The sequence below is a fragment of the Burkholderia sp. NLJ2 genome, assembly GCF_049487195.1.
In the GTDB taxonomy this organism is placed as follows: domain Bacteria; phylum Pseudomonadota; class Gammaproteobacteria; order Burkholderiales; family Burkholderiaceae; genus Burkholderia; species Burkholderia pyrrocinia.
The window spans coordinates 1658054-1885196 of the sequence record NZ_CP137810.1 but is presented as its reverse complement, the minus strand read 5'-3'; the positions used below and the strand labels follow the sequence as shown (position 1 = coordinate 1885196).

Annotated in this window: 206 protein-coding genes, 4 pseudogenes and 1 riboswitch (2 of these 211 cut by a window edge); of the genes and pseudogenes, 134 read left to right on the top strand and 76 right to left on the bottom strand. The window is 66.0% G+C overall.

Going from position 1 to position 227143, the window contains the following annotated elements; genetic code table 11:
- On the bottom strand, positions 1-647 hold the 5' portion of the coding sequence (locus R9B84_RS30820; RefSeq protein ID WP_423761235.1) for a LysR substrate-binding domain-containing protein. It extends 274 nt beyond the left edge of the window; 647 of the gene's 921 nt are visible here — the first part of the coding sequence; the start codon lies at positions 645-647; its stop codon lies off the left edge, out of view.
- A gap of 108 nt (positions 648-755) precedes the next feature.
- On the opposite strand from R9B84_RS30820, the gene R9B84_RS30815 reads away from it, so the two are divergent.
- From R9B84_RS30815 to R9B84_RS30805, 3 genes are all read left to right on the top strand, one after another.
- Positions 756-1838, top strand: a complete 1083-nt coding sequence (locus R9B84_RS30815) for a tartrate dehydrogenase (protein WP_423761234.1) — start codon at positions 756-758, stop codon at positions 1836-1838.
- 212 nt (positions 1839-2050) lie between these two features.
- Positions 2051-3361, top strand: a complete 1311-nt coding sequence (locus R9B84_RS30810) for an MFS transporter (protein WP_423761233.1) — start codon at positions 2051-2053, stop codon at positions 3359-3361.
- A gap of 110 nt (positions 3362-3471) precedes the next feature.
- A complete protein-coding gene (locus tag R9B84_RS30805; protein WP_423761232.1) occupies positions 3472-3837 on the top strand; it encodes a nuclear transport factor 2 family protein in 366 nt (121 codons plus the stop codon).
- Positions 3838-3873: 36 nt separating this feature from the next.
- On the opposite strand, the gene R9B84_RS30800 is transcribed toward R9B84_RS30805, so the two are convergent.
- The gene (locus tag R9B84_RS30800; RefSeq protein WP_423761231.1) at positions 3874-4386 is read right to left on the bottom strand and encodes a shikimate kinase; all 513 of its coding nucleotides are present in this window, start codon (positions 4384-4386) and stop codon (positions 3874-3876) included.
- A gap of 459 nt (positions 4387-4845) precedes the next feature.
- Here R9B84_RS30800 and R9B84_RS30795 point away from each other — a divergent pair, with 459 nt between their 5' ends.
- Positions 4846-5682, top strand: a complete 837-nt coding sequence (locus R9B84_RS30795; protein ID WP_423761230.1) for a hypothetical protein — start codon at positions 4846-4848, stop codon at positions 5680-5682.
- A gap of 131 nt (positions 5683-5813) precedes the next feature.
- Here R9B84_RS30795 and argG read toward each other — a convergent pair whose 3' ends face one another.
- The 4 genes from argG to R9B84_RS30775 all read right to left on the bottom strand — a co-directional run bounded on the left by argG (position 5814) and on the right by R9B84_RS30775 (position 10689).
- On the bottom strand, positions 5814-7151 hold the full coding sequence (gene argG / locus R9B84_RS30790) for an argininosuccinate synthase (protein WP_423761229.1): 1338 nt from the start codon (positions 7149-7151) through the stop codon (positions 5814-5816).
- A gap of 329 nt (positions 7152-7480) precedes the next feature.
- On the bottom strand, positions 7481-8551 hold the full coding sequence (locus R9B84_RS30785) for an FUSC family protein (RefSeq protein ID WP_423761228.1): 1071 nt from the start codon (positions 8549-8551) through the stop codon (positions 7481-7483).
- A gap of 155 nt (positions 8552-8706) precedes the next feature.
- Positions 8707-10254 (bottom strand): sensor domain-containing diguanylate cyclase, encoded by a 1548-nt coding sequence (locus R9B84_RS30780; protein WP_423761227.1) that lies wholly within the window; start codon positions 10252-10254, stop codon positions 8707-8709.
- A gap of 192 nt (positions 10255-10446) precedes the next feature.
- Entirely contained in the window at positions 10447-10689 is a 243-nt protein-coding gene (locus R9B84_RS30775) for a hypothetical protein (RefSeq protein ID WP_423761226.1), read from the bottom strand.
- A 150-nt stretch (positions 10690-10839) separates the two neighbouring features.
- Here R9B84_RS30775 and R9B84_RS30770 point away from each other — a divergent pair, with 150 nt between their 5' ends.
- The 4 genes from R9B84_RS30770 (at position 10840) to R9B84_RS30755 (ending at position 14928) form a co-directional block, all read left to right on the top strand.
- On the top strand, positions 10840-12381 hold the full coding sequence (locus tag R9B84_RS30770; RefSeq protein WP_423761225.1) for an amino acid permease: 1542 nt from the start codon (positions 10840-10842) through the stop codon (positions 12379-12381).
- A 262-nt stretch (positions 12382-12643) separates the two neighbouring features.
- Complete coding sequence (locus R9B84_RS30765) at positions 12644-12889, top strand: DUF3717 domain-containing protein (RefSeq protein ID WP_096474969.1); 246 nt, start codon at positions 12644-12646, stop codon at positions 12887-12889.
- Positions 12890-13071: 182 nt separating this feature from the next.
- Complete coding sequence (locus R9B84_RS30760) at positions 13072-13989, top strand: LysR substrate-binding domain-containing protein (protein WP_423761224.1); 918 nt, start codon at positions 13072-13074, stop codon at positions 13987-13989.
- Between the two features lie 108 nt (positions 13990-14097).
- Positions 14098-14928: an alpha/beta fold hydrolase gene (locus tag R9B84_RS30755; protein ID WP_423761223.1), complete on the top strand. Its 831-nt coding sequence runs from the start codon at positions 14098-14100 to the stop codon at positions 14926-14928.
- 37 nt (positions 14929-14965) lie between these two features.
- Here R9B84_RS30755 and R9B84_RS30750 read toward each other — a convergent pair whose 3' ends face one another.
- The 3 genes from R9B84_RS30750 to R9B84_RS30740 form a co-directional block, all read right to left on the bottom strand.
- Positions 14966-15319, bottom strand: coding sequence for a hypothetical protein (locus R9B84_RS30750; protein ID WP_423761222.1), 354 nt, complete (start codon positions 15317-15319; stop codon positions 14966-14968).
- A gap of 179 nt (positions 15320-15498) precedes the next feature.
- On the bottom strand, positions 15499-17142 hold the full coding sequence (locus R9B84_RS30745; protein WP_423761221.1) for an intermembrane transport protein PqiB: 1644 nt from the start codon (positions 17140-17142) through the stop codon (positions 15499-15501).
- Entirely contained in the window at positions 17126-17788 is a 663-nt protein-coding gene (locus tag R9B84_RS30740; protein WP_423761220.1) for a DUF3313 domain-containing protein, read from the bottom strand. The genes R9B84_RS30745 and R9B84_RS30740 overlap by 17 nt, the downstream gene beginning before the upstream one ends.
- Before the next feature lie 393 nt (positions 17789-18181).
- Here R9B84_RS30740 and R9B84_RS30735 point away from each other — a divergent pair, with 393 nt between their 5' ends.
- Positions 18182-18796 carry a TetR family transcriptional regulator gene (locus R9B84_RS30735; protein ID WP_423761219.1) on the top strand — a complete coding sequence of 205 codons (615 nt, stop codon included), beginning with the start codon at positions 18182-18184 and terminating at the stop codon, positions 18794-18796.
- A 121-nt stretch (positions 18797-18917) separates the two neighbouring features.
- On the opposite strand, the gene R9B84_RS30730 is transcribed toward R9B84_RS30735, so the two are convergent.
- Positions 18918-19538 (bottom strand): TetR/AcrR family transcriptional regulator, encoded by a 621-nt coding sequence (locus R9B84_RS30730; protein WP_423761218.1) that lies wholly within the window; start codon positions 19536-19538, stop codon positions 18918-18920.
- 94 nt (positions 19539-19632) lie between these two features.
- On the opposite strand from R9B84_RS30730, the gene R9B84_RS30725 reads away from it, so the two are divergent.
- Entirely contained in the window at positions 19633-20874 is a 1242-nt protein-coding gene (locus R9B84_RS30725; RefSeq protein WP_423761217.1) for a glycosyltransferase, read from the top strand.
- 9 nt (positions 20875-20883) lie between these two features.
- Here the strand turns inward: R9B84_RS30725 and hutC are convergent, their stop codons facing one another.
- The 3 genes from hutC to R9B84_RS30710 form a co-directional block, all read right to left on the bottom strand.
- A complete protein-coding gene (hutC, locus tag R9B84_RS30720) occupies positions 20884-21579 on the bottom strand; it encodes a histidine utilization repressor (RefSeq protein ID WP_011548284.1) in 696 nt (231 codons plus the stop codon).
- Between the two features lie 182 nt (positions 21580-21761).
- Positions 21762-22889, bottom strand: a complete 1128-nt coding sequence (locus R9B84_RS30715; protein ID WP_423761216.1) for a porin — start codon at positions 22887-22889, stop codon at positions 21762-21764.
- Positions 22890-23062: 173 nt separating this feature from the next.
- On the bottom strand, positions 23063-23377 hold the full coding sequence (locus tag R9B84_RS30710) for a hypothetical protein (protein ID WP_423761215.1): 315 nt from the start codon (positions 23375-23377) through the stop codon (positions 23063-23065).
- A gap of 337 nt (positions 23378-23714) precedes the next feature.
- Between R9B84_RS30710 and kdpF the strand changes: the two genes are divergently transcribed.
- Positions 23715-23795, top strand: a complete 81-nt coding sequence (gene kdpF / locus R9B84_RS30705; protein WP_063778223.1) for a K(+)-transporting ATPase subunit F — start codon at positions 23715-23717, stop codon at positions 23793-23795.
- On the opposite strand, the gene R9B84_RS30700 is transcribed toward kdpF, so the two are convergent.
- Positions 23765-23935: a hypothetical protein gene (locus R9B84_RS30700; protein WP_423763584.1), complete on the bottom strand. Its 171-nt coding sequence runs from the start codon at positions 23933-23935 to the stop codon at positions 23765-23767. The genes kdpF and R9B84_RS30700 overlap by 31 nt on opposite strands.
- Between R9B84_RS30700 and kdpA the strand changes: the two genes are divergently transcribed.
- The 12 genes from kdpA to R9B84_RS30640 all read left to right on the top strand — a co-directional run bounded on the left by kdpA (position 23934) and on the right by R9B84_RS30640 (position 36071).
- On the top strand, positions 23934-25637 hold the full coding sequence (kdpA, locus tag R9B84_RS30695; protein ID WP_423761214.1) for a potassium-transporting ATPase subunit KdpA: 1704 nt from the start codon (positions 23934-23936) through the stop codon (positions 25635-25637). The genes R9B84_RS30700 and kdpA overlap by 2 nt on opposite strands.
- 10 nt (positions 25638-25647) lie before the next feature.
- Positions 25648-26358, top strand: coding sequence for a potassium-transporting ATPase subunit KdpC (gene kdpC, locus R9B84_RS30690; RefSeq protein ID WP_423761213.1), 711 nt, complete (start codon positions 25648-25650; stop codon positions 26356-26358).
- Positions 26359-26405: 47 nt separating this feature from the next.
- A complete protein-coding gene (gene kdpB / locus R9B84_RS30685) occupies positions 26406-28454 on the top strand; it encodes a potassium-transporting ATPase subunit KdpB (RefSeq protein ID WP_423763517.1) in 2049 nt (682 codons plus the stop codon).
- An 80-nt stretch (positions 28455-28534) separates the two neighbouring features.
- Entirely contained in the window at positions 28535-30220 is a 1686-nt protein-coding gene (locus R9B84_RS30680) for a DUF4118 domain-containing protein (protein ID WP_423761212.1), read from the top strand.
- Positions 30217-30939: a response regulator gene (locus tag R9B84_RS30675; protein ID WP_423761211.1), complete on the top strand. Its 723-nt coding sequence runs from the start codon at positions 30217-30219 to the stop codon at positions 30937-30939. The genes R9B84_RS30680 and R9B84_RS30675 overlap by 4 nt, the downstream gene beginning before the upstream one ends.
- Before the next feature lie 309 nt (positions 30940-31248).
- Positions 31249-32022, top strand: coding sequence for an ABC transporter substrate-binding protein (locus tag R9B84_RS30670; RefSeq protein ID WP_423761210.1), 774 nt, complete (start codon positions 31249-31251; stop codon positions 32020-32022).
- A 175-nt stretch (positions 32023-32197) separates the two neighbouring features.
- Positions 32198-32887: an ABC transporter permease gene (locus tag R9B84_RS30665; RefSeq protein WP_047901535.1), complete on the top strand. Its 690-nt coding sequence runs from the start codon at positions 32198-32200 to the stop codon at positions 32885-32887.
- Complete coding sequence (locus R9B84_RS30660) at positions 32884-33597, top strand: ABC transporter permease (protein WP_047901534.1); 714 nt, start codon at positions 32884-32886, stop codon at positions 33595-33597. The genes R9B84_RS30665 and R9B84_RS30660 overlap by 4 nt, the downstream gene beginning before the upstream one ends.
- Positions 33598-33630: 33 nt before the next feature.
- The gene (locus tag R9B84_RS30655; RefSeq protein WP_152862146.1) at positions 33631-34398 is read left to right on the top strand and encodes an ABC transporter ATP-binding protein; all 768 of its coding nucleotides are present in this window, start codon (positions 33631-33633) and stop codon (positions 34396-34398) included.
- Between the two features lie 209 nt (positions 34399-34607).
- Positions 34608-35042 carry a cupin domain-containing protein gene (locus R9B84_RS30650; RefSeq protein ID WP_423761209.1) on the top strand — a complete coding sequence of 145 codons (435 nt, stop codon included), beginning with the start codon at positions 34608-34610 and terminating at the stop codon, positions 35040-35042.
- Between the two features lie 343 nt (positions 35043-35385).
- Positions 35386-35523 carry an HHHH-motif protein gene (locus R9B84_RS30645; RefSeq protein WP_167347852.1) on the top strand — a complete coding sequence of 46 codons (138 nt, stop codon included), beginning with the start codon at positions 35386-35388 and terminating at the stop codon, positions 35521-35523.
- A 62-nt stretch (positions 35524-35585) separates the two neighbouring features.
- Positions 35586-36071 (top strand): hypothetical protein, encoded by a 486-nt coding sequence (locus R9B84_RS30640; RefSeq protein ID WP_423761208.1) that lies wholly within the window; start codon positions 35586-35588, stop codon positions 36069-36071.
- Positions 36072-36192: 121 nt separating this feature from the next.
- On the opposite strand, the gene R9B84_RS30635 is transcribed toward R9B84_RS30640, so the two are convergent.
- The gene (locus R9B84_RS30635) at positions 36193-37548 is read right to left on the bottom strand and encodes a polyhydroxyalkanoate depolymerase (RefSeq protein ID WP_423761207.1); all 1356 of its coding nucleotides are present in this window, start codon (positions 37546-37548) and stop codon (positions 36193-36195) included.
- Positions 37549-37836: 288 nt separating this feature from the next.
- On the opposite strand from R9B84_RS30635, the gene R9B84_RS30630 reads away from it, so the two are divergent.
- From R9B84_RS30630 to R9B84_RS30580, 11 genes are all read left to right on the top strand, one after another.
- Positions 37837-38499: a glutathione S-transferase family protein gene (locus R9B84_RS30630; protein WP_423761206.1), complete on the top strand. Its 663-nt coding sequence runs from the start codon at positions 37837-37839 to the stop codon at positions 38497-38499.
- Positions 38500-38737: 238 nt separating this feature from the next.
- On the top strand, positions 38738-39985 hold the full coding sequence (locus tag R9B84_RS30625; RefSeq protein WP_423763516.1) for a cyclic nucleotide-binding domain-containing protein: 1248 nt from the start codon (positions 38738-38740) through the stop codon (positions 39983-39985).
- 13 nt (positions 39986-39998) lie between these two features.
- Entirely contained in the window at positions 39999-40763 is a 765-nt protein-coding gene (locus tag R9B84_RS30620; RefSeq protein WP_423761205.1) for a flagellar motor protein, read from the top strand.
- 39 nt (positions 40764-40802) lie between these two features.
- Positions 40803-41462 (top strand): OmpA/MotB family protein, encoded by a 660-nt coding sequence (locus R9B84_RS30615; RefSeq protein WP_423761204.1) that lies wholly within the window; start codon positions 40803-40805, stop codon positions 41460-41462.
- Positions 41463-41620: 158 nt separating this feature from the next.
- Positions 41621-43483, top strand: coding sequence for a methyl-accepting chemotaxis protein (locus tag R9B84_RS30610; RefSeq protein WP_423761203.1), 1863 nt, complete (start codon positions 41621-41623; stop codon positions 43481-43483).
- A 1166-nt stretch (positions 43484-44649) separates the two neighbouring features.
- A complete protein-coding gene (locus R9B84_RS30605; RefSeq protein ID WP_423761202.1) occupies positions 44650-47031 on the top strand; it encodes a hypothetical protein in 2382 nt (793 codons plus the stop codon).
- 2 nt (positions 47032-47033) lie between these two features.
- Complete coding sequence (locus R9B84_RS30600; RefSeq protein WP_423761201.1) at positions 47034-48041, top strand: hypothetical protein; 1008 nt, start codon at positions 47034-47036, stop codon at positions 48039-48041.
- A gap of 604 nt (positions 48042-48645) precedes the next feature.
- Entirely contained in the window at positions 48646-49887 is a 1242-nt protein-coding gene (locus R9B84_RS30595; protein WP_423761200.1) for a dsDNA nuclease domain-containing protein, read from the top strand.
- Positions 49884-50432 carry an ABC-three component system middle component 4 gene (locus tag R9B84_RS30590; protein WP_423761199.1) on the top strand — a complete coding sequence of 183 codons (549 nt, stop codon included), beginning with the start codon at positions 49884-49886 and terminating at the stop codon, positions 50430-50432. Before R9B84_RS30595 ends, R9B84_RS30590 begins: the two co-directional genes overlap by 4 nt.
- Positions 50433-50542: 110 nt before the next feature.
- Positions 50543-52372 (top strand): hypothetical protein, encoded by a 1830-nt coding sequence (locus R9B84_RS30585; protein WP_423761198.1) that lies wholly within the window; start codon positions 50543-50545, stop codon positions 52370-52372.
- Between the two features lie 166 nt (positions 52373-52538).
- Entirely contained in the window at positions 52539-52952 is a 414-nt protein-coding gene (locus tag R9B84_RS30580; protein WP_423761197.1) for a hypothetical protein, read from the top strand.
- A gap of 243 nt (positions 52953-53195) precedes the next feature.
- Here the strand turns inward: R9B84_RS30580 and R9B84_RS30575 are convergent, their stop codons facing one another.
- From R9B84_RS30575 to R9B84_RS30565, 3 genes are all read right to left on the bottom strand, one after another.
- Positions 53196-54437: an amidohydrolase family protein gene (locus tag R9B84_RS30575; protein ID WP_423761196.1), complete on the bottom strand. Its 1242-nt coding sequence runs from the start codon at positions 54435-54437 to the stop codon at positions 53196-53198.
- Positions 54438-54449: 12 nt separating this feature from the next.
- On the bottom strand, positions 54450-55766 hold the full coding sequence (locus R9B84_RS30570) for an MFS transporter (RefSeq protein WP_423761195.1): 1317 nt from the start codon (positions 55764-55766) through the stop codon (positions 54450-54452).
- 123 nt (positions 55767-55889) lie between these two features.
- Positions 55890-56801, bottom strand: coding sequence for a LysR substrate-binding domain-containing protein (locus R9B84_RS30565; protein ID WP_423761194.1), 912 nt, complete (start codon positions 56799-56801; stop codon positions 55890-55892).
- A gap of 251 nt (positions 56802-57052) precedes the next feature.
- Here R9B84_RS30565 and R9B84_RS30560 point away from each other — a divergent pair, with 251 nt between their 5' ends.
- From R9B84_RS30560 to R9B84_RS30545, 4 genes and pseudogenes are all read left to right on the top strand, one after another.
- Positions 57053-58000 carry a hypothetical protein gene (locus R9B84_RS30560; RefSeq protein ID WP_423761193.1) on the top strand — a complete coding sequence of 316 codons (948 nt, stop codon included), beginning with the start codon at positions 57053-57055 and terminating at the stop codon, positions 57998-58000.
- A gap of 162 nt (positions 58001-58162) precedes the next feature.
- Positions 58163-58573: a TIGR02594 family protein gene (locus tag R9B84_RS30555; RefSeq protein WP_423761192.1), complete on the top strand. Its 411-nt coding sequence runs from the start codon at positions 58163-58165 to the stop codon at positions 58571-58573.
- Between the two features lie 145 nt (positions 58574-58718).
- Positions 58719-59351 (top strand): annotated as a pseudogene (gene yfcF / locus R9B84_RS30550) (glutathione transferase).
- A 147-nt stretch (positions 59352-59498) separates the two neighbouring features.
- Positions 59499-60121, top strand: a pseudogene (locus R9B84_RS30545) (LysE family transporter).
- 203 nt (positions 60122-60324) lie between these two features.
- Here R9B84_RS30545 and R9B84_RS30540 read toward each other — a convergent pair.
- Genes R9B84_RS30540 through R9B84_RS30530 form a run of 3 tightly spaced genes read right to left on the bottom strand, consistent with a single transcriptional unit; the run spans position 60325 to position 63154 of the window.
- Positions 60325-61449: a DUF2827 domain-containing protein gene (locus R9B84_RS30540; RefSeq protein WP_423761191.1), complete on the bottom strand. Its 1125-nt coding sequence runs from the start codon at positions 61447-61449 to the stop codon at positions 60325-60327.
- Positions 61443-62588, bottom strand: a complete 1146-nt coding sequence (locus R9B84_RS30535) for a DUF2827 family protein (RefSeq protein WP_423761190.1) — start codon at positions 62586-62588, stop codon at positions 61443-61445. The genes R9B84_RS30540 and R9B84_RS30535 overlap by 7 nt, the downstream gene beginning before the upstream one ends.
- Before the next feature lie 29 nt (positions 62589-62617).
- Positions 62618-63154 (bottom strand): YadA family autotransporter adhesin, encoded by a 537-nt coding sequence (locus R9B84_RS30530; RefSeq protein WP_423763515.1) that lies wholly within the window; start codon positions 63152-63154, stop codon positions 62618-62620.
- A 34-nt stretch (positions 63155-63188) separates the two neighbouring features.
- Between R9B84_RS30530 and R9B84_RS30525 the strand changes: the two genes are divergently transcribed.
- The 11 genes from R9B84_RS30525 (at position 63189) to R9B84_RS30475 (ending at position 71654) form a co-directional block, all read left to right on the top strand.
- On the top strand, positions 63189-63473 hold the full coding sequence (locus R9B84_RS30525; RefSeq protein WP_423761189.1) for a hypothetical protein: 285 nt from the start codon (positions 63189-63191) through the stop codon (positions 63471-63473).
- A 21-nt stretch (positions 63474-63494) separates the two neighbouring features.
- Entirely contained in the window at positions 63495-64586 is a 1092-nt protein-coding gene (locus tag R9B84_RS30520; RefSeq protein ID WP_423761188.1) for a hypothetical protein, read from the top strand.
- Between the two features lie 126 nt (positions 64587-64712).
- Positions 64713-64859 carry a hypothetical protein gene (locus tag R9B84_RS30515; protein ID WP_423761187.1) on the top strand — a complete coding sequence of 49 codons (147 nt, stop codon included), beginning with the start codon at positions 64713-64715 and terminating at the stop codon, positions 64857-64859.
- Positions 64860-64883: 24 nt separating this feature from the next.
- Complete coding sequence (locus R9B84_RS30510) at positions 64884-66221, top strand: hypothetical protein (protein ID WP_423761186.1); 1338 nt, start codon at positions 64884-64886, stop codon at positions 66219-66221.
- Positions 66222-66230: 9 nt separating this feature from the next.
- A complete protein-coding gene (locus R9B84_RS30505; protein WP_423761185.1) occupies positions 66231-69167 on the top strand; it encodes a hypothetical protein in 2937 nt (978 codons plus the stop codon).
- Positions 69168-69176: 9 nt separating this feature from the next.
- Positions 69177-69551, top strand: coding sequence for a hypothetical protein (locus R9B84_RS30500; RefSeq protein WP_423761184.1), 375 nt, complete (start codon positions 69177-69179; stop codon positions 69549-69551).
- Between the two features lie 9 nt (positions 69552-69560).
- Positions 69561-70319, top strand: coding sequence for a hypothetical protein (locus R9B84_RS30495; protein ID WP_423761183.1), 759 nt, complete (start codon positions 69561-69563; stop codon positions 70317-70319).
- A gap of 3 nt (positions 70320-70322) precedes the next feature.
- Positions 70323-70703 (top strand): hypothetical protein, encoded by a 381-nt coding sequence (locus R9B84_RS30490; RefSeq protein ID WP_423761182.1) that lies wholly within the window; start codon positions 70323-70325, stop codon positions 70701-70703.
- Positions 70704-70757: 54 nt separating this feature from the next.
- A complete protein-coding gene (locus R9B84_RS30485; protein ID WP_318654723.1) occupies positions 70758-70895 on the top strand; it encodes a hypothetical protein in 138 nt (45 codons plus the stop codon).
- Positions 70896-70898: 3 nt separating this feature from the next.
- A complete protein-coding gene (locus R9B84_RS30480; protein ID WP_423761181.1) occupies positions 70899-71087 on the top strand; it encodes a hypothetical protein in 189 nt (62 codons plus the stop codon).
- A gap of 3 nt (positions 71088-71090) precedes the next feature.
- Positions 71091-71654, top strand: a complete 564-nt coding sequence (locus R9B84_RS30475) for a hypothetical protein (RefSeq protein ID WP_423761180.1) — start codon at positions 71091-71093, stop codon at positions 71652-71654.
- 587 nt (positions 71655-72241) lie between these two features.
- Here R9B84_RS30475 and R9B84_RS30470 read toward each other — a convergent pair.
- Complete coding sequence (locus R9B84_RS30470) at positions 72242-73828, bottom strand: tetratricopeptide repeat protein (RefSeq protein WP_423761179.1); 1587 nt, start codon at positions 73826-73828, stop codon at positions 72242-72244.
- A gap of 364 nt (positions 73829-74192) precedes the next feature.
- Here R9B84_RS30470 and R9B84_RS30465 point away from each other — a divergent pair, with 364 nt between their 5' ends.
- On the top strand, positions 74193-74522 hold the full coding sequence (locus tag R9B84_RS30465; RefSeq protein WP_423761178.1) for a hypothetical protein: 330 nt from the start codon (positions 74193-74195) through the stop codon (positions 74520-74522).
- Positions 74523-74528: 6 nt separating this feature from the next.
- Here R9B84_RS30465 and R9B84_RS30460 read toward each other — a convergent pair whose 3' ends face one another.
- From R9B84_RS30460 to R9B84_RS30440, 5 genes are all read right to left on the bottom strand, one after another.
- On the bottom strand, positions 74529-75965 hold the full coding sequence (locus R9B84_RS30460) for an efflux transporter outer membrane subunit (protein ID WP_423761177.1): 1437 nt from the start codon (positions 75963-75965) through the stop codon (positions 74529-74531).
- A 10-nt stretch (positions 75966-75975) separates the two neighbouring features.
- A complete protein-coding gene (locus R9B84_RS30455) occupies positions 75976-77550 on the bottom strand; it encodes a DHA2 family efflux MFS transporter permease subunit (RefSeq protein WP_423761176.1) in 1575 nt (524 codons plus the stop codon).
- A 13-nt stretch (positions 77551-77563) separates the two neighbouring features.
- Entirely contained in the window at positions 77564-78658 is a 1095-nt protein-coding gene (locus R9B84_RS30450) for an HlyD family secretion protein (protein WP_423761175.1), read from the bottom strand.
- Positions 78659-78722: 64 nt separating this feature from the next.
- Positions 78723-79154: a MarR family winged helix-turn-helix transcriptional regulator gene (locus R9B84_RS30445; RefSeq protein WP_423761174.1), complete on the bottom strand. Its 432-nt coding sequence runs from the start codon at positions 79152-79154 to the stop codon at positions 78723-78725.
- 107 nt (positions 79155-79261) lie between these two features.
- A complete protein-coding gene (locus R9B84_RS30440) occupies positions 79262-80182 on the bottom strand; it encodes a LysR family transcriptional regulator (protein WP_423761173.1) in 921 nt (306 codons plus the stop codon).
- 112 nt (positions 80183-80294) lie between these two features.
- Here R9B84_RS30440 and R9B84_RS30435 point away from each other — a divergent pair, with 112 nt between their 5' ends.
- From R9B84_RS30435 to R9B84_RS30425, 3 genes are all read left to right on the top strand, one after another.
- Entirely contained in the window at positions 80295-80723 is a 429-nt protein-coding gene (locus R9B84_RS30435) for a MarR family winged helix-turn-helix transcriptional regulator (RefSeq protein WP_423761172.1), read from the top strand.
- A gap of 224 nt (positions 80724-80947) precedes the next feature.
- Complete coding sequence (locus R9B84_RS30430; protein ID WP_423761171.1) at positions 80948-82195, top strand: aconitase X; 1248 nt, start codon at positions 80948-80950, stop codon at positions 82193-82195.
- Entirely contained in the window at positions 82188-82637 is a 450-nt protein-coding gene (locus R9B84_RS30425) for an aconitase X swivel domain-containing protein (protein WP_423761170.1), read from the top strand. Before R9B84_RS30430 ends, R9B84_RS30425 begins: the two co-directional genes overlap by 8 nt.
- 24 nt (positions 82638-82661) lie before the next feature.
- Here R9B84_RS30425 and R9B84_RS30420 read toward each other — a convergent pair whose 3' ends face one another.
- Positions 82662-83744 (bottom strand): AraC family transcriptional regulator, encoded by a 1083-nt coding sequence (locus R9B84_RS30420; RefSeq protein ID WP_423761169.1) that lies wholly within the window; start codon positions 83742-83744, stop codon positions 82662-82664.
- Positions 83745-83819: 75 nt separating this feature from the next.
- Between R9B84_RS30420 and R9B84_RS30415 the strand changes: the two genes are divergently transcribed.
- On the top strand, positions 83820-85853 hold the full coding sequence (locus tag R9B84_RS30415) for an FAD-dependent oxidoreductase (RefSeq protein ID WP_423761168.1): 2034 nt from the start codon (positions 83820-83822) through the stop codon (positions 85851-85853).
- A gap of 106 nt (positions 85854-85959) precedes the next feature.
- Here the strand turns inward: R9B84_RS30415 and R9B84_RS30410 are convergent, their stop codons facing one another.
- On the bottom strand, positions 85960-86370 hold the full coding sequence (locus R9B84_RS30410) for a DUF2471 family protein (RefSeq protein ID WP_034185087.1): 411 nt from the start codon (positions 86368-86370) through the stop codon (positions 85960-85962).
- A 220-nt stretch (positions 86371-86590) separates the two neighbouring features.
- Complete coding sequence (locus R9B84_RS30405; RefSeq protein ID WP_423761167.1) at positions 86591-87484, bottom strand: LysR family transcriptional regulator; 894 nt, start codon at positions 87482-87484, stop codon at positions 86591-86593.
- Positions 87485-87570: 86 nt separating this feature from the next.
- On the opposite strand from R9B84_RS30405, the gene R9B84_RS30400 reads away from it, so the two are divergent.
- The gene (locus R9B84_RS30400) at positions 87571-88350 is read left to right on the top strand and encodes an NAD(P)H-dependent oxidoreductase (RefSeq protein ID WP_423761166.1); all 780 of its coding nucleotides are present in this window, start codon (positions 87571-87573) and stop codon (positions 88348-88350) included.
- A 137-nt stretch (positions 88351-88487) separates the two neighbouring features.
- Here R9B84_RS30400 and catC read toward each other — a convergent pair whose 3' ends face one another.
- Genes catC through R9B84_RS30385 form a run of 3 tightly spaced genes read right to left on the bottom strand, consistent with a single transcriptional unit; the run spans position 88488 to position 90890 of the window.
- Positions 88488-88778, bottom strand: coding sequence for a muconolactone Delta-isomerase (gene catC, locus R9B84_RS30395; protein ID WP_034185107.1), 291 nt, complete (start codon positions 88776-88778; stop codon positions 88488-88490).
- Positions 88779-88821: 43 nt separating this feature from the next.
- Positions 88822-89724, bottom strand: a complete 903-nt coding sequence (catA, locus tag R9B84_RS30390) for a catechol 1,2-dioxygenase (RefSeq protein WP_423761165.1) — start codon at positions 89722-89724, stop codon at positions 88822-88824.
- A gap of 32 nt (positions 89725-89756) precedes the next feature.
- A complete protein-coding gene (locus R9B84_RS30385; RefSeq protein ID WP_423761164.1) occupies positions 89757-90890 on the bottom strand; it encodes a muconate/chloromuconate family cycloisomerase in 1134 nt (377 codons plus the stop codon).
- Positions 90891-90981: 91 nt separating this feature from the next.
- Between R9B84_RS30385 and R9B84_RS30380 the strand changes: the two genes are divergently transcribed.
- On the top strand, positions 90982-91872 hold the full coding sequence (locus tag R9B84_RS30380; RefSeq protein WP_423761163.1) for a LysR family transcriptional regulator: 891 nt from the start codon (positions 90982-90984) through the stop codon (positions 91870-91872).
- Positions 91873-92018: 146 nt separating this feature from the next.
- Here the strand turns inward: R9B84_RS30380 and andR are convergent, their stop codons facing one another.
- On the bottom strand, positions 92019-92978 hold the full coding sequence (andR, locus tag R9B84_RS30375; RefSeq protein ID WP_423761162.1) for an anthranilate 1,2-dioxygenase regulatory protein AndR: 960 nt from the start codon (positions 92976-92978) through the stop codon (positions 92019-92021).
- Between the two features lie 211 nt (positions 92979-93189).
- Between andR and andAc the strand changes: the two genes are divergently transcribed.
- The 5 genes from andAc to R9B84_RS30350 all read left to right on the top strand — a co-directional run bounded on the left by andAc (position 93190) and on the right by R9B84_RS30350 (position 98005).
- Positions 93190-94461, top strand: a complete 1272-nt coding sequence (gene andAc, locus R9B84_RS30370; protein WP_423761161.1) for an anthranilate 1,2-dioxygenase large subunit AndAc — start codon at positions 93190-93192, stop codon at positions 94459-94461.
- 14 nt (positions 94462-94475) lie between these two features.
- Positions 94476-94952: an anthranilate 1,2-dioxygenase small subunit AndAd gene (andAd, locus tag R9B84_RS30365; RefSeq protein WP_014900133.1), complete on the top strand. Its 477-nt coding sequence runs from the start codon at positions 94476-94478 to the stop codon at positions 94950-94952.
- A gap of 17 nt (positions 94953-94969) precedes the next feature.
- Positions 94970-95296, top strand: a complete 327-nt coding sequence (gene andAb, locus R9B84_RS30360) for an anthranilate 1,2-dioxygenase ferredoxin subunit AndAb (RefSeq protein WP_423761160.1) — start codon at positions 94970-94972, stop codon at positions 95294-95296.
- On the top strand, positions 95286-96506 hold the full coding sequence (gene andAa, locus R9B84_RS30355) for an anthranilate 1,2-dioxygenase system ferredoxin--NAD(+) reductase (protein ID WP_423761159.1): 1221 nt from the start codon (positions 95286-95288) through the stop codon (positions 96504-96506). The genes andAb and andAa overlap by 11 nt, the downstream gene beginning before the upstream one ends.
- Positions 96507-96718: 212 nt before the next feature.
- Entirely contained in the window at positions 96719-98005 is a 1287-nt protein-coding gene (locus R9B84_RS30350) for a DUF445 domain-containing protein (RefSeq protein WP_423761158.1), read from the top strand.
- Positions 98006-98038: 33 nt separating this feature from the next.
- Here the strand turns inward: R9B84_RS30350 and R9B84_RS30345 are convergent, their stop codons facing one another.
- Complete coding sequence (locus R9B84_RS30345) at positions 98039-98341, bottom strand: HigA family addiction module antitoxin (RefSeq protein WP_047901479.1); 303 nt, start codon at positions 98339-98341, stop codon at positions 98039-98041.
- A 12-nt stretch (positions 98342-98353) separates the two neighbouring features.
- On the bottom strand, positions 98354-98632 hold the full coding sequence (locus R9B84_RS30340; RefSeq protein ID WP_423761157.1) for a type II toxin-antitoxin system RelE/ParE family toxin: 279 nt from the start codon (positions 98630-98632) through the stop codon (positions 98354-98356).
- Between the two features lie 201 nt (positions 98633-98833).
- Between R9B84_RS30340 and R9B84_RS30335 the strand changes: the two genes are divergently transcribed.
- Positions 98834-98965: a hypothetical protein gene (locus R9B84_RS30335; protein ID WP_423761156.1), complete on the top strand. Its 132-nt coding sequence runs from the start codon at positions 98834-98836 to the stop codon at positions 98963-98965.
- A gap of 48 nt (positions 98966-99013) precedes the next feature.
- On the opposite strand, the gene R9B84_RS30330 is transcribed toward R9B84_RS30335, so the two are convergent.
- Positions 99014-99313, bottom strand: coding sequence for an addiction module antidote protein (locus tag R9B84_RS30330; protein ID WP_039344756.1), 300 nt, complete (start codon positions 99311-99313; stop codon positions 99014-99016).
- A gap of 3 nt (positions 99314-99316) precedes the next feature.
- Positions 99317-99634, bottom strand: a complete 318-nt coding sequence (locus R9B84_RS30325) for a type II toxin-antitoxin system RelE/ParE family toxin (protein ID WP_423761155.1) — start codon at positions 99632-99634, stop codon at positions 99317-99319.
- Positions 99635-99984: 350 nt separating this feature from the next.
- On the opposite strand from R9B84_RS30325, the gene R9B84_RS30320 reads away from it, so the two are divergent.
- From R9B84_RS30320 to R9B84_RS30265, 12 genes are all read left to right on the top strand, one after another.
- Positions 99985-101625 (top strand): acetolactate synthase large subunit, encoded by a 1641-nt coding sequence (locus R9B84_RS30320; protein WP_423761154.1) that lies wholly within the window; start codon positions 99985-99987, stop codon positions 101623-101625.
- Positions 101626-101654: 29 nt separating this feature from the next.
- Positions 101655-103088, top strand: coding sequence for an aldehyde dehydrogenase family protein (locus R9B84_RS30315; RefSeq protein ID WP_423761153.1), 1434 nt, complete (start codon positions 101655-101657; stop codon positions 103086-103088).
- Positions 103089-103319: 231 nt separating this feature from the next.
- Complete coding sequence (locus tag R9B84_RS30310; RefSeq protein ID WP_423761152.1) at positions 103320-104903, top strand: Na+/H+ antiporter; 1584 nt, start codon at positions 103320-103322, stop codon at positions 104901-104903.
- 473 nt (positions 104904-105376) lie between these two features.
- Entirely contained in the window at positions 105377-106510 is a 1134-nt protein-coding gene (locus tag R9B84_RS30305) for a hybrid sensor histidine kinase/response regulator (RefSeq protein WP_423761151.1), read from the top strand.
- A 126-nt stretch (positions 106511-106636) separates the two neighbouring features.
- Positions 106637-108313: a methyl-accepting chemotaxis protein gene (locus R9B84_RS30300; protein ID WP_423761150.1), complete on the top strand. Its 1677-nt coding sequence runs from the start codon at positions 106637-106639 to the stop codon at positions 108311-108313.
- Complete coding sequence (locus R9B84_RS30295) at positions 108310-108822, top strand: chemotaxis protein CheW (RefSeq protein WP_423761149.1); 513 nt, start codon at positions 108310-108312, stop codon at positions 108820-108822. The genes R9B84_RS30300 and R9B84_RS30295 overlap by 4 nt, the downstream gene beginning before the upstream one ends.
- Positions 108819-110222, top strand: a complete 1404-nt coding sequence (locus R9B84_RS30290) for a CheR family methyltransferase (RefSeq protein ID WP_423761148.1) — start codon at positions 108819-108821, stop codon at positions 110220-110222. The genes R9B84_RS30295 and R9B84_RS30290 overlap by 4 nt, the downstream gene beginning before the upstream one ends.
- Positions 110223-110268: 46 nt before the next feature.
- Positions 110269-110970 carry a chemotaxis protein CheW gene (locus R9B84_RS30285; protein ID WP_423761147.1) on the top strand — a complete coding sequence of 234 codons (702 nt, stop codon included), beginning with the start codon at positions 110269-110271 and terminating at the stop codon, positions 110968-110970.
- Positions 110967-113273: a hybrid sensor histidine kinase/response regulator gene (locus R9B84_RS30280; protein ID WP_423761146.1), complete on the top strand. Its 2307-nt coding sequence runs from the start codon at positions 110967-110969 to the stop codon at positions 113271-113273. The genes R9B84_RS30285 and R9B84_RS30280 overlap by 4 nt, the downstream gene beginning before the upstream one ends.
- Positions 113270-114289 carry a chemotaxis response regulator protein-glutamate methylesterase gene (locus R9B84_RS30275; RefSeq protein ID WP_423761145.1) on the top strand — a complete coding sequence of 340 codons (1020 nt, stop codon included), beginning with the start codon at positions 113270-113272 and terminating at the stop codon, positions 114287-114289. The genes R9B84_RS30280 and R9B84_RS30275 overlap by 4 nt, the downstream gene beginning before the upstream one ends.
- Before the next feature lie 84 nt (positions 114290-114373).
- Positions 114374-114477: riboswitch (Fluoride riboswitch) on the top strand.
- 79 nt (positions 114478-114556) lie between these two features.
- On the top strand, positions 114557-115798 hold the full coding sequence (locus R9B84_RS30270; RefSeq protein ID WP_423761144.1) for a voltage-gated chloride channel family protein: 1242 nt from the start codon (positions 114557-114559) through the stop codon (positions 115796-115798).
- A 70-nt stretch (positions 115799-115868) separates the two neighbouring features.
- Positions 115869-116429: a shikimate kinase gene (locus R9B84_RS30265; protein ID WP_423761143.1), complete on the top strand. Its 561-nt coding sequence runs from the start codon at positions 115869-115871 to the stop codon at positions 116427-116429.
- A 165-nt stretch (positions 116430-116594) separates the two neighbouring features.
- Here the strand turns inward: R9B84_RS30265 and R9B84_RS30260 are convergent, their stop codons facing one another.
- Positions 116595-117308, bottom strand: coding sequence for a riboflavin synthase subunit alpha (locus R9B84_RS30260; RefSeq protein ID WP_423761142.1), 714 nt, complete (start codon positions 117306-117308; stop codon positions 116595-116597).
- Between the two features lie 209 nt (positions 117309-117517).
- A complete protein-coding gene (locus R9B84_RS30255) occupies positions 117518-119380 on the bottom strand; it encodes an ABC transporter ATP-binding protein (RefSeq protein WP_423761141.1) in 1863 nt (620 codons plus the stop codon).
- Positions 119381-119900: 520 nt separating this feature from the next.
- Here R9B84_RS30255 and R9B84_RS30250 point away from each other — a divergent pair.
- Positions 119901-120782 carry a Dyp-type peroxidase gene (locus R9B84_RS30250; protein WP_423761140.1) on the top strand — a complete coding sequence of 294 codons (882 nt, stop codon included), beginning with the start codon at positions 119901-119903 and terminating at the stop codon, positions 120780-120782.
- 132 nt (positions 120783-120914) lie between these two features.
- On the opposite strand, the gene R9B84_RS30245 is transcribed toward R9B84_RS30250, so the two are convergent.
- Together R9B84_RS30245 and R9B84_RS30240 are read right to left on the bottom strand one after the other, a co-directional pair.
- Positions 120915-121316, bottom strand: a complete 402-nt coding sequence (locus R9B84_RS30245; RefSeq protein WP_423761139.1) for an OsmC family protein — start codon at positions 121314-121316, stop codon at positions 120915-120917.
- A gap of 97 nt (positions 121317-121413) precedes the next feature.
- Entirely contained in the window at positions 121414-122337 is a 924-nt protein-coding gene (locus R9B84_RS30240) for a LysR family transcriptional regulator (protein WP_423761138.1), read from the bottom strand.
- Between the two features lie 502 nt (positions 122338-122839).
- On the opposite strand from R9B84_RS30240, the gene R9B84_RS30235 reads away from it, so the two are divergent.
- From R9B84_RS30235 to R9B84_RS30210, 6 genes are all read left to right on the top strand, one after another.
- The gene (locus tag R9B84_RS30235; protein WP_423761137.1) at positions 122840-123904 is read left to right on the top strand and encodes a helix-turn-helix domain-containing protein; all 1065 of its coding nucleotides are present in this window, start codon (positions 122840-122842) and stop codon (positions 123902-123904) included.
- Positions 123853-125169 (top strand): Nramp family divalent metal transporter, encoded by a 1317-nt coding sequence (locus R9B84_RS30230; protein WP_423761136.1) that lies wholly within the window; start codon positions 123853-123855, stop codon positions 125167-125169. The genes R9B84_RS30235 and R9B84_RS30230 overlap by 52 nt, the downstream gene beginning before the upstream one ends.
- Positions 125170-125250: 81 nt before the next feature.
- Complete coding sequence (locus R9B84_RS30225; RefSeq protein ID WP_423761135.1) at positions 125251-125841, top strand: phosphatase PAP2 family protein; 591 nt, start codon at positions 125251-125253, stop codon at positions 125839-125841.
- Between the two features lie 451 nt (positions 125842-126292).
- Positions 126293-127081 carry an SDR family oxidoreductase gene (locus R9B84_RS30220; protein ID WP_423761134.1) on the top strand — a complete coding sequence of 263 codons (789 nt, stop codon included), beginning with the start codon at positions 126293-126295 and terminating at the stop codon, positions 127079-127081.
- 37 nt (positions 127082-127118) lie between these two features.
- Positions 127119-128135, top strand: coding sequence for an NADP-dependent oxidoreductase (locus R9B84_RS30215; RefSeq protein ID WP_423761133.1), 1017 nt, complete (start codon positions 127119-127121; stop codon positions 128133-128135).
- Positions 128136-128343: 208 nt separating this feature from the next.
- Positions 128344-128862 (top strand): thioesterase, encoded by a 519-nt coding sequence (locus R9B84_RS30210; protein WP_423761132.1) that lies wholly within the window; start codon positions 128344-128346, stop codon positions 128860-128862.
- A gap of 66 nt (positions 128863-128928) precedes the next feature.
- Here the strand turns inward: R9B84_RS30210 and R9B84_RS30205 are convergent, their stop codons facing one another.
- The 4 genes from R9B84_RS30205 to R9B84_RS30190 all read right to left on the bottom strand — a co-directional run bounded on the left by R9B84_RS30205 (position 128929) and on the right by R9B84_RS30190 (position 133386).
- A complete protein-coding gene (locus R9B84_RS30205) occupies positions 128929-129981 on the bottom strand; it encodes an AI-2E family transporter (RefSeq protein ID WP_423761131.1) in 1053 nt (350 codons plus the stop codon).
- Positions 129982-130216: 235 nt separating this feature from the next.
- Complete coding sequence (locus R9B84_RS30200; RefSeq protein ID WP_423761130.1) at positions 130217-130801, bottom strand: BPSL1445 family SYLF domain-containing lipoprotein; 585 nt, start codon at positions 130799-130801, stop codon at positions 130217-130219.
- Positions 130802-130865: 64 nt separating this feature from the next.
- Complete coding sequence (locus R9B84_RS30195) at positions 130866-131252, bottom strand: DUF883 family protein (RefSeq protein ID WP_423761129.1); 387 nt, start codon at positions 131250-131252, stop codon at positions 130866-130868.
- Between the two features lie 259 nt (positions 131253-131511).
- Positions 131512-133386 (bottom strand): ExeM/NucH family extracellular endonuclease, encoded by a 1875-nt coding sequence (locus R9B84_RS30190; protein WP_423761128.1) that lies wholly within the window; start codon positions 133384-133386, stop codon positions 131512-131514.
- 207 nt (positions 133387-133593) lie between these two features.
- On the opposite strand from R9B84_RS30190, the gene R9B84_RS30185 reads away from it, so the two are divergent.
- The 8 genes from R9B84_RS30185 to R9B84_RS30150 all read left to right on the top strand — a co-directional run bounded on the left by R9B84_RS30185 (position 133594) and on the right by R9B84_RS30150 (position 140624).
- Positions 133594-133947, top strand: a complete 354-nt coding sequence (locus R9B84_RS30185; protein WP_047901451.1) for a YciI family protein — start codon at positions 133594-133596, stop codon at positions 133945-133947.
- Positions 133948-134072: 125 nt separating this feature from the next.
- Positions 134073-134495 carry a YciI family protein gene (locus R9B84_RS30180; protein WP_423761127.1) on the top strand — a complete coding sequence of 141 codons (423 nt, stop codon included), beginning with the start codon at positions 134073-134075 and terminating at the stop codon, positions 134493-134495.
- 38 nt (positions 134496-134533) lie between these two features.
- Positions 134534-134950 carry a VOC family protein gene (locus R9B84_RS30175; protein WP_423761126.1) on the top strand — a complete coding sequence of 139 codons (417 nt, stop codon included), beginning with the start codon at positions 134534-134536 and terminating at the stop codon, positions 134948-134950.
- Positions 134947-136215 (top strand): RNA polymerase sigma factor, encoded by a 1269-nt coding sequence (locus R9B84_RS30170; protein ID WP_423761125.1) that lies wholly within the window; start codon positions 134947-134949, stop codon positions 136213-136215. The genes R9B84_RS30175 and R9B84_RS30170 overlap by 4 nt, the downstream gene beginning before the upstream one ends.
- 243 nt (positions 136216-136458) lie before the next feature.
- Positions 136459-136881, top strand: coding sequence for a rubrerythrin family protein (locus R9B84_RS30165; protein WP_047901447.1), 423 nt, complete (start codon positions 136459-136461; stop codon positions 136879-136881).
- 122 nt (positions 136882-137003) lie between these two features.
- Positions 137004-138341 carry a heterodisulfide reductase-related iron-sulfur binding cluster gene (locus R9B84_RS30160; RefSeq protein ID WP_423761124.1) on the top strand — a complete coding sequence of 446 codons (1338 nt, stop codon included), beginning with the start codon at positions 137004-137006 and terminating at the stop codon, positions 138339-138341.
- A gap of 31 nt (positions 138342-138372) precedes the next feature.
- The gene (locus R9B84_RS30155; protein ID WP_423761123.1) at positions 138373-138954 is read left to right on the top strand and encodes a DUF3501 family protein; all 582 of its coding nucleotides are present in this window, start codon (positions 138373-138375) and stop codon (positions 138952-138954) included.
- Between the two features lie 725 nt (positions 138955-139679).
- Positions 139680-140624 carry a transposase gene (locus tag R9B84_RS30150; RefSeq protein ID WP_423761122.1) on the top strand — a complete coding sequence of 315 codons (945 nt, stop codon included), beginning with the start codon at positions 139680-139682 and terminating at the stop codon, positions 140622-140624.
- A gap of 123 nt (positions 140625-140747) precedes the next feature.
- On the opposite strand, the gene R9B84_RS30145 is transcribed toward R9B84_RS30150, so the two are convergent.
- The gene (locus R9B84_RS30145) at positions 140748-142274 is read right to left on the bottom strand and encodes a mannose-1-phosphate guanylyltransferase/mannose-6-phosphate isomerase (RefSeq protein WP_423761121.1); all 1527 of its coding nucleotides are present in this window, start codon (positions 142272-142274) and stop codon (positions 140748-140750) included.
- 428 nt (positions 142275-142702) lie between these two features.
- On the opposite strand from R9B84_RS30145, the gene R9B84_RS30140 reads away from it, so the two are divergent.
- The 10 genes from R9B84_RS30140 to R9B84_RS30095 all read left to right on the top strand — a co-directional run bounded on the left by R9B84_RS30140 (position 142703) and on the right by R9B84_RS30095 (position 155567).
- A complete protein-coding gene (locus R9B84_RS30140) occupies positions 142703-144076 on the top strand; it encodes an undecaprenyl-phosphate glucose phosphotransferase (RefSeq protein ID WP_423761120.1) in 1374 nt (457 codons plus the stop codon).
- 130 nt (positions 144077-144206) lie between these two features.
- Complete coding sequence (locus tag R9B84_RS30135; RefSeq protein WP_423761119.1) at positions 144207-145619, top strand: UDP-glucose dehydrogenase family protein; 1413 nt, start codon at positions 144207-144209, stop codon at positions 145617-145619.
- A gap of 30 nt (positions 145620-145649) precedes the next feature.
- Positions 145650-146093 (top strand): low molecular weight protein-tyrosine-phosphatase, encoded by a 444-nt coding sequence (locus R9B84_RS30130; protein WP_047901442.1) that lies wholly within the window; start codon positions 145650-145652, stop codon positions 146091-146093.
- A complete protein-coding gene (locus R9B84_RS30125) occupies positions 146087-147265 on the top strand; it encodes a polysaccharide biosynthesis/export family protein (protein WP_423763514.1) in 1179 nt (392 codons plus the stop codon). Before R9B84_RS30130 ends, R9B84_RS30125 begins: the two co-directional genes overlap by 7 nt.
- 50 nt (positions 147266-147315) lie before the next feature.
- Entirely contained in the window at positions 147316-149541 is a 2226-nt protein-coding gene (locus R9B84_RS30120) for a polysaccharide biosynthesis tyrosine autokinase (protein ID WP_423761118.1), read from the top strand.
- Positions 149542-149603: 62 nt separating this feature from the next.
- Positions 149604-150563 (top strand): glycosyltransferase family 2 protein, encoded by a 960-nt coding sequence (locus R9B84_RS30115; RefSeq protein WP_423761117.1) that lies wholly within the window; start codon positions 149604-149606, stop codon positions 150561-150563.
- 43 nt (positions 150564-150606) lie between these two features.
- Positions 150607-151743, top strand: coding sequence for a glycosyltransferase family 4 protein (locus tag R9B84_RS30110; RefSeq protein WP_423761116.1), 1137 nt, complete (start codon positions 150607-150609; stop codon positions 151741-151743).
- Between the two features lie 10 nt (positions 151744-151753).
- Positions 151754-153220, top strand: coding sequence for an O-antigen ligase family protein (locus tag R9B84_RS30105; protein ID WP_423761115.1), 1467 nt, complete (start codon positions 151754-151756; stop codon positions 153218-153220).
- Positions 153217-154401: a glycosyltransferase family 4 protein gene (locus R9B84_RS30100; protein ID WP_423761114.1), complete on the top strand. Its 1185-nt coding sequence runs from the start codon at positions 153217-153219 to the stop codon at positions 154399-154401. Before R9B84_RS30105 ends, R9B84_RS30100 begins: the two co-directional genes overlap by 4 nt.
- A complete protein-coding gene (locus R9B84_RS30095; RefSeq protein WP_175958641.1) occupies positions 154401-155567 on the top strand; it encodes a glycosyltransferase family 4 protein in 1167 nt (388 codons plus the stop codon). Before R9B84_RS30100 ends, R9B84_RS30095 begins: the two co-directional genes overlap by 1 nt.
- Before the next feature lie 130 nt (positions 155568-155697).
- Here R9B84_RS30095 and R9B84_RS30090 read toward each other — a convergent pair whose 3' ends face one another.
- Positions 155698-156921 (bottom strand): MFS transporter, encoded by a 1224-nt coding sequence (locus tag R9B84_RS30090; RefSeq protein ID WP_423761113.1) that lies wholly within the window; start codon positions 156919-156921, stop codon positions 155698-155700.
- Positions 156922-157074: 153 nt separating this feature from the next.
- Between R9B84_RS30090 and R9B84_RS30085 the strand changes: the two genes are divergently transcribed.
- Positions 157075-157545 (top strand): winged helix-turn-helix transcriptional regulator, encoded by a 471-nt coding sequence (locus R9B84_RS30085; RefSeq protein ID WP_423761112.1) that lies wholly within the window; start codon positions 157075-157077, stop codon positions 157543-157545.
- Positions 157546-157824: 279 nt separating this feature from the next.
- Here R9B84_RS30085 and R9B84_RS30080 read toward each other — a convergent pair whose 3' ends face one another.
- On the bottom strand, positions 157825-159264 hold the full coding sequence (locus R9B84_RS30080; protein WP_423761111.1) for an MFS transporter: 1440 nt from the start codon (positions 159262-159264) through the stop codon (positions 157825-157827).
- Positions 159265-159661: 397 nt separating this feature from the next.
- Positions 159662-159880: pseudogene (locus R9B84_RS30075) on the bottom strand (helix-turn-helix transcriptional regulator); the annotation flags it as partial.
- Positions 159881-159935: 55 nt separating this feature from the next.
- Between R9B84_RS30075 and R9B84_RS30070 the strand changes: the two are divergent.
- From R9B84_RS30070 to R9B84_RS30060, 3 genes are all read left to right on the top strand, one after another.
- Positions 159936-161195, top strand: coding sequence for an IS256 family transposase (locus R9B84_RS30070; protein WP_027787261.1), 1260 nt, complete (start codon positions 159936-159938; stop codon positions 161193-161195).
- A 641-nt stretch (positions 161196-161836) separates the two neighbouring features.
- Positions 161837-162340 (top strand): cupin domain-containing protein, encoded by a 504-nt coding sequence (locus tag R9B84_RS30065; protein ID WP_423761110.1) that lies wholly within the window; start codon positions 161837-161839, stop codon positions 162338-162340.
- A gap of 474 nt (positions 162341-162814) precedes the next feature.
- A complete protein-coding gene (locus R9B84_RS30060; RefSeq protein WP_423761109.1) occupies positions 162815-163768 on the top strand; it encodes a hypothetical protein in 954 nt (317 codons plus the stop codon).
- 346 nt (positions 163769-164114) lie between these two features.
- On the opposite strand, the gene R9B84_RS30055 is transcribed toward R9B84_RS30060, so the two are convergent.
- Both R9B84_RS30055 and R9B84_RS30050 read right to left on the bottom strand, forming a co-directional pair.
- Positions 164115-164420 (bottom strand): DUF3892 domain-containing protein, encoded by a 306-nt coding sequence (locus R9B84_RS30055; RefSeq protein WP_423761108.1) that lies wholly within the window; start codon positions 164418-164420, stop codon positions 164115-164117.
- A 410-nt stretch (positions 164421-164830) separates the two neighbouring features.
- A complete protein-coding gene (locus tag R9B84_RS30050) occupies positions 164831-165745 on the bottom strand; it encodes a glutaminase (protein WP_423761107.1) in 915 nt (304 codons plus the stop codon).
- Positions 165746-165965: 220 nt separating this feature from the next.
- Here R9B84_RS30050 and R9B84_RS30045 point away from each other — a divergent pair, with 220 nt between their 5' ends.
- Both R9B84_RS30045 and R9B84_RS30040 read left to right on the top strand, forming a co-directional pair.
- Positions 165966-166676, top strand: a complete 711-nt coding sequence (locus tag R9B84_RS30045) for a response regulator (RefSeq protein WP_047902631.1) — start codon at positions 165966-165968, stop codon at positions 166674-166676.
- 64 nt (positions 166677-166740) lie between these two features.
- The gene (locus R9B84_RS30040; protein ID WP_423761106.1) at positions 166741-167904 is read left to right on the top strand and encodes an ATP-binding protein; all 1164 of its coding nucleotides are present in this window, start codon (positions 166741-166743) and stop codon (positions 167902-167904) included.
- 45 nt (positions 167905-167949) lie between these two features.
- Here R9B84_RS30040 and R9B84_RS30035 read toward each other — a convergent pair whose 3' ends face one another.
- Positions 167950-170361: a patatin-like phospholipase family protein gene (locus R9B84_RS30035; protein WP_423761105.1), complete on the bottom strand. Its 2412-nt coding sequence runs from the start codon at positions 170359-170361 to the stop codon at positions 167950-167952.
- A 267-nt stretch (positions 170362-170628) separates the two neighbouring features.
- Between R9B84_RS30035 and R9B84_RS30030 the strand changes: the two genes are divergently transcribed.
- Together R9B84_RS30030 and R9B84_RS30025 are read left to right on the top strand one after the other, a co-directional pair.
- A complete protein-coding gene (locus R9B84_RS30030) occupies positions 170629-171663 on the top strand; it encodes a rod shape-determining protein (protein WP_423761104.1) in 1035 nt (344 codons plus the stop codon).
- 235 nt (positions 171664-171898) lie between these two features.
- Positions 171899-172558, top strand: a complete 660-nt coding sequence (locus tag R9B84_RS30025; RefSeq protein WP_423761103.1) for a YdcF family protein — start codon at positions 171899-171901, stop codon at positions 172556-172558.
- 146 nt (positions 172559-172704) lie between these two features.
- On the opposite strand, the gene R9B84_RS30020 is transcribed toward R9B84_RS30025, so the two are convergent.
- A complete protein-coding gene (locus R9B84_RS30020; RefSeq protein ID WP_423761102.1) occupies positions 172705-173073 on the bottom strand; it encodes a hypothetical protein in 369 nt (122 codons plus the stop codon).
- A gap of 208 nt (positions 173074-173281) precedes the next feature.
- Between R9B84_RS30020 and R9B84_RS30015 the strand changes: the two genes are divergently transcribed.
- The 3 genes from R9B84_RS30015 (at position 173282) to R9B84_RS30005 (ending at position 184630) form a co-directional block, all read left to right on the top strand.
- Complete coding sequence (locus tag R9B84_RS30015) at positions 173282-181879, top strand: autotransporter-associated beta strand repeat-containing protein (RefSeq protein WP_423761101.1); 8598 nt, start codon at positions 173282-173284, stop codon at positions 181877-181879.
- A gap of 180 nt (positions 181880-182059) precedes the next feature.
- Positions 182060-184282, top strand: coding sequence for a glycogen debranching N-terminal domain-containing protein (locus R9B84_RS30010; protein WP_423761100.1), 2223 nt, complete (start codon positions 182060-182062; stop codon positions 184280-184282).
- 96 nt (positions 184283-184378) lie between these two features.
- Positions 184379-184630, top strand: a complete 252-nt coding sequence (locus R9B84_RS30005) for a hypothetical protein (protein WP_034180596.1) — start codon at positions 184379-184381, stop codon at positions 184628-184630.
- A 496-nt stretch (positions 184631-185126) separates the two neighbouring features.
- On the opposite strand, the gene penR is transcribed toward R9B84_RS30005, so the two are convergent.
- Positions 185127-186017 (bottom strand): beta-lactamase transcriptional regulator PenR, encoded by an 891-nt coding sequence (penR, locus tag R9B84_RS30000; RefSeq protein WP_423761099.1) that lies wholly within the window; start codon positions 186015-186017, stop codon positions 185127-185129.
- Positions 186018-186145: 128 nt separating this feature from the next.
- On the opposite strand from penR, the gene blaPEN-bcc reads away from it, so the two are divergent.
- Complete coding sequence (gene blaPEN-bcc / locus R9B84_RS29995; protein ID WP_423761098.1) at positions 186146-187057, top strand: PEN family class A beta-lactamase, Bcc-type; 912 nt, start codon at positions 186146-186148, stop codon at positions 187055-187057.
- A 479-nt stretch (positions 187058-187536) separates the two neighbouring features.
- Here the strand turns inward: blaPEN-bcc and R9B84_RS29990 are convergent, their stop codons facing one another.
- The 5 genes from R9B84_RS29990 to R9B84_RS29970 all read right to left on the bottom strand — a co-directional run bounded on the left by R9B84_RS29990 (position 187537) and on the right by R9B84_RS29970 (position 191569).
- Positions 187537-187737, bottom strand: a complete 201-nt coding sequence (locus tag R9B84_RS29990) for a hypothetical protein (RefSeq protein ID WP_423761097.1) — start codon at positions 187735-187737, stop codon at positions 187537-187539.
- 560 nt (positions 187738-188297) lie between these two features.
- Entirely contained in the window at positions 188298-188666 is a 369-nt protein-coding gene (locus R9B84_RS29985) for an antibiotic biosynthesis monooxygenase family protein (protein WP_423761096.1), read from the bottom strand.
- 34 nt (positions 188667-188700) lie between these two features.
- On the bottom strand, positions 188701-189147 hold the full coding sequence (locus R9B84_RS29980; protein ID WP_423763513.1) for a MarR family winged helix-turn-helix transcriptional regulator: 447 nt from the start codon (positions 189145-189147) through the stop codon (positions 188701-188703).
- Between the two features lie 386 nt (positions 189148-189533).
- Entirely contained in the window at positions 189534-190910 is a 1377-nt protein-coding gene (locus R9B84_RS29975) for an ATP-binding protein (RefSeq protein ID WP_423761095.1), read from the bottom strand.
- Complete coding sequence (locus R9B84_RS29970) at positions 190907-191569, bottom strand: response regulator (RefSeq protein ID WP_423761094.1); 663 nt, start codon at positions 191567-191569, stop codon at positions 190907-190909. Before R9B84_RS29970 ends, R9B84_RS29975 begins: the two co-directional genes overlap by 4 nt.
- Positions 191570-191984: 415 nt before the next feature.
- Between R9B84_RS29970 and R9B84_RS29965 the strand changes: the two genes are divergently transcribed.
- The 7 genes from R9B84_RS29965 (at position 191985) to R9B84_RS29935 (ending at position 196753) form a co-directional block, all read left to right on the top strand.
- On the top strand, positions 191985-192338 hold the full coding sequence (locus tag R9B84_RS29965; protein ID WP_174384067.1) for a YgiW/YdeI family stress tolerance OB fold protein: 354 nt from the start codon (positions 191985-191987) through the stop codon (positions 192336-192338).
- A gap of 55 nt (positions 192339-192393) precedes the next feature.
- Positions 192394-193254, top strand: a complete 861-nt coding sequence (locus tag R9B84_RS29960) for a MurR/RpiR family transcriptional regulator (RefSeq protein ID WP_423761093.1) — start codon at positions 192394-192396, stop codon at positions 193252-193254.
- A gap of 55 nt (positions 193255-193309) precedes the next feature.
- Positions 193310-193735 carry a GNAT family N-acetyltransferase gene (locus R9B84_RS29955; protein WP_423761092.1) on the top strand — a complete coding sequence of 142 codons (426 nt, stop codon included), beginning with the start codon at positions 193310-193312 and terminating at the stop codon, positions 193733-193735.
- Between the two features lie 249 nt (positions 193736-193984).
- Positions 193985-194845 carry an isocitrate lyase/PEP mutase family protein gene (locus R9B84_RS29950; protein WP_423761091.1) on the top strand — a complete coding sequence of 287 codons (861 nt, stop codon included), beginning with the start codon at positions 193985-193987 and terminating at the stop codon, positions 194843-194845.
- Between the two features lie 82 nt (positions 194846-194927).
- On the top strand, positions 194928-195173 hold the full coding sequence (locus R9B84_RS29945) for a hypothetical protein (RefSeq protein WP_423761090.1): 246 nt from the start codon (positions 194928-194930) through the stop codon (positions 195171-195173).
- A gap of 18 nt (positions 195174-195191) precedes the next feature.
- Positions 195192-195458, top strand: coding sequence for a YodC family protein (locus tag R9B84_RS29940; RefSeq protein WP_423761089.1), 267 nt, complete (start codon positions 195192-195194; stop codon positions 195456-195458).
- A gap of 119 nt (positions 195459-195577) precedes the next feature.
- The gene (locus tag R9B84_RS29935; protein WP_423761088.1) at positions 195578-196753 is read left to right on the top strand and encodes a cytochrome P450; all 1176 of its coding nucleotides are present in this window, start codon (positions 195578-195580) and stop codon (positions 196751-196753) included.
- A gap of 15 nt (positions 196754-196768) precedes the next feature.
- On the opposite strand, the gene R9B84_RS29930 is transcribed toward R9B84_RS29935, so the two are convergent.
- Positions 196769-197095, bottom strand: a complete 327-nt coding sequence (locus R9B84_RS29930) for a superinfection immunity protein (protein ID WP_423761087.1) — start codon at positions 197093-197095, stop codon at positions 196769-196771.
- A gap of 90 nt (positions 197096-197185) precedes the next feature.
- Positions 197186-197605, bottom strand: coding sequence for a rhodanese-like domain-containing protein (locus tag R9B84_RS29925; protein ID WP_423761086.1), 420 nt, complete (start codon positions 197603-197605; stop codon positions 197186-197188).
- A 114-nt stretch (positions 197606-197719) separates the two neighbouring features.
- On the opposite strand from R9B84_RS29925, the gene ftrA reads away from it, so the two are divergent.
- From ftrA to R9B84_RS29890, 7 genes are all read left to right on the top strand, one after another.
- A complete protein-coding gene (gene ftrA, locus R9B84_RS29920) occupies positions 197720-198682 on the top strand; it encodes a transcriptional regulator FtrA (RefSeq protein WP_423761085.1) in 963 nt (320 codons plus the stop codon).
- A 53-nt stretch (positions 198683-198735) separates the two neighbouring features.
- Positions 198736-199458: a hypothetical protein gene (locus tag R9B84_RS29915; RefSeq protein WP_423761084.1), complete on the top strand. Its 723-nt coding sequence runs from the start codon at positions 198736-198738 to the stop codon at positions 199456-199458.
- A 57-nt stretch (positions 199459-199515) separates the two neighbouring features.
- Positions 199516-200586, top strand: a complete 1071-nt coding sequence (locus tag R9B84_RS29910) for an NAD(P)H-dependent flavin oxidoreductase (protein WP_423761083.1) — start codon at positions 199516-199518, stop codon at positions 200584-200586.
- Positions 200587-200666: 80 nt separating this feature from the next.
- Positions 200667-202121, top strand: coding sequence for a M20 family metallopeptidase (locus tag R9B84_RS29905; protein WP_423761082.1), 1455 nt, complete (start codon positions 200667-200669; stop codon positions 202119-202121).
- 66 nt (positions 202122-202187) lie between these two features.
- Positions 202188-203297: a malate/lactate/ureidoglycolate dehydrogenase gene (locus R9B84_RS29900; RefSeq protein ID WP_423761081.1), complete on the top strand. Its 1110-nt coding sequence runs from the start codon at positions 202188-202190 to the stop codon at positions 203295-203297.
- A gap of 16 nt (positions 203298-203313) precedes the next feature.
- Entirely contained in the window at positions 203314-203913 is a 600-nt protein-coding gene (locus R9B84_RS29895; RefSeq protein ID WP_423761080.1) for a TfoX/Sxy family protein, read from the top strand.
- A 191-nt stretch (positions 203914-204104) separates the two neighbouring features.
- Complete coding sequence (locus R9B84_RS29890) at positions 204105-204683, top strand: NnrU family protein (RefSeq protein ID WP_423761079.1); 579 nt, start codon at positions 204105-204107, stop codon at positions 204681-204683.
- 133 nt (positions 204684-204816) lie between these two features.
- Here the strand turns inward: R9B84_RS29890 and R9B84_RS29885 are convergent, their stop codons facing one another.
- Complete coding sequence (locus tag R9B84_RS29885; protein ID WP_423761078.1) at positions 204817-205554, bottom strand: sulfite exporter TauE/SafE family protein; 738 nt, start codon at positions 205552-205554, stop codon at positions 204817-204819.
- Positions 205555-205848: 294 nt separating this feature from the next.
- Here R9B84_RS29885 and R9B84_RS29880 point away from each other — a divergent pair, with 294 nt between their 5' ends.
- Positions 205849-206280 (top strand): hypothetical protein, encoded by a 432-nt coding sequence (locus tag R9B84_RS29880; RefSeq protein ID WP_047902662.1) that lies wholly within the window; start codon positions 205849-205851, stop codon positions 206278-206280.
- A 166-nt stretch (positions 206281-206446) separates the two neighbouring features.
- Here R9B84_RS29880 and R9B84_RS29875 read toward each other — a convergent pair whose 3' ends face one another.
- The 3 genes from R9B84_RS29875 to codB are packed head-to-tail and all read right to left on the bottom strand — an operon-like array spanning position 206447 to position 209758.
- Positions 206447-207121, bottom strand: coding sequence for a TetR/AcrR family transcriptional regulator (locus tag R9B84_RS29875; protein WP_423761077.1), 675 nt, complete (start codon positions 207119-207121; stop codon positions 206447-206449).
- Positions 207122-207164: 43 nt separating this feature from the next.
- Positions 207165-208418: a cytosine deaminase gene (gene codA, locus R9B84_RS29870; protein ID WP_423761076.1), complete on the bottom strand. Its 1254-nt coding sequence runs from the start codon at positions 208416-208418 to the stop codon at positions 207165-207167.
- Between the two features lie 44 nt (positions 208419-208462).
- The gene (codB, locus tag R9B84_RS29865) at positions 208463-209758 is read right to left on the bottom strand and encodes a cytosine permease (RefSeq protein ID WP_423761075.1); all 1296 of its coding nucleotides are present in this window, start codon (positions 209756-209758) and stop codon (positions 208463-208465) included.
- A gap of 802 nt (positions 209759-210560) precedes the next feature.
- Here codB and R9B84_RS29860 point away from each other — a divergent pair.
- Complete coding sequence (locus tag R9B84_RS29860) at positions 210561-211475, top strand: LysR family transcriptional regulator (protein WP_423761074.1); 915 nt, start codon at positions 210561-210563, stop codon at positions 211473-211475.
- Positions 211476-211794: 319 nt separating this feature from the next.
- Positions 211795-212004: pseudogene (locus tag R9B84_RS29855) on the top strand (LuxR C-terminal-related transcriptional regulator); the annotation flags it as partial.
- A 41-nt stretch (positions 212005-212045) separates the two neighbouring features.
- On the opposite strand, the gene R9B84_RS29850 reads toward R9B84_RS29855, so the two are convergent.
- Positions 212046-212486 carry an acyl-CoA thioesterase gene (locus R9B84_RS29850; protein WP_423761073.1) on the bottom strand — a complete coding sequence of 147 codons (441 nt, stop codon included), beginning with the start codon at positions 212484-212486 and terminating at the stop codon, positions 212046-212048.
- Between the two features lie 207 nt (positions 212487-212693).
- On the opposite strand from R9B84_RS29850, the gene R9B84_RS29845 reads away from it, so the two are divergent.
- The 5 genes from R9B84_RS29845 to R9B84_RS29825 are packed head-to-tail and all read left to right on the top strand — an operon-like array spanning position 212694 to position 216274.
- Entirely contained in the window at positions 212694-213800 is a 1107-nt protein-coding gene (locus R9B84_RS29845) for a 3-deoxy-7-phosphoheptulonate synthase (protein ID WP_423761072.1), read from the top strand.
- 13 nt (positions 213801-213813) lie between these two features.
- The gene (locus tag R9B84_RS29840) at positions 213814-215073 is read left to right on the top strand and encodes an aromatic ring-hydroxylating oxygenase subunit alpha (RefSeq protein WP_047902669.1); all 1260 of its coding nucleotides are present in this window, start codon (positions 213814-213816) and stop codon (positions 215071-215073) included.
- The gene (locus tag R9B84_RS29835; RefSeq protein ID WP_423761071.1) at positions 215074-215601 is read left to right on the top strand and encodes an aromatic-ring-hydroxylating dioxygenase subunit beta; all 528 of its coding nucleotides are present in this window, start codon (positions 215074-215076) and stop codon (positions 215599-215601) included. It begins immediately after the preceding gene.
- A gap of 14 nt (positions 215602-215615) precedes the next feature.
- Positions 215616-215966, top strand: coding sequence for a non-heme iron oxygenase ferredoxin subunit (locus R9B84_RS29830; protein WP_423761070.1), 351 nt, complete (start codon positions 215616-215618; stop codon positions 215964-215966).
- Positions 215963-216274: a DUF1330 domain-containing protein gene (locus tag R9B84_RS29825; RefSeq protein WP_423761069.1), complete on the top strand. Its 312-nt coding sequence runs from the start codon at positions 215963-215965 to the stop codon at positions 216272-216274. The genes R9B84_RS29830 and R9B84_RS29825 overlap by 4 nt, the downstream gene beginning before the upstream one ends.
- A 399-nt stretch (positions 216275-216673) precedes the next feature.
- On the opposite strand, the gene R9B84_RS29820 is transcribed toward R9B84_RS29825, so the two are convergent.
- The 9 genes from R9B84_RS29820 to R9B84_RS29780 all read right to left on the bottom strand — a co-directional run bounded on the left by R9B84_RS29820 (position 216674) and on the right by R9B84_RS29780 (position 225961).
- Positions 216674-218212: a DHA2 family efflux MFS transporter permease subunit gene (locus tag R9B84_RS29820; protein WP_423761068.1), complete on the bottom strand. Its 1539-nt coding sequence runs from the start codon at positions 218210-218212 to the stop codon at positions 216674-216676.
- Between the two features lie 2 nt (positions 218213-218214).
- A complete protein-coding gene (locus tag R9B84_RS29815) occupies positions 218215-219414 on the bottom strand; it encodes an efflux RND transporter periplasmic adaptor subunit (protein ID WP_423761067.1) in 1200 nt (399 codons plus the stop codon).
- A complete protein-coding gene (locus tag R9B84_RS29810) occupies positions 219411-220853 on the bottom strand; it encodes an efflux transporter outer membrane subunit (protein ID WP_423761066.1) in 1443 nt (480 codons plus the stop codon). The genes R9B84_RS29815 and R9B84_RS29810 overlap by 4 nt, the downstream gene beginning before the upstream one ends.
- A 153-nt stretch (positions 220854-221006) precedes the next feature.
- Positions 221007-221531, bottom strand: a complete 525-nt coding sequence (locus tag R9B84_RS29805; RefSeq protein ID WP_423761065.1) for a shikimate kinase — start codon at positions 221529-221531, stop codon at positions 221007-221009.
- On the bottom strand, positions 221528-222199 hold the full coding sequence (locus R9B84_RS29800) for a hypothetical protein (protein ID WP_423761064.1): 672 nt from the start codon (positions 222197-222199) through the stop codon (positions 221528-221530). Before R9B84_RS29800 ends, R9B84_RS29805 begins: the two co-directional genes overlap by 4 nt.
- On the bottom strand, positions 222199-223338 hold the full coding sequence (pheA, locus tag R9B84_RS29795; protein ID WP_423761063.1) for a prephenate dehydratase: 1140 nt from the start codon (positions 223336-223338) through the stop codon (positions 222199-222201). The genes R9B84_RS29800 and pheA overlap by 1 nt, the downstream gene beginning before the upstream one ends.
- Positions 223335-224354, bottom strand: a complete 1020-nt coding sequence (locus R9B84_RS29790; protein WP_423761062.1) for an NAD(P)H-dependent flavin oxidoreductase — start codon at positions 224352-224354, stop codon at positions 223335-223337. The genes pheA and R9B84_RS29790 overlap by 4 nt, the downstream gene beginning before the upstream one ends.
- A 17-nt stretch (positions 224355-224371) precedes the next feature.
- A complete protein-coding gene (locus R9B84_RS29785; protein WP_034180561.1) occupies positions 224372-224776 on the bottom strand; it encodes a thioesterase family protein in 405 nt (134 codons plus the stop codon).
- A 36-nt stretch (positions 224777-224812) separates the two neighbouring features.
- On the bottom strand, positions 224813-225961 hold the full coding sequence (locus tag R9B84_RS29780; RefSeq protein WP_423761061.1) for an acyl-CoA dehydrogenase family protein: 1149 nt from the start codon (positions 225959-225961) through the stop codon (positions 224813-224815).
- Between the two features lie 628 nt (positions 225962-226589).
- On the opposite strand from R9B84_RS29780, the gene R9B84_RS29775 reads away from it, so the two are divergent.
- A protein-coding gene (locus tag R9B84_RS29775) for an NAD(P)/FAD-dependent oxidoreductase (protein WP_423761060.1) crosses the window boundary here: on the top strand, positions 226590-227143 show its 5' portion. It continues 736 nt past the right edge of the window; only the first 554 of its 1290 coding nucleotides appear in the window; it begins with the start codon at positions 226590-226592; its stop codon lies off the right edge, out of view.

Below are 227143 nucleotides of genomic sequence, written 5' to 3'. Positions count from 1 at the left end.
TTGCGTGCCGCGCCGCGCCCGCTCGTCAGTCGCCACACGCCGTAGCCCTCGTCGCCTTGCCGGATGCCGATGCAGTTGTGCCGCGTCAGGTCGTGCGGCGTGCCGGGCATCCCGTGCCGCGCGAGATACGCGGGCGCCGCGCACAGCAGCCGGCGGTTCGGCGCGAGCCGCCGCGCGACGACGCGCGTGTCGGGCGGCTCGCCGAAGCGGATGCACACGTCGAACGCGTCGTCGGTGAGCGGCGGCGGCATCACCGACAACTGAAGCTGCACCGACACCTCCGGATAACGCGCGACGAAGCGCGAGATCGCGGGGCCGACGTGGCTGCGCCCGAAACCGAGCGTCGCGTTCACGCGCAGCAGCCCCTTCGGGCGCTGCTTCGCGCTGCCGAGCAGCTCGCCGAGTTCGTCCATCTGGTCGAGGATCCGGCGCGCGTAGTCGAGATACACGTCGCCTTCGGGCGTCAGCATCATCCGCCGCGTCGTGCGGTTGACGAGCGTCACGCCCGCGCGCCGCTCCATCTGCGTGAGCCGCTTGCTGACGGCCGCCGCGGTCAGCCCGAGTTCGCGCGCGGCCGCGCTCAGGCTGCCCGACGCAGCCAGCGTCGAAAAGAAGCCGAGATCGGCCGGCTGGACGGTATCCGCCATGACGGGATTCGTGAATAAAAGTTAAAGATGCTTTGAGTCTAGCACCGGTTCATGCACTCCTGGTTCGGTAAAGTGCGTTCACGCTCATGATCAATCGAGGACCTCCGCATGAAGACCTACCGTATCGCAACGATTCCCGGCGACGGCATCGGCAAGGAAGTGGTGCCGGCCGGCAAGCAGGTGCTGGAAGCGCTGGCCCGCGGCAGCGACCGCTTCGCGTTCGCGTTCGAGGATTTCGACTGGGGCGCCGATTACTACCGCCTGCATGGCGCGATGATGCCGGCCGACGGCCTCGACGCGTTGCGCGGCAAGGACGCGATCCTGTTCGGCTCGGCGGGCGACCCCGACGTGCCCGACCACGTGACGCTGTGGGGGCTGCGCCTGAAGATCTGCCAGGGCTTCGACCAGTACGCGAACGTGCGCCCGACGCGCATCCTGCCCGGCATCGACGCGCCGCTCAAGCGCTGCGGGCCGGACGACCTGAACTGGGTCATCGTCCGCGAGAACTCCGAAGGCGAATACGCGGGCGTCGGCGGTCGCGTGCACCAGGGCCATCCGATCGAGGCCGCGACCGACGTGTCGATCCTCACGCGCGCCGGCGTCGAACGCATCATGCGTTTCGCGTTCCGGCTCGCGCAGTCGCGTCCGCGCAAGCTGCTGACCGTGATCACGAAGAGCAACGCGCAGCGGCACGCGATGGTGATGTGGGACGAGATCGCGAAGCAGGTCGCGCAGGAATTCCCCGACGTCACGTGGGACAAGGAGCTCGTCGACGCGGCGACCGCGCGCATGGTCAACCGGCCGGCGTCGCTCGACACGATCGTCGCGACCAACCTGCACGCGGACATCCTCAGCGATCTCGCCGCCGCGCTCGCCGGCAGCCTCGGCATCGCGCCGACCGGCAACATCGATCCCGAGCGCCGTTATCCGTCGATGTTCGAGCCGATCCACGGCTCCGCATTCGACATCATGGGCAAGGGGCTCGCGAATCCGGTCGGCACGTTCTGGTCGGTCGTGATGCTGCTCGAGCATCTCGGCGAGACGGAAGCCGCCGCGCGCGTGATGCGGGCGATCGAGGCCGTGACGGCCGACCCGTCACTGCATACGCGCGACCTCGGCGGCAGCGCGACGACCGCGCAGGTGACGGCGGCCGTCTGCGAGCGCGTCGCGAATGCGGCGGTCGCGGCCTGACGATCGAGACGGCGCTGCGCATGCGCGCCGCAACGTAGCGGCGGCGCGTGTGCGCAACCGGTAGCCGACCGCCGCCCGTTCGTCATCCTGAGGATTTTTCATGCCCGCGACTCGCGCGTCCGACGCGAGCCGGGCGTCGGCCCGCGCGCTTCGTCGTGGCGCCGGCGAGTACTCACAGACAGAGCACGGCTCGACCTCGAAGGAGGAGACACATGCAAACGGATCTGGAAACCCGCGTCGCGCGGAAACTGATGTGGCGCATCATTCCATTCGTGATGCTGCTTTACTTCGTCAGCTTTCTCGATCGCGTCAATGTCGGCTTTGCCGCGATGACGATGAACAAGGCGATCGGCCTGTCGCCGACTGCGTTCGGGTTCGGCGGCGGCCTGTTCTTCATCGGCTACTTCCTGTTCGAAGTGCCGTCCAACCTGATTCTCCATCGTGTCGGTGCGCGCATCTGGATCGCGCGCGTGATGATCACGTGGGGCCTCGTGTCGGCCGTATCCGCGTTCGCGGTCGGGCCGACGAGCTTCTACGTGCTGCGCTTTCTGCTCGGCGTGGCAGAAGCCGGGTTCTTCCCCGGCATCATCCTGTACCTCAGCCTGTGGTTTCCCGTGAAGCAGCGCGCGGTGGCCGCCGCGTGGTTCATGGCGGCCGCGCCGATCTCGACCGCGATCGGTTCGCCGCTGTCGGGCGCGATCATGCAGATGCCGCCGATGTTCGGGCTCGCCGACTGGCAGATGCTGTATATCGTCGAAGCGCTGCCGGCGGTCGTGCTCGGCTTCGTCGTGCTGAAATGCCTGACCGATTCGCCGTCGAAGGCCGCATGGCTGCAGCCGGACGAGCGCGACTGGCTGATCGCGAAGCTGAAGGCCGAAGCGGACGTGCGCCACACGCATGCCGGGCATACGGCCGGCGCGTGGCAGGCGTTGCGCGATCCGCGCGTGCTGGCCCTTGCGCTGATCTACTTCGGCACGTCGGCCGGGCTGTACACGCTCGGGCTGTGGGCGCCGCTGATGGTCAAGCAGTTCGGCTTCACCGCGCTGCAGACGGGCTTGCTGACCGGCATCCCGAGCATCGCCGCGGTCGTCGCGATGATCGTGTGGGCACGGCATTCGGATCGCACCGGCGAGCGCACGTGGCACGTCGTGATTCCGTGCGTACTCGCGTGCATCGGCTTCGTGTTCGCGGGGCAGGCGAGCACCGCGCTGCTGACCGTGCTCGCGCTGGTCGTCGTCAACATCGGGATCAGCGCCGCGAAGGCGCCGCTGTGGGCGATGCCGAGCGCGTTCCTGTCGGGCGCCGGCGCGGCCGCCGGGATCGCGATGATCAACTCGATCGGCAATCTCGGCGGGTTCGTCGGGCCGTTCGCGATCGGCTGGCTGAAGCATGCGACGGGCGGGTATGCTGCGGGGCTCTATGTGGTGGCGGGCACGCTCGCGGTGTCGGCGGTCGTCACGCTGATGCTGAGCCGCAAGGGGGCGCGCGAGCAGGTCGTGTCGGGTGCGCAGCATCATCATTGAAGGCGGGGCATGCTGGACGCGGCGAGTGCAGGGGAGTTGTGCGGCCGCTGATACACTCGAGCGCACGGGCCGGCATTCACGCCGCGCCCGATACGGAGACGACGAGCCGGATGGAACCGATCACCGACGCATTCGCGCAGCACTTTGCGCAGGAATGGATCGACGCATGGAACGCGCACGATCTCGACCGTATTCTGTCGCACTACGATGATGACTTCGTCATGCATTCGCCGATGATCGTGCGGATCGCGGGCGAGCCGAGCGGATGCCTGCGCGGCAAGGATGCGGTGCGCGCGTACTGGGCGAAGGCGCTGCAACGCATGCCGGACCTGCGTTTCGAGTTCATTGCGGTGCTGGCGGGCGTGGATAGCGTCGCCATTCACTATCGCGGCGCAAATGGACGCGGCGCGGTCGAGGTGTTCCACTTCGGTGCCGGCGATCGCGTGAACGAGGCATTCGCCCGCTACGCGGCGTGAGGCGGCGGCAGCGAATCGTTCGGCAGGGCCTTGCCGCTATGCGTTTGATGCGTGGACGCTTTGCGCAATCTCCCGCGCACATGCATCGGCCGACGCCTTCGACGTATCGATCACGCAATCGCTGAACGCGCGCGCCGCATACCCTTCCCGATACATCTCGGCGATACGCTGCCGTTCCCAGTCCGTCAGCGCGCGCGAACCGCGATCCGACGCCGCGACCGCTTCGGGCGGCGCGAGCGTTACGACGAACAACCGCGCATCACGCGCATCGCAAGCCGCGCGCAACCGTTCGAATTCCGCGTCGCCGATCGGATAGGCGATCACCAGATGGCGCTCGCACGCCTGCGCGATCTGCGTGACGAGGCGTTCCAGCGCGATCGCCCACTGCACGTCGAACGGTGCGTCTTCGGGCGCATCGTGATCGTCGCCGTCGATGAAGCGCGCATCGGACAGCGCGTGGGCGAGTGCGCGGCCGATCGTCGTCTTGCCGCTGTTGATCGGGCCGTTCAGGTGGGTGACGGTGAGGGGCGGGTGGGATCGCGATGTCATGAGCGGGTGCCTGTCGGCGCGTGATGGTCGCGGACGGCGTCGTTCACGCGACTCGATGGGTCGAAGCGAATGAGGCGTCGTGGCGAATTACGCGCGACTGACGAATACCTCGGAAGATTGCCCTAAAGATCATCGCGCCGCTGCCGTTACTGTCCTCGGTAGTTCACGAAATATCACGAAAACGGCGCAGCCGTACAACCACACGACCAGATAACCGAGGGGCTCACGGCCGGCGAAGCCGTGCGCAAGATCACAAGATGGTACGCATCCAGTCGACGCGACGGCATCGGGGGCCGGCGTGCGCGCTTCCTTTGGCTTGCGGCGGCGGGACCGTTGCCGCAACGCTGCGCTGCCGCCACGGAGATTGCTCCGGCGCGCGGCACGCCCACGCGTTCATCCGTTGCGCCGCCCGAAGGTTACGCGCCGCCGATTACCACATCCCCTTTTTTCAATCACTCAATGAAGAACTCATCCAAAGCCACCCTGTTCGGTTGCGGCCTGCTCGTGACGCTGCTGTCCGGTTGCGTCACGTTGCCGAACACCGACCTGAAACCCGAAGCCCGTGAGAAGCTGCATTCGATCGCCATCCTCGAAGTCACCGAGCCGAAGCGCGTCGCGGTCGTCAATCTCGGCGGCGCGGCGGGCGGGTTCGGCCTGATCGGCGCACTGGCGCAAACCGCCATCAACGCGAGCCATACGAGCACCTACACGGATCACGTGGCCACCAGCAAGATCGTATTCGCACCGGACATCGCGGACGGCGTAACGGGCCGCCTCACCGGCAACGGGTATCAGGTCGTGAAGCTGGACGGCCAGAAAGTGAAGCTCGCGGATGACGGCAAGTCGGACGACTACTCCGCGATCCAGACCGACGCGGATGCCATCATGAATGTGTGGTTCACGTCGTTCGGCTATATCTCGCCGCCCAACCAGCCCGATTACATTCCGTGGGTGGTCGTCCGGGCGCGCATTCTCGACGCGAAGACGAAGCAGGACATCTATTACAAGACGTTCGCGTGCGGCTACGACATCAAGTCGAACAGCGTTCACATCGACAGCGATTTCGCTTACACGTACGGGAGCTTCAGCGATCTCGAGAAGCGTTTCGACAAGTCGGTGGAAGGGATCAAGTCGTGCGAGAAGTCGGTCGTGGACATGATCGGTCAGGATCTGGCACGGACGCCGGCGACTGCGGCTACGCAGACGGCTGCGACGACGACTGCGACGACGACCGCGGCTACGACGACGACTGCGACTGCGACGACTGCGACCGGGACGGCCACGGCATCGAAATGATCTTGATGCGACTGCAGGATCGTCGCGATACGCGTTCCGGATCCGGCAGTGCTTGAGGAAAGCTGGGAGGGGAGTACTGCACGCGGCCGGGCGGCGTAAAAGCCGCCCGGCCGCTCGCGAAAGCGACTGGCTTACTCGCCGCTATCGCTCTTGATCTGCGGCAGCGCCGACGATTCACCCGGCGTGAGCAAGCCGACTTGCGCATAAACGCGCAGCTTGTCGCGCGTATCGGTGATGTCGAGGTTGCGCATCGTCAACTGGCCGATCCGGTCGCGCGGCGAGAACGTCGATGCCACCTTCTCCATCGACAGGCGTTCCGGCTGGTACGTGAGATTCGGCGACTTCGTGCTCAGGATCGAGTAGTCGTTGCCGCGGCGCAGTTCGATCTTCACTTCGCCGGTGATCGCGCGCGCAACCCAGCGCTGCGCCGTTTCGCGCAGCATGATCGCCTGCGGATCGAACCAGCGGCCCTGGTACAGCAGGCGGCCGAGACGGCGGCCGTTCTCGCGGTACTGCTCGATCGTGTCTTCGTTGTGGATGCCGGTGACGAGACGCTCGTACGCGATGTACAGCAGCGCGAGGCCCGGGGCTTCATAGATGCCGCGGCTCTTCGCCTCGATGATCCGGTTTTCGATCTGGTCGCTCATGCCGAGGCCGTGGCGGCCGCCGATGCGGTTCGCTTCCAGCAGCAGCTCGACCGGATCCGTGAACTCGACGCCGTTCAGCGCGACCGGCTGGCCGGCTTCGAAGCGCACCGTCACTTCCTCGGCGGCGATCTTCACGTCGTCGCGCCAGAACGCGACGCCCATGATCGGGTTCACGATCTTGATGCCGCTTTCGAGGCTTTCGAGATCCTTCGCCTCGTGCGTCGCGCCGAGCAGGTTCGAGTCGGTCGAATACGCCTTCTCGGCCGACATCTTGTACGCGAAGCCCGCCTGGTTCATGAATTCGGACATTTCGGCGCGGCCGCCGAGCTCGTCGATGAACGTCTGGTCGAGCCACGGCTTGTAGATCTTCAGGTCCGGGTTCACGAGCAGGCCGTAGCGGTAGAACCGCTCGATGTCGTTGCCCTTGTACGTGCTGCCGTCGCCCCAGATGTTGACGCCGTCTTCCTTCATCGCGGCGACGAGCATCGTGCCCGTCACGGCGCGGCCGATCGGCGTCGTGTTGAAGTACGTGACGCCGGCCGTCGTGATGTGGAACGCGCCGCTTTGCAGCGCCGCGATGCCTTCGGCGACGAGCTGCGCACGGCAGTCGATCAGGCGGGCGCCGGCTGCGCCGTATTCGATCGCGCGTTTCGGGATCGCGTCGTAATCGTCTTCGTCGGGCTGGCCGAGGTTCGCCGTGTATGCGTACGGGACGGCGCCCTTCAGTTTCATCCAGTGCAGCGCTGCGCTGGTGTCCAGGCCGCCGGAGAAGGCGATACCGACCTTCTGGCCGGTCGGGAGGCTTTCGAGAATCGTGCTCATAGGAATAACCGTGGATTGAAGCCGGTGGGATCGTATTTCGCGGAATATGCGAGTATCGGCTGTCCGGGAAGTTGGGGCAAGGGCTGATTTTCGCCTGGATACGTCGTCCGGCCTGTCGCGGCGGGCCGGACGGGCGGTTAACCAGGCGGAGAACGCCGCGCCAATCGGGGCTGAACGGCGGCCGAAACGGGCGCGTCCGAGCGCCGTCGCGGGCCGTGCTTCCGGGGCCGGATCGGCTGAAGGGCGGGGCCGCCGCCGTCAGGATGCGGGCCTGCCGTGCCGAAAGAAATATGAAAGATTGGCGAGCCCCACCCGGAATCCCGCGAACCTCAGATATTCCACGACTGCGCGGTATCGAGCAGCTTCTCGCGCAACTGATCGACTTCGCCGGCCAGCTTGGCCGTGATCGACACGTAGCCGGACAACTGCGGCGGCGGCGCGTCGTGCGGCGGGTCGGCCGGCCGGCGGCGCGGCGCGAGCCGGCTCGGCGTGCCGAACTTGAGCGCGCGGCTCGCGCCGACGAGCGTGTCGCGGGTGCGCCGGTTCACGGCCTTCATCTCGACGCGCATGTATTCGCGGGCCGCGACGTCGTCGCGGGCCGGCACCGCGCTCGACAGGATCTCCAGATAGCCGATGCACAGCCGCAGGCTGCGCTGGATCGCTTCGAGCTGCGTCATCGACGTCTCGCATTCCTTCGACACCGACGGCATCAGCGAACGCAACTGCACGAGCAGCGTGCTCAGCGCGGCCATTTCCTTCAGGTGCGCGTCGTCGCTGACCTGGCGGTCGCCGGCGAGCCGCGCATGCACGGCCGCGCATGCGCGCAGCGCGTCGGCGAGCTTGTAGCGCCAGGAATAGGTCGCATAGAGCGGCAGCGCGAACGAGAACGCCAGCGCGATCGCGATGCCGGTCAGCACGTTCACCGCGCGCCACAGGCCGTCGACGATCTCGTTGTCGCCGTGCCCGGCGACGATCACCATCGTGATCGCCGACAGCAGCGCGATATAACCGGCCTTGCCGATCGCGTGATACGCGCAGAAGCCGCACGCGATCGCCATCAGCAGGTAGATCGCGAGCGGCGCGTGCGCGACGGAATACAGCAGGATCAGCCCGAGCCCCGCGAGCGCGCCGATCGACGTGCCGAGCGCGCGCTCGGCGGCCTTCTTGCGGATGTTGCCGTGGTGCTGCAGCCCGCCGACGACGATCAGCACGGTGATCGTCGACCATTCGCCGTGCGGCACGCGCAGGCCGGTGGACAGCGCGATCGACACGAGAATCGCGAGCGCGACGCGCGCCGCATGGATCAGCTTCGCGTGCCGGTAGCGGCGGTACGGGTCGAGCAGCGGGCGGAGCGCGTGGCGCAGGAGGGGCGGCAGCCGGGTAGGGAGCGAGGCGGTCATGATGGAGCGGGAGTGGCCGGATCGCGCACGGCGGCCTGCGCGGGCCGGCGCCGCGCCGCGTGCGCAGCAGACGTAACGCTAGCCGAACGCGCGCGGGCTGTCCACGGCGCGGCGGTCCGGCCTGGCCGGCTGCCGCATCGTGTCACGACATCACGTCACGCGATGTTACGCCATGCGTCGGCCGCGCTCGGCTGCGCGTCCGACACGCGATTGCGTCCGCCGGACTTCGCGCGGTACAGCGCCTCGTCGGCGTGCCGCAGCAGCGTCGCGGCGGTCATGCGGCCGTCGGCGGCGGTCGCCGTGCCGATGCTCGCCGTGACGCGCCCGTACGGGCTCTGCACGTGCTCGATGCCGAGTTCCGCGATGGTGCGCCGGATGCCTTCGGCAACGGTCGCCGCGCCTTGCGCGTCGGTGTCGGGCAGCGTGACGACGAATTCCTCGCCGCCGTAGCGCGCGACGTGGTCGCCGTCGCGGCGCAGGCAGCGCGACGCGGATTGCGCGACGCGGCGCAGCACGTCGTCGCCGGCCGGGTGGCCGTAGTAGTCGTTGAACGCCTTGAAGTGATCGACGTCGACGAACAGCACGGACAGCGGGCGGCCGCTGCGCGCCGCACGCTGCGCCTCCTTCGCGAGCACCGTGTCGAACGTGCCGCGGTTGTCGAGGCCCGTCAGCGAATCGGTGTGCGCGAGCCGGTACAGCTTCGATTCGGCGATCTGCCGGCGCTTCAGTTCGCGCGACAGCGCCAGCGAGCCCCACGCGATGAACCCGGTGAACAGGCACATCAGCACGACGGTCCAGACCGCGCGGTGGTGCCACGGCGCGAAGACGTCGATCTCGGCCGGCGCGACGTCGACGATCAGCGGCAGGCCGGGGAGATGCTTGTAAACATAGATGCGCCGCACGCCGTCGATGCTGCCGGTGCCCGCCAGCACGCCTTCGCGGCTGCGCAGCGCCGCGATGAACAGCGGCGAATTGTGCAGGTCGAGGCCGACCACGCGCGCATCGTAAGGCAGGCGGCTCACGAGCAAGCCGTTGAGCTCGGCGATCGCCGCGCTACCGTGCTTGCCGACCGCGAGGCCGTCGAGCAGCGCGCGGAAGTAGTCGATGCTGAGCGTGCCGACGACCACGCCGCCGAACGAGCCGTCGGCCAGCGTGATCCGGCGGCTGAGCGCGATCGTCAGTGCACCGCCGCGCAGCCGGGACGCATATGGCCGGCTGATGTAGAGGCCCTGCGCGAGCCCGTTGCGGTGCACGGTGAAATAGTCGCGGTCCGCAAAGTTGCCTTGCCGCGCGGGCGTCGCGCTCGAATCGATCACGATATTGCCGTGCGCATCCATCACGAAAAGCGACCCGAGATACGCGCCGGTCGCCGCGCGATCGAACAGCAGCCGGTGGCGTTGGCGCGGCGGCAATGTCATCAGTTCCGGATCGGCCACGCCGTCGACGACGTTTTGCAGCGACAAATCGTAGAGTTCGATATTGCGCGTGATATCGCGTTCGATCAGCAGCATCAGGTTGCGCGCATTTTCGACCGCATGGTCATATGCGTCGCGCCGCGCCTCGGTTAAAAGCGACGTGGAAAGTCCCCAACTGAACATCAGCAGGACGATGCCCGCAACGAGTACGCCGCGGGGCGACAGAATGCGTGCCACGATCGACGCGGTATGGCGGCGCAGCGTGGCGGGCAGCGGGAGTGGCTTCATCCTCGGGGGGCGGGCGGCGGATATTCGCGTCGTCGACGGTTCCGCGCGCTGATTATTTCGAATTAATCCGCATTATCTCGCGAATCCCGGCAATTCGTGTACACATGCAAAACATGCATGCGGAAACGGCGATTCGAAACGATTACGCATCATTACCACATTGCGCGCGGGCGATTTGATTTGAATCAATTATCAGTATCGGTCGTTTTGTCTGATTAATGGGGCGATGACCGGTCGATTTTTCGTTTCGGCGCGGTATTTGGCGGATCGAGACAGGATTGCCAGCCTGCCGCGCGGAATGAAAAATCGAATAACCCTGGAATAGCCAAGGTCTTTTTGCCGGCGTGCGGCTGCGGCCGCGCCGGCGCAGCCAACTCCTTGATTCTGCGAAATCTCCCCGGCCGCGGCGGGCGGGCGCACCTGAGCTGTCCTCATGACGAATCAGGTAGAATCCGCGCTTCGCCGCAGGCGCCCGCCGCGCAACGCGTATCGGGGCCGCATCGAATGCATCGCAGGACGCGCACCGCGCTCCGATTCCGCATGCGCCGGCTACCGATGCCGGCCCGCTCAACGTTCGTCTCGTTTATGTCCGCAATTCCGAATTCCGACCCACCCGGTTCGTCCGCGAACCCACCCAAGCTTCATCGCGCGCTGAAGGCGCGCCACCTGACGATGATCGCCATCGGCGGCTCGATCGGCACGGGCCTGTTCGTCGCGTCCGGCGCGTCGATCTCGCAGGCCGGCCCCGGCGGCGCGATGGTCGCGTACATGCTGATCGGCCTGATGGTGTACTTCCTGATGACGAGCCTCGGCGAGATGGCCGCGTTCATGCCCGTGTCGGGTTCGTTCGCGACCTACGGCGCGAAATACGTGGACGAAGGCTTCGGCTTCGCGCTCGGCTGGAACTACTGGTACAACTGGGCCGTGACGATCGCGGTGGAGCTCGTCGCCGCGCAGCTCGTGATGCACTACTGGTTTCCGGACGTGCCGGGCGTGTGGTGGAGCGCGGCCTTCCTCGGCGTGATGTTCCTGCTCAACGCGCTCACCGTGCGAGGTTTCGGCGAGGCCGAATACTGGTTCGCGCTGATCAAGGTCGTCACCGTGGTGGCGTTCATCGGCGTCGGCCTGCTGATGATCTTCGGCATTCTGAAAGGCGCGCCGAGCAACGGCTGGGGCAACCTGACGATCGGCGACGCACCGTTCGCGGGCGGCCTGCCGGCGTTGATGGGCGTCGCGATGATCGCGGGTTTCTCGTTCCAGGGCACCGAGCTGATCGGCGTCGCGGCCGGCGAATCGGAGAACCCGCGCACGACGATCCCGCGCGCGGTGCGCCAGGTGTTCTGGCGGATCCTGCTGTTCTATGTGTTCGCGATCTTCGTGATCGGCGTGCTGATTCCGTATACCGACCCGAACCTGCTGAAGACGGACGTGACCGACATCGGCGTGAGCCCGTTCACGCTCGTGTTCCGCCACGCGGGCCTCGCATTCGCGGCCGGCGTGATGAACGCGGTGATCCTGACGGCCGTGCTGTCGGCCGGCAACTCGGGCATGTACGCGTCGACGCGGATGCTCTACACCCTCGCGACCGAAGGCCGTGCGCCGAAGGTGTTCGCGAAGCTGTCGCCGGGCGGCGTGCCGCGCAATGCGCTGTATGCGACGACGGCCGTCGGCGCGCTGTGCTTCTTCACGTCGCTGTACGGCGACAAGACCGTGTACCTGTGGCTGCTGAATACGTCGGGGATGACGGGCTTCATCGCATGGCTCGGCATCGCGGTCAGCCACTACCGGTTCCGCAAGGGCTACGTGAAGCAGGGCTATTCGCTCGATCAACTGCCGTACCAGTCGAAGTGGTTCCCGTTCGGCCCGCTGTTCGCGTTCGTGCTGTGCCTCGTGATCGCGCTCGGGCAGGACTATCAGGCGTTCCTCGCGAACAGGATCGACTGGGCCGGCGTGACCGCGACCTACGTCGGCATTCCGCTGTTCCTCGTCGTGTGGCTCGGTTTCCGGCTCCTGAACAAGAGCCGCCTCGTGCGCTACGAAGACATGGAGATCGCGCCGTGGATCGCCGCGAGCCGTGGTGCGCAGCCGCAGCCGCAGCCGGTGGCGAACCGCGAAACCGCGGGCTGACGCGGGCGCGGCAGGCGGCCGCGCGACGTGCGATGAAACGGGAAGCCTCGCGCTTCCCGTTTTTTTTGCCCGGCTTTTGTCTGCACGGGGTCAAAGCCGGTTATATTGCCCGACCCTACCGGGCCACGGCCCGGCCGGCGCGACAGGCGCAGCGCGGAGCGGCATCCGGCGCGCGCGGCGCGCGGCGGCCGGCGGCGCCCGGCGTTCTCATCGTTCCATCCGGGCCGGCACGGCCCGCGGAGCGCGCAACCCAGAGGAATCCATGAGCGCATCACCCGCCGAGCGGAAGGCCGGACCCGTTTCCATCGTGCGAATCGAAGCCGCGATCAATGCGTGGCGCGAAGTGTACCCGCCGGCACCGGACGGCGAGGACGGCTACGCGCTCGACGCCGGCAGCAATTGCCTCGCCGAGCTGTACGGCACGATGATCTGCTATCGGTTGCCGGATGTGCCGCTCGATACGCTGAGCAACGAGCAGCGCGACGCGCTCTACGCAACCGAGGTGTGACGGGCGGTCGCGACGCTGTCGCGACACGGCAGCGTCGATCGGAAACGGGAAGCTTGTAGGCTTCCCGTTTTGCTTTGTGCGGCGCGTAGAGGTGTGCGTGGAGGTTTGCGCCGCCTGCGGTATCGTGATGACATCGTCCGGCCGTGGTTTGACGTCGGATCGCTGTCCGGGAGGCATCGAAAATGGAGTTGAGACACCTCCGCTACTTCGTCGCGGTCGCCGAGGAGCGGAATTTCACGCGTGCGGCGGAACGGCTGCATATCGCGCAGCCGCCGCTGAGCCGGCAGATCCAGCAGCTCGAGGACGCGCTCGGCGTGCCGCTGTTCGAGCGCACTGCGCGGCCGCTGAAGCTGACCGATGCGGGGCGCTTCTTCTATTCGCACGCGGTGCAGTTGCTCGCGCAGACGACCGAACTCGAATCGATGACGAAGCGGGTCGGCAAGATCGAGCGCAGCATGTCGGTCGGCTTCGTCGGCTCGACGCTGTACGGGATGCTGCCGAAGATCATCCGGCGCTTTCGCAGCGAGTATCCGGCCGTCGAGCTGAGCCTGCACGAGATGTCGACGATGGACCAGATCAAGGCGCTGAAGGAAGGGCGCATCGACGTCGGGTTCGGGCGCATTCGCCATGAAGATCCGAGCGTGCGGCGCGTCGTGCTGCGCGAAGAGCGGATGATCGTCGCGCTGCCGGTCGGCCACCCGCTCGACGGCGCGAAGCCCGTGCTGTCGCTGCACGATCTCGTGAACGATACGCTGATCATCTTTCCGAAGGCGCCGCGCCCAAGTTATGCGGACCAGGTGCTCGCGGCCTTCCACGATCGCGCGTTGCAGCCGCGGCGGATCTACGAGACGCGCGAACTGCAGATCGCGCTCGGCCTCGTCGCGATGGGCGAGGGCGTGTCGGTCGTGCCGCACAGCGTGTACGGGCTGAAGCGCGACGACATCAGCTACAAGCCGCTCGACGATCCGAACCTCGTGTCGCCGATCATCATGAGCATGCGGATGCTCGACGAATCGGAGGACATCCGCGCGATGCAGGCGCTGATCTACCGGCTGTACGACGAAGCGCAGATCGAGTATCTGCCGCCGCAGCCCGAATGAGCGTGCGGGCGGTGGGGGCTTGCTTGACGTTGCGCGCGCCTGCGGGACAACATGCGGGATCCAATGCGGCCGCCGACGTGCGGCTGCTTTCACGCTGAAAACCGACAAATGATCGATAGCCTGACCGAGGAGACAACCGTCGAGACGCCGCAAGGGCGCCTCTTCGCGAAACGCTGGCGCGCTCGTCCGGCGCAAGAAGCGGCGGGCACGTCCAGATCGACCGCGCCTGAGCCGGCCGCGCCCATCGTGCTGCTGCACGATTCGCTCGGCTGCGTCGACCTGTGGCGCGATTTTCCCGCGCAGCTCGCGAGCGCGACGCAACGCGACGTGATCGCATACGACCGCCTCGGCTTCGGCCGTTCGGATCGTCATCCGGGGAAGCTCGGCACGACGTTCGTGCGCGACGAGGCCGATCGTGCATTCGATGCCGTGCTCGAACAACTTGGCGTCGACGCGTTCGTCGCGTTCGGGCACAGCGTCGGCGGCGGGATGGCGGTCGGCTGCGCCGCCGCGCATCCGGAGCGTTGCCGCGCGCTCGTGACGGTCGCCGCGCAGGCGTTCGTCGAGGATCGCACGCTGGCCGGCATACGCGACGCCGGGCTGCAGTTCGACGAGCCGGGCCAGCTCGACCGGCTCGCGCGTTATCACGGCGACAAGGCCGAATGGGTGCTGCGTGCGTGGGTCGATACGTGGCTGTCGCCGGCGTTTCGCGACTGGAATCTCGACGACGACTTGCCGCGCGTGCAATGCGCGACGCTCGCGATTCACGGCGAAGACGACGAATACGGCTCCGACGTGCATCCGAAGCGGATCGCCGCGCGCGTCGCGGGGCCGTCGTCGTTCCTGTTGCTCGCCGGATGCGGGCACATGCCGCACCGCGAGCGCACGGACGACGTGCTGGCCGCCGTGGCGACGTTCCTGCGCGACGCGGGCGCCTGAGCGCCCGGGCAAGCGGCGGGCGTGTGCCCGCCGGCCGTCAGAACGAAAGCTGGATCGCGAGATCGATCGCGAGCAGCGCGATCGAGCAGGCGATGCCGAGGATCACGTTCGGCAGCCGGTGCTCGAAGTCGCGATTGTCGCGGCGCATCGCGGCGCCGAGCAGGAAGATCGCCTCGACGACGATCTGCAGCCCGACGAACAGCAGCATCAGCAGATACTCGTAACCCATCTGCTTGAACGCGGCGAATTGCATCCCGTGATCGCGGATCCATTGGCCGACGCGCAGCAGTTCGTAAATGAACAGCAACGCGGGAAACAGGTAGCTGATGAAATAGGTCGGCGCGGTGGCGTTTCGTAGTTCGAGGTGGAAATGCTGATGCGTGGTGGTCATCGCGAATCCCTCCTTGCAACGCATGATTGCGGTCGCGACGGCGGCGCGACAACGTGCGAATCGCGGGATTACCCGATGCACCGTGCGCAACCGTACGACACCAGCATACTGCTGCGCGGGAAATTTGGCATGCGGTGCGTGCATTCGTCGTGAAAACCCGTATGCGCTGCGCGACGTGCTTACCGCGATGCGCTTGCCGGATGCGGCGTGTCGGCCGGTTGCGTGACGCCCGATGCATTCGGCAGCAACCACTCCGGATGCTGTTCCAGATCGCCGGCCAATGCGCGCAGTGCGCTCGACGTGCGTGCGAATTGCGTCAGCGTGCGGTGGACGTTCGATGTGGCCATACCCTGTTGCGCAAGCATCGTCTGCGCGGCCGTGAACGCCTGTCGTGCGGTGCCCAGAGCATCGCGCGCATGCGGCGCGAGTTCGGTATCGAGTTGTGCGAACAGCGCATCGGTATGCACGAGCGCTGCGTTCAGATCCGTGCCCATGCGGTCGAGCGGCAACCGGGAAAGGTTTCCGGCGAGATCGGCAAGGTGTACGCGCAGCACGTCGAGCGTGCCGGGCACGGTCGGCAACACGATCGGCAGGCGATTCGTATCGACCGACGCGGGCGGAGCGTGCGGGAACATGTCGAGCGCGACATACGAGCGGTTCGCGATCGGGTTGCCGACGCGCAACTGGCCGCGCAAACCGCGCGCGACGAGCGTGCGCAGCAGCGCCTTGCCGGCATCGGTGTCGCCGTTGCCGAGCACGTCGCGATAGCGCTGCCCGAGGCGATCGGGGTAGAGCGCGATCGTCACGCGCATCGTGACGTCGCCGCGTGCCGCGTCGTATTCGGTGCCGACCGCCGTCACGTTGCCGAGTTCGATGCCGCGGAAATCCACCGGCGCGCCGACATCGAGGCCGCGCAGCGAGCGGTCGAAACGCATCACGACCGGCGCGGCCGGCGCGTTCGGCGTGCGCATCGCGTCGATTTCGTCGTCGGCCACGCGAAAGCGCGTACCGTCCGGCGCCGCGACGTTCGAGGTGCGTCCGGGCGGCGCGGCGAACGCGAGTGCACCGGCGAGCAGCGCGGCGATCGACGGCGTGCCGAGCTTCATGCCGCCCGCGTCGAGCCGCAGCCCGAGACCGCCGGCCTGCCACCAGCGCGCATCGACATCGACGTATCGATCGAACGGCGCGGCGACGAACACGTCGATCGATACGCCGTGGCCGTCGGCATCGAGCGTATAACCGGCCACCTGGCCGACGCGTGCGCGCCGGTGATAGACCGGCGACCCGATCGCGACCGAGCCGAGCGACGTCGCGCGCAGCGTGTAGTGACGGCCGCCGGCTTCGGTGACCGGCGGTGCATCGAGCCCGGTGAACGTCGTGCGCGGTTCGCGCGAACTGCCGGGTGCGGCCGCGATATACGAACCGGACCGCACCGAATCGAGACCGGAGAGACCACCGGGCCCGATGCGCGGCCGCACGATCCAGAAGCGTGTGTCCGCAACCGCCAGTGCCTGCGCGTTGGCGTCCAGTCGCACATCGATCATCACGCCGGGTTGCCCGCGCAACGCGCGAACGCGCGTGACGCGACCGATTTCGACATTGCGCAGCCGCAGCGTCGATCGGCCGGCTTCCAGCCCGTCGGCTGACGAGAACGCGATCGTGATCGTCGGCCCGCGGCTGCCGAGCGACGAGACGCCCCACGCGATACAGAACGCGGCGGCCGCGAGCGGAACGATCCAGACGATCGCCGTTCGCGGCCAGCACGCGAGCATCTGCTTGAAACGCCCCAACGCGCACCGAAGGTTGTCAGTCGAATTGCGCAACGAGTGCATCGGCGCCCTTGTCGATGCCGGCTTTTGCCGCGCTGAGTGCGCCGAAACTCGCGCCGATGTTCATCGCATTCGGATACTGCTTCGTCACGTACGCGCTGATCAGCCGGTTCGTCGAGGCATCGCGGATCTCCACCGCGTAGATGACCGAGCCCGTGAATGCGCCTTCGCGGCCGCGGATCGCCTGCACGCCGTTGTACACGTTGCCCGCGAGATCGAAATGCGCGAATGCGCCGGCAAACGTCGTCGTCGTCACGGCGCCCGTGAGCGTCAGCTTCACGCGCAGCGTGTCGGGGCCCGGCGTGCTTGCCAGCTCGAAGCGCTTGCCAAGCTTCTTCGCGAACGTGTCGCCCATGTACGTCGCGAGCGTCGACTTGTCCTGGTCGCTCAGGTCGCCGAACTGATGGTCGGTGCCGCGATAGACGGCCACCGGGTCGAGAATCAGCTTCCGGTACGTGTGCCAGTCCGCCGGCAGCGCGTAGCGGTAGGGCACGCGGCCGGACTTGTCCTGCGGATCGCTGCGCAGGTAGGGCGACGATTCGATGCCGCTGTAACGGGTGGGCTGGACGCCGGCGCATCCGGCAAGCGCGACGCAAAGCGCGGCGTTGAGCAGGTGGCTGGGCTTGATCGATCGGTTCATTTGATGCTCCGGGTCAGGGTTCGTGCCGGTAGTAGGGCCGGTGCGAAGGGTGGTGCAACAGGGCGGCATCGCCGCTCGGGATTCCAGAAAAAAGCCAACCAGACGGTTTGTTTTTGAGGCGCAATAACCGCATGAATTCCGGGAGCGGCAAGCCGTCCGGCAGCGGTCATCGGCCGGACAGCCGCGTCACAGGCGGTGCTCGCGTCGCGCCATGCGGTGCGCGACGCGGTCCGTCATCCGGACGGGGCCGATGCGGGAGCCGATCGTAGCACCGCCATTTCCGGATGTAAACAGACCAGGCGGTTTGTTTGTGATAGACTCCGCGCACTTCCTTCATACGATCGTGCCGGTCCGGCGCGGTCGTGTTGCATCACTCCATACCGGGGAAAGTTCATGGATAACCCGACGCGTTCCGAGCGAACGCGCACTGCCGCGATCCAGGCGGCGCTCGCGATCCTCGAGCGCGACGGTCCGGGCAAGCTCACGTTCGATGCGATCTCGCGCGAAAGCGGCATCAGCAAGGGCGGGCTGATGCATCAGTTCCGCACGAAAGGCGATGTGCTGAACGCGCTGATGGAACATCAGCAGGACTACTACCAACGATTCCAGCGCGATTATCTGGCTGCGCGCGATCCGGGCGAAGCGCAGCCGACGCTGTCCGCGCAGATCGCGACGATGCGTGAGGTGATCGACCAGCAGCCGTCGGCGGCGCTCGCGATCATGGCGGCGCTGGTCGAGGATCCCGCGCCGCTGCAGCAGGTTCGGGATATCGACGGCGAGAACGCGAAGCGCATCGCGGCCGAATCCGACGATCCCGATCTTGCGCTGCTGCGATGGAAGGCGGCCTGGGGGCTCGCGCTATCGGCGATGTTCGGGCTGTGTCCGCTGTCGGCCGACGAGCGCGCGCGGCTGTTCGACCGGCTGCTCGACGAGACGCAATGGCCGCCGGGTGGTAACGATGCCGCGAAGCGTGATGCGCCGGCAGCGAAAGCGTCACGGAAGAAATGAAGCGCGCGTTTGTCGCATGCGGTGCGGCGGTCGCCCGTTTCGGGCGCTCGCTGCTCGCGGTCGTGCTCGGGCGCTTGTGAGCCTGTGAGCCTGTGAGCGCCCGACCGGCGCCTTGCGCCGCTCAGCTTTTCGCTTCCGCGCCTTCGACAAACAACTTCGCGACCGACTGAAACTCCCGTTTCAGCGACAGCCCCGGCACGGTCAGCCAGCGCAGCATCGCCGCGAGATACAGGTGATGGAACCACGTCGCGAGCTGGTCGGCCCGCAGCGTTGCGTTCAGTTCACCGGATTGCTGCCCCGCGGCGATCAGTTGCTGCCAGACCAGCGCGATATCGCTGCGATTCTCTCCGCCGCTTTCCGGTTCGACCGTGCCGATGCTCAGGAAGCGATGCCGCAGATAGGCGAGCAGGTACACCGGATGCTGCTCGCACCACGTGGCGGATGCATCGAGCACGCAGCCGATGCGCGACGCGAAAGTCTTGCGCCGCGCGACGTCGCGCTGCAGATGCGCGAGGTCGCGCGCGAGCTCGCCTTCGAGCCAGTGCGCGAGCACGGCTTCCTTCGTCGGAAAATGGTTGTACAGCGTGCGCTTCGCGACATCGGCCTGCGCGGCGATCTGTTCCATCGTGACGGCATCGTAGCCGTGCGCGTCGAACAGGCGTGCGGCGGTAGCGGCGAGATGCGCGAGCATCTGGATGCGCTTGCGCGCGCGGCGGCCCGGATCGTCGGTCGGAATCGGCATGGCGGCGGTGTCGAATGAAAGTGTACGAATTGCATTAGTATACGACGTGCTCTTTTTTGAATCCACCGTTTCCGCCGTACACGAGGAGTCATGCATGAAGCTCGTCATCGCCACCTACGGCACCGAAGGCGACACGCGCCCGCTTGCGGCGCTCGGCCGCGCGTTGCTGGATGCCGGCCACGAGGTCCGGCTGCTGGCCGATGCCGCGACGCTCGGTTCGGCTGACGCGCTCGGCGTGCCGTCGGCGCCGTTGTCCGGCGATATCCGCCGCGCGATTGCACCGGACGGTGCGTTGTCGGACGCGGTGCGCGGGCGCGGCGGTTTCAACGACACGTCGAAGGCGCTCGCGGCAATCGCGAATGCGAACACGGCTGCGTGGATGCGCGAAGTCACGGACGCGTCGGCCGGTTGCGACGCGATCCTCGTGTCGGGGCTCGCGTCGTTCGTCGGGTTGTCGGTCGCTGAGTATCGCGGCGTGCCGGCAATCGGCACCGGCATGATCCCGATCACGCCCACCGCCGAATTCGCGTCGCCGTTCCTGCCGCCGGGCAAGCTGCCGCGCTGGCTGAACCGCGCGAGCCACCGGTTCGTCAATGCGCTGCTGTGGCAGGCGTTCAGGAAAGCGACGAACGCGGCGCGCGCAAGCGTGTGCGGGCTGCCGCCGCGCAAGCAGGTGTGGACCGATCATCCGATGCTGTACGGCGTGTCGCCGGCGCTGCTGTCCGGCCCGGCAGACTGGCCGTCTCACGTGCGCGCATGCGGCCAGTGGCGTATCGATGCAAGCGCATGGGCGCCGCTGCGTGAACTCTCGGCCTTTCTCGATTCGGGCGAACCGCCGGTGTACATCGGCTTCGGCAGCATGGCCGGCTTCGACCGGGCCGCGCTGGCCGACGCGCTGGTGCGTGCGCTCGACGGCCGGCGCGCGCTGTTCTATCCGGGCTGGAGCGGCATCGATGCGTCGCTGCTGCCGGCGCACGTACGCGTGATCGGCGACACGCCGCACGACTGGCTGTTTCAGCGCGTATCGATGGCGATTCATCACGGCGGATCGGGCACCACGCATTCGGCTGCGCGGGCCGGCATTCCGTCGGTCGTCGTGCCGTTCGCGGGCGATCAGTTCTTCTGGGCGAACCGGTTGCAGCGGCTCGGCGTCGCGGATGCGCCGGTCGCGGGGCGGCGCGTGGACGCCGCCGCGCTTGCGCGGGCGATTGCGTTTGGCGAGCGCGGCGATACGAAGGCGCGCGCAACGGAACTCGGCGCGCGTATCGCGCAGGAGGACGGTTTGAAGCTGGCGCTCGGCGCGATCGAGCGATGGGGGCGCCCCGGCGCGCGGTGAGGCCGCGCGTCAGAAATGTCCGGTGAACCGGTAACGGCTGCCCGGGTGCCACAGATTGGCCACCGACGCGACCAACCCTTGCGACCACGTGCGCCGATGCAGCAGCAGGCACGGTTCGCGGTCGTCCATCGTCAGATGGCGGCGCGTTTCGGCGTCGGGCATCGCTGCTTCGATCCGGTATTCGACGCGCTGCAACGGTGCGACACGCGTCAGGTACTGGTTCGGCGTCGTCGTCGTGAAGTCCTGCAATGCATATTCGGGCGCGCAGGCCGGATTGACCCAGCGTTCCTCGAGCTGCACGGGCGTGTCGTTCTCGAAGTGCAGCACGCGCGAATGGAAGATCGGGCTGCCGGTATCGAGCTGCAGTTCGTCGGCGAGTTTCGCATCGGCAACGGCCGCGCCGACCTGCAGCACCTGCGCGCGATAGCCGTGGCCGCGCGCGGCGACTTCGTCCGAGATGCTGCGAATCGCAACGAGCGTCGATTCGTACTTCGGCGACGCGACATACGTGCCCGAGCCGCGCGTGCGCGTGAGCACCTGTTCGGCCGTCAGCTCGCGCAGCGCGCGGTTGACGGTCATCCGCGCGACGTTGAATTCACGCGCGAGCTCGTTCTCCGACGGCACCTGGTCGCCTTCCGCCCACTCGCCGGCATGAATGCGCGCGAGGATGAAGTCCTTGATTTCCTGATAGATCGGTGTGGTCATGGGATCACGATTCGAGAGTCGGCAGCGGCCCGCCGCCGAATGCCGATCCGGCGCGCGCCCGGCGCCGAGTGTACCGGTTTCGCGGGCGCGCGGGCCCGGATTCCCCGAATGATCCCTGTACGGCCGGCGCGCGTCCATGCGGGATTGCACAGAGCGGCCGGCCGTCGATGGCCGGTGCGCGGTCAGAACCGATGCCGGAGGCCGACCGTCGCGACCACCTGCGTGTTCGTCGACGAAGCCGCGAGCCCCGTGACGTTCGCGAACCCGAGCGCCGCGCCCGACGGCACGCCGAACTGGTGCTGGTACACGGTTTCCGCATACACGTCGGTGCGCTTGCTCAGCGCGTAGTCGGCCATCAGCGTCACCTGGTGCCATTTCGGCCGGTGGCTGCCGGCTGCGTCGTCGTAGCGGCCGTTGGTGAACGTATAGGCGCCCGCGAACGAGACTGCCGGCGTCAGCGCATAGCGCGCGTTGACCTCGTAGTTGTCGAACCGCAGCGCGTTCAGCGCGCCGGGCAGCGACGACGCGGCCGTTTCGTCGAACATCGAATGCGTCCACAGCGCGCCGACCGTCAGCCGGTCGAATGCATAGCTGCCGCCGGCGCCCATCACGCGCTGGCGCACGGCCGGGAAGTTCGGCCCGTCGTTCGTCGACAGTGCGCCGCCGGCCGTCAGCCCGCCGCGATTGAGCTGCAGGTACGCGGCGCCGAAGTTGACCGGTCCGTTCGCATACGACACGCCCGCGCTGTACGCGCGGTTGTTCGCGAAGCCGCCAGCCGCGTTGCTGAAGCCGTACAGGCCGCCGAACTGCCAGCCGGCGAGCGTCGGGCTCGTGTATTTCACCGCGTTGTCGATGTAGAACGAATCGTCGATGTTGTCGTTGTCGAACGGATGCGACGCGAGGTTGTTGCCGTCGCCGTTGTTCGCCATCGCGAGCGGGCCGAGATAGTCGACGACGGAGTCGTACTGGCGGCCGAGCGTCAGCGCGCCGTATTGGTCGCTCTGCAGGCCGACGTATGCGCGGCGCCCGAACATCGTGTTCCGGTAGGACTGCGTGCCGTTGTTCAGGTTGAAGCCGTTCTCGAGGCGGAACAGCGCATGCAGGCCGCCGCCGAGATCCTCGTTTCCGCTCAGGCCGAACACCGTATTCGACAGCAGGCCGCTGCCTTGCTGCCATACGCTCTTGCCCGACTGGTTGTTCGTATAGGCGATACCCGCGTCCAGCATCCCGTAGAGCGTGACGCTGCTTTGTGCATGCGCGGCGGCGCCGAAGAATGCGAGGGAGAGGGTACCGACGACTGCTTTTTTCATTGGATGTGCTTCCTGGAAAGGCCCGTAACGACGGGAACGACGATCCGTCGCGCGCGCCGGCCGTGAACGGGCACGGTTCGCGAAGAACCGCGCGCGTTCGTGCCGGATGCGTGCGTTCGAATCGATGAAAGGGGAGCGTGCCGCGCGTTGCGCGTGGCCGCGGCGAACGCCGGCTAGTGCTGCAACAGGCGGATCGTGCCGAACTCGGCGGCTGGCAGCAGGCGGAGGATTGCCATGATCGCCGGCGACGCCTGCGACCGCGCGACTTCGAGCTCGATGCATGCGCGCCCGGTGCGCTTGTCGATCGCGGCCGTATAGAAATTGAGCGCGGCGCCGACAGCCTGATGCAGCCGGCGCCGCACGACAGCGAGATTGTCCGACTCGACGCGGATCGACAGCAGCACGAGGTCGTCCGCAGGGCACCGGCGCCGCGAACGAGCGGGCGGCAGATCGCGTGAAGCAGCGGATTCGGTTCTGGTCGGTTTCATGCGTTCATCCCCGGGTCGCTTCGTGCTCCGCACCGTGGAGATCTCGTGTTGGACATGGCGCCCATTCTAGGAATCGCCGTGACGATACGGTGTATAGACTCGCACCGGCGCTGAAAAGAACGCATAAAAAACACCACGCCCGCCGGCTTTCTTCTTTACAGCTTTTTTATTCTCCGTAAGGAAATTGAACACCGCTTTGATACGCGGATTTCTACACTGTCGCATCCCATTCGCCAGATGAGCATGGGGGCGTCATCCGGGCCCGCGCCGACACGGCAAGGCCCGGAATGCCGACGATCGCGTGGAGGTTCCGCGCATACGAACCAAGGGGAAAGCCATGTTGTGGATCACCGGCGCGTTATCGATCGCGCTCTTTATCTATCTGTTTCATGCGCTGATCAAGCCCGAGCGGTATTGATCGGTGCGATTCAACAGGAATTCGACAATATCGGTGAATGTCATGAGCGATCTGCTTTTCGTAGTTTTCACGCTTGCGTTTTTTGCATTGACGGCCGGTTTCATCACCGGCCTCGACCGGATCTGAGCGAGCGTCGACATGTTCAACAATCTCATTCAATTCGCGATCGTTCTCGCGATCATGCTGGCGCTGGTGCCCGTCGTCGGGAAATGGCTGGCGCACGCCTTCACGAGCCCGCGCCACGCGTGGGCCGAACGCCGCACCTATGCGCTGCTCGGCGTGAATCCCGACGAAGCGATGTCGTGGCAGCGCTACGGGATGGTGCTGCTGCTCAGCAATGCCGGGATGATGCTGCTCGGCTATCTGCTGCTGCGCATCCAGGACGCGCTGCCGTTCGATGCGCTGCAGCGCGCCGCGCAAAGCCCCGACCTCGCGTTCAACACGGCCGCGTCGTTCATCACGAACACGAACTGGCAGGCGTATGCGGGCGAGAGCAGCCTGTCGAACTTCTCGCAGATGGCCGTCATCACGTTCCTGATGGTCGTCAGCGCCGCGACCGGCATCGCGGCCGCGGGCGGCTTCATCCGCGGGCTGAGCCGCAAGAGCGCGGCCGACATCGGCAACTACTGGGTCGATTTCACGCGCGTGACCTATCGCGTGCTGCTGCCGCTCAGCTTCGCGATGGCGCTCGTGTACGTGTGGCAGGGCATGCCGCAGACGCTCGCGTCCGACGCGTGGGCGACCACGCTCGAAGGCGCGCGCCAGCAGATCGTGATGGGGCCCGTTGCGAGCCTCGAATCGATCAAGCACATCGGCACGAACGGCGGCGGCTTCTTCAGCATGAACGCCGCGCATCCGTTCGAGAACCCGACGCCACTCACCAACACGCTGCACATGCTGTCGATGCTGCTGATCCCGTCCGCGCTGACCTATACGCTCGGCACGATGATCGGCCGGCGCCGCCAGGGCTGGGTGATCCTTGGCGCATTCGTCGTGATGTTCGTCGGTTTCCTGGCCGTGATCTACCAGGCCGAGCAGCACGGCAATCCGCTGCTCGCCGGGCTCGGCGTCGACCAGCAGATGAGCGCCGTGCAGCCGGGCGGCAACATGGAAGGCAAGGAGATGCGCTTCGGCATCGCGCAGACGAGCCTGTTCGCAACCGTCACGACGGCCGCGACCACCGGTTCGGTCGACGCGATGCACGACTCGCTGACGCCGCTCGGCGGGCTCGTGCCGATCGCGCAGATGATGCTGAACAACGTGTTCGGTGGCGACGGCGTCGGGCTGATCAACCTGTTCACGTTCGCCATCCTCACGGTGTTCCTCGTCGGGATGATGATCGGCCGCACGCCGGAGTTTCTCGGCAAGAAGATCGAGGCGCGCGAGATGAAGCTCGTGATGCTCGCGGTGCTCGCGCATCCGTTCAGCATCCTCGGCTTCACCGCGCTGGCCGCGATGCTGCATTCGACGATGGACAGCCTCGCGAACCTCGGGCCGCACGGCTTCAGCGAAGTGCTGTACGCGTACACGTCGGGCACGGCCAACAACGGCTCCGCGTTCGCGGGCCTGAACGCGAACACGCCGTTCTTCAACACGACGATCGGCTTTGCGATGCTGATCGGCCGCTACCTGACGCTGCTGCCGATGCTCGCGGTCGCGGGCAGCCTCGCCGCGAAGAAGAGCGTGCCGGAAAGCGCGGGCACGCTGTCGACGTCGACCGGCCTGTTCGCCGGCCTGCTGATCTTCGTGATCCTCGTCGTCGGCGGTCTCACGTTCCTGCCCGCGCTCGCGCTCGGCCCGGTCGTCGAACACCTGCTGATGTCGGGCGGCCAACTGTTCTGAGGAAAACATCATGATGCAACGCAATCGCCAGGCAGCAGCCGTCGCCGCGCCGGCACCCGGTTCTTCGTTCGGCGCGGCGACGCGCGGCCTCGTGCGGCCGGTGATCGCATCGTCGGTGCTGTTCATGCTCGTCACGGGCATCGCGTATCCGCTGCTCACCACGGGCGTCGCGAACGTGCTGTTCCCGGCGCAGGCGCGCGGCAGTCTCGTCGAGCGCAACGGCGCGACGGTCGGCTCGGCGGTGATCGGGCAGCAGTTCACGCTCGCCGGTTACTTCCATGCGCGTCCGAGTGCGACGGTCGGTACCGATCCGGCCGATCCGTCGAAGACGATCGACCAGCCATACAACGCGGCCGGCAGCGGCGCGAGCAACCAGGGCGCGACGAGCAAGAAGCTGCTGGCCGATATCGCGCAGCGCGTGCGTGCGTACCGGCAGGAGAACGCGCTCGCCGACGGCGCGCCGGTACCGGCGGATGCCGTTACCGCGTCCGCGTCGGGGCTCGATCCGGAGATCTCGGTCGCGAACGCGCGGCTGCAGGCGGCGCGGGTCGCGCGGGCGCGCGGCGTCGATGCCGCGCAGGTCGCGGCCCTGGTCGACCGTATCGCATCGCCGCGCCAGCTCGGCGTGCTCGGCGAACCGCGCGTGCGCGTGCTCGACCTGAATCTCGCGCTCGACCGCGCATTCGGCCACGCGGCCGGCGCGCGGCAAGCGCAGAAATAACGGAGTCACTCATGTCCCATTTCGAAACCCCGATCAACCACGCGGCCATGCCGATCGGCGGCGTGCCGCCGATGCGCTGGACGGCCGTGCTGCGCGAGGCGTTCCGCAAGCTCGCACCGCAGGTGCAGTTGAAAAACCCGGTGATGTTCGTCGTCTATCTCGGCAGCATCGTCACGACCGCGCTGTGGCTGCAGGCGCTGACCGGCACCGCCGACGCGCCGGCCGGCTTCATCTTCGCGGTCGCGTGCTGGCTGTGGTTCACCGTGCTGTTCGCGAACGCGGCCGAGGCGCTGGCCGAAGGGCGCGGCAAGGCGCAGGCCGATGCGCTGCGGGCGGCGCGCAAGCGCGTGTACGCGAAGGTGCTCGACGAGCCGAAGCAATACGGCAGCACCAGCCATCGCGTGCCGAGCGACGAGCTTGCCGCCGGCAGCATCGTGCTCGTCGAGGCCGGCGACACGATTCCGGCCGACGGCGAAGTGATCGACGGCGTCGCGTCGGTCGACGAATCGGCGATCACCGGCGAATCCGCGTCGGTGATCCGCGAATCGGGCGGCGATTTCTCGTCGGTGACGGGCGGCACGCGCGTGCTGTCCGACTGGATCGTCGTCAGGATCACCGCGCAACCCGGCGAAGCGTTTCTCGACCGGATGATCGCGATGGTCGAAGGCGCGAAACGCGGCAAGACACCGAACGAGATCGCGCTGACGATCCTGCTCGTTGCGCTGACAATCATCTTCCTGCTCGTGTGCGTGACGCTGTTGCCGTTCTCGCAATTCAGCGTGCTGCTGAACGCGTCGGGCGCGGCCGTGAGCCTGACCGTACTGATCGCGCTGCTCGTTTGCTTGATCCCGACGACGATCGGCGCGTTGCTGTCGGCGATCGGCATCGCCGGGATGAGCCGCATGATGCGTGCGAACGTGCTCGCGACGTCGGGCCGCGCGATCGAGGCGGCCGGCGACGTCGACGTGCTGCTGCTCGACAAGACCGGCACGATCACGCTCGGCAACCGCGAGGCCGTGCAGTTCCGGCCGGCGCCCGGCGTGGACGAGCGCGCGCTGGCCGAGGCCGCGCAACTGTCGTCGCTCGCCGACGAGACGCCCGAAGGGCGCTCGATCGTCGCGCTCGCGAAACAGCGTTTCTCGCTGGAGATGGCGGCAATCGACGGCAGCATCGCGGTGCCGTTCAGCGCACGCACGCGGATGAGCGGCCTCGATATCGGCGAACGGCAGGTGCGCAAGGGTGCGGCGTCCGCGATCCGCGCGCACGTCGATGCGCTCGGCGGCGCGTTTCCGCAGGCGGTCGAGACGGCCGTCAACGACATCGCGCGGCGCGGCGGCACGCCGCTCGTCGTCGCCGACGGCTTGCGCGTGCTCGGCACGATCGAGCTGAAGGACATCGTCAAGCACGGGATCGCCGCGCGCTTCGCCGAGCTGCGCAAGGTCGGCGTGAAGACGGTGATGATCACCGGCGACAACCGGCTGACCGCGGCCGCGATCGCGGCGGAAGCCGGCGTCGACGACTACCTGGCCGAAGCGACGCCCGAAGACAAGCTGCGGCTGATCCGCGAGCACCAGGCGAAGGGCCATCTCGTCGCGATGACGGGCGACGGCACCAACGACGCACCCGCGCTGGCGCAGGCCGACGTGGCCGTCGCGATGCACAGCGGCACGCAGGCGGCGAAGGAAGCGGCCAACATGGTCGACCTCGACAGCAACCCGACGAAGCTGATGCAGGTGGTCGAAGTCGGCAAGCAGATGATCATGACGCGCGGCGCGCTGACCACGTTCAGCGTCGCCAACGATCTCGCGAAGTATTTCGCGATCATCCCGGCCGCGTTCGTCGCGACGTATCCGGCGCTCGGCGCGCTGAACGTGATGGGGCTGCACAGCCCGACGTCGGCGATCCTGTCGGCGGTGATCTTCAATGCGCTGATCATCGTCGCGCTGATTCCGCTCGCGCTGAAGGGCGTGAAGTATCGCGCTGAGCCCGCCGGGAAGCTGCTGGGGCGCAACCTGCTGATCTACGGCGTGGGCGGGATCGTCGCGCCGTTCATCGGCATCAAGCTGATCGACATGCTGTTGACGCCGTTTATCTGACCGAACGCGCCGTCGCGGCCCCGCTCACGCCCGCGCGGCGTGCGCGGGGCCGTTCGGCGTTTCAATTGCCGGAAGCGATCATGGATGTGAATGCGAACGTGAACGAAGCGAATCGACGGGCGAGGGTGCCGCTGGAAACCGCGTCAGGCCGCGACCGCTGGCGGCGCGTGCTGCGCGCGTGCGCGGGCATCGCCGAGCGCATCGCGGGCGCCGGGCCCGACACGCGGCCGGGGCTCGCGGTGCGGGAAGCGCACCCGCGCACGCACGTATGGGTATCGCAGTACGCGGCGCCGCTGCTGTGGGCCACGCTCGTTTGCGCGCTCGCAACGCTCGCGGCGAGCGCGCTGCTGCGCGTGTTCGACCTGTCGAACGTCGTGATGCTGTTCCTGATGACCGTCGTGCTGATCGCGTTGCGGCTCGGCAGGCTGGCCGGCGCGTGGGCCGCGTTCGTCTGTGTCGGCTGCTTCGACTTTTTCTTCGTCGAGCCGCGGCTGTCGTTCGCGGTGTCCGATACGCAATACGTGTTCACGTTCGCGTTGATGCTGGCCGTCGCGCTCGCGATCGGCCAGCTTGCGGCGCGCCTGCGCGCCGAGGCGCGCGCCGCGCGTGCGAACGAGAAACGCTCGGCCGCGCTCGCGCGTGTCGCGCACGATCTGTCGGCCGCGATCGAGACCGAGCAGATCGCGTCGATCTGCACCGGCACGATTGCGCCGCTGCTCGGCGTGCGCGTCGCGCTCGTGCTACCCGATGAGAACGACCGGCTGATGCCGACGCAACACGCAGGGTTCGTGGAAACGCCGATCGCACACTGGACATACGAGCATGCGCGCGGCGCCGGGTCCGGGATGGCGCCGTTCGAGCGCGCGGCCGCGCAATACCTGCCGCTGAAGGCGCCGATGCGCGTGCGCGGCGTGCTCGTGCTGTTCGGCGACGCGCAGCCGGTGCCCACGGACCCCGACGATCGCCGCCTGATCGACGCGCTGTGCTCGTCGATCGCGATGGCGCTCGAGCGCGTGCACTACGTCGGCGTCGCGCAGCACACGCTCGTCCGGATCGAAGGCGAGCGACTGCGCAACGCGCTGCTGGCCGCCGTGTCGCACGACCTGAAGACGCCGCTGACCGCGATCCGCGGGCTTGCCGAAACCCTGGAGCGGCCCGAGCGTCTGGCGGACGGGCAACCGGCGGCGCTCGCGCACGGCATTCGCAACCAGGCCGAGGCGCTGCACGGGCTCGTCGTGAACCTGCTCGACCTTGCGCGGATGCAGAGCGAAGGCGTGCGGCTCAATCGCGAGTGGCACATGCTCGACGAGATCGTCGGCAGCGCGCTCGCGCATTCGGCCGGTGTGCTGGCCGGCCGCGACGTGAGTGCCGACTTGCCCGCCGACCTGCCGCTGATCGACGTCGACGCGCTGCTGATCGAGCGCGTGCTGATGAACCTGCTCGACAACGCCGCGAAGTACGCGGGCGAGGACGCGGCCGTGTCGGTGCGCGCACGCGTGTTCGGCGAGACGCTGTACGTGTTCGTCGAGGACGACGGGCCCGGCTTCGTCGCGCGCAACACCGAGCCGCTGTTCGAACCGTTCGAGCGCGAACGCAAGGAATCGTCGATCAGCGGCGTGGGGCTCGGGCTTGCACTGTGCCGCAGCATCGTCAACGCGCACGGCGGTTCGATCCGCGCGGTGCCGCTCGATCCGCACGGCGCGCGGTTCGAGATTCGCCTGCCATTGGGCGCGCCGCCCGACATCGAACACGAGAGCCGAGCATGATCAGATCGCGCGTACTTATCGTCGAAGACGAATCCGACATCCGCCGTTTCGTCCGGATGGCGCTGGAACAGGAAGGGCTCGACACGTGCGAGGCGTCGACGGCCCGCGAGGCGCGGATGTATGCGTCGAGCAGCAAGCCCGATCTCGTGATCGTCGATCTCGGGCTGCCGGACGACGATGGCAAGGCGTTCATCCGCGAACTGCGCGAGTGGTCGACGGTGCCCGTGATCGTGCTGTCGGCGCGGCAGCAGGAAGTGGAGAAGGTCGCGGCGCTCGACGCGGGCGCGGACGATTACCTCGCGAAGCCGTTCGGCGTGCCCGAACTGCTTGCGCGGGCGCGCGCGCTGTTGCGGCGCGCGGCGTTCGTGTCTGCCGACGGGCAAGCGTCGTCGATCGTGCGGTTCGGCGACGTGACCGTCGATCTCGGCCGGCATGAAGTCGTGCGCGGCGGCGAGCCCGTCCACCTGACGCGCCTCGAATTCCGGCTGCTTGCCGCGCTGATCCGCGCGCGCGGCGGCGTGGTCGCCGCGCGGCAACTGCTGGCCGAGGTGTGGGGCATTCACGACGCGGATCGCGCGCACTACGTGCGCGTGTATATGACGAACCTGCGGCAGAAGCTCGAACCCGTGCCGGCGAGGCCACGGCACCTGCTGACGGAACTGCAGTTCGGCTACCGGCTGGTCGGGCTGGAAACGGTCGGCGCGACCCGTGAGGTCTAGACAAGTGACGCATGCCGTCCGGCCGCTCGCGTACGCATCGAGAAAGCCGGAATTCAGCATCGTGTAATCCATAATTAATTGAAATATAAGGAAATTCCCGGTCAGCGACCCTAATCGTCCGACAATTAGAGATAAACACGGATTGCTGGCGATACCCCTGAAAAGGCAAAGTTGTATGTACAACTTGGAGCGTCGCCAAGCAGGGCGATTTCCGGGTTGGAAGGGGTCGCGGCGGAGCCGCCGTGCCGGCAGCGCCGGTGCGGGCCGCCCGACGGGACCCCTGCCCAGTTCGCCTCTGACAGGAACGCCATGAAGAAACTCGCGCTCAGTATTGCCCTTGCCTGCATCGCGGTCGGTGCCCACGCCAAGGATTGGTCGACGATCCGGTTCGGCGTCGACGCCAGCTATCCGCCGTTCGAATCGAAGGACACAAGCGGCAAGGTCGTCGGCTTCGACGTCGATCTCGGCAACGAGATCTGCGCCCGCCTGAAGGCGAAATGCGTGTGGATCGAGAACGACTTCGACGGAATGATCCCGGCGCTGAAGGCGAAGAAGTTCGACGGCGTGCTGTCGTCGATGTCGATGACGCCGGCGCGAGCCGAGCAGATCGCGTTCTCCGACAAGCTGTTCAACACGCCGACGCGTCTCGTCGCGAAGAAAGGCGCGAACCTGCAGCCGACGGCCGAAGCGCTGAAGGGCAAGTCGGTCGGCGTCGAGCAGGGCACCATCCAGGAAACCTACGCGAAGACTTACTGGGCGCCGAAGGGCGTGCAGGTCGTGCCTTACCAGAACCAGGACGGCGTGTACCAGGACCTGGCGTCCGGCCGTCTCGACGCGGCGCTGCAGGACGCGGTGCAGGCCGAGATCGGCTTCCTGAAGACGCCGCGCGGCGCGAACTTCGATTTCGCCGGCAAGGATATCGACGATCCGAAGACGCTCGGCAACGGCGCGGGCATCGGCCTGCGCAAGGACGACGCCGAGCTGAAGGCGAAGATCGACCACGCGATCGCCGACATCATCAAGGACGGCACGTACAAGAAGCTCGAGAAGAAGTACTTCGCGTTCGACGTCTACGGCGGCTGACCGTCCATGCGGCGCGCATCGGCTGCGGTGCGCGCCGCGTCTGTTGCCGGGCGCCGCCCGCGTCACGGGATGCGTCGGGCTTGATGAGCAGGTTGCATCAGGTAGTGCGTAGATATCGTTTGATGCGCCGTTAATGGCTATTGACAATCCAGCCACATCGTTCTGGATCCCTTATATGATCTTCCAAGGATTTGGCCCGCTGCTGTGGGCCGGTACGGTCGAGACCGTGAAGCTCGCGGTGCTGTCGCTCGCCGCGTCGCTCGTGCTGGGGCTCGCCGGCGCGGGGGCGAAACTGTCGACCAACCGCGTGCTCAAGTCGATCGGCACCTTCTATACGACGCTGATCCGCGCGGTGCCGGACCTCGTGCTGATGCTGCTGCTGTTCTACGGGATCCAGATCCTGCTGAACAACGTGACCGACCTGATCGGCTGGGACCAGATCGACATCGACCCGTTCGTGGCCGGCGTCGTGACGCTCGGCTTCATCTACGGCGCGTACTTCACCGAAACGTTCCGCGGCGCGTTCCTCGCGGTGCCGCGCGGCCAGCTCGAAGCCGGCTTCGCGTACGGGATGAGCGGCTGGCGCGTGTTTCGCCGCATCCTGTTCCCGCAGATGATGCGCTTCGCACTGCCGGGCATCGGCAACAACTGGCAGGTGCTCGTGAAGGCCACCGCGCTCGTGTCGATCATCGGCCTCGCCGATGTCGTGAAGGCGTCGCAGGACGCGGGCAAGAGCACGCTCGATTTCTTCTTCTTCACGCTGGCCGCGGGCGCGATCTACCTCGCGATCACGACGGTATCGAACGTCGTGCTGCATCACCTCGAGAAGCGTTATTCCGTCGGCGTCCGGAGGCTCGCACTGTGATCGAACTCGTCAGCCAGTACTGGCAAAGCTATCTCTACACCGACGGCTACCGCTTCAGCGGCCTCGCGATCACGCTGTGGCTGCTGGTCGTGTCGATCGCGCTGGGCTTCGCGCTCGCCGTGCCGCTCGCGATCGCGCGCGCCTCGTCGAACCGCTGGATCTCGGGCCCCGTGTGGTTCTATACGTACGTGTTCCGCGGCACGCCGCTCTACGTGCAACTGCTGATGTGCTACACGGGCATCTACAGCCTGCAGGTCGTGCACAACCACGTGCTGCTCGACACGTTCTTCCGCAACGCGATGAACTGCACGCTGCTCGCGTTCGTGCTGAACGAATGCGCGTATGCGACGGAGATCTTCGCGGGCGCGATCAAGGCGACATCGGCCGGCGAGATCGAGGCCGGGCAAGCCTACGGGATGTCGCGCTTCAAGCTCTATACGCGGATCATCCTGCCTTCCGCGCTGCGTCGCTCGCTGCCGAGCTACAGCAACGAGGTGATCCTGATGCTGCACGCGACCACGCTCGCGTTCACCGCGACGGTGCCCGACATCCTGAAGGTCACGCGCGACGTCAATTCGGCGACCTACATGTCGTTCCAGGCCTACGGCATCGCAGCCGTGCTGTATGCCGCCGTCGTGTTCACGCTCATCTGGGCGTTCCGCAAGCTCGAGACGCGCTGGCTCGCGTACCTCTCGCCGCGTAGCCATTAATGCATTCGCAAGATTCGCAAGGAAGGACCAAGCATGTACAAGCTCACCGTTGACAACCTGCACAAGAAATTCGGCGACAACGAGGTGTTGAAGGGCGTGTCGATGAAGGCGAAGGCCGGCGACGTGATCAGCATCATCGGCTCGAGCGGCTCCGGCAAGAGCACGTTCCTGCGCTGCATCAACTTCCTCGAGCAGCCGTGCTCGGGGCAGATCACGATCGGCAGCGAGCCGATCCAGACCACGCGCGATCGTAACGGGGCGCTGCGCGTGGCCGACCAGAAGCAGCTTCAGCGGATGCGCACGAAGCTGTCGATGGTGTTCCAGCACTTCAACCTGTGGGCGCACATGACGGTGCTCGAGAACGTGATCGAGGCACCGATGGCCGTGCTCGGGATCGGCAAGGACGAAGCGATCGCGCGGGCACGCAAGTACCTGGAGAAGGTCGGCCTCGCGCCGCGCGTCGAGGGCATGTATCCGTCGCACCTGTCGGGCGGCCAGCAGCAGCGTGTCGCGATCGCGCGCGCGCTCGCGATGGAGCCGGAAGTGATGCTGTTCGACGAGCCGACGTCGGCGCTCGACCCGGAACTCGTTGGCGAAGTGCTGAAGGTGATGCAGAAGCTCGCCGAGGAGGGCCGCACGATGGTCGTCGTCACGCACGAGATGGGCTTCGCGCGCAACGTGTCGAATCACGTGATCTTCCTGCATCAGGGGAAGATCGAGGAGGAAGGGAATCCGCAGGAGATTCTCGTGAATCCGAAGAGCGAACGGCTCGGGCAGTTTCTGTCGGGGCGGTTGAAGTAAGTCGGCACGCAGCGTTGCGCACTGCCCGTGAGGCCGCCATGGCGTCACGGGCGATGCGGAGATTGAAGTACGCTTACAGTTGCGCGGGCGCATCCGTCAAAGGCCGCTGCGCGACACGCATGAGCGGTAACCTGCACGGCTTCGCGCCGTCGCAAACTGGAACGCTAAATGCTTGTCAGGCTCGATCCTTTCGATGAAGGAGCACCACGATGAGCACACCGACCACCACCGCCTTTTCCCATGTCAAGCCGCAGGACACCCCGTATCGGGGCGAAGGCCTGCGCGACTTCTTCCTGTATCGCGATCTCGGCATCGCGGCCGCGACGAACGGCAAGGTCGTCGCGCAACTCGTCAGGGCGAATCATGCACCGACGGCGGGCACCGGCTGGCACCGTCACGAGGCCGAGTTCCATATCGTGATCATGCTGAAGGGCTGGGCGCGCTTCATGTACGGCGAGCAGGAAACGCTGGTGTCCGCCGGCGACTGCGTGCATCAGGCGCCCGGGATCGTCCACTACCTGTTCGACTACTCGCCGGACATGGAGTATCTGGAGATCGTCGGGCCCGCCGATTTCAAGTCGATCGACGTCGAAGGGCCGTGCGCCGTGCCCACGCCGACGCCGTGGGGAGAGACGGGCGCATAGCTGCCCGGTTTCCCGACGCGCGCATGCGTCGGCCGATGCGCATCGTGCGCACGTTTGCGACAAACCGCCTTCGGGCGGTTTTCGTTGATGCTTCCCGGAAGCCTCTGCTGGCTCCGCTGACACCCACGACCTGCTTTCCCCGTCGATCCGTTCATTCGAATTCCGAAGGGTCGCGAAGCTGAAGATCCGGAAAGAAAGGAAAGACATTCGTCAGCTTCGCGTGACGATTTGTTACGTGGTGTCAAAGATCGTCAATTGCGGGCTGCACGGTGCACGGCCTGTCGACGGCCGGCGTTAAGGAGGTACCAGCCGGATCACTGGCTGACCTACCCGGGAGAAATCCATGAAGCGTATCGCGAAGATCCTGACGGCCACCGCAGTGGCGTGCGCCGTTCTCGCTCCGGCGCTTGCCGAAGCCCATTCGCACCGCGTGTGCCATTTCGACCATCACCACCATCGCGTATGCCGCTGGGTGCGGTAACCATGGCTTTCGCCCGGGATGTCCGGGACGCTTTCATCATTCAGGCAAATCAGGAGAGGACTATGAAAAAGACGATGTTGATCGCCGCGCTGGTCGCCGGCATGGGTGTGTCGATCGGTGCGTTCGCGCAGGTTCCGGCCAGCGCGCCGGCCGGCACGACCGGTCTGTGCAAGGACGGTTCGTTCTACTCGGGCGCGTCGAAGAAGGGCGCATGTGCGGGCCATAAGGGCGTGAAGACCTGGTACGGCGCATCGTCGGCGGCGGCAGCCAGCGCGCCGGCCGCGATGGCGCCGGCAACGGCGGCTTCCGCTGCCGCTGCGTCCGGTGCCGCGCCCGCGAAGAGCGCCCCCGCGAAGAGCGCCTCCGCGACGACCGCCGCTGCGGCGCCGGGCGGCGGCGCGGGCAAGGTGTGGGCCAACGACAGCACGAAGGTCTATCACTGCTCGACCGACAAGTTCTACGGCAAGACGAAGCACGGCAGCTACATGTCGGAAGCGGATGCGAAGGCCAAGGGTTTCCATGCGTCGCACGGCAAGGCCTGTTCGTAACGCGGGCCGGGCGCGCGAGTTCATTCGCTCGCGCGTCGCCTGAAGGCTGTATTCAATCTCGCCCCGCCACCCCGGCGGGGCGATTCATTTGCGACGCCGGCGGGTGCATCGCCGCACGGGTTCAGTGCGTGTGATGCGCTCGCGTTTCGGTCGCCGCATCGTGTTCGGTTGCGCGCGCATCGATCAGTGCACGCAGCGTGACGTAATGCGTGCCTTTCGCGTTGCCTTCCGCATCCGCGGTGCGATCGTACGGTTCGTTGTCGTGGATCGTCGCGCGCACGATCGGATAGATCTGCGTTTCCCATCGGCTGCCGTTGAACACGCCGTAGTGGCCCGCGCCCGTCTGCACGTGGTGCGTCTTCAGATACGGCGGCAACCCCGAACACAGCTCCTGCGCGGCCACCGTCTGGCCCACTGCGCAGATATCGTCCTTCTCGCCTTCGATCGTCAGCAGCGCGGTGCGGTGAATCGCCGCCGGTTCGACGAGCCTGTCGCCGACCGTCAGTTCGCCGCGCGCGAGCGCGTATTGCTGGAACACCTTCTCGACCGTCTCCAGATAGAACTCTGCGGTGAGGTCGGCCGTCGCGAAGTATTCGTCGTAGAAGTGCCGAAGCGTGTCGGCTTTCGCGGGGTCGCCTTTCGCGCGCTCGTAATACAGGTCGGCGAACGAAGCCGCATGCCGGTCGGGATTCATCGACATGAATGCGCCGACCTGCACGAAGCCCGGATACACGCACCGCTGCGCACCGACGAAGCCGGCCGGCACGACGCTGATCAGGTTCTTCGCGAACCATTCGATCGGCTGGCTCGTGGCGAGCGCGTTGACCTTGGTCGGATTCACGCGGCAGTCGATCGGGCCGGCCATCAGCGTCAGGCTCGCGGGCTGCGCCGGATCGCCGCCGGCGGCCATCAGCGCGACCGCCGCGAGCGCGGCGACGGTCGGCTGGCAGATCGCGAGCACATGCGCGTCCGGGCCGATATGGCGAATGAAATCGATTACATGCTCGACGTATTCGTCGAAGCCGAACCGGCCGGCCGTCAGCGGAATGTCGCGCGGGTTGTGCCAGTCGGTGATGTACACGTCGTGATCGGCCAGCATCGTGTGCACCGTGCCGCGCAACAGCGTCGCGAAATGCCCGGACATCGGCGCGACGATCAGCACGCGCGGCTGTCGCGCGACCGGCCGCGCCTTGCGGAAATGCAGCAGCGTGCCGAACGGCGTGGCCGCGGCCGCTTCCTCGACGATCGGCACCGTTTCTCCGTCGACGACGATCGACGCGATCCCGAACGGCGGACGCCGATGCGAGAACGCGCAGCATTCGAGGAGTTCGCACAGCGCGTCGAGCATGCGGCCCGTCGGCGTTGACGTAGATGGGGGCCACAGCGACATCGTCGCGCGTGCGGTCGCGGCCCATGCGCGCGCCGGGCGCAGGCATTCTGCAGACCATTGGTAAAACGGATAGGCAAGCAGGTTCATGGCCGTCGCTCGTTGCGCTGCGTTGCATTGAACGAGGCAAGCCGTGTGCCAGCGTGTAGCTGGCACGCGCGTTGCACGCGGTTCGGTCATGCGGCGGCTCAGGCGGCACGCGACCACCGGCGGCCGAGCGCAATGCGTTGCCGCACCGGTCTCGCGAGCCGCCCATGCCGCGACACTGTGCGGCGCTGCGCCAGTTCGGCGAATGCGCCGCACAGGCGTGGTGCGGGTGACGGGTGCGGCGTCCGCTTTCGGTGCAGGGGCACGAACGGCTTTCAGCAGGGGAGCGACATGGAATCAACCGGACAGACGACGCTGACCATCAGCAGCCGCAATTACTCGTCGTGGTCGATGCGCGGCTGGCTGCTCGCGAAGCTGAGCGGGCTCGCGTTCGAGACGGTCAGCGTGCCGATCGATGCCGCGTCGCGTGCGGAGCTGCTGCTGCTGTCGCCGTCGATTCTCGTGCCATGCCTGACGCACGACGGCAACAAGGTGTGGGATACCCTCGCGATCGCCGAATACCTGAACGAAATCCACCCGCAGGCGCGGCTGCTGCCTGAAGGCCGGCGTGCGCGCGCGCATTGCCGGTCGATCTGCGGCGAGATGCATTCCGGGTTCAGCGCGTTGCGCTCCGCGCTGCCGATGAACCTGCGCGCGCATTTCCCCGGCTTCCGGATCTGGTCGCGCGCGCAGCACGACATCCAGCGGATCGTGACGATCTGGCACGAGTGCCTGGGCGCGTATGGCGGCCCCTGGCTGTTCGGTGCGGAGATCGGCATCGCCGACGCGATGTATGCGCCGGTCGTCACGCGCTTCCTGACCTACGACGTGAAGCTCGAGCCGGATATCGCCGAGTACTGCATGCGTGTGCTCGCGCATCCGTTCGTCGCGGAATGGATCGACGCGGCGAAGGCGGAGCAGGAAGACATCGACGAACTCGACATGGAGTTCTGATGCGCGCGATCGCAGTGCGCTTTCAATTGCATAACACGCGTGCGCATCGAAACGAACTTTCCGATGCAGCCGCGCAATGCGCAAACGTTTTACCTTGATTTCGGGTTAAACCGAGTGCGAATCCCCTAAAGGATGTTGAGCCCGATGACGTAAACGAGTCACGGGGATGACTCGCGACACGCATGCTTGCGACGTGCGGCGCGCAGTCCGCAACAACCAGCGCAGCAGGGGAATCGACGTGAATCGTCAGCAATCGTGGACGCGTACAGCGGCGCCCGGAGAAATCATTTACTCGGAGGGTTTCGCGGGCGAACCCGTGATCTTTCTGATTACCGACGGCAAGGTCGAGCTGTCCACTCGATGCGACGACAAGCGCGTCATCGTCGCGACGCTCGGCCGCGGCGAGTTCTTCGGCGAATCGGCGCTGCTCGCCGCCGAGCCGCGCGCCCATACCGCGAAGGCGCTTTCATTCTGTCAGCTCACGGTCGTGCCGGCCGGCATGCTTGATGAAGAAATCGAACGCGTGTCGGCGCTGCTGCGCCATATCGTGCGAACGATGATCCGGCGCGTGAAGCGCAAGGACGACCAGCTCGCGACCTACACGCATGCGGACTTCATGCCCGGCGTGCTGTCGTATGCGCATGTGCTGTCGCTGATGGCCGGCGCCGATGCGCGCGAATCCGGCGACGCGTGGGCGCGCCGGCCGATGCAGGCCCATGCGACCGAAACCTCGGTGCCGCTCGCCGAAGTGATCCGCAAATGCCGCGCGATTGCTGGCCATTCGCGGCCGCACGTGCTCGCGATGCTGCGACGCATGGAGAAGCTCAATCTCGTCACGATCGAAGCCGCGCAGGCCGACCATGCCGGCGGTGCAGCCGACTATGCGGCTTCGTCGGATGCGCGCCAGGTCGTTACGTTCGATGCCGCGCGCGTGATCGACCGCGCGCAGCAGGTTGCCGATCACGATCTCGACCTGTCGATCAACAGCGAACTCGAGCTTATCGAACTGGCCGATCTCGAATCGCTGATCGGCGTCGAGAAGACGCTGTTGCTCAACAAGCTGTCGAACGGCGAGATTGCCGAAGAAGTGTTCGCGTTCCGCAAATCGAAGGTGCTCAGTTACGTCGAGCAAAAGGGCGTTGCGTACTTCTCGCGGCGCAACGCGCGTCGCGGCGGCGACGTGCGCGCGCTGGAGGATCTCGTGTGGGTCGACCAGCGCACGCTGTTCGACGTGATCAGCGCGTTCGATACGTACGATCTCGCGAAGCTGATCGCGAACCTCGACGATCGCGCGGTGGCCGACAAGCTGTTTTCCGTGATGACCGAGGCGCGACGCAACGAAGTGTCGTGGGTGATGCGCCGCGAGCTCAAGCTCGATCCGATCGAGATCGAGGATATCGAGCAGCGCGTGCTGGATGCAGTTCGTGCGGCCAAGGCGCCTGCGACGGGCGCGGCGTCCGTCGCGTCGGATGCGTCGAATACGTGACACGGGGAGGCGTATGGATCTGTTGACCTTGGCCGGTGTGGTGCTCGGCGGCGCGGCGATCGTGTTCGGTTTCGCGCTCGAAGGCGGGCATTTCACGATGCTGTTCCAGTTCGAGGCGCTCGTCATCGTGCTCGGCGGCACGCTCGGCGCGGTGATGATCCAGAACACCTGGGCACGCTTCTTCGACGCGGTGAAGCAGTTGCGGCTCGCATTCGTGCGTGCGCGCGAGGTCGATCGCAAGAACCTGTCCGACCTGCTCGAATGGGGCGATCGCGCGAAGCTCGACGGGCTGCTCGCGTTCGAATCGATGGACGTGAGCGGCATTCATCCGTTCGCGCGCCGCGGGCTCGAACTGCTGGCGAACGGCGTGTCGACCGCCGTGCTCGAGGATGCATTGCAGCGCGAACTCGACGCGTACGAGCGCAGCCGCCTGGCCGCTGCGCGCGTGTGGCAGCAGGCCGGCGGTTATGCGCCGACGTTCGGCATTCTCGGATCGGTGCTCGGGCTCGTTCAGGTGACGAGCCATATTCTCGAACCGGCGCAACTCGGGCCGGGCATCGCGATTGCGTTCATTGCGACGCTGTACGGGCTGGCGTTTGCGAACCTCGTGTTTCTGCCGCTTTACGGCAAGCTGCGCGCGCAGATCGATAGCGAACTGCGGTTCCGCAAGCTGTATCTCGACGGATTGCTCGCGATCTCGCGCAAGGAGTCGCCGCATACGATCGAAACGCGGCTGACCGGTGATGTGCGTGGGCGCGCGGCGGAATCGCTCGCGTGATGTGCCGCGTATTCGGTACGACAAACAGGGATCTTCGGCATGACAGCCCGAACTGACGGCGCGTCCGCCGCCGATCGCGATGGCGACGAACTCGAAGGCGCGCAGTCCGGACGCTGGCTGATTTCGTACGCGGATCTCATCACGACGCTGATGGTGCTGTTTCTCGCGCTGTATGTGCTCCAGCTCGCGAAATACAACGCGCTCGATGCGCGATACCAGACGCTTGCGCGACATACCGGTGGCGCTACGAGTACGGCAGTGCCCGAACGCGCGCCGGCCTGGCTCGCATTGCTCGATTCGTTGAAGACGAATGGCCGGATTTCGCTGGTGAAAGCGCCGCACGGTGTCGAGATCGGCATCGACGCGAAGATCCTGTTCAATGTCGGCGATGCGCGCTTGCTGCCCGATTCGTCGCCCGTGCTGAACCAGATCGCGCAGGCACTGAGCGAGCACGCGACCGGCGACATTCTCGTCGAAGGGCATACGGACAGCGTGCCGATCGCGAATGCGAAATACGAATCGAACTGGGAGCTTTCGTCGGCGCGCGCAGGGAGCGTCGTGCGCTACCTGACCGAACGCGGTGTGGCGCCGCACCGGCTCGCGGCGATCGGGCGGGCCGATACGCAGCCGCTCGTGGCGGGCGACGATGCGGCCGCGCGGGCGCGGAATCGGCGCGTGACGATCTTCGTTGCGTATTGATTCACGCTGATCCTGCGGGTATAGGCGGCCGCATATGCCCGCCTGTCAACGACATAACGAATCTCGCATGATCGATATCTGACATCAGCGATGCGGTTCTGCGCGTGCATGCCGATAACCCAATCTGGCTCAGACCGAGCGGTTATCGAGGGTTCCCCATGCATTTCTGGCGCAAGCTTTCCATTCAGAACAAGCTGATTCTCAGCATGACGAGTTGTCTGCTCGTGTTCGTCGCGATTTCGAGCGGACTGAGCATCCGCCTGATCGGCAACGCGGTGCGCGATCGCGTCGTCCGCGAAGAGTTGCCGACCGCCGTGAACGGCATCCGCGCCGACGTGCAGCGGCAGATGGCCGGGCCGATCGCCGCGTCGCGCATTCTCGCGCGCGATGTGTTCCTGCTGCAATGGGAAGCTGATGGCGAACCCGACGCCGGCACGCGCAACTGGATCCAGCTCGCGAAGAACGTGAAGGACGAGCAGAAGGCGGCGTCCGTGCAGTGGGTGTCGGTGAAGAGCGGCAACTACTACAACGAAGCCGGCCTGCAGCGGAAGGTCACCGACAAGGATCAGTGGCTGACAAGCTTCCTGTCGTCCGGCAAGGCGTTCGACGTCAATATGGATCGCGAGGTGACCGTCGGCGGCTACATGATGTTCATCAATAGCCGCGTGGAACTCGACGGCGTGCCGATCGGCGCGGCGAGCATGAGCCTGTCCGTCGATGCGCTCGCGAAGGGCATCTCGGCATACCGGATCGGCGAGACCGGGTTCGCGTATCTCGTGCGTCCCGACGGCGCGATCATGATGCATCGCGATACGTCGCTGATCGACGGCAAGCATTTTCTGAAGGATCAGCATGGGCTGCCTGACGATGCGTCGTCGACGCTGCTGGCCGGCAAGCCGTATGCGTACCTGAGCTACAACGGCGACGGCGGCGCGCGGTTCATCGCGACGTCGTTCATTCCGGAGCTGAATGCGTATGTCGTCGTCGAGGTGCCGCAGGCGGAACTGCTCGGGCCGGTGACGCGCGCGATTCGTAGTGCGGCGCTGGTCGCGGCGGTGGTGGGGCTTGGGGTTGCACTGATCGTGATCTGGCTGGTCGGGCGCGCGATTGCGGCGCCGATTCGGCGTGCGGCTACGTTGCTTTCGGAGATTGCGAGCGGTCAGGGTGATCTGACGCGCCGGATGACGGTCGAGAGCCAGGACGAGATCGGGCAGTTGTCGGATGCGTTCAACCGGTTCGTGTCGTCGCTGTCTACGCTCGTTCACCGGATTCGGGCGGCTTCGGCGTCGATTGCGACCGGGTCGGCGCAGATCGCTTTGGGGAATGCGGATCTGAGCGAACGCACCGAAGGGCAGTCGAGCAACCTGGAGCGGACGGCTTCGTCGATGGAAGAGATCACGGCCGTGGTGCGGAACAACACCGAGACGGCGACGACGGCTGCGAAGATGATTACTGGCGCGTCGGATACGGCGGCGCGTGGCGGGCAGGTGGTGGGTGAGGTTGTTAGCACGATGGAGCAGATCAGCAATGCGTCGCAGCGGATCTCCGAGATCATTGTGATGATCGACAGTATCTCGTTTCAGACGAATATTCTTGCGTTGAATGCGGCTGTGGAGGCGGCGCGGGCGGGGGAGCAGGGGCGTGGGTTTGCTGTCGTTGCTTCAGAGGTGCGGAATCTGGCGCAGCGTAGTGCGCAGGCCGCGAAGGAGATCAAGGCGCTGATCGAACATAGCGCGGGGACGGTGAATACCGGGTCGCGACTGGTTAGCGAGGCGGGGAAGGTGATGAGTGACGTTGTTTCGCAGGTTCAAGGCGTTAGCGCGATGATGAGCGAGATTGCTGAGGCTAGCTTGGAGCAGAGTGCCGGGATCGACCAGATCGGGGATGCGGTGCAGTCTTTGGATCAGATGACGCAGCAGAATGCGGCTTTAGTGGAAGAAAGCGCGGCGGCGGCAGAGAGTTTGAAGCAGCAGGCGGCGGAATTGACCACGCTGGTTTCGGCTTTTAAGGTGGATGGGTAAGGGCTGGTTCGACGTTTGGAGTTGGGGTGTTTCTGAGGCGGCTGCCATGGGGGCACGGTGCCCGTTTTTTGTTTGTCAGTGCTGGATTTGGCGGCGTTTATAGAAATGAAACGCATTTCCAGATTGAAGGTTGCGGTGAGGGCGAAAGTTGCCGGCTCGCCGACGGATTCCCATTTGGAGTAGCGTGAGAGGGTTGCGCCGGAGGTTGGCAGCTAGGATGGAAGATCAGGGCGGATCTGGACAAGAAATATGCGGCCAAGGTGAATGCAAGGCTGGTTAAGCTCGTCGGGATGGCCACGGCAAAGCGGCTTTCTGGGAAAGCGGGGAGCAACGTGCAAGACGTTGTTGCCGATGCTGAGATGACGCCGGGGCTGGATGGGCTGTTCGTGAAGGCGGATAATGGGATGGTGAGTTTGCTCGTTACGACGTTTCGCTTGTGAAGGCTTAGGCAAAGACGGCGGATGTAGGGCTCAAGTCAGCGGGTGATGTTGCCGTTATCTTCGATAATGCGGTTTTTATACGGATTATTCGCTGACCATGCGGCGCTTCTGTTTGCCGAACATTACGGTGAATGGAAACCAGCTGATGCTGTGGTGAAGGCGTCGCTGATCGGGGAAAGTTAGGATGGGGTACCGGAGGGGCGAATACGTTGGCTATCTCTATCAAGCAAGGGGAGCCTCTAGTCGTGATGGGGATTGAATGATCGTTTCGGTGTGTGAAGTGCATAGCTAAATTTTAATGTAAATAAAAATTCTTGTTACGTCATTTGCCGATCCCATGTCTTGCATCAATGAATATGTATTTAATATTGTGAATGTCGAGGTGATTGGAGAAGTTGCTGCCTATTCAGTAGCTGATTTTTTGTGGCGGAAGTTAGAAAAAATATTGCCGATATCGGTACTATTGAGGGCTGTCCCGCTATCGAGAATTATTTTGAATTGCATGACGATAGAAATTGTGTGTAAAGTGACTATCATGGTTGGATTTCCGTTGCTAGCTATAGCATCCGGCATACATATATTTTTTGTTTTTTCTTAAGTCTGCATAATTTCGTCACGCATAAAGTTTCTCGAAAGACAATAGATAACGCCCGTCAAGGGTAGGGGAAGAGTGATATGGCAACAATTGGTGCGAGTACTCGCCAAAAGATCGCGGAAATTTCGGCGATGATCGACAACAATCTCGTTGGTGGGGCATCGGAGGAGTTGTCAGGATTGATGAAGGCGACGCCAAAGGATTCGTTGGTGCTGCTCCAGCCAGATCTCACGATGCTGATATCACGTTTTCAAAAGAAGCGACGCAGGATTCTGCTCGAGGAATTACAGTGGCGGTTGACGCACATACATCAGTTGCCAACTACAGTTCCTTTTGATCTGAACATCGAAGCAGCACTGCCTCAAGGACGGCAGGCAGCTATGCTTTCAAAGCGATACTCAGCTCGTCTTGACGAATTGCGGGACCGGCATATCTTCCAGTGGGCTACCTATTACCGCGATACTTTCCTGTTTATTTTCGGTGATGCGCGCGATAGGCTGGCCGGGTCAGCGGAGTGGCATCAAGAAATTGAAAAGGTCGGCTGTGTTGTAGTTGATCACGCATCCGACATTTTTGGTCAGGGATTTCAATATCAGATTGAAAGTGGTTTGTCGGAAGATTTCGCTGAAATTAAATCGATAAGTGGGCTGCAGAAATTCCTCTATCTCGTGATCTCTATATTTATGGAGCAAAGAGAGGGTGTGTCGGATGCAAGAGACGCCGAAATTACATGGAGTCTTGCCTCGACGTTACTCACGGGAATTCTTAGCGGTTTTGGTAAGGCGACATACGGGGCGGACCCGGGATGGATGCTTTTGGCCCGAAATTTGAATAATTGGCTGCCAGCATTAGGATTTGCGCGTGGTACAGAGGTGCTAAATCTTATTGAGGAGTTTCCTGATGAGTACAGGAGTAACAACGTCTACATAACTATTGTGCCGGCTCTGTTAGGAATCGAGCGTTTAGCCCATAGATTCCATGGAGACGATGTCTTTCTTCCACGATTGAGCCGGCTGTCGATCGGATATGCTGAGCGACTGGACCTCACGCTCACGATTCGTAATCAAGGGGCTAGTCAAGAGCTGTTAGTTTCTAGCTATTGCAATGGAATTATCCAACAAGCGTACCACCTGAGTGAAGCACTCGCACTGCGTGCTGCTGTGGTCATTGGACAACTCGATCCAATGCTGGCTGAAAACGATCAGTCGTCACGCGTGCTCAATGCAAGCGAAGTGAAGCCGACTTCGGAGCAGGTACACAACTTTGCAGAATTGATTGATTCAGAATTGCATCGACAGGTCGCCGCTGATGCGGCTTCGCGCGATTCAAGTGTCCTGAACCGCAACTATGCCAGAGAGTTCCCTTTAGAGGACCCAGATTTTCGTAAGCAATTTTATGTGCAACGATATAGCGTTAAACGTCTGCTGGAGGATCTTGAAGGTGGAGCCGGCGTTCACCTGTGGTGTAGTGTTCGCCGCTCCGGCAAGACAACAGCTGCAAGCAGTCTCGCTGATCTAAGTGGTCGGCTAGTTGTCGTTGTGCAGACGATGGACCACCAGCCACATCAGATCGAGCAAAATATTTTTGCTCGCAAGATTGAAGAGGCGCTGTCATCACAGGACGCGATCGGTCCCAATTTCTTCAAATCGATGGTCGACGAATGCATCCTTACTACGACAGCTGTGGATGTGAAGGACAGGAAAGTGGTATTCATAGTCGATGAATACGAGACGCTTTTCGGTTTGATCGATGCATTTGTTGATCGTGATCCAGGACTCCGTTTCACCGTCGCACTACCGTTACTCAGCCAGATGGTGGCTTTTGCGGCGAAGAACCTACTTATTTTTATGGGGCAACGTCCTGACGCACACCTCATTCTCTCTGCTCAAAATCAGCTTAGCCCGCTTGTTAGACAATATAACTTCCCGCTGTTTGAGCATCATGCGGGTGCTGCTGATACAGAATTTACACAGCTTTTGCGTCGTGTGCTGCAGGAACCTCTTCCATTTGATCCATCGTTTTCAGATGCAATATATGAAGAAACCAATGGACATCCTTACTTAACCGTTAATTTAATGATCGATTTTTGTGATTGGCTTATTTCAACGGGATTCAAACCGGGTGGTGCACCATTGGGCGCGGGACAATTTGCGAATTTCACGAAAGATAGGTTGACACTCGCTGCGCTGCAGCGTAGCCCACACTATGCGTTTTTTCACGGTATGCTGGCGGAGTATTCCAGCGAGCGCGGACGAACAAAGGAACCATGGCTTTCTGCTATTACTAACGTGTTGCAAGAAATGGCGAGAAAACACCCGAAGGTGTTCGCCTGTTCTGTAAATAGTTTTAATCTGATTGCTGCTCCTTACGGGCAGGGAATACGCATGACACCACAGAGATTCTTGGCTAGTGCCTCAATGTCTAACTTTCTGCGAGATCATGGTGGCCAAGTAACCCCGGGTGTGCGGCTGATGGCGCGTCTGGCTGCGTCTGTTACGCCGAGGATCAATTGATTATGGAATATACGGCACCTAGAGTTTTCGAATTGCTTGCAGGTATCCCCTGGCGACAGGATAACGTATTGCGTATTTTCTGGGTTCGGTACTCGGAGGGTAGTCGAGATGCGTTCGCCCAGGATATTTCGAAGGTGGTCGGTTTAGAGGGCATTGTTGCACTGACTGTTCGCGATGACGGGTTCCGGAACGCAAACGCAGTTCTCTCCGACGTGCAGCGGCTGTTCACGACTAATCAGTCGGCTTTTGAATTTTGCCGCAAACAATCAGCTCAACGTATCTCCGTGATATTGCTAGGTAAGGACGAATTTCAGTTGCCACAGGGATCGTCACCGATAACGTTGCCTCGTTGGTTTCCGGTCGCGCCAGGCCGTGAAACTTACTTCGAAATTGCCGACTTAGCCATGAATGCGGAAGCTGCACTACTTGATTGTCCAGAGGCAAGAATTGAGCAGATAGCCGAGTTCACATATAGACTGGAGGCAGCACTCGTCGAGCGTGTCGCTACGCTTCAACTGTCTAATAGTGATAGATTGCGGCGATTCGTTAGCACGGCGCATGGTGGTGGTGAAATTAGCGACTGCGCAACATGCGTGATGGACTATCGACGTGAACTCGCGCTGACAGCCGATCCTCGGGCATATCGGCCCAACGCCGCAAAGGAGGCAAAATCATTAATTTCTCGAATGTTAAAATTGGTATTAAACAATTCGCCTAAGCAAATAAGTATGTTTGCGCAGATTTTTGCTGAGTGCTTCGAGAATTCGGATCATATAAGGCTTAAGCCGACGTTGTTCGCCGTCATGCTCAGGCCTACATCAAAAATGAGTGTTCAGGTGTCGAATTGGCACGCCATCATGCTCGCCTTCTACCAGTCTTACCAACTTATGAACAGTGCGGCTCATGCAGGCGAGTATCCGAACTATTCGATTTCACTCCAGTTTGTCAGTTCCGTTGATCTTCGTTCGTTCCTCGCGGCGGCACGACCTTATGTTGATGCCTTGAATTGAATTGCCTCTCTCGAATGCGGTCCTATTGGTTGGCTGTCGGCGCAGGCTTTTTTTTTGCCAGATGCGATTGAGGGAATCGAAGTCTAATTGAAACTTTTCGAGAAGGTCGACCGGAAGGTTGAGGCGCCCCTTGCTTGAGTGCTGTTGCTGTTCGTTTGCTCGTTGCACGTGGGTGTCTCATCGGAGACACTATCGGCTTTAGGAAAATTTTTCCGTGGGTAAGGCGAGTTTATTGCCCGGAGACCGAAGTTCGTTTTTTGAGGCAGCATCCGAAACTACTGCCGTGACACTGGCACTTAAGAATGTGCTGAGCGAGCGGGTCCTGGGCGGCTAGGTGAGCCACCATCTTGGCTATCCGTCAGACGCCGCCAAGCCGAGTGCTGTGACGAATCAGTGCAATGGCCGTGTGCCAAACAGTCCTGGCCGAGGACGGCCCGGTCCGTATCGGGGTGCCTCGCGATTGCGATGATAGGATGTCAAAACTCGGTCGCTTCATCACATGAGAGAATATGGCGAACGCTGAAGTTGCGAGGTCGTACTTTGCCAACCTGCTAGCGTGATGTAACGAGATAACAGCAACGACCAATAAGTCGAGAGACCACAGATGAGTATCGTATCCGGACCTGACACAGTCTTGGCAACAGGTGATCCTGGTGACGAAACCGCGCGCCGCTTTCGATACCAGTGGATCTACGCAGCGATTACCTGCTGCTTACTGCTCGACGACTCGGAGGATACGCATGAGGTTTTCTGCGAGCACCATGAAGATGTGCTCGTGAAACGTCGAGATGGGCGGTTCAATGGTCTGCAGATCAAGACGCGGGAAATTTCGCAGCCGGCCTGGAAGACAGACGATGAGGCTGTCGTCAATTCATTCAGCAGGTTTTGCAGGCTCGAGAGCCAGTTCCCCGGCCAGTTTCTAGACTTTCGTTTCTTGTCCAATCATCCCCTGTATGCAGGGCGAAACGGGAAAGATATTCAGTTTGTTTTGCGCGGGTTTAAAGCAGCTAGCGCTGCAACTGCTGGATCTGCTATCACTGCACGGTTCGCAAAGAAAATTGCACAGGCCGCCGGATGCGATATTGCGGTCGCACAACAAGTACTCGCCAAAACGAATGCTGACGATACGTTACCAAAGCTGCAAGATGCGCTTACGCGCTTGATCGATGCGCTAATGAACACATGGCCGCGCGGCCAAGATCTGACCTATCCAGTTGTGAAGAAGGCGGCAACTTTCCTCTCCGACGAATGTTGTCGAGCGTCTTCCCTGGCGCACCAAGATTTGTTGCCCGCCTACCTACCTGCGAGTGCGTCTCCTCAGGCAGCCGAATTGAAAGCACGCATTGATGCAAAAAGATTCGACCGGGCGCGACTGCTCTCGATTCTCGAAACAGGCATCAATAGCGTTGCTCCTTTGGAAGCGGATCCGGCATCTCTCGTTCGACCTGGTCTCGGTAGCAGCGACCTTCTCAAAAGGAAGCTCGATGCGGGTGGCTTTTCTGTTGTCTCCCGGAATTCTGCGGTCAATTTGCGCGACAAAGCCGAGTTTCTCGGGATCGCGTGGACAAACAAGTACGGCCATGAAAAGGGCCTGCAGCGATACGGCCACATCAGATCCCTCGTCCTTAGCGACTCCGCCGATGCCTACGAAACGACAAAAAAGGACGATGCGCCGTTCGGACTCGACATGCTTAAGAAATTGCGCAAACGCATCCGCCGTCGCCGACAGGATGGGGCACAGTTGTATGAGTGCTCGGATGAGCATCTTGAGGGCATTGCGTACTCCCTGACCTCCGAATGCGAGGTCGATTGGAGCAAAGATCGCCCTTGGGAGGATGAGTCATGAACTTAGTCCGTGCCCTTGTCGACCTCGACCAGTCCCGTGACCTGCATCTCGCACGTATTCTGGTGCTACTTCATGCCTTTTCGGAGGGTACGGATGGGGGGCCGATAGAAGGCATCACAAAGCTCGCGAAGCTGGACTTCCTCATTCGGTATCCGGCCATGCTCGAGCGCGCACTGCTTGCTCGCGGGAAATCGATTCGAGATGTTCAACTCGAAGACCACGAGCGATACAGCGTCGAATCTCAAATGGTCCGTTACCGATTTGGACCTTGGGATCATCGATATCGAGACTTCCTCAACGTTCTCGTTGCCAAGGGGTTGATCTCTCTATCGATCGAAGGTCGAACGATCGTTATCTCGCTGACGGGCGAGGGGCAGCGTATATACAGCGACCTGATTCGAAGTCCACTGTTTGAGGTGATTTTCCGGCGAGCCCGATCTCTTAAAAGGAGCATCGATCTCAGTGCTACGAACCTCATGCGGTTCATCTACGACACGTTTCCCGAGATCGTTTCCCTACGCGCCAACAAGCCCATACCAACATGAGAGTCCAGCTAAAGCAACTACGCGTGCACACCAGGAAGACGACGGAGATTGTTCCATTCTCGCCGACGGTAACTTTCTTGCATGGTCCGATCGGGAAAGGCAAGTCATCGGTGGCTCGCCTGATTGATTTCTGCCTGGGGGGCTCCGTCGAGCGCACGCCCGCGATCCAACGAGAATTTATCTCTGCCGACCTACTCATCTCTCTTGGCACTCGCAACTGTATCTTTGAACGCGCAACTGACTCCTCCCGCGTCCAGGTGACGTGGGAAGATGCCGAAGGCAACATTGAATCGCTCAACGCACCACTTGAGCCAGAGGATTCGCCGCTGCTTGAAGGGACCGAAGTCTTCAATTTGAGCGACCTAATTTTTCACCTCTGTGACGTGACACCGATCAAGGTGCGACGAAGCTCCCGAGATCCTGAATCACCTCTGATTCGATTGAGTTTCCGAGACCTGATGTGGTACTGCTATCTCGACCAAACTCATCTGGACTCGTCGTTCTTCCGTCTCGAAGACGCATTCCGTGGTAGAAAAAGTCAAGATGCGATGCGCTTCTTCACCGGACTGCACTCCGAGCGTCTGAGTCAGTTGGACGCCTTGCTGATGAAGAAAATGGATGCACAGCGCGGCAAGCGTGAAGCTGTACTGCAGATTCGCGCCTTCATGTCGCAGTTTGGTTGGGACTCCGACCTGAACATCAGCGGTCAGATCTCGGAAGTCAACGGTAATCTTCGCGCTGCAGAAGCACAACGTGCGACGCTCGAAAAGACGCGAGTGGCGGAGATCCATCCGACAGATACGCTCCGCAAAAAGCTCAGAAGAATGGGATGGGAAATTGCTGAGCTTGCTCAAGCCATCGCTGAATCGGAGCAACCGGTCGGAGAGCAGAAATCTCTGCGAGCCGAGTTGATTACGGCAAAAATTAAGGCAGATCGCACCCAACAGGCTTCGGAGATTTTAGGCGGCGTGAGCTACCATCGATGCCCTCAATGCGGCACCGACGTTGAACATCGTACCCCGCCGAGCGCAGATCATTGCCACCTCTGCTGCAGTGACACGCGCGAGCTCACGGAAGTGCACTCAGCCCTTGAAGTGGAGGCTTTCAAAAGAGATTTGAACGATCGGATCGACCAGATCGCCGAGTCAATCACTCGTCGCACCCGCGAAATAGATCGATCTCTCAGGGATCTCGCCAGGCGACAGGAAGAAAAGTCGTCCCTTGATCGGCAACTTCAAGCCGAGCTCACGCGCTATGACTCGGCGTATGTCGAAAGCATTCGAGACATCGATCGACGCATCGCGACGCTCAGGGAGCGCAGCCTGTCCTTGCAGAAACTGCAGAAGATGCCGGAAGCCATTGATGCTCTCGAAATTGAGGCTGGAGCACTACAGGGTGAAATTGACAACCTGAGAAGCGCAATCGATGAAGAGCGCACGAGACTGAAGGCTGCGGACGACAACATCGCCAAGATTGCGGAGGAATTCAAGCGAATTCTAATCGCAGTGTCGTTCCCCGGGATCTATCCAGACGACTACGTCGTAATCAACCCTAGGAACTGGAGCCCGGTCGTCGTGAACAAAGATCTGGAGTGGGGATTCTGGGACACGGGCAGCGGGGGGAAGAAAACAGCGTTCAACGTGTGTTACGCCCTGGCCGTTCACTCCGCCGCTCGTCAGCTCGGCTTGCCGGTACCAGGCTTCTTGGTCATTGATAGCCCAACGAAGAACATCGACAACGAAGAAAACCCGGATTTGGTGCGCGCTCTGTACGACGAGATCTATCAACTTGCTACAGAGCAAGAAGACCGGCCAATGCAATTCCTTCTGATCGACTCACACCTTGTTGAGCCCCAAGATGAGATTCCGGACTTCATTGAACGGCGCATGGCGGGTGAGCCCGATGCGCCGAGTTTGATCTCGTACTACGACGGCCCGTGATGTCAGGTCTCGATGAAGCGACGTACGCCCTATACCTAACGGCCAATCCCCCTCATTTCCCCATTTCTGAGATGCCAGCCCGACTACACTGGTCATGAAGCCATGCTTCTCGCCATCGGACGTCAAACTCAGTCCTCCCCGCCCCGATGGTCGAAAGAAAGCCGTCTTGCCCAACAAGACGCAGCGAAGGGAGAAGAGAGAAGGAAAATCCACGGCAACAAAAAGCGCGGGCCGCATGGGCGGCAACCCATACGACCCGCTAACCACCACCAACTCACACCAGGAGTCGGAAATGGCTAACGCCTATAGTAAGTCACGTCCCAAGAAGCTCAAACGGTATCCCAAGGTTGAGCTAACCCTCGGCAACAAGCCCGATGTCCCCCAGGAAGGCCAGCCGTACATGCCATGGATGCACGCCGTCGACGCGCATTTCGAGATGTTCGGATTCAAACCGGGGGATCACGTCTATCTCGAGTTCAATTTCGATCTCCGCAAGGTCACCATCACGCCTGACCACAGCGCGCTGAACTGGCGAGAGCAGCCCTACGGTCAGGCTGCCCAGAAAGACGAAGCGGAATAAACAGCAAGGGCCGCTTTGCGCGGCCCTTGTGGGTGCATTCCAAGCTTTGCATGAACGTGACTGACTGCCGGGGCGCAACTGCCCCGGCCATGGCCTCGCACGATGCGAATCGCGCTCACAACCACCTTCAACAACTGTCACGACCGCAAGGCCCGTGAGGCCGCGCCGCGCGTGTCGAAACGATCGGATGCATCCGGATTCAAGCGACGACCTGAATGCCCGCGTGCATGCGCAAACGACGCATCAACGTCCGCCGTCCCGCGCCTTCACGATCCGCCCGCGCTGCAGCACATAGGCGACGTGCTCGCCTTTACCGGCCACGACGCCGATATCGGCGAGCGGGTTTCCGTCGAGCACGACCATGTCGGCAATCGCACCGGCGGCCACGACGCCCAGTTGCCCCGTCATATTCACAATCTCCGCCGCTACCGTCGTCGCCGACCTGAGCGCTTCCAGATTCCCGAGCACTTCCGCCCGAATCCGAAACTCGCCGCACTGAAACGCGTGCATCTCGCCAAGCAGATCCGACCCGAACCCCATCTTCACGCCGGCCTTCGCATAGATCTCCAGCGACTCGCGTCCTTTCTGCTGCACGGAAGCCACCTTCGCAACGGAGTCCGCCGGCATCCCGAACTCCGCCCCATGTTTGGCAAGCGCGTCATAAGTAACAAGCGTAGGCACCACAAACGCCCCATGCTCATGCATGAGCTTCGCGGCCGCCTCGTCCACGAGATTCCCGTGCTCGATCGTCCGCACGCCACATCGCACGGCCCGCGCAATCGCCCGCCCCGTATACGCGTGCGCCATCACGTAGGTATTCGCAGCCTCGGCCTCATCGACGATGGCCCGAATCTCGTCCTCCGAATACTGCGTGTTAGCAATCGGATCGGTTGGCGAAGCAACCCCACCAGAAGCCATGATCTTGATTTGCGTAGCGCCTTTCTGAATCTCTTCACGCACGGCGAGCCGCACACCTTCAACGCCATCCACCACCCGAGCAATCGCCCCCGTCCGAAAGCAACAAGAGCAGGGCTCCAGCAAATCCCCTCGGGGCCGAAAGTCCCCATGTCCGCCGGTCTGCGACAACGCCTTCCCCGACGGAAAAATCCTCGGCCCTGAAACCAGCCCCGTCTCGACCGCCTGCATCAAACTCCAATCCGCGCCCCCCGCATCCCGCACACTCGTAAACCCACGCGACAACATCGCATCGAGAATCGGCAATGACCGAATCGCCGCGAGAATATTCGGCTGCGTCGCATTGGCACCAAGATTCGCATTCGAAGCCAGCACATGCACGTGGCAATCGATGAACCCCGGCATCACGGTCTTGCCGCGCACATCGACCACCCGGGCATTCGGCAAATCCACCGGCCGGTCAGTAACTTCGACAATCCGCTCGCCTTCGATCACGACATGATGATGTTCGAGCAACACGCCCCGTTCGAGGTCGAGAACGTTGCCGCCTTGAAGCACGGTAATGGTCATGGGGAAATTTCCTTATCGAGTCATGGAGGCAGCACGCTTCGCATCCTTCACGAAGCGCGTCCCGACGAAACTGACTGCCGCCGCGAGGATCACGTAGAAGGCCGGCGCCATGTTGCTGCCCGTGCGAGCGATGAGCCAAGTAATCAGGAACGGCGCGAACCCGCCAAAGATCGTCACCGCGAAGTTGTACGCAACGGAAAGCCCCGTCGACAGCACCTTGGTCGGAAACAACTCCGCGAATGCCGCGAGGATCGGCCCCGTATAGGTCGCAATCAGCACGCCGAACACGGCCTGGAACACGATCAGCGACGTGAACCCGGGCGCATGGTTGATCCACGCGAACATCGGCCAAGCAAGCACGAGGATCGCGAGCGCCGAGCCGGACAGGAACACGCGCCGTCCCCACGCGTCGGCGAGCCTGCCGACGATCGGCGAGCAGCACATGATCATCAGCCCGCCGACCATGCCGGCCGCGAAGCCCGTCGACTGCGGCAGATGCAGCGTGCGCACGGAATAAGTCGGCATGTAGAAGAGCAGCACGTAGGTGCACACGGTCCAAAGAATGACCATCGAAAAGCTCGCGAACGTCTCGCGCGGGTAGGTGGACAGCACTTCCTTCAGCGGCGAGCTTTCCTTCGCCTGCGCTTCGACGGCGCTGAACGCGGGCGTCTCGTCGATATGGCTGCGGATGAAGTAACCGACCGGCCCGACGATGATCCCGAGCAGGAACGGCAGCCTCCAGCCCCAGCTATGCAGCGCCTGCGTATCGAGCGACGTCGTGACGAACGTACCGGTCGCAGCACCGAGCAACACCGCGAAACCGATGCTCGACTGGATCCAGCTCGAGTAATACGCGCGCTTCTCCGGCGGCGCGTATTCGGTGAGGAACGCTGTTGCGCCGCCCATCTCGCCGCCGGCCGAGAAGCCTTGCAGCAGCCGCGCGACGACGATCAACAGCGGCGCGGCGATGCCGGCCTGTTCGTAGGTCGGCGCGATCCCGATGAGTGCGGTGCCGGCTGCCATCAGCAGGATGGTGAGCGACAGCGCGGCCTTGCGTCCGACCTTGTCGGCATAGACGCCGAGTACGATGCCGCCCACAGGCCGCATGAAGAAGCCGACGCCGAACGTCGCGACGGTGAGCAGCACGGACGTCAGTTCGTTGCCTGTCGGGAAGAACAGCTTCGCGATGATTACCGCGAAGAAGCTGTAGACGGTGAAGTCGAACCATTCGAGGCCGTTGCCGATCACGGTCGCGACGATGGCGCGGCGGCGCTGCTGCACCGCCGCATCGATGGAAGGCGCGGCGCGCGGGGAAAGCGTTCCTTGCATGGTCTCTTCCTTTGTCAGAAGACGGGACGGCTGCCCCGCGTGAATCCCATGCTAAGGACAGCCGGGTTTTTTTCTGAAACGAAAGATTCGCATGCACGCATGCGCTGCGCGCATGCATCGCGCTCAGGGCGCGGTCTGCTTCTCCGCCTGTTCGAACAGCCAGCGCGTGAACAGGCGTGCGGCCTGGTTCTGCGCGCGGTCGTTGGGCGAGATCACGTAATAGCCGCCGCCGTGGCTCGCGGACGCTTCCGTCACGCGCACGAGCAGCCCGGCCTCGATACATGCGTCGATCATGTAGCGCCAGCCGAGCGACACGCCCTGGCCGAGAATGGTCATCTGCACGATCTGCGGATAGGAGTTGATCGTGATGTCCTGCGGCTGCGCCTTCTGCCGGTCGACGTCGTTCATGACGAACCATTCGGACCAAGACATCCATTGGCGCTGCCCGTCCTCGAGGCGCAATAGCGTCTCGTTCGCGAGATCGGTCGCGTCGAGCGTACGACCGGCCAGATAGCCGGGCGCGCAGACGGGAAACACTTCCTCGTCGAACAGCCGGCGCGCGGTGTATTCGGCCGGCGCTTGCTGGCGCACGTAGTAGACGCCGACGTCGAATTCCGCAGGTGACATCGACGCGAGACCATCGCGTACGATCAGACGCAGCTTGATGTTCGGATACGCGGTGCGAAAGTCCGGCAGGCGCGGTGTGAGCCACAGGAGCGCGACACCGGACGAGCACGCGATCGTCAGTTCGAGATCGCCGTACGGTTTCATCACGTCGTGCGTGGCTTCCGCGCATTGCGTGAGCAGGTGGTGCACCTGCGCCGCGTATTGCTCGCCGGCGATCGTCAGCCGCAGTGAACGGTGTTCGCGAACGAACAGCGAGCGGCCGAGGAATTCCTCGAGCTGCTGGATCTGGCGGCTGATCGCGCTTTGGGTGAGATGCAGTTCGGCGGCGGCTTTCGTGAAGCTCGCGTGCCGCACGGCGGCTTCGAACGCGACGAGGCACTGAAGAGGCGGCAGGGGCGTGATGCGCATGGCGGGCAGGGAGTCGATGGCGCTGCCGACATGATACGGGTGGATCGAAAGGAAATGACAAGGCGGGGAAGGGTATGGCCAGTCGACGCATTCATGCGAAGATTGAACGCAACGCGCGCTCGAAGTGCGTCTGGACGTGAGACTGCTTTACCGCATGACGGCGACAATTCGGCAGGTTCGAATTATCCAAACAAGGCCGAAGAGCATCCAATTTATGCAGAGAAGCTCGAGGGGATTGCCAGGGAGGGAAAATGATTGCCAGGTTTGTTTTTGGGATGTTTCTTGTATTGTCGTTGATGGAAAATTCAATGGCTGGTGATTACGCGGCCCCTGGTTTGGTGGTGTGTGATGGTAGCGTAAAAACAATTAATTGCCCGATCCGATTGGATGGAGATGGATTTTTCGTCGATAGTGCTAGTGATGCACGATTGTCTTCTGAGCCGAATTTACGGCGGACTTTGAGTGATGCGACGCTTTATGGAAGCATGACAAGTCTGATTCTGGAGTACGGTAACGTATCGTCGTCAAAGAACTGGACGATTTTGATTTTCTCTTACATTAATGGTGTAATGCGTGCAAGAAATTACATCTCGCTGTCGAGAGCAACTCTGTTTAATGGCGAGCGTTGGGTCGGGCAAAGTTGTCGTGGCAATGTTGTGTTGAACGAAGGGCGGGAAATTCTGGAAAATGCTTTCGAAGCCTTGTGTGATGGGAAAATAAATAATAAATCTCCAGATTCACCTGACACAGTGGCAACCAGAGTTGCAAATCAGGCTGGTCTTGTTGTAACGGTGCCGGCATACGATGCGGGCACTAAAGATTGGTCAGAAGCAACCTATGCGTTTCCTTCCGGTAGCGGACCTGATGCAAGGACATTACTTTGTCTTTCCGGATGCAAGATCGATGTGGCATATCAGTATTTGGGTGGGTGGATCGGTAATAATTTCTGGATTAGCGCTTCCTTTCCAGAAGATCGGGATGGAAGAGTCGATGGTAGTTACATGTATCTCAAGAATGAAACGCTGATCGCTGTTAAGGGTTCGATAAGAAATGGCAGAATGAATTTAACGGAGTACTTGGCGTCAGGAAATCAACCGGTTGCGACGTTCAAGGGAAAGACAGTTGACGATTCGTATGTTGGCACATGGACGTCAAAGAATAGAAAATATAACTTCTTCTTGGCAACGAAATTTTATTGATTGCCCTGTCATGATTGATCTCATTCGAGTCGGCGAGGGCACCGGCAACACTCGTCGCTATGTCGTATTCATGCGAAGATTGACCGCAAATCACACTCGCCCGAGAACGACGTGACCCTATCAAACTCTGAGAGCAAACCGAAAGCCGGCCATCCGCCGTGGATGTCCGTTGCCATGGCCGAACTCGGCATCCGGCGCCACCCGCCGGGCAGCATCAATCCGCGCATCGTCGAGTACAACAACCAGACGAACCTGGTCGGCTACGACGACAAAATCTCCTGGTGCTCGTCCTTCGTCAACTGGTGCATGACACACGCCGGCGTTCGCGGCACCGGTTCCGCACTCGCGCGCTCATGGCTCGAATGGGGCCGGCCGCTTGAGCGCCCGGTCTACGGCTGCATCGCGATCCTGACGCGCGACGATCCGGCAAGCTGGAAAGGGCACGTCGGTTTCTACCTGCGTCACGACGACGAACACGTGCATCTGTTCGGCGGCAACCAATTGGAAGAAGTGCGCGAACTCGCGTATCCGCTGAACGAAGTGATCGGATACCGCTGGCCCGACGCCGGCTGACCAAACCGCCGCAGCGCCAACAAAACTTCAAACACCGCCGTTCCCGCCGCTGCTAACCTGTCGCACACACCGCATTGATCCACCCGGAGCCCGTCGACGCACCCGACCCGCAGTCGCCGACCTCCGCACCCACAAGGAGCCAGCAGTGCAAACCGGTAATCTCCGTCTCTACGCGGATGCGCAATACACGAGCCCATACGCGATGTCGGTCTTCGTCGCCCTTGAGGAAAAAGCACTGCCGTACGAACTGGTGACCGTCGATCTCGGCAACCGCGCGCATTTCGCGCCCGACTATGCGGCGACGTCGCTGACGCAACGCGTGCCGACGCTCGTGCACGACGATTTCGCATTGTCGGAATCGTCGGCGATCACCGAGTATCTCGACGAGACATTCCCGGGCACGCGCCTCTATCCGGTCGATCTACGCTAGCGCGCGCGGGCGCGACAAGTGCAGGCGTGGCTACGCAGCGACCTGATGCCGATCCGCACGGAACGGTCGACCGAAGTGCTGTTCTACGGCCCGACGAGCGAACCGCTGTCGAACTTGGCGCAGGCTGCCGCGCAGAAGCTGTTTGCGGCCGCCGACAAATTGCTCGCGCCGGGCGTGGCAAACCTGTTCGGCGAGTGGAGCATTGCCGATCTCGATCTGGCGGTGATGCTGAACCGCCTGGTGCTGAATGACGATCCGGTGCCGCAACGCCTCGCCGACTATGCGCGTGCGCAGTGGGAGCGGCCGTCGGTGCAGCGTTGGGTGAAGTTGAAGCGGCCGCCGCTGTAATTCGAAGTTGCTAGGGGCGTGTCAGCAGCTCGAAAGCTTGCGCGATATGCCTGCACGTCGTACTTCCTGCCGTCCCGCATCCACGGAAAATCGGCATGTCAGATTAGATCGCCTTTCGTCCTTCACCTTGAATCCAACCGAATCGCCATGAGCTATCTTCCCCAACTCGCCGCAGTCGGCGGCGTGAAGTTGCTGGCTGCGTCAGCCCCGGCCCCGACCTGATCGCTGTTTCGTCCCATGCGCTCGGCAATCGCCGTGCGGGTCTGCTTGCTGCATTGGGCATCGCGTCGTCGCATGCAGCCTGGGCGGCGATGGCGATTTTCGGGCTCGGGCTGATCGTCGCGAAGCTCGCGTGGCTGTACGAGGCGATCCGCATCGCCGGTGCCGCGTACCTGATCTATCTCGGCATCAAGACGCTGTCGGGCCTGCGCCAGTCCGCGCAACAGGCCGAATCCGCAAGCCAGCCGGTTGTCCGTGGTGGCGTGCACGCATATCGGAAAGGGTTGCTGGTCGGCTTGACGAATCCGAAGGCTGCTGCGTTTTTCGGCAGTCTGTTCGTCACGCTGTTGCCCGCACACGCACCGGCGTGGGTGCATGGCGCGACGCTGGCCGTTGTCGTCGCTGTCTCGCTGACGTGGTTCTGCACGGTCGCCGTGCTGTTCTCGACGAACCGCGTGCAGATCGGCTACGCGAAACTGCGCAAGCCGATCGACGCGGTGATGGGGGCGATCCTGCTGGCGCTCGGCGCGAAGCTGGCGCTGGACCGGTAACGCAGCGAGAACCTGTCCGCATTTTTGTGGGCGAGGCCGGCATCGACGACGCGCCGCAGCAGGCATGGCGCGAGTCGAACCATCGGTGTTGCTTGGCAACGCGATCGACGATCGCTGGATCCACGCCGAGTGCCTTGCCGGCTTCGCGCAGTGCGCTGCGCGGCCGATAAATCGTCCGTCTCGAGCAAAAACTGAAGGTTTGATCACTGATAGAGTTCTGCGATCGCCGCGCTGTATTGCTCGACATTGCGCTCTGCATGCGGATCTAGCGTCTTCAAGAAACCACGCGCGGCACACCGGTAGTCGTCGAGCCGCCCATCGTGCTCTGCAAACGCTTGGCGTAGCGCCAAAGCGCCGTCCTGAGGGTCGAAGTCCGTATACCGGTATCCACTGTCCCCAAGCAGCGTCGAGTTGTGGATAAGCGGGTACCCGCCATACAGCGCCTCGTAGTACAGGTAATTCTGTCCATTCTCCCAATGGTGAGAAATGATCGCGTCAGCCTGCAGCGCCATGATTTCATACGTGGGAAAGCGCGCCTCGAATGAAGCAAGCCCGTGCCGCACGAGGTCGAGGCTCGTCGCGAATCCGACAAACAGCGGGTCGCTCTTCAGGTGAAACGAGTTATATACACGCAGCACCTCGATGATGTCGGGCGACTGACGATATGCGACATCCGCAAGCAGCATCGAAACGTGGCTGGTCTTCACCATGCATAGATTGGGTTCAAGGATGGCGAGGCGCCAGCGCGAGCGGCCGGGGGTATAGCCGAACGGCTGCGTCGGCGCACTCCGGCCGACTGCGCGTTCGAGGAGCACCGGACTCCAGAGATGCTGCATGGTTCGCACCGGGGCACGCAATGCTGCTTCGTAATAGGCAGAGCACGTTCTTTCAAAGGCAGGCAATGTCCAGATCATGTCGTATCCGGTACCGGAAACAAGCATGCCATGAGGGCGATTGAAGATCATGCGCTCGACATCGATTGCGTAATCGTTGGCCACGCGCATGCCGATGACACGCCCGCCGCGCGACCGGAAGTCTCGCGCCCACTGCGGGTCGAGCTGCGCGCTCAGCTCGATGATCACATCAAGCTGCGAGCGCGCCGTTTGCAGATCGATCACCTGCGCCGGCGCATCAGCCAGAAATTCTTGTGCATCCTCGGCACGACCATCGCCACCGTTGACCAGGAATACTGCCTCGACGAGCGGCGATTTCGCGAGCAGCATGGCCAGGAAGAAACAGTTCTGAAAGATCCCGTTTTCCCACATGGATTGCTGACCTGAACGCACGAAGAGCGTCACCCCTACCTTGAGCCCCCAACCATTCAACATGCCGCCCTCCGATCTCGTACGGATGTCAACCGCAACAAGCTGCGCGAATACGCAGTCTGATTCATCGTGTGAAGCGGGCTCAGCGCGGCCAGAAACTCGCTTGCGGAGCGCCGATAGGAATCGAAATTCTCATCGTGGTTTCGGGAAGCTTCAATGAGCCGACATGCGCCGCTCGGTATGTCCGCACCCGGATAGTAGTACCCTGCCGACCCCAGCCACTTCGAGTTATGGATCAACGGGTATCCGCCGTAAAGTGCATCCAGATAGAGCGTATTCTGATCTTGTTGCCACTGATGCGTGACAACGGCGTCGCCGAACTGGCTCATGTAGCCGGCGAAATCATGCCGTTGCTCGAAGCGGACTTTCCGGCGCTTCGTCAGGTCCAGGGAGTTGGCAAGATGCACGAACGTCGGATGATCTTTCATCTGAATCGTGTTGAGCAGATGCAGTTCGGCAATGGCATCTTCGTTCGCGCGAAAAGCTGCATCGCAGATCAGCATTGGAATACTGCATGTCTTGGTGACGGAGATATTCGGCTCCAATACCGCAGCCCTGAGTGCGCGAAACGTATATTCCTTGCGAGGTTGGGGACGATATCCGAATTCGACAGCATGGTCCCTGCGCAGCAATGTGGCGCGCCGCTCGAGAAATTCCGGTTCCCACAAATAGGGCACGTCGTACACCGGGCATCGGTAAAGGGATTCGAGCATTGGGTGAAAGCACCGGTCTCTCGGCAGGGTCCAGATTTCATCGCAGCGCTCAAAACGGGAGGAATAGCCCTCCTTGCCGAAGATCGTTGGCTCGATCAGGGCTGCATAGGGCTGTCCGCAGCAGTGGTAGACCACCTTCTTTCCCTTCGAGCGCAATTGGTCGAGCCAATTGACGTCGAGCCCGCCCGCCATTTCGATCGCCACGTCGATCAAGTCGGTTGTGTCTTGCGGCGCAATCAGCCGAAAGCCGGCACCGTCCGGCTCGACGTCATCGGGCAGGTGTGACTGATCGCCACAATTGAGCAGCAACACTTCTTCGACAAACGGCAACGTGCGCAACAAGCGGGCCAGATAGAACACGTTCTGGCCCAGGCCGTTTTCCCAGACGTTCTGGCCGGCATGCGTGAAAACCGAAATTCCGATTCGCATGATTGTTCACCCGAGTGCGTATGCGTGGCTTACCACTGGTAGGCTGCGCCAGCACCGTACGTATTACCGCCCGCACCATTGATTGCCACCCCTGCCTTGACCTTCAGGTTGTTCGTGATTCGAGCGGTAAAACCAAGGGCCATTGCCTGATATCCCTGGTAGCCGGCCGTACCTATGCCGAACGAGAGTGTCTTCCCGGGATCAACTTCAGGAATCATCGTCAGCGCGGCGGCACTGGCAATTCCGGAATAGGCCATCCTTGCCACCTGATTCACGTTCGACTGCACGGCTCCCAATTGCGACATGTTGACCGCGTCCGTCGGGTTCATCCCGGGCGCCACATTCGTAATCCTGCGCTCGTTGCCAGGCGAGCCCACCGACACCGTGTTCGCTTCGTTTGCGATTGAGCTCGCGCCTAGCGCGACCGAATTCTCCGCTGTTGCTACCGCTCCCGCGCCGAGCGCAACCGAGTTCGTCCCCGAGGCGAGCGCGTTGGTGCCCGCTGCCGTGGCGGAGCTGTTGACGACCTGTGCTGCGGCGCCTGTCGCGACCGGGTTTGCCGACATGCCCTGAACTGCTTGCGCGGCAACGACAGCCTTCGTGCTGGTCGAGAGCGAGGTCGAACTGGTAGACAGCGAAGCCGTCCCTGTCGATGGGGTGCTTTGCGCGGTACTGGCACTTGTCGAGGTCGATGTCGAGAGCGCGGTAGCAGTAGACGTACTCGTGCTTTGCATCGCGACTTTGCCGGACCCCTGGGAGTTTATCTGCGTGGACAGAGAGGCCAGCCCCGTCGACAGCGATGTCACCGTGGTACTCAACGCCGCCACCTTGCCGTTTGTTGTGTTCAAACCGGTCGAGAGAGACGCAACGCCGGTGAAGAGCTGAACCACGCTGGTCGATGTGGAGATGCTCAACGTCGACAGGCTGTTGTTGACCGCGTTCAGTTTGTTGAGCCAGGAGGCAATCGAGCCGGAATACGAGGTCGACAACGACGCCAGATTGCTGTTCGTCGTGTTCAGGCTCGTGGAGAGTGAAGTCACGCCGTTCGCCGCCGCGCTGATTCCGGTCGATGCCGATGTCGACAGGCTCGATACGTTGTTGTTGGTCGTGTTCAGACTCGTTGATAGTGAGTTGACCCTGCCGGTCGTCGTGTTCAAGCTCGTGGAAAGCGAGCCGACCGTGCTGTTCGTCGTGTTCAGGCCAGTCGACAGCGAGCTTACGCCGCTTTGCGCCGTGCTGATGCCGGCCGCGGTCGAGGTCGACAGGCTTGTCACTTTGCTGTTGGTCGTGTTCAGACCTGTCGACAGCGAGGTCACACCGCTTTGCGCCGTGCTGATGCCGGCCGCGGCCGTCGTCGACAGGCTCGCCACATTGCTGTTGGTGGTGTTCAGGCCCGTCGACAGGGAGGTCACGCCGCTTTGCGCCGTGCTGATGCCGGCGGCAGTCGAGGTCGACAGGCTTGTCACTTTGCTGTTGGTCGTGTTCAGACCTGTCGACAGGGAGGTCACGCCGCTTTGCGCCGTGCTGATACCGGCCGCGGCCGAAGTCGACAGGCTTGCGACGTTGCTGTTGGTTGTGGTCAGGCTCGTCGACAGGGAGGTCACGCCGCTTTGCGCCGTGCTGATGCCGGCGGCAGTCGAGGTCGACAGGCTTGTCACTTTGCTGTTGGTCGTGTTCAGACCTGTCGACAGCGAAGTCACGCCGCTTTGCGCCGTGCTGATACCGACCGCGGCCGAAGTCGACAGGCTTGCGACGTTGCTGTTGGTGGTGTTCAGGCCCGTCGACAGGGAGGTCACGCCGCTTTGCGCCGTGCTGATACCGGCCGCGGCCGAAGTCGACAGGCTTGCGACGTTGCTGTTGGTGGTGTTCAGGCCCGTCGACAGCGAGCTCACGCCGCTTTGTGCCGTGCTGATACCGGCCGCGGTCGAAGTCGACAGGCTCGCCACGTTGCTGTTGGTGGTGTTCAGGCCCGTCGACAACGAGGTCACGCCGCTTTGAGCCGTGCTGATGCCGGCCGCAGCCGAAGTCGACAGACTTGTCACGTTGCTGTTCGTCGCATTCACGCTAGTCGACAACGATCCGACGTCGGTCGACTCCTGAGTCGACAGTGCACTGAGGGTACTGTTGGTCGTGGTCAGGCTGGTCGACAGGGAGGCCACACCGCTTTGCGCCGTGCTGATACCGGCCGCAGCCGAGGTCGACAGGCTTGCCACGTTGCTGTTCGTCGTATTCACGCTGGTCGACAACGATCCGACGTCGGTCGACTCCTGAGTCGACAGTGCACTGAGGGTACTGTTGGTCGTGGTCAGGCTCGTCGACAGGGAGGTCACACCGCTTTGCGCCGTGCTGATGCCGGCCGCGGCCGAGGTCGACAGGCTTGCCACGTTGCTGTTCGTCGTATTCACGCTGGTCGACAACGAGCCCACATCGGTCGACTCCTGGGTCGACAGTGCACTGAGGGTACTGTTGGTCGTGGTCAGGCTTGTCGACAGGGAGGTCACGCCGCTTTGTGCCGTGCTGATGCCGGCCGCAGCCGAGGTCGACAGGCTTGCCACGTTGCTGTTCGTCGTATTCACGCTGGTCGACAACGATCCGACGTCGGTCGATTCCTGCGTCGACAGCGCACTGAGGGTACTGTTGGTCGTGGTCAGGCTGGTCGACAGGGAGGTCACCCCGCTTTGCGCCGTGCTGATGCCGGCCGCAGCCGAGGTCGACAGGCTTGCCACGTTGCTGTTCGTCGTATTCACGCTGGTCGACAGTGATCCCACGTCGGTCGATTCTTGGGTCGACAGTGCACTGAGGGTGCTATTGGTCGTGGTCAGGCTGGTCGACAGGGAGGTCACCCCGCTTTGCGCCGTGCTGATGCCGGCCGCAGCCGAGGTCGACAGGCTTGCCACGTTGCTGTTCGTCGTATTCACGCTGGTCGACAACGAGCCCACATCGGTCGATTCCTGCGTCGACAGCGCACTGAGGGTACTGTTGGTCGTGGTCAGGCTTGTCGACAGGGAGGTCACGCCGCTTTGTGCCGTGCTGATGCCGACCGCAGCCGAAGTCGACAGACTCGCCACGTTGCTGTTGGTGGTATTCACGCTGGTCGACAGCGATCCGACGTCGGTCGATTCCTGCGTCGACAGTGCCCCGAGGGTGCTGTTGGTCGTGGCCAGGCCCGTCGACAGGGAGGTCACACCGCTTTGTGCCGTGCTGATACCGGCCGCGGCCGACGTCGACAGGCTCGCCACATTGCTGTTGGTGGTGTTCAGGCCCGTCGACAGGGAGGTCACCCCGCTTTGCGCCGTGCTGATACCGGCCGCAGCCGAGGTCGACAGGCTTGCCACGTTGCTGTTCGTCGTATTCACGCTGGTCGACAACGATCCGACGTCGGTCGATTCCTGCGTCGACAGCGCACTGAGGGTACTGTTGGTCGTGGTCAGGCTGGTCGACAGGGAGGTCACACCGCTTTGTGCCGTGCTGATGCCGGCCGCGGCCGAGGTCGACAGGCTTGCCACGTCGCTGTTCGTCGCATTCAAGCTGGTCGACAACGAGCCCACATCGGTCGACTCCTGCGTCGACAGTGCCCCGAGGGTGCTGTTGGTCGTGTTCAGACCTGTCGACAGGGAGGTCACGCCGCTTTGAGCCGTGCTGATGCCGGCCGCAGCCGAAGTCGACAGACTTGTCACGTTGCTGTTTGTGGCGCTCAGGCCCGTCGACAACGAGCTGACGTTGCCGTTGGTCGTATTCAAGCTGGTCGACAGCGATCCCACGTCGGTCGATTCTTGGGTCGACAGTGCCCCGAGGGTGCTGTTGGTCGTGGCCAGGCCCGTCGACAGGGAGGTCACACCGCTTTGCGCCGTGCTGATGCCGGCCGCGGCCGAAGTCGACAGACTCGCCACGTTGCTGTTCGTCGCATTCACGCTAGTCGACAGCGATCCGACGTCGGTCGATTCCTGCGTCGACAGCGCACTGAGGGTGCTGTTGGTCGTGTTCAGACCTGTCGACAGCGAGCTCACGCCGCTTTGCGCCGTGCTGATACCGGCCGCAGCCGAAGTCGACAGACTTGTCACGTTGCTGTTCGTCGCATTTAAGCTGGTCGACAACGAGCCCACATCGGCCGACTCCTGGGTCGACAGTGCACCGAGGGTACTGTTGGTCGTGGTCAGGCTGGTCGACAGGGAGGTCACGCCGCTTTGTGCCGTGCTGATGCCGGCCGCAGCCGAGGTCGATAGGCTTGCCACGTTGCTGTTCGTGGTGTTCAGGCCCGTGGACAACGAGCTGACGTTGTCGTTGGTCGCATTCACGCTGGTCGACAGTGATCCCACGTCGGTCGATTCCTGCGTCGACAGTGCACTGAGGGTACTGTTGGTCGTGGTCAGGCTGGTCGACAACGAGCTCACGCCGCTTTGTGCCGTGCTGATGCCGGCCGCGGCCGACGTCGACAGGCTTGCCACGTTGCTGTTCGTCGCATTCACGCTAGTCGACAACGATCCGACGTCGGTCGACTCCTGCGTCGACAGCGCGCCGAGGGTGCTGTTGGTCGTGTTCAGACCTGTCGACAGCGAGCTCACGCCGCTTTGTGCCGTGCTGATGCCGGCCGCAGCCGACGTCGACAGGCTTGCCACGTTGTTGTTCGTGGCGTTCAGGCCCGTGGACAATGAGCTGACGTTGTCGTTGGTCGCATTCACGCTGGTCGACAGCGATCCGACGTCGGTCGACTCCTGGGTCGACAGTGCACTGAGGGTACTGTTGGTCGTGGTCAGGCTGGTCGACAGGGAGGTCACACCGCTTTGCGCCGTGCTGATGCCGGCCGCGGCCGAAGTCGACAGACTCGCCACGTTGCTGTTCGTCGCATTCACGCTAGTCGACAGCGATCCGACGTCGGTCGATTCCTGCGTCGACAGCGCACTGAGGGTGCTGTTGGTCGTGTTCAGACCTGTCGACAGCGAGCTCACGCCGCTTTGCGCCGTGCTGATGCCGGCCGCAGCCGACGTCGACAGGCTTGCCACGTTGCTGTTCGTGGTGTTCAGGCCCGTGGACAACGAGCTGACGTTGTCGTTGGTCGCATTCACGCTGGTCGACAGCGATCCGACGTCGGTCGACTCCTGCGTCGACAGCGCACTGAGGGTACTGTTGGTCGTGGTCAGGCTTGTCGACAGGGAGGTCACACCGCTTTGCGCCGTGCTGATACCGGCCGCAGCCGAGGTCGACAGGCTTGCCACGTTGCTGTTCGTCGTATTCACGCTGGTCGACAGCGATCCGACGTCGGTCGATTCCTGCGTCGACAGTGCCCCGAGGGTGCTGTTGGTCGTGGCCAGGCCCGTCGACAGGGAGGTCACCCCGCTTTGTGCCGTGCTGATGCCGGCCGCAGCCGAGGTCGACAGGCTTGCCACGTTGCTGTTCGTCGTATTCACGCTGGTCGACAGTGATCCCACGTCGGTCGATTCCTGCGTCGACAGTGCACTGAGGGTACTGTTGGTCGTGGTCAGGCTGGTCGACAGGGAGGTCACACCGCTTTGCGCCGTGCTGATACCGGCCGCAGCCGAAGTCGACAGACTTGTCACGTTGCTGTTCGTCGCATTCACGCTGGTCGACAACGAGCCCACATCGGCCGACTCCTGGGTCGACAGTGCACCGAGGGTACTGTTGGTCGTGTTCAGGCTCGTTGACAGGGAGGTCACACCGCTTTGCGCCGTGCTGATGCCGGCCGCGGCCGAAGTCGACAGACTCGCCACGTTGCTGTTCGTCGCATTCACGCTAGTCGACAGCGATCCGACGTCGGTCGATTCCTGCGTCGACAGCGCACTGAGGGTGCTGTTGGTCGTGTTCAGACCTGTCGACAGCGAGCTCACGCCGCTTTGTGCCGTGCTGATGCCGGCCGCAGCCGACGTCGACAGGCTTGCCACGTTGCTGTTCGTGGTGTTCAGGCCCGTGGACAACGAGCTGACGTTGTCGTTGGTCGCATTCACGCTGGTCGACAGCGATCCGACGTCGGTCGACTCCTGCGTCGACAGCGCACTGAGGGTACTGTTGGTCGTGGTCAGGCTTGTCGACAGGGAGGTCACACCGCTTTGCGCCGTGCTGATGCCGGCCGCGGCCGAGGTCGACAGGCTTGCCACGTTGCTGTTCGTCGTATTCACGCTGGTCGACAACGAGCCCACATCGGTCGACTCCTGGGTCGACAGTGCACTGAGGGTACTGTTGGTCGTGGTCAGGCTGGTCGACAGGGAGGTCACACCGCTTTGCGCCGTGCTGATACCGGCCGCAGCCGAGGTCGACAGGCTTGCCACGTTGCTGTTCGTCGTATTCACGCTGGTCGACAACGATCCGACGTCGGTCGATTCCTGCGTCGACAGCGCACTGAGGGTACTGTTGGTCGTGGTCAGGCTGGTCGACAGGGAGGTCACACCGCTTTGTGCCGTGCTGATGCCGGCCGCGGCCGAGGTCGACAGGCTTGCCACGTCGCTGTTCGTCGCATTCAAGCTGGTCGACAACGAGCCCACATCGGTCGACTCCTGCGTCGACAGTGCCCCGAGGGTGCTGTTGGTCGTGTTCAGACCTGTCGACAGGGAGGTCACGCCGCTTTGAGCCGTGCTGATGCCGGCCGCAGCCGAAGTCGACAGACTTGTCACGTTGCTGTTTGTGGCGCTCAGGCCCGTCGACAACGAGCTGACGTTGCCGTTGGTCGTATTCAAGCTGGTCGACAGCGATCCCACGTCGGTCGATTCTTGGGTCGACAGTGCCCCGAGGGTGCTGTTGGTCGTGGCCAGGCCCGTCGACAGGGAGGTCACACCGCTTTGCGCCGTGCTGATGCCGGCCGCGGCCGAAGTCGACAGACTCGCCACGTTGCTGTTCGTCGCATTCACGCTGGTCGACAGCGATCCGACGTCGGTCGACTCCTGCGTCGACAGCGCGCCGAGGGTGCTGTTGGTCGTGGTCAGGCTCGTCGACAGGGAGGTCACGCCGCTTTGAGCCGTGCTGATGCCGACCGCAGCCGAAGTCGACAGACTCGCCACGTTGCTGTTGGTGGTATTCACGCTGGTCGACAACGAGCCCACATCGGTCGACTCCTGCGTCGACAGTGCCCCGAGGGTGCTGTTGGTCGTGGTCAGGCTGGTCGACAGGGAGGCCACACCGCTTTGCGCCGTGCTGATACCGGCCGCTGCCGAAGTCGACAGACTCGTCACGTTGTTGTTCGTGGCGTTCAGGCCCGTCGACAACGAGCTGACGTTGCCGTTGGTCGTATTCAAGCTGGTCGACAACGATCCGACATCGGTCGACTCCTGCGTCGACAGCGCACCGACGGTGCTGTTGGTGGTGTTCAGACCTGTCGACAGCGAGCTCACGCCGCTTTGCGCCGTGCTGATGCCGGCGGCAGCCGAAGTCGACAGGCTCGCCACGTTGTTGTTGGTGGTGTTCAGGCCCGTCGACAACGAGCTGACGTTGCCGTTGGTCGCATTCAAGCTGGTCGACAACGATCCGACGTCGGTCGATTCCTGGGTCGACAGTGCCCCGAGGGTGCTGTTGGTCGTGGTCAGGCCCGTCGACAGGGAGGTCACGCCGCTATGTGCCGTGCTGATGCCGGCCGCGGCCGAGGTCGACAGGCTTGCCACGTTGCTGTTCGTCGTATTCACGCTGGTCGACAGCGATCCGACGTCGGTCGACTCCTGTGTCGACAGCGCACCGAGGGTGCTGTTGGTCGTGGTCAGGCTCGTCGACAGCGAGCTCACGCCGCTCTGAGCCGTGTTGATCCCCGTCGAGCTCGAAGTCGACAGGCTCGCCACGTTGCTGTTGGTGGTGTTCAGGCCCGTCGACAACGAGATCACGCCGCTTTGTGCCGTGCTGATGCCGGCCGCAGCCGAGGTCGACAGGCTCGCCACGTTGCTGTTGGTGGTGTTCAGGCCCGTCGACAACGAGGTCACGCCGCTTTGCGCCGTGCCGATCCCCGTCGAGGTCGAAGTCGACAGGCTCGTCACGTTGCCGTTGGTGGTGTTCAGGCCCGTCGACAGGGAGGTCACACCGCTTTGTGCCGTGCTGATCCCCGTCGAGGTCGAAGTCGACAGGCTCGTCACCTTTCCGTTCGCCGTGCTCAAGCCCGTCGACAGCGAGCTCACGCCGCTCTGAGCCGTACTGATCCCCGTCGAGCTCGAAGTCGACAGGCTCGCCGCGTTACTGTTCGTGGTGTTCAGGCCCGTCGACAACGAACTCACGCCGCTTTGCGCCGTGCTGATCCCCGTCGAAGTCGAAGTCGACAGGCTCGTCACGTTACTGTTCGTGGTGTTCAGGCCCGTCGACAGCGAGCTCACGCCGCTCTGAGCCGTGCTGATCCCCGTCGAGGTCGAAGTCGACAGACTCGTCACGTTGCTGTTGGTGGTGTTCAGACCCGTCGACAACGAGCTCACGCTGCTTTGCGCCGTGCTGATCCCCGTCGCGGTCGAAGTCGACAGGCTCGTCACGTTGCTGTTCGTGGTGTTCAGGCCCGTCGACAGCGAGCTCACGCCGCTCTGAGCCGTGCTGATCCCCGTCGAGGTCGAAGTCGACAGACTCGTCACGTTGCTGTTGGTGGTGTTCAGACCCGTCGACAACGAGCTCACGCCGCTTTGCGCCGTGCTGATCCCCGTCGCGGTCGAAGTCGACAGGCTCGTCACGTTGCTGTTGATGGTGTTCAGGCCCGTCGACAACGAGCTCACGCCGCTTTGCGCAGTACTGATCCCCGTCGAGGTCGAAGTCGACAGGCTCGTCACGTTGCCGTTCGTGGTGCTCAGACCCGTCGACAACGAGTTCACGCCGCTCTGCGCCGTGCTGATCCCCGTCGAGGTCGAAGTCGACAGGCTCGTCACGTTGCCGTTCGTGGTGCTCAGCCCCGTCGACAGCGAGTTCACGCCGCTTTGCGCCGTGCTGATGCCGGTCGAAGCCGACGTCGACAAGCTGAAAAGCTGCGAGCCGTTAACCGCATCCGTTGACGTCGATATCACGGTCCCGGCCGTAACATTGATGATCTTGCGCGTTGCCAGCGTACCGCTGCCAGCGCCCACGCTCACCACGTTACTCTGCCCCCCGTCGGTGCTACCGTAACCCAAAGCAACGCTGTTTGACCCAGTGGCCGTCACACTGCCGCCGATTGCCACCGAGTTCTGCCCAGCGCCGGTCGCACCGTAGCCGATCGCGACGGTGTTGGACGCACTGACTCCAGCACCTGCATTCACGCCCAACGCCACGTTTCCGTTTCCGGTTAAGTTCTGCCCGGCGCCCTCTCCAATGGCCGTGTTGTAGTCCCCCGCGAGACCGTTCCCCGAATTGGCCCCGACTGCCGTGTTGTAACCGGCGCTGACTCCGCTACTGCCTTGTCCGCTGTGATATCCGTAGAACGTGCTGTAGCTCCCGCCTGCCCCAGCGTTGTTGCTCACACCACTTCCACAAATGTTGCTGTTGCCGGTGCCGCCGTTTTGGCAGGTGCCGTCCGCCCACCCCACCTGCGACAAAGACATGCACGCACCAGCCACCAACGCCGCAGCCGCCACCGCACGCACCCGCCGCACCGCCCGGGTTCGCCCGCCTGACTTCCCCTGTCCGGCCACGCACTCCGCGACAGCAACCATCTGATTCAGCCGTCTGCTGAAAATGCACTTGTAGATCTTGTTCATGTTGTCCCCCAGTTCTCATCAGCGCCAGTTCGCGGAGAGCGCTTGCAGACAGGTTCCCCAGTCCGCGCGCGCTTCTTGCCTGTATGTCACGACATCGGGATACCAGGCGGTGTCTCCAAACCACCGCCAATCGGCATGCTTTTGCAAAAGCACATGTGTCTTCAGTCCAAGCGCACCCGCAAGATTGGCGCTCGACGTACACACCGACACGATTTCATCCAGACACTGCATTGCCGCTGCAGTCCGGCTGAAGTCGGTCAAAAAATGAGAAAGATCGGTAACAGGCAAATCGGGCACGCCGGCGAGAACCGCGCGATGTTCAGTGGGCATCAGCGAATAGAAGTGCACACAGCCAATGTCTTTCAGATACGCGTTCAGCAGCTCCGATGGCACACTGCGCGCGAGCCGGTTCGACGCGGTCGAGACGGGATTGGCCGACCACACGATGCCGATATGCCGGCAACCCTCGCCCGAGCGCGACTGCGCGACCAACTGCCGCGCAGTGCGCTGATCCTCTGGCGCGGGCTTCAGATAAGCGACCGGCTCAGGTTTGTCCACCCACAAAGGTAAATCGCCGATCGGGATTTGCCAGATTCTTGAGGACTGTTGAGCAACTGCGAGAAGATCCGGCGCTTGCGTGACCATTCCCCCCAATACCAATGCCGACGGAAAACTCTCGCGGAACAGCCGCACGAGCGCGGGCCGGCACACTACCACCACGCGCATATTGGTCGATCGCGCCCGCTTCAGCAGCAGCGGCAGAAACGCGGCAAACAGGATCTCGTCACCGGCACCTTGCTCACCGGAAACAATCAACGTCGAGCCCGCTTCGAACTGGCCACTCCATGCGGAATACGGAAAGCGCATGCCCTTGAGGCTGATTTCCTTACCCGCATCGAAACGCCTCGCATAATGTGGCCAGGCGTCCCTGAACCGCCCCCTGCCAAGCAGAAAATGCGCGTATTCCCAATGCGTGACCGGATCGTTGTCGTCGGCGATTTGCGTCTCGAACAGGGCCTGGGCACGCTCATCCAGTCCCAGATAAGCGCAGCACACGGCCATCCGGTGTGCCGCCTTGTCGCGCAATCTGCCCTCGAGGTGAGCCAGTCGGTCAAAGCATTCGAGCGCCTTGCCGAAATGCTCCCGGAGCCGGAGAAGCTCGCCGTAATTCCATAACGCATTGGCACAATCCGGATCTCTTTCCAAGCAGGCGCGATACTCATACATCGCGAGTTCTTGCTGCCCGGATTCGTGCAGGGCAACGGCAAGGTTGTAGCGTATCTGCGGATCATGAGGCGCGAGCGCGGCGGCCAGCGTGAACTCCTCGAGCGCCTCGCGTGGTCGGCCACCTTGGTTCAATGCCACGCCCAGGAGCAGACGCAGGAAGCCGCAGCCCTGATCGACAGAGATGGCCTGCCTCGCGCACTCGGCACTTTGCTCAAAGTGCCCGTCATTCAAAAGTTGCAACGCTCGCTGCGACAGTGCCGCGGTGTGCGTTGGCCAGCCGGGCTCGACCTCCGCTGTCGCACCAGAAGGAAGCGGCAATACGCCGGTGATGCATGCCAGCCTTGAAGGTGGCGAATGCAAGTCTTTTCTGCATTTCATACGTACCCCCGAACACGTCGTGTATCGAGTTCTCACCGCGCGCGTGAGCGCGGCTCAATCAACGTGTACGGAGGGGTGATACGAGAAGGCAGCCGCATGGCAGCCGTAGCGTACTTGGACATGATTTCCCCGACTGCGTTTTGGTTGTTCGTTGCCTGCACTGGGCTGTACGGCCGTGCGGCTTGGATGTGTGCGAAACACGTGAGCAAGGAGTGGACCAGCACGCGGTGGCTCAATGACCACGGGGCCGAGCGATCGATAGGCGATGTGAGGCAACGTTCGGACCCCAACGTTGTTTCAGTTCTGAAACTCCAGAAGGACGCGCTGATTCTCCAAGTCCCGCGCGCAGCAAGGAAACACACGTATGGCGCAGCTTTGCGTCGACGGCAGGCATTCGATTCCTGCGCGCCCAATTGCTGTGATTTATCTAGAAATGTTTCAATCGTGCAACCTGCGGCCGGGAACGACGCCGTGTGGGATAGTCGTCCTGTTCGGGCATGTGAGTGACCCGCCCCGGGGGATTTTCGGACCAGTTGAAACAGAGAGAATGGCTTCCAATGGAGAAAAGGAAGTCATGAAGAAGAGCCGGTTTACCGAAGAACAGATGGTCACCATGAATGTGCTCGGCCCGATCCTCATCGTGCGGCTGACGAGCGGCGCGCCGGCGAGTGTCGAAGCCGGCGCCGTATCGTGATTCCGCTCAGTTCTTCGCTACCGCCTCCACCTCCGGCCCACCCGCCGCATCATTCCGGCTCCACCCACCCCCAAGCGACCGATAAAGCGCGACCGCCGCCAGCGCATGCTCGCGCTTGACCTGATTGAGCGAATCCGAGTCCCTTAGATAAACCTCCTGCGCCGACAGCACATCCAGAAAATCAGTCGCACCGCCCTTATAGAGCTGATTCGCCAACCCAAGCGCCTTGTCGGAAGCCGCCAATGCGCTATCGAGCCGCCGCGTTGCCTCATCGGAACTGACGAGATTCGCACGCGCATCCTCGACTTCCCTCAACGCTTGCAGCATCGTCTGCCTTAACCCGAGTTCCGACTCGCGCATCCGGCTTTCGCTCTGCGTGATATCGGCGGTAATACGCCCTGCGTTGAAGATCGGACTCGTCGCACTCAACGCCGCGCTGAACAAGTTGTCGGTCAACGTAGGCAACCCGAGATACGACGCCGCCAGAATCCCGTCTGCCAAATTCAGCGAAAACTTCGGATACCGCTCGGCCTTCGCAACACCCACTTGCGCCGCACGCCGCTCGACCTGCGCATAAGCCGTCAGCACATCAGGCCGCCGCAACAACGCCTGCGAAGGCAACGTCCCCGGCGCGCCAACCGGCGGCGCGGGAATCTCACCCGCTTGCGCCAGCACGAGCCGATCGACCGATTCCGGCGTCCGCCCCGAATACACGGCAATCAGATTGAGCTGATGCGAAATCTGCGCCTGCGTCGGCGGAATCCGTGCTTCGAGCGCATCGAGCTGGTTCTGCGCGCGCGTGACGTCGAGTTCCGTCGACAGCCCGAACGCCTGACGCTTGCGCGTGAGTTCGAGCGCGTGCTGCCGGATCTTCGCGTTGTCCTGCAGGATCTTCAGTTCCTGCTGCGCCCAGCGCAGATCGACATACGCGGACGCCGCATCGGCCGCGAGCGCGAGCCGCATCGCATCTTCCGCGTGTTTCTGTCCGACGAGTTCGGCTTGCGCGGCGAGCAGATCGAGCCGTTCGCCGCCGAACACATCGGGCGACCAGCTCAGCGCGAGCCCCACGCCGGCCTGTCGCACATAGCCGAGCGGCGGCGGTGTGTTCTGCCGCGCGTCGGCCGCGTGCGCAGTCGCGTCGAGTTCGGGCAGCAGCGCCGCACGCTTCTGCACGGTCAACGCCTGCGCCTGCTTCACGCGTTCGGCGGCGGCCTGCAGATCAAGGTTGCCGTCGAGCACGGTCGCGATCAGCCGGTCGAGCACGTGATCGTGGAATTGCGCCCACCATGCGGCGGCGTCGATATCCGCGCGCGGCACGTCGGTGTCCCATGCGGTGGGCGCGAGCGTCTGAACGGATTCGTGCAGCGCGGGATGCTGCGCGGGCTGCACTGCACAGCCGGCGGCGAATGCGCTGACAGCCAGCGCGACGAGTAGCTTTTTCATGATGAGGATCTCAGTGCGCGTCCGGCGGCGGCGCGTTCAACGTAATGGGTTTGGAAAACACGACGGCAAGCAGCGCGACGACGAAGCACAGCGACAGCACGTAATACGCATCCGCATAGGTCAGTGTCAGCGCTTCGCGATAAATCAGCCGATGCAGGTTCGAGAGCCCCGCCTGCGCGGTATTCAGCGTATTGCCCGCAACAGCCGTCCAGTACGCGGCCTGGTGGTCGAGCAGCGACGCGATCTGCGGCTCGCCTGCGCTCACATGCTCGTTCAGGCGCAGGTAGTGGAAGTTCAGCCGGTCGTTGAGCATCGTCGCGCTCACCGCGATGCCGATCGCACCGCCGAGATTGCGCATCAGGTTGAACAGGCCGCTCGCCGATTTCAGCCGCGACTGCGGCAGCGAGCCGAGTGCCATCGTCACGATCGGCGGCACGCTGAACTGCTGGCCGATCCCGCGCAGCGCCTGCGGCAGCAGCAGTTCCCGCCAGCCCCAGTCGTGCGTGATCGGCGTGTACAGGTAGCAGCCGAGGCCGAAGCAGATCAGCCCGAACACGAGCAGCGCACGCATGCTGAAGTAGCGTGCGGCGAACGCATACACGCCAAGCGCGAGCAACTGGAATGCGCCGACCGACAGCAACGCCATGCCGATCTGCAGCGAGCTGAACGCGCGCACCTGCGCAAGAAACAGCGGCGTGAGGAACACGGTCACGAAGATCCCGATGCCGGTCACGAACGACAGCAGGCTGCCGATCCCGAAGTTGCGCACGGCGAGCGCGCGCAGGTCGACGATCGGATCTTCCGCGGTCAGTGCATGCACGATGAACAGGAAGCCGCAGATGCCGGAGACCCATGCGCAGATGACGATCGCATCGTCGCCGAACCAGTTCTTGCGCGGGCCTTCTTCCAGCACGTATTCGAGGCAGCCGAGGAAGCCCGACATCAGCACGATGCCGAGATAGTCGCCGCGCTTGATGAGGCTCAGGTCGGGTTCGTCGATATGCACGTAGCGCGGCACGAGCGCGGCCACGGCGATACCCGGCACGAGGTTCAGGTAGAACAGCCAGTGCCACGACCATTGGTCGGTGATCCAGCCGCCGATCACGGGGCCGATCGCCGGCGCGAGCGATGCGAGCGCGCCGATGGTCGTCGACGCGATCAGCCGCTGCTTGCCGGGGAACAGCACGAACGCGGTGGTGAACACGGTCGGGATCATCGCGGCGCCGAGCGCGCCCTGCAGCCCGCGAAACAGGATCATCGAGTTGATGTCCCACGCGAGCCCGCACAGCATGCTGGTGATCGTGAAGCCGACGGCCGACGCGACGAACAGCCAGCGCGTCGACATCACCTTCGACAGCCAGCCCGACATCGGGATCACGATGATCTCGGCGATCAGGTAGGCCGTCTGCACCCACGACAGCTCGTCCTGGCTCGCGGACAAGCCGCCGCCGATGTCGCGCAGCGACGACGCGACGATCTGGATGTCGAGCGTCGCCATGAAGAAGCCGACGCACATCAGCGCGAACGCGAACACGCGCTGCTTGGTGGGTTGCGACGCGGGGTCGCCGGAAAACGCGGTGGTCATGGTCGGCTCCCGCTCAGTTCGCGTGGTCGGTATGCACGGTCACGACCGCGGACAGGCCGGGGCGCAGCACGTGATCGAGGCCCGGCTGCGGATCGAGGTGCACGCGCACGGGCACGCGCTGGACGATCTTCGTGAAGTTGCCGGTCGCGTTCTCCGGCGGCAGCACGCTGAAGGTCGCGCCGGTCGCGGGTGCGACGCTGTCGACGCGGCCGTGCAGGCGCGTGCTCGACACATCGAGCGACACGTCGACGCGATCGCCCGCGCGCATCTTGCGCAGCTGGTCTTCCTTGAAGTTCGCGTCGATCCACAGCCCGGAAGCCGGCACGACCGTCAGCAGCGGCACGCCGACGTTCGCGAGCATCCCGACGCGGCCCGTGCGGTTGCCGACGTAGCCGTCGACCGGCGAGCGGATCGTCGTGTATTCGACGTTGAGTGCAGCAACGCGTTGCGCGGCGAGCGCGGTGTTCACGCGGGCCCGCGCATCGGCGAGCTGCGCGCCGAGCACGTCGAGTTGCCGCTTCGACGCGAGCAGCGCGGCGTCGCTGCGTTCGACGGCCGCACCGGCCTTCGAATAATCGGCGTCCGCGCGCTCGACGATCTGGTTCGACACGGCATCGGATTTCACGAGCTCGCGGTAGCGCACGCGGTCCGATGCGGCGCGCGTCAATTCGGCCGACGATGCGCTCTTGTCGGCCGCTTGCTGGCCGATCACCGCGTATTGCAGTTGCTGCTTTGCTTCGAGTTCGGCCACGGCGGAGCGCGCGCTGTCGACTTCGGCGCTGGCCTGCGCGAGCTTCGCATCGAAGTCGCGCGCATCGAGCTGCACGAGCACGTCGCCGGCCTTCACGCGCTGGTTGTCGGTTACGAGAATCCGGTCGACGAAACCGTTGACCTTCGGCGCGAGCACGGTCACGTCGCCGCCGACATAGGCATCGTCGGTGCTCTCCTGAAAGCGCAGCACGAACAGCCAGTCGAGCGCGGCCGCAGCCACCACGACAACGACGGCGATCACCGCGATGCGCATCCACGGCACGCGGCGTTGCTGCTTCGCGGGCCGGTCGATTGTGACTGCCTCGCGGGAGGCAGTGGCTTCCTGGGTCGTTTCCATCGATTCACCTATGTATATGCACTTATCAAAACGACCGACGACATCGCGTCGATCGGGGAAGGGGTTAGCGCTCCGGCAGGTTGTGCGTGATCCGGAACAATTCGTCTCTGAGACGGGCCGCCTGCGTCGACCCGAAACACCGCTCGAACGCTTCCTGCGCGGCGAGCCAGTGCACGTGCGCGTCGGCGACCTTCGTTTCGCCGTGCTCGGTCAGCGCGAACGTCTGGCCGCGGCACGGCGGCTCGATCCGGCCCGTCACCAGCGCCGCGCCGACGAGCGGCTTGAGCGCGCGCAGCAGCGCGGTGCGTTCGATCACCAGCACGGCCGACAGCGTCGCCATCGTCAGGCCCGGCCGCTCGCGCAGCAGCGCGAGAATGCTGTACTGCGACGGCGTGACGCCCGCCCGCGACAGGTAACGCTCGTAGAACTGCGAGATCCGGCGAGCGGCTTGCCGGACCGCGAAGCAATCGTCATCGGTTAGCGTGGTCTTGTGCATGTGCACATGTTAGGGCGCGGGGCGGGGCGAAGCGATGGGTGGAGCAAGATCAGATTGGTGTCGTGGCTGTACCAATCGGCGTCAGGCCGGCGCGTTCGCGCGCCGGATCAGGCCGCGGCCGGAACGATCCGGCCCACGCGGTCGCAATAGGCGGCCGTGTAGTCGATGAACGCCTTCACCTTCGCGGGCAGCAGCGCGCGGTTCGCGTACGCGAGCTTGATCTCGACGAACGCGTCGACGAGATCGGCGCCCTCCAGCAACTGCACGAGTGCGCCCGACGCGAGTTCGGCTTCGACGAGCGTTCTCGGCACGACGCCGATGCCGAAGTCGTGCATCACCATTTCGCGGTTGAAGACGGGGCTGTTCGACGAGATGTCGAAGCGGTACGGCACGGTCAGCGTGTCGCCGTCGACGCGGAACGACAGCGCGGGCCGGCGCAGCGACGGCGATATCGGCACGAACGGATGATCGGCCAGGTCGGCCGGCGTCTCGGGGCGCGAATGCGCGCTCAGATACGCGGGCGTCGCGACGATCACGACCGGAATGCGCTCGACCAGCCGCACGATGGTTGTCTCGCTCGTCAGCATGTACGGCACGACGATGCCGATGTCGTAGCCTTCGCCGACGAGATCGACGGGGCGCTCGGTCAACGTGACGTCGAGGCGCACCTTCGGATGCGCGCTCTTGAAGCCGGCGATCAGCGGCACGAGCCGGTTCAGCGCGGCCGTCGTGTGCGCGACGAGGCGCAGCAGGCCCTCGGGTTCGCGCGTCTGCGTCTGCGCTTCCACTTCGAGCGCGTCGAGCTCGTCGAGCACGGCCGCGCAGCGCTCGTAGATGCGCTCGGCGGTTTCGGTCAGCGACACCTGGCGCGTGGTCCGGTGCAGCAGCCGGCTGCCGAAGCGCGCCTCCAGATCCGCGACGGCACGCGACACGACAGGCCGCGCGAGGCCGTGCATGTCGGCGGCGCGCGTGAAGCTGCGCATCTCCACCACCGACCGGAAGATCCGCAGCTTGTCGATGTAGTCCATGTCCGTCTCCTTGACGCGATGGCGGAACGCCGAACCTACCCATCCGGCCAGCGGCCTCGTTACGGCGGAGTGTACATTGACTTTATGCATATGCACATATAAATTGCGGAGCATGAACGACATCCAGATTGCCCAAGCGTGCAACTGCCTCGCGCTGCGTCAGGCGGCGCGATTCGTCACGCAATTGTACGAACGCCACCTGGCCCCGGTCGGCGTCACGCCCGCGCAGTTCTCGATCATGGCGAACCTGACCCGTCGGCCCGGCCTGCTGATGAGCGAACTCGCCGAGTCGCTCGTGATGGATCGCACGACGCTGCTGCGCGCGCTGAAGCCGTTGCAGCGCGACGGCTTTGTCGCGACGGCCGCGTCCGAGCACGATGCGCGCGCGCATGCGCTGAGCCTCACGAAGCTCGGCGAAAGCACGTTCGCGCGGGCGTTGGTCGCGTGGCAGGCTGCGCAGGACGAATTCGAGACGCAGTTCGGCCAGGGGCGCGCTAAGGCACTGCGCGATGAACTGTTCAGCCTTACCGCGGAACGCTAGGCGGGCAGCAGGTGGCTCGCGCGTTGCGACGAACTGGAGCGCAATTCGAGCCATCGGACGCTTCGGCGGTGTTCGAAGCACGGAAGCGTGGCATCCGCGACCGAGAATTGGTTTTCAAGCTGTCCGGATGGATGGTGATCTGGACAGTTTTTATTTCCAGTTGTAGAGTCCTCTGACGGATTTCACGGGCCGGCGCCGCCGGCACGAGTCACGAGGAGCAACCGATGCTGCAGTTGAGCGACCGCGACGACGCGATGTTGCGCGGGGATTTCGGCGACGGCGTCGCGCGAGCGATGCGGATCGTCACGCGCACGGCCGACGTGATGTCCGCGCCGCACTTGATCGACATCACGTCCGCGCATATCGACGGCTGTCTTTATCACGGCCAGACCAGTCTCGATTTCGTCGAGTATTTCGTCGACACAGGTGCGAAGGTCGCGGTGCCGACCACGTTGAACGTCGGGTCGCTCGACCTGATCCATCCCGAGCTGTACCACGGCGATCGCACGATCCAGCGCGATGCGCAGCGCCTGATGGACGCGCATCTGCAACTCGGTTGCGAATCGAGCTTCACGTGCGCGCCGTATCAGTTGAAGAACCGTCCCGCGAAAGGCGAGCAGATCGCGTGGGCCGAATCGAATGCGATCGTGTTCGCGAACTCGGTGCTCGGCGCGCGCACGAGCCGATACGGCGATTTTCTCGATCTGGCCGCCGCGATCACCGGGCGCGCGCCGTATGCGGGTTTGCATGTCGAAGCGAACCGTGCCGCGCGGATCGTGTTCAACGCGCCGGACTTCAGCGGCCTGCCGTCGCGCGATATCTATTTCGCCGCGCTTGGTTTGCTGATCGGAAAAATCGCGGGCGCGATCGTGCCGGCGATCGTCGGGCTGCCGGCGGATACCACCGAAGACGAACTCAAGGCGTTGGGTGCGGCCGCCGCGTCGAGCGGGGCCGTCGCGCTGTTCCATGCGGTGGGCGTGACGCCCGAGGCGCCGACGCTCGACGCCGCATTGCACGGCCGCGCGGCGCAACGCACGGTCGACGTCGCGATGGCCGACCTCGACGAGATTCGCCGCACGCTGAACCACGGCGCGGCCGGCGACGCACTCGTCGCGGTGGCGCTCGGCACGCCGCATTTCTCGCTGGCCGAATTCCGCACGCTCGATACGTTGCTCGACACGTTCGACGGCAAGCCGGCCTGCGATTTCTACGTGAACACGAGCCGCTTCATTTTGTGGGAGCTGGGCGAAGCCTGCCTCGCGGACAAGTTCGCCGCGCGCGGCATCCAGATCGTCGTCGACACCTGCACGTACATTACGCCGGTGATGAAGCAACTGTCGGGGCTGGTGATGACCAACTCGGGGAAATGGGCGTCGTATGCGCCCGCGAATATCGGCGTGACGGTCGCGTACGGCAGCATGCGCGAATGCGTGCGGTCGGCGTACGAAGGAAAGGTGCGATTCGATGACTGACGCGACGGGCAAAGGTCTGACGGGCGACACGCTCGTGCCGGGCAGTGCATGCGCGGGCGCGTTCGTGCTCGACAAGCCGCTCAGCTTCTGGGGCGGCTACGATTCGGGCGCGGGCAGGATCGTCGATCGCGGGCATCCGCAGGCCGGCGCGAGTCTCGCCGGCAAGGTGATGGTGATGCCGCACGCGAAGGGTTCGAGTTCGAGCAGCAGCGTGCTCGCGGAAGCCGTGCGCAACGGCACGGGGCCCGTCGGGATCGTGCTGAAGGAGCGCGACCTGATCATCTCGATCGGCGCGATCGTCGCCGCCGAGCTGTATGCGATCGCGGTGCCGGTGGTGTGCGTGACCGATGACGTGTATGACGCGATCGTCGCCGCAACCGGCGAGGTGCGGATCGAGGCGGGCGACGGGGATGGCGGTGCGCGGATCTATCTCGGCGGCTGACGCATCGCGCGCCAGCCAGCCGATTTACTCGTGCGACGGGTCGCCGGCCGCTTCCCGATACGCGCTCGGCGTCTGCCCGGCCCAGCGCCGGAACGCGCGCGTGAAATTCGCCGGGTCGGTGAATTGCAGCCGCTCGGCGATCGTCTTCAGGTCGAGATCCGACGCGGCGAGCAACTGCTTCGCGTCGCGAAACCGCGCTTCGTCGAGCAAGTGCCGATAGCTCGAACCGGCTTCCTCCAGCCGGCGCCGCAGCGTGCGCGTCGAGACGAGCAGCGCGTCGGCGAGTGTTTCAGGCCCCGGATAGACGCCAGCCGATCGCGCCAGCTCCGCGCGCACGCGTTCGACCAGATCGCCTTCCTCCTGCCGCACCTGTGCATACTCGCGCTCGACCTGCACGAGCGCCTGCCGGTGCGCGACTTCGTCGGCGAGAGGCAGCGGCCAGTCGAGCACGTCCCGGGCGATCCACAGCGCGTTTGCCGCGCAACCGAATTCGACCGGCGGCAACTGGTCGCGATAGCGCGCGAAATACGCGGGCTCCGGCCACATGAATTGCAGCGCGATTGGCGGCGACGCGCGGCCGGCCCATTGCGAGATGTTCTGCGCGAGCCCGGTCAGCACGAATTCGAACATCACGTGATGCTGCAGCACGGGGCTGGCCTGCACGCCGTGCAGCTCGAGCGTCGCGCCGCGTTCGTCTTCCGCATAGGTCAGCCGATATTGGCGGTTGCGCATCCGGAAGTAGCGTTGCGTGACGGACAGCGCTTCGCGGATGTCCCGCGCGGTCAGCGTCGCGTAACCGAGAAAGCCGTGCACGGTCGGCTTGAGCAACAGCCCGAACGCGAGCCCGATGCCCGGATCGCCGCCGATCTCGATCGCGTTGAGCACGAGCCGCCCCCATTGCGACGGCGCGACGCGCGCGTCGGGTTCGGCCAGCACCGCGTCGCGCAGGCCCGTGCCGGCACGCACGGCGGCCAGGTCGACGCCGCGCGCGGCCAGCGCCTGCAGCAGCAGACGCGTATAGGCGACCGGAATCGTCGGCCGGCGCAGCCCGAGGCGGTCCTTGGCGAGTGGGGAGGTCATGTCATTTTGGCCGGAAATGACAAGCATTATGGCTGTTTGCCCCCTCACGTTCAAGGCGGCGCGCGCCTACGATGGCAGGCATCGCTTACTGGCAGGATCATCATGACGACCCCCTTTCCCCACCTGCTCGCGCCGCTCGATCTCGGCTTCACGACGCTGAAGAACCGCGTGCTGATGGGCTCGATGCACACGGGCCTCGAGGACAGCCGCAAGACGCTGCCGCGGCTCGCTGAATATTTCGCCGAACGCGCACGCGGCGGCGTCGGCCTGATCGTGACGGGCGGCTTCGCGCCGAACGTGGCCGGCTGGACCAAGCCGTTCGGCGGCACGCTGATGACGTCGGCCGCCGCGCGGCGGCATCGCGAGATCACCGGCGCCGTGCATGCCGAGGACGGCAAGATCGCGCTGCAGATCCTGCATACGGGCCGCTATGGTTACCACCCGTTCGCGGTCGCGCCGTCGAAGATCAAGTCGCCGATTTCGCCGTTCGCGCCGCACGAACTGAGCGCGGGCGGCGTCGAGCGGCAGATTCGCGCGTTCGTCCGCTGTGCGAAGCTCGCGCGCGAAGCCGGCTACGACGGCGTCGAGATCATGGGCTCCGAGGGCTACCTGATCAACCAGTTCATCTCGATGCATACGAACAAGCGCACCGACCGGTGGGGCGGTTCGTACGAGAACCGCATCCGCTTGCCGATCGAGATCATCGAGCGCACGCGCGAAGCGGTCGGCCGCGATTTCATCCTGATCTACCGGCTGTCGATGCTCGACCTGATTCCGGACGGCAGCGACTGGAGCGAAACGGTGCAGCTTGCGAAGGCCGTCGAGCGCGCGGGCGCGACGATCATCAACACGGGGATCGGCTGGCACGAGGCGCGCGTGCCGACGATCGCGACGTCGGTGCCGCGCGGCGCGTTCGCGTGGGTGACGAAGAAGATGAAGGGCGAAGTCGGCATTCCGCTCGTGACGACCAACCGGATCAACCGGCCGGAAGTGGCCGAGCAGATCCTCGCGGACGGCTGCGCGGACATGGTGTCGATGGCGCGCCCGCTGCTCGCGGATGCCGAGTTCGTCGTCAAGGCCGCGCAGGGCCGCGCCGACGAGATCAACACCTGCATCGGCTGCAACCAGGCGTGTCTCGATCACGCGTTCAAGAACAAGATTGCGTCGTGCCTGCTGAACCCGCGCGCGTGCCACGAGACGGAGCTGAAATACACGCCCGCGCAGCAGCCGAAGCGCATCGCGGTGGTCGGCGCGGGGCCGGCCGGGCTCGCATGCTCGACCGTGCTCGCGCAGCGCGGCCACCAGGTCGACCTGTTCGACGGCGCCGCCGAGATCGGCGGCCAGTTCAACATGGCGAAGCAGGTTCCGGGCAAGGAAGAGTTTCATGAAGCGCTGCGCTACTTCGGTCGCCAGGTCGAGCTGACCGGCGTGAACCTGCACCTGAACCGCCGCGTCGACGCGAGCGACCTGATCGCGGGCGGCTACGACGAGATCGTGCTTGCGACCGGCGTCGCGCCGCGCGACCCGAAGATTCCCGGGCAGGACGGGCCGAACGTGCTCAGCTATATCGACGTGCTCGCGGGCAAGCAGCCGGTCGGCAGGCGTGTCGCGGTGGTGGGCGCGGGCGGGATCGGCTTCGATGTCGCCGAGTATCTGGTACAGGACGGCGAGTCGCCGGCACTCGATCTGGAAGAGTGGAAGGCCGAGTGGGGCGTGACCGACCCGGCCGCGACGCGCGGTGGCGTGACGCGTGCGCAGGTTGCGGCGCCCGCGCGTGAAGTGACGCTGCTGCAGCGCAAGGCCGCGCCGCTCGGCAAGGGGCTCGGCAAGACGACTGGCTGGATTCACCGCGCGACGCTGAAGATGAAGCAGGTGAAGATGATCGGCGGCGTGAACTACGAGCGAATCGATGCGCGCGGGCTGCACGTGTCGTACGGCGAGCAACGCACCGATCACGAGCTGATCGAAGCCGACACGATCGTGCTCTGCACGGGGCAGGAGCCGCAGCGCGCGTTGCTTGCGCCGCTGCAGGCGGCCGGGCGCTCGGTGCACCTGATCGGCGGCGCGGAACTGGCCGCCGAACTCGATGCGAAGCGCGCGATCGATCAGGGCGCGCGGCTCGCGGCGCGGCTCTGATCGCTCGATGGCGCGGCTACGCGTGGCCGCGATGGCATGCGCTGTCCCAGGATTCGGCGCTCGCGCCGGCGCGGCCCTGACCGGAAGGCCGCGCCGGCCGCCGGGGTCATTCCATCTCGACGCGCTGTGCCTCTGTCTCTTCCGCTTCGAGCATCGCCTTGACGATCAGATAGACGGCAGGCAGATCGTCGTCGTCGCGCTTCCAGTCGACGGCTTCCTCGATGTCCGCCGCGACCATTCGGCTGTCGCGCAGCCGGATGAATGCATCGACGACGGTCGGATCGTTGCGGTTCAGGAAACCGGCGTTCGAGAACGCAAGCTCCTCGACATTCAACAGCGCCTGCCAGCTCATCGTGCGGACCGCGGCCGGATGGCTGCGCCGCCGCAGGCCGAGCGCCCGCTGCGCGGGGGCGCCGACGACGCGTTGAAGATCGACGACCGCCTGCCGCGCGGCGCGCTCGAAGTGGATCGGGTTGAAACCGGGTTGCTCGGGATCGAATGCGGATGACTGGAACATGGTCGCCTCACAAAAATCCGTCCGTCGATGGGTGACGGAATTCGGGTCAAATGGTGCAAAAGCACTGTAAATATATACAGTGTTCGAGGCGGTTTCAAGTCCCGAATGAAGAATCTTGCAGCAGGGCCGGGCGGCCCTGGCGAAGGCGGCCGAAACCGGCAATCGGGCGCCGTCCGGCACGCTGTTCCCCGCCGTGCCGAATCCGGCCGCCGTCGTTGGCTTATACCGATGCCGCAATCGTCTCCCGCAGCCACCGATGCGCCGGATCGCGATGCACGCGTTCGTGCCACAGCATCGACATTTCATAGCCGGGCACCTCGACCGGCGCTTCCACGACGCGCAGCGCAGGCACGTCGCGCACGAGCCGCTCGGGCAGCATCGCGACGAGATCGGTGCTGGCGACGGCCGACATCACGAACAGGAAATGCGGCACGGACAGCACGACGCGCCGCGTGGCGCCAACTTTCGCGAGCGCTTCGTCCGTCACGCCGAAGAAGCCGCCGCCGTCGGGCGACACGATCACGTGTTCCAGCGCGCCGAACTGCGCGAGCGTGGGGCGCCGCTTCAGCTTCGGATGCCCGGCGCGGCCGATGAGCACGTATCGCTCGACGAACAGCGGCAGGCGCCGCATGCCGGCCGGCGAGCCCTCGGTCGTATGGAAGGCCAGGTCGATGCCGTTGCGCTCCGCATCCTGCTCGATGCGCGGCGGCACGAGCTCGACGACGGCCAGCCGCGTACCGGGCGCGGCCGCCCGCAGCGTGTTCAGCGCGGGCAGCACGATCGTCGATTCGCCGTAGTCGGTCGCGGCCACGCGCCACGTGTTCGTCGCGGTCGCGGGATCGAACGGCGTGGCGGGAATCACCGCGCGTTCGACGGCTTCCAGCGCGTCCCGCAACGGCTCGCGCAGCGCTTCCGCGCGCGCGGTCGGCCGCATCCCGCGCGGCCCCGGCAGCAGCAGAGGGTCGCCGAACAGGTCGCGCAGTTTCTGCAACTGCACGCTGACCGACGGTTGCGACATGTTCAGCTTCTCGGCCGCGCGCGTGACGTTGTGCTCGACGAGCAGCACGTCCAGCGTGACGAGCAGGTTCAGGTCGAGTCGTCTGAGATTATTCATGGCTATACCTGGAATATCAGGAATTCATTTCAAATATACCTTCGGCGGCGGCATCCTGCAGTCATTCAATCAACGGAGTGACGAACATGAATGTGCTGATCGTTTATGCCCATCCCGAACCGCGTTCGCTGAACGGCGCGCTACGCGACTTTGCCGTCGAGCATCTCGAAGCGGCGGGCCACAGCGTGCAGGTGACCGACCTCTATGCGATGAACTGGAAGGCGGCGTTCGACGCGAACGACGTGACCGATCGTGCGCCCGATGCGCGTTTCGATCCGTCGCTCGACTCGAAGCACGCGTTCGCGACGGGCACGCAAAGCGAAGACATCGCGCGCGAGCAGGACAAGCTGAAGTGGGCCGATGCGGTGATCCTGCAGTTTCCGCTGTGGTGGTTCTCGATGCCGGCGATCATGAAGGGCTGGGTCGAGCGTGTGTATGCGTACGGTTTTGCCTATGGCGTCGGCGAGCATTCGGATACGCGCTGGGGTAACCGCTACGGCGAAGGTTCGCTTGCCGGCAAGCGGGCGATGGTGATCGTCACGGCGGGCGGGTGGGAATCGCACTACAGCCCGCGCGGCATCAACGGGCCGATCGACGACGTGCTGTTTCCGATCCAGCACGGGATTCTGTATTACCCGGGTTTCGACGTGCTGCCGCCGTTCGTGATCTACCGGACGGGAAAGATGAACGACGCGCGCTTCGAGGGAACGCGCGCGGCGCTCGGCAGGCGTCTCGACGATCTGTGGACCACGCAGCCGATTCCGTTCCGGCGGCAGAACGCGGGCGATTACGAGATTCCGGGGTTGACGCTGAAGGAGGAGGTCGCGCCGGGGAAGGCGGGGTTTGCGGCGCATCTGGCCGCGTGACAGATGCCGCGCATCCCGATGCGGTGCGGCACCCGCTACCGCGGAATGCAAAACGACACGGGCGCCCTGCGAGAAATCGCCGGCTACCAGTGTCGCCTGTCTCGCGGTCGTGGGTAACGGCCGCGATTCACCTTGATTTACCGATCGTCTTCCCGCACCGAAGACGGATGCCGGCACAGCGCCCGCACCTCGAGCTCCATATACGGAAACAGCGGCAATTGACTGAGCAGGTCATGCAGTTGCTGCACGCTCTCGACATCGAAAATGCTGACGTTCGCATAGCGCCCCGCGATCCGCCACAGATGTCGCCAGATCCCTTCGTTCATCAGCCGCTGGCACATCGCCTTTTCTTCCGCCTTCAGCGTTGCCGCCTTGACCGGATCCATGTCCGCCGGCAGACGGACCGTCATTTCCACATGAAACAGCATCCTGCACTCCTTGCGTTATCGATTCGTCGAACGGGAAGGCCGCTCAGGCTTGCGCGCGCGCTCGCTCGACTTCGCTCGCCGGTACGTCCTGCTTTTCCTTGAGCAGCGAGAAATCGAAGTCGATCAGCGCGAACTGCCCGTCGACACCGTACGGCTTGCCTTCCGCGCCTTCGGCCTGCTTGACCTTCGGGATCAGCCCTTCGCGGGTCGCGAATGCGAAGTCGTCCCAGATGTGCGGATCGCCTTCGATGTTGATCTGCGTCGTCAGCTTACGATAACCGTCCGCCGAAACGAAGAAGTGAATGTGCGCCGGACGATGGCCGTGGCGGCCCAGCTGGTCGAGCAGCTGCTCGGTCTTGCTGCCCGGCGGCACGCTGTAGCCGACCGGCAGCACGCTGCGGAAGCTGTAGCGGCCTTCGGCATCGGTGCGGATCGAGCGGCGCAGGTTGAACGCGGGCTGCGATTGATCGAAGTACGAATAATTGCCGAGATGGTTCGCGTGCCATACCTCGACCAGCGCATTCGCGAGCGGCGCGCCGTCGGTGCCGAGCACCTGGCCGCGCATGATGAGCGTCTGGCCCGGAGCGGTGCCGTCGTCGAGGCGCGCATGGCCGACCGATTCCGGCGCACCGGCGACATACAGCGGTCCTTCGATCGTGCGCGGCGTACCGCCCTGGATGCCGGCCTTTTCCTCGGCCTCGTCCATCCGCACGTCGAGGAAGCGCTCGAGGCCGAGGCCCGCGGCGATCAGTCCGAATTCGCGGCCGGCTTCGTTCAGGTAGTTGAGGGCCGTCCAGAACTCGCTCGGCTGCACGTCGAAGTCCTCGATCGTGTAGCAGATGTCCTTCACGATCCGGTTGACGATCGCGCGCACGCGCGGGTTGCCGGGTTTCTCGGCGGCGTCGTCGAAGGTCTTCAGCAGTGCGTCGATGGCTGGCTTGTTCATCTGTGTCTCCGGTTTCGGTTGTCGTGTGGGGATCAGCGGGCGTCGCGTCGCATCCGTTCGATGCGGGCCCAGTCGAAGGTGATGCCGAGGCCGGGCGTCGCCGGCAGGTGCAGCTTGAAATCCTGGTAGCGCAGCGGCTCGACGAGGATTTCCTCGGTGAGCAGCAGCGGGCCGAACAGCTCGGTGCCCCATTTCAGCGAGTCGAACGTGCTGAACAGTTGCGCGGACGCCATCGTGCCGGCCGCGCCCTCGAGCATCGTGCCGCCGTACAGTTCGATGCCGGCCGCCGCCGCGATCGACGCGACGCTCGCCGCGCCCTGCAGGCCGCCCGATTGCGCGATCTTCACCGCGAACACGTCGGCTGCGCGATCCTGCGCGAGCGCGAACGCATCGACGGGGCCGTGCAGCGCCTCGTCGGCCATGATCGGAACCTGCGCGAGCTGCGTGAGGCGCTTCAGCCCCGCGCGGTTGGTTGCGGCGATCGGCTGCTCGACCAGGCTCACGCCGGCGTCCGCGAGCCGCGCGCCAGCCCAGATCGCGTCGGTTTCGCTCCACGCCTGGTTCACGTCGACACGCACGTCGCCGCGCTCGCCGAGCGCGCGCTTGATCGCGACCACGTGCGCGACGTCATCCGCGACCGCGTTCGAGCCGATCTTCAGCTTGAATGCACGATGGCGGCGCGCTTCGAGCATCGCTTCGGCTTCCGCGATGTCGCGCTGCGTGTCGCCGCTCGCGAGCGTCCATGCGACGTCCACCGCATCGGTCCTGCGGCCGCCGAACAGCTCGGACAGTGGCACGCCGACACGCTGTGCCTGCGCGTCGAACAGCGCAGTCTCGATCGCGCACTTCGCGAAGCGGTTGCCCTGGAACAGCTTGCGTGCCCGCGCCATCGCGGCGCCCGGGCGCGTCGCGTCCATGCCCTGCAGCAGCGGCGCGAAGTAGGTGTCGATGTTGACCTTGATGCTTTCGGGGCTCTCCTCGCCGTACGCGAGGCCGCCGATGGTCGTCGCCTCGCCGACGCCTTCGATACCGTCCGTGCATCGAATTCGGACCAGTACGAGGGTCTGGCAATTCATCGTGGCGACCGACAATTTGTGGGGCCTGATCGTCGGCACGTCGACGAGCAGCGTCTCGATGCGTTCGATGGTGGCGGCAGTTGCTATCATGCGATTCCTCCTGTTGGTGCACATGGTAGGAATTTCCGCCCCGCGTCGTCCAACACTCTTTCCGACTACTTCCATACCTTTGAGGCATGAAATGGAATTGCGCCAGCTCCGCTACTTCATCGCCGTCGCCGAGGAAATGAACATCACGCGGGCGGCCGAGCGGCTGCACATGACGCAGCCGCCGCTGAGTCGGCAACTCCAGGCGATCGAGGACGAGATCGGGCTGCCGCTGTTCGAGCGCGGTGCGCGGCCGCTGAAGCTGACGGACGCCGGGCGCGTGTTCTATGCGCAGGCGAAGCGCCTCGTCGACCAGGCCGACGAACTCGGCCCGCTGACGCGGCGGCTCGCGCAATTGTCGGAGCGGATCGTGATCGGCTTCGTGCCGTCGACGCTGTACGGCGCGCTGCCGGACGTGATCCGCGCGTTTCGCGAGGCGCAGCCGGACGTCGAGCTGTCGCTGATCGAAATGTTCACGCTGGAGCAGCTCGGCGCGCTGAAGGGCGGGCGGATCGACGTCGGGTTTGGCCGCCTGCGTTTCGACGACGACCAGGTCGTGCGCGAGGCGCTGATCGAGGAAAAGCTGATTGCGGCGCTGCCGGCCGGGCATCCGCTTGCCGACCCCGACCGGCCGCTCGCGCTCGCGGATATCGCGAACGAGACGCTGATCGTCTATCCGAGCACGCCGCGGCCGAGCTTCGCCGATCAGCAGCTGTCCGCATTGCGCGACGGCGGGCTGGTGCCGGCGGCCGTCCATGAAGTGCGGGAATTGCAGACGGCGCTCGGGCTCGTCGCCGCGCAGGTCGGCGTGTCGCTGGTGCCGGAGAGCGTGGAGGGCGTGCGCGTGAGGGGTGTCGTGTACCGGCGGCTGCCGGAACCGGCCGCGACGTCGCCGATCATCATGAGCCGCCGGCTGCACGGCGAAAGCGCCGCGACTGCAGCGTTCTGCGCGATCGCGCGGGAGATGATCGTACCGGCGGCGTAACGATCGTCGCCGGTTTTAAAAGTCGCAACTAACGGTCTGTTTCGGCGTGGGCTGCCGAATGCGGAGAGGGCATCGCGATGTCATGCCGTTCCGCGTGATGCCGTTGCCGGTTGCGCAAGCCGCCGGGTGCGCCGGCGGACTCCTCGTTAACGCTTCCCGTCGAGCGTCTCCGACGGCGATTCCCCGAACTTCTCCCGGTACGCGATTGCGAACCGGCCAAGGTGCGTGAACCCGCAGTCGAGCGCGACATCGGCAATTCGACGGTCGGACGCCGCGCCGCGCAGCAGCTCGCGCGCATGGTCGAGCCGCGTCGCGCGCAGGTATTGCATCGGGCTCATCCCGCGGAACTGCAGGAACGCGTCGCGCAGCGTCCGCTCCGGCACGTTGGCGGCGCGGACGATATCGGCGAGCTGCAGCGGCTGCGCGTAATACGCGTTCACGAACTCCTGCGCGCGCCGCACGAAGCCCGGCGCCGGGTCGCGGTGCGACGCAAGCAGCATGGACGGCGGGTGGCCTTCGATCAGCAGGTCGATCAGCAGGTGCTCGAGCTGCGACGCGACGCGCGGGTTCGCGTTCGCGCGTTCGAGCAGTTCGGGCGAACCCGCGACGAGCATCAGTTGCTGGCGCCATGCGGCGAGCGCGGCGTCGCTGATATGCAGCACAGGGTCGAGCGTCGCGCGCGGGTCGCCCGTCAGCGAGCCGACGGTCGCCGCGTCGATGCGCAGCACGAACTGCTCGCAATCGGCGGACAGCACCGCGTCGAACGGCTCGCCGGGCGCGCACAGCACGCCGGTCTGGCCGTCGACGCCGAGTTGCCGCCCCATCGCGCGCACCTCGGCCTGGCCGGACAGGCAGAACATCAGCAGGTAATAGCCGTCGACCGCGTCGACCTGTACGCGCATCGCGTCGCCGAACGCGATCGTGCCGATCCCGAGCCCGCCGAGCTTGACGAAATCCATGTGCGACGCCCCGTGCACGCGGCCGTTCGGCAGCAGCGCGTGCGGCTGCATCACGCGCGAGATCCGCTCGCGCGTCTCGTCGAGATCGCGGGATTCGAACAGCCGGTGCGCGCGCAGCGCGAGCGGCTCGAACGACGTTGGGGACATGGGCCTCAGCCTTATTGGGGACGCCTCGTTTCGATCCGACGAATGGATCGCGACCGGACGCGGCATCGTGTGTGCCGCCATGCTAGCTCAGAAATCCGCCGAAAGTGGATATTGCACCGCCGCAATCGCACTTTCCGGATAGACGGCGAATATTAGCTTTTCAAAAATGGGCTCCATGCATTCAACGAAACAGATCGACCAGGAGTCCGACATGGAGCAGACAGAATCGCCCGTCGTATTCGCCGCGCGCGGCGACGCATCCGACGTGAGCTTTCCGCACGACGACGGCTCGCGCGTGCCGTACAAGGTGTTCAGCTCGCAGGCCGTCTACGAACGCGAGCAGGAACGCATCTACCGCGGGCCGACGTGGAACTTCGTCGCGCTGGAAGCGGAAATCCCGAACGCCGGCGACTTCAAGAGCACGTTCGTCGGCGACACGCCAGTCGTCGTCACGCGCGCCGAGGACGGCACGCTCGCCGCATGGGTGAACCGCTGCGCGCACCGCGGCGCGCAGGTGTGCCGCAAGTCGCGCGGCAACGCGACCTCGCACACGTGCGTCTATCACCAGTGGAGCTTCGACAACACGGGCAACCTGCTCGGCGTGCCGTTCCGGCGCGGCCAGAAGGGGATGTCCGGGATGCCGGCCGATTTCGACCCGAAGCAGCACGGGCTGCGCAAGCTGCGCGTCGACAGCTATCGCGGGCTGGTGTTCGCGACTTTCAGCGATGAAGTGATGCCGCTGCCCGACTATCTCGGCGAGCAGATGCGCCCGTGGATCGACCGGATCTTCCACAAGCCGATCGAGTATCTCGGCTGCACGCGCCAGTATTCGAAGTCGAACTGGAAGCTGTACATGGAGAACGTGAAGGACCCGTATCACGCGAGCATGCTGCACCTGTTCCATACGACCTTCAACATCTTCCGCGTCGGGATGAAGGCGCGTTCGATTCCGGACGCGAACCACGGGCTGCACAGCATCATCACGGTGACGAAGACGAACGACGACACGTCGGCCGCCTACAAGCAGCAGAACATCCGTTCGTTCGACGAGGGCTTCCACCTCGAAGACGAATCGATCCTCGATCTCGTGTCGGAATACGACGAGGACTGCACGAACCATATCCAGCCGATCTTCCCGCAGCTCGTGATCCAGCAGATCCACAACACGCTGGTCGCGCGCCAGATCCTGCCGAAGGGCCCCGACAACTTCGAGCTGATCTTCCATTTCTTCGGTTATGCGGACGACACGCCCGAGCTGCGCGCGCTGCGCATCAAGCAGGCGAACCTCGTCGGGCCGGCCGGCTACATCTCGATGGAAGACACGGAGGCGACCGAGCTCGTGCAGCGCGGCACGGTGCGCGACGGCGATGCGACGTCGGTGATCGAGATGTCGCGCGGCAATCCGGACCAGCAGGACACGGTGATCACCGAAAGCCTGATCCGCAAGTTCTGGGTCGGCTACCAGAAGCTGATGGGCTATTGAAGCGGGAGCGAGAAATGACGGAAGACATGAAGACGTGGTTCGAGATTTACATGCTCCAGAACCGCTACATCGGGCACCTCGACAACGACCGGCTCGAACACTGGCCGGAAATGTTCACCGAGGACTGCACGTACGAGATCGTGCCGAAGGAGAACGCGGATCTCGGGCTGCCGGTCGGGATCGTCCACTGCACGAACCAGCGGATGCTGCGCGATCGCGTGGTGTCGCTGCGGCACGCGAACATTTTCGAGGAGCACACGTACCGGCACATGACGTCGGGCCTGACGATCGTCGCCGAACGCGACGGCGAGATCGACACCGAGAGCAACTACGTCGTCGTGCAGACGCGCAGCAATGGCGAGTCGAACGTGTACCAGGCCGGCAAGTACTACGACACGGTCGTGCGCACGCCCGACGGGCTGCGCTACAAGACCAAGCGCGTGATTTACGACACGTCGCGCGTGCAGACGCTGCTCGCAACCCCGATCTGACGAAGCAAGGAACCGACATGACCGAAACAACGCTCGTCGAGTGGCATCCGCTTGGCGCTTTCGACGAATTCTCCGAAGACGAACCGGCGGCGCGCGTCGCCGGCCAGAAGCCGATCGCCGTATTCCGGATCGGCGACGAACTGTTCGCGATGCATGACCTCTGCACGCACGGCCATGCGCGGCTGTCCGAAGGTTATGTGGAAGACGGTTGCGTCGAATGCCCGCTGCACCAGGGGCTGATCGACATCCGCACCGGTGCGCCGAAATGCGCGCCGATCACCGAGCCGGTGCGGACCTATCCGCTCCGGATCGTCGACGGGCAGGTGGAAGTCAATGTCGGCTGATCCGTTCGTGATCGTCGGCGCGGGTCACGCGGCCCGGCGCACGGCCGAAGCGCTGCGCGAACGCGACGCCGCGGCGCGCATCGTGATGATCGGCGCGGAGCGCGAGCTGCCGTACGACCGGCCCGCGCTGTCGAAGGATGCGCTGATGAGCGATGGCGGCGAGCAGCGTGCGTTCGTGCGCGATGCGGCGTGGTACGACACGCAGCGTATCGAGCTGCGGCTCGGCACGCGTGTCGATGCGATCGGGCGCGACACGCAGCGCGTGCAGCTCGACGACGGCACGACGCTGCCGTACGCGCGGCTCGTGCTCGCGACGGGTTCGCGGGTGCGCACGTTCGGCGGCGCGATCGACGAAGGCGTCGAGCCGCATTACGTCCGCACCGTTGACGATGCGCGTGCGTTGCGCACGCGACTTGCGCCGGGCCGCCGTGTGGCGGTGCTCGGCGGCGGTTTTATCGGCCTCGAGGTCGCGGCTGCGGCGCGCCAGCTAGGTTGCGACGTGACGGTGATCGATCCGGCGCCCCGATTGCTGCAGCGTGCGTTGCCGGAAGTCGTCGGTGCGTATGCGCGTCAGTTGCACGACGCGCGTGGCGTGGTGTTTCAGATGGCGACGCTGCCGCGAGCGATCCGTCGTGCGCCGTCCGGCGGTGCGATCGTCGAAACCGATCGCGGTGACGTGCAGGCCGATATCGTCGTGGTCGGCATCGGTGTCGTGCCCAATGTCGAGCTTGCACAGGCGGCCGGGCTCGACGTCGACAACGGGATATGCGTCGACGCGGGTTGCCGTACGGCCGATCCTGCGATCTTCGCGGCGGGCGAGGTGACGATGCACTTCAATCCGCTGCTCGGGCGTCATGTGCGGATCGAATCGTGGCAGGTGGCCGAAAACCAGCCGGCCGTCGCGGCCGCGAACCTGCTCGGCGCGGACGAGACCTATGCCGAACTGCCGTGGCTGTGGTCCGATCAGTACGACTGCAATCTGCAGATGCTCGGGCTGTTCGGCAGCGAACGCACGACCGTCGTGCGCGGCGATCCGGCGAGCGGGCCGTTCACGGTGTTCGGGCTGGGCGACGACGGCAGGATCGTCGCGGTGGCCGCGGCGAACCTGGGGCGCGACATCGGCGCATCGCGCCGGCTGATCGCGGCAGGGGCGGTGCCCGATCCGGTGAAGCTTGCCGATCCGGCGGTGAACCTGAAGACGTTTCTGTAGCGGCGGCAGGCGCGGCGAGTATGGCCGGCGCGGCGGATGGATTGCGTCGGCGATGACGTCGCCGGCCGCGCGTTTGCCGGACGGTTGCGCGACGTGGCCGGTGACGTGATGCGCGGCGGCGGTCGCGCGGGCCCGTCGCGCATCATGCCGCGCGTTTGTCGGCCGGTGCGAAATCGGGGATATTAGCGACATCGCCGATCCGCCCGTCCTCCATGACGCCTGACAAAGCCCTCGAACTGAAACGAAGCAAGCGCCGCGCGCTGTGGCTGCTGCTGGCCGCGGTCGCGGTATTCGTCACGACGATCCTGCTGCCGCGCGGCCCGTGGGTCGACGGCGTCAAGGCGGTGGCCGAGGCCGCAATGGTCGGCGCGCTCGCCGACTGGTTCGCGGTGGTCGCGCTGTTCCGTCGTGTGCCGATCCCGTTCGTGTCGCGCCATACCGAGATCATCCCGAAGAACAAGGACAAGATCGCCGACAACCTCGCGGTGTTCGTGCGCGAGAAGTTCCTCGGCCCCGATGCGCTCGCCGCACAGATCCGCCAGCACGATCCCGCGCAGAAACTCGGCGCATGGCTTGGCGAGCCGGCGAACACCGACGCGCTCGGCGGCTATGTGACGAAGCTGATGAGCTTCGCGCTCGACATGACCGACGACGCGCGGATCCAGTCGTTCGTCCACGACGCGTTCCGCGCGGTGATCGACCGGGTCGACCTGTCGCAATCGGCCGGCGCGATCCTCGACACGCTGACGAAGGACGGCCGCCACCAGGCGTTGCTCGACGATGCGATCGAACAGGTGGTCGATGTGCTCGACAAGGAGGAGAACCGCGAGGTGATCGCGGGCTTCATCGTCGAATGGCTGAAGACGCAGTATCCGAAAATCGAGAAGATCATGCCGACGCAGTGGTTCGGCGAGAACGGCGCGCGGATGCTCGCGAGCGCGGTGAGCCGCGTGCTGGAAGGCGTGGCGGCGGATCCCGAACACGAGCTGCGGCAGCGCTTCGACCGGACGGTCGTGCGGCTGACCGACCGGCTGAAGCACGATCCCGTGTTCATCGAAAAGGGCGAGGAGATCAAGCGCTACATCCGCGACGGCGATGCGTTCAACGAGTATGCGCGCGACTTGTGGGACCAGTTGCGCGCGTGGCTGAAGGCCGATCTCGCGCGCCCCGATTCGGCGCTGCACCGGCAGGCCGCGATGCTCGGCGGCTGGCTCGGCGCGCGGCTCGCCGAGAGCCCGGCGCTACGCGCGTCGCTGAACGAGCATGTCGAGAAGGCCGTGCACGAGATGGCGCCGGATTTCGCCGATTTCCTGATGCGCCATATCCGCGACACGGTGCGCAACTGGGATGCGCGCGAGATGTCGAGGCAGATCGAGCTGAACATCGGCAAGGATCTGCAGTACATCCGCATCAACGGCACGCTGGTCGGCGGGCTGATCGGGCTCGGGTTGTATCTGGTGTCGCTGGTGCCGCGCTGGGCGGCTGGTTGGCTGCATTGATGCGGCCGCGCCGGTGAACGGCGGCCACGGCGCCTACGCGTGCGTGCGCTCGCGCGGTTCGACCTTGCGGTCGATCTCGCTGCGCGTCGGCAGTGTCTTGAGATCGTAAGCGGCCTGCAGGTTCAACCAGAATTCCGGCGACGTATCGAAGTAGCGCGCGAGCCGGTAAGCCGTATCGGCCGTGATGCCGCGCCGTTCCTTGACGATCTCGTGCAAGCGTGTCGCCGGCACGTTCAACGCGAGCGCCAGTGCGTTGACGCTCATTTCCAGCGGAACGAGGAACTCTTCCCGCAGGACCTCGCCCGGATGAATCGGGCGCATTCCATTCTTGAGCATGCGAGGCTCCAGTCAGTGATAGTCGACGATCTCGACCTGGGTGGGGCCATCGTCACTCCATTCGAAACAGATCCGCCATTGCTCGTTGATGCGGATGCTGTGCTGGCCTCCCCGATCGCCTTGCAACGCTTCAAGCCGGTTGCCGGGTGGCGCCCGCAAATCGCGCAGTTCTTTCGCAGCGGCGACCATTTGCAGTTTCCGGGTGGCAACGATTTCGATCGTGCGGAAGCGCCTGGGCGATTCTCCAGCAAACAGCAACTGGGTATCCTTGCATCGGAACGATCTGATCATTACGGGCATGGTATTACGCTTGGCGTAATACGTCAATAAGGGTGAAATGGTTTCGACGATGCGTACGTCGAAGCGCCGCCGAGTGAAACGACCAATAGGAAACCTGAATGATCGGGAATGGGTGAGATCAACGCGTGACGACAGGCATCGCCAATGCATGCCGGCCGGTTTCTGTCGTCCCGACGAGTATAGGGGCGCACATTGCCTTTACGGGGCCGCTATGCCATTCGGACGATCCATTGCATCAACGGCACGCTGGTCGGCGGGCTGATCGGGCTCGGGTTGTATCTGGTGTCGCTGGTGCGGCGCTGGGCGGCCGGTTGGCTGCATTGATGCGGCCGCGGCCATCGCGCAGACGGCGCGATGGCGCGCGCCCACGCATCACGCGTGCGCTTTCGAGCCGTGCAGTTGCAGGCCGAGCGCCTTGATGACCTTCAGGATCGTGCCGAAGCTCGGGTTGCCGTCGTGCGACAGCGCCTTGTACAGCCCTTCGCGCGACAGGCCCGCATCGCGCGCGACCTGCGACATGCCGCGGGCGCGTGCGATCACGCCGAGCGCGTGCGCGATGAAGGCCGGATCGTCGCCGGCCTCTTGCAGGCACGCTTCGAAGTAATCGGCCATGTCGTCTTCGGTTTTCAGATGGTCGGCCGAATCCCACGGCCGGGTGCTGATCTTGTCCATCGATCACTCCATGTCGAGATGCGCAAGCATCGCGTGTGCGGCGCGTATGTCGGCCTGTTGCGTCGATTTATCGCCGCCGCAGAGCAGGATGACCCAGATCGTTCCGCGCCGGACGTAGTAGACGCGATAACCGGGGCCATGGTCGATACGCATTTCGACGACCGGCGAGCCGGCGGATTTCCAGTCGCCCGGATTGCCCATCGACAGGCGGTCGATGCGCGCCTGGATGCGGCGCTTCGCGACGCGATCCTGCAGGCCGGCAAACCATGCGTCGAAGACGCTGGTGGTCCGGATGCTGAACGTAGGCGCACTGTAGGGCATTGATTGCAGTATGTCAACCATGGTTCACAGGTATATCGGGCTATTCCGTAGTCGCTACATTAGGGCTGCCCGCTTCGTTTGCGCGCCAAATGGCCGTTCGGCCGAAGTCGAAATTTTCCGAATCCGTCTACAATCAATCACGTCTTTGCCGCCCGTGCGCGCCCGTCGCGCACGGGCGGGTCCGTTCGTCCTCCGGTATCCGGAGGCGCCGCCGCGCATTGCTCGTTGCGCGGCGGGAAGTGCCGTGGTCTGTGTCCAGTAGGTAATGCGTCCGCGTGCCGTAGGCCGGCGCGCGTCATGTACGCCGCGTGTCCGTAGGCCGGGCAGGCGGCATCAACCGAGAGTCCCCCATGAAAGCATCGGATTTGTTCGTGAAGGCGCTGGAAGCCGAAGGTGTCGAGTACGTGTTCGGCATTCCCGGCGAGGAAAACCTCGATCTGCTCGAATCGCTGCGGCGATCGAAGATCAAGCTCGTGCTCACCCGGCACGAGCAGGCGGCCGGGTTCATGGCCGCCACCTACGGCCGCCTGACGGGCCGCACCGGCGTGTGTCTCGCGACACTCGGGCCCGGCGCGACGAACTTCGTGACGGCCGCCGCGTATGCGCAGCTCGGCGGGATGCCGATGCTGATGATCACCGGGCAGAAGCCGATCAAGTCCAGCAAGCAGGGCCACTTCCAGATCGTCGACGTGGTCGACATGATGCAGCCGCTCACGAAGTTCACGCGGCAGATCGTGTCGATCGGCAACATCCCGTCGGCCGTGCGCGAGGCGTTCCGCCGCGCGGAGGAAGAGCGCCCGGGCGCCGCGCACCTCGAATTGCCGGAAGACATCGCGCACGAGGAAGGCGACGGCAAGCCGATCCCGCGCAGCTACAGCCGGCGGCCGATCGCCGAGGAGAAGGCGGTCGCGCACGCGGTCGACGCGATCCAGGCCGCGCGCCATCCGCTGCTGATGATCGGCGCGGGCGGCAACCGCAAGACGACCCGCAAGATCCTCGTCGAATTCGTCGACAGGACGGGCATCCCGTTCTTCACGACGCAGATGGGCAAGGGCGTGATCGACGAGACGCACCCGCTGTGGCTCGGCAACGCGACGCTGTCCGACGGCGACTTCGTGCACCGCGCGATCGAGCATGCGGACTGCATCATCAACGTCGGCCACGACGTGATCGAGAAACCGCCGTTCTTCATGCGCGCGGACGACAAGACCGTGATCCACGTGAACTTCCTCGGCGCGCAGGTCGATCCCGTCTATTTCCCGCAGATCGAGGTGGTCGGCGACATCGCGAACGCGGTGTGGCAGATGACGGAAGCGATCGCCCCGCAGCCGCACTGGGATTTCGCGCGCTTCGCGATGATCAAGGAGCATTTCGACGCGCATCTGGAGAAGGGCCAGCACGACCCGCGCTTCCCGATGTACCCGGTGCGCATCGTCAACGACCTGTACAACGCGCTGCCGGCCGACGGGATCGTCTGTCTCGACAACGGGATGTACAAGATCTGGTTTGCGCGCTACTGGCGCGCGCACGAGCCGAACTCGCTGTTGCTCGACAACGCGCTCGCATCGATGGGCGCGGGCCTGCCGTCGGCGATCGCGACCAAGATCGTGCATCCGCAGCGCAAGGTGATCGCCGTGTGCGGCGACGGCGGCTTCATGATGAATTCGCAGGAGCTCGAAACGGCGGTGCGGCTGAAGCTCGACCTCGTTGTGATGATCCTGCGCGACGATGCATTCGGGATGATCCGCTGGAAGCAGGAGAACATGAACTTCCCCGATTTCGCGATGACGCTGCAGAACCCCGATTTCGTGTCGTATGCGCAAAGCTACGGCGCGCACGGGCATCGCGTCGAATCGGCCGACGATCTCGAGCCGCTGCTGCGCGAGTGCTTCTCGTCGCCGGGCGTGCACGTGATCGACGTGCCGATCGACTATTCGGACAACGAGCGCGTGCTGAACCGCGAGATCAAGCGGCTGTCGGCGCAACTCTGAATTCCCCGTTCACAGGAAGGAGTCGTTCCATGTTGAAGGAAACCTATCCGTACTACCTCGCCAACGAGGCCGTCTACGCGAACACCGATCTGGAAGTGACGGACAAGTTCAGCGGCAAGGTCGCGACGCGCGTCGCGCTGGCCGACGCGCAGGCGATCGATGCGGCGATCGGCGCGGCGGTCGCCGCCGCGAAACCGATGCGCGAGTTGCCGGCCTTCAAGCGGCAGGCTGTGCTCGACCATTGCGTCGCGCGCTTTCGCGAGCGCTTCGACGAGCTGGCCGAGGCGCTGTGCATCGAGGCCGGCAAGCCGATCAACGATTCGAAGGGCGAGGTGACGCGGCTGATCGACACGTTCCGTGTGGCATCCGAGGAATCGGTGCGTATCGACGGCGAGATCATCAACCTCGAGATCTCCGCGCGTGCGCAAGGCTATACGGGCTACACGAAGCGTGTGCCGGTCGGCCCGTGCTCGTTCATCTCGCCGTTCAACTTCCCGCTGAACCTCGCCGCGCACAAGGTCGCGCCCGCGCTCGCGGCCGGCTGTCCGTTCGTGCTGAAGCCTGCGAGCCGCACGCCGATCGGCGCGTTGATCATCGGCGAGGTGCTCGCGGAAACCGACCTGCCGAAGGGCGCGTTCTCGGTGCTGCCCGCGCATCGCGACGGTGCCGATCTCTTCACGACCGACGAGCGTTTCAAGCTGCTGTCGTTCACGGGCTCGCCGGCCGTCGGCTGGGCGCTGAAGGAGAAGGCCGGCAAGAAGAAAGTCGTGCTGGAACTCGGCGGCAACGCGGCCGCGATCGTCGATGCGGACCAGCGCGACCGGCTCGACTACGTGGTCGAGCGTCTCGCGTTCGGCGCGTACTACCAGTCGGGTCAGAGCTGCATCGGCGTGCAGCGGATCCTCGTGCATGCCGATCTGTACGACGCGCTGCGCGAGAAGCTGATCGCGAAGACGCGTTCGCTGAAGATGGGCGATCCGAAGGATCCGTCGACGTTCGTCGGCCCGATGATCTCCGAATCCGAATCGCGCCGGCTGTCGGGCTGGATGGATGCGGCCGTCGCGGCGGGCGCGAAGATCGTCGCGGGCGGCAAGGTCGACGGTGCGATGTTCGAGGCGACGCTGCTGGAAAACGTCGGGCATGAGCAGGACCTGTACCGGAAGGAGGCGTTCGGCCCCGTCGCGATCCTCGAGAAATTCGACCGGTTCGACGACGCGCTCGCGCGCGTGAACGACAGCGACTTCGGGCTGCAGGCCGGCGTGTTCACCGATTCGCTCACGCATGCGCAGCGCGCGTGGGACGAGTTGGAGGTCGGCGGTGTCGTGATCAACGACGTGCCGTCGTTCCGCGTCGACAACATGCCGTACGGCGGCGTGAAGGATTCGGGCCTCGGCCGAGAAGGGATCCGTTACGCGATCGAGGACATGACCGAGCCGCGGCTGATGGTCGTGCGGCGCCGGTAACGCGCGGGGCGGGCAGCGCGGTGCCGCGACGGCACGCGGGCGGGCGATCATGCCGGCCCGCGTGCCGTTTTTCATCGCGGCGCATGCGCCGGCCCGCAACGGGCCCGCACCGCGTGGCGAGCCTCCCGAACGCGCTCGACTGCGGGCATCGCATCGTGATGTAATCGCGCCAAACTGCCGACCGGGGTACCACGCCGGAACGCGCGAATTCATTCTTCACGAGGTCGATTCATGTCTCCCGTCTCGGCATTCAAGCTGGTTTTGTTGTCATTCCTGGCGATCGTCGCGCTCGAATGCATCGCCAAGCGGTTGCGGCTGCCGCCCGCGGCCGCGCTGCTGATCGGCGGCATCGGCATCGCGTTCATCCCCGGCTTGCCGCCGATCAACCTCGATCCCGAACTGGTGCTGCTGGTATTCCTGCCGCCGCTGCTGATGGACGGCGCGTATTTTTCGGTGTGGGAGGAGTTCAAGCGCAACGTCGGCGGCATCCTGCTGCTCGCGATCGGCGCGGTCGTGTTCACGACGTTCGCGGTCGGCTTCGCCGTGCACTGGGTCGTGCCGGCGCTGCCGTGGGCCGCATGCTTCGCGCTCGGCGCGATCGTGTCGCCGCCCGACGCGGTTGCCGCGAAGGCCGTGCTCGAACGCGTCGCGCTGCCGCGCCGGCTGATGGTGCTGCTCGAAGGCGAGAGCCTGCTGAACGACGCGGCCGGCCTCGTGCTGTTCCGCTTCGCGGTCGCGGCCGCGCTCACCGGCGCGTTCAGCCTCGAGCATGCGGTCGTGCGCTTCGCGGAGCTCGGGCTCGGCGGCGTGGCGGTCGGCTTCGTGGTCGGCAGGCTCGTCGTGTGGTTCCTGAAGTTGCTCGACGACGACTATCTCGTGATTACCGTCGCGGTGATCGCCGGCTGGATCGCGTATATCGCGGGCGAAATGGTCGAGGTGTCGGGCGTGATCGCGACCGTCACGGCCGGCATGATCATCGGCTGGCATCAGCACGAGGTGTTCTCGGCGGCCGTGCGCACGCGCGGCACCGCGTTCTGGCAGGTCATCGTGTTCCTGCTCGAAGCGATGGTGTTCGTGCTGATCGGGCTGTCGCTGCGCGGCGCGATGCACCGGCTCGGCGGCTTCGAGCAGGTGCTCGGCACGATGGTGCCGCCGGTGCTCGCGGTGCTGGCGGCGGTGATCGTGTCGCGCTTCGTGTGGATCTATGCGGTCGAGGCGCTGAAGTGGCCGGTGCGCGGGATCGCGCGGCGCGGCGACGCGCCCGACTGGAAGGCCGCGACGATCATGAGCTGGGCCGGGATGCGCGGCGTCGTCACGCTGGCGATCGCGCTGTCGCTGCCCGAGGCGATGCCCGGCCGAGACGTGATCCTGGTCGCGTCGTTCGCGGTGATCCTGGTCACCGTGCTGCTGCAGGGCACGACGATCGGGCCGCTGATCCGGCTGCTGCGTTTGCCGCAACGCGAAGCGCGCGCCGCGCATCACCTGACCGAGCCGCAGACGTGGGCGTACGTCGAGGCCGCGCAGCTCGCGGCGATCCAGTCGCTCGTGCGCGACGAGAATGGCGTGGTGATCCATCCGCGCCTGCTCGAGCAATACACGTATCGCGCGGAAATGACCGAGCGGGCGAAGAACGAGCCCGCGTATCCGGCGGAAGTGCGCACCGCGCACTACGACGTGGTGCTGGCCGCGATCAAGGCCGGGCGCGCGGAACTGTTGCGCCTGCATCGTTCGGACCGCATCCATGACGAGATGCTGCACATGCTCGAACGCGATCTCGACCTGCAAGAAGTGTCCGCGCACCACGGGCGCGGGTAGGCGGACGCACCTCCATCGTCGGGCCGGCTTCCTGCCGGCCCGATGCGCGCGGGTCGATCCTCGCCCGGCGCGCCGTATTTTTTCTCCCTTCCTCCGGCCGATTCGACCCATTCGCATCAGGCCCCAATACGTCTCGCGATCGAGCCTTGCAGCGCATGCAAACCTCGCCGGGCCGGGCTCGCAAACGTTATCGTGTTTCGAATCCGGAAATGATCTGATTTATCTGATTGCGTCTCTTTCTGCATATTTGGCAAAACTAAACCGGAACGAGATAGATGCTGTGTTCTAATTTCATTTAGAATCAGCCAGTTATTTTTATTGAGAGAAAGAATGCGGAGGTAATGCGGCCGTCGACGGGGAAAATCCGGCGTCCCGAGCCCCGCAAGGCATTGCCGACAGGCCAAATCGGCGGAATCAGGCGGGGTTTTCAACCGCCAATATAAGATCGCGTCCAAGTCGGATAAACAACTCCTATGAAAGAATCGATTGGAGATTCGGCGTTTGAAACTGTATTTATGAAAGAATCGAGCAGTGATAATGCCCCGGATTGTCTTGAATCGGGGCTTTCGGTTCTCCTCGTCGACGATCAACCGTTCGTCGGCGAGGTGATCCGCCGCGCGCTGCGCAGCGAACACGACATCGACCTGCACGTGTGCACCGACGCACACCGGGCGATGGCGGTTGCGCGCGACGTGAAGCCGACGGTCATCCTGCAGGATCTCGTGATGCCCGAGATCGACGGCCTCGATCTCGTTCGCGCGTGGCGCGCGGACGCCGGCACCGCACGCGTGCCGATCATCGTGCTGTCCGCGAAGGAGGAGCCGATCGTCAAGCGCGAGGCGTTCATCGCCGGCGCGAACGACTATCTGGTGAAGCTCCCCGACGCGATGGAACTGACCGCGCGCATCCGCTATCACTCGAATTCGTACCTGATGTCCCGGCAGCGCGACGAGGCGCTCGATTTCCTGTCGCACGACATGCGTTCGCCGCAGACGTCGATCCTCGCGCTGCTCGACGTCTACCGGACCGAGCACGGCGACATGCCGGCGATCATGGAGCGCATCGCCGGCCATGCGCGGCGCGCGCTTGCGCTCGCCGACGGCTTCATCCACCTGACCCGCGCGCAGTCCGAGCGCCGCGCGCACGAGGTCGTGAGTCTCAACGAGATCGCGCTCGATGCCGTGGACCAGCTTTGGGAGAAGGCGGCCGGGTGCGGCAGCCGGGTCGTCGCGCACGTGCCCGATACCGAGTGCGTGACGATGGGCGACCGCATGATGCTCACGCGCGCGGTCGCGAACCTGATCGACAACGGGCTCAAGTACGGCCCGGCCGGCACGGACGTGCACTGCACGCTGAGCGGCGAGGACGGTGCCTGGCTGATCGGCGTCGAGGACACCGGCGCCGGCATCGCACCGGAGCAGCGCACGGCCGCGACCGAGTCGTTCGTGCAGCTCGAATCCGCGCATGGCGCGGCGCGCAGCGGCTTCGGCCTCGGGCTCGCGTTCGTCCGCGCGACGGCGGCGCGGCATCGCGGCCAGATTTTGATGCGCAATACGGCGCGCGGCTTCATGGTCGCGCTACGTTTGCCGGCGCAAGCGGAGCGGTGATTTCGCGGCGCGGCCTGCCGGCGCCGCGTCGTCCGTATCCGACCACGAGGCGCTCGTGGCGCGCCGACCGGCGCGCAGGCGGGCGTGGATTTTTTCAACGCTGATTTTAGAAAGCCCATAACGAACATGGCCACCGTGACGCCCCGCGCGACCAATGAAAGCCTGCATCCGACGATCGGCGCTACCCGGCTGACGCTCGGCAATCGCATTCTGCTCAGCTTCGGCGTGCTGTTCGTGCTGATGCTGGTGACAGCTGGCGTGTCCTACGAGCGCCTGCGCGCGATCAACAGCGAAGCCGTCAGCATCGAGCGCGACTCGCTGCCCGGCGTCTACCTCGCGTCGTCGCTGCGCGGCACGGTGAACGAATCGTTCACGCTGCTGCAGCAGGCAACGTTCGTCGACACCGACCCCGAGGCCGTACAGCGCGATCTCGCGAAAATTTCCGACGCGCTGAAGGAAGTCGAGTCGCTGTCGGTCGATTACCAGAACTCGATATTCCGCGACGACGACCGTCAGCGCTTCGCGACGTTTCGCGGCTCCTATGACCGCTACCTGCCGCTGCTGAACGAAGCCGTGCAGAAACACCGCGTGTCGCGCGACGAGGCCGTTGCCGCCTACGCGAAGGTGCAGCCCGTGTGGGTCGAGGTCGTGCGCAATGCGAATACGCTGGTACAGGAAAACCGCAAGTTCGCCGACCAGTCCGCGAAGTTGATCCGCGAATCCGTGCAGGACACCGAGGTCGTGCTCGCGACCGCGCTGGCGATCATGCTGCTGTCCGCGCTCGGGCTCGGCTACGTGCTATACCGTTCGGTCACCGTGCCGATGGCGCGGCTCGTCGAAGTGCACGACGTGATGCGCACCGGCAACCTGACGCGCCGCCTCGACCTGCGCCGCCGCGACGAATTCGGCACGCTCGAGACGGGCTTCAACCGGATGGCCGACGAGCTGACCGAGCTGGTCTCGCGCGCGCAGCAGTCGTCGCTGCAGGTGACGACGTCGGTCGCCGAGATCGCGGCGACGTCGCGCGAGCAGCAGGCGACGGCAAACGAAACCGCGGCGACGACGACCGAGATCGGCGCGACCTCGCGCGAGATCTTCGCGACGTCGCGCGACCTGCTGCGCACGATGAACGAGGTGGCCGGCGTGGCCGAACAGTCGGCGACGCTCGCGGGCGTGAGCCAGAGCGGGCTCACGCGGATGGGCGAGACGATGCGCAGCGTGATGGACGCGGCCGGTTCGGTGAACGCGAAGCTCGCGATCCTCAACGAGAAGGCGCTGAACATCAACCAGGTGGTCGCGACGATCACCAAGGTGGCCGACCAGACCAACCTGCTGTCGCTGAACGCGGCGATCGAGGCCGAGAAGGCTGGCGAGTACGGCCGCGGCTTCGCGGTCGTCGCGACCGAGATCCGCCGCCTCGCCGACCAGACGGCCGTGGCGACCTACGACATCGAGCAGACGGTGAAGGAAATCCAGTCGGCCGTGTCAGCGGGCGTGATGGGGATGGACAAGTTCTCCGAGGAAGTGCGCCGCGGGATGCTCGACGTGCAGCAGGTCGGCGGGCAGCTGTCGCAGATCATCGCCGAGGTGCAGACGCTCGCGCCGCGCTTCCAGATGGTCAACGAAGGGATGCAGACGCAGGCGAACGGCGCCGAGCAGATCACGCAGGCGCTGTCGCAGCTGTCGGAAGCCGCGCAGCAGACCGCCGAGTCGCTGCGACAGTCGTCGCAGGCGATCGACGACCTGACGCTCGTCGCGAACCAGTTGCGCACCAGCGTGTCGCGCTTCAAGGTCGACGCGTGACGCGCGCCGATACGCAGAACGGCGCGCACGCGCTGTTCCTGATGTTCGAGCTCGACGGCGAGCGCTATGCGCTCGACGCGGCCGGCATCGACGAGGTGCTGCCGCTCGCGATCACGAAAGCCGTGCCCGGCGCACCCGAATGGATCGCCGGGCTGCTGATGCGCGGCGGCCAGCCGGTGCCGGTGATCGACGTGCCGATGCTCGCGCTCGGGCGGCGCGCGCACGCGCAGCGCTCGACGCGGCTCGTGATGGTGCGCTACCGCGCGGGCAATGCCGACGGCGAGCGCGTGATCGGCCTGATCGTCGAGCGCGCGACGCAGACGATGCGGATCGATCGCGCGGCGTTCCGCGCGAGCGGCATCTCGACCGCGCGCACGCGCTGGCTCGGGCTCGTCGCGAACACGCCCGACGGCGTCGTGCAGCAGGTGTCGGTATCCGACCTGATCGACGACGTTGCGCGCCTGGTTCTGTTCGACGGCCTGCCGGGCCACCTGGAGGAGTCCGCATGAAAGAGTCCGAATCGCGATTTCGTGGCTGGCTGCTGCGCGAGACCGGCATCGACCCCGATTCGCTCGGCAACGATTTTCTGATCCGTGCGCTGACGGAGCGCGTGCACGCGCTGCAAACCGACGGCGAGCGGCTGCCGTCGGCGGCGCGGCCGCCCGTGACGCAGGACGCGCTCGACGCGTACTGGCAGCAGCTCAACGCGTCGGCCGACGAGCGGCGTGCGCTGATCGAGCTGTTCGTCGTGCCCGAGACGTGGTTCTTCCGCGACCGCGAGGCCTTCGCGACGCTTGCGCGGCTCGCGGCCGAACAGTTCGCCGCGACGCCCGGGCGCGTGATCCGCGTGCTGAGCGCGCCGTGCTCGACCGGCGAGGAGCCGTATTCGGCGGCGATGGCGCTGCTCGACGCGGGGCTCGAACCCGCCAGCTTCACGATCGACGCGATCGACCTCAGCGCGCGCGCGATCGAGCAGGCACGGCTTGCCTGTTACGGGCGCAACGCGTTTCGCGGCACCGCGACGGAGTTTCGTGCGCGCCACTTCACGCCGGCCGCCGACGGCTGGCTGCTCGACGAGCGCGTGCGCGCGTGCGTGCAGTTCCGTCACGCGAACCTCGTCGAACCGATCGTCGATACGGGCATTCGCTACGATTTCGTGTTCTGCCGCAACGTGCTGATCTACTTCGATCGCGACGCGCAGGATCGCGTGATCCGTTCGCTCGGCGCGTGTCTCGCCGACGACGGCATGCTGTTCGTCGGGCCGGCCGAAACCGGCGTCGCGATGCGGCACGGGATGCGCTCGGCACGCGTGCCGCTGGCATTCGCGTTTCATCGCGAGCCTGCCGCCGGTGCGGCGGCCGATGCAAGTGCGGCCCGGGCTGCGGCACCGCCGTCCGCGGCAGCGGCGTACCGGCGCGCGGAGCGCCTCACGGTCGCGCCGCTCGCGGCGACGCGCCCGGTGCTGGCCGTGGCGCCACCGGCCTGGTTCGGCGACGGGCTGCAGCCGTTCGCGGCGCCGGCGCCGGCCGTGCGTACGGCCGCGTTCGACGCACGGGCCGATCTGTCGCCGGCGACGGCCGAAGCGGCCGCACCCGTCGACGCACGCGTCGCGCCGACGCTCGAGGATGCGCAGGCGCTCGCGAACGCCGGCGCGTTCGACGAGGCCGAGCGCGTGCTTGCGCAATTCTCGGCGCGCGTCGGGCCGCATGCCGATGCGTTCTACCTGAACGGGCTGATCGCGGATGCGCGTGGGCGCGCGGCGGAAGCCGGCGACTTCTACCGGAAGGCGCTGTACCTGCGGCCCACGCACCACGAGGCGCTGACCCATCTCGCGACGCTGCTCGACGTCGGCGGCGATCGCGCGGGCGCGCAATGGCTGCTCGAGCGCGCACGGCGCTCGGCCGGCTGATACGAATACGGGATCGGGACCGACACCGCGATGACCAGAGGAATCCATGAACCGCGACGCCGCTGCCACTGACGACACGACGATCGACGTCGACGTCGACGATTGCTGGAACCGGATCGGCACGCGCGGCGACCGCTCGTGCGAACGGCTGGCCGACTGCCAGCGCTGCCTGAACTGCCCGGTCTACGCGTATCACGCGGCGAAGCTGCTCGAGCGTCCGCTCGACGATGCCGAGATGGCCGACGCGACGCGCCGGATCAGCGCGTTCGACACGACGCGCGTGTGCGACGACGACGATACGCGCCACGCGGCGCTGGCGTTTCGCGTGGCCGACGAATGGCTCGCGCTGCCGATCGGCGTGCTGCGCGAGATCGCCGGCACCCGCCCGATCCATTCGCTGCCGCATCGCCGCAATTCGGCCGTGCGCGGCGTGGTCAACATCCGCGGCACGCTGCGCATCGCGATCTCGATCGGCGCGCTGCTCGGCCTCGACGCCGGCAAGGGCGGTGGCGACGGCCGTTTCACGCGGCTGCTGGTGGCCGCGTACCAGGGCGAACCGGTCGTGTTTCCGGTCGACGAAGTCGAGGGCGTGCTGCGCTTCGGCGCATCCGACTGGGTGCCCGTGCCGGCGACGGTCGGGCGTGCGAGCGCCGGCCTGTCGCGCGGCGTGCTGTCGTGGCGCGGCAAGTCGGTGGGCCTGCTCGACGACGATCGCCTGTTCGACGCCGTGACACGGAGCATGCGATGAGCGGCGATGACGATCTGAGCCACCTGTCGCTGCTCGAGCTGTATCGAGAGGAGACGCGCACGCAGACCCAGGCGCTGTCCGAGCGCTTGCTCGCGCTCGAATCGGGCGAGCCCGATGCCGTTGCGCTCGAGGCGTGCATGCGCGCCGCGCATTCGCTGAAGGGCGCCGCGCGCATCGTCGGCGTGCCGCTCGGCGTCGACATCGCGGGGCGGATGGAAGAGTGCTTCGTCGCCGCGCAGACCGGCACGATCGCGCTGACGGCCACGCACGTCGACGTGCTGCTCGCCGGCGTCGACCTGCTGGTGCGCGTCGGCGATCCGCAGGGGCCGCCCGTGTCGTCGACCGAGATTGACGTGTTCGCGGCTGCTCTGACGGGCGCCGACGGCGCGCAGACGATGCACGCGCCGGCCGTCGTGCCGCCGGTGCCGCCGTCGGCCGTGCCGTATCGCGAGCACGACGGCGCCGCGAACGAGTCCGTCGGGGCCGGCGCCACGGTCCCGCCGCTCGCGGTGTCGGGCACGGTGCCCGATCCGGTCCAGGCCGGCCGCGTGGCCGGCGCCGGCGCGATGCGCCGCGTGCGCGCCGATACGCTGAACCGGCTGCTGAGCCTGTCCGGCGAATCGCTGGTCGAATCGCGCTGGCTCAAGCCGTTCGCCGAATCGATGCTGCGCGTGAAGCGTGCGCAGCGCGACGCCGCCCGTTCGCTCGATCTGATGGTTGAACAGTTCGCCGACGATCTCGACGCGGGCATGCTCGCGTCGATGAACGAAGTGCGGCACATGCTCAACGACCTGCAGCGTTCGCTCGCCGAGCGCATGGACGAATTCGACCGCTTCGAGCGGCGCAGCACGCATATCGCCGAGCAGCTCTACGACGAGGCGCTGCAATGCCGGATGCGGCCGTTCGGCGATGCGACGCGCGCGTATCCGCGCATCGTCCGCGATCTCGCGCGTTCGCTCGGCAAGCAGGTGCGCTTCTCGATCGTCGGTGAGGGCACGCAGGTCGACCGCGACATCCTCGACCTGCTCGACGCGCCGCTCGGCCACCTGCTGCGCAACGCGATCGACCACGGCGTCGAGTCGCCCGACGCACGGCTCGCGCGCGGCAAGACGGCCGAGGCGAGCGTGACGCTGGAGGCACGCCATAGCGCCGGCTCGCTGCTCGTCAGCGTGATCGACGACGGGCCGGGCGTCGACATGGACGCGCTGCGCGCGGCCGTCGTGCGCCAGCGCCTGACCGACGACGAGACGGCCGCGCGGCTGTCCGATCCCGAACTGCTCGAATTCCTGCTGCTACCGGGCTTTTCGATGCGCGACGCGGTGACCGACGTGTCGGGTCGCGGCGTCGGCCTCGACGCGGTGCAGGAGATGGTGCGCGGCGTGCGCGGCGCGGTGCGGATCTTCAACGAACCGGGCGCGGGCATGCGCTTCGTGCTGCAGCTGCCGCTCACGCTGTCGGTGATCCGCAGCCTGCTCGTCGAAGTCGGCGGCGAACCGTACGCGTTCCCGCTCGCGCACGTGCGCCGCACGCTCGAACTCGCGCACGACGACATCGACGTGCTCGAAGGGCAGCCGCATTTTCCGTTCGACGGCCGGCGCGCGGGCCTCGTCGCCGCGCACCAGTTGCTCGATGCGGGCGAGCCCGACGCGGCGCGCGCGAGCACGGCGGTCGTGGTCGTCGGCGGCGAACCCGAGTTGTACGGCGTCGCGGTCGATCGTTTCCTCGGCGAACGGATGCTCGTCGTGCAGCCGCTCGACAGCCGCCTGCACAAGATCCAGAACATCGCGGCCGGCGCGCTGCTCGAGAACGGCGACCCCGTGCTGATCGTCGATGTCGAGGACCTGATCCGCTCGGTCGACAAGCTCGTGCGAGGCGGGCAGCTCGCGCGGCTCAAGCGCGACCCGCAGTTCGCGCTCGTCGACCGGCGCCGCCGCGTGCTCGTCGTCGACGATTCGCTGACGGTGCGCGAGCTCGAACGCAAGCTGCTGGAAAAGCGCGGTTACGACGTGACCGTTGCGGTCGACGGGATGGACGGCTGGAACGCGGTGCGCAGCGACGCATTCGATCTCGTCGTCACGGACGTCGACATGCCGCGCATGGACGGCATCGAACTCGTCACGCTGATCAAGCGCGATCCGATGCTCAAGCGCGTGCCGGTGATGATCGTGTCGTACAAGGATCGCGACGAGGATCGCCGTCGCGGGCTCGACGCCGGCGCCGACTACTACCTCGCGAAGAGCAGCTTCCACGACGAGGCGCTGCTCGATGCCGTGCACGACCTGATCGGGGGCGCGCGCGGATGAACATCGGCATCGTCAACGACCTGCCGCTGGCCGTGGAGGCGCTGCGCCGCGTGCTCGCGCTGCGGCTGGACCACCGCGTGCTGTGGGTCGCGACCGACGGCGACGAGGCGGTGGATTTCTGCATCGCCCATCCGCCCGACCTTGTGCTGATGGATCTCGTGATGCCGAAGGTCGACGGCGTGGAGGCGACCCGGCAGATCATGGCGCGCGCGCCGTGCGCGATCCTGGTCGTGACGGCGAGCGTCAGCGCGAACACGTCGTCGGTCTACGAGGCGATGGGCGCGGGCGCGCTCGATGCGGTCGATACGCCGACGCTCGCGCTCGGGCTGTCGACCGACGCGTCGCCGCAGGCGCTGCTCGCGAAGATCGACCAGATCGGCCGGCTGCTCGAAAGCCGCACCGCGGCGCTCGTGCCGCCGGGGCCGACGCCCGCGCGCGGCCAGCCGACGCTCGTCGCGATCGGCGCGTCGGCGGGCGGGCCGACCGCGCTTACCGCGCTGCTGCGCGCGCTGCCGGCCGATTTCCCGGCTGCGATCGTGATCATCCAGCACGTCGACCAGGCGTTCGCGCTCGGGATGGCCGAATGGCTCGACGGTTATACGCGGCTGCCGGTACGCGTCGCGCGGCAGGGCAGCGTGCCGCAGGCCGGCGAAGTGCTGCTCGCGGCAACCAACGATCACCTGTATCTGTCGCCGCGCGGCGTACTCGGCTATACGCGGCATCCGGCCGAGACGCCGTACCGGCCGTCGATCGACGTGTTCTTCAACAGCGTCGCCGACGGCTGGCAGGGCGATGCGCTCGGCGTGCTGCTGACGGGCATGGGGCGCGATGGCGCGCTCGGCCTGAAGGCGATGCGCGCGAAGGGTTGCTACACGATCGCGCAGGACGAGGCGACCAGCGCCGTCTACGGGATGCCGAAAGCGGCCGCGGCGATCGGTGCGGCATCGGCGATCCTGCCGCTCGAGCGGATCGCGCCCCAACTGATCTCGCGCATCGCGCGCACGCCGCGCGACTGACGGCGCGCCCGAGGGGAGGGGCGCCGTGCTGTCCGGCGGTCCTGGCGACCGCATTGCGTGCGGTGCGCGGCGTCGCGTACAATTCCGGCCTGCGGAGATGGCATGCCTCCCTGCGGTCGTTCCCGGCGCGTTGCGTGCGGTGCGGCCCTCAACCGCCGGTTTGCCCGGCTGATGATGCCTGCGTGTTCCTGGGTTGTCAGGAGGTCGCAGGCCGTCCATGCGGTATTCTGCCGCCCAGGTTTTGATGTTCTGTCGAATCTGGAAATCATGTTTTTCACGACTTCTGCCGATCTTCTCGCGACCGTGCGCTACGTGTGCCGCTGGCTCGCTCTCTCGGCCCTGCTCGGCGCGCTGGCCGGCACGGCTTCCGCGCTGTTCCTGATCGCGCTCGACTGGGCGACCGGCACGCGCGTCGCGCATCCGTGGCTGCTGTGGGGGCTGCCGGCCGCCGGTTTCGCGACCGGGTGGGTCTACCATCGTTTCGGCCAGTCCGTCGCGCGCGGCAACAACTTGCTGATCGACGAGATTCACGACCCGAAGGCGCTCGTGCCGAAGCGGATGGCGCCGCTCGTACTCGTCGCGACCGTCGTCACGCACCTGTTCGGCGGCTCGGCCGGCCGCGAGGGTACGGCCGTGCAGATGGGCGGCGCGCTTGCCGATCGCGTCACGCACGTGTTCCGCCTCGATCGCGAGCATCGCCGCGTGCTGCTGATGGGCGGCATCGCGGCCGGTTTCGCGTCGGTGTTCGGCACGCCGCTCGCGGGCGCCGTGTTCGGGCTCGAAGTGCTCGCGATCGGGCGCGTGCGGTACGACGCGCTGCTGACCTGCGTCGCTTCGGCGATCGTCGCGGACGTCGTGTGTCGCGCGTGGGGCGTGCATCACACGGCCTATGCGATTCCGTTCGTGCCGGCTGTATCGGCGACGGGGCTGGCCGTGACGGTCGTCGCGGGCATCGCGTTCGGCGTCGTCGGCCGGCTGTTCGCGTTTGCGACGCATGCGCTGACCGCGTGGTTCCGGCGCATCGTCCGCTATGCGCCGCTGCAGCCGGTGCTCGGCGGCCTGCTGGTCGCGGCGGCGGCCACCGTGCTGAACGTGCCGCAATACATCGGCCTCGGCATTCCGACGATCGAGGCCGCGTTTCACGGTCCGCTGCCGCTCTACGATTTCGCGGGCAAGTTCGCGTTCACCGTCGTCACGCTTGCATCGGGGTTCAAGGGCGGCGAGGTGACGCCGCTGTTCTACATCGGCGCGACGCTCGGCAACGCGCTCGGCCAGGTGCTGGCGCTGCCGGTGCCCGTGCTCGCGGGGCTCGGCTTCGTCGCGGTGTTCGCGGGCGCGGCCAACACGCCGATCGCGTCGACGATCATGGCGATCGAACTGTTCGGCGCGGATATTGGCGTGTATGCGATCGTCGCGTGCGTCGTCGCGTATCTGTTTTCAGGGCACGCGGGGATTTATCGCGCGCAACGCGTCGCGGTGGGGAAGGGGGCGCAGGCTGAGGTGGAGTGAGGCGGGTGTGGAAAGCGGATTCGTCGCGGACCTTCCGGGAACCTGATACATGCTATGTCGGAGGTTGAACGTGTCGTTGCTTGCGCATCTCATCGGGCCGGGAGGCGCCGGAAAAACAACCGTCGGGGCAATCGTCGCAGATCGCTTGAACTGGCGGTTCCTCGATGTGGATCAATGCTTCCTGGCGTCGCACGGGAGCATCGCCGACTTCATCCGGGACCACGGATATGTCGAATACGCAGCGCACAACGTCCGGTTATACGAGCAACTCAAACGCGGGATTTCGGCGCCCACGATTTGTGCGGTTTCGTCCGGGTTCATGCTGTATCCGGCGAATGTCACGCCGACCTATTCGGCAGTTTGCCGGTGTATCGAGGAGGACACGCTCACGGCCCTTCTGTTGCCTGCGTTCGATCTCGAAAGCTGCGCGAAACTGGTTGTGGACCGTCAGATGTCGAGACCGTATCTGAACGCGGACGAAGCAAGCGAGATGCGCAAAATCTGCGATCGATTTCCTGCGTTCATGCGCCTGAGCTGCAAACGGTTTGCGAGCAACGGATCACCCGAGCGAGTTGCGGCTGACATCGAGCGCTTTATCGTGGCGTCCTTGCCGTCGATCGAACGCTCATGAGCGTTCGATCGACGCATCGTGGTAACCCGCAATCCGGGGAGTGATTGCGCGCTACCCTTAAATTCGTCCTCTGACGTTCGACGTATCCGAACCGTGGGTCGAGGTGTTTTCCGACGGCAGCCGGTACCCGGTGATCCAGCGGATCACCTGGCACGCCGGCATCCGTTACTTCTTCGGCAGTCGCGCGACGTTGCGGGCCAGCAGCTCCTCGATATCGACGCCTTTTTCCGCCAGCAGCGCCGTGACGATGCCGGTCAATTCGCCGAGCGTTTCCTGGACCGATTCGCGGATCGTATCGACGACGACCTGGGTGCTTCGCTCGATCTCGATGTTGACCTTGTCGTTGACGCCCTTCGCATCGAAGGTCGTCGCGCGGCGCGTTTCCGGAATCAGCCAGATTTCAAACCAGCCTTCGTCGCGATTGACGTCCGAAACCGTGAGGCTGCAGCCGTTGATCGCGATATAGCCCTTCGCGAACACATAGCGTTTGAAATCGGCCGGCACGCCGATGCGAATCATCCGGTTGTGTTCGGACGACGCGATGTGCAGGATGGTCCCCGGGAAGTCGACATGGCCGGACAGCGGATGCCCGCCGATTTCCGCGCCGTCCTTCGCGGCCCGCTCCACGTTGATCCGCGAGCCAGTCGCCAGATCGGCCAGCGTGGTGATCTTCAGGCTCGGCAACATCACGTCGAAGTCGATCAGCTCCGGCGAATGGATGGTCGTCACCGTCAGGCACACGCCGTCGACCGAGACGCTGGCGCCGATCTCGATGTCGTCGGTAAACCGCTCGGGGAATTCGATGCTGAAGGTTCTCAGCTCCCCGTGATCCTTGATGGTCTTGATGACGCCAACGCCCTGGACAATTCCTGTAAACATGATCGATCCCTCGTCGCAAATTTCCTGGCCGACATGATAAGTGATCCCGGAAAAGGCGGCTCCGCAGGGTGCGGCTCAGGGGTAGTCGGCGATATCCGCAGACGAGAAAAAGGCCGTGCACGTGGCACGGCCTCGATCCGAATCCGGTCGGGTCGACACGGCCCGGCGGTGACGACCGCACCGCCGGGCCGCATCGCGACACGCTTGCGTTACGCCTCGACCGGCTCGCCCAGCGGCCCGGCGGCGTCGTCCGCCGTGCGCCGCGGCGAATCGATCAACCCCTTCGCGAGCTCCAGCGCCTGCCGCTCGAACAGCCGGCGGTAGATGCCGCCGTCGATGCGGATCAGCGCGTCGTGGTTGCCTTCCTCGATCACCTTGCCGCGATCGAGCACGAGCAGCCGGTCGAGCGCGCGCACGGTCGACAGCCGGTGCGCGACGACGAGTGTCGTACGGCCGACCATCAACCGCTCCATCGCCTGCTGGATCAGCAGCTCGCTTTCGCTGTCGAGGCTCGACGTCGCTTCGTCGAGGATCAGGATCGGCGCATCGGCGAGGAACGCGCGCGCGATCGCGACGCGCTGGCGCTCGCCGCCCGACAGCTTGATCCCGCGTTCGCCGACGAGCGTGTCATAACCGTCCGGCAGCGTGGCGATGAAATCGTGCGCGCTGGCGAGCCGAGCGGCGTGCTCGATGTCCGCGCGGCTCGCATCGGGGCGCGCATACGCGATGTTCTCCGCGAGCGTGCGGTGGAACAGCACGGGCTCCTGCTGGACGATCGCGATCTGGCCGCGCAGCGAATCCTGCCGCACGCGCGCGATGTCCTGCCCGTCGATCGTGATGCGGCCGCCCGACACGTCGTACAGGCGCTGGATCAGCTTGATGAACGTCGTCTTGCCCGACCCCGAGTGGCCGACGAGGCCCACGCGCTCGCCGGGCGCGATCCGCATCGAGAAATCGTCGTACAGCGGCACCGGATGGTTGCCGTAGCGGAACGTCACGTGCTCGAAGCGGATCTCGCCTTGGCCGATCCGGATGGCCGGCGCGCCGGGGCGATCGTCGATGCCGAGCGGCTGCCGTTCGAGCGCGACGAGCTCCTCCATGTCGTTCACCGAACGCTGCAGGTTGCGGATGTGCATGCCGACGTCGCGCAGGTAACCCTGCAACATGAAGAACATCGTCAGCGCGAACGCAATGTCGCCGACGCTCGCCTCGTCGTTCGCCCACAGCCGCAGCGCAACGCCGATCATCGCGGCCTGCATCGCGACGAGCATCGCGCCCTGCAACCCGCCGTTGAACGTGCCGCGCACCCACGTGCGGCGCGTGCGCTGCCGCCACTTGCCGATCACGCGCGCGAGCCGCGCTTCCTCGCGCGTTTCCGCGCCGAACGCCTTGACGACCGCGTTGCAGCTCACGGCATCGGCGAGCGCGCCGCCCATGCGCGTATCCCACAGGTTGCCGAGCCGCGCGGCCGGCGCGACGATGCCGAGCGACACGGCGACCGTCACCGCGATATACAGCAGCGAGCCCGCGCCGACGACGAGCCCCATTACGGGCCAGTGCGTGCCGAGCAGCACGGTCGCGCCGACCAGCATCGTGACCGACGGCAGCAGCGCGATCAGCACGGTGTCGTTCAGCAGGTCGAGCGCCCAGATCCCGCGCGTGATCTTGCGCACGGTCGAACCGGCGAAGCTGTTCGCGTGCCAGTCGGTCGAGAAGCGCTGCACGCGATGGAACGACGCGGCGGCGACCTCGCTCATCATCTTCAGCGTGAGCGTGATGATGTTCAGGTAGACGCCTTGCCGAAGTACCGTCGCGCCGATGCCGAGCGCGGCGAGCGTGCCGAACGCGACGACGGCCGAATGCCATGCGGTGGCGCGGTCGGTCAGGCCGGTCGACAGCGCGTCGACGAGGCGGCCGGCGAACAGCGGCGTGAGCACGTCGGCGAGCGCGGCGAGCAGCGCGAAGGTCGCGACCGTGGCGATGCGCGCCGGCTGCTTGCGCCAGTAGCGGATGGTGAAGCCGAAGACGGCCTTGAATGCGTGGCCGCCCAGATGGGTGTTTTTTCTGGTCATTTATCGTTGCCCGGCGCATCGCGCGACGGGACTTTCCGGTTCGGAGAACGTCGAAAACGCAACAGCCGGAGCCGCGTGGAAAACGCGGGCGAAACGAAACGGGCTGTCGGGAAAAGCGCGGCTGGCGGGTTAGCGGAAAACTCGGGAGCCGGCGCGGACGGCGGGCTGGATCAGCTACGCCGTGGGACCACGTTCGGGAAGGTTGCTGGCATTCGGAACATCTGCACCTCCCCTGAAGTGAACGGTTGAAAGGACGCCGAAAAGACGTGTAAAGATTCTATCAGTAGTGTTCTGCACGCTGCAACGTCTGACGAATGCGGCGTTGCGGCGTCGATACGGTTAGTATTCAGGGTTTCGGTCCTTCTTTAGCGGGCTTTCCGCAAAGGGCCGGCGGGCGCATCGATTACACTTCGGCGTCCGCGGCACGCGACGGTGCGTGTGTCCCGGCGCGGCCCGGCACGACGATCGGCCGGCCGATGCGGCCCTCGCAGATTCACCCCGATACACTCCTGAGGAAACGATGAGCGACGTTCAGCAAGGCATTCTGGCTCCGATCGACACGGCGGCCCGATACCTCACTTTCACGATTTCGAATGACGGCAATGTGGCGGCGGCGCTGGCCGCGCTGCGCGAGATCGTCGACGGACGCGACACGGTCGTCGGTTTCGGACAGGCGCTGGCGGCGCACCTCGGGCGCCCGGTTCCGGGCCTGACCGACTACCCGGCGTTCGCGGTGAAGGACCGCACGCTGCCGGCCACGCCGGCCGACGTGTGGGTCTGGCTGCGCGCCGACGATCGCGGCGAGATCGTGCTGCGCGCACGGGCGATCGAACGCGCGCTGGCGCCGGCGTTCGCGCTGCAGGATGCCGTCGACGGCTTCCGCTATTCGAACGATCGCGACCTGTCCGGTTACGAGGACGGCACCGAGAACCCGACCGGCGAAGACGCGCTCGACGCGGCGATCGTGACGGGGCAGGGCGCAGGGCTCGACGGTTCGAGCTTCGTCGCGGTCCAGCAATGGCTGCACGACTTCGACCAGATGGAACGCATTCCGTCGGGCGACATGGACAACATCATCGGGCGCCGCCGCTCGGACAACGAGGAGCTCGACGACGCGCCCGAGTTCGCACACGTGAAGCGCACCGCGCAGGAAAGCTTCGAGCCGGAGGCGTTCATGCTGCGCCGTTCGTCGCCGTGGTCGGACGCGCGCCGCGCGGGCCTCTACTTCGTTGCGTTCGGCTGCTCGTTCCGCGCATTCGACGTGCAGATGCGCCGCATGAGCGGCGCGGAGGACGGGATCGTCGACGGCCTGTTCCGCTTCACGCGGCCGCTGACCGGTGCATATTTCTGGTGCCCGCCGATGAAGGGCGGCAAGCTGGACCTGTCCGCGCTCGGACTGTAAGCGCCTGTTGAATTCGATGAACGGGCGGGCCGCGCATCGTGCGCGGCCCGCCCGTTTTGTTTTTCAGGTGGCGAACGTGTGTTGCTCACCGCGCGCCGCGCGCCACTCGCCGTGCACCACTACCCGTGCGCGTCATTTCAACGTCGTTTCGATCCGCGTACCGCGCTTGATGAACTGCGTCACCGGCGTCTTCTCGCAGATTTCCGCGAGGCGCTGGCGTTGCGCATCGTCGAGCGGGCCGTCGAGCGTCACGACGCGGCGCACGTATTGCGCGCCTTCGCGATCGGCATGCAGCTCGGTGCGCACGTCGATGCGCGCGGCCGGCCACGACTTGCGCTGCATATACATGCGCAGCGTCGCGGCCGTGCATTGCGCGAGACCGGCAAGCACGAACTCGTACGGCGCCGGCCCGCGATCCTGGCCGCCTTCGCGCGGCGCTTCGTCGCCGGTCAGCGCATGCGTGCCGGCCTGCAGCTGGACGACGTAGTCGGGCGCGTCGGCATCGAGGACGGCGGCGGCATGAATGAGCGACATGGCAAGTCTCCGGTAAGCGGAATATGGAGCAGGGCGCCGCGTGGCAGCGCGAAGCCGTCAGCATACCGTTTCGATCGTAACGGCGTACGCAGCGTGCCTACGCGTCCGCTACGCCGGCGCTGCTGCGCACGAGTGCGGCGATGCGTTCGCGCACCCACTGGTGCGCGCGATCGGTGTCGCGAGATTCGTGCCAGTACGCGAGCAGCGGGAACGGCTTGAGCCGCAGCGGCAGCGGTCGCACGACGATCGGCAGCAGCGCGGCCATCCGCAGCGCACAGGTGTGCGGCAGCGTGACCAGCAGGTCGCCGGTCGCGGCGATCTGGCAGGCGGCGAAATAGTGCTGGCAGGTGAGCCGGATATCGCGGAAGCGCCCATCGCTGCCGAGCAATACGTCGAGCGATTGCGGTTCGCCGAACGACGACACCGCGATATGCCGCGCCGCGAAATAGTCGCCGCGCCGCAGCGGGTCGCGCGCAAGCGGATGATCTCGGCGCAGCGCGACGACGAGCGAATCGTCGAGCAGGTGTTCGGTGGCGATGCGCGGGCCCGTCTGTACGCGACGATCGATGACCAGATCGAGATTGCCCGATGCGAGTTCGCGCTCGATGTCGGACACCGCGACACGTCGGCTCACGAGCCGCAGGCCCGGCGCTTCGTCGGCGAACGCGGCGACGATTCGCGGCAGCGCGATCGATTCGAGCACGTCGCGAATGCCGACCGCGATGCTCAGGTCGAGCGTCGCGGGATCGAATGCCGACGGATCGCGCGCTGTGCCTTGCAGGCCCTTCAGGTGCAACTGGACGTCCGCGATGATCGACCGCGTGCGTTCGGTCGGCACGACGCGGTTGCCCTGGCGCACGAACAGCGGATCGTCGAAATGCACACGCAGCCGGTTGAGCGCGTGCGTGACCGCAGGCTGCGTGAGATGCAGCGCGCGGGCGGCCGCGCCGATGCCGCCGTACACGTAGACGGCGTCGAGCACGCGAAACAGGTTCAGGTCGAGACGGTGATCGGCGGGCACGGGGCGCGGGTGGCGTGGTGAACGGTGGATCGATTCTAAAGGATGCACAGGCAACGGATGCGCGGGTTTTCGTGCGCGGTGATCGACGGCGTTCGATGCATGTCGATGCCGTTCGGACCGGTAAGCGACCGCAGCTTCGTTCGATGCGCAACGCAACGAAACGAAGCGAAACGAAGCGCGCACATCGTGACGCATGACGGCTGCGCTGATCGGCTGCATCGACACGCGCGATTCCGTGTCGGCATACCAGTGGCCCGCGACAGTCTGTAGTAATCCGCCATCATGCTGTCCACGTCGGCCATTTCGCGCCAAAGGCACTACCCGTTCGGCTAACATCCCGTCGCTTTATATTTCGAGATAGCCGTCCTGTCGCACGCATTCAAACCAAATATAAGCCTGACAGTTCGACGGTATTAGAAGAATTCGAAACAAGTCGGGGGCCTGGCAAGTGAATGCTGCAGATCAGAGGTGGGTCGTTATCTATTTGAGTACGGGGTTTTCGTTGGCCCAGGCCGCGCGTCTCGGCGAGGCTTTCAATCTGGCGAATCGCCTGAATGCGTTCAGTGCGGATTACCAGTTGAAGTACGTATCCGAAAGCGGGGGGCTGTTGCAGTCGTCGTCCGGTGTGAGCATCGCGGCCGATCCGCTCGGCGACGAGCACGGCCGCCGTGCGCTCGCGTTCTTTCATCTTCATGGCGATCGCGCGGCCGTCAACTGGGACGACGCATTGCAGCGCCGCCTGACCGACATTCGCCGGCACGCACGCTGGATCGTCGACGCGATGGACCTGCTGTCGCTCGCGGCCACGCAGCGGCCGTCGGCGGAGATCGACGTGCGGCCCGGCCGGGCCGGGCGCCGTACCGCCGCGACGGTCGAACTGCAGGCGGGCGAGACCGATGTGTTCGCCGCCGCGCTCGACATGTTCCGCGCCGATCTCGGCGACAGCGCCGCGCAGGAGATCGCCAGCAACATGCTGCGGCCGGTCGAACAACGCTATGCGCAGTCGATGTGGGCGTTTCGCGAACTGAGCGCGAGCCCGTCGATCCGGATGTCGGCGCAGCGGCTGCGCGCGCAGAGCGTAAACCGCATCTCGATCGCGGATGCCGCGCAGGCGGCCGCGATGAGCGAGCGCAATTTCCTGCGGCGCTTCAAGAAGGAGATCGGCGTGACGCCGACCGAGTTCGTCCAGCACGTGCGGCTCGAGCGCGCATGCCACATGCTGATCCATACGACGCTGCCGGCCGACAAGGTCGCGCGCCGCACGGGGTTCGGCAGCGGCGAGCGGCTCGCGAAGCTGTTTCGCCAGCGCCTGCTGATGTCGCCGACCGAATTCCGCGTCGCGGAGCGGGAAAAGCTCCTCAGCCACGGCGCCGCATCGCCCGATGCGGACGACGGGCCCGCAGCCGCGTTTTGCGACGGTGACGGGGGAGGTTACGGCGCATGCGCCGACGCTCGGGAGAAAACGGGGCAGATACCCGTAGAATCGTGCTGTCGCGATCTCGATTCCCGGTTTCCATGCCCTTCCTCCCCACTACCGCCACCGCCCCTTTCTGCCCGTCGGAAGTAAAGGGCAGCATCACGATCGACGCCGGCGCGTCGCGCTGGCTGAAGCTCAAGCGCTTCTTCGGCCCCGGCTTGCTCGTCGCGATCGGCTACATGGATCCCGGCAACTGGGCGACCGACATCCAGGCCGGCTCGCAGTTCGGCTATTCGCTGTTGTGGGTCGTCGCGTTCTCGAGCGTCGCGGCGATCTTCCTGCAGATGCTCGCGGCGCGGCTCGGCCTCGTCGCCGGCAAGGATCTCGCGCAGGCCAGCTACGACCGCTACGGCCGGTTCGGCCGCATCGTGCAGTGGGTCACCGCCGAAGTGTCGATCATCGCGTGCGACATCGCGGAAGTCCTCGGCTGCGCGCTCGCGTTCAAGCTGCTGCTCGGCGTGCCGCTGGCGTGGGGGATCGTGCTGACCGCGCTCGACACGGTGATCGTGCTCGGCCTGCAGGGCAAGGGGTTCCGGCAGATCGAGGCGATCGTGCTCGGGCTGATCGCGACGATGGCGTTCTGCTTCGTCGCGCAGGTCGCGATCACGCCGCCCGACTGGCACGCGGTGGTCGGCGGGCTCGTGCCCGGCGATCCGGGCCACGACCGCAAGGACGCGATCGTGCTCGCGCTCGGCATCGTCGGCGCGACGATCATGCCGCACAACCTGTATCTGCATTCGTCGGTCGTGCAGACGCGGCACGTCGTCGGCGGCGCGCGCGGCGTGGTGCGCGACACGCTCGCGCTGGTGCGCATCGATACCTGCGTGTCGCTGTTCGTCGCGATGCTCGTCAACGCGGCGATCCTGGTCGTCGCGGGCGCGGCGTTTCACGCGACGGGCCAGCACAACGTGACCGACATCGAGCAGGCCTACAAGCTGATTACGCCGATCGCGGGCGGCGCGGCCGCGCTGCTGTTCGGCATCGCACTGCTCGCGTCGGGGCAAAGCTCGACGCTGACCGGCACGATCGCCGGCCAGGTGATCATGGACGGCTTCCTGCACACGAAAATCCCGTGCTACCAGCGCCGGCTGATCACGCGCGGGCTCGCGCTCGTGCCGGCGCTGATCGGCGTGCTGTGGCTCGGCGACGGGTCGGTCGGGCAGCTGCTCGTCTGGAGCCAGGTGCTGCTGAGCCTGCAGTTGCCGTTCGCGATGTGGCCGCTGATCCGGTCGGTCAGCGATCGCAACACGATGGGCGAGCACGCGATCGGCCGCAAGATGCAGGTCGCCGCGTGGGCGCTGTTCGTCGTCATCACCGGCACGAACCTGCTGCTGATTACCGGTGTGGCGGGCTGATACAGCTTGTCACAGGCCGACACGGATGCGCTGCGCGCATGCGGTAAACTGCGGCCTTTCGATAGCCGTCCGACATCTGTTATGTGGAGTGAAATCAGCAACATCGGCGATGCCGCGCTGACCTTGCCGATCGCGCTGACCTGCGCAGTGTGGCTGGCGCTGACCGACTGGCGCCTCGCCGTGCGTTGGGTCGTGCTGCTGGCCGCCGGCATGGGCCTCGTCGGCGCAACCAAGATCCTGTATGCCGGGTGCGGCATCGAGATTCCCCAATTCGATTTCCGCGTGATCAGCGGCCATACGATGTTGTCGACGTCCGTGTGGACGGTCGCGCTGTCGATGCTGTGGCAGGCGTTCCTGCCAGGCAAGGCGCCCGGCGTCGCGGCCGGGCTGGCCGTCGGCGCGGCCACGGCCGTCGCGCGCGTGTTCGATCACTCGCACACGATTCCGGAAGTCGTCGTCGGCTGGATGCTCGGCGCGCTGGTCGCGCTGGTGTTCCTGCGCGGCTACGACGGTGCGCGCCAGCGCGCGTTCTCGCCGCGCATCGCGGCTGCCTGCCTGCTGCTCGTGTCGGGCATCGCGTACGGGCATCGCGCGCCGTTCCAGCAGATGATCGATACGCATTCGCCGCAACTCTGCGCGTTCGTGCGCGCGCCGTCGGGCGACGGATTCTGACAGTTGCCGGTTGCGGCGGCCCGGGGTTTCGGTGCCGCCAGGTCGCCGCCGGCGATCTCCCGGCGGTTGCACGATTCCCTTTCCCGATCGTTTCCTGCCCGTTGCGGAACGCATCGCCCGTCATTCCCCCAGTCAATGAACCGGCCGGTCCGCAGGATCGGCCGTGCCGCTTTGCGCATGGGTGCAGGCGCTCGACGGTCATGAATGGAATCTATGACCGGGCATAACGAATATTCATTTCATCGATTGGCGGCATTCGCGTACGCTGGCTGTCGTTCGACCGCGGCCGGCTGCCCGGCGCGCGTCACGCTCGTCTCGATATACTCGCGGAAACCGTGCGGCATCTTATGAAGCCGACGCACCGTCGACCGGCATGCGTCGGCCGCAACATGCACGGAAACCCCGTCGCGGCAGCATGCCGCGACGACGATTCACGACAGGAGCAACTCACATGACAGTCGTTTCTCCGCGCCTCGCCGGCAAGTGCGCATACATCACGGGCGCCGCGGGCGGCCTCGGCCGCGCGATCGCGCGCCGGATGGTCGAGCAGGGCGCGCGCGTGTTCCTGACCGACATCGCCGAAGCGGCGGTGCTCGACGCGTTCGCGCAGGAACTCAACGCGGGCCACGCGACGCCGGTCGCGTTCGCCGCGACGCAGGACGTGCGCGACGAAGCGCGCTGGCAGGCGCTGCTCGCGCAGGCGGTCGATGCAATGGGCGGGCTGTCGGTGCTCGTCAACAACGCGGGCGTCGGCTCGATCGGTTCGCCCGCACAGATCGAGCTCGACGAATGGCGGCGCGTGATGGCGATCAACGTCGAGAGCATCGTGCTCGGCTGCAAGCACGCGCTGTCGTATCTGGCCGAGAGCCACCCCGCGTCGATCATCAACATTTCGTCGGTCGCCGCGTTCAAGGTCGAGCCGGATTTCACCGCATACAACGCGTCGAAGGCGGCGGTCGCGTCGCTGACGAAGTCGGTCGCGATCGACTGCGCGCGCCGCGAGATCGACGTGCGCTGCAACTCGATTCACCCGGCGTTCATCCGCACGGGGATCGTCGAGCCGCTGTTCCAGACGCTTGGCGAACGCGACGCGACGCGCAAGCTCGCGCGCGGCATTCCGCTGCGCCGGCTCGGCGAGCCGGACGACGTCGCGCATGCGGCCGTGTATCTCGCATCCGACGAGAGCCGCTTCATGACGGCCGCCGAACTCGTGATCGACGGCGGCATGTGCGCGGTCTGACGCGCATCCCGCATCACAACTACCGGAGGAGAACATCGTGTCGACACCCGTGAACCGCCAACTGCTGCTGAAGACGCGCCCGGAAGGGCGGGTCGGCCGCGAACACTTCTCGCTCGTCGAGACGCCGGTGCCGGCGCTCGCGGACGGCGAGGTGCTCGTGCGCGTGCTGTACCTGTCGATGGACCCGACCAACCGCGTGTGGATGAGCGACGTGCCGCAGTACCTGCCGCCCGTCGCGATCGGCGAGGTGATGCGCGCGCTCGGCATCGGGCGCGTGGTCGCGTCGCGCCATGCCGGTTTCGCGGAAGGCGATCTCGTGCAGGGGCTCGTCGGCTGGCAGGACTATGCGGTCGTGCCGGCCGACCAGGCCGAGCAGCTCGTGAAGCTGCCCGCGCAGTCGGGCCTGCCGCTGCCGACGCTGCTCGGCGCGTGCGGGATGAGCGGGCTGACCGCGTACTACGGGTTGACCGACATCGCGCCGGTGCAGCCCGGCGAGACGCTCGTCGTGTCGGCGGCGGCCGGGTCGGTCGGCTCGATCGCCGGGCAGATCGGCAAGATCCACGGCGCGCGCGTGGTCGGCATCGCGGGCGGCGCGGACAAGTGCCGCTACCTGACCGAGACGCTCGGCTTCGACGCGGCCGTCGACTACAAGGCCGACGATTTCCGTCAGCAACTGAAGGCGGCGACGCCGGACGGCGTGCACGTGAACTTCGAGAATGTCGGCGGCGAGGTGATGCGCGCGGTGTTGTCGCGGATGGTGATCGGCGGGCGCGTCGCGTTGTGCGGCGTGATCTCGAACTACAACAGCGGCCGCGCGGCCGACGACGTCGGCGTGCTGATCTCGAAGCGGCTGACGATGCGCGGCTTCCTGATCCTCGATTACCGCAAGAGCCGCGAAGCCGTGCAGACGCTCGCGGGCTGGCTGCGCGACGGCCGGCTCAAGGCCGAGGAGACCGTTGCCGACGGTCTCGAAAACGCGCCCGACGTGCTGAATCGCCTGTTCGACGGCGACCATCGCGGCAAGCTCGTGCTGCGCGTCGATCCGGACGCGTGACCGGCCTGCGGCTCGGCGTGCGCTATCGGTCGCGGGTTGCCGCGAGATGTTGTCGAACGTGGTGAGTTCGACCAACCGAGCCTCAGTTTAGGACTTGTCCCATATATTGTTCCGGCCTCTCTCCCTAAAGTGATTGCCAGCGAACAGGCGGCGTGACCGACGCGTCACGCCGCCTTTTTTTCTGGTCACGCGGCAGGGGAGAGGGAACATGCGGAACACCGCGAAGCGGGCGGTATCGGCAGCAGCGATGCGCAATCGAACGGTGCGGTGTGCCGGTGCCGTGCGGATGATGGCGATCGGGCTGGGCGCCGTGCTGGCGATGTCGAATGCGGTGGCGGCCGGGCAGGCCGCGTCGGACGGCGTCGTGCGGTTTACCGGCGCGCTCGTCGATCTCTACGACGTGACGTTCGACGCGCCGTCGGGCGCGGTTGTCGAAGGACGGGACGCGGTGGGTAGCGGGGCTGCGGCGATGCTCCGGTTCGATGCGCATGGCCGGCGTTTGCCGGGTGCTCATGTGGCATTGGTCGGGCCCGACGGTGCGCCGTTCGCGCTGGATGCCGATTCAGGCGTGCGCGCAACGTGGCGCGATGCGCACGACGATCGAAGCGTGTCGCTGGTATCGGGCCGCGTTCATCGCGTGGGCCCGTATGGCGGCGTGATGACCGTCGCGGCGGATGAAGCGACGGGCGCCGTGGCGCCCGTCGTGATCAGGATTAGCCATCCGTGACGGAGGGCGTGTGCATGCGGATGGAGCGGTGGCGGACGGGTGCGTGGCACGCAGCCGCGCGCGGCGTCATTCGCCCTGTTCGGCGCGCGCGTAGATGTCCCAACTCGCCATGAACAGTGCGGCGACGAGCGGCCCGATCACGAAGCCGTTGATGCCGAACAGCGCCATCCCGCCGAGCGTCGAGATCAGCACGACCCAGTCAGGCATCTTCGTGTCCTTGCCGACGAGGATCGGGCGCAGCAGGTTGTCGACGAGGCCGATCACGCCGACGCAGAACGCGACGAGGATGACGCATTTCCAGATCTCGCCGGTCGCCAGGAAGTAGAGCGCAGCCGGGATCCACACGAGGCTCGCGCCGATCGCGGGCAGCAGCGACAGGAACGCCATCAGCGCGCCCCACAGCACGACGCCCTGGATGCCGAGGATCCAGAAGATCAGCCCGCCGAGTGCGCCCTGCACGAGCGCGACCGCGACGTTGCCTTTCACGGTCGCGCGCACGACCGTCGTGAACTTCGCGAGCAGCAGGTTCTTGTGGTCCTCGTCGAGCGGCAGCGCGCGGCGCACGCGGCGGCCGATCTCGCCGCCGTCGCGCAGCAGGAAGAACACCATGTACAGCATCACGCCGAAGCTGACGATGAACTGGAACGTGTTCTGGCCGATGCTGAACGCCTGGGCCGCGGCGAACTGGCTGATCTGCGCGGCGCCGTCGGTCAGCTTCTTCTGGATGCCGGGGAGGTTGGTCAGCCCGTATTTCGCGAGCAGGCGCTGGATCGAGGCCGGCAGCGCGTGGATGAGGTCCTGGAAGTACTGCGAATAGTTCGGCTGCGCGGTCTTGATTTCCTGGTAGACGTACGCGATTTCCTGAACGAGCGTGGCGGTGACGAACACGAGCGGCAGGATCACGATCAGGACGATCAGCGTCATCGTCACGAGCGCGGCCAGGTTGCGCCGCTTGCCGAAGCGCGCAGCGAGCCAGCGCTGCACCGGCTGGAACAGGATCGCGAGAATGGTGCCCCAGAACACCGCTCCGGAGAACGGCGCGAGAATCCCGCACATGCCGACGGTGACCGCGAACAGCAGGAAATAGAAGAATTTTTGGTGATCGTGTCCGCTATCCATGGGTGGCATTTGCGCAGATTGATGCTTGGTTTGATTGAATCTCGTTGCCTCGGGCGCGATCGGCTCGCGAACGTCACGGGTTCGCGGCGAAACGCGCCGCCGGGCGGCCCAACCGGAGTATGCCCGCAAAGGTGCCGCCATCATAGCCGCTGCGCGCGACCCATGCGAAAACGCCGCGGCCGGAGCCGCGGCGCTGCCGGGAAGCGAGCGCGGCGCAAGGCCGCGTGCCGTACCGTCAGATATTGAGCTTCGTGACCTTGGTGCCGTTCACCGACAGGTCGCCCATCAGGCCCGCGTTGGTCAGGACCAGCACCTCGACCGGCGCGGTGGCCGTGGTGGTGTCGACCGCGCCGTTCGCGCCGACCTTCACGACCGCGACCGACGCGTCGGCGCCGGCGGCCCAGCCTTCGGACTTGCGGAACGAGTCGAGCGCATCCTGCGTCATGAACAGGAACACGATCGCCTTCGATTGCGCGCCGGCCTGCAGGCCGACCGACAGCGACGACGTGTTGTAGTAGCCGACGGTGCTGCCGCCGACGCGCAGCGCGCCGTTGCCGGACTGGCCGCCGACGATGAAGCCGGCCTGCAGCACGTTCGGGAACACGAGCACGCCGCGCGATTTCGCGACGAGTTCACGCGAACCCGGCACCGTCGAATAGAGGCGCGACAGCGTTGCGTTCACGCTCGCGTCGATCGACTCGCGCTTCGACGCGCTGGTCGACGCGCTTTCGGGTTTGTCGGGCGTGGTCGTGCAGCCGGCGAGCGCGAGGCTTCCTAGCATCACGGCGGCGGCGGCTTTCATGGCGAGAGACTTCTGCATGGCGGTTCTCCTTCGTTGTCGGATTGAGAGCGGACGGTGCGGGCAGCGGGGCGGGCAGCCCCGTTCAACGGCGGGCAAGGAGCAGGCCCGCAACGAACGCGAGGCCCGCGACGACACCGGCGGTCTGCCACGGGTTGTCGTGCACGGCCTGCGACACGCGTTCGGCCGAATCGCGCAGCCGGGCGGCCGCGCTGCCCGACGCGTAGTCGAGCGCGCTGCGCGCTTCGTCGAGCCGGGATTGCACGCGCTTGCGCAGCGCGGCGATATCGCCGTCGCCATCGTTTTTCAGCAGGTCTTCCAGTTCGTCGACCAGCCCGCGCAGGTCGTCGGTTACATCCGCATGCAGGTCACGGGCGGCCGAGCGCGTCGTGCGTCCCACGCGGCGGCCGGTGCGACGGATGTCGGCCAGGCCGCGGTCCAGTTTGTGTTCGATCGAGTCGGTGAGCGCCATGGTGTTTATCCTCCTTCGATTCCAGGCAAATTTGAAGATAAGACGAATCCCAGCAATCAATGTGATTCACTTGCCCCAATTGAGTTTCGAGACAAATTTTCAATGGATCGGCAAGATCGCCGCGAAGCCCCGTCGCGCGGGGTGGCGCGGCGATTGAAAAAATTTCGCGTTTCAGGCGAAGCGGCGTATCGGGCAGCGGCATGAAGTGAAAATCCGGTAAATGTGGCGGTACCAGGGGTGCGCCAGGTAATTAGTGCCGTCACAGGCCTTGTGTCGATGCAAATGCACGAGTCGACACTGTTTGGTGAGCACGGTTTGTGCCCGCGCCACGCGATGGGCCGCCGCCGTCAAGCGCGACATCGATGATGACGGGATCGTGGTCCGACGAGCGATATGCGTCGGGTGCGTAATAAGACGACCGGTGCACGCGCGTTTTGTAATCGGGCACGGGTTGCAGCGCAACCGGTTCGTCGGCGTTGATGTGCCATATGTGCACGGCCTTCACGCGTGCGGCGAGCGTCGACGTGGCAAGAGCGTGATCGAGGTTGCCGGCTTCGCCGCGAAATACGTAGCTGTACGCAGCATCGCCGACGAAGCGGGCAACCAGGTTCGCATAGCCGCGCGATTCGAGTGCGCGGATCGGATCTTCCTTCGCATAGCTGTTCAGGTCGCCGATGAGCAGCACGCCGTCGGCCGCGGCGCCTGTCGGCGACGTGGCGAGCCAGTCGGCGATGCGCGTGGCCGCGCGCGTGCGTGCCGCATTCCAGCAGCCCTGGCCGTCCACCTGGTCGAGATCGGCGCCGGTCGCGTTCGGGCAGTTCTTCGACTTCAGGTGATTGACCGCGACCGTGAACGCGCGCGTGCCATCGATGCGCCGGAATGTCTGCGCAAGTGGCGGGCGGTGCCGGCCACCGAGCGCGACGGTCGCCGTGCGCCCGACCGGCTCGACCGTGCGGCTGTCGTACAGCAGCGCGACCGCGATTGCGTCGCGGCCGAGCCGTGCGGTGCCGGGATCGACCGCGCGCCAGCTGTCGCCAAGTTGCGCCGCGAGACGCCGCACGGCGCTCGCGTTGCCGTGGCCGTTGTTCGCGATTTCCATCAGCCCGATCACGTCGGCGCGCAGCGCGCGCAACGCCGCGACGATCTTCGCTTCCTGCCGCGCAAAGACAGCGTGCGTCTTTGCGCCACGGTTGGCCGGCGCGTCGAATCCACCGCCATGGCCGTCACCGTTGAAATAGTTGAAAACGTTGAACGACACGATGCGCACGTCGGCGTCCGCATGCCGGGCCGGCGCGTCGGTGCGCGGATTCGCGGCAGCGTCGAACATCGGCGCCGCGCCGGCTGTCGGTTGCAGCCGCCAGGTGCCGTAGCGTAGTTCGAGCACGCCTTCGACGCCGCGCACCGTGTAGCCCGCGCGCAGCGTGTTGGCGGCGCTCAGCGCGGGCGGCGGATAGCGGACGGTCGCGGGATCGCGGCGGCTCGAGCCGTCGTCGAGCACGATGCGGTTGCGCGCGTTGGCCGCCGCGTGTGCGGCGGCTTCGGCCGGCGTCGCGACGTGGGTCGGGATGCGCAGCCGGCCGTTGCTGAGAACGAGGGTGCCGTAGCGGCCGAGTTCGTAGGTATCGCTGACCGTCAGCGTTTGCGGCAGGCGCACCCGCGTGCCTTCGTGCGCGGCCAGCACGGCCGGCGTATCGACCGGCAGCGTGAGCGTCGCAGGCGTGACCGTCTGCCCGCGTGCGCAGACGGCGATGCCGCCCGACAGCGCGAACTGCGTGCGGCCGTATTTATCGTCGACCCGGCCCGTGAGATGCACGAGATCGCCGGCGTTTGCGCGCGCGTTCGGCGCGTAGACAAACAGGCCTTCCGGCACACCCGGCCGATGCCGCCGCTGCGCGTCGGCCTGCTGGACGAAGAAACCGCCGAAGCTGTCGGCGCCGCCGAACGCCGCGGTGACGACCGCTTCGATCGACGTCGTTTGTCCGGCCAGCGGCGACGGGCCGCCGGCGCTGCGGAGGTCGGCAATCGCCGTGGTCGCGCCGCCGCAGCCGGCGCTGACCGGCAGCGCAGCCGCGGCCGGCCGGAAGGAGAGGGCGAGCGATAGCGCAACGGCAAGCGACGGAAGCAGGCGTGACATGGGACGGTCCACTGGAAGAAAATCCGACAGTTCGGGAACGCATCTTGACGGCAAAATGTCAGGAAGCGGCCGAATTGGCCGTCCGGCCAGTGCCGGATGGCTAACGATGCATGCAGGCCCTGCCGCGGCTGTTACGCTTTCGCATCGGGTGTCGCATTCCGATCGCGCAGCGAACGCTGCCGCACCCCGTCCCCACAGGAGAAGTCCATGTCTTACATGCTGTTGATTGTCGAACCGACCGACCAGCGCGCCGAACGCACGCTCGACGACGGCCAGGCACTTTACGCGCGGATGGTCGATTTCGCCGAGACGCTGAAGGCACGCGGCGTGCTGCGCGGCGTCGAGTCGCTGGAGCGCTCCGAGCGCGGCACGCGCGTGCAGGTGCGCGACGGCGAGACGCGCCTGCTCGACGGCCCGTTCGCGGAGGCGAAGGAGATGGTCGGCGGCTTCTTCCTCGTCGACGTCGACACGCGCGAGGAAGCGATCGAGATCGCACGCCAGTGCCCGGCCGCGCAATGGTGCACGGTCGAGGTACGCGCGGTCGGCCCGTGCTTCCTGTGAAGGCTGCGACTCGGTATTTACCCTGATTTGTCGTGGCGAGTGTCGATCCGTTCGTCTTCCGCCCGTCGTCTGGATAAGGCGCCGATGAACGGGCGCCTCCTGCCACCGACGACAAGGAGTGAACGATGCGATTCATGATCATGATCCGGGCCAACGCCGTCAGCGAATCCGACGCGTTGCCGGACAACCGGCTGGTCGAGGCCATGACCGTCTATCACGAGGAGCTGGCCAATGCAGGCGTGCTGCTCGACGCGAACGGCCTGCGGCCGAGTGCGCGCGGCTGGCGCGTGCGCTACACGGGCGGCAAGGGCACGGTGGTCGACGGCCCGTTCGCCGAAACGAAGGAGCTGATCGCCGGCTATACGCTGATCCAGGTGCGCTCGCGCGACGAGGCGCTCGAATGGACGCGCCGGTTCCCCGCGCCGTTCGGCGCCGAGATGGATTGCGAGATCGAGGTGCGGCCGCTGTTCGAACTCGACGACCTCACGCCGAGCGATGCGGTCGAGCGGTTCCGCGAACTCCACGTCGGCCGCGGTAACGCTGGCTGAATCCCAGCCTGAATCCAACCTCACCCGGAGCACCCGTCATGCACAAAATGGTTTTCATCAACCTGCCCGTGGCCGACCTGCCGCGCTCGAAGACGTTCTACCAGGCGCTCGGCTTCGAGGTCGTGCCGGCCTATACGAACGATCAGGCCGCCTGCATCCGCATCAGCGACACGATCTTCGCGATGTTGCTCGTGCGGCCGTTCTTCCAGACCTTCACCGACAAGACGATCGTCGATCCGGCGACGCACGTGCAGGCGTTGTCGTGCCTGTCGTGCGAAAGCCGGGCCGAAGTCGACGATACCGTCGCGAAAGCGCGTGCGGCCGGCGGTACCACGCCGCGTCCGCCGCTGGAGTATCCGGGCATGTACGGCCACGGGTTCACCGATCCGGACGGCCACGCGTGGGAGCTGATGTACATGGAGCAGGACGCGACCGCGCAGGGGCCATCGGCGTGACGCACGAGGCGACCCACCGTGCGATCGAGGCGGTCTGGCGGATCGAGGCGCCGAAGATCATCGCGCGCGCCGCGCGCGTGGTGCGCGACGTCGGCGTGGCCGAGGAACTGGCGCAGGACACGCTCGTCGCGGCGCTCGAGCACTGGCCCGTCGACGGCGTGCCCGACAACCCGGCTGCATGGCTGATGACGGCCGTGAAGCGTCGCGCGCTCGACCGCGTCCGGCAGGAGTCGCTCCATGCGGCGAAGCGCGACCAGCTCGGCCACGAGATGGACGCGCTCGAAGCGCATGTCGTCCCCGACATCGCCGATGCGCTCGCCGACGCGACTGACGACGACATCGGCGACGACCTGCTGCGGCTGATCTTCACGTCGTGCCACCCGGTGCTGTCGACCGACGCGCGCGTCGCGCTGACGCTGCGGCTGCTCGGCGGGCTGACGACGGGCGAGATCGCACGCGCGTTCCTGACGCCCGAGCCGACGATCGCGCAGCGGATCGTACGCGCGAAGCGCACGCTCGCGGCGGCGCGCGTGCCGTTCGAGGTGCCCGCCGCCGATGCGCGGCCCGCGCGGCTCGCGTCGGTGCTCGAAGTGATCTACCTGGTGTTCAACGAAGGCCATGCGGCGACCGCGGGCGACGACTGGACGCGTCCGGCGCTGTGCGACGAGGCACTGCGGCTCGGCCGCGTGCTGGCCGGGCTCGCGCCGGACGAGAGCGAGGTGCTCGGGCTCGTCGCGCTGATGGAACTGCAGGCGTCGCGCATGCATGCACGCACCGATGCGCAGGGCCGGCCCGTGCTGCTGCTCGACCAGGATCGCAGCCGCTGGGATCAGTTGCTGATCCGGCGCGGCCTCGCGGCGCTCGAACGGGCGACGAAACTCGGCGGCGTGCGCGGGCCGTATGCGCTGCAGGCCGCGCTGGCCGCCTGCCATGCGCGTGCGCGCCACGCGTCGGAAACGGACTGGGCGCAGATCGTCGCGCTGTACGACGCGCTCGCCGAAGTCGCCCCGTCGCCGGTCGTCGAACTGAACCGCGCAGTGGCCGTGGGGATGGCGTTTGGGCCGGCCGCGGCGCTCGAACTCGTCGACGTGCTGCGCGACGATCCCGCGCTCGCGCGTTATCACTGGCTGCCGAGCGTGCGCGGCGACCTGCTGGCGAAGCTCGGCCGTGCCGACGAGGCGAAGCTCGAGTTCCGCCGCGCGGCGGAACTGACGCGCAACGAGCGCGAACGCGAACTGCTGCTCAAGCGCGCGATCGATGCGTGAAGCGCGCGCAAGCGCGGCCTACGCCACGCTTACGCACCCTCCCGATGCCTCCCGATGCCCCCGATGCCCCCCGATGCGCGCCCGGCACTATCGCCTGGATTGAAAATGCCTATTGGGGGATGCGAACGCGAGCGCCTAGATTGAAAGGCACGATGCGCGCGCCCCCGGGCAAATGCATCGTTCCCCACATATCTGATCGGCCCGGCTTCGTACGCGGCCGCGCCGACTCGAACGGAGGCGTAAATGGCTCACCTCAAGGGCAGCAAAACCGAAGAGAACCTGAAGGCCGCATTCGCAGGCGAATCGCAAGCGAACCGGCGCTATCTGTATTTCGCTTCGAAGGCTGACGTAGAAGGCCAGAACGACCTCGCCGCGCTATTCCGCTCGACCGCCGAAGGCGAAACCGGCCATGCGCACGGCCACCTCGAATACCTGGAAGCCGTCGGCGATCCGGCAACGGGCTTGCCGTTCGGCTCGTCGCGGCTGAATCTCGAATCGGCGATCGCCGGCGAAACGCACGAATACACCGACATGTATCCGGGCATGGCGAAGACGGCGCGCGACGAAGGCTTCGACGAAATCGCGAACTGGTTCGAGACGCTCGCGAAGGCCGAACGCAGCCACGCGAACCGCTATACGAAGGCGCTGGGCAGCCTCGTCGACTGACGGGCCGCCGCAGGCCGCACGGTACGGCCGTGTGACCCGCAAGCGGCCGGCCGTTCGTTCATCGCTGCCCGCAGCGCGCGGGCAGCGCGCTCGCGCGCATGCGCGCCACGCTGGAGCGCCTCATGCCCCACAAGGAAGGCAGTCTCGAAGCCCCGACCCGGCATCCGCTCGACTGGCAGTCCGATGCGTTCTACGACCAGGCCGCGATCGATGCGGAAATGACGCGCGTGTTCGACATCTGCGCCGGATGCCGGCGCTGCGTGTCGCTGTGCGGCGCGTTTCCGGCGCTGTTCGATCTGGTCGACGACACGCCGATGGGCGACATCGACGAAGTACCGAAGGCAGCCTTCGGCAAGGTCGTGGACCAGTGCTATCTGTGCGACCTCTGCTACATGACGAAATGCCCGTACGTGCCGCCGCACGCATGGAACGTCGACTTCCCGCACCTGATGCTGCGCGGCAAGGCGGCGCGCTACAAGCGCGGCGAAGCATCGCTGCGCGACAAGGTGCTGTCGAACACCGATGCGCTCGGGCACTTCGCGGGCATTCCGATCGTCACGCAGGCGGTGAACGCGGTGAACCGCACGGCGCCCGCACGGCATGCGCTCGAAGCGACGCTCGGCGTCGATCGCAACGCGTGGCTGCCGGAGTTCGCGCCGCGCAAGTTCCGGCGCGCCGCGAAGCGCTCGGACAACCCGCCCGCGCGCGACGGCGAACGCACGCCCGGCAAGGTCGCGATCTACGCGACGTGCTACGTGAATTTCAACGAGCCCGGCATCGGTCACGACCTGCTCGCGATCCTTGCGCACAACGACATTCCATACGCACTCGTCACGCGCGAAGCGTGCTGCGGAATGCCGCTGCTGGAGCAGGGCAACCTTGCCGGTGTCGCCGCGAAGAAGGACGTGAACCTGCCCGTGCTCGAACGCTATGCGCGCGAAGGCTATGCGCTGATCGGCGCGATCCCGAGCTGCGTGCTGATGTACAAGAGCGAGCTGCCGCTGATGTTCCCCGGCGACGAAGCCGTGCGCGCGGTGGCCGACGCATTCTGGGATCCGTTCGAATACGTGATCGCGCGGCATCGCGACGGGCTGCTGAAGACCGATTTCAAGACCGGCCTCGGCACCGTGTCGTATCACGTGCCGTGCCATGCGCGCGTGCAGAACATCGGCCGCAAGACGGCCGATGCGCTGTCGCTCGTGCCGGATACGCGCGTGAATGTCGTCGAGCGCTGCTCGGGCCATGCGGGCACGTTCGGCGTGAAGAAGGAATTCCATGCGGACGCTATGCGGATCGGCGCGCCGGTGTTCAAGGCGATGGCCGAGCCGCAGCCGGATTTCGTGTCGTCGGACTGCGCGCTGGCCGGCCATCACATCGTGCAGGGCATCGACGAGAAGGGGCTGCCGTCCGCGCCGCTCGCGCATCCGCTCACGCTGCTGCGCCGCGCATACGGTATCTGAGCCGCTGCCGGCCGACCCACGAGGACAACCCATGACGCTGACCCGCGACTCCCTGCTGACGCTCGAAGCGTACGCGAAGATCCGCAGGACCGAACACGCGCGGCTCGTCGCGTACAAGCGCCGCCGCGCGGTCGCGCTCGGCAACCACCTGCGTTTTTTGTTCGAGGACGAGACGACGATCCGCTATCAGATCCAGGAGATGCTGCACATCGAGAAGATCTTCGACGAGGCGGGCATCGACGGCGAGCTGGAAGCGTACCTGCCGCTCGTGCCCGACGGCACCAACCTGAAGGCGACGATGCAGATCGAATACGAGCACGAGATCGAGCGGCGCGCGGCGCTCGCGCGGTTGATCGGCGTCGAGGATCGCGTGTACCTGCAGGTCGACGGGCAGGCGAGCGTCTATGCGATCGCCGACGAGGATCTCGAGCGCGACAACGACGAGAAGACGTCGGCCGTGCATTTCGTGCGCTTCGAGCTCGACGCGCCGGTGCGCGCGGCGCTCAAGGGCGGGGCGGCGCTGTCGATCGGCTGCGATCACCCGGCCTACACGATGCCGCTGCAGCGCGTGGATCCGGATGTGGCCGCGTCGCTGGCCGGCGACCTGCGCTGACACGACCGCCGCGCGTCCTGCGCGGCGTATTCCGCTTTTCCGTTCCGACCCGAAAACGGGTTTTCCGCGATTGGCGCGGCGCGGGCGCTCGCCAGTCGCCGCGAAGATGTAACAGGCGCCGTGCGCTTGCATGCGGAGAAATAGTGTGCATCCCGCGTCACAGTGCTTTCGTCACTCGCGGAGAAACATTAAAAAGATTGTGCATGGAGATAATTCAGTTGAACGGAAATTGAATGATTTACCGATTCGTGAATATCTTGTTACGGAATTTTCCCCGATTTACCGATTTTAGGGGGCGATTCCGGGGATTGTTGCCGGCAGGGGTCGGATCAGCCCGGAAGGGCCCATTGGCGGCCATTCTTCATACCTTGTAGAGCCCCGCCAGGCGGGCCTTTGCGGCGACGGGTATAAAGATCTCGCAAAAAAATTCATCCGTAAATACATTACGCATTCATGGCAGGTTGTTTCAGTGCGTAACATTAAGTCATTGTCATATTGAGATAAACCCTGAGGATGGTATGCTTCGTGCACAAAAATTCCCACATTGGAGTGAGACCGTGATTTGTGCGCCATTGCCGGGAATTCCGGCACCGTGAAAGTGCGGTGTCGGATCGGCATGCACAACACCGGATAACCATAATGTGCAACCTGGCCGCCCCGCGACGCGATAAGTCGCGACGGCGCCGCCAATCGCAGCCCGGCCTGGCTGCGTGGAGAGATCTACTATGTTCTTCGATGAGCTTAACGATGAAGAGTGGTGTCGTCTTTCAACGCTGATCGCCGATGAACCCATCCGGCTGAATCGTCGTGGGCGTCCACGAGCCGAACCGCGCGTCGTTGCCAACGCGGTGCTCTGGATCCTGACGACCGGTGAAGCCTGGTCCAAGCTGCCCGGTCGTTATCCGTCCGGGCCGACGTGCCGTCGTCGCTACGAGGAGTGGCTCGCGAGCGGCACGTTGCTGCAGATGATCGACGTGCTGACCCAGTTCAGCGGGCGCGCGTTCGCGTATATTCCGCCGCCGCCGGTGCCGGTCATGCCTGCGCGTCGCACGGAGCCCGTGCCCGACAACGATCGCTTGCGCGGCGTGTTCTGGCAAAACCCCGAGTCGTGGCAATTGCCGGTTGCGCAGGCAAACGTTTGGGAGGGCGAAGGCGCGTCGCTGAGCACGAGGCCGGATGACGAAGTCGTCGATCCGGCCGGTACGTCGTTCGCGGTGCCCGGTACGACTGCGGCGGAGCTGCGCCATGCGCGCGCGTCGTCGGCGAGCTTCACCGCGGCCGAACCGCAAGTCGACGAGTATCGCGGCTATACGATCTGCGGCATCGCGCAGCCCGTGCAGAACCTGATGTATCGCGCGTGGGCCGAGATCTCGCAGGACGACCGGCGCGTCGAGCGCTCGGGACTCATCGGTCCGCGTTTCACCGATGCCGAGGAAGCGGAGCAGTTCGCGCTCGACTGGGCACGCCAGTGGATCGATCGCCATGGTGCGAGCGACGAGCCGGCGCGTCGTGCGCCGCAAAGCGAGGTGCTGGCCGGTTTGTCCGCGCTGGCGCGTGCGGAGTCGGACATCAAGCGCTTCATCGCCGAGCGTCATGCGGGCGCGCTGTCCGAAAGCCGCAACGATCCCGTGCAGTCGGATCGCCGCGAATATGCATACCGCGTAGGTTGAGCGCCGGTCGAATGCATCGCGCGGGCCGTCGTGTGCCACGACGCCCGCGCGGAGGCTTCGTCTTTCCATGCTTGTAACACCGGGGGCGCCGCTGTCGCAGCGGCGCCCCCGGTGCTTGATGCGTCACTGCCGGCCGTAGGTATCGTCGAAGCGGACGATGTCGTCCTCGCCGAGATACGCGCCCGACTGCACTTCGATCAGTTCGAGCGGCATCTTGCCCGGGTTCTCCAGGCGGTGCGATACGCCGAGCGGGATGTACGTCGATTCGTTTTCGGACAGCAGGAACGTTTCGTCGCCGCGCGTGATGCGCGCGGTGCCGCGCACGACGATCCAGTGTTCGGCGCGGTGGTGGTGCATCTGCAGCGACAGTCGCGAACCCGGCTTCACGACGATGCGTTTCACCTGGAAGCGCTCGCCCATGTCGACCGAATCGTAGTGGCCCCACGGACGATGCACCTTGCGGTGATCGGTGGCTTCCGCGCCTTGTTGCGCCTTGATGCGGCCGACGATCTTCTTTACGTCCTGCACGCGCGACTTGTCCGCGACGAGCACGGCGTCGGGCGTTTCGACGACGACGAGGTTCTGCGTGCCGACGCAGGCGACGAGCCGGCTTTCCGAATGCGCGAAAGTCGATTCGGCGCCTTCGAACAGCACGTGGCCGCGGCCGACGTTCCGGGCCTCGTCCTTCTGCGAGATCTGCCAGATCGCGTCCCACGAGCCGACGTCCGACCAGCCCGCGTCGAGCGGCACGACGACGCTCTCGCACAGTTGCGGCAGGCTCGCGAGCGGCTCCATCACCGCGTAGTCGATCGAGTTCGACGGCGATGCCGCGAACGCATCGCGATCGACGCGGAAGAAGTCACCATCGGCCTTGCCCTGTGCGATGGCCTGTTCGCAGGCTGCGTAGATCGCCGGTTCGAGCTGGAGGATCGCCTTCAGCCATACCGACGCGCGGACGATGAAGATCCCGCTGTTCCACCAGTACTCGCCGGAGGCGACGTACTGCTGCGCGAGTTCGAGGTGCGGCTTCTCGACGAAACGGTCGAGGCGGCGCACGTCGAGGTCGCCCGTCGCGGCGTCGCCGAGCGGCGCGCCGACGCGGATGTAGCCGTAGCCGGTTTCCGCGTGCGTGGGCACGATGCCCATCGTCGCGATCCTGCCTTGCGCCGCGCAGTGCACGCCGGCCGCGACGGCCGCGTGGAAGCGCGGCAGGTCGGCGACGGCATGGTCGGCCGGCATCACGGTCATCACCGCATCGTTGCCGTCGGCGACGAGCCGCAGCGCGGCGAGCGTCAGCGCGGGCGCGGTGTCGCGGCCGAGCGGCTCGAGCATGATCGTCGCGGGCTTGGCGGTCAGGCGCAGTTGTTCGGCGGTCGTGAAGCGGTGGTCCTCGCCGCACACGATCAGCACGTCGTCGTTCAGCGGGTGGTCGGCCGTCAGGCCGTCGAGGCGCAGCGCGGTCGACTGCAGCAGCGAATGATCGCCGAGCAGGCCGATGAGCTGTTTCGGAAAACGTTCGCGCGACATCGGCCACAGGCGTGTGCCGGAACCGCCGGCAAGAATCACCGGCTGCACGGCGAGGCGCGTGCCTGCGGCGGGGGCGGCGGAAGAAGATTGGCGCGTTTCGGCGGCCACGGCCGGAGCATTCATGATGATACTCTCCACGGTTGAAGTCAGTGCCTGTCGTTGTAGCATGAAGTAAATCGACAATAAAACCGGGTCCATTGGCTGATATTCGCCAGGCATTCATCTGGAAAAATTTTCCGCGATCGCATCGGATGCAAATAAAAAAATAAAAAATAATTCCTGGCATTGTTGGCCATCCCGTGCCTGCAAAGGGCTTGAGGCGAACGTAACGTTTCCGAAAACTTTCCGATTCCCGATCGATTCGGGAAAACCTGCCGAATTAAATCGAAAAGTTCGCAGCAAGAATTTCCGATTATTTTTCGAAATACTTGTGCGCTTGAGGGGCGAATTTCTTGCCGCTTCAATAGCGTCATGCAACGTTTGAATCGAAGGTGCGGCAAGGGCTGCACGAGGAGCTGTTCGGCAAACGCCTGTTCAAAGAGGAAGCAGACATGTTGAGCGTGCTGGCGAGAGTCATCGATATCGCGATGGTCGTGGCGGGGGCGCTGATCGCCGCCGCGCTGCACGACGGCAGCATCTGGCTCAACGACCTGCAGCGCACGACGGTGCTGTTCGACTGCCTGCTGGTCGTGGTGTTCTTTCCGGCCATCGGCATCTATCAGTCGTGGCGCGGCAAGCGTCTCGTCGGGCTGATGGGGCGTGTCGCATTCGCGTGGCTCGTGGTCGAGCTCGCGGGCATCCTGATGAGCTTCAGTTTTCACCAGTCGGGCGACCTGTCGCGGCTGTGGCTCGGTTACTGGGCGCTCGTGACGATGGCGCTGCTCGCCGGCTCGAAGGCGTGCGTGCACGTCGTGCTGCGGCAACTGCGCCGCGGCGGCTACAACCTGAAGGCGGTCGCGATCGTCGGCGGTACGCCGGCGGCGCGGCGGCTGATCGCGCAGATGCGGGCGCGGCCGGAAGCGGGCTTCAACCCGGTGTGCGTGTACGACGACAGCGAAGCGCGGGGCGATGTCGCACTCGACGACGTGCGCATCGAGCGGCAGTTCGAATCGCTGGTGTGGCTCGTGCGCAGCCGCGCGATCAGCGAGCTGTGGCTCACGCTGCCGATCTCGGAGGAACCGAGGATTCACCAGATCGTGACGGTATTCCGCCACGACTTCGTGAACATCCGCTTCATCCCGGACGTGCGCACGCTGTCGTTCTTCAACCAGGAAGTGGTCGAGGTGCTCGGCGTGCCGGCGATCAACCTCGCGGCGTCGCCGATCACCGACGTGCGGATCCTGCCGAAGTTCGTGTTCGACCGGCTGTTCGCGCTGGCGGCGCTCACGGCGCTCGCGCCGGCGATGCTGCTGATCGCGGGCCTGATCAAGCTGACGTCGCGCGGGCCGGTGTTCTTCCGCCAGAAACGCAAGGGCATCGACGGGCACGAGTTCCAGATCTACAAGTTCCGTTCGATGAAGGTGCACCAGGAAGCGGCTGGCACGGTGACGCAGGCGACCAAGCACGACACGCGCGTGACGCCGGTCGGCCGGTTCCTGCGCCGCACGAGCCTCGACGAGCTGCCGCAGTTCATCAACGTGTTGAAGGGCGAGATGTCGGTGGTCGGCCCGCGCCCGCATGCGCTCGCGCACGACGACATCTACAAGGATCTGGTCAAGGGCTACATGTTTCGCTACCGGATCAAGCCCGGCATCACCGGGTGGGCGCAGATCAACGGCTTTCGCGGCGAGACCGACCAGATCGAGAAGATGATGGGACGCGTGAAGCTCGATCTGTACTACATGCAGAACTGGTCGTTCTGGCTCGACATCAAGATCGTCGCGCTGACGCTCTGGAAAGGTTTCACCGGCAGCAACGCGTATTGAGTGAGTGCCCCCAGGGGACGTCCTGCGGGGCGGAAAACCCGGGGCGGCCCGGCGTCTTCCCGAGACGCACTCCCGTGCAGGCATTCCGGTTCCACGAATTTCGAATCATTGGTCAAGAGGTCGACACATCATGAATCTGACTATCATCGGCAGCGGTTACGTAGGTCTTGTCACCGGCGCCTGTCTCGCCGACATCGGGCACGACGTGTTCTGTCTCGACGTCGACCAGGCAAAGATCGACATCCTGAACAACGGCGGCGTGCCGATCCACGAGCCGGGCCTCAAGGAAGTCATCGCGCGCAACCGCTCGGCCGGCCGCCTGCGTTTCTCGACCGATGTCGAGGCCGCGGTCGCGCACGGCGACGTGCAGTTCATCGCGGTCGGCACGCCGCCCGACGAGGACGGCTCGGCCGACCTGCAATACGTGCTCGCGGCGGCGCGCAACATCGGCCGCACCATGACGGGCTTCAAGGTGATCGTCGACAAGTCGACGGTGCCGGTCGGCACGGCCGAGCGCGTGCGCGCGGCGGTCGCCGAGGAGCTCGCGAAGCGCGGCGGCGACCAGATGTTCTCGGTCGTGTCGAATCCGGAATTCCTGAAGGAAGGCGCGGCGGTCGACGATTTCACGCGGCCGGACCGCATCGTGATCGGCTGCGACGACGACGTGCCGGGCGAGCGCGCCCGCGAGCTGATGAAGAAGCTGTATGCGCCGTTCAACCGCAACCACGAGCGCACGCTGTACATGGACGTGCGCTCGGCCGAGTTCACGAAATATGCGGCGAACGCGATGCTGGCGACGCGCATCTCGTTCATGAACGAGCTGGCGAACCTCGCCGACCGCTTCGGCGCGGACATCGAGGCCGTGCGCCGCGGGATCGGCTCCGATCCGCGCATCGGCTATCACTTCCTGTATGCCGGCTGCGGCTACGGCGGCTCGTGCTTCCCGAAGGACGTCGAGGCGCTGATCCGCACGGCCGACGATCACGGGCAATCGCTGCAGATCCTGAAGGCCGTGTCGTCGGTCAACGCGACGCAAAAGCGCGTGCTCGCCGACAAGATCGTCGCGCGCTTCGGCGAGGACCTGACGGGCCGCACGTTCGCGATCTGGGGCCTCGCATTCAAGCCGAATACCGACGACATGCGCGAAGCGCCGAGCCGCGAGCTGATCGCCGAGCTGCTGTCGCGCGGCGCGCGCATCGCCGCGTACGACCCGGTCGCGCAGCAGGAAGCGCGCCGCGTGATCGCGCTCGATCTCGCCGATCACCCGAGCTGGCTCGAGCGCCTGAGCTTCGTCGACGATGAAGCACAGGCCGCGCGCGATGCCGATGCGCTCGTGATCGTCACCGAATGGAAGGCGTTCAAGAGCCCCGACTTCGTCGCGCTCGGCCGCCTGTGGAAGACGCCGGTGATCTTCGACGGCCGCAACCTGTACGAGCCGGAGACGATGAGCGAGCAGGGCATCGAATACCACCCGATCGGCCGGCCGGGCTCGCGCCAGGCCGTCGCCGCCCGCGTGCCGGGCACCGCGCGCGCAAGCGCGTAACCCGTTTCACGTCACTCGTTACGAGACGCCATGTTCCGGAACATCCTGATCGTCTGCCACGCGAACGTCTGCCGCAGCCCGGCGGCGGAAATGCTGTTCAAGTCGCACGCCGCGTCGCGCGGCGGCCCGCGTCCGACGTTCCACTCGGCCGGCGTTCATGCGAACGACGGCGACGGCATCGATCCGGTGATGCGGCAGTTGCTCGCCGAGCGCGGCGTCGATGCGACGACCCACCGCTCGCGGCGGCTGTCGCGCCGGTTCGTGCGCGACGCCGACCTGATTCTCGTCAGCGAGCGCGGACAGATCGCGGCCGTCGAATCGGTCGATCCGTTCGCGCGCGGCAAGGTCCACCTGCTCGGCAAGTGGGAAGGGGCCGAGATTGCCGATCCGCACGGCGGCCGCGAGGCCGATTACCGCGAGAGCTACTCACTGATCGAACGTCTGGTTCAAGGATGGCTACAGAAATTATGCTGAAACGCCCGATGCGCCCGGTGGCGCTTGCCGTCGCGCTGACGACTTTCCTGTCAGCCTGTGCAACCGCGCCCGGCAACTACCTCGACTCGTCGAACCTGAAGGACGAAGGCCGCCAGCAAGCGGCCGAGACCTATCCGGTTCATTACATCGACGCCAAAGTGGTGATGGACCAGTTGCAGAAGCAGCAGGTCGAGCACCCGCTGCCGCCTGCACGCTATACCGATCCGTCGCAGTACGTGTACCGCGTCGGCCCGCAGGACATCCTCGGCGTGACCGTCTGGGACCACCCCGAGCTGACGACGCCGCAGGGCCAGTCGTTCTCGAGCGGCGGCAACACGACGCAGACGATCGCGGGCGCGCTGCAGCAGCCCTATTCGTCGTCGCTGCCGGGCCAGGCCGATCCGTACGGCCAGACGGTGGCCGCCGACGGCACGATCTTCTTCCCGTTCGTCGGCCGCATCCACGTGGCGGGCAAGACGATCGCGCAGACCCGTGACGAGCTGGCCACGCGTCTCGCGCGCTATGTGAAGAACCCGCAGCTCGACGTGCGCGTGCTGTCGTTCCGCAGCCAGAAGGTGCAGGTGACGGGCGAGGTGAAGACGCCGGGCCCGCTCGCGATGAGCGACGTGCCGCTGACGCTGGTCGACGCGATCTCGCGCTCGGGTGGCTCGACCACCGAGGCCGACCTGCAGCGCGTGCGCCTGACGCGCGATGGCAAGCTCTACACGCTCGACGCGAACGGCGTGCTCGACCGCGGCGAAGTGCGGCAGAACGTGATGCTGCAGCAGGGCGACATCGTCAACGTGCCGGACCGCAGCGACAGCCGCGTGTACATCATGGGCGAGGTCAAGACGCCGGTCACGGTGCCGATGCTCAAGGGCAAGCTGACCATCGCCGACGCATTGACGGCCGGCGGCGGCATCCTCGACACCGATGCGAACCCGCGCAAGATCTACGTGATGCGCGGGATGCGCGACAACCCGACGAAGCCTGAAGTGTTCCGTCTCGACATGACGCAGCCGGACGCGCTGATGCTGTCGAGCCGCTTCCCGCTTCAGCCGCTCGATGTGGTCTACGTCAGCACGGCGAGCTCGGTGCAGTTCAACCGGGTGCTGCAGCAGGTGCTGCCGACGATCCAGACGATTTTCTTCATGAAGCAAATCACGCGCTGATAGCCCGCCGGGGCGGCGCCTCCGCCCCGGCACCACTCAAGCGGGAACGAATGGTGAACACGCAAGCGAAACACTCCTACGCGGATCTGTCCGTGAAAACCGACGAAGAGGACGTCGTCCTCGGCCAGTTGCTCCAGGTCATCATGGACGACATCTGGTTGCTGCTCGGCATCGCGGTGACCGTCATCGCGCTCGCCGGTCTCTACTGCTACATCGCGAAGCCGGTCTACCAGGCCGACGTGCACGTGCGGGTCGAGAGCAACGACAACACGTCGCAGGCGCTCACGCAGACGCAGACCGGCGCGACGATCAACACCGGTCCGCAGCAGGCGCAGACCGATGCGGAAATCGAGATCATCAAGAGCCGCGGCGTCGTCGCGCCGGTCGTCGAGCAGTTCAAGCTGAACTTCTCGGTCGTGCCGAAGACGCTGCCCGTGATCGGCAGCCTCGCCGCGCGCGTCGCGACGCCGGGCACGCCGGCAAGACCGTGGCTCGGCCTGAAATCGTATGCGTGGGGCGGTGAAGTCGCCGACGTCGATTCGATCAGCGTCGTGCCCGAGCTCGAAGGCAAGAAGCTGACGCTGACGGCCGGCCCGAACGACACCTATTCGATCGTCGACCAGAACGGCACCCGGCTGCTGGCGGGCCAGGTCGGCGAAGCGGCGCAGGGCGGCGGCGTGACGCTGCTCGTGAAGAAGCTCGTCGCGCGCCCCGGCACGCAGTTCACGGTGGTCCGCTACAACGATCTCGATGCGATCGGCGGCTTCCAGGCCGGGATCCAGGTAAGCGAGCAGGGCAAGCAGACGGGCGTCGTGCAGATCTCGCTCGAAGGCAAGGACCCGGATCAGACCGCCGCGATCGCGAACGCGCTCGCGCAGTCGTACCTGAACCAGCACGTGATCGCGAAGCAGGCCGAAGCGACCAAGATGCTCGACTTCCTGAAGGGCGAGGAACCGCGCCTGAAGTCCGACCTCGAACGCGCGGAAGCCGCGCTGACGCAGTACCAGCGCACGTCGGGCTCGATCAACGCGAGCGACGAGGCGAAGGTCTACCTCGAGGGCAGCGTGCAGTACGAGCAGCAGATCGCCGCGCAGCGCCTGCAGCTCGCGTCGCTCGCGCAGCGCTTCACCGAATCGCACCCGATGGTGATCGCCGCGAAGCAGCAGCTCGCGGAGCTGCAGGGCGAGAAGGACAAGTACAGCAACCGCTTCCGCAGCCTGCCGGCGACCGAAGTGAAGGCCGTCCAGCTCCAGCGCGACGCGAAGGTCGCCGAGGACATCTACGTGCTGCTGCTGAACCGCGTGCAGGAACTGTCGGTGCAGAAGGCCGGCACGGGCGGCAACATCCACCTCGTCGATTCGGCGCTGCGCCCGGGCGATCCGGTCAAGCCGAAGAAGGTGCTGATCCTGTCGGCCGCCGTGTTCCTGGGGCTGATTCTCGGCACGGGCGTCGTGTTCCTGCGCCGCAACATGTTCCAGGGCATCGAGGATCCCGATCGCATCGAGCGCACCTTCAACCTGCCGCTGTACGGGCTGGTGCCGCAAAGCGCCGAGCAGGTGAAGCTCGACGCCGCGGCCGAGAAGAGCGGCAGCCGCGCGCGGCCGATCCTCGCGAGCCTGCGTCCGAAGGATCTCAGCGTCGAGAGCCTGCGCAGCCTGCGCACCGCGATGCAGTTCGCGATGATGGATGCGAAGAACCGCGTGATCGTGCTGACGGGCCCGACGCCCGGTATCGGCAAGAGTTTCCTGGCGGTCAACCTCGCGGTGCTGCTCGCGCATTCGGGCAAGCGCGTGCTGCTGATCGACGCCGACATGCGTCGCGGCCTGCTCGACCGCTACTTCGGCCTGACCGCGCAGCCGGGCCTGTCCGAGCTGCTGAGCGACCAGTCGCCGCTCGAGGATGCCGTGCGCGAAACGCCGGTGCAGGGCCTGTCGTTCATCGCGGCCGGCACGCGCCCGCCGAACCCGTCGGAACTGCTGATGTCGACGCGCCTGCCGCAATACCTCGAAGGGCTCAGCAAGCGCTACGACGTCGTGCTGATCGATTCGCCGCCGGTGCTGGCGGTGACCGACGCGACCATCATCGGTCGCATGGCCGGCTCGACGTTCCTCGTGCTGCGCTCGGGCATGCACACCGAAGGCGAGATCGCCGACGCGATCAAGCGCCTGCGTACCGCGGGCGTCGATCTGGAAGGCGGGATCTTCAACGGCGTGCCGCCGAAGGCGCGCGGCTACGGCCGCGGTTATGCGGCCGTGCACGAATACCTGAGCGCCTGAGTGCAGTGCGCGAAACCGGGCCGGCGCGCAGCGCGCCAGCCCGGCCGACTGGAGAACCATCGATGAAAATTTCCGTGCTCGTTCCGACCTACCGGCGCCCGGCCGACCTCGCGCGCTGCCTGCTGGCGCTGCAGCGGCAGCAGCGGCTGCCCGACGAGGTGATCGTCGTCGCGCGCCCGGAGGACGATGCCACGCACGAACGGCTCGCCGATCCGGCGGTCGGCGGCGCGCTGCCGCTGCGCATCGTGCCGGTCGACGTGCCGGGGCAGGTCGCCGCGCTGAACAAGGGGCTCGACTCGGCGAACGGCGACATCGTCGCGATCACCGACGACGATGCAGCGCCGCAACCCGACTGGCTGGCGCGCGTCGAGTCGGTATTCCAGGCCGATCCGCGCGTGGGTGCGGTCGGCGGGCGCGACTGGGTGCACGAGAAAGGCCGCGTGCTCGACGAATCGCGCGAACGCGTCGGCCAGCTCACGCTGTCCGGCAAGATCGTCGGCAATCATCACCTCGGCGTCGGTGGCGCGCGCGAAGTCGACATGCTGAAAGGCGCGAACATGAGCTACCGCCGCACCGCGATCGAACGGCTGCGTTTCGACACGCGGCTGCGCGGCGCCGGTGCGCAGATGCACAACGACATGGGTTTCAGCATGCACGTGCAGCGCGCCGGCTGGAAGCTCGTCTACGACCCGGCGATCGCGGTCGATCATTTCCCGGCCGAGCGCTTCGACGACGACCGGCGCGATGCCGCGTCGCTGAATGCGATCAGCAACGGCGCGTACAACCTGCATCTGATCCTGCGCGAGCATCTGCCGCCGCTTCGGCGCGAGATCGCGTGGTGGTGGTGGACGCTGGTCGGTACGCGCGTCTATCCGGGTTTCGCGCACGTGCTGCTGTCGCTGCATACGGCGCAGCGCAACCGGATCCGCGAGCACTGGCGCGCGGTGCGCCGCGGCGCACGCGATGCACGCCGCGCGAACCTTGCCTCCCATCGTGCGGCGATGCCGCCGGTGACGTCTTGAACGGGCTGCGCGCATCGCGCGCGGCCACGCCCGGAGGGCTCGCATGACATCAACGAACATTCACGTCCACCTGTTTTACGGCGCCGATCCGCGTACCTACCGGAAAGGCGAGAACATCGGCTGCCTGTACGGTTATCACCATGCCGAATCCGACGAATTTCGGCTGACGTATTCGCAGGACGGCGGCGAGAGCCGTGTCGCCGGCCTCGCGCGCCGCGCGCTGAAGGCGGCGCTCGGTTTCGACGTCGTGCATGCATGGCGCAACCGCGCCGCGCTGCTGAACACCGATGTGATCTGGACGCACACCGAGCAGGAGCACCTCGCCGCTTCGCTGATCCTGAAGCTCGCCGGCGCGCAGGGCAAGCGCCCGCTGCTGCTCGCGCAGAGCGTGTGGCTGTTCGACAAGTGGAGCAGCTTCGGCGGCCCGCGCCGCTGGCTGTACCGCAAGCTGCTCGCGCGCGCCGATGCGTTGACCACGCTCGCCCGCGACAACGCCGACCTGTGCCGCCGCTACCTCGGGCGCGATGCCGAGTTCGTCTACTACGGGCTGAACACGCAGGATTTCCCGCTCAACGAGCCGCAGCAGTGGAAACCGAACCGGCCGCTGCGGATCGCGGCGATCGGCAACGACCGCGACCGCGACTGGCGCACGTTCCTCGCCGCGTTCGGCGGCGACGAGCGCTACGACGTGCGGCTCGCGACGCGGCGCCGCGTGCCGCGCGAGTGGCATGCGCCGAACGTGCAGATCGGCTCGGCGTCGGGGCTCGCGAAGCAGCACGAGCTGTACGCGTGGGCCGACGTGATCGTCGTGCCGCTGCGGCCGAACTTCCACGCGTCGGGCATCACCGTGATGCTCGAGGCGGCAGCCGTCGGCAAGCCGATGATCGTGTCCGACGTCGGCGGGCTCAGCGACTACTTCCCGCACGACACAGCCGCCTATGTGCCGGCGTTCGACGCGCAGGCGATGCGCCAGGCCGCCGACCGCTTCGTCGCCGACCCGGTTGCGGCGCTCGGCTGCGCGCGGGCCGCTGCCGCATGCCTGCGCGAGCGCGACCTGACCACGCAGGCGTTCGCCGAGCAGCACGTGCGGATCACGCGCGACATGCTGCGCCGGCGCCGCACGCCGGTGGCCGCGGGCCTGGCGATGCCGCTGGCGGATTCGCGTCCGTCGTCGCGGTGAGAGCGGATCGATGAGTACGATAACCGCCGAACGCGCACCGTCGCGCAGCCGCAGCTGGTTTGCCGAACCGAAGCACTGGATCGGGCAGGCCGGGCTGTGGTCATTTACCGCCGCGCTGATCGCCATTCACCAGGGCAAGGTGCTGACGCTCGCGTTTCCGGTGCTGGCCATCGCGGTCGGTATCTGGCTGTATTTCAAGAGCCCGGCGCGGTATGTCGGCTTCATGTGGTGGGTGTGGTTCCTGAGCCCGGAAGTGCGGCGTCTCGCCGACTGGTCGAAGGGCGCGTTTACGCCGACCAGCCTGATCCAGGTCGCGCCGCTCGCGGTGACGATGATCGCCGGCTTCGGGCTGATCCGGCATTACCGCGTGCTCGCGCAGCGGCGCGGGATACCGGTGCTGCTGATGCTGTTCGGGCTCGCGTACGCGTACCTCGTCGGGATCGTGTCGAGCGGCGTGATGGCCGCGACCTACGACCTCGCGAACTGGGTGTACCCGGTGCTGATCGGCTTTCACATCATGGTCAACGCGCGCGACTATCCCGAGTACCGCGACGTGCTGCTGTCCACGTTCATGTGGGGCATGCTCGTGATGGGCGTGTACGGCGTCGTGCAGTACTTCGTGATGCCGCAGTGGGACGTGCTGTGGATGATCGGTTCGGACATGGGTTCGCAGGGCGAGCCGGTGCCGTACGGTGTGCGGGTATTCAGCACGATGAACTCGTCGGGGCCGTTCGCGTTCGCGATGATGGGCGCGCTGGTGTTCGTGCTCGCGGCGCCGCAGAAGATCCGCTGGTTCGCGGGTGCGGCCGGTTTCGTGTCGTTCGCGCTGTGTCTCGTGCGTTCGACGTGGGGCGGCTGGGTGATCGCACTCGCGATCCAGCTCGCGCAGTCGAACAACCGCGTGCGGATGCGGATCCTCATCAGCGGCGTCGTGCTGGTCGGGTTATGCGTGCCGCTCCTGACCGTCGGGCCAGTGGCCGACCGTCTCGGCGCGCGTCTGCAGTCGATCACGAACCTGAAGGACGACCGCAGCTACGACGACCGCAACAAGTTCTACGCCACCTTCGCGCAGACGGCGTTTACCGACGTCGCCGGCGAAGGGATGGGCGCGACGGGCGCATCGACGAAGCTGTCGAGCGACAGCGGCGAGCTCGGCAAGTACGGCAGCTTCGACAGCGGCGTGATGAACGTGCCGTTCGTGCTCGGCTGGCCCGGCACGCTGCTGTATCTCGCCGGCGTCGTGATGCTGTTCGGCCGCACGCTGCGCGCGGCATTCAAGCTGCGCAAGGACAAGTTCGTCGGCGCGTGCCTGAGCCTGTGCCTGTCGACGTTCGCGATGCTCGTGTTCACGAACTCGCTGATCGGCACGGGCGGCCTGCTGATGTTTACAGCCATTTTTTCGATACTTTCCGCGGCGCACTGGCAGAAGTCGAAGCGCCTGCAGGTCGCCGCGCGTTCACGGGGAGGCGACCTTTGAGAATCGCGATCGTCACGCATGTCGTGCGACATAACGACGGGCAGGGCCGCGTCAATTACGAAATCGCGCGCGCGGCGCTGGCCGAGCACTACGAAGTCACGCTGGTCGCGTCGCACGTCGCGCCCGAACTGCTGGCCGACCCGCGCGTGCGCTGGGTGCCCGTGAAGGTCGGGCGCTTCTGGCCGTCGAATCTCGTCAAGCAGCAGGTGTTCGCGCTGAAGAGCGCGTGGTGGCTGCGCGCGCATCGCGGCGAGTACGACGTGCTGCATGTGAACGGCTTCATCTCGTGGATCAAGGCCGACGTGAATACCGCGCACTTCGTGCACGGCGGCTGGTTCAGGAGCCCGTACTATCCGTTCGGGCTCACGAAGGGGATATGGTCGGCTTACCAGTACGTCTATACGCGCGTGAACACCGTGCTGGAGCGCTGGGCCTACCGGCGTTCGCGTGCGATCACCGCCGTGTCGCAGAAGGTGGCCGACGAGATCGCGGCGCTCGGCATCGACAGCCGCAAGATCAGCGTGATCTACAACGGCGTCGACGGCAGTGCGTTCGCGGGCGCGCAGGCCGACCGCGCGGCGTTCAAGCTGCCGGACGACGCGTTCCTGCTGCTGTTCGTCGGCGACCTGCGCACGCCGCGCAAGAACCTCGGCACCGTGCTGAAGGCGCTGACGCAACTGCCGGCGAACGTCCATCTGGCGGTGGCCGGTTATCTGCCCGGCAGCCCGTATCCGGACGAGGCGCGCGCGCTCGGCATCGATTCGCGCGTGCATTTCCTCGGTCTCGTGAAAAACATGCCGACACTGATGCGCTCGGTCGACGCGTATGTGTTCCCGTCGCGCTACGAAGCGATGAGCCTGTCGCTGCTCGAAGCGATGGCGGCCGGGTTGCCGGTCGTCACCGCGCGCACCGCGGGCGGCGCGGAAATCATCACGCGCGAATGCGGGATCGTGCTCGAGGATCCGGACGATCCGGCCGCGCTCGCGCAGGCGATCGGTTCGCTCGCGGCGTCGCGCGACACCTGCCGCGCGATGGGCGACGCGGCCCGTGAACTGATGACCCGATTCGGCTGGGCGCACATGGGTGCCCAGTACGTCGCGCTCTACCGGCGCATCGGCCAACCCACGCAGCCGTCCGCTTTCGAGCGGGTCGAGCATGCAGTCACGCAGGAGCAGTCGTGATGTCTCAATCTTCCCGGCCGATCAAATCATTGCAGATCGGCATGCACTGGTTTCCCGAACGTGCGGGCGGCCTCGACCGGATGTATTACTCGCTCGTCGGCGCGCTGCCGGGCGCGGGCGTCGAGGTGCGCGGGCTCGTCGCGGGCTCGCCGAAGGTCGCCGACGACACGGGCGGCGCGATCCAGGGCTTCGGTCCCGCGTCGCAGACGCTCGCGCGCCGGATGCTCGCCGCGCGGCGCGCGCTGCGCGAGGAGATTCGCAGCGAACGGCCGGACGTGATTTCGTCGCACTTCGCGCTGTACACGTTCCCGGGCCTCGACGTGACGCGCGGGATTCCGCAGGTGTCGCACTTCCAGGGGCCGTGGGCCGACGAAAGCCAGGTCGAGGGCGCGGCGTCGCTCGGGCAGCGCGCGAAGCGCTATCTCGAACAGGCCGTCTATACGCGCTCGTCGCGGCTGATCGTGCTGTCGCAGGCGTTCGGCCAGATCCTGACGAACCGCTACGGAATCGAACCGTCGCGTGTGCGCGTGATTCCCGGCTGCGTCGATACCGCGCAGTTCGACACGCCGCTCACGCCCGCCGAGGCGCGGCACAAGCTGCAACTGCCGCAGGACCGGCCGATCGTGCTGGCCGTGCGCCGGCTCGTGCGGCGCATGGGGCTGGAGGACCTGATCGACGCGATCGGCCTCGTCAAGCACCGTCACCCGGACGTGCTGCTGCTGATCGCCGGCAAGGGCAAGATCGGCGAGGAGCTGCAGCAGCGCATCGACGCGGCAGGGCTGCAGGACAACGTGAAGCTGCTCGGTTTCGTGCCCGACCATCATCTCGCGGCGCTGTACCGCGCGGCGACGGTCAGCGTCGTGCCGACGGTCGCGCTCGAAGGCTTCGGGCTGATCACCGTCGAATCGCTCGCGTCCGGCACGCCCGTGCTGGTCACGCCGGTCGGCGGGCTGCCGGAGGCGGTTGCCGGGCTGTCCAACGATCTCGTGCTGCCGTCGACCGGCGCGGACGCGATCGCGGAAGGGCTCGGTGGCGCGCTGTCGGGCGCGATCGCGCTGCCCGACGAGGCCGCGTGCAAGCGTTATGCGCGCGATCATTTCGACAACGCGGTGATCGCGCGGCGCGTTGCCGGCGTGTACGAAGAGGCGATCCAGGCGGCAGGCTGAGCGCCCGCGGCGCGCACCATGCGTGCCGATCCGAAGATCGAACCGGCGCGCATGCGTGGCCGGTTCGTGCGCCGGCCGCCCGTTACGGGCGCGCCGGCTTTCCCCGCTCGATCCGCATCGCCGGCACGCGTCACGCGCGCCTGAGCGTCGCGGCCCACACGCCGAGCGCGGCCACGCTCACGACCGCGCCGAGCGCGCAGACGCCGGTCCATCCGGCGCGCGCATACATCATCGTCGATGCGATCGCCCCGAGCCCGCTGCCGGCCGAGTAGAACAGCATGTAGCAGCCGACGAGGCGCGCATGCGCGTCGGGCCGCGTGCCGAGAATCATGCTCTGGTTGACGACGTGGACGGCTTGCCCGCCGACGTCGAGCAGCACGATGCCGACGATCAGCAGCGCAATCGACGTATTGGCGAACGCGAGCGGCAGCCACGAGCACGCGAGCAGTACGAGCGCGGCGCCGGTCGCAGCTTCGCCGCGCCCGCGATCGGCGAGCCGGCCCGCGCGCGTGGCCGCCGCCGCGCCCAGTGCGCCGACGAGGCCGAATGCGCCGATCTGCGTATGCGACATCGAATGCGGCGGTGCGCCCAGCGGCAGCACGAGCGCGCTCCAGAAGATGCTGAACGCCGCGAACATCAGCAGCGCGATCGCGCCGCGCACGCGCAGCACGCGTTCGTCGCGCAGCAGCGACACCATCGATCGCAGCAGCGCCATGTAGCCGATGCGCGCGCGCGGTGCGTTCGTGTCGGGCAGCATCCGCGACAGCACGGCGAGCATCGCGATCGCGAGCGCGCCCGAGACGAGATAGACCGTGCGCCAGCCGGCGATATCGGTGACGACGCCGGCCAGCGAGCGCGCGGCCAGCAGCCCGATCACGACGCCGCCCTGCGCGGCACCCACCACGCGCCCGCGTTCGCCTGCGCCGGCCAACGCGGCCGAGCACGCGATCAGCCCTTGCGTCATCGCGGTGCCGAGCAGCCCGACCGCGACCATCCCCGCCAGCAGCGCGATGCGGGTCGATGCCGCCGCCACGCCGATGCAGGCCGCCGTCAGCAGCAGAAGCTGCACGGCGATCAGTCGCTTGCGGTTCAGCAGGTCGCCGAGCGGCACGACGAACAGCAGCGCGAGCGCGCAGCCGAGCTGCGTGGCCGTGATGACACCGCCGACGGCCGCCTGCGACACGCCGAAATCCTGCGCGATCGAATCGAGCAGCGGCTGCGCGTAGTAGACGTTCGCGACACTGGCCGCGCAGCAGGCGGCCAGCAACGCGACGCTGGCCGCGGACAGGCGGCCGTCGCCGGCCGGATGCGCCGCGTTCGACGGAACGGTACTTGAATGACAGGAAGACGCCATGGGTTTCCTTGTGCAAAGTAGTTGCAATTTGAAATTGGTGTGAGTGTAGGAAAAGTAGTTTTAAAATGCAACCTGTTGTGCGGCGGGCGATGGGCCCGCGCACGGATGGCCGGCGCTCCCGCGAGGGCGGCCGGCAGAACTGCGGAGAGGAACATGGCCAGGCAGAAGAGTCTTGCGGAATCGCCGTGCCCGGTGGCGCGGGCGACCGATATCGTCGGCGATCGCTGGGCGCTGCTGATCGTGCGCGACGCGTTCGACGGCGTGCGCCGCTTCGGCGATTTCCGCGCGAGCCTCGGCGTCGCGAGCAACATCCTGTCCGACCGGCTCAGGATGCTGGTGGACGCCGGCGTGTTCGACGTCGTGCCGGCGTCGGACGGCACCGCGTATCAGGAGTACGCGCTGACCAAGAAGGGCGAGGGGCTGTTTCCGGTCATCGTGATGCTGCGGCAGTGGGGCGAGGCGAACCTGTTCGCGCGCGGCGAGCCGCATTCGGTGCTGGTCGACCGCGACACGGGGCGCGCGATCCGCAAGCTCGCGCTGCGGCACGACGATGGCCGGCCCGTGAAGGCGGCCGAGACGGTCGTGAGGAAGGTCGGCGACGAAGCGGGCGCGACGCGGCGGTGAGCGTCAGGCGCGGCGGCGGCAGCGTGACGTCGTTCGATGCGTACGGGCGCTTGCTGAAGAGCAACGCCGACCGGCGGCTCCACAGGCTGACCCTGAGAAATACCTGTCTCGATTGAGACGAACTCGAAGCGCCGCAGGCATTGCATCCGAAGCTGCGGTTCATGGTGATCGAGGCCGGCAGGGGCGGCTACGCGAGTCATTTCAAGCGCAACGTGTTTCCGTGGCGTTACCTGATCCAGCGTGATCCTGGCGAAGCGTGACCGCAATGACCGCACACGGTCAATCGGCCGCCGGCACCGCCCGACGCGCGGGCAACGCGCCGCGATGCGCATCGGGCCGGACCAGCGTCGCGAGCAGCGCGGCGATGACCAGCAGCGCGACCGACACGGCCGTTTCGATCCGCAACCCGTCGCCGACCTGCCACGCACTGCCGCCGCCCGCGAGCGCGCCGAACGCGGCGACGCCCATCGCGCCGCCGGCCTGCCGCGCGGTATTCAGCACGGCCGACGCGATGCCGGCCCGCTCGGGCGCGACCGACGCGAGCACGGCTGTCGTCATCGCCGGCACCGCGAAGCCCATTCCCGACGGAATCAGCAGGAACGGCACGAGCAGCACGGGCAGCGGCGTCGACGCATCGACGAAATGCAGCGACCCGTAGCCGAGCGCGGCGACGAGCGCGCCCGCGATCATCGGCACGCGCGGGCCGTGACGCGCGACGACCCGGCCGCTCGCGAGATTCGACAGCAGGAAGCCGCCCGTCAGCGGCAGGAACGCGAGACCCGCCTGCAACGCCGATTCGCCGCGCGCGCGCTGCAGGTATAGCGCGAGCACGAACACGGTGCCGTAGTACGTGAGGTTCACGCAAATCCCGAACAGCACGGCCGCGCTGAACGTGCGATGGCGAAACAGCGACAGCGGCAGCATCGGCGTGGCCGACCGCGATTCGACCGCGACGAACGCGAGCGCGGCGAGCGCCGCCAGCGCGAAGCCGCCGGCGACGACCGGGTGCGCGAAGCCGAGTGGCCGCCATTCGATCACGGCGCCGGTCAGCGCGGTCAGCATCGCGATCGCGATGAGCTGGCCGCGCAGGTCGAGCGCGCGGATGGAACGGGTGCGCGCGGCCGTCTCACGGCGTGCGGGTACCCACGCGAACGCGGCCGCGAGCCCCGCCGCGCACAGCGGCAGGTTCACGAGGAAAATGCCGCGCCAGCCCCACGCTGTGATCAGCAGGCCGCCGACGACCGGGCCGGCCGCGATCGAGATCGAGCCGGCCGCCGTCCACCATCCGACCGCCCGCGCACGCAGGTGCGGGTCGTGCCGGCACGCGTCGTTGAGCAGCGCGAGCGAATTGGGCAGCATCGCCGCGGCGCCGACACCCTGCAGCGCGCGGGCCGCGATCAGCATCGCGGGCGCGCTCGCGGCGCCGCACGCGAGCGACGCAAGCGCGAACAGCACGAGGCCCGCGACATACAGGCGGCGCGCGCCGAAGCGGTCGCCGAGCGCGCCGCCCGACAGCATCAGTACCGCGAACGCGAGCGTGTACGCATCGACGACCCACTGCAGGCCGGCGACCGGCAGGCGCAGGTCGGCGGCGAGATGCGCCAGAGCGATGTTGTCGATCGTCACGTCGAGCTGCGTGACGACGAAACCGGTGCTGACGGTCGCGACGACGCGTGCCAGCGCGGGCGGGAAGGCGGGGGAGGGAGCGGTCGTATCCATGCGCCCATCGTAGGACGCGGCGGGCCGGCGATGTTTCAGCGGTACGTGAAGCGTCGAAACGCGCGACGCGGTGCGGCCGGGCTGCGAGCGGGAACGAAGCGGGAATGAAGCGGGAAAGAAGCGGGAAAGAAGCGGGAAAGAAGCGGGAAAGAAGCGGGAAGGAAGCGGGAAGGAAGCGGGGAAGCAGCGGGGAAGAAGCGGGGAAGAAGCGGGGAAGAAGCGGGGAAGAAGCGGGGGAAGAAGCGGGGGAAGAAGCGGGGGAAGAAGCGGGGGAAGAAGCAGGCAAGAAGCAGGCAAGAAGCGGGGGCGATGAAGGTTGCGGCCCGACCGATTCGCACGCGGTTTGCGGAACCGTGCCGCTACATGGATTGACGCGTGTCCAGGGAGGCGAATTCGCTCAATGCCGCTCGCCGCGCCAGCGTCCCGGCGCAACGCCGAAGCGCTTCGTGAACGCATGCGTGAACGTGCTTTGGTCCGCGAAGCCGACCATGCCTGCGATATCGACGAGCGGATACCGGCCGTCGGCGAGCAGCACGATCGCCGCGTCGAGCCGCAGCCGCTGCAGGTAGCGATGCGGCGTTTCGCCGAATGCATCGACGAACAGTTGATGAAACGAGCCTATCCGAAACTTTGTGTGCGAGGCATAAACTGGCGACCAAGGAGCCACTTTTATGCCACGCAAACGCAAGGAAGAAGTGACGATCGAACCGGGCAAGGGCTTGAACCTGGACCCGGAACTGATCAAGCAACTGGTGCCCGGAACGCTGGACCGGGCGACGATCAACGAGCAGCTTGCCGCGCTCAAGAAGGCGATCTTCGAGCGGGCGCTGGGCGGCGAACTGACCCACCATCTCGGCTACGAGAAGGGCGAGGCCAAGCCGTCGGACAGCACGAACCACCGCAACGGCACCAGTCGCAAGCGCATCACGACCGACGACGACCTGCTCGACGTCGAGATTCCGCGTGACCGCGAAGGAACGTTCGATCCGGTGCTCATTGCCAAGGGCGAGCGACGTTTTACCGGCTTCGACGACAAGATCATCGCGATGTACGCGCGCGGCATGAGCGTGCGGGAGATTCAGGGGTTCCTGCTGGAGATGTACGGCATCGAGGTATCGCCGGACTTCATCAGTACAGTGACCGACGCGGTGATCGACGAAGTGCGTGAATGGCAGCAGCGGCCGCTCGAGCCGATGTATCCGGTCGTGTTCTTTGACGCCTTGCGCGTCAAGATTCGCGACGAAGGCGTGGTCCGCAACAAGGCGATCTACTTGGCGCTCGGCGTGCGCCGCGACGGCACACGTGATGTGCTCGGCCTCTGGATCGAGCAGACCGAGGGCGCCAAGTTCTGGCTGCGGGTCGTCAACGACCTGAAACTGCGTGGCGTGCAGGACATCCTGATCGCCGTGGTCGACGGCCTGAAGGGCTTCCCGGAAGCGATTAACACCGTGTTCCCGGAAACGACGGTTCAGACCTGCATCGTGCATCTGATCCGCAACTCGCTGGACTTCGCGAGCTGGAAAGATCGCAAGTCGGCTGCCGCCGCGCTCAAGGAGATCTACCGGGCACCGACGGCCGAGGCGGCCGCCGTGGCGCTGGACGCGTTCGACGCTGGACCGTGGGGCACGAAATACCCGCCAATTGCCGCGCTCTGGCGGCGAGCCTGGGAGCAGGTGATTCCCTTCTACGCGTTCGCGCCGGACATCCGGAAGATCATTTACACCACGAACGCCATTGAGTCGCTGCACATGCAGCTTCGCAAGATCATCAAGGCGCGCGGCCACTTCCCGTCGGACGAGGCCGCGCTGAAGCTGATCTGGCTGGCGCTGCGCAACGTCGTTGCCAAGTGGACCGGCTCCCGGCACGATTGGAAGAGCGCGATGACCCAGTTCGCGCTGCTTTACCCAGAGCGCTTTAGTATCGGAATCTGAGTTTTAACCCGCCTCACACACGAAATTCCGGATACCTCCCCCATTCGGGCATCGCCAGCTCGACGACTTCCTTGCCCTTCAACGGTCCCTGGACGTGGATGACTTCTGCTTGTCACTTTCCGAGGCGGATTGGCAGAAGTCACCGTGAGCTTTAGCCTGACTGGCTGCCCCGAAATGTGCAGCGGACGTCGGGAACTTGCGCGGCAGTCGGCAGCTTCGGGTCGATCGCTGCCGAACGACGAATTCTCCATTGAGTGTGCCGAAACTCACCTGCCGCCGTTGCGCCAGATGAGGCACGCCTAACTTCACCCCCTCAAAAAATCGACCTCCCCGTATAAGTCGTCAACCACTCCAACGCCAACGTGCTGGCACTCCGGCAATATAAACTGACATGTAATCCGTCCGGCACAGACCGCGCGCAAGTGCTACGCCTCTGTCGATGACCAAGTTCGGCCAGGAACGGCGTTGCGCAGTTAATCATCTTTTTCCGTGGGCGGCCGCGCATTCTTGCGCATTCGGCTGCAGACAGTATGCTTGCACTATCGAGCCAGCCGTCTGCGCCAGGCTTGGTAGCCAGGTATCTCGGATTTGTTGCCCCGGCGCCTCCGCTGATAACACCTTTCCTGTTCGGAGTATTCGCGATGACCACAGACGCATCCACTCTTGAGCCGATCACAATTGGTGGCCTGACAGTGCGCTATCTCATAGACGGATCCGCCGCGAAGGGCATGGGCGTCTTCGAGTTGACGATCGCTCCGGGGGCAAACGTTCCGCCACCACATAGCCACACCCACAGTGAAGAATGCATATACGCGTTGGCGGGGCTCATTCGCTATTCCGTCGACGGTGTTGTCAGGGATCTGGCGCCGGGGCAGTGGATGCATACACCCAAGGGCTCCGTCCATGCGTTCAGCAACCCTCATCAAGCCACTGCCAGGGCACTAATCGTCCTTACTCCTGACCTGGGTGCGCAATACTTTCTGGATGTACAAGGCGTTGTGAATGCCGGCGGGCCGCCAGACCGCCAGAAGTTGTTGGCAGTCATGGCCCGCTACGGGCTCGTTCCTAGCGCTCCGATTCCGGCAGTCGCCCGACAATCCGTTGAAGACGATGTGCGTGCGTCGCAAGAACGCCCCTTGACCTGAGCGTTGAATGGCCGCTTTCCGTTTCGCCGAAAGGCAGCTTCGGGCCGACTGATGCCGATCGCCGAGTTCCCCATTGAGCGCGCCGGTGCGCGCCGATATGAATCGGCCGCCGTTGTGCCAGATGAGGCACGCTTAACTTCGCGGATTCAAAAAATCGACCGCCCCGAATAAGTCGTCAACCATTCCAAAGCCAACGTCCCTGCGCTACGAATATATAAACTCGCATGTGATTCCATCGGTATCGACGGATGGGCGAGTGCCGTGCTGCCTTCGACGACCGAGTTCGGCCATGAAGAGACCATCGTCCGGTGCGTCGCTAGGACATTCAGACGGCAGCCCTGCTCCGCGAGCAGACGTACGATTGACGGTAGCCGGCGTCACGTCACCGGCCGGAGCGATTATTCGGTAAGCTTCCCACGGCCAAATCCAAAGCGTCCGAAAACGGACGTCCATCTTGACTATCGCTTGATACGAATGAACAAACCACTGACTGCGCAGGAGGCGGCTCGCAACGCCGCCGCGGCGAACGTGTTCCGACTTATGGCCTCCGAGGACAAGGGGGAGAAGTTCGTGCAGGACTTGCGCAACCTTCCCGACGTGGCGCTGGACATGATGGCCAAGCTGAGCGGGGTCCCCGAGCATCAGCTGCACATCCATCGAGCCATGATTCGGAACGAAGATAACGAGTTCATGCGCGAGCTTGCTCAGGTAGACGGATTGCTACGGCCGGGCGACGTCATTTTGATGACTAGCAACCGGTTCTTGGCTAACGCTCAGAAGGTCCTGTACGTGAACGCGAAGTCGAGTCATGTCGCTCTTGTGCACGCAGACTTCGTCTGCATTGACGCGATCCCCAAGGCGGGTGCGTCTAACCGGATCGTCTCCGAGGTCCTCGCTGATGCCGAACCGGGATGGCGCGTAATCCGGCACAAGTCGATTGGCCCGAACGATATGGAAAGCATCATGAGAGCGTGCGCCTTTTACCTGGCGCAGCCCTATTTGATTCTTCCGTCCAAGAAGCCGGCGAAGAATTTCGCCTACTGCTCTGAGTTGGCGAGGAAGGTCTACCGGGACATCGGCGTGACCAACAGCGGCATCCCCGACAAGAGCATCATCGGCCCAGCGCATTTCGACCAGCTCGCAGACGAACACAATGAATGGATGGATGTCACTGACACCGTTCGCCCTGCAATCGAGTTTTGCCAGAAGTACGAGGAACTGGTTCGAGTGAGCGCCAAATTGTTCATCGACGGCCTAAAACTGAATCGGCAACGCTTCAACGACAGGACCAACCAGTTGGCGAAAATCCAGATTCTCGCCAAGGCTGGAAAAATCTCCAAGGAGGAGGCTAAGGAGGCGACAGCGCAAATCCGAGACATTGAACGTAATATGAACCACGCCTTCTGGGACGTGAATCGGAAAGCATAACGCGCCCATGCGTTTGATTCGACGGAAATCTGTTCGCAGGCCGGTTGCTGAGGCCGAAAATTCGCCAGCGGCTTCTTGCCGTCTATGGCGGCTGTAATCCGAAAAGCGACGCATATGGTGCAAGGCGCTAAATGGCAGAAGCGGGTCGAACAGGGCCGTTCAAAGTGACTTTGTCGAGCCCTTGTCGGCGGTGACTTAAGATTGCCAGCTAGAATCTGCTGGTTCCGTAGCCACAAACTATTTATTGTGCGGAATAACTCACCGGACGCGTCCTTTCCTCTATGACTGCCGAAAGTGGCAATGAGCACCTCTCGCTTCCGTGCTCATCGCCGACGTTCATTCACGCTCACTTAATCAACGGCAAGTTCTCAAGGTTGTCTCTAGTGGAACTATCCCTTTCTGTCTTCAGGTAGTCTGTGGTGACCGGGATGATCTCAAGCTTCGCCCCGGCTTTCCAATTTCCATCTGTTCCCCTCGTCATCGTACTGAATGTCTTTTTTTTGTTGATCAGCTCAATGACTTGCGGACGGGTCATTTCCACGGATGCCTTAAATTTGCCGTCCGAGCCAACTTCATGCACTCTTAATTTCGAGATATGGCTGTTGTCGCTGTTGTACTCAACAGCGGACACGTAATAATCAAACTTCGCCATTTTAAGATTTCTCCTTTTCCCCGGCGGTAGCGCCTAGAACACAGTGTACGACAGGGAGGAGCCCGTTGGTGAAGACGAGTCAGGGGTCATTCATCCGGCTGTCGTTAATTGGGCCTTTTTCTACCGATCGCGCTGCATATGCTGTCGCCTTCAAGATTACGTCTCGCGAACGCCACTGGAATCGTCTTGTGCGGTCTTCTTACCTTCGCTCAGCGCACGCCGAGCGCTCGCTGCGAAGAATAAGAGAGTGGCCGCTGTTTCTCGAAACCGGACGTCAACCGCGGATGATTTGCAATGACCGCGTCGGGTCGATTGCTGCCGATGGCCGAATTTCCCATTGAGCGCTCTGGCGCGCGCCGACAGGAATCTGCCGCCGTCGCGCCACATGAGGCACGCTTGACTTCGACGCTTCAAAAGATCGAGCGCCCCGAATAGGTCGTCAACCATTCAAGAGCCCTGGTCCCCGCCAACGAATTCCCATTAGCATCGAGCCCCGGCGCCCACACGCACACGGCCATCTCGCCGGGCAGCACCGCGACGATCCCGCCGCCGACGCCGCTTTTCGCGGGCAGCCCGACGCGATACACGAAATCGCCGGCCGCATCGTAGGTGCCGCAGGTCAGCATCAGCGCCGACAGCCGCTTCGCGGAACTCGAATCGACGATCCGCTCGCCGGTCACCGGCGCGACGCCGCCGTTCGCGAGGAACAGTGCGGCGCGCGCGAGTTCGACGCAGTTCATCGTGATCGCGCACTGGCGGCAATACGCATCGATCACCGTGTCGGGCGGCATCTGCATGTTGCCGAAGCTCGCCATGAAATGCGCCATCGCGCGGTTGCGCTCCGCGTGCTGCAGCTCCGACAGCGCAACGCGCGAATCGTAGTCGATATCGGTCGCGCCGATCAGCCGCCGCACGAATTCGACGAGCGCCGTCTCGGCCCTCACGAAGCGGCGGCACAGCACGTCGGTGACGACCAGCGCGCCGGCATTGATGAACGGATTGCGCGGCTTGCCGCGCTCGCTTTCGAGCTGCACCAGCGAATTGAACGCGGTGCCGGACGGCTCGCGGCCGACCCGCTCCCACAGCGCATCGCCCAGCAACTGGAACGCGAGCGTGCACGCGAACAGCTTCGAGATGCTCTGGATCGAGAAACGCTCGTACGCGTCGCCGACCGTGTAAACGTTTCCGTCAAGCGTCACGACGGCCATCCCGAACTTGTCGGCGGGCACGTTCGCGAGTTCGGGAATGTAGTCGGCGACCCGTCCCTGGCCAATCCAGGGGGCGAGTTCGGTGTGGATGCGTTCGAGGATCGTCTGGTAATTCATCACGTCAGGCAGGGTAGAGGCGTGGCCCGGATTCCGGCGAGCCCGTATGGAACCGTCCCGGCGCCAATTCGTCAAGCGCGGCCGGCATCGAACCCTTATTTTTGAGACAGGCAAACGGGCAATCGGCGGGCGCAGTATCATGCGGTACGTTTCGGCCGATGGCCGGCGTCCGGCACCGGCCGGCGCCGCCGCGGCTTCCCCGATGACTCGACCGTTGCCCATGTCTTTTCGCATCCTGCTCGTCGAAGACGACACCCGCCTGTCCACGCTGATCGCCGGCTACCTGCGCAAGAACGACTATGAAGTCGACACTGTGCTGCATGGTGACGCCGCGGTGCCGGCGATCCTGTCCATTCGCCCCGATCTCGTCATTCTCGATGTGAACCTGCCGGGCAAGGACGGCTTCGAAATCTGCCGCGAGGCGCGCAAGCAGTACGACGGCGTGATCATCATGGTGACGGCGCGCGACGAGCCGTTCGACGAGCTGCTCGGCCTCGAATTCGGTGCGGACGACTACGTGCACAAGCCGGTCGAGCCGCGCATCCTGCTGGCGCGGATCAAGGCGCAGCTTCGCCGCGCGCCCGCGCGCGCGACCGAGAGCCCTGCGTCGCAGCCCGAACGCTATGCATTCGGCAAGTTCTCGATCGACCGCACCGACCGTACCGTCGTGCTGCCGGACGGCAGCACGCCCGATCTGACGTCGGCCGAATTCGACCTGCTGTGGGCGCTCGTGTGCCATGCGGGCGAAGTCGTCAGCCGCGACGACCTGATGCTGCAGTTGCGCGGCGTCGAATTCGACGGCCTCGACCGCACGATCGACGGGCGCATTTCGAAGCTGCGCCGCAAGCTGCGCGACGACGCGAGCAACCCGCAGCGGATCAAGACGATCCGCAGCAAGGGTTACCAATTCAGCAAACACGCGTGGGACTGACGCCGCCGCCAGGCGACGCCGTCACGTTCCGCGCGGGCATTCCGCCCGCCAGCCGGGAGCCGCGATGATCCGACGAACCCTTTCGCACCCCGATGCACCGCCGTTGTCGACACTGCGCTATGTCAGATGGCGCTGGCTGCATTTCCGCCGCGCGTGGACCGATACGCGGGCCGACCGCATTCCGAGCTGGTCGCGCCTGTACGTGCGCACCTACCTGCATCTGCTCGGCCTCGTCTTGCTGACCGCGATCGTGCCGGCGCTCGCGCTGTGCGTCGAATTGTCGCCGCAGGTCGTGTGGCATGCGTTCGACTCGCTGCCGGGCGACATCTGGATCGTGCTCGCGTTCGTGTTCGCCGCGCCCGCGCTCGCGGCATACCGGTGGATGCGGCCGGTCTGGTCGGATCTCGTGATGGTGCGCGAGCGCGCGATCGACTTCACCGGCGGGCGCTTCAACACGCGCGCACGCGAATCGCACAGCGTGATCATCGGCCCGCTCGCGCGCACGCTGAACGCGCTCGCGATGCGCATGGAGCGGCTGATCGCCGCGCAGCGCGATCTCACGAACGGCATCTCGCACGAGCTGCGCACGCCGCTCGCGCGCGTGCGCTTCGCGCTGGAGATGCTGCGCGAGCCCGCTTCCGCCGCCGAATACCAGGGGGCGCTCGAGAGCATCGCGCAGGACGTGACCGAGCTCGAGGAATTGATCGACATGAGCCTCACGTTCGCGCGGCTCGAATACAGTTCGCTGCAGTCGAACCTGGAGATGACCGCGCCGGTCGCGTGGTTCGAGCACCAGGTGAACGACGCGCAGCTGCTGTATCCGGAGTGCACGATCGAGTCGCGCGTCGCGCTCGAGTCGGACCTGCGCGTGAAGATGGACCGGCGGCTGATGTCGTACGCGATGCGCAACCTGCTGCGCAACGCGAGCAAGTATGCGCAATCGCGGATCGTCGTCGGCATCGCGATGGAGCACGGCAACATCGGGATCTTCGTCGAGGACGACGGCCCCGGCGTGCCGGAGCGCGAGCGCGAGCGGATCTTCGACGCGTTCGTGCGCCTCGACCGCCGCACCGGCGGCTACGGGCTCGGGCTGTCGATCACGCGGCAGGTGCTCCACGCGCACAACGGCCGGATCGCGGTCGTCGATCCGGTCGAGCTCGGCGGCGCGCGCTTCGAGATCAGCTGGCCGATCGGCACGGCACGCGCCGCGGCCGGCCCCGCGCACTGACGGCGGGGCGCGCGCCGGGGCGTCTGGCGCGGCGCCCGCGCGTCGTCAGTACGTGCGGCCGAGCTGCAGGTAGATGTTGCGGCGGCCGCCGGGCGCGAGCGCGATACCCATGTAGACCGGGCCGAACGCGGTCGACAGGCTCGTGAAGAACGTGTAGCTCTGCTTGAACGCGCCGCCGCCGACCCTCACCCCGCTCAACCAGACATTGCCGACTTCCGCGCTGGCACCGATCGACAGCGCCTTGATCGGCGATGCGTTGAACGTCATCAACTGGTTCATGTAGGTCACCTGCGCGTACGCGAGTTCGTTGCCGTTCAACTGGTCGGCCGCATAGGCCGACAAATGCTGGAAGCCGCCGAGCGTGAAGTTGAAGGCGTTGATCACATTGGTGCCGCCTATGCTCTTGCCGCCTTCGATCGTCGCGCTGATGCTGTGCCGACCGAACTGCTGCGCGATCATCGCCTTGCCGTAGATCTCGGTGTATGGCGCGTCGCTGATCCCGTCGGCGAAATCCTGCGCCGACTCGCCGTTGCGCGACACCAGCGAGCGTTCGACGCGAAACTCGGTGTAGTAGCCCTTGCGGGGGAACATCGGATCGTCGAGCTGGTCGATGACGAACCGCGCGCGCGCGGTCAGTGCCCGCGACGAGAAGCTGGGCCACAGCAGCGTCTGGCCGCTGTCGTCGAGCGGGATGTTGTAGGTCGGCGAGCCGTGCCCGGTCACGTAACCGAGGCCGATCCGGAAATCGCCGAGGCGGGCGATCGGCAGGCCGAGATCGACACCCGCGCGCGCCGTCTGCATCAGGTACTGCGCCATCTTCACGTTGCCGCTCTGGTCGTACAGGTTCGCGTAGCGGCGCTGGTATTCGGCGTAGGGCGAGATGTAGACGCCGTACGCCATCGGCAGCGGCTGGCGCAATTCGACGCGCGCCGACTGCAGGTCGCTGCCGATCGTCGTATCCGCGCGGAACTCGAGGCCCGATTCGGTGAGCCAGGGCCGCCGGTAGCCGACATGCAGGCGGAAGCCGCCCTCGTCGGTCGAGCTGCTCGACATGCCCAGGCCGAACAGCAGGAAATTCGGTCCCCAGTATTTCTCGCGCGCGTTGATCTCGAGCACGTTCTCGTTGCCGTGGCTCACGACCTGCTGGGTGACGCTCTCGAAGTTGCCGCCCGTCGTCAGCCCGAGCAGGTCCTGGCTGACGGTCTGCGGATCGTAGAGGTCGCCGGGCTTCACGTGCAGCGCGTCGCTGACGACGCGCTTCGGCACGCCGCCGCTCGTCTTGATCTCGATGCGCGTGATCCGGACCGGCGGCGGCAGCGGCTGCGCGTGCGCCGAGCGGTAGGCGGCGTATTCCTCGGGGGTGAGCGCGTAGCGCTTCAGGCGAGGCAGCGCGGCGGTCGCCGCCGCTTCGCCGGCGGAGATGGCCTGGCGCGCGTTCTGGAAATCGGTGAAGCCGAGCGAGCCGAGCGCGGGCGTGAGCAGCACGTCGTTCGCGGTGATCTGCTGGCGCTGGGCCGACACGTTCTGGCGAATCAGGATGCCGACCATCTGCTGCATCACGTCGGCGGGCGACGCGAGCGCGTCGAGCGGGCGCAGTTGCGAGCCGATGTCGACGGCGATCACGACGCTCGCGCCCATCTGCCGTGCGGTGTCGACGGGCAGGTTGCTGACGAGGCCGCCGTCCACCAGCGCGCGCCCGTTGATCTCGGCCGGCGCGAACAGGCCGGGCATCGCCATGCTCGCGCGGATCGCGAGCGGCAGCGAGCCGTGGTCGAGCACGACCATCTGGCCCGTCTGCAGGTCGGTCGCGACCGCGCGGTAAGGAATCGGCAGGCGGTCGAACGGCTGGTTGGTCGGCACCGAGGCCGTCCAGTTGGCGAGCAGCGCCTGCAGCCGGTTGCCCTGCACGAGGCCGACCGGCGCTTTTACGCCTTTCTTGCCGAAGCCGAGCGTCAGCCCGTTGATGTACAGGCGTTCGTCTTCCCGGCTGGATTGCGGCAGGTCCGCGCGGTCCGTCACGTCGAACGCGATATCCGCGAGGTTGACCTCCGACAGCCGCTTCTGCATGTCGTCGGCAGCCATCCCGCTCGCGTACAGGCCGCCGACCACGGCGCCCATGCTGGTAGCCGCGATGCAGTCGACCGGGATACGGTTTTCCTCGAGCACCTTCAGCACGCCGAGGTGCGCGTAGCCGCGCGCGCCGCCGCCGGACAGCACGAGGCCGATCGACGGGCGGCCGGCCGGGCCGCCGTCGGCCGTGCAGTCGTGCGTGGCGGCGGGCGTTGCGGCAGTGGTAGCGGCGGTGGCCGCGGCCACGGACGGGCCGGTTGCAGCGGGGGCGGGCGCGGGTTCGGTGGCCGGCAGCGGTTGCGCGGCGACCGTGCAGCACCAGAAGGCGACGAGCGTCGCGCAGAGCGGGCGCACCCGCGCCCAGCGGAAGGAAACGGTCGCTGTCATGGTGGAAATATCTGGGTGATCGGGCGTCTGCGGCCTGCCGGGAGCAGGCAAGACCGAGAGATTACCGTGTTTTACAGGCGCAACGCGAGAGGCCGTTGCGTAGCCGGACGCGTCCGGAACGGTATTTTTGACAATTTCGTCGCGAAATAATCATTAGAATTGCCTAAAGTATCGGAACGATTTGCCGCTAACTTCATGATGGGGCGGCAGGCGCGCCGCGGGGATGCGGCGGGGTCGTCCCGGCCCTTTCGCTCACAAAGGTTTGATATGTCGACACCGCTGTTCGGAAAGTTGTTTGCGCAACCCGTTGCGATCGACCCGGGAACGGCGAGTACGCAGATCTATACGCACGAGCGCGGCGTGGTGCTGAACCAGCCGTCGGTCGTCTGCTTTCGCAAGGCCGGCGCGACCGATGCGCGGCCGACGCTCGAGGCGGTCGGCGAGCTCGCGAAGGCGCTGCTCGGCCGCGAACCGGGGCATCTCGAAGCCGTGCGGCCGATGCGGCACGGCGTGATCGCCGACGCGCACGCGGCCGAACAGATGATCCGCAGCTTCATCGACATGTCGCGCACGCGTTCGCGCTTCGGCCGCCGCGTCGAGGTCACGCTGTGCGTGCCGTCCGATGCGACGGCCGTCGAGCGCCGCGCGATCCGCGAGGCCGCGTTCGCGGCCGGCGTGTCGGAGGTCGAGCTGATCGAGGAATCGCTGGCTGCGGGGCTCGGCGCCGGCCTGCCGGTGACCGAGCCGGTCGGCTCGATGGTCATCGACATCGGCGGCGGGACGACCGAAGTCGCGGTGATCGCGCTCGGCGGCATCGTCTACCGCGAGGCGATCCGCGTCGGCGGCAACCAGTTCGACGCGGCGATCGTGAACCACGTCCGCAACCTGTACGGCGTGCTGCTCGGCGAGCAGACGGCCGAGCACGTGAAGAAGACGATCGGCTCGGCCACCAGCGCGGTGCCGCGCACGTCGACGCGCGCGGTCGGGCGCAGCATCGGCGACGGCCTGCCGCGTTCGATCGAGCTGTCCAACCACGACGTCGCGGACGCGCTGGCCGCGCCGCTCAAGCAGGTGATCGGCGCGGTGAAGTCGGTGCTGGAAAACGCGCCGGCCGAACTCGTGACCGACATCGCGAATCGCGGCGTGGTGCTGACGGGCGGCGGCGCGCTGCTCGCGGATCTCGAACGCCTGCTGTACGACGAGACGGGGGTGGTTGCGCGGATCGCCGACGAGCCGGCCACCTGCGCGGTGCGCGGCGCCGGCGAGGCGATGGGGCGGCTCGCGATGTGCCCGGCCGATTGACGCGGTTCGGGCCGGGCCGCGCATCACTGCGCAGCGCTGCCATTCATATTCTTTCGATCTCCATATCGCCGGCCAGCCTTCCGTTGCAACGCGCGTCGGTCATCGTTCCAACAGGTCGGTAACGGCCCGGCATCGGTCGGCCGCGTGGACGCGCGTGCGTGCGCCATGCTAGCGTTACGCGCCCATGCGGGGCCGGGCCAGCCGATACGCCCGACGACCTGAGAGACCGAGATCCTTGAAAACCTACACCAAACGGGGCTTTGCGGCCCGGGCGGGCCGCCTGCTGGCCGTCGTCGCGTGCATCTGGGCCGCCGCGGCCGTCGCGCTCGTCGTGTCCGGGATGCGGATCCCGAGCGAGCCGGCAGACGTCGCCGTGATCTTCGGCGACGCGCTCGACGATACGGGCGCGCCGAAGCCCGTGCTCGCGGCCCGGCTCGACGTCGGCGTGCGCTGCTACCGCACGGGGCAGTGCCCGGCGTTTCTGGTCAGCGGCGCAATCGACGGCCCCGGGCTGAACGAAGCGACGGCCATGCGCGACTATCTCGTCGCGCGCGGCGTACCGGCCGACCGGATCGCCGTCGACGACCAGGGCGACAACACGCTCGCGACCGCGCAGCACACGCTTGAGTACCTGCAGGCGCACCGCCTGTCGCGCGTGCTGATCGTCAGTCAGTACTACCACCTTGCGCGGGCGCGCCTCGCGTTCGAGCGCGTCGGCATCGCGCGGGAGAACATCTACGCCGCGTATCCGCACCACTTCCAGTTGCGCGATGTCTATTCGAGCTGGCGCGAAGTGCCGGCCTACGTGGTGTATGCGGTGCGTCTGTGGGCGAATCCCGATGCGCGGCCGGTCTCGTTCCGGCCGATGCTTTACCTGCTGAGCCTGTTTTCATAAGAGGGCGCACGGGGCAAATGCCACCGGCGCCCGATTTTCTCCTTCCTTCAGGTTTCCTGCCGTTTCACGCCGGGTGCGGCGTTCTTTCTTTTCTCGCTGGCCAAGCGGATGTCATTGGCGCCGGCCAAGCGATAACAAGTCGCATTTCAGGTTTGATACGAGGTGAAAATCGAAGTGATTTTGCCGAGCGCGTGAAAATCCGGTTTGCATTTGATTATTAAGCGGATGCTGACTACCGGCATCGGCGATTCGCCGGCATGAAAATATTGCGCTGCAAAGATCGTGTGTCTTGAATCGAGGCCGTATATCAGCGTTTCCACGGATACGGCGATTCCGATGTTTTTGCGAAAGATCAAAATAAACCGGCGAAAAACATGCGGGACACGGCCGCCAGGCACGCAGCGGCGGGTAAAAAATACATGCTCGTTGGCCCTTGATCCGATAGGTAAACATCGACTGGAAAATGGCGCGAGTTTGATATAGCCTTGTCTGACAAAAAGCGAGGCAGTAATCAAATCAACCAGAAAGTCGCTGCAGAAAAACAGGGGCCACCGTCATGTCATTCGACTAGTTTCGCGTCCGCAACCCGGGTCTGATTAAAAACTTATCCATGAATATGCCGACGTCGCATCGCGACCGCCGGTGGGCACGCTTTTATCCGCGATTTTCTGCTGCGCGTCGTCAGGTGCAGCCGCAATACCAAAACCAATAACGAGGGAAAGCATGAACCTTGTACGTTCGAAAAAAGCCGGCGAACCGTTTCCGAGACTGCTGTTGCCGACGGGTGTTTTCCTGGCGCTGTCCGGCGCCGGCATTGTTCCCGCCCATGCGACCTGCAGCACGGCAGGCACCACGGTGACCTGTTCCGGCGTTGCGAACCCGCTGGCTCCCAGTTACTCGAACAGCGCCAACGGCGTGAACGCGACGGTCAACCCCGGCGCGAGCGTCGGCGTGCTGCTCGGCGTCGGCGGCACGGCGATGTCGCTGACGGGCAACAACACCACGCTGACCAACAACGGCACGATCGATCCTTCCGCGCTCGGCTCGGGGCTCGGTGTGCTGTCGAGCGGCGCGGTCGTCGGCAATGCGTCGGCGAGCGCGAGCACCACCGTCGTCAACAACGGCACGATGAACGGCTCGACCGGCGTGGCGATCAGCGGCGTGACGGGCATGGCGCTGTCGGTCCAGAACGGCACCGGCGGCACGTCGAACATCACGAACACCGGCACGATCGGGTCCAACCCGCTGGTCGGTGCGACCCTCGTCGGCGCGGACGCGCCCGTGGTCGCTGCATACGGCGGCGGCAAGGTCAATATGAGCAACAGCGGGACGATCAACGGCCGCGTGTCGTTCGGCACGAACGGCACGCCCGGGCAGGGCAACACGTTCACCAACTCGGGCACGATCAACGGCGGCGTGTCGATGGGCGCGAACAGCAACAACACGTTCAATGCCGTGACGGGCTCGTCGGTCAACACGGCGGGCGGCACCGGCGGCGCGTTCAACATCACGGTCGGCCCGAACACGCTCAACGTCGCGCAGACGGGCATCGTCGACGGCGGTGCGGGCGGCGACAACACGCTCAATCTGCAGCAGGGCACCAACGCGAACGGCACGATCGCGGCCAACAACTACATCAACTTCAACCACCTCGACGTCAATAGCGGCAACTGGACGATCAACGGCGCGTCCACCGCGCAGGATGCGACGCTGAACGGCGGCGTCGCGATCATCAACAACAATGCATCGCTCGGCACCGGCAACATCACGGGCAATGGCGGCGCGCTGCAGGCGGGCACGGCAGGGCTCAACGTCTCCAGCAACGTGACGCTCAACGGCGGCGGGCTGACGGTGCAGGGCGCGACCGGGCTCGCACTGTCGGGCACGGTGTCGGGCGTCGGCGCGCTGACGAAGAATAACGGCGGTACGCTGACGCTGTCCGGTGCGAACACGTACACGGGCGGCACGAACCTGAACGGCGGCGGCCTGGTCGTCGGCAACAATGCTTCGCTCGGCGCGGGCGCGCTGAACGTCAACACGAACGCGTCGCTCGACACGAGCGCAAACGTGACGCTGGGCAACACGGTCAATCTCGCCACCGGCACGACGCTGACGCTCGGCGGCAGCAACAATCTCGGGCTGGCCGGCACGATCGGCGGAGCCGGCGGCCTCGTGAAGAACGGCGCGGCGACGACCACGCTGACCGGCGCGAACACGTACACCGGCGACACGACGATCAACAGCGGGACGCTGGCGCTGGGCGCGGGCGGCAGCCTGGCGTCGACGGGCACGGTCAACCTGACCGGCGCAGGCGCGACGTTCGACGTGAGCAACGCGTCGGGCGCGCAGACGATCGGCTCGCTGGCGGGCGCGGCCGGCACGAACGTGAGCCTCGGCGGCAATTCGCTGACGCTCAACGGCAGCGTCAATGCAACCTATGCCGGCACGATCGGCGGGTCGGGCAGCGTGACGCTGTCAGGCACCGGCACGGAAACGCTGACGGGCACGAACACGTATACGGGCGGCACGAACCTGAACGGCGGCAACCTCGCCGTCGGCAGCAATACGGCGCTCGGCACCGGCGCGGTGAACGTGAACGGTTCGTCGACGCTCGATGCGACCGCCAACGTGTCGCTCGCGAACGGCGTCAACATCGCGACGGGCACCACGCTGACGCTCGCCGGCAGCACCGGTCTCGGCCTGGGCGGCGTGATCGCCGGCGGCGGCGGCCTCGTGAAGAACGGCGCGGCGGCGGTGACGCTGTCCGGCGCGAACACCTATAGCGGCGGCACGACGCTGAATGCCGGCGGGCTCGTGCTCGGCAACGGCTCGGCGCTCGGCACCGGCGCGCTGACCGTCGGCGGCGCGGCGACGCTCGATACGACCACGAACCTGTCGGTCGGCAACGCAATCGATCTGGGCACGGGCGCCGCGCTGACGCTGGGCGGCAGCAACGCGCTCGGGTTGAGCGGCGCGATTTCCGGCGCGGGCAGCGTCGTGAAGAACGGCGCGGCGACCACGACGCTGACCGGTGCGAACACCTACACCGGCGGCACGACGATCAACGCGGGTACGCTGGCGCTCGGCACGGGCGGCAGTCTCGCGGCAACGGGCACGGTGAATCTCGCCAACGCCGGCGCGGCGCTCGACATCGGCGCGGGCGGCGCGCAGTCGATCGGCGCACTGTCGGGCGTGGCGGGTACGAACGTGAGCCTCGGCGGCAATGCGCTGACGCTCGGCGGTACGGCCAGCGGCACCTTCAGCGGCGCGATCTCCGGCACCGGCGGCCTGACGCTGGCCGGCACCGGCACGCAGACGCTGAACGGCGCGAGCACCTACTCGGGCGGCACGAACCTGAACAGCGGCAGCGTCGTGCTCGGCAACAACGCAGCGCTCGGCACGGGCGCGCTGACCGTCGGCGGTGCGGCGACGCTCGATACGAACACGAGCGTGACCGTCGCCAACGCGGTCAATCTCGCCGGCACCGGCTCGACGCTGACGCTCGGCGGCAGCAACGCCCTCGCGCTGAGCGGCGGGATATCCGGCGCGGGTAGCCTCGTGAAGAACGGCGCGGCGACGACGACACTGACCGGTGCAAACACGTACTCGGGCACCACGACGATCAACAGCGGCACGCTGGCGCTCGGCACGGGCGGCAGCTTCGCGACGACCGGCGCGGTGAACCTGACGGGCGCGGGCGCGGCGCTCGACCTGAGCGGCGCAACGGGCGCGCAGTCGCTCGGCGCGCTGTCGGGTGTCGCGGGAACGAACCTCAACCTTGGCGGCAATGCACTGACGCTGGGCGGCACGGCCAGCGGCACGTTCAGCGGCCTGATCGGCGGCGCCGGCAGCCTGACGCTGTCCGGCACCGGCACGCAGACGCTGAACGGCGCGAATACCTATACCGGCGGCACGAACCTGAACAGCGGCGGCCTCGTGCTCGGCAACGGCTCGGCACTCGGCAGCGGCGCGCTGAACGTCGGCGGCGCCGCGACGCTGGATACGAACGCGAGCCTGACGATCGGCAACGCGGTCAATCTCGGCACGGGTGCGGCGCTCACGCTGGGCGGCAGCAACGCGCTCGGGTTGGGCGGCGCGATCGCCGGTGCGGGCAGTCTCGTGAAGAATGGCGCGGCGACCACCACGCTGACGGGCGCGAACACCTACACGGGCGGCACGACGATCAACGCCGGCACGCTGGCGCTGGGCGCGGGCGGCAGTCTCGCGGCGACGGGCGCGGTGAACCTGGCCGGCGCGGGCGCGACGTTCGACGTGAGCGGTGCCACAGGCGCACAGACGATCGGCGCACTGTCGGGCATCGCCGGTACGAACGTCGATCTCGGCGCGAATGCGCTGACACTGAACGGCAGCGGCAACAGTACGTTCGGCGGCGCGATCGGCGGCACCGGCGGCCTGACGCTGTCGGGAACCGGCACGCAAACGCTGACGGGTGCGAATACGTACACCGGCGGTACGACGATCGACGGCGGCAGCACGCTCGCGCTGGGTGCAGGCGGCAGTCTTGCATCGACCGGCACGGTGAATCTCGCCGGCGCGGGCGCGACGTTCAACCTGAGCGGCGCATCGGGCGCGCAGACGATCGGCGCACTGACCGGCGCGGCCGGCACGAACGTGAACCTGGGGGGCAACGGGCTGACGTTGAGCGGCGGCGGCAACCATACGTTCGGCGGGGCGATTGGCGGCACGGGTGGCGTCACGCTCGCGGGCGCGGGCACGCAAACGCTGACGGGTGCGAACACCTACACGGGCGGCACGACGATCGACGCCGGCAGCACGCTCGCGCTGGGTGCGGGCGGCAGCCTCGCGTCGACGGGCGCGGTGAATCTCGCGGGCACGGGTGCGGCGTTCGACGTGAGCGGCGCATCGGTGGCGCAGACGATCGGCGCGCTGTCGGGCGCGGCCGGTACGAACGTGAACCTCGGCGGCAACGGGCTGACGCTGAGCGGGACTGCCAGCGGCACCTTCGGCGGCGTGATCGGCGGCACCGGCGGCGTGACGTTCGCAAGCACCGGCACGCAAACGCTGACGGGCGCGAACACGTACACCGGCGGCACGACGATCGACGCTGGCAGCACGCTCGCACTGGGCGCAGGCGGCAGCCTCGCGTCGGGGAGTGCGGTGAATCTCGCCGGCGCGGGCGCGACGTTCAACCTGAGCGGTGCGACGGGCGCGCAGACGATCGGCACGCTGACCGGCGCGGCCAGCACGAACGTGAACCTGGGCGCGAATGCACTGACGCTGAACGGCAGCGGCAATGGCACGTTCGGCGGCGCGATCGGCGGCACCGGCGGCGTGACGTTCGCGGGCACCGGCACGCAAACGCTGACGGGTGCGAACACGTATTCCGGCGGCACGACGATCAACGGCGGCAGCACGCTCGCGCTGGGCGCGGGCGGCAGCCTCGCGGCGAGCGGCGCGGTGAATCTCGCGGGCGCGGGCGCGACGTTTAACCTGGGCGGCGCATCGGGCGCGCAGACGATCGGAGTACTGAACGGTGCGGCCAGCACGAACGTGAACCTGGGTGCCAACGCGCTGACGCTCAGCGGCAGCGGCGGGACATTCGGCGGTGCGATCGGCGGCACTGGCGGCGTGACGTTCGCGGGCGCCGGCACGCAAACGCTGACGGGCGCGAACACGTACACGGGCGGCACGACGATCAACGGCGGCAGCACACTCGCGCTGGGTTCGGGCGGCAGCCTCGCGTCGGGCAGCGCGGTGAATCTCGCGGGCGCGGGCGCGACGTTCAACCTGAGCGGTGCATCGGGCGCGCAGACGATCGGCACGCTGACCGGCGCGGCCAGCACGAACGTGAACCTGGGCGCGAATGCACTGACGCTGAACGGCAGCGGCGCCGGTACGTTCGGCGGTGCGATCGGCGGCACCGGCGGTGTGACGCTGGCCGGTACGGGCACACAGACGTTGACGGGGGCGAACACGTACACCGGCGGCACGACGATCGACGGCGGCAGCACGCTCGCGTTGGGTGCAGGCGGTAGCCTTGCATCGACGGGCACGGTGAATCTCGCGGGCGTGGGCGCGACGTTCAACCTGAGCGGTGCGACGGGCGCGCAGACGATCGGCGCGCTGACCGGCGCGGCCAGCACGAACGTGAACCTGGGCGCCAATGCGCTGACGCTGAGCAGCAACGGCGTCAGCACGTTCGGCGGCGCGATCGGCGGCACCGGTGGCCTGACGCTGGCCGGTACGGGCACGCAAACGCTGACGGGCGCGAACACGTACACGGGCGGCACGACGATCGGCGGCGGCAGCACGCTCGCGCTGGGTGCGGGCGGCAGCCTCGCGGCGAGCGGCGCGGTGAACCTCGCCGGTGCGGGTGCAACGTTCAACCTGAGCGGCGCATCGGGCGCGCAGACGATCGGCACGCTGACCGGCGCGGCCAGCACGAACGTGAACCTCGGCACGAATGCGCTGACGCTGAACGGCAGCGGCACGGGCACGTTCGGCGGGACGATCGGCGGCGCGGGCAGCGTGACGGTCGCGGGCACCGGCACGCAGACGCTGACCGGCGCGAATACGTACACCGGCGGCACGACGATCAACGGCGGCAGCACGCTCGCGCTCGGCGCGGGCGGCAGCCTCGCGTCGGGCAGCGGGGTGAACCTCGCGGGTGCGGGCGCGACGTTCGACGTGAGTGGCGCATCGGGCGCGCAGACGGTCGGTACGCTGACCGGCGCGGCCGGCACGAACGTGAATCTCGGCGCGAATGCGCTGACGTTGAACGGCAGCGGCAATGGCACGTTCGGCGGCGCAATCGGCGGGTCGGGCGGCGTGACGCTCGCGGGCACCGGTACGCAAACGCTGACAGGTGCGAATACGTACACCGGCGGCACGACGGTCAACGGCGGCAGCACGTTGGCGCTCGGCGCGGGCGGTAGCCTTGCATTGTCCGGCGCGGTGAATCTCGCAGGCACGGGCGCGACCTTCGACGTGAGTGGCGCGACGGGCGCGCAGACGATCGGTGCGCTGTCCGGCGGCGTCGGTACCAGCGTGAATCTCGGCACGAATGCGCTGACACTGAACGGCAGCGGCGCGGGCACGTTCGGCGGGACGATCGGCGGCGCGGGTGGCGTGACGGTTGCCGGTACCGGCACGCAGACACTGACGGGCGCGAACACGTACACGGGCGGCACGACGATCAACGGCGGCAGCACGCTCGCGCTGGGTTCGGGTGGCAGCCTCGCGTCGACGGGCGCGGTGAATCTCGCCGGCACGGGCGCGACCTTCGACGTGAGCGGCGCGACGGGGGCGCAGGCGATCGGCGCGTTGTCCGGCGGCGCCGGCACCAGCGTGAGTCTCGGCGCGAATGCGCTGGCGCTGAACGGCGGCGGCACCGCATTCGGCGGCACGATCGGCGGCTCGGGCGGCGTCACGGTGGCGAGCGGCACGCAGGTGCTGACCGGCAGCAACACGTACACGGGCGGCACCACGATCGCGTCCGGTGGCACGCTGCAACTCGGCAACGGCGGCACGTCAGGCAGCATCGCCGGCAACGTCGTCGACAACGGTGCGCTGATCTTCAATCAATCCGGCAACGTGACGGTTGCAAGCGTGCTGTCCGGCACGGGCGCGCTGACGCAAGCCGGCAGCGGGCAACTGACGCTGACGGGCACGAACACGCTGAGCGGCCCGACCACCGTCAGCGCGGGCACGCTCGCCGTCAACGGTTCGCTCGGCCAGTCGGCCGTGAGCGTGCAGAACGGCGCGACGGTGACGGGCACCGGCACGATCGGCGGCCTCGTGGTGCAGGGCGGCGCGACGGCGGCCGCATCGCAGCCGGGCGCGGCGTTGAACGTGGCCGGCAACGTCACGTTCCAGCCGGGTTCGACGTTCCAGGTCGCGGCCACGCCGCAGCAAAGCGGCAGCGTCGCCGCGACGGGCACGGCGACGCTGAACGGCGGCACCGTGCAGGTGCTCGCGAACCAGAGCGGCTACCAGCCGAGCACGACCTACACGATCCTCACCGCGTCGTCGGGCGTGCAGGGTGCGTTCAGCCAGGTGAGTGCGAACTACGCGTTCCTGATGCCGACGCTCAGCTACGATCCGGATCACGTGTACCTGCGGCTGGTCGCGAACGGCACCGCGCTGCCCGACGTCGCGACGACGCCGAACCAGCGCTCGGTCGCAGCCGCGCTCGGCGGGCTCGGCGCCGGCAACCCGCTGTACGACGCGGTGCTGACGACCGACGCGGGCACCGCGCGCCGCGCATACGGGCTGCTCGACGGCGAACTGCAGGCGAGCCTGAAGAGCATGCTGCTGCTCGACAGCCGTTATGTGCGCGACGCGGTGACCGATCGCGTCCGCCAGGGTCTCGCGCCCGGATCGGGCCCGCTCGCGGCGCTGTCGTCGGGCGGCGCGGCACTGTGCGGCGACAACTCGGCCGGCGTGGTCGACCCGACGCTGCCGCCGGAACGCCGGATCGGTTCGCGCGACGGCTGCTACGGCGGCACACCGTACCAGCCGGTCGTCTGGGGGCAGGCGTTCGGCGGCCGCAGCCGGCTCGCCGGCGACGGCAACGCATCGACGATCAACCGCAGCATGACGGGCTTCATCGCCGGTGCCGACATGGCGCTCAACGACAAGTGGCGTGCAGGCCTCGCGGCGGGCGTCACGCACGGCTCGCTCGACAACGACCAGAGCTCGTCGGCGTCGGTGAACAGCTACTACCTGTCGCTGTACGGCGGCGCGCAGTACGGGCCGCTTGGCGTGCGCGGCGGCGCGTCGTACACGTGGTACCGGATCAACAGCGACCGTAATCCGGGCTTCGCGGGCTTCTCCGATCACGATTCGGCCGGCTACAACGCGAATTCGGCGCAGGTGTTCGGCGAAGTCGGCTACGCGCTGCCGGTCGGGCCCGTCGCGATCGAACCGTTCGCCGGCCTCGCGTATGTCAACCTGCATACCGACGGTTATACGGAAAGCGGCGGCGCGGCAGCGTTGCGCGCCGGCGGCGAGACGACCCACGTCGGCTTCTCGACGCTGGGCGTGCGCGCGGCGTCGCAGCTCGGCTCGGTCGGGAGCGGCACGATCACCGCGCGCGGGACGGTCGGCTGGCGCCATGCGTTCGGCAACGTGCGGCCGTCGTCGACGTTCACGTTCGCGAACGGCGGCACGTCGTTCCAGGTGTCGGGCGTGCCGATTGCGCGCGACAGCGCGGTGCTCGAAGCCGGCATCGACGCGAACATCACGAAGCGCCTGACGCTCGGCCTCACTTACAGCGGCCAGTACGGCAGCGGCGTGCGCGACAACGCGGTGCTCGGCAACATCCTGTGGAAGTTCTGACCGGCGCGTAACACGCCCACATCGGCGCCCGCACCGGCGCCGGCCCGCGACGCCCTGCGACGACGGAAACGTCGCAGGGCGTCGCGGCCGTTTCGTCGCTGCGCACGTCCCCCGTTCTGGCCTATCCTGTGCGAAACACGCGACGCGCGCCGCGCGTTGCGCCCCGACACAGGAGCATCGATGCCGAATCACGCCGAAGCCACGACGACGCAGGCGCCGCAAGTCGCGCCTGCTGCCCCGACCCCAGCGTCGGGCCCCGCATTCATCGCGCCCGAAGCCGATCCGCAGGTGCTCGCGCGCAACAACCAGTACGTGCTGAAATCCGGCGACGCGTTCGTGGTCGGCGACGCGCTCGGCGACATCGGCGGCCACGACGACGGCCTGTTCGTCGACGACATGCGCGTGCTGTCGAAATGGCGCCTGACGTTCGGCGGCCGTGCGCCGTCGCTGCTGTCGGGCGCGACGAGCGCCGACAACGCATCGTTCACCGCTCACCTGACGAACCGCCCGCTGCCGCCGCTCGGCGGCCACGAGACGCCCGAGGGCGTGATCCATATCGAGCGGATGCGCGTGCTCGCGGGCGACGTGCTGTACGAAGCGCTGACGCTGACGAACTACGGCGCGAGCGAAGCCGAGGTGCCGCTGTCGCTGTCGTTCGCGGCCGATTTCAAGGACATGTTCGAGGTGCGCGGCACGCAGCGCCCGAAGCGCGGCACCGTGGTGGCGCCGCGCGTCGACGCGGGCGCGGTGCGGCTGCGCTACGACGGCCTCGACGGCGTCGAGCGCAACGTGACCGTGCATTTTTCTCCGGCGCCCGACGCGCTGTCGGTCGATCGCGCCGACTACACGCTGACGATCGCCGCGCAGGCGTGCGTGTCGATCTACCTGACCGTCGACGCGACGCTCGGCCCGGCGCACAGCGAAGCGCCCGGGTGCGGGCGCGTCGCGCTGCGCGCCGCGCTTGTCGGCGTGCATCGCGAGATGCGCGCGCGGCGCGAGTCGATGGCGCGCGTGAACACCGGCAATCCGCTGTTCGACGCGTGGCTCGACCGTTCGCTCGCGGATCTCGGGCTGCTCACGACGCAGCTCGACACGGGGCCGTATCCATATGCGGGCATTCCGTGGTTCTCGACGCCGTTCGGCCGCGACGCGGTGATCACGTCGCTGCAGATGCTGTGGCTGCAGCCGTCACTCGCACGCGGCGTGCTGCGTTTCCTGGCCGAGCATCAGGCGCGCGAGACGTCCGCGTTCCGCGACGCGGAGCCCGGCAAGATCATGCACGAGTTCCGCCGCAGCGAGATGGCCGCGACGGGCGAGGTGCCGTTCGCGCTGTACTACGGCGGCGTCGACACGACTCCGCTGTTCATCGTGCTGGCCGGCGCGTATGTCGAACGCACCGGCGACGATGCGCTGATCGACGAGCTGTGGCCCGCGCTCGAGCGCGCCGCGCAATGGGTGATCGACAAGTGCGACCGCAATCCTTACGGACTGCTCGATTATCAGCGCACGTCGGAGCGCGGCTTGGCGAACCAGGGCTGGAAGGACAGCCACGATTCGGTGTTCCATGCGGACGGCCGCTTCCCGGACGGGCCGATCGCGCTCGTCGAGGTGCAGGCCTATGCGTGCGCGGCGCTCGATGCGATGTCCGAATGCTCGCACCGGCGCGGCCACGCGGCCGACGCCACGCGCTACGCGCTGCGCGCGAAGACGCTGCGCGAGCAGGTCGACGCGCTGTTCTGGATGCCGGAAGGCGATTTCTACGGGATCGCGCTCGACGGTCATGGCGACCTGTGCCGCGTGTTCGCATCGAACGCGGGCCAGCTGCTCGCGTTCGGGCTGCCCGATGCCGAGCGCGGTGCGGCGGTCGCCGGCGTGCTCGGCTCGACGCTGTTCCAGACGGGCTGGGGTATCCGCACGCTCGCGGCCGGCCAGCCGCGCTTCAACCCGATGGCGTATCACAACGGGTCGGTGTGGCCGCACGACAATGCGCTGATCGCACGCGGCCTCGCGCGCTACGGCGACAAGACGGCCGCGGTGAACCTGCTGCGCGCGCTGTTCGAGGCGGCGGTGAGCTTCGAGATGCGCTTGCCCGAGCTGTTCTGCGGGTTCCCGCGCCGGCGCGGCGAACCGCCGACCGCGTATCCGGTCGCGTGCCTGCCGCAGGCGTGGGCGGCCGGTGCGCCGTTCATGATGCTGCAGGCGTGCCTCGGCGTGAGCATCGACGCGTCGCGCCACGAGGTGCGCGTCGAGCGCCCGACGTTGCCGGAAGGTGTCGACTGGTTGCGGATCGACGCGTTGCGCGTCGGCGACGAAACCGTGTCGCTGACGTTCCGCCGCGTCGACGGCCAGGTCGTCGCGTCGGCGGAGCAGCCGGGCCGCGTGAAGGTGGTCGCGGTGCTTTAGCGCGGCGCGGCGCGAACGTTGTGCGATGTCGCGCCACGTTCGCGCGCAGCGGCATAGAATCGTGACATGACCCTTGAACGATGGCGGAGGTAGACGATGACGACCGACAACCGGCCCGACGACGGCGAGCAGAAGCTCGAGAATCTGGAAGCGGCGGTCGACCACCTGCACAAGTCGATCGAATCGCAGAGCATCGCGGTCGGCGCGGCGAAGGGCATCCTGTTCAGCCTGATCGAAACGCTCGGCGCACTGATCGGCGATCCCGACCTGCCCGAGCATGCGCGCTCGGGTTACGAGGCGCTGCGCGACAAGGCGAGCGAATTGCGCGGCGGGCTCGACCGGCATTGACACACGGATTGCGCCGGCGCACGCCGCACGGGCGGCGCCGGCGCTGCCCGATTCTGCAGACGAAGCTCAAAACCCCTTGCGTTCAATGAGTTAGGTGGCCGATGCGCAGGATATCCACAAGCTTGCCAACACAATCTGTGGAGAACCGGCCGGGTGCGCGGCGCGTGCCCGGTGCACGGTTCGAATGACGTTGCGCTGCCGCACCGTTGACCGGTCAAGGTCCTCGTATCGAATCCCCTTGTGTATCAAGATGTTACGCGTCCGATCTGACGGATATCCACAGGCTTGCCAACAAAATCTGTGGACAACTCGCAATCGATTGCGTCGCATTGGTTGAGGATCCGGCCTGAATGCGATCGGCGTGTGAGGCCCGTGTGCACGGGCTGCCCGATGTGTGCGTCGCCACGGTAATTCGTGCGCGATCAAGGGCTTAGGTCCCGGGTACCCAGGATATCCACATCCTTGCCAACACTTTCTGTGGACAAGCGCAGCCGCGTTACGCGGCCGGCGCCGTGTCGGCCGCCTCGGCCGCGATCCAGTCGCGAAAGAGCGTCATCGCGGGCGTGAGCGGTTTCGACTTCAGCGACGTGAGCCAGTAGCCGCCGGCGTGCACGTCGATGTCGAGCGGCCGCGCGAGCAGGCCGAGCTGCAGTTCGCGCGCGAACATGCAGGCCGGCGCAAGCGCGACGCCCGCGCCCTGCATCGCGGCCTCGACCATCAGCCGTGACGAATCGAACACGGGCCCGTTGACCGTCCACGGTTCGAGCTGCGCGGCGTCGAACCAGCCGAGCCATTCGTCGGTGCGGTACGAGCGCAGCAGCGTTTCATTGGCGAGATCGGCCGGCTGTGCGAGGCGCCGCGCGATGTCCGGCGCGCACAGCGCGGTGAGTGGCGCATCGAGCAGGCGCTCGTTGCGCGTCGCCGGCCAGTTGCCTTCGCCAAAGCGGATCGCGAAGTCGAGACCCTCGGCGGCGAGGTCGACGACGTTGTTGTTGGTCCGCAGACGCAGCTCGACGAACGGGTGCGTATCGCCGAACTGTTTCAGCCGCGGCATTAGCCAGCCTATGGCAAAGGTGCCGACGACGCCGAGCGTCAGCACCTCGTGGAAACGCCCGCCGTCGAACTGCTTGAGCACCGTCTCGATGCGGCTGAATGCATCGCTCAGCACGGGCAGCAGCGCGCGCCCCTCGTCGGTGAGTCCGAGACCGCGCGGCAGCCGCGTGAACAGCGTGCAACCGAGCCGTTCCTCGAGCGAGCGCACCTGCTGGCTGACCGCGGCCTGGGTCACGCTCAGCTCGAGGCCGGCGCGCGTGAAGTTCAGGTGGCGCGCAGACGATTCGAACGCGCGCAGCGCATTGAGCGGAAGATGAGGGCGGAGCTTCGTCATAAGATTTTCTTTTGTCAGCGCTCAATTATCGTTGCTTGTCAGGCAACCGTAAAGTCCCGATAGTGCTGTCTCGGCGGCCGGCCGTTTTCAACACCATTTCGCGTCCATTCCATCACCAGACAACCAACATGACCTACTCATCGAAACGTCGAACCCTGTTGCTGGCCGCCGCGACGGCGCCGCTCGTCCTGACCGTCACAGCGTGCGCGTCGTCGCAGACCGCCGCGCCGGACGAGGCTGCGATGTCGAACGTGGCCGCCGCGGCGACGTTTGCCCGGCTCGAACGCGATGCGGGCGGCCGTCTCGGCGTGTGTGCGATCGACGCCGCGAGCGGCCGGCGCGTCGAGCATCGCGCCGACGAGCGCTTCCCGTTCTGCAGCACGTTCAAGGCGATGCTGAGTGCGGCGGTGCTCGCGCAGAGCGTCGCGCGTCCGGGATTGCTGCAACAGCGCGTGACGTACGGAAAGGCCGATCTCGTCAACTATTCGCCGGTGACGGGGAAGCATGTCGACGCGGGCATGACGGTCGCCGAACTGTGCGAGGCCACGATCCAGTACAGCGACAACGCGGCCGCGAACCTGCTGATGAAGCTGATCGGCGGCCCGTCGGCGGTGACTGCGTACGCGCGGTCGATCGGCGACGACACGTTCCGGCTCGATCGATGGGAGACCGAACTGAATACCGCATTGCCGGGCGACCTGCGCGACACGACGACGCCCGCCGCGATGGCTGCCAGCATGCGTGTGCTGACGCTCGGCGATGCGTTGCCGGCTGCGCAGCGTGCGCAGCTCGTTGCCTGGCTGCGCGGCAACAAGGTCGGCGACAAGCGGATCCGCGCGGGCGTGCCGGCCGGGTGGACGGTCGGCGACAAGACGGGCACCGGCGACTACGGGACGACGAACGACGCGGGCGTCGTGTGGGCGCCGTCGCGTGCGCCGATCGTGCTGGTCGTGTACTACACGCAGGCGCATGCCGATGCGCGGCCGAAGGAAGATGTGATCGCCGACGTCGCGCGCGTCGTGGTCGAGGCGCTCGGTTGAGCAGGGCGGTGCGGCGTGCGCGACGGGATGCGCATGCACGCCGTGCCGCAGTCGTGACCCGCGCGGCCAAACGTTGTGCGATCAACGACTTAGGGCACGCATGCTCAGGATATCCACATGCTTGCCAACAAAAATTGTGGACAAGCCTGCGAGCGGCGCGGTCGTCGTGATTCACGCCGCCGTGCCGCGTTTGAAGCGGCGCCGAGAAAGTCTTACGGATCAAGTGCTTGGCTGCGGTATGCGCAGGCTATCCACACGCTTGCCAACAAAATCTGTGGACAAGCCGGGCCGCATGCTTGGCAGGCGGCCCGTCAAGCGTCGAGGCGATGCGCGAGCGACGATTTGCCGGCCGCGTGCCGCATTCGAAGCGGCGCGGACAAAGTCTTACGGATCAAGCGTTTGGCTGCGGTATGCGCAGGCTATCCACATGCTTGCCAACAAAATCTGTGGACAAGCCTGTTCGTCCGTCGCCCCGGCAGTCAGCCTTGCCGATCGTCGACGGTGGGCCAGCGCGCGAACGCGAACACCCACAACATGATGAAGTTCAGGACCGGCACGAACATCGTCAGGATCCACCAGCCCGAATGCCCGGTGCGCCGGACGATGCGGACATACGGATAGACGACGACGGCGACAAGCACGAGCGAGACGAGCAACTGCCACGCGCTGAAGTGTTCCATGGCCTTCCTCGGAGTGAGATGTCGTGATGCGGTGCCGGCGAACGGCCGGCCCGTTGCGCCGACGCGCGAGCCCGGCGATGCGCGGCTGCGTGCGGCTCGCGTGATAGTGACGCGTGGCGGGCGCGAGCGTCAAGGCGCGGGTGGCGCGCCGCTGTGGCGCCGGATCGCCCGTATTCGTGCAGGCTCGCACGTCGTGTTGCCGAAACGGTGACGCGGCGCATGAACCGTAGGCCGATCAACGGGTTAGCGCAGGCTTGCGCAGGATATCCACAAGCTTGCCAACAAAATCTGTGGGTAAGTGGCGCGGCATGCGCAAAGCGATCGAGTTGTGCGTCGTCGTGGCGTCGTGATGCGAAGTGCGGCGAAGCGGCACGCGCGAAGGTCGTCGCACGCGCCTCGTCTGCATCACGCGTGCCAAAGTCCATCGGATCAAGGGTTTAGCGATGTGGTGCGCAGGATATCCACAAGCTTGCCAACATTTTCTGTGGAGAACTGCGCGTTCGCGATCGGCGGGCACGACACCGACCGATGCCACGTGTTGCCTCGATTCGCGCGGGTGCTCACGCCGTGCAGATACCGGCCACGCCGACTTTCTGGAACAGGTGCGGGCTGGCGACGGCGGACGACGGATAGGCCGAGCGTTTTGCGACGAACTCGGGATGCGTGAACGCCGCGCGAAACGCGTCGGTCGATTCCCAGGTCGCGTAGTTCAGGTAAGTCGGACTGTCGCCGAGCGCGCGATGAAGCTGGGTCGAGATGAATCCCGGCTGCCGTGTCATGAATTCGGCGTCGTCCTTCCACACGGCCAGAAAGTCCGCTTCGTCTGCGGGATCCAGCGTGAACACGTTGACGAGGACGACGGGCTCCGCGGCGATGCCGAGCTGCTGCTGGATCGGAAAGTTCGGATCCATCGGTTTGAACTGGGACATGGGAACTCCTGTGGGTCGTGGGTCAACTGAGTGATCACGCGTGGCCATCCTGGCCATGCGCGCTCGACATTGCCGACAGAACGCGAATCGCCGCATCCAGGTCAGCCGAACTGAACTCGCCGGCGATGTCGCGGACATGCTGTTGCCATTGCCCGACCACCGCCTGATAGGCCGCGTCGCCGCGCGGTGTCAGCGCATACAGCGGCGACCGCTTGTGCGCCGGGTTGGGCAGCGACCGGACCAGCCCTTCGTCGACCAGCACGTTGATCTGTTTCAGCACGGCCTGCCGCGTGATGCCCATCGCATCGGCAATCTGCGGGATGTTCGGGGCTTCCTGCGCCATCGAGATGGCGCCCAGCACCTGCCAGCGCGCGCTGGTCAAGCCGTGCGGCCCGGCAAAGGCGTTGCCCCATTCGATCAGCAGGCCGTTCAGCCGGAATACGGACAACGCGACGGTGGTCAACTTCGCGGATTTCGTCATACTCAATAAACGGGATGAATTGACAACTACTTTACGTAAACGACAACTGGTTGTCAAATAGGTGTGCGCGTCATCGAACGTCATCGTTCATGAAGAGGACCGAACCCGACCCAGGCCGGGCGACCATCCGCCGGGCCTTCTGTATTGCTACGTGGAGAAGCACGCCGGCATCCTCGAAACCTCGACCGGCCTGCGGGTCGAGCGGATCGTCCATGTCAATTGGGTCGGGGGTGTGGCGGCGCGCATGCGCGTATTCGCGGCCGCATGGCGCATTTGCCGCGCACGCCTGACAAACCCTTACCGATCAATGGCTTGCTGCCGTTAATGGAAGGTTGTCCACAAGCTTGCCAACATAATCTGTGGACAAGCTGCCTGTCGCGCGCGCATCAGACTGGTGCAGGAAAGCGCACCGTGACAGTGAGCCCGCGCCCGCCGCGCGTGGTGCCGAGCGCGACCGTCGCGCGATGCTGTTCGGCGATCCGCTTGACGATCGACAGCCCGAGCCCGCTGCCGGACGACGTGACCGCCTGCGCCCCTTCGCCGCGATAGAAGCGCTCCCATACGTCGGTGCGCTCGGCTTCCGGAATCCCGGGGCCGTCGTCGGCGACTTCGAGCACGGGCGTCGTGCCGTCGATGCGTGCGGACACGTCGATGCGCGCGCCGTCGCCCGCATAGCGGATCGCGTTGTCGACGAGATTGTTCAGCAGCACGCGCAGCGTGTCGATATTGCCCGCGGCCATCACGGGCGTTGCGACGATCGCGCCGAGATCGATCCGGTGCGCGTCGGCGACGCGCGCGCGGTCCGCGACCACCGACCGGCACAGTGCGGCGAGATCGACGGACGCCGATGCGGACGTGGCCGCTTGCGCATCGGGTTCGAGACGCGCGAGCGTCAGCAACTGTTCGGCGAGGTGGCCGAGGCGCGTCGTGCCCGCATGGATTTGCGCGAGGATGCGCTCGCGCTCTTCGGCGGTCGCTGCGCGCCGCAGCAAATTCGACTGGATCGACAGCCCCATGATCGGCGTGCGCAACTCGTGCGCGGCATCGGCGATGAAGTGCCGCTGCAGCGTGAACGAGCGGTCGAGCCGCGCGAGCAGGTCGTTGATCGCTTCGGCGAGCGGCCGGACTTCGTTCGGCATCGATGCGACATCGACCGGTTCAAGGTTGTTCGCATTCCTGCGCTTCAGGCCGGATGCGATTGTGCGCAGCGGCCGCAGCCCCGCGCCGATGCCGAACCACAGACCGATCGCCAGCACCGGCAGCATCGAGAACACCGGCCACAGCAGGTGCACGGCGATGCCGGCAATCGCTTCCCACCGTGCATGCCGCGCCTGCGCAAGCCGGATCGTCGTGCCGCCGCGCTCGGTCACGTAAGTGCGCCACGGCTGGCCGCCGACGTCGACGCTCGCGATGCCCTTCTGCGCGGGCGGCGGCAGCGTCGAATCGCGGTCGGTCGAATACACGAGTGTGCCGTTGCGCCAGACCTGCAGCAGCACGGCATCGGGATCGCTTGCCTCGAAGCCGTGCTTGCCGTTCGCGCGATTACTGAACGACAGCTCGCCGTTCGGGCCGACGACGATCTGCTTCGACATGCTGCGCATCTGGTCGTCGAGCAGGTCGTCGAGTTCGCGCAGTGCACCCCAGTAGGTGCCCGCGCTCGCGACCAGGCCGATCACGCACGCGGCCGGCAGCAGCCACATCAGCAGGCGCCGCCGCAGCGACGCGTTGCGCCAGCGCGCGATCGCGCGTTGCACGCCCGTCATGCGCCGTCACCGATCCGGTAGCCGACGCCGCGCACGGTGCGGATCATGTCGTGGCCGAGCTTTTTGCGCAGGTTGTGGATGTGGACCTGCACCGCATTGCTTTCGATTTCCTCGCCCCAGCTGTACAGCCGCTCCTCGAACTGCTCGCGCGAAATCACCGCGCCCGGTTCGCGCATCAGTTCGTGCAGCAGCACGAACTCCTTCGGCGACAGCGGCACTTCTTCGTCGGCGAGCCAGACGAGGTGCTTGACGGGATCGAGCCGCAGCGGGCCGGTCGCGAGCGTCGTCTGCGCGCGGCCCGCATGGCGGCGGTTGACCGCGCGGATGCGGGCGAGCAGTTCGTCGAGCTCGAACGGCTTGACGAGGTAGTCGTCCGCGCCGCTGTCGAGGCCCGCGATGCGGTCCGGTACGCCGTCGCGCGCGGTGATGATGATCGCGGGCAGGGTTTCGTCGCGGCGGCGCAGCGCGGCGAGCACCGACAGGCCGTCGCGGTTCGGCAGCCCGAGATCGAGCAGCAGCAGGCCGTAGCCGGTCGAGCGCAGCGCGAGTGACGCGGCGTCGCCGTCCTTCACCCAGTCGACCGCGAAGCCTTCCTGTTTGAGGCCCTGTTCGAGCCCGCTGCCGATCAGCGGATCGTCCTCGACGAGCAGTACGCGCATGGATTCGTGTCTCTTCAACAGGGCGCCGGGCGCCCGGGGTTTTAGGGTCTGTTTACATATGGAACGGGCATTCCCGTGACATGAATTTTTTAATTTGGGGTTGCCACGAGAACGGCCGCTCGCCGCGTTGCGCTCCTTGGCGATACGTCCAGTATTCGCAGCGTCGCGCGCCTCGCGAGCGGCCGTTCTCGTGGCAACGCATGCACGTTCCATATGTAAACAGACCCTAATGATAAGCGCGCGTGTCTTAGGGGGAGCTTAAACACGGACGTCTCGGTGCGTTGGCGTACCGAACCGATGCGACAGCGCGCCGTTTCGTGCGGGCTTCAGGTTTGCTTAATCTTACGCTCCGTAATCTCGGGCCGTCGCGTTCAACGAGAGCGCGGCGCACCATCCAACAAGGAGGAACGAGATCATGAAACACCTGACGAGAATCCTGGCTGTCGCGCTCGCCGTGCTGCCTGCCGCCGTTTACGCGGAATATACCGGGCCGTCCACGCTGACCACGACGACCGTGAAGGAACTGCTCGCGAACGGCAAGGACGATCAGCACGTGCAATTGCAGGGGCGCATCGTCAAGCATGCCGGCGGCGAAGACTACGAGTTCGCCGACGCGACCGGCACGATCCGCGTCGAGATCGACAACAAGCTGTGGGCGGCCGGCCAGCCCGTCGGCGACAAGAGCGAAGTGAAGCTGACCGGCGAATTCGAGCGTAAATGGTCGGGCAAGGTGAAGGTCGACGCCGACCACGTCGAAGTGCTGCACTGACCGGTGCGTGCGGGGCCGGTGATAACATGGACGACCGGTTCCCGTTCCCACCAAGATGGCCGCCAATTTCGACGAACTCGCGTCCCGGATCCGGGCGCAATTTTCCGAGCTGAGCCCGCAATTCCAGGCGGGCGCCGCATTCCTGCTCGATCATCCCGACGAAGTCGCCACCTCGTCGATGCGCAAGGTCGCGCAGCGCGCGCAGGTGCAGCCTGCGTCGCTCGTGCGGCTCGCGCAGCAATTCGGTTTCCCCGGCTGGAACGAGCTGCGCGACCTGTGCGTCGCGCGCGTGCGCACGCGTCCCGAGCCGCTCACGCAGCGTGCACGCTCGCTCGTGCGGCCCGACGCGAAGGCGTCGCTCGCGCACGACCTGCTCGCCGCGCAGCAGCACAACCTGTCGGCCACCGCCGCGCAGAACGAGCACGCGCTCGCTGATGCGGCCAGGCTGATCCGCAAGGCGTCGCACGTGCATGTCGCGGGGTTTCGCTCGTGTTATCCGGTCGCGTTCGGTTTCGTGTACGGCTACCGGCTGTTCCGTCCGACCGTGTCGCTGCTCAACGGCGTCGCCGGTTCGCTCGAAATGGAGCTGCGGACGATCGCGAAGCAGAGCGTGACCGTGGTCGTCAGCTTCGCGCCGTATTCGGCGGAAGCGAAGCGTGTCGCACAGGCGGCGAAGGCGCAGGGCAGCCGGATCGTCGCGATCACCGACAGCGCGGTGTCGCCGATCGCGCTGCACGCGGACGCGCAACTGATCTTCACGCACGACAGCCCGTCGTTCTTTCCGTCGCTGGTGGCCGCGCACGCGATGGCCGAGGCGCTGGTCGCGCAGTTGCTCGCGCTCGAAGGCAGCGATGCGATCGCGGCGCTCGAGCGCACGGAAGCGGAGCTGCATGCGAAGGGCGCTTACGTCGTCTGACGCGGCACGTGCGGCTTCGGCCGTCCGTCATTCACGATTCAACCCGACGCAACCGATGACGTTCACATACGAGGTGACCGACGCGGGCGACGCGCACGTGCGCAAGCAGATCGTCGCGCCGCTCGTTCGATTCAACGAAAGCCAGGCCGGCCCGGCCGACTTCCGCCCGCTGGCCGTGATCGTGACCGACGCTGAAGGCGCGGTGGTCGGCGGCCTGTGGGGCGGTACGGCGTTCGGCTGGCTGCAGGTCGACCTGCTCGTGGTGCCGGAGGAAGCGCGCGGCCAGGGCACCGGTACGCGCATCATGGATCTGGCCGAAGCGGAGGCCGTCGCGCGCGGGTGCCACAGCGCGTGGCTCGATACGTTCGACTTCCAGGCGCGGCCTTTCTACGAGAAACGCGGCTATGTCCGCTTCGGCGAGCTGCCGGATTATCCGGTCGGGCACACGCGGATTTTCCTGACGAAGACGCTTGCGGGCTGAGCGGCGGTCGCGCGATGCGGTTCTCCGAGGCCGTGGCCGACGTGCTGCCCGGCATCGACGGCGGGCAGCACGCATCGACGTGAACGAAGGCGGTCCGGCAGCGGTCGGGCGGCGTACCTGCCCGCTCGCTGCCGGCCGCCGGCGCACCGCCACCTTTTTCCTGTCGCGCGGCGACATTTCGGCCATCGCTGAAACGTCGTGCGCACGACCGGCGTAAGCTCACCCGTCAACACTTTCCGGGAGTTCGCGATGACCCGTTCCGACCTTCAAGCCCGCCAAGCCGAAGCTTTCCGTACGCTGCACACGCGCCCCGGCGCATTCATCATCCCGAATCCGTGGGACGCCGGCACCGCCCGCCTGCTCGCGATGGCCGGTTTCGAGGCGCTCGCCACCACGAGTGCCGGCTATGCATTCTCGAAAGGACAACCCGACAACGCGATCGACCGCGACGCCATGCTCGATCACATCGCCGATCTCGTTGCCGCGGGCGGCCTGCCGGTGAGCGCCGATCTCGAGAACGGTTTCGGCGACGCGCCCGACACGGTGGCAGAAACGATCCGGCTGGCGGCCGAGGCCGGCGCCGTCGGCGGCTCGATCGAGGATGCGACGGGCCGCGCCGATGCGCCGATCTACGCGCGCGACGCGGCGGTCGAGCGCATCGCGGCGGCGGTCGACGCGGCGCGCGCGCTGCCGTTTCCGTTCACGCTGACCGCGCGTTGCGAAAACTACCTGCACGGCCGCCGCGACCTCGCCGACACGATCGCGCGGCTCGTTGCCTATCGCGACGCGGGCGCCGACGTGCTCTATGCGCCGGGCATTACCGACGCCGCCGAGATCGCGGCGGTGACGCAGGCGGTCGGCGCGCCCGTCAACGTCGTGATGGGGCTGCAGGGCGGGTTGCTGAGCCTCGACGAGCTGGCGGCGCTCGGCGTGAAGCGCGTCAGCGTCGGCGGCGCGCTGGCGCGGGCCGCGCTCGGCGCGTTCCTGCGCGCCGCGACGGAGATGGCGCGCGACGGCACGTTCACGTTCACGCAGGCGGCCGTGCCGGGGCGCGATATCAATCGCTGGTTTGCGGCGCCCGATAATTCACCGGTTTCGTTCGGAGAATGACAACAAATAAAACGTGGGATCGTTTCCAGTCGAAGCATTGATTGACAGTAATCAACCAATATCGCGTCCGGTTTAAACACCGATGACGACGCGAAAACCATCGTTTATTCTCCGCATTCCGCAGGCTCGACCGGAACCGGCGCGCAAGCCGCGCCGGTTCTGGCGATCGGGCTGCCCGCCACGCGCACCGGTGCCGGGCATTGTTGCGTTTTCCCGATCGACGAATTTTTGTGCGCGGGAGTTGCCGGTTATTTTTTTGATTGATAATCTGCGGCATATTCAAATGACCGGTTGTGCGGGCCACCGGGATTATCAATATATTCAATAAATAAAAACCGAGAGAACGATGACGATCCGAGAAAATCAGCGCGTCAGGTTGCGCGTCGGCGATGTCGTGACGCTGAAAACGGGCGGGCCGCGCATGACTGTCACCTATGCCGGGCCGGTGGTGTTCGACGACGCCGACTGGCTGATCTGCCAGTGGTTCGACGAAAGCGGCGAGTTCCGGCAGGAAATGTTCCATCACGACACGGTGGTGCCGGAGCCGCGCGCGATTTCGGCCGGGCGCGTCCGGATGCGCATGCAGTCGCACCGCTACCGGTCGGCTGCCTGACGCCGGCCTGTCGTTGCGATGCTGCGATGCGTGCAACGCATGCGATACGCAGCGCCCGCGCGACGACATTTCACGCCAGCCCGAAACGTGCGGCAGCGCATTGCACCGATACTGCTCGCATGAACTCGAACCCGATCGATCCCATTGCCGCGGTCACGCACCGCGATCCCTATCCCTACTATGCGGCGCTCGTCGACGGGCCGCCGCTCGCGTTCGACGCCACGCTCGGCCTGTGGGTCGCGAGCCGCGCGGCGACCGTGACGACCGTGCTCGGCCATCCGGCCTGCCGTGTGCGTCCGCTGGAGGCGCCCGTGCCGCCCGCGTTGCGCGGCACGACGGCCGGCGCGCTGTTCGGCGAGCTGGTGCGCATGAACGATGGCGCGTCGCGGCACGACGTGCCGAAGCAGGCGCTGCGCACGGCGCTCGCGCCGATCGACACGGGCAAGCTGCGCGATCGCGCCGCGCAGCTTGCCGCGCGGCGGTTGCCGGCGCCGGGCGATGCCGACGCGCTGAATGCGTGGTGCATGACGGTGCCCGTCTGCGCGGTTGCCGATCTGCTCGGCTTCGACGAGACGCAGCTCGACGACATCGCGGCGCGGGTCGTCGACTTTGTCGCCGCGCTGTCGCCGCTGTCGGACGCAGCCGCGCTGGCCCGCGCGAGCGACGGCGCGCGGCAACTGCTCGACCGGATGACCGAGCGCGTCGCGCAGACGCACGCACACGACGGCACGCTCGTCGCCGCGGTGCAGCAGGCGGCCCGTGCATCGGGCTGGCACGCGAGCGGCGCGCTGGTCGCGAATCTCGTCGGGTTGCTGTCGCAGACCTGCGAGGCGACGGCCGCGTGGCTCGGCAACACGCTGGTGGCATGGAACGGGGAAGCGGAAGCCGCGTGCGTCGCGCCGGACGAGGCCGCGCTCGACGCGTTCGTCGCCGAAGTCGGGCGCTTCGATGCGCCGGTGCAGAACACGCGCCGCTTCGTCGCGTCGCGCACGACGATCGAAGGCGTGACCGTCGAAGCCGGCGACGCGATCCTCGTCGTGCTCGCCGCGGCGAACCGCGACCCGGCCGTGCATCGCGACCCGCACCGGCTGATGCCCGGCCGCGCCGCCGGGACCCATTTCGGCTTCGGCACGGGGCCGCATGGGTGCCCGGGCGAGCAGATCGCGCGGGCGGTGACGGCGGGGGCGTTCGCGGCGTGGTTGCGCGCGGGCGGCTGGCCGTCGCGCGACGGGCTGACGTGGAATTACCGTGCGTCGACCAACGTCAGGATGCCGACGTTCGACGCGGCACGGTGAGGGGAAAAGAGGGACTTAACGGCAGCCTTGCTTCTCCGCCCATTGCTCCTGGGCGGCGACGCGGCGCTGCACGCGTTCGACGAGGCCGGTGGAGAAGGTCCGCATGCTGATGCCGCGGCGTTTCGCAAGGATCGTCTGCGCGACATCGGTGTGCGGGTTCGGCTGGCACGCCCAGTACAGCGTCATCAGCCAGCCGATGCCGGTCCACCCGAACAGCGCGTTGAACATCGCGATCGTCAGCTTGTCGTGCCGGCCGCGCCGGTCGGCAATGACGGCCGGCAGGAAATAGAGCGCGATCGCGACGACTGAACCGGCCACTTGAATCAGGACTGCATCGTTCATGGTGCTGCTCCGTCCGAACTGCAATGGGGCTGATTGTCGCGCTTTTTCCATTCGTGTGCCGGCAATTGATTGTTGCGCTTTTAATAACGATCAGCGGGCTTCGGCGTCGGCCGGCTGCAGTTCGTTGCTCAACGCGAAACCTTCGTCGAGCCAGCCCGTCACGCCGCCGATCATCAGCTTGACGGGGCGGCCGAGGCGCGCGAGTGCGATCGCCGCGCGCGCGGCGCCGTTGCAATGCGGGCCCGCGCAGTAGACGACGAACAGCGTGCCGGCCGGATAGCCGGCGAGCTTGCCCGCGACGATCTTGCGGCGCGGCAGGTTGCACGCGCCGGGCACGTGGCCGGCGGCGAACTGGTCGGGGCCGCGCACGTCGAGCAGCACGAAATCGGGTGCGCCGGATGCGACCGCGTCATGCACGTCCCAGCAATCGGTCTCGAATCGCAGCGATGCCTCGAAATGCGCGAGGGCGGCCGGGCTGTCGGCGGCGGGCACGTCGGTGACGAAGGACATGGGCAGGCTCTCCTGGATGAACGGGCGCGGAATGCGCCGGCATGGAGGGCAGTATCGCGGTTCGGCGCGCTTCGCGGCAGTGGCGCGATTGACAAGTTCCGGTAACATCGCGCCATGCACAATCATCTCGTCGTCGCGCTCGCCTACGATCGCCTCTGCACGTTCGAATTCGGCTGCGTGGTCGAACTGTTCGCACTCGAACGCCCCGAACTCGGGGTCGACTGGTATCGCTTCGCGGTATGCGCGAGCGAGCCGGGGCCCGTGCGCGCGGCGGGCGGCATCACGGTCGCCGCGCCGTACCGGCTCGCGATGCTCGATCGCGCGGACACCATCGTGATTCCCGGCTGGCGCGATTCCGAAGAACTGCCGCCCGAGCCGTTGCTGAAGAAACTGCGAGCCGCGCATCGGCGCGGTGCGCGGCTCTGTTCGATCTGTTCGGGCGTGTTCGTGCTGGCCGCGGCCGGTGTGCTCGACGGGCTCACCGTGACGACGCACTGGCGTTACGCGGAGCGCCTGCAGGCGCGTTATCCGGCGCTGCACGTGAATCCCGATGCGCTGTACGTCGACGAAGGGCAGATCGTCACGTCGGCCGGTTCGGCGGCGGGGCTCGACATGCTGCTGCATCTGGTGCGCCGCGATCACGGCGGCGCGATCGCGAATCGTGTCGCGCAACGCCTCGTGCTGCCGCCGCATCGCGACGGCGGCCAGGCGCAGTTCGTGCCGCGTCCGGTTGCGCCGGGCGGCAGCGACCGGCTCGCGAAGCTGATCGACTGGATGCGCGTGCACGCGGCCGAGCCGCATACGCTCGCGTCGCTCGCCGCGCAGGCCGCGATGAGCACGCGCACGCTGCAGCGCCAGTTCGCGGACGCGACGGGGATGTCGCCGCTCGCGTGGCTGATCCGCGAGCGCGTGAACGTCGCGAAGGACATGCTCGAAGCGCAACCCGCGCTGTCGCTCGCGCAGGTCGCGGCGCGTGCGGGGTTCGGTTCGGAGGAATCGCTGCGCCGGCATTTCCGGCGCGTGGCGGCGACCAGTCCGGCCGCGTATCGGCGCGGGATGGATCGCGGCGAACGATAATAACGGGCGCCGAACGGGGCCGTTCGGGCACGACAACAAAAGGAAAAAACATCATGGGCTTGCTCGGAAAGCTGTTCGGAAAGAAATCGCGCGACGAAGCGTCGTCGTCGGGTCAGGTGCCTTCGACCGGCGATCAGGATGCGCAGCACGGCGCCGATATCGCGCCCGAACTCGCGCCCGCGCTGGCCGCCTACCAGGCCGGCCGGCACGAGGCCGCGATCGCGGGCGCCGCGCCGTACGCCGAGCGTCTCGCCGATGCGGCGCGGCTCTGCGCGCTCGCGTACTCGGCGATGGATCGGTATACCGAAGCCTTCCCGCACTGGCTTGCGTTGTTCGAACACGAGCCGAGCGCACACAACGCGGTGCAGCTCTCGACGACATCGGTGATGTGCGGTGAGGTCAAGCGCGGTGAAGCGTGGATGCAGAAGGCCGCCGAGATCAATCATGAAACGCACGAGCAGTCGGATGTCGCCGCGCGCGTGAACTTCATCTCCGCGCTGATGCAAAGCGGCCATCTTTACGACGCGCTGCCGCATATCGCGTGGATGCGCGACGTGTACGGCCAGGTGCGCATCACCGATTCGACGTTCCTCTACATGCGCGGCATTCCGTTTTTCCCGTCGTTTCTCGAGAAGAGCCTGGAGATCCTGAAGGCCACGCAGCCGGCCGACGCGATCGCGCCGTGGTACGGCGCGATCCACGGCAAGCTCGACGAAGAAGGCGAAGCGCAGCTTGCCGCATGGGTCGGCCAACTGCCGGGACAACCGGCCGCCTGAACGGTCGCCGACGCTTGCGATGGCCCCTCATTCCGACAATTCCGAACAAGGACTCCGATGACGATGCTGCCTTCCCGTTTGCCGCTGATCCAGGCCCCGATGGTCGGTTCGCTGAGCCCGCTCGCGATCGCGGTGTGCGAAGCCGGCGGGCTCGGTTCGCTCGCGTGCGCGGCGCTCGGCCCGCAGCAACTGCGCGACGAGATCGCGGCGATCCGGGCGCGCACGCCCGCGCCGTTCAACGTGAACTTCTTCTGCCACATGCCGCCGGCGCCCGACGCCGAGGTCGACGCGCGCTGGCGTGCGGCGCTCGCCGGCTACTACGCGGAAGCCGGGCTCGATCCGGCCGACGTGAAGGGCGGCCCCGGCCGCGCGCCGTTCGACGATGCGATGTGCGCGGTCGTCGAGGAGCTGCGGCCGGCCGTGGTGAGCTTCCATTTCGGGCTGCCGGACGACACGCTGCTCGATCGCGTGCGGCGCACGGGCGCATTGGTTGTTTCGTCCGCGACGACCGTCGAGGAAGCGCGCTGGCTCGATGCGCGCGGCGTCGACGCGATCGTCGCGCAGGGCGCGGAGGCCGGCGGCCATCGAGGGATGTTCCTGACCGGCGACATCCATGCGCAACCGGGCCTGTTCGCGTTGCTGCCGCAGATCGTCGATGCGGTGCGCGCACCGGTGATCGCGGCCGGCGCGATCGCCGACGGGCGCGGCATCGCGGCCGCGTTCGCGCTCGGCGCGCGTGCGGTGCAGATCGGCACCGGCTACCTGCTGACGCCGCAGGCCGGCCGCTCGGCGCAGCATCGCGCGGCGGTGCGCGCCGCGCGCGACGACGGCACGCGCATGACCAACCTGTACACGGGCCGCCCTGCACGCGGGCTGCTGACGCGTTTCATGCGCGAGCTGGGGCCGATGAGCGCGCTCGCACCTGCGTTCCCGCTCGCGACCGCGGCGGTCGATCCGCTGCGCGGCGCGTTCGAGCGGCAGGGCCGCGACGATTTCTCGCTGCTGTGGTCGGGCGAGGCCGCGGCGCTCGCGCGCGAGGAGGATGCGGGCGAGCTGACGCGGCGCCTGTGGGACGACGCGCTGGCCTGCGCGGCGGGGCTGCGCGACGCGTTCCCGCAGGCGGTCTGAACGCACGCGGAAGGGGGCGCGGACGGCGGATCAACGGCGTATGATCTGGTTTTTCGTCAGCCCGATCCAGGCCCCCCACCATGACCTCCGTCGACACTACCCCCGTCCTCGACCATGACAAGCTCGTTACCTTCATCGAGCGCAAGTGGAACGATGAAATCCTCCACGCACTGACCGACTACATCGCGATTCCCGCGAAGAGCCCCGCGTTCGACCCCGACTGGGAGAAGCGCGGTTATCTCGAGCGCGTCGTCACCGATGCCGCGCAGTGGGCCGAACGCCAGCCCGTGAAGGGCCTGAAGCTCGAGATCGTGCGTTTGCCGGGCCGCACGCCGGTGATCTTCTTCGAATCGCCGGCCACGCGCTCGGGCAGCACCGACACGATCCTGCTGTACGGCCACCTCGACAAGCAACCCGAATTCGACGGTTGGCGCGCGGACCTCGGCCCGTGGACGCCGAAGTTCGAGAACGGCAAGCTGTACGGCCGCGGCGGCGCGGACGACGGCTATGCGATCTACGCGAGCCTCGCGGCGCTCGGCGCGCTCGACGAGCAGGGCATCGAACGGCCGCGCTGCGTCGGCCTGATCGAGACCTGCGAGGAATCGGGCAGCTACGACCTGCTGCCGTACGTCGACGCGCTGCGCGACCGGCTCGGCCAGGTGTCGCTCGTCGTGTGCCTCGATTCGGGCGCCGGCAACTACGACCAGATGTGGCTCACCACGTCGCTGCGCGGCCTCGTGTCCGGCGACCTGCAGGTCGAGGTGCTGGAAGAAGGCGTTCACTCGGGCGTGTTCGGTGGCATCGCGCCGTCGAGCTTCCGTGTGATGCGCCAGTTGTTCGAGCGTCTCGAAGACGCGAAGAACGGCAACCTGCTGCCGGGCGTATTCCATTGCGAGATCCCGTCGAGCCGCGTGCGCGAAGCCGACGCGGCCGCCGCGATCCTCGGCGACGCAGTGTGGAAGGGGCTGCCGTGGGCGTGCGGCGCGGACGGCAAGCCGGTGCTGCCGACCACGACCGATCCGCGCGAGGCGCTGCTGAATTCGACGTGGCGTCCGTCGCTGTCGGTGACGGGCGCGGCCGGCATGCCGGCGCTCGCCGATGCGGGCAACGTGCTGCGTCCGCGCACCGCGTTCAAGCTGTCGCTGCGCCTGCCGCCGCTTGTCGACGCCGCGCAGGCCGTGCAGCAGCTGAAGGAACTGCTCGAACTCGATCCGCCGTACAACGCGAAGGTCACGTTCAAGCCGGATGCGGGCGCCGCGACGGGCTGGGCCGCGCCGGATCTCGCGCCGTGGCTCGCGTCGTCGCTCGACGCCGCGTCGCGCCGCCACTTCGGCGCGGACTGCGCGTACATGGGCCTCGGCGGCACGATCCCGCTGATGAACGTGCTGCAGGAAGGCTTCCCGTCCGCGCAGTTCATGGTGTGCGGCGTGCTTGGGCCGAAGTCGAACGCGCACGGCCCGAACGAGTTCCTGCACGTGCCGTACGCGAAGAAGCTGACTGCTGCGGTTGCCGACGTGATCGCAACCGCGCGCTGATCGTCGCGACCGTGCGACGTCCCGGTTGCACAACCCAACCCGATCCGACCTGACGGAACCCCGCCGATGACCGCACTGCCGACGCCCGACACCGAACCGCTGCGCATGCGCGCCGAACCGCTGCATGCATTCGTTGCGGCACTCTGGGAACGGGCCGGCAGCAGCGAGCGCGAGGCGCGGCTCGTCGCCGATCACCTGGTCGGCGCGAATCTCGCGGGCCACGATTCGCACGGGATCGGGATGATCCCGAACTACGTCGCGTCGTGGCGGGAAGGGCAGTTGCAGTTGAACGGGCACGCGTCGATCATTCGCGACGGCGGCGCGGTGCTGACGATCGACGGCGGGCGCGGCTTCGGCCAGGTGATCGCGTTCGAGGCGATGGTCGAGGGGATCGAGCGCGCGCGGCGCATGGGCATCTGCGCGATCGGGCTGCGCGACGTGCATCACCTCGGCCGCATCGGGCACTGGGCCGAGCAGTGCGCACGCTCGGGGCTCGTGTCGTTCCATTTCGTCAACGTGCCGGGCGACCTGCTGGTCGCGCCGCTGCACGGCACCGATCCGCGTTTCGGCACGAACCCGTTCTGCGCCGCGTATCCGCGTGCGGGCCGGCCGCCGCTGCTGCTCGATTTCGCGACGAGCGCGATCGCGTACGGCAAGACGCGCGTTGCGCACAACCAGGGCAAGCGCGTGCCGGCCGGGTCGCTGATCGACCATCGCGGCCAGCCGACCGACGATCCGGCCGTGATGCACGAGCAGCCGTTCGGCGCGCTGCTGCCGTTCGGATTGCACAAGGGCTATGCGCTCGCGACGATGTGCGAGATCTTCGGCGGCGCGCTCGTCGGCGGGCATACGACGTACGGCGACACGCTGCAGAAGACGAGCGCGATCGTCAACGGGATGCTGTCGGTGCTGATCGATCCGACAGCGTTCGACGCGGCCGATGCCGAGCGCGAAGCCGATGCGTTCGTCGCGTGGGCGAAGGCGTCGCCGCAGGCGGGCGACGCGCCGGTGCAGGTGCCCGGCGAGCCGGAGGAAGCGAGCCGCGCCGCGCGCGGCGCCGGCGGCATTCCGGTCGACCGCGCGACGTGGCGGCAGATTCGCGACAGCGCGGCCGCCGTCGGCTTCGACGACGCGGCGCTCGATGCGTGGACGCAGCGCTGTATCGGCGCGGCTTGAGCGTCAAGGGCGGCCGATGAGCTGGCAGGCGGACAAGGCGCACGGCGAGGAGATCGCGTACCAGATCGCGAGCCTCGGCCAACTCGACGTCACGCGGTTCTTCAGCGGCGCGGCGCTGCGGCTCGACGGCGTGATGTTCGGCTTCCTGGCGCGCGGGTCGCTGTTCCTGCGTGTCGACGACGTGAACCGTCCGGCGTTCGTCGCGGCGGGGATGGGGCCGTTCTCGTATTCGGGGCGCACGCGTACCGTCGCGCTCGAGGGCTACTACGAGACGCCGGCCGACGTGCTCGAGGATGCGGGCGCGCTGTTCGACTGGTGTCGCGGCGCGTATCGCGCGGCGCTGCTGGCGGGGCCGCCGAAGCGCAAGGCAAGGGCGGCGCCGAAGACGGCATCCGGGACGGTGTCGAAGACAGCGCGGAAACCGGCATCGAAGACGGCGCCAAAACCTTCGCCAGAACCTTCGCCAGAACCTTTGCCGAAACCTTTGCGGAAACCCGCGTCGAAACCGACGACGGGGCAGAAATTGAAGTCGGCACCACAACGGACTGCGAAGCCGTCTCTCGAAACGGCACCCGGACTGGCTTCGAAATCGTCACCGACACGTAAGAAATCCTAGTGTCGATCGCGTGAAGCAACGGCTTCGCGATTTCTGCATGCTTCACAACGGCGGCCCCGGCGTTTATGATCGGCGCGGATCGCGCTCGTGCCCGGCGCGACCCGCGCCGGCCTCGCCGCCGGCTCCGCGAACGGCGCATCGACCGCCGCGCGCGACGCTTCCCCACTCATCATTCCAGACGGAGACAGCCGATGCTCGTCCTGATTCTCGGTTTAGCGATCTTCCTCGGTGTGCACTCGATCCGGATCGTCGCCGACGGCTGGCGCTCCGCGATGATCGCGCGAATCGGCGAGAAAGGCTGGAAGGCCGGTTATGCGATCGCGTCGATCGTCGGCTTCGTGCTGATCGTCCGCGGTTACGGGATCGCGCGCGAGAGTGCGACGCTACTGTGGGTGTCGCCCGTCGGCGTGCGCCACCTCACCGGCATGCTGACCGCGATCGCGTTCGTGCTGATCGCCGCGTCGTATGTACCGCGCAACCGGATCAAAACGCTCGTCGGGCATCCGATGCTGGCCGGCGTGATGGTCTGGGCGGTTGCGCACCTGCTCATGAACGGCACCGTGCACGCGGTCGTGCTGTTCGGCGCGTTCCTCGTGTGGTCGCTGGTCGATTTCGTCGTGTCGCGTACGCGCGATCGCCGCGACGGCGTTCGCTATCCGGCCGGTGGCCTGTCGGGCGACGCGGTGGCGATCGTGGTCGGGCTCGTCGTATGGGCCGTGTTCGCGGGGTTCCTGCATGGCCCGCTGATCGGCGTGCGGCCGTTCGGCTGAACGCGCACGCCGGGCCAGACCGGCAGCCAGGGCAGGAAATCGTCGAGGAACACGCCGAGCAGGATCGCTTTGTGCCGGGCCGCCGGCGGTGAACCGGAATGACTGCCGCGGTGGCGGCAACGGTGTGCGTGGGTCAGATCGGCTTGACGAACAACCCGACGGTCAGCACCGCGCCGATGCAGACGATGCCGATCCGCAGCACGCGTTCGTTTACGCGCTGCAGCGCCCATGTGCCGAGCAGCCCGCCAACGATCGCACCGCCGCCGAGTGCGAGCGCCGCACCCCAGTGCAGGTGCGGCGACGTCAGGAACAGCACGACGGCCGATGCGTTCATCACGCCCGCGAGCGCGTTCTTCGTCGACATCGCGTGACGCGGCGACAGGCCGGCCATCGTCAGCGTCGCCATCATCAGGAAGCCGAGCCCGCCGCCGAAGTAGCCGCCGTAGATCGCGATCATGAACTGCGAGATCGCGGCGGGCACGGCGCCGAGGTGCGCCGTGCCTTCGCTCGGCTTGCGGAAAAAACTGCCCCATGCGAACACGATTGTCGCGAACAGCACGAGCCACGGCACGAGGCGCGAGAAGATCGACGAAGGCGTCTTCAGCAACAGCAGCCCGCCGAGCGCGCCGCCGACGACGCTGATCGCGAACAGCGCGCGAAACGACAGCTTGCCGGCACCGCGCACCATGTTTCGGCTCGCCCAGCCGGTGGTGACCTGCGCGGGAAACAGCGCGACCGTCGACGTGATGTTCGCCGCGAGCGGCGACATGCCCGACACGATCAGCGCGGGCAGCGTGACGAACGAACCGCCGCCGGCGAGGGTGTTCTGCAGGCCGGCCCAGAGGCCGGCGAGGATGACGAGGGCGAGCATCGGTGCGGAAACGGGGAGGTGGCGGGGGGCGCTTGCCGGAAGCGGGCAGGCGCGGCGGACGCACGATGGTAATGCAGGATCGCGGGCGCGGGAAGGAAGCGCGCGGCGGGATCATCCGGGGAGCCGATGCGGAGCGTCCGTCGCGTCGTGGCGCGGTCGAACGTGCCGGCCGGATTCGGTACGGCGGCGGTTCTGGCCAGGAAAACGCCCGATTTAACGCTTCATTACGATGGGCTTACCTGAAAGATGCTAAATTCGCCCATCGATATCTCATAAAGCGGAAAGGGCAGACAGATGCTGAAGAAATTGGCCGGGATGGCAGTGGTGGTCGGTGCGACGGCGGTGGCGTCGTTGCCTGCCGTGGCAGGCGACACGAACAATGCACTGGGCGGCGCGCTGGGTGGCGTCGCGGGCGCGGCGGTCGGCAACGCGGTCGGCGGAAGCACGGGTGCCATCATCGGCGGCGCCGTGGGCGGTGGCGCAGGCGGTGCGGTGACGTCGAACAAACGCGAACGCACGGGCGCCGTCGTCGGCGGTGCACTGGGTGGCGGCGCGGGTGCCGCAGCGGGCAACGCGATGGGCGGCACGGCCGGCAGCCTCGTCGGCGCCGCTGTGGGCGGCGGCGCGGGTGCGGCGCTGGGCGGCCACGTGTCGCGCAACAACTCGCGTTCCAACGATCATTACCACGGCAACAAGCACAAGAAGCGCTACAAGCACGAAGACTGACCGGCGGGTCGCCGGCGAGCCGCAGTGGGGCGAGCGAATGGTGACCACGCACACAGCATCGCGATGTCACCCGGCGCTTCCCCGGCGAGCTTCGACGGCGCCGGGTAGCCGGGCACGCCTCCGTGACCGCCGCGCATGAATGGCGATCACGGAGGCGGTCAATCCGTCATTCCGTCGTTCCTGCTTCGGTTATCAACGCGTTGAGCACCAGGTCCGAAATGGTGCGGTAAGCCGCGTCGAAATCGTCGCTTCCCAGCGTGCGCTTGCCGAGCACCAGCAGCATCTGGGGGGCGAAATCCGCATACGCCTGCGTGGCGGCCCAGATCAGGAAGAACAGGTGCTCCGCATCGACCTGCCTGACCTTGCCTTCCGCGATCCAGCGTTCGAGCACCCGGATGTCGTCGCGCAACACCGGAATCAGTTGCTTGCGGATTTCCTTTCCGTAGGTCTTGGCCCCGCCGATGATCTCCAGCGCAAAAACCCGCGATCCATGCGGGCGATTTCTGGAGAATTCGAGTTTCGCGCGGATATAGGCCGACATCGCTTCCGCGGGCTCGCGATCGGGCGCCGCAAACTCCCGCATCCTGCCGAGCCAGTCCCGCAATACGTCGTCCAGCACGCGTTTGTAGAGCGTCAGCTTGGTGGGGAAGTAGTACATCAGGTTCTGCTTCGACAAGCCGGCGGCCGCTGCGATCGTCGCAACGGAACTCCCGTCGAATCCGTACTTGGAAAACGATGCTTCGGCCGCGGCGAGAATGGCCGCCTCGAGCGTGTCGCGCAGCGCTTCCCGCCGGCCGTGGGGCCGGACGGGCGTTCCTGCAGTCGGCCCGGACGGGTTCATCGCGCTCCTTCCACAAGCAGGTCGGACCCGTGTCGTCGCACGCTCAACGCGTGCCCGCTTCAGGATAGGTGATGCGTTCGGGCGCGCGCTGCATGATGACCTTCCCGGCGCGGACCGACATCTGCACCTTTGCCTGTTTGCGTATCACTTCATAGTCGCAATCGGCATCGAGGATCAGCAGATTGGCCGGCCGCCCGACGGCGATGCCGTAGCGATCGCCCAGCGACATCGCATATGCGCTGTGCTCCGTGACGAAGTCGAGGCATCGCTGCAGGTCGTCATAACCGAGCATGTGGCACACGTGCAGGCCGACGTCGAGGATGCGCAGGATGTTGCCGTTGCCGACGGGGTACCACGGATCCTTGATCGAATCCTGCCCGAAGCACACGTTGATGCCGGCGCGATCGAGTTCCGCCACACGCGTAATGCCGCGTCGTTTCGGGTAGGTGTCGAAGCGCCCCTGCAGGTGGATGCTTTCGGTCGGACACGAAACGAAATGGATCTCCGAGCGCTTCAGCAAGCGGAACAGTTTCGAACAGTACGCGTTGTCGTAGGAACCCATCGCGGTCGTGTGGCTCGCGGTGACGCGCGTGCCCATCCCGCGCACCCGCGCTTCCTCGGCGAGCACCTCCAGGAAGCGCGAGTGCGGATCGTCGGTTTCGTCGCAGTGGACATCGACCAGGCAGCCCTTGCGTTCCGCGAGATCCATCAGGAACTTGATGGAGCTCACGCCCTGGTCGCGGGTGTTCTCGAAATGCGGAATGCCGCCGACGACGTCGGCGCCCATTTCGATCGCGCGCTCCATCAGCCCCCGCCCGTTCTCGAACGACTCGATGCCTTCCTGAGGGAACGCGACGATCTGCAGGTCGATGAGATCGCGCGCCTCGTCCCTGACCTCGAGCATCGCCTTCAATGCGGCAAGCGTGTGATCGGTGACGTCCACATGCGTACGCACGTGCTGGATGCCGTTGTCGCGCAACATCCCGATGGTGGTGTGGGCGCGGGCTTTCGTGTCGTCATGGGTAATGGTGGCCTTGCGCTGCCCCCACCGCTCGATGCCTTCGAACAGCGTGCCGCTCATGTTCCATTCGGGTTCGCCGGCGGTCAGCGTCGCATCCAGGTGGATATGCGGTTCGACCAGCGGCGGGATCACGAGATTGCTGCCCGCATCGATGACGTCGTCCCCTTGCGGCGCCAGCGGCGACGGCTGGAGGTCGATGCCGCGAATCGTGTCCGCGTCGATGTCGATCGTGAAGAGGCCGCTACGGCCGCGCAACCTGGCGTTGATGATTTTCATGAGAGATCCTGTTGTTCGGGGGGCCGGGAGGGCGAGCAGCGGAATCATTCACCCTGGACGGACGGTTCGCGCGAGAACGCGCGGGCAAGCTGCAGCAGCACGATGTAGGCGGCGGCGGACGCCGCGATGCCGACGATCGGCGCGATCCACGGCGACGTATAGGCAAGTGCGGCGCCGATCGCATACGCGGCCAGGCCAACCAGATTGAAGCGCGGAAGGCGGGCGGTGGCAAGCGACGGGTATTTCCCGCGATGGCGGTACCAGTAGTCCGCCATGATCACGCCGCCGACGGGCGGGATGATCGAGCCGAGCAGCACCAGGAACGGAATCAGCAACTCGTACATCCCGCCGACCGCGAGCACGATGCCGATCGCCGCGCCCACGAGTACCAGCGTGCGGCGCCGTTCGGTGCGCAGCAGATGGCATCCGGCGGCCGCCACGTTGTACATCGTCGGCCCCTGGATGGTCCAGAGATTCAGGCACAGCATCACGACCGCTGCGATCGACAGGCCCTGCAGCATCATCACCTCGACGATGTCGGCTTGCTGATAGACGATCGCGCAGTACGCGCCCGCGATGATCATCAGGCCGTTGCCCGCGAAGAATCCGATCATGCTGGCCGACACAGCGCTGCGCGCGCTGCGTGCGAGGCGCGTCCAGTTGGTGGCCTGGGTGGCGCCGCTGGCAAAGGTGCCGATGACCATCGTCACGGCCGCCGAGAACTGCATCGGATGAGACGGCACGACGCGGGTGAGGCCGGCCCAGCCGCCGATTTCGCGGGTGGCGATCCACATCGACGTCATCAGGAGCACGAACATCAACGGCACGGAGACGCGCGACAGCACATCCATGCCGCGATAGCCGATGATGGCCGTGATCGAAAATCCGAAGCCGAAGAGGATCATCAACGGCGTGGTAACGGAGGCTGGCCATCCCAGCAGCTTGACCAATACGATTGCCACCGTCGCGGTTCCCCATGCGTACCAGCCGAGTTCGGCGAAGCCGAGCAGGAAATCGGACAGCTTGCTGCCGACTTCCCCGAAGCAGAATCGCCCCATCAGCACCGCATTCAGGCCGCTGCGGGCGGCGATCCACGCCAGCGACGCCGCATAGGCGGCGAGCAACAGGTTTCCGATCACGGCGATCTGGATCATGCTGACGACGTCGAACGCGACACCGATCTTGCCGCCGGCAAACATCGTTCCCGTGAAGAACGTGAAACTCAACAACACCATCGTGATGGACAGGAATCCGGTGCGTTTCTCGAGCGGGACTTCGCTTAACGAGAATTCTCCGTGATCCGATCCGGCCTTCGGGCGTGAATCCTGGTTCGTGGGCATCTTGTCTCCCGGTCAGCGATTGGTTGGGTCTGAGAGGGTGTGCGGGGGCCGAGCTTGGATGGGTGATGCGCTGTTTCAGCGCGTCATTCTCTCTGGCCAAAATTTTGACAAGGGTAAAAATCTGGGGCGGGGGACGGGACGAAGCATCACCGGACTTGGTGAAATGCCGATCGAGTCGCGAAAGGGCCGTGCCGGACAATCAAGCGGATTTTCCCGGATCGCGGGAAGACCTGCGCGAATCGTCCGATCGGGATTTGTTTCGTGAAACGTATGCGCGCCAAAACGGAATATCGGTGTGAAAGTCAATAGAGGAGTCTAAAAGTTCTGTCATTCGATCCCGATGCGCGGAATATGCCGTGCCTTGCGCGGAAGCCGTGCCGGCGGGCCCGGCCACGCAGCGCCTGGTGAGGCCCGCGCTGGCTTTGCCGCGGCGGGCTTTGCTTCACCGGCCGGCTTGCATGCGCGATGCGCGGATCGACGCAATCGAATCGGTTTGTTTTATTGTTCATTCGCGCGCATCGTTTCATTTAATCCGGATGCGCATCGCGTCCGGTTGCGATTTATTGCAGCGCGGTGCACAATCGTTCACAAGTGCAATAAATCCGCAGCGGATTTTCTCAGCGGCACGAATACTCCCCGCCATTCACTGCACGCCATTTCGGCGGGCGCACGATCGTGCGTCGGGCTCGGCGGCGCGACTGCCGATTTCCGGTATATCGCGAATCACGGAGCACCTACGCCCGAGGCACGATGCCGTTGGCCCATCGGCCGGCCGGTCCCGACAGTACAGCATGGGCGCAACATGGCGACTTCCATCGACCTCAATCTTCTCGTCGTTCTGGACGCATTGCTGTCCGAGAACAGCGTCGTGGGCGCGGCCAACGCGCTCGGCCTCAGTCCGTCCGCACTCAGCCGCTCGCTTGCGCGGCTGCGGGTGATGACGGGCGACCCGTTGCTGGTGCGGGCAGGGCGCGATCTCGTCCCGACCCCGCGCGCGCTCGAGTTGCGCGACAGGGTGCATGCGCTCGTCATGGAGGCGCAGTCGGTCATGTGTCCGTGCGAACGGGTCGACATGAGTACGCTCAAGCGCACGTTTTCGATTCGCGCGAACGAGGCATTCGTCGAGACGTTCGCGCCGGCGCTGCTCGAACACGCGTCGCGCACCGCGCCCGACGTGCGGCTGCGCTTCGCGCCCAAACCCAACAAGCATGTCGATGCGCTGCGCAACGGCGACATCGATCTCGAAGTCGGCGTGATCGGCCAGGCCGGCCCGGAGCTGCGCGTGCAGGCGTTGTTTCGCGACCGCTTCATCGGCGTGGTCCGCGCGGATCATCCGCTGGCGACCGGCGAAATCACGCCGCAACGCTTCGCGTCGTTTCCGCAAGTGGGCGTGTCGCGCCGCGGGCAGTTCAACGGCCCGATCGATACGCTGCTCGATTCTCTCGGCATTGCGCGCTCGGTGACCACCGTCGTGTCGAGCTTCCCGACCGCGCTGTCGCTCGCGCGCAGCTCGGACTTCGTCGCCAGCGTGCCGGAGCGGCAGACCGAGCGGTCCCGCGTCGGCATGTACAGCTTTACGCTGCCGCTGCCGATCGCGGACCTGACCGTCTCGCAGATCTGGCACCCGCGTTTCGATCGCGACCCCGCGCATCGCTGGCTGCGCGATTGCGTGCGCAGTATCTGCGCGCCGCGCGTGGCCGAGGCGATCGCCCGCTAGTCGCGCGGTCGCTTCGATGTGACGCGTCATGCAACCCTGGTGGCGCGCGTCAACGTCATTGATATATTGCGTTTCGCGCATCTTCCGAAGCGTAAATCGATTCGGTATGCTCGATTCCGTTCGGACAACAATGGAGATAATAGGCAGGGCGTTTGTTGCTTTTGAATTCGCCGAACATTCGTGACGCCTTTAAATAATAAATATCCAATCCGAGGGGTATGTGAATCGAGGTGAGCATTGGAAATCGTGAATCTGACATATTGGCGTCTTGTTCTGGATGGGGATACGAATGGTTCAGTTTGCAGCGAATATAGCGACACCCGAGGATGTCACGCTGAGCATGCGCGAATGCGAGGTGTTGCGATGGGCGGCGGAAGGGAAGACCGCGTATGAGATCGGCGTCATTCTCGGCTTGACCGAGCGCACGATCAATTTCCATATTTCGAGATCGATTGTGAAGCTCAACGCGTGCAACAAGACCAATGCGGTCGTGAAAGCCGTGTTGATGGGCCTGATCGTGTTTGCATGATTGGCACCGGGGCGTCCGTCCGTGGACCCCCGGTTGTGGCATCAGATCGCGCCCTGGAACGACAGCACGCGCGTCCTGAACTCTTCCGGCACCGGCACCGTGGTCTTGCTGCCGTAGTCGAACATCACGTGTGTGGACACGGCCCGCGCAACCACCGCATGATCGTCGGCCGATTCCTCGGTGTCCGCCTGCCCGTCGCGCACCATCAGGTATTCCAGTTCGAAGCTCTTCGAGCCGAAGCGCGTGACGCTGCTGCGGACCGTGATCGTATCGCCGTACTGCGCGGGCTTCAGATATTCGCACGAGGTCTTGACCATGATGTGCGGCAGCTTTTCCGAATAGGGCAGCTCGAGCAGATCGTGCATGTAGGTCAGGTACGCATGCTGCAGATAATCGTAATAGACGGGGCTGCTCACATGGCCCATCGCGTCCGTTTCCCGATACTTCACGTCGATGCGGGTTTCAAAATATTTTCTTGTCATTACGAGGCTCCTTGGCAGAACGGCGGGTGAGAACGTGTTTTTGCAGGAGTTAAGTTAGACGTGATCCGCATATCGGAATACTGTCGGAAATCACAGATATCCACTATGTGAAATGCTTCTGAGATAAATGACAGTATCACCGGGGATTTGACCGCGCTTTAATTGCCTCCGTAAATCGGCATCCGATCAGCGAGAGTGGAGCGTTAAATGGAAAAATCCGTTGAGGCAGCGTTGACGCAAGGCGTGGCGGTGATCAGTGCGCAGCGGTTGCGCGCCGAGTTGCCATGCGATCCCGGCCTGGCACGGTCGATCGGCGATGCGCGGCGCGCATTGGCGCGCATCATCGCGGGCGAGGACGACCGGCTTGCGCTGATCGTCGGCCCGTGTTCGATCCATGACGCGGAGGCCGCGCTGGCGTTCGCGCGCCGGCTCGCGCCGCTGCGCGAGCGGTACGCCGATGTGCTCGAGATCGTGATGCGCGTCTATTTCGAAAAGCCGCGTACCACGGTCGGCTGGAAAGGGCTCCTGAACGACCCGTATCTCGACGGCAGTTTCCGGATCGAGGACGGCCTGCGCGTCGCGCGCAAGGTGCTGCTCGGCATCAATGCGCTGGGCCTGCCGGCCGCGACCGAATTTCTCGATCCGATGACCGCGCCGTATCTCGACGACCTCGTGACCTGGGGCGCGATCGGCGCGCGGACGACCGAATCGCAGATCCATCGCCAGGCGGCATCGGGGCTCGACCTGCCGGTCGGCTTCAAGAACGGCACCGACGGCAACGTGAAGGTCGCGATCGACGCGATCCGCGCGTCGCGCGTGTCGCACAGTTACCTGAGGTCGTCCGTCGCCGGCAGCGTGGAAATCGCGACCACGCCCGGCAATCCCGACACGCATATCGTCCTGCGCGGCGGCAAGACCCCGAACTACGACGCCGCCAGCGTCGCGGCCGCCTGCGCCGCGCTGCGCGACGCGCATCTTCCCCCGTATGTCGTGATCGACGCGAGCCATGGCAACAGCGGCAAGCAGACGCGCGCGCAGATCGACGTCTGCGGCAACCTCGCCGCGCAACTGCATCGCGGGGAGCGCGCGATCGTGGGCGTGATGATCGAGTCGTTCCTCGTCGAGGGGCGGCAGGACCTGGTGCCGGGCACGCCGCCGGTGTTCGGCCAAAGCATTACCGACGCATGTCTCGGCTGGGATCACACGGCCGAGCTCGTCGAGCAGTTGGCTGCCGCGGCGGTTGCGCGGCGGCGTTCGCCCGCCGGCTTCATCGCGCACGGCGCCGCCGTCGCGATGCAGGCCGTTTCTTACTGAAAGAGGAGCTCTCTTGAACTCACCCATCGACATCGCCCGCGCGCTCGACTGGAAAGGCGACGGCGCCAGCCGCACGCCATACGAGGCGTACACGAGTGAAGCGCTGTACCAGCGCGAACTCGAGCGCCTGTTCTACGCGAATCACTGGTGCTACATCGGCCTCGAAGCCGAAGTGCCGTCTCCCGGCGATTTCCAGCGCACGGAAGTCGGCGAGCGATCCGTCGTGATGACGCGCACGGAGGACGGCGAAATCGTCGTCTTCGAAAACGCGTGCGCGCACCGCGGCATGCAGTTCTGCCGCGAGCGCTCGGGGAAAGCGAAGGATTTCCACTGCCCGTATCACCAGTGGAACTACGACCTGAAGGGCAACCTGATCGGCGTGCCGTTCCGGCGCGGCGTGCGTCAGGGCGGCACGATCAACGGCGGCATGCCGGCGGATTTCGATCCGGGCAAGCACGCGCTGCGGCGCCTGCGCGTGTCGACGCGCGGCGGCGCCGTGTTCGCGTCGTTCGACGAGAACGTCGAGTCGTTCGAGGATTTCCTCGGGCCGCGCATCCTGCCTTACTACGATCGCCTGTTCCACGGCCCGAAGCTGACCGTGCTCGGCTACACGCGGCAGCGCGTGCCGAGCAACTGGAAGCTGATGGTCGAGAACATCAAGGATCCGTATCACGCGGGGCTGCTGCATACGTGGTTCGTCAACTTCGGCCTGTGGCGCGCGGACAATCCCGCCAAGCTCGTGACCGACGCGCATCACCGGCACGGCGCGATGGTGTCGATCCGCAGCGGCGGCGGCGGCGGCGAGGTGACCCACAACGTGACGAGCTTCAAGGATCGCATGACGTTGCATGACGACCGCTTCCTCGATGTCGTGCACGAACCGTGGTGGGGCGATCCGACCGTCGTGATGCTCACGCTGATGCCGAGCGTCATCATCCAGCAGCAGGTCAATGCGCTGTCGACGCGTCGCATCCGGCCGATCAGCCCGGGCGTGTTCGACTACGTGTGGACGCATTTCGGCTTCGAGACCGACACCGAGGAGATGACGCGGCGCCGTCTGCGCCAGGCCAATCTGTTCGGGCCGGCCGGCTTCGTGTCGGCGGACGACGGCGAGGTCATCGAATGCGTGCAGCAGAGCTTCGAGCAGATCCAGCACGGCAACGTCTACAACGAGCTCGGCGGCCGGCAGATCGACGAGCAGACCGACCATATGGTCAGCGAAACGCTGGTGCGCGGCATGTACCAGTACTGGCGCCAAGTGATGGAGGCCTGAATGAGCACGATCACGACACGAACGGGCCGGCCGGCCGCCGAGCCGCACGCGGGCGGCGCGAGCTTCGAGGATTTCTATTCGCTCGTCCAGCTCAATGCGCGGTATGCGGCCGTGCTCGACGGCGGCGACTGGGACGCATGGCCGGAATTCTTCATCGAGCAATGCCGGTACACGGTGGTGCCGCGCGAGAACCACGAGCGCAACCTGCCGCTCGCGGTGATGGATTTCGAGAGCAAGGGCATGCTGAAGGACCGCGTCTACGGGATCAAGGAGACGCTGTTCTTCGACCCGTACTACCAGCGCCACGTGATCGGGCTGCCGCTCGTCACGTATCTCGACGACACGGTGATCGAGGCTGAGACGAACTACGCGGTGCTGCGCACGAAGACCGAGCAGATGAGCGACGTGTACAACACGGGGCGCTATCTGGACCGGATCGTGCGGACGCCGCAGGGGCTGCGTTTCGCGTCGCGCATTTGCGTCTACGACAGCGAGATGATTCCGAACTCGCTGATTTTCCCGATCTGAACGAGGTGCCGAAAGTGACGACGGAATGGATCGATGCGGTCGCGCCGGAAGCGGTGCGCACCGACGGAATACTCGGCGCCTGGGTGGGCGGCCGCGACATCGCGCTGTATGCGGTCGGCGACGAGATCTTCGCGACCGAGAACCAGTGCACGCACGGCGACGCGCGACTGAGCGACGGTTTCCTGCTCGACGACGAGATCGAGTGCCCGCTGCATCAGGGGCGCTTCAGCGTGCGGACCGGCATTGCGCTGTGCGCGCCGCTGACGACGTGCGTGCGCACCTATCCGGTGAAGATCGAGAACGGCCGCGTGTTCGTACAGCTCGCGTCGGCCGATGCGGCGGCGCCGGCGGAGGCGCGATCATGAGCGCGTACGTGGTGTTCGATATCGACGTGCACGACGTCGACGCATACCAGGCGTACCGCCGGCTCGGCGCGCCGACGGTGGCCGCGTACGGCGGGCGCTTCCTGGTGCGCGGCGTCGAAGTCGAGACGCTGGAAGGAGACTGGACGCCGAAGCGTGTCGTCGTGCTCGAATTCGAGTCGGCGGAGCGCGCCCGCGAGTGGTATCGGTCGGAGGGCTATCAGGCGGCGAAGCGGCTGCGCGAGCCGGCGGCGCGGACGATCGGCATCCTGGCCGACGGCTACGTGCCGGCCGCCGGCGATCCGCGTTAAGCGGTGCAGGTGAAGGGGCTTCGCGCCGTGTCGATCGGCGCGGAGCCCCTTTTTCATTCGAGGTGCCGTCGAGCGCGACCGGCACGATCGATTCGTCGGTGATGGCGATGCGATCCGGCCGATACCTCAGCCGCCTGTCGGCGGCCCGGTTACCCGGTCAGTCGCGCCCGTCGGGCGAGACGGGTTCCGGATAGTTCCCCTCGCACGTTTTCACCCATGCCGTTGCCCGGCGCACGCGGTGGCAACGGCATGCGCGGGCGCGCTTTGCTGTCAGGGCGGCGCATCGAAGCGCCGTCATGATCGAACGTCGCTGCGATCGCGGCGCGCGTTCTTCGAAGCGGAGGAAGCGGAACGTGTCGCAAACGGTGTGAGCCGCGGCCGGCGGCCGCGGCTCACGCGTCACGCATGGCGGTAGCGGATCGACCAGACCGTCAGCAGCGTCGCGCCGAACAGCAGCAGGCAGCCGAACGAGAAGTCGTTCAGCGCGAGCATGTGCGCTTCGACGTCGATCGCATGCGAGACCGACGCGAGCGCGCCGGACGGCGACAGCCCCGCGTGATCGAGCCGCGCGAACCAGTCGCCGGACGCGAAATCGTACGGCGTGATGTGGTCGACGAGATAGGTGGTGTGCACGCGGGAACGACGCTCGAAGTAGGTCGGCGCGACCGAGGTCGCGACGCTGGTGCCGATCCGCCGCAGCGCGTTCTGCAGCCCGGACGCCGCGGGCAGCCGCTCGCGGGGCAGCCCGGCGAGCGAAAGCGACACGAGCGGCGTGATGAAGAACGCGGTGGCGGCGCCCATCAGCAGCGAATTGGCGGCGATGTCGCCGACCGTCACGTCGCTGTTGAAATGCATGCGCCAGAACGAGGCGGCGCCCCAGCCGACGAGCGCGACGGTCGCGAGCAGGCGCGGGTCGGTGCGGCCCTGGAAGCGGCCGAGCAGCGGCGCGATCACGATCCCCGCGAGGCCGAGCGGCGAGGTGGCGATGCCGGCCCAGGTGGCCGTGTATCCCTGCTGGGTTTGCAGCCACAGCGGCACGAGCACCAGCGCGCCGAAGTAGAGCCCGAAGCCGACCGTGATCGCGAGCGTGCTCGTCGTGAAGTTGCGGTCCGCGAACAGCCGCAGGTCGACGATCGGATGGCTGTCGGTCAGCTCCCAGAGGATCAGCGCGACGAACGACACGACGCCCACGACCGCCAGCATGCGGATTTCGTCGGAGGCGAACCAGTCGAGGTTCTGGCCGCGATCGAGCAGCAGCTGGAACGAACCGAACGCGGCAGTGAGCAGCAGCAGCCCGACGACGTCGACCGGCAGGCGCCGCGTCGCGTTGTCGCGTCCTGCCAGCAGCCGCGCGAGCACGCCCAGCACGAGCACGCCCGGCGGCACGTTCACGTAGAAGATGTACGGCCAGCTCAGGTTGTCGGTGATCCAGCCGCCGGCGATCGGCCCGAGCACCGGCGCGACGAACGTCGTGGTCTGCCACACGGCCAGTGCGACGTGGCGGCGCGTCGACGGGAACACCGCGAGCAGCAGCGCCTGGGACAGCGCGGTGATCGGGCCCGACGCGGCGCCCTGGAGCGCGCGAAACAGCAGCAGCGACTCGAAGTTCGGCGCCATCCCGCACAGGACCGACGTGAGCACGAACAGCATCACCGACACGCGGAACAGCCGCACCTGGCCGAAGCGCTGCGTGAGCCAGCCGGTGAGCGGCAGCGTGATCGCGAGCGGCGTCGCGAACGAGGTCAGCATCCACGTGCCCATGTCCGGTGCGACGCCGAGATCGCCTGCGATGGTCGGGACGGCGACGTTCGCGATCGTCAGGTCGAGCGTCTGCATGAAATTCGCGACGCTGACCGCGATCGCGACGAGCGCCAGCGGCATGCCGGCGAGCGGTTCCAGCGGCAGTTTCGGCGCCGCGTTCCGGGCGAAAAAGCGCATCGTCAGGCTCCCGGGGCGAGCGGGCGCGCGCCGCTGTTCGCGCGAATCGTCTCGGCGACGAGCGCATCGCCCGCTTCGTCGTCGTCACGATAGATCGACGTGGCGTCGATCGACCGGCGCGCTTCGGGCGGACGGGCGGGCGGCGACGCCGATGCGGTGCCGGGGCCGTGATCGACCGGCACCGATGCCGTCATCGACAGGCCGATGCGCAGCGGGTGCGCGCGCAGCTCGGCGGGATCGAGCGCGATCCGGACCGGCACGCGCTGGACGACCTTGATCCAGTTGCCGGTCGCGTTCTGCGCGGGCACGGCCGCAAAGGCAGCGCCGGTGCCGGCTTCGAGCCCGACGACGCGCCCGTGGAACACCACGTTGCTGCCGTACAGGTCCGAGAACAGCTCGACCTGCTGCCCGGCGCGCATGCCGCGCAGCTGCGATTCCTTGAAGTTGGCTTCGACCCACACGTGATCGAGCGGCACGAGCGCCAGCGACGGCGTGCCGGGCGACACGTGCTGGCCGACCTGCACGACCCGGCGCGTGACGAGCCCGCCGAGCGGCGCGCGTATTTCGGTGCGGCGCAGCGCGAGCGCCGCGCTGCGGACGCGGGACGCCGCCGCGCGCACGAGCGGGTTCGTGTCGATCGACGTGCCGTCGGTGTGCGCGAGCGTCGCGTCGTACGCGGCCTGCTGCGCGTTCAGCGCGGCCGCCGCGCCGTCCATCGCATCCCGCGCATGGCGCAGATCCTCGCGCGACACGCCGCCGTCTTGCGCGAGGCTCAGCCGGCGCTGCAGGTCGTCGTTCGCCTTGGACCATTCGGTGCGCCGCACCCGGATCTGCGCTTCTTCGCGCACCGCGTCCGCATGCGCGGTGCGGTATTGGCGCACCGCGTGCGCGAGTTGCGCGACCGCTTCGTCCAGCGCGAGCCGGGCATCGGTCTTGTCGACGCTGAACAGCAGGTCGCCGGGACGGACCCAGTCGGCGTTCTGCACGCGCACTGCGTCGACGGTGCCGCCGATCTGCGGCGAGATCTGCACGACGTCGCCGGACACGTACGCATCGTCGGTCGTCTCGGTGCCGCGCGTGGTGACCCACGCGGCGGCGGCGAGGCCGGCCGCGCCGGCGAGCGCGATGAAGAACCAGCGGAAGTAGCGCCGGCGCGCGCGTTGCAGCGTCGGCTCGGCAGCGGGGGATTCGGGACGGTTCATTGCGTGACTCCAGTGGAAGGGGTGCCGCCGAGCGCGGCGATCAGGCGGGCATGCTCGATCGCGAACGACGCATCCGCACGGGCGACCGATGCGCGATCCTCGAGCAGCCGGCCTTCGGCGAGCAGGACGTCGAGGTAGCCGGAAATGCCTTTCCGGTAGCGCTGCGTCTCGATGGCGTAGGTCTGTTGCGCGCGCGACAGCGCCTCGCGCTGAAGCGCGCGCTGCCGGCCGAGCGTGTCGATCTGGACGAGGGTGTCGCTGACCTGCGCGAGCGCGTTGACGACCGTGTCGTCGTACCCCGCGACGGCGGCGTTGTAGGCGGCGGTTTGCGCGCGCAGGCCGGCGCGCAGGCGGCCGCCCTCGAAAATCGGCAGCGTGATCGCGGGGCCCGCGCCGAACGTGCCGCTGTTGCCGTGGAACAGCGCGCGGAAGCCGAAGCTCTGCACGCCGGCGAAGGCCAGCAGGTTGACGTCCGGATAGAACGCGGCGCGCGCCGCGTCGATGTTCGCCGCTTCGGCTTCGACCCGGTAGCGCGCGGCCAGCACGTCCGGCCGGCGGCCGATCAGCGCCGCGGGCAGGACGGCCGGCATCGGCAGCTCGGCCGCCGGCGGCGCGGCGGGCGTCAGCGCATCGGCGTAACCGGGCCCCCGGCCGACGAGCGCGGCGAGCCGGTGGCGCAGCCGGGCCGACGCGGCCGCATGCGTGTTGATGTCGGCCTGTGCGTGCGGGATGGGTTCGCTCGCCCTGAGCACGGCGACCTGCATGTCGAGACCGGCATCGGCGCGTTGCGACGTGAGGCGGAGCAGATAGCTGTGTTGCTGCAGCGTATCGCGTGCGATCGCGAGCAGTTGCTGTTCGAGCGCGAGCTGCAGATAGGTTTCGACGATCGCCGCCTGCAGCGACACGGTGGCCGCGTGCTCGAGCGCGCGCTGCTGGTCCGCGCGCAGCGCGGCGGCGCGCGCCAGCGCGTGCTGCCGGCCGGCGATGTCGAGATCCCACGACGCGCCGAGGAGCGCCTGCGCGTCGACCTGCCAGTGTCCGGCCGCGGGCGGCGGCGTCCGGTAGCTGCCCGGCAGGCGCGTCGGCACTGCGCTCACCGTCGCGCCGAGCTGCGGCAGCAGCGCGGCGTTTTCGACGTCGGTGTCGGCCAGCGCCTGCGCGACGCGTTCGCGCTGCGCCTGCAGCGTCGGTGCGCCGGCCAGCGCATCGTCGACGAGACGATCCAGCTGTGCATCACCGAACGCGGTCCACCAGCGTTCGGCGATCGTCGGCGAGCCGGCGCCGGCGGAGCGGATCGCGGCGCCCGCATCGAGCTGCTCGACAGGGGTGATCCGGGCCGCCGGACGTTGCGGGCCGAACGGGGCGCAGCCGGCGAGCGCAAGCGCAAGCGCGGGAACCAGGCGGCGGGCGCCGCGCGCTCGGTCGATGAGGAAGGGCATGGTCGGTCTCCTGTGACGCGATGGCGAACGATTTGTATCTAAAAATATATCTTTAGATATTATTTGGCGATCGGCAACTGGCAGAAATGGCAGTTCGGCCGAGCCGGCCGGCATCGTTGAAACCGCTGAAGGGGACGGATAAGGTCGCGCGGGTTACGCCATCGCGAGCGCGTCGAGCGCTGCCGCGAGCGTTTGGGCGACGGACTGGCCTGAGGTGTCGATGCGGCAGTGCGCGCAGGCGTGGTACAGCGATTCGCGCGCGTCGTGCAGCGCGGCGAGCGCCGCGCGCGGGTCGGCGACGTTCAGCAACGGGCGGGACGCGTCGTTACGTGTGCGGTGCCACAGGGTGTCGAGATCGCTCGCGAGATGGATCACGAAACAGCGCTGGCCGAGCCGGGCGCGCGTGTCATCGCGCAGCACGGCGCCGCCGCCGGTCGCAAGCACGAGCGCCGGCCCGCGCGTCAGCGCGTCGATGACGTCGGCTTCGCGCGCGCGGAAGTCGCCCGCATGGAATTGCGCCGCGACGGGCGCGCCGAAGCGGCGTTCGAGTTCGCGGTCGGCGTCGACGAACGGCAGCGCGAGCGCGCGGGCCAGTGCGCTGCCGAGGGTCGTCTTGCCGGCGCCGGGCATGCCGACGAGCGCGATGCGCGTCGGGCCGGCCTGCGGGCGCGCACTCACAGGCGGCTCCGCAGCGACGGGGCGCGGCGCGTCACGGCGGCGATGCGCTGCATCCGGACGTAGTTGGCGAGCGGGTCCAGCGCATCGGTGATGAAGGTGTGAGGCGCGGCGGGGGCCGTGTCCAGCGCGATGCCGGCGACCACGAGCGTGCCGTCGCACAGTGCGTCGGCGAGCGCGCCGATTCGGGCGCCAAGTGCTGGCGACGCAGCGCCGAGATCGGCAACGACGCGGCGCGAGCGTGGCCAGTCGACCGGCTCGGCCGCGCGTGCCGGCCAGCGCGCCAGCAAGCCGCCGGGCAGCGGCGCCGCGGGCCGTGCCGCGGACGTTTCGAGCACCCGCCAGGTCAGCGGCGCCGCGGGCAGGCACGCGCGCCAGCGGCCATAGGCGGTCGCCGCGGTGTTGCCGATCGCCACCGCCGGAAGCTGGAGCCGCGCGCAGCGCCGCAGCAGGCACGCGGTGCCGGCGGCATCCGGCGTGCCGCGCACGAACGGCAGCAGCTCCAGTTCGTCGTCGTATTCGGCGCGCAGCGCGCGCAGCCAACGTCCGGCGGCGAGCGGCAGGCAGCCCGCCGCGGCGATGCCGCACAGCACGAGCAGGCGATCGGCGCGACCGTCGCGAATCGCGAGCAGCCGGGCGGCGACGCGGGACGAAGCGGGCGCCGTCGTCATCACGCGGCCGGGCCGTCGGCGTGCCCGTCGGTGCCGCCCGCGGCACGCGGATAGGCGCCGAGGACGCGCAGTTCGGAAGCGGCGAGCGCAATCTCGTCGAGCGCCGCGCGCACGTTCGGATCGCGCGGGTGCCCGCCGAAATCGATGCAGTACCGATACGCATGGCCGGTGCCCCGTGCCGGGCGCACGTCGACCCACAGCAGCGGTGCGCGGTGGTGGGCGAGCGCATCGAATACGCGCGCGAGCGCGTCGGGCGCATCGGTCGGCCGCAGCACGATGCTCGTGCGGTCGTGGCCGGTCGGGGCGGGCGCCTGGCCGCCGACGATCACGAAGCGCGTGCGGTTGTCCGGGTGATCCTGGATCGCGCGGGAGACGATTCGCAGTCCGTAGAGTGCGGCCGCCGGTTCGCCGGCGATCGCCGCGCAGTCGTACAGGTGCGCGGCCTCGCGCGCGGCCACCGCGTTGCTGGACACCGGGATGCGGCGCAGGCCGGGCGCATGCGCGTCGAGCCACGCGCGGCATTGCGCGAGCGCCTGCGGATGACCGACCACGCTGTCGACGCCGGCGAGCGATCCGCTGGCGCTCAGCAGGCAGTGCGCGACCGGCAGTTCGATCTCGCCCGTGACGGGCGCCGCTTGCGCGATCAGCAGGTCGAGCGTGCGGGTCACGCTGCCTTCGGAGGAATTCTCGACCGGCACGACCGCGCATTCCGCGTCGCCGCACGCGAGCGCTTCGAATACGGCGTCGATCGTCTCGTGCGCCTGCCCGCGGGCGAACTCGCCGAAGTGACGCAGCATCGCGGTTTCGGTGTAGGTGCCCGACGGGCCGAGGAACGCGACGGACGGCAGCGATTGCGCGTCGCGGCTCGCGCTGAACAGCGTCTGCCAGATGGCGCGCAGATCGCGGTCGCGCAGCCCCCACGGCGCACGCGTGCACAGCGCGGCGACGATCGACGCTTCGCGGGCAGGCTGCCGCACCGCGAGCCCCGCATCCCGCTTGAGATGACCGATCTCGGTGGCGTGAACGATGCGCTGGCCGATCAGCTCGAGAAGCTGGTCGTCGATCACGTCGATCTGCGCGCGGCGGCGCGCGATCGCATCGTCGACGGACGACGGGGCGGCAAGTTCGGACGGCGTCATGGCGTGTCGATCCGTGAAGTCGGGGAAACGGCCGGCCGGTGCGTGGCGAAGTGCGCGGCCGTGCCCGGCTGCATGCGCGCGACGGCGCGCTCGTATTCGGCCGCGAGCCGTTCGACGATCTCGGCGACGCTGAGTACCGCATCCATCGCGCCGACGCCCTGGCCGGCCCCCCAGATGTCGCGCCACTGCTTCGCGCCGCCGTCCGGCGAGAAATCGAGCTGCGCGCCGTCGACCCGTGCGAGCCGGCGCGCGTCGAGCCCGGCCGCCTCGATGCTCTGGCGCAGGTAGTTGCCGTGGACGCCGGTGAATGCGTCGGTGTAGATGATGTCGGCAGCGTTGGCTTCGACGATCGTGTCCTTGTAGCGCTGCACCACGTTGGCTTCGTGCGACGCCAGGAAGCGCGTGCCGATATACGCGAAGTCGGCGCCGAGCGCGCGCGCGGCGGCGATTGCGTCGCCTGTCGCGATCGCACCGGACAGCGCGATGAAGCCGTCGTAGAAGCGCCGCACTTCCGTGACCAGCGCAAACGGCGACAGCGTGCCGGCGTGGCCGCCCGCACCCGCCGCGACGAGGACGAGGCCGTCGACGCCGGCCTCCAGCGCCTTCTGCGCATGTCGCACCGTCGTGACGTCGTGCAGCACGATCCCGCCGTAAGCGTGGATCGCATCGACGACGTCGCGCGACGGTGCGCGCAGGCTCGTGATCATCAGCGGCACGCGCCGGTCGATGCAGATGCGCAGGTCCTGTTCGACGCGCGGATTCGACGGATGGCAGATATGGTTGACCGCGTACGGGCCGACCGGCGCATCGGGATGGGCATCCCGGTACGCGCGCAGCGTGCCGTCGATCGTGTCGATCCAGTCGCCGAGCTGCGCGCTGAGCCGCGCGTTGAGCGCCGGAAATGCGCCGACGATCCCGCTCTTGCACTGGGCGAGCACCATCTCGGGATAGCTTGCAATCAGCATCGGAGACGCAATCACCGGCAGCCGGAGACCCTGCAGCGGAAGCGGAATCATGGTCGGGCTCCGGCTCGTTAGCGCGCGAGCGCCGCGCTGTCGCGCCGCTCGTCCAGACGGCGGTGGAAGCCGTCGCGGCTGACGGCGCAGCGCGTATGCACGCCTTCGCCGACGACGCCCACCGCGTCGCGCACCTCGACCCGGTACGTCATCATGCGGCCGTCGACCTCGATCAGTTCGGCGTCGATCGTCACGTCCCATTCGGGCGGTGTCGGTGCGAGATGCTTGATCTCGAAGTTGTAGCCGACCGTCATCTGCCCGGCCGGCAGCAGATGGTCGGTCGCCTGCATGCAGGTCTGTTCGATGAAGATGATCATGATCGGGCTCGCGAGCGCGTGCGCTTCGCCTCCCCATTGATCGGCGAGCGAAATCGTGTCGACGCGGTGGGTGGCGCGGGCGCGCAGGCCAGTCTGGATAGTCAAGGTCAGCTCCTGAAGGGGTGATGGAAGGGTGAGCGGTTACGCCGCGCGCGCCGTGGCGGCCGCGCGTCGTTGCATCTGGCTGAAGATGTTCCGGTAATGCATTTCCTCGGTGCCGCCGGCCGAGCCCATCGCGAGTGCGTCGGCGACGAAGGTGGCGAGCGGGCCGCGCCGGTAGCCATCGCTGCCGTGAATCGCGAGCAGGTGCAGCGCGGCCTGCGCGAGATCGCGCGCGCCCGCGAGCTTCGCGATCGAGCAGTTCGCGAGCGCTTCGGGACGTTGCCCGACGAGTTGATCGAGCGCCGCGCGCGCCGTCCAGCGCGTGCGTTCGATGCCGACCTGGACATCGACCAGCCGGCGCTGCACGTGCTGATGGGTGTCCAGCGCGACACCGAGCGTCTTGCGGGCGCCGGCGTGTGCGAGCGCGTCGGCGAGGAACGGCTGGGTGACGTTCGCGCACAGCAGGCCGAACAGCGCGCGATTCATCGACGCGATGTCCATCAGCAGGCGCAGTCCGTCGCCGGGCGCGCCGAGCAGTTCGTCTGCGTCGATGCGCACGCCGGACAACGTAAGGTCTCCGATCGGCAGATCCGCGACGCCGAGCGTCGCCTGCGGCGCGCTGCGCTGCACGCCTGCGCGTTCGGGATCGATCAGCACCAGCGCGGTGGCCGGCTTGGCGTCGCCGGTCAGGGTCGCGACGATCATCATCAGGCGTGCTTCGGGTGCATGGCTGATGTTGTACTTGTGGCCGTCGAGCCGGTAGTGGTCGCCGTCGCGAACGACGCACGTTTCGAGCGCGCGTACTTCGGTGCCGGTGCCTTTCTCCGAGATCGCCGTGGCGCCGATCGCGCCGGACAGCAGCGGCGGCAGATGCCGCGCGCGCTGCGCGTCGGAACCGTATGCGACGATCGCGCGAATCAGCGTCGCCTGGTTGGCGAGCGCCATCGCGAAGCCGACGGAGCGCAGCGCCGCGGCGATCGCTTCGAACGCATCGACGAAATCGTGCCACGTGCCGCCCGCGCCGCCGAGTTCGCGCGGTACCGGCAGGCGCCACAGTCCCGCGTCGGACAACGCATCCCATGCATCGCGATGGAACGCGCCGGAAGGGGCGGACCGCGCATGGCGTTCGGCGATGTCCCGGTACGTGGCGGTCGTCGTGGGCTGTGCTTCGCTGGCAGTGAGAGTCATGTCGATGAGCGAGACCTTGCATGGATCGTGTCACCAATCTAATGAAAAGCCCCCGGACGAGAAACTGTCAGTTATCGCACTTCGAGGCGGCGCGCAGCGGCGGACGATTCGAGCGTAATCGGCGATGCGATGGGCGGCGGGGCGCGATTGCCGAACGTGATCGTGACGCCCGTCGCGCACATCGGCGCGAGCGATTGCTGTCGGACGACAGCCGAACGATGGCGGTCACGCCGTGCCGTCGTCTGTGGCGTCGTGGCGCTTCGATGACGGGAGATGATTGCGGGCAGGTCGGTGAAAGATCTGCCGCGCGTCGATCGTGATGGCGACGCGATGTCGGGTTGCCGACGCTTCGACGTTCAGGTCGAGTCGCTTGATTTCGCATTGCAGATTATTCGGATGACGTGCGATGCGCTCGCGTCAAATTTCCGGCGCTCGCGTCGTTGCCCTCACACCTGCCGGGCGTCGGGCGCTCGTCGGTGGAACGTGCGGCCAATAATTGGTCATACGATTCGGAGGGCCAGATCCCGTTCCTCCGACGATCGGCGAAATCATGTTCCGCCTTGCTCTCATGAAATTGTCGTGCTAATTTTTCATGAAATTTCGTGGTTTGAATTTCACGGGAGTCCGCATGTTCGTGCAGTCCGACCGTCACGTCGCAAGCTACTACGCCGGCACCTACCCGGCGCCGATCCCGCATCGTCCGGAACTGGACGAGCGCATCGACGCCGACGTGCTGGTGGTCGGCGCGGGCTTCAGCGGGCTGCATACGGCATTGCGCCTCGCGCTCGCCGGCAAGCGCGTCGTCGTGCTGGAGGCGAGCCGCGTCGCGTGGGCCGCGTCGGGCCGCAACGGCGGGCAGGCGCTGCTCGGCTGGTCGTGCGACATGCAGCCGCTCGAGGATTCGCTCGGCCGCGACGGCGCGCGCCTGCTATGGGACAGCATGCGCTGGGCCGCGGCGGAGGTGCGCGAACTGCCGGAACGGCACGGCTTCGACATCGACTACCGGCCCGGCAGCCTGTGGGCCGCGGTGCGGCCGCGCCGCGTCGCGATGCTCGCGCAGGCCCGCGACGAGGCGGCCGAGCGCTGGGGCTACGACCGGCTGCGCGTGATCGGGCGTGACGAGATGCCCGAATGGATCGGCGGCACGCGCTATCTCGCGGCGCTCCACGATCCGGAAGCCGG

What these genes read in the sequence shown, in the direction of transcription:
- R9B84_RS30815 (WP_423761234.1), top strand. Translation starts at nt 756, where the DNA reads ATGAAGACCTACCGTATCGCAACGATTCCCGGCGACGGCATCGGCAAG.
- R9B84_RS30810 (WP_423761233.1), top strand. Translation starts at nt 2,051, where the DNA reads ATGCAAACGGATCTGGAAACCCGCGTCGCGCGGAAACTGATGTGGCGC.
- R9B84_RS30805 (WP_423761232.1), top strand. Translation starts at nt 3,472, where the DNA reads ATGGAACCGATCACCGACGCATTCGCGCAGCACTTTGCGCAGGAATGG.
- R9B84_RS30800 (WP_423761231.1), bottom strand. Translation starts at nt 4,386, where the DNA reads ATGACATCGCGATCCCACCCGCCCCTCACCGTCACCCACCTGAACGGC.
- R9B84_RS30795 (WP_423761230.1), top strand. Translation starts at nt 4,846, where the DNA reads ATGAAGAACTCATCCAAAGCCACCCTGTTCGGTTGCGGCCTGCTCGTG.
- argG (WP_423761229.1), bottom strand. Translation starts at nt 7,151, where the DNA reads ATGAGCACGATTCTCGAAAGCCTCCCGACCGGCCAGAAGGTCGGTATC.
- R9B84_RS30785 (WP_423761228.1), bottom strand. Translation starts at nt 8,551, where the DNA reads ATGACCGCCTCGCTCCCTACCCGGCTGCCGCCCCTCCTGCGCCACGCG.
- R9B84_RS30780 (WP_423761227.1), bottom strand. Translation starts at nt 10,254, where the DNA reads ATGAAGCCACTCCCGCTGCCCGCCACGCTGCGCCGCCATACCGCGTCG.
- R9B84_RS30775 (WP_423761226.1), bottom strand. Translation starts at nt 10,689, where the DNA reads ATGAGGACAGCTCAGGTGCGCCCGCCCGCCGCGGCCGGGGAGATTTCG.
- R9B84_RS30770 (WP_423761225.1), top strand. Translation starts at nt 10,840, where the DNA reads ATGTCCGCAATTCCGAATTCCGACCCACCCGGTTCGTCCGCGAACCCA.
- R9B84_RS30765 (WP_096474969.1), top strand. Translation starts at nt 12,644, where the DNA reads ATGAGCGCATCACCCGCCGAGCGGAAGGCCGGACCCGTTTCCATCGTG.
- R9B84_RS30760 (WP_423761224.1), top strand. Translation starts at nt 13,072, where the DNA reads ATGGAGTTGAGACACCTCCGCTACTTCGTCGCGGTCGCCGAGGAGCGG.
- R9B84_RS30755 (WP_423761223.1), top strand. Translation starts at nt 14,098, where the DNA reads ATGATCGATAGCCTGACCGAGGAGACAACCGTCGAGACGCCGCAAGGG.
- R9B84_RS30750 (WP_423761222.1), bottom strand. Translation starts at nt 15,319, where the DNA reads ATGACCACCACGCATCAGCATTTCCACCTCGAACTACGAAACGCCACC.
- R9B84_RS30740 (WP_423761220.1), bottom strand. Translation starts at nt 17,788, where the DNA reads ATGAACCGATCGATCAAGCCCAGCCACCTGCTCAACGCCGCGCTTTGC.
- R9B84_RS30735 (WP_423761219.1), top strand. Translation starts at nt 18,182, where the DNA reads ATGGATAACCCGACGCGTTCCGAGCGAACGCGCACTGCCGCGATCCAG.
- R9B84_RS30730 (WP_423761218.1), bottom strand. Translation starts at nt 19,538, where the DNA reads ATGCCGATTCCGACCGACGATCCGGGCCGCCGCGCGCGCAAGCGCATC.
- R9B84_RS30725 (WP_423761217.1), top strand. Translation starts at nt 19,633, where the DNA reads ATGAAGCTCGTCATCGCCACCTACGGCACCGAAGGCGACACGCGCCCG.
- hutC (WP_011548284.1), bottom strand. Translation starts at nt 21,579, where the DNA reads ATGACCACACCGATCTATCAGGAAATCAAGGACTTCATCCTCGCGCGC.
- R9B84_RS30715 (WP_423761216.1), bottom strand. Translation starts at nt 22,889, where the DNA reads ATGAAAAAAGCAGTCGTCGGTACCCTCTCCCTCGCATTCTTCGGCGCC.
- R9B84_RS30710 (WP_423761215.1), bottom strand. Translation starts at nt 23,377, where the DNA reads ATGAAACCGACCAGAACCGAATCCGCTGCTTCACGCGATCTGCCGCCC.
- kdpF (WP_063778223.1), top strand. Translation starts at nt 23,715, where the DNA reads ATGTTGTGGATCACCGGCGCGTTATCGATCGCGCTCTTTATCTATCTG.
- kdpA (WP_423761214.1), top strand. Translation starts at nt 23,934, where the DNA reads ATGTTCAACAATCTCATTCAATTCGCGATCGTTCTCGCGATCATGCTG.
- R9B84_RS30700 (WP_423763584.1), bottom strand. Translation starts at nt 23,935, where the DNA reads ATGTCGACGCTCGCTCAGATCCGGTCGAGGCCGGTGATGAAACCGGCC.
- kdpC (WP_423761213.1), top strand. Translation starts at nt 25,648, where the DNA reads ATGATGCAACGCAATCGCCAGGCAGCAGCCGTCGCCGCGCCGGCACCC.
- kdpB (WP_423763517.1), top strand. Translation starts at nt 26,406, where the DNA reads ATGCCGATCGGCGGCGTGCCGCCGATGCGCTGGACGGCCGTGCTGCGC.
- R9B84_RS30680 (WP_423761212.1), top strand. Translation starts at nt 28,535, where the DNA reads ATGGATGTGAATGCGAACGTGAACGAAGCGAATCGACGGGCGAGGGTG.
- R9B84_RS30675 (WP_423761211.1), top strand. Translation starts at nt 30,217, where the DNA reads ATGATCAGATCGCGCGTACTTATCGTCGAAGACGAATCCGACATCCGC.
- R9B84_RS30670 (WP_423761210.1), top strand. Translation starts at nt 31,249, where the DNA reads ATGAAGAAACTCGCGCTCAGTATTGCCCTTGCCTGCATCGCGGTCGGT.
- R9B84_RS30665 (WP_047901535.1), top strand. Translation starts at nt 32,198, where the DNA reads ATGATCTTCCAAGGATTTGGCCCGCTGCTGTGGGCCGGTACGGTCGAG.
- R9B84_RS30655 (WP_152862146.1), top strand. Translation starts at nt 33,631, where the DNA reads ATGTACAAGCTCACCGTTGACAACCTGCACAAGAAATTCGGCGACAAC.
- R9B84_RS30650 (WP_423761209.1), top strand. Translation starts at nt 34,608, where the DNA reads ATGAGCACACCGACCACCACCGCCTTTTCCCATGTCAAGCCGCAGGAC.
- R9B84_RS30645 (WP_167347852.1), top strand. Translation starts at nt 35,386, where the DNA reads ATGAAGCGTATCGCGAAGATCCTGACGGCCACCGCAGTGGCGTGCGCC.
- R9B84_RS30640 (WP_423761208.1), top strand. Translation starts at nt 35,586, where the DNA reads ATGAAAAAGACGATGTTGATCGCCGCGCTGGTCGCCGGCATGGGTGTG.
- R9B84_RS30635 (WP_423761207.1), bottom strand. Translation starts at nt 37,548, where the DNA reads ATGAACCTGCTTGCCTATCCGTTTTACCAATGGTCTGCAGAATGCCTG.
- R9B84_RS30630 (WP_423761206.1), top strand. Translation starts at nt 37,837, where the DNA reads ATGGAATCAACCGGACAGACGACGCTGACCATCAGCAGCCGCAATTAC.
- R9B84_RS30620 (WP_423761205.1), top strand. Translation starts at nt 39,999, where the DNA reads ATGGATCTGTTGACCTTGGCCGGTGTGGTGCTCGGCGGCGCGGCGATC.
- R9B84_RS30615 (WP_423761204.1), top strand. Translation starts at nt 40,803, where the DNA reads ATGACAGCCCGAACTGACGGCGCGTCCGCCGCCGATCGCGATGGCGAC.
- R9B84_RS30610 (WP_423761203.1), top strand. Translation starts at nt 41,621, where the DNA reads ATGCATTTCTGGCGCAAGCTTTCCATTCAGAACAAGCTGATTCTCAGC.
- R9B84_RS30605 (WP_423761202.1), top strand. Translation starts at nt 44,650, where the DNA reads ATGATCGACAACAATCTCGTTGGTGGGGCATCGGAGGAGTTGTCAGGA.
- R9B84_RS30600 (WP_423761201.1), top strand. Translation starts at nt 47,034, where the DNA reads ATGGAATATACGGCACCTAGAGTTTTCGAATTGCTTGCAGGTATCCCC.
- R9B84_RS30595 (WP_423761200.1), top strand. Translation starts at nt 48,646, where the DNA reads ATGAGTATCGTATCCGGACCTGACACAGTCTTGGCAACAGGTGATCCT.
- R9B84_RS30590 (WP_423761199.1), top strand. Translation starts at nt 49,884, where the DNA reads ATGAACTTAGTCCGTGCCCTTGTCGACCTCGACCAGTCCCGTGACCTG.
- R9B84_RS30575 (WP_423761196.1), bottom strand. Translation starts at nt 54,437, where the DNA reads ATGACCATTACCGTGCTTCAAGGCGGCAACGTTCTCGACCTCGAACGG.
- R9B84_RS30570 (WP_423761195.1), bottom strand. Translation starts at nt 55,766, where the DNA reads ATGCAAGGAACGCTTTCCCCGCGCGCCGCGCCTTCCATCGATGCGGCG.
- R9B84_RS30565 (WP_423761194.1), bottom strand. Translation starts at nt 56,801, where the DNA reads ATGCGCATCACGCCCCTGCCGCCTCTTCAGTGCCTCGTCGCGTTCGAA.
- R9B84_RS30560 (WP_423761193.1), top strand. Translation starts at nt 57,053, where the DNA reads ATGATTGCCAGGTTTGTTTTTGGGATGTTTCTTGTATTGTCGTTGATG.
- R9B84_RS30555 (WP_423761192.1), top strand. Translation starts at nt 58,163, where the DNA reads ATGTCCGTTGCCATGGCCGAACTCGGCATCCGGCGCCACCCGCCGGGC.
- R9B84_RS30540 (WP_423761191.1), bottom strand. Translation starts at nt 61,449, where the DNA reads ATGTTGAATGGTTGGGGGCTCAAGGTAGGGGTGACGCTCTTCGTGCGT.
- R9B84_RS30535 (WP_423761190.1), bottom strand. Translation starts at nt 62,588, where the DNA reads ATGCGAATCGGAATTTCGGTTTTCACGCATGCCGGCCAGAACGTCTGG.
- R9B84_RS30530 (WP_423763515.1), bottom strand. Translation starts at nt 63,154, where the DNA reads ATGTCGGCAAACCCGGTCGCGACAGGCGCCGCAGCACAGGTCGTCAAC.
- R9B84_RS30520 (WP_423761188.1), top strand. Translation starts at nt 63,495, where the DNA reads ATGCTCAACGTCGACAGGCTGTTGTTGACCGCGTTCAGTTTGTTGAGC.
- R9B84_RS30505 (WP_423761185.1), top strand. Translation starts at nt 66,231, where the DNA reads ATGCCGGCCGCAGCCGAAGTCGACAGACTTGTCACGTTGCTGTTTGTG.
- R9B84_RS30500 (WP_423761184.1), top strand. Translation starts at nt 69,177, where the DNA reads ATGCCGGCCGCAGCCGAAGTCGACAGACTTGTCACGTTGCTGTTTGTG.
- R9B84_RS30495 (WP_423761183.1), top strand. Translation starts at nt 69,561, where the DNA reads ATGCCGACCGCAGCCGAAGTCGACAGACTCGCCACGTTGCTGTTGGTG.
- R9B84_RS30470 (WP_423761179.1), bottom strand. Translation starts at nt 73,828, where the DNA reads ATGAAATGCAGAAAAGACTTGCATTCGCCACCTTCAAGGCTGGCATGC.
- R9B84_RS30465 (WP_423761178.1), top strand. Translation starts at nt 74,193, where the DNA reads ATGGCGCAGCTTTGCGTCGACGGCAGGCATTCGATTCCTGCGCGCCCA.
- R9B84_RS30460 (WP_423761177.1), bottom strand. Translation starts at nt 75,965, where the DNA reads ATGAAAAAGCTACTCGTCGCGCTGGCTGTCAGCGCATTCGCCGCCGGC.
- R9B84_RS30455 (WP_423761176.1), bottom strand. Translation starts at nt 77,550, where the DNA reads ATGACCACCGCGTTTTCCGGCGACCCCGCGTCGCAACCCACCAAGCAG.
- R9B84_RS30450 (WP_423761175.1), bottom strand. Translation starts at nt 78,658, where the DNA reads ATGGAAACGACCCAGGAAGCCACTGCCTCCCGCGAGGCAGTCACAATC.
- R9B84_RS30445 (WP_423761174.1), bottom strand. Translation starts at nt 79,154, where the DNA reads ATGCACAAGACCACGCTAACCGATGACGATTGCTTCGCGGTCCGGCAA.
- R9B84_RS30440 (WP_423761173.1), bottom strand. Translation starts at nt 80,182, where the DNA reads ATGGACTACATCGACAAGCTGCGGATCTTCCGGTCGGTGGTGGAGATG.
- R9B84_RS30435 (WP_423761172.1), top strand. Translation starts at nt 80,295, where the DNA reads ATGAACGACATCCAGATTGCCCAAGCGTGCAACTGCCTCGCGCTGCGT.
- R9B84_RS30430 (WP_423761171.1), top strand. Translation starts at nt 80,948, where the DNA reads ATGCTGCAGTTGAGCGACCGCGACGACGCGATGTTGCGCGGGGATTTC.
- R9B84_RS30425 (WP_423761170.1), top strand. Translation starts at nt 82,188, where the DNA reads ATGACTGACGCGACGGGCAAAGGTCTGACGGGCGACACGCTCGTGCCG.
- R9B84_RS30420 (WP_423761169.1), bottom strand. Translation starts at nt 83,744, where the DNA reads ATGCTTGTCATTTCCGGCCAAAATGACATGACCTCCCCACTCGCCAAG.
- R9B84_RS30415 (WP_423761168.1), top strand. Translation starts at nt 83,820, where the DNA reads ATGACGACCCCCTTTCCCCACCTGCTCGCGCCGCTCGATCTCGGCTTC.
- R9B84_RS30410 (WP_034185087.1), bottom strand. Translation starts at nt 86,370, where the DNA reads ATGTTCCAGTCATCCGCATTCGATCCCGAGCAACCCGGTTTCAACCCG.
- R9B84_RS30405 (WP_423761167.1), bottom strand. Translation starts at nt 87,484, where the DNA reads ATGAATAATCTCAGACGACTCGACCTGAACCTGCTCGTCACGCTGGAC.
- R9B84_RS30400 (WP_423761166.1), top strand. Translation starts at nt 87,571, where the DNA reads ATGAATGTGCTGATCGTTTATGCCCATCCCGAACCGCGTTCGCTGAAC.
- catC (WP_034185107.1), bottom strand. Translation starts at nt 88,778, where the DNA reads ATGCTGTTTCATGTGGAAATGACGGTCCGTCTGCCGGCGGACATGGAT.
- catA (WP_423761165.1), bottom strand. Translation starts at nt 89,724, where the DNA reads ATGAACAAGCCAGCCATCGACGCACTGCTGAAGACCTTCGACGACGCC.
- R9B84_RS30385 (WP_423761164.1), bottom strand. Translation starts at nt 90,890, where the DNA reads ATGATAGCAACTGCCGCCACCATCGAACGCATCGAGACGCTGCTCGTC.
- R9B84_RS30380 (WP_423761163.1), top strand. Translation starts at nt 90,982, where the DNA reads ATGGAATTGCGCCAGCTCCGCTACTTCATCGCCGTCGCCGAGGAAATG.
- andR (WP_423761162.1), bottom strand. Translation starts at nt 92,978, where the DNA reads ATGTCCCCAACGTCGTTCGAGCCGCTCGCGCTGCGCGCGCACCGGCTG.
- andAc (WP_423761161.1), top strand. Translation starts at nt 93,190, where the DNA reads ATGGAGCAGACAGAATCGCCCGTCGTATTCGCCGCGCGCGGCGACGCA.
- andAd (WP_014900133.1), top strand. Translation starts at nt 94,476, where the DNA reads ATGACGGAAGACATGAAGACGTGGTTCGAGATTTACATGCTCCAGAAC.
- andAb (WP_423761160.1), top strand. Translation starts at nt 94,970, where the DNA reads ATGACCGAAACAACGCTCGTCGAGTGGCATCCGCTTGGCGCTTTCGAC.
- andAa (WP_423761159.1), top strand. Translation starts at nt 95,286, where the DNA reads ATGTCGGCTGATCCGTTCGTGATCGTCGGCGCGGGTCACGCGGCCCGG.
- R9B84_RS30350 (WP_423761158.1), top strand. Translation starts at nt 96,719, where the DNA reads ATGACGCCTGACAAAGCCCTCGAACTGAAACGAAGCAAGCGCCGCGCG.
- R9B84_RS30345 (WP_047901479.1), bottom strand. Translation starts at nt 98,341, where the DNA reads ATGCTCAAGAATGGAATGCGCCCGATTCATCCGGGCGAGGTCCTGCGG.
- R9B84_RS30340 (WP_423761157.1), bottom strand. Translation starts at nt 98,632, where the DNA reads ATGATCAGATCGTTCCGATGCAAGGATACCCAGTTGCTGTTTGCTGGA.
- R9B84_RS30330 (WP_039344756.1), bottom strand. Translation starts at nt 99,313, where the DNA reads ATGGACAAGATCAGCACCCGGCCGTGGGATTCGGCCGACCATCTGAAA.
- R9B84_RS30325 (WP_423761155.1), bottom strand. Translation starts at nt 99,634, where the DNA reads ATGCCCTACAGTGCGCCTACGTTCAGCATCCGGACCACCAGCGTCTTC.
- R9B84_RS30320 (WP_423761154.1), top strand. Translation starts at nt 99,985, where the DNA reads ATGAAAGCATCGGATTTGTTCGTGAAGGCGCTGGAAGCCGAAGGTGTC.
- R9B84_RS30315 (WP_423761153.1), top strand. Translation starts at nt 101,655, where the DNA reads ATGTTGAAGGAAACCTATCCGTACTACCTCGCCAACGAGGCCGTCTAC.
- R9B84_RS30310 (WP_423761152.1), top strand. Translation starts at nt 103,320, where the DNA reads ATGTCTCCCGTCTCGGCATTCAAGCTGGTTTTGTTGTCATTCCTGGCG.
- R9B84_RS30305 (WP_423761151.1), top strand. Translation starts at nt 105,377, where the DNA reads ATGAAAGAATCGATTGGAGATTCGGCGTTTGAAACTGTATTTATGAAA.
- R9B84_RS30300 (WP_423761150.1), top strand. Translation starts at nt 106,637, where the DNA reads ATGGCCACCGTGACGCCCCGCGCGACCAATGAAAGCCTGCATCCGACG.
- R9B84_RS30290 (WP_423761148.1), top strand. Translation starts at nt 108,819, where the DNA reads ATGAAAGAGTCCGAATCGCGATTTCGTGGCTGGCTGCTGCGCGAGACC.
- R9B84_RS30285 (WP_423761147.1), top strand. Translation starts at nt 110,269, where the DNA reads ATGAACCGCGACGCCGCTGCCACTGACGACACGACGATCGACGTCGAC.
- R9B84_RS30280 (WP_423761146.1), top strand. Translation starts at nt 110,967, where the DNA reads ATGAGCGGCGATGACGATCTGAGCCACCTGTCGCTGCTCGAGCTGTAT.
- R9B84_RS30275 (WP_423761145.1), top strand. Translation starts at nt 113,270, where the DNA reads ATGAACATCGGCATCGTCAACGACCTGCCGCTGGCCGTGGAGGCGCTG.
- R9B84_RS30270 (WP_423761144.1), top strand. Translation starts at nt 114,557, where the DNA reads ATGTTTTTCACGACTTCTGCCGATCTTCTCGCGACCGTGCGCTACGTG.
- R9B84_RS30260 (WP_423761142.1), bottom strand. Translation starts at nt 117,308, where the DNA reads ATGTTTACAGGAATTGTCCAGGGCGTTGGCGTCATCAAGACCATCAAG.
- R9B84_RS30255 (WP_423761141.1), bottom strand. Translation starts at nt 119,380, where the DNA reads ATGACCAGAAAAAACACCCATCTGGGCGGCCACGCATTCAAGGCCGTC.
- R9B84_RS30250 (WP_423761140.1), top strand. Translation starts at nt 119,901, where the DNA reads ATGAGCGACGTTCAGCAAGGCATTCTGGCTCCGATCGACACGGCGGCC.
- R9B84_RS30245 (WP_423761139.1), bottom strand. Translation starts at nt 121,316, where the DNA reads ATGTCGCTCATTCATGCCGCCGCCGTCCTCGATGCCGACGCGCCCGAC.
- R9B84_RS30230 (WP_423761136.1), top strand. Translation starts at nt 123,853, where the DNA reads ATGCCCTTCCTCCCCACTACCGCCACCGCCCCTTTCTGCCCGTCGGAA.
- R9B84_RS30225 (WP_423761135.1), top strand. Translation starts at nt 125,251, where the DNA reads ATGTGGAGTGAAATCAGCAACATCGGCGATGCCGCGCTGACCTTGCCG.
- R9B84_RS30220 (WP_423761134.1), top strand. Translation starts at nt 126,293, where the DNA reads ATGACAGTCGTTTCTCCGCGCCTCGCCGGCAAGTGCGCATACATCACG.
- R9B84_RS30210 (WP_423761132.1), top strand. Translation starts at nt 128,344, where the DNA reads ATGCGGAACACCGCGAAGCGGGCGGTATCGGCAGCAGCGATGCGCAAT.
- R9B84_RS30205 (WP_423761131.1), bottom strand. Translation starts at nt 129,981, where the DNA reads ATGGATAGCGGACACGATCACCAAAAATTCTTCTATTTCCTGCTGTTC.
- R9B84_RS30200 (WP_423761130.1), bottom strand. Translation starts at nt 130,801, where the DNA reads ATGCAGAAGTCTCTCGCCATGAAAGCCGCCGCCGCCGTGATGCTAGGA.
- R9B84_RS30195 (WP_423761129.1), bottom strand. Translation starts at nt 131,252, where the DNA reads ATGGCGCTCACCGACTCGATCGAACACAAACTGGACCGCGGCCTGGCC.
- R9B84_RS30190 (WP_423761128.1), bottom strand. Translation starts at nt 133,386, where the DNA reads ATGTCACGCCTGCTTCCGTCGCTTGCCGTTGCGCTATCGCTCGCCCTC.
- R9B84_RS30185 (WP_047901451.1), top strand. Translation starts at nt 133,594, where the DNA reads ATGTCTTACATGCTGTTGATTGTCGAACCGACCGACCAGCGCGCCGAA.
- R9B84_RS30180 (WP_423761127.1), top strand. Translation starts at nt 134,073, where the DNA reads ATGCGATTCATGATCATGATCCGGGCCAACGCCGTCAGCGAATCCGAC.
- R9B84_RS30175 (WP_423761126.1), top strand. Translation starts at nt 134,534, where the DNA reads ATGCACAAAATGGTTTTCATCAACCTGCCCGTGGCCGACCTGCCGCGC.
- R9B84_RS30165 (WP_047901447.1), top strand. Translation starts at nt 136,459, where the DNA reads ATGGCTCACCTCAAGGGCAGCAAAACCGAAGAGAACCTGAAGGCCGCA.
- R9B84_RS30160 (WP_423761124.1), top strand. Translation starts at nt 137,004, where the DNA reads ATGCCCCACAAGGAAGGCAGTCTCGAAGCCCCGACCCGGCATCCGCTC.
- R9B84_RS30155 (WP_423761123.1), top strand. Translation starts at nt 138,373, where the DNA reads ATGACGCTGACCCGCGACTCCCTGCTGACGCTCGAAGCGTACGCGAAG.
- R9B84_RS30150 (WP_423761122.1), top strand. Translation starts at nt 139,680, where the DNA reads ATGTTCTTCGATGAGCTTAACGATGAAGAGTGGTGTCGTCTTTCAACG.
- R9B84_RS30145 (WP_423761121.1), bottom strand. Translation starts at nt 142,274, where the DNA reads ATGAATGCTCCGGCCGTGGCCGCCGAAACGCGCCAATCTTCTTCCGCC.
- R9B84_RS30140 (WP_423761120.1), top strand. Translation starts at nt 142,703, where the DNA reads ATGTTGAGCGTGCTGGCGAGAGTCATCGATATCGCGATGGTCGTGGCG.
- R9B84_RS30135 (WP_423761119.1), top strand. Translation starts at nt 144,207, where the DNA reads ATGAATCTGACTATCATCGGCAGCGGTTACGTAGGTCTTGTCACCGGC.
- R9B84_RS30130 (WP_047901442.1), top strand. Translation starts at nt 145,650, where the DNA reads ATGTTCCGGAACATCCTGATCGTCTGCCACGCGAACGTCTGCCGCAGC.
- R9B84_RS30125 (WP_423763514.1), top strand. Translation starts at nt 146,087, where the DNA reads ATGCTGAAACGCCCGATGCGCCCGGTGGCGCTTGCCGTCGCGCTGACG.
- R9B84_RS30120 (WP_423761118.1), top strand. Translation starts at nt 147,316, where the DNA reads ATGGTGAACACGCAAGCGAAACACTCCTACGCGGATCTGTCCGTGAAA.
- R9B84_RS30115 (WP_423761117.1), top strand. Translation starts at nt 149,604, where the DNA reads ATGAAAATTTCCGTGCTCGTTCCGACCTACCGGCGCCCGGCCGACCTC.
- R9B84_RS30110 (WP_423761116.1), top strand. Translation starts at nt 150,607, where the DNA reads ATGACATCAACGAACATTCACGTCCACCTGTTTTACGGCGCCGATCCG.
- R9B84_RS30105 (WP_423761115.1), top strand. Translation starts at nt 151,754, where the DNA reads ATGAGTACGATAACCGCCGAACGCGCACCGTCGCGCAGCCGCAGCTGG.
- R9B84_RS30095 (WP_175958641.1), top strand. Translation starts at nt 154,401, where the DNA reads ATGTCTCAATCTTCCCGGCCGATCAAATCATTGCAGATCGGCATGCAC.
- R9B84_RS30090 (WP_423761113.1), bottom strand. Translation starts at nt 156,921, where the DNA reads ATGGCGTCTTCCTGTCATTCAAGTACCGTTCCGTCGAACGCGGCGCAT.
- R9B84_RS30085 (WP_423761112.1), top strand. Translation starts at nt 157,075, where the DNA reads ATGGCCAGGCAGAAGAGTCTTGCGGAATCGCCGTGCCCGGTGGCGCGG.
- R9B84_RS30080 (WP_423761111.1), bottom strand. Translation starts at nt 159,264, where the DNA reads ATGGATACGACCGCTCCCTCCCCCGCCTTCCCGCCCGCGCTGGCACGC.
- R9B84_RS30070 (WP_027787261.1), top strand. Translation starts at nt 159,936, where the DNA reads ATGCCACGCAAACGCAAGGAAGAAGTGACGATCGAACCGGGCAAGGGC.
- R9B84_RS30065 (WP_423761110.1), top strand. Translation starts at nt 161,837, where the DNA reads ATGACCACAGACGCATCCACTCTTGAGCCGATCACAATTGGTGGCCTG.
- R9B84_RS30060 (WP_423761109.1), top strand. Translation starts at nt 162,815, where the DNA reads ATGAACAAACCACTGACTGCGCAGGAGGCGGCTCGCAACGCCGCCGCG.
- R9B84_RS30055 (WP_423761108.1), bottom strand. Translation starts at nt 164,420, where the DNA reads ATGGCGAAGTTTGATTATTACGTGTCCGCTGTTGAGTACAACAGCGAC.
- R9B84_RS30050 (WP_423761107.1), bottom strand. Translation starts at nt 165,745, where the DNA reads ATGAATTACCAGACGATCCTCGAACGCATCCACACCGAACTCGCCCCC.
- R9B84_RS30045 (WP_047902631.1), top strand. Translation starts at nt 165,966, where the DNA reads ATGTCTTTTCGCATCCTGCTCGTCGAAGACGACACCCGCCTGTCCACG.
- R9B84_RS30040 (WP_423761106.1), top strand. Translation starts at nt 166,741, where the DNA reads ATGATCCGACGAACCCTTTCGCACCCCGATGCACCGCCGTTGTCGACA.
- R9B84_RS30035 (WP_423761105.1), bottom strand. Translation starts at nt 170,361, where the DNA reads ATGACAGCGACCGTTTCCTTCCGCTGGGCGCGGGTGCGCCCGCTCTGC.
- R9B84_RS30030 (WP_423761104.1), top strand. Translation starts at nt 170,629, where the DNA reads ATGTCGACACCGCTGTTCGGAAAGTTGTTTGCGCAACCCGTTGCGATC.
- R9B84_RS30015 (WP_423761101.1), top strand. Translation starts at nt 173,282, where the DNA reads ATGAACCTTGTACGTTCGAAAAAAGCCGGCGAACCGTTTCCGAGACTG.
- R9B84_RS30010 (WP_423761100.1), top strand. Translation starts at nt 182,060, where the DNA reads ATGCCGAATCACGCCGAAGCCACGACGACGCAGGCGCCGCAAGTCGCG.
- R9B84_RS30005 (WP_034180596.1), top strand. Translation starts at nt 184,379, where the DNA reads ATGACGACCGACAACCGGCCCGACGACGGCGAGCAGAAGCTCGAGAAT.
- penR (WP_423761099.1), bottom strand. Translation starts at nt 186,017, where the DNA reads ATGACGAAGCTCCGCCCTCATCTTCCGCTCAATGCGCTGCGCGCGTTC.
- blaPEN-bcc (WP_423761098.1), top strand. Translation starts at nt 186,146, where the DNA reads ATGACCTACTCATCGAAACGTCGAACCCTGTTGCTGGCCGCCGCGACG.
- R9B84_RS29990 (WP_423761097.1), bottom strand. Translation starts at nt 187,737, where the DNA reads ATGGAACACTTCAGCGCGTGGCAGTTGCTCGTCTCGCTCGTGCTTGTC.
- R9B84_RS29985 (WP_423761096.1), bottom strand. Translation starts at nt 188,666, where the DNA reads ATGTCCCAGTTCAAACCGATGGATCCGAACTTTCCGATCCAGCAGCAG.
- R9B84_RS29980 (WP_423763513.1), bottom strand. Translation starts at nt 189,147, where the DNA reads ATGACGAAATCCGCGAAGTTGACCACCGTCGCGTTGTCCGTATTCCGG.
- R9B84_RS29975 (WP_423761095.1), bottom strand. Translation starts at nt 190,910, where the DNA reads ATGACGGGCGTGCAACGCGCGATCGCGCGCTGGCGCAACGCGTCGCTG.
- R9B84_RS29970 (WP_423761094.1), bottom strand. Translation starts at nt 191,569, where the DNA reads ATGCGCGTACTGCTCGTCGAGGACGATCCGCTGATCGGCAGCGGGCTC.
- R9B84_RS29965 (WP_174384067.1), top strand. Translation starts at nt 191,985, where the DNA reads ATGAAACACCTGACGAGAATCCTGGCTGTCGCGCTCGCCGTGCTGCCT.
- R9B84_RS29960 (WP_423761093.1), top strand. Translation starts at nt 192,394, where the DNA reads ATGGCCGCCAATTTCGACGAACTCGCGTCCCGGATCCGGGCGCAATTT.
- R9B84_RS29955 (WP_423761092.1), top strand. Translation starts at nt 193,310, where the DNA reads ATGACGTTCACATACGAGGTGACCGACGCGGGCGACGCGCACGTGCGC.
- R9B84_RS29950 (WP_423761091.1), top strand. Translation starts at nt 193,985, where the DNA reads ATGACCCGTTCCGACCTTCAAGCCCGCCAAGCCGAAGCTTTCCGTACG.
- R9B84_RS29945 (WP_423761090.1), top strand. Translation starts at nt 194,928, where the DNA reads ATGACGACGCGAAAACCATCGTTTATTCTCCGCATTCCGCAGGCTCGA.
- R9B84_RS29940 (WP_423761089.1), top strand. Translation starts at nt 195,192, where the DNA reads ATGACGATCCGAGAAAATCAGCGCGTCAGGTTGCGCGTCGGCGATGTC.
- R9B84_RS29935 (WP_423761088.1), top strand. Translation starts at nt 195,578, where the DNA reads ATGAACTCGAACCCGATCGATCCCATTGCCGCGGTCACGCACCGCGAT.
- R9B84_RS29930 (WP_423761087.1), bottom strand. Translation starts at nt 197,095, where the DNA reads ATGAACGATGCAGTCCTGATTCAAGTGGCCGGTTCAGTCGTCGCGATC.
- R9B84_RS29925 (WP_423761086.1), bottom strand. Translation starts at nt 197,605, where the DNA reads ATGTCCTTCGTCACCGACGTGCCCGCCGCCGACAGCCCGGCCGCCCTC.
- ftrA (WP_423761085.1), top strand. Translation starts at nt 197,720, where the DNA reads ATGCACAATCATCTCGTCGTCGCGCTCGCCTACGATCGCCTCTGCACG.
- R9B84_RS29915 (WP_423761084.1), top strand. Translation starts at nt 198,736, where the DNA reads ATGGGCTTGCTCGGAAAGCTGTTCGGAAAGAAATCGCGCGACGAAGCG.
- R9B84_RS29910 (WP_423761083.1), top strand. Translation starts at nt 199,516, where the DNA reads ATGACGATGCTGCCTTCCCGTTTGCCGCTGATCCAGGCCCCGATGGTC.
- R9B84_RS29905 (WP_423761082.1), top strand. Translation starts at nt 200,667, where the DNA reads ATGACCTCCGTCGACACTACCCCCGTCCTCGACCATGACAAGCTCGTT.
- R9B84_RS29900 (WP_423761081.1), top strand. Translation starts at nt 202,188, where the DNA reads ATGACCGCACTGCCGACGCCCGACACCGAACCGCTGCGCATGCGCGCC.
- R9B84_RS29895 (WP_423761080.1), top strand. Translation starts at nt 203,314, where the DNA reads ATGAGCTGGCAGGCGGACAAGGCGCACGGCGAGGAGATCGCGTACCAG.
- R9B84_RS29890 (WP_423761079.1), top strand. Translation starts at nt 204,105, where the DNA reads ATGCTCGTCCTGATTCTCGGTTTAGCGATCTTCCTCGGTGTGCACTCG.
- R9B84_RS29885 (WP_423761078.1), bottom strand. Translation starts at nt 205,554, where the DNA reads ATGCTCGCCCTCGTCATCCTCGCCGGCCTCTGGGCCGGCCTGCAGAAC.
- R9B84_RS29880 (WP_047902662.1), top strand. Translation starts at nt 205,849, where the DNA reads ATGCTGAAGAAATTGGCCGGGATGGCAGTGGTGGTCGGTGCGACGGCG.
- R9B84_RS29875 (WP_423761077.1), bottom strand. Translation starts at nt 207,121, where the DNA reads ATGAACCCGTCCGGGCCGACTGCAGGAACGCCCGTCCGGCCCCACGGC.
- codA (WP_423761076.1), bottom strand. Translation starts at nt 208,418, where the DNA reads ATGAAAATCATCAACGCCAGGTTGCGCGGCCGTAGCGGCCTCTTCACG.
- codB (WP_423761075.1), bottom strand. Translation starts at nt 209,758, where the DNA reads ATGCCCACGAACCAGGATTCACGCCCGAAGGCCGGATCGGATCACGGA.
- R9B84_RS29860 (WP_423761074.1), top strand. Translation starts at nt 210,561, where the DNA reads ATGGCGACTTCCATCGACCTCAATCTTCTCGTCGTTCTGGACGCATTG.
- R9B84_RS29850 (WP_423761073.1), bottom strand. Translation starts at nt 212,486, where the DNA reads ATGACAAGAAAATATTTTGAAACCCGCATCGACGTGAAGTATCGGGAA.
- R9B84_RS29845 (WP_423761072.1), top strand. Translation starts at nt 212,694, where the DNA reads ATGGAAAAATCCGTTGAGGCAGCGTTGACGCAAGGCGTGGCGGTGATC.
- R9B84_RS29835 (WP_423761071.1), top strand. Translation starts at nt 215,074, where the DNA reads ATGAGCACGATCACGACACGAACGGGCCGGCCGGCCGCCGAGCCGCAC.
- R9B84_RS29825 (WP_423761069.1), top strand. Translation starts at nt 215,963, where the DNA reads ATGAGCGCGTACGTGGTGTTCGATATCGACGTGCACGACGTCGACGCA.
- R9B84_RS29820 (WP_423761068.1), bottom strand. Translation starts at nt 218,212, where the DNA reads ATGCGCTTTTTCGCCCGGAACGCGGCGCCGAAACTGCCGCTGGAACCG.
- R9B84_RS29815 (WP_423761067.1), bottom strand. Translation starts at nt 219,414, where the DNA reads ATGAACCGTCCCGAATCCCCCGCTGCCGAGCCGACGCTGCAACGCGCG.
- R9B84_RS29810 (WP_423761066.1), bottom strand. Translation starts at nt 220,853, where the DNA reads ATGCCCTTCCTCATCGACCGAGCGCGCGGCGCCCGCCGCCTGGTTCCC.
- R9B84_RS29800 (WP_423761064.1), bottom strand. Translation starts at nt 222,199, where the DNA reads ATGACGACGGCGCCCGCTTCGTCCCGCGTCGCCGCCCGGCTGCTCGCG.
- pheA (WP_423761063.1), bottom strand. Translation starts at nt 223,338, where the DNA reads ATGACGCCGTCCGAACTTGCCGCCCCGTCGTCCGTCGACGATGCGATC.
- R9B84_RS29790 (WP_423761062.1), bottom strand. Translation starts at nt 224,354, where the DNA reads ATGATTCCGCTTCCGCTGCAGGGTCTCCGGCTGCCGGTGATTGCGTCT.
- R9B84_RS29780 (WP_423761061.1), bottom strand. Translation starts at nt 225,961, where the DNA reads ATGACTCTCACTGCCAGCGAAGCACAGCCCACGACGACCGCCACGTAC.